This is a genomic window from Agrobacterium tumefaciens, assembly GCF_005221325.1.
Lineage (GTDB): Bacteria > Pseudomonadota > Alphaproteobacteria > Rhizobiales > Rhizobiaceae > Agrobacterium.
Map to the genome: position 1 here is coordinate 2,134,471 of NZ_CP039888.1, position 168,030 is coordinate 2,302,500.

The 168,030-nt window shown below is 59.6% G+C and carries 155 protein-coding genes, 2 tRNA genes, 2 rRNA genes and 1 pseudogene (2 of these 160 cut by a window edge); 67 read left to right on the top strand and 93 right to left on the bottom strand.

The window, feature by feature from the left end; translation table 11 throughout:
- Nucleotides 1-26, top strand: partial view of an efflux RND transporter permease subunit gene (locus tag CFBP5499_RS11090; protein WP_080824460.1) — the 3' portion only. The gene continues 3,295 nt to the left of window position 1, outside the view; only the last 26 of its 3,321 coding nucleotides appear in the window; its start codon lies off the left edge, out of view; it ends in the stop codon at nt 24-26.
- Nucleotides 27-292: 266 nt separating this feature from the next.
- Nucleotides 293-982 (top strand): Crp/Fnr family transcriptional regulator, encoded by a 690-nt coding sequence (locus CFBP5499_RS11095; RefSeq protein ID WP_080824459.1) that lies wholly within the window; start codon nt 293-295, stop codon nt 980-982.
- 72 nt (nt 983-1,054) lie between these two features.
- On the opposite strand, the gene aidB is transcribed toward CFBP5499_RS11095, so the two are convergent.
- The 22 genes from aidB to CFBP5499_RS11205 all read right to left on the bottom strand — a co-directional run bounded on the left by aidB (nt 1,055) and on the right by CFBP5499_RS11205 (nt 19,825).
- A complete protein-coding gene (gene aidB / locus CFBP5499_RS11100) occupies nt 1,055-1,879 on the bottom strand; it encodes an AidB family quorum-quenching N-acyl homoserine lactonase (protein ID WP_080824458.1) in 825 nt (274 codons plus the stop codon).
- A 3-nt stretch (nt 1,880-1,882) separates the two neighbouring features.
- Nucleotides 1,883-2,494 carry an urease accessory protein UreG gene (ureG, locus tag CFBP5499_RS11105; RefSeq protein ID WP_003520595.1) on the bottom strand — a complete coding sequence of 204 codons (612 nt, stop codon included), beginning with the start codon at nt 2,492-2,494 and terminating at the stop codon, nt 1,883-1,885.
- Nucleotides 2,495-2,748: 254 nt separating this feature from the next.
- A complete protein-coding gene (locus CFBP5499_RS11110) occupies nt 2,749-3,420 on the bottom strand; it encodes an urease accessory protein UreF (RefSeq protein WP_175416691.1) in 672 nt (223 codons plus the stop codon).
- A 3-nt stretch (nt 3,421-3,423) separates the two neighbouring features.
- Nucleotides 3,424-3,915 (bottom strand): urease accessory protein UreE, encoded by a 492-nt coding sequence (gene ureE / locus CFBP5499_RS11115; RefSeq protein ID WP_175416692.1) that lies wholly within the window; start codon nt 3,913-3,915, stop codon nt 3,424-3,426.
- A 186-nt stretch (nt 3,916-4,101) separates the two neighbouring features.
- Complete coding sequence (locus CFBP5499_RS11120; RefSeq protein WP_137066283.1) at nt 4,102-5,256, bottom strand: IS4 family transposase; 1,155 nt, start codon at nt 5,254-5,256, stop codon at nt 4,102-4,104.
- A gap of 254 nt (nt 5,257-5,510) precedes the next feature.
- On the bottom strand, nt 5,511-6,047 hold the full coding sequence (locus CFBP5499_RS11125; protein ID WP_080824455.1) for a peroxiredoxin: 537 nt from the start codon (nt 6,045-6,047) through the stop codon (nt 5,511-5,513).
- 153 nt (nt 6,048-6,200) lie between these two features.
- A complete protein-coding gene (locus tag CFBP5499_RS11130; RefSeq protein WP_080824454.1) occupies nt 6,201-6,866 on the bottom strand; it encodes a TIGR02117 family protein in 666 nt (221 codons plus the stop codon).
- A 13-nt stretch (nt 6,867-6,879) separates the two neighbouring features.
- A complete protein-coding gene (ureC, locus tag CFBP5499_RS11135) occupies nt 6,880-8,589 on the bottom strand; it encodes an urease subunit alpha (protein ID WP_080824453.1) in 1,710 nt (569 codons plus the stop codon).
- Between the two features lie 44 nt (nt 8,590-8,633).
- Nucleotides 8,634-9,416, bottom strand: a complete 783-nt coding sequence (locus CFBP5499_RS11140; protein ID WP_080824452.1) for a hypothetical protein — start codon at nt 9,414-9,416, stop codon at nt 8,634-8,636.
- 15 nt (nt 9,417-9,431) lie between these two features.
- Nucleotides 9,432-9,851: a lysozyme inhibitor LprI family protein gene (locus CFBP5499_RS11145; protein ID WP_080824451.1), complete on the bottom strand. Its 420-nt coding sequence runs from the start codon at nt 9,849-9,851 to the stop codon at nt 9,432-9,434.
- 9 nt (nt 9,852-9,860) lie between these two features.
- The gene (locus tag CFBP5499_RS11150) at nt 9,861-10,217 is read right to left on the bottom strand and encodes a GFA family protein (RefSeq protein WP_080824450.1); all 357 of its coding nucleotides are present in this window, start codon (nt 10,215-10,217) and stop codon (nt 9,861-9,863) included.
- Between the two features lies 1 nt (nt 10,218).
- On the bottom strand, nt 10,219-10,524 hold the full coding sequence (locus CFBP5499_RS11155; protein ID WP_080824449.1) for an urease subunit beta: 306 nt from the start codon (nt 10,522-10,524) through the stop codon (nt 10,219-10,221).
- 18 nt (nt 10,525-10,542) lie between these two features.
- Nucleotides 10,543-10,800: a DUF1272 domain-containing protein gene (locus CFBP5499_RS11160; RefSeq protein WP_080824448.1), complete on the bottom strand. Its 258-nt coding sequence runs from the start codon at nt 10,798-10,800 to the stop codon at nt 10,543-10,545.
- 11 nt (nt 10,801-10,811) lie between these two features.
- The gene (locus CFBP5499_RS11165) at nt 10,812-11,114 is read right to left on the bottom strand and encodes an urease subunit gamma (RefSeq protein WP_063948239.1); all 303 of its coding nucleotides are present in this window, start codon (nt 11,112-11,114) and stop codon (nt 10,812-10,814) included.
- A gap of 106 nt (nt 11,115-11,220) precedes the next feature.
- A complete protein-coding gene (locus CFBP5499_RS11170; RefSeq protein WP_175416693.1) occupies nt 11,221-12,072 on the bottom strand; it encodes an urease accessory protein UreD in 852 nt (283 codons plus the stop codon).
- Entirely contained in the window at nt 11,979-13,232 is a 1,254-nt protein-coding gene (locus CFBP5499_RS11175) for an alpha/beta hydrolase family esterase (RefSeq protein ID WP_080824447.1), read from the bottom strand. Before CFBP5499_RS11175 ends, CFBP5499_RS11170 begins: the two co-directional genes overlap by 94 nt.
- A gap of 253 nt (nt 13,233-13,485) precedes the next feature.
- On the bottom strand, nt 13,486-14,181 hold the full coding sequence (urtE, locus tag CFBP5499_RS11180) for an urea ABC transporter ATP-binding subunit UrtE (protein ID WP_080827232.1): 696 nt from the start codon (nt 14,179-14,181) through the stop codon (nt 13,486-13,488).
- Nucleotides 14,182-14,268: 87 nt separating this feature from the next.
- Nucleotides 14,269-15,030 carry an urea ABC transporter ATP-binding protein UrtD gene (gene urtD / locus CFBP5499_RS11185; RefSeq protein WP_080824446.1) on the bottom strand — a complete coding sequence of 254 codons (762 nt, stop codon included), beginning with the start codon at nt 15,028-15,030 and terminating at the stop codon, nt 14,269-14,271.
- A 4-nt stretch (nt 15,031-15,034) separates the two neighbouring features.
- Nucleotides 15,035-16,207: an urea ABC transporter permease subunit UrtC gene (urtC, locus tag CFBP5499_RS11190; RefSeq protein ID WP_080824445.1), complete on the bottom strand. Its 1,173-nt coding sequence runs from the start codon at nt 16,205-16,207 to the stop codon at nt 15,035-15,037.
- Nucleotides 16,204-17,817, bottom strand: coding sequence for an urea ABC transporter permease subunit UrtB (urtB, locus tag CFBP5499_RS11195; protein WP_080824444.1), 1,614 nt, complete (start codon nt 17,815-17,817; stop codon nt 16,204-16,206). The genes urtC and urtB overlap by 4 nt, the downstream gene beginning before the upstream one ends.
- 275 nt (nt 17,818-18,092) lie before the next feature.
- Nucleotides 18,093-19,382: an urea ABC transporter substrate-binding protein gene (urtA, locus tag CFBP5499_RS11200; protein ID WP_080824443.1), complete on the bottom strand. Its 1,290-nt coding sequence runs from the start codon at nt 19,380-19,382 to the stop codon at nt 18,093-18,095.
- A 236-nt stretch (nt 19,383-19,618) separates the two neighbouring features.
- The gene (locus CFBP5499_RS11205; RefSeq protein ID WP_173987533.1) at nt 19,619-19,825 is read right to left on the bottom strand and encodes a DUF2735 domain-containing protein; all 207 of its coding nucleotides are present in this window, start codon (nt 19,823-19,825) and stop codon (nt 19,619-19,621) included.
- 478 nt (nt 19,826-20,303) lie between these two features.
- Here CFBP5499_RS11205 and CFBP5499_RS11210 point away from each other — a divergent pair, with 478 nt between their 5' ends.
- The 5 genes from CFBP5499_RS11210 (at nt 20,304) to CFBP5499_RS11230 (ending at nt 27,394) form a co-directional block, all read left to right on the top strand.
- Nucleotides 20,304-21,338, top strand: coding sequence for a glutamine synthetase beta-grasp domain-containing protein (locus tag CFBP5499_RS11210; RefSeq protein WP_080827230.1), 1,035 nt, complete (start codon nt 20,304-20,306; stop codon nt 21,336-21,338).
- A 161-nt stretch (nt 21,339-21,499) separates the two neighbouring features.
- Entirely contained in the window at nt 21,500-22,270 is a 771-nt protein-coding gene (locus CFBP5499_RS11215; protein ID WP_080824442.1) for an SDR family oxidoreductase, read from the top strand.
- 31 nt (nt 22,271-22,301) lie between these two features.
- Nucleotides 22,302-25,697, top strand: a complete 3,396-nt coding sequence (locus CFBP5499_RS11220; protein WP_080824441.1) for a hybrid sensor histidine kinase/response regulator — start codon at nt 22,302-22,304, stop codon at nt 25,695-25,697.
- On the top strand, nt 25,694-26,623 hold the full coding sequence (locus CFBP5499_RS11225; protein WP_080824440.1) for a response regulator: 930 nt from the start codon (nt 25,694-25,696) through the stop codon (nt 26,621-26,623). Before CFBP5499_RS11220 ends, CFBP5499_RS11225 begins: the two co-directional genes overlap by 4 nt.
- Nucleotides 26,624-26,860: 237 nt before the next feature.
- Complete coding sequence (locus tag CFBP5499_RS11230; protein WP_080824439.1) at nt 26,861-27,394, top strand: AAA family ATPase; 534 nt, start codon at nt 26,861-26,863, stop codon at nt 27,392-27,394.
- A gap of 93 nt (nt 27,395-27,487) precedes the next feature.
- Here the strand turns inward: CFBP5499_RS11230 and CFBP5499_RS11235 are convergent, their stop codons facing one another.
- The 6 genes from CFBP5499_RS11235 to CFBP5499_RS11260 all read right to left on the bottom strand — a co-directional run bounded on the left by CFBP5499_RS11235 (nt 27,488) and on the right by CFBP5499_RS11260 (nt 33,170).
- Nucleotides 27,488-28,606 carry a branched-chain amino acid ABC transporter substrate-binding protein gene (locus CFBP5499_RS11235; protein ID WP_080824438.1) on the bottom strand — a complete coding sequence of 373 codons (1,119 nt, stop codon included), beginning with the start codon at nt 28,604-28,606 and terminating at the stop codon, nt 27,488-27,490.
- 118 nt (nt 28,607-28,724) lie between these two features.
- Nucleotides 28,725-29,078, bottom strand: coding sequence for a DUF6867 family protein (locus CFBP5499_RS11240; protein ID WP_080827229.1), 354 nt, complete (start codon nt 29,076-29,078; stop codon nt 28,725-28,727).
- A gap of 169 nt (nt 29,079-29,247) precedes the next feature.
- The gene (locus CFBP5499_RS11245) at nt 29,248-29,976 is read right to left on the bottom strand and encodes an ABC transporter ATP-binding protein (protein WP_080824437.1); all 729 of its coding nucleotides are present in this window, start codon (nt 29,974-29,976) and stop codon (nt 29,248-29,250) included.
- Complete coding sequence (locus CFBP5499_RS11250; protein ID WP_080824436.1) at nt 29,976-30,866, bottom strand: ABC transporter ATP-binding protein; 891 nt, start codon at nt 30,864-30,866, stop codon at nt 29,976-29,978. The genes CFBP5499_RS11245 and CFBP5499_RS11250 overlap by 1 nt, the downstream gene beginning before the upstream one ends.
- The gene (gene livM, locus CFBP5499_RS11255) at nt 30,866-32,263 is read right to left on the bottom strand and encodes a high-affinity branched-chain amino acid ABC transporter permease LivM (protein ID WP_080824435.1); all 1,398 of its coding nucleotides are present in this window, start codon (nt 32,261-32,263) and stop codon (nt 30,866-30,868) included. Before livM ends, CFBP5499_RS11250 begins: the two co-directional genes overlap by 1 nt.
- A gap of 4 nt (nt 32,264-32,267) precedes the next feature.
- Nucleotides 32,268-33,170, bottom strand: coding sequence for a branched-chain amino acid ABC transporter permease (locus CFBP5499_RS11260; RefSeq protein ID WP_080824434.1), 903 nt, complete (start codon nt 33,168-33,170; stop codon nt 32,268-32,270).
- Between the two features lie 348 nt (nt 33,171-33,518).
- Between CFBP5499_RS11260 and cysQ the strand changes: the two genes are divergently transcribed.
- The 4 genes from cysQ to CFBP5499_RS11280 all read left to right on the top strand — a co-directional run bounded on the left by cysQ (nt 33,519) and on the right by CFBP5499_RS11280 (nt 36,492).
- Complete coding sequence (gene cysQ / locus CFBP5499_RS11265) at nt 33,519-34,307, top strand: 3'(2'),5'-bisphosphate nucleotidase CysQ (protein WP_080827228.1); 789 nt, start codon at nt 33,519-33,521, stop codon at nt 34,305-34,307.
- Nucleotides 34,308-34,485: 178 nt separating this feature from the next.
- Nucleotides 34,486-35,526 (top strand): DUF2793 domain-containing protein, encoded by a 1,041-nt coding sequence (locus CFBP5499_RS11270; protein WP_080824433.1) that lies wholly within the window; start codon nt 34,486-34,488, stop codon nt 35,524-35,526.
- 190 nt (nt 35,527-35,716) lie between these two features.
- Nucleotides 35,717-35,992, top strand: coding sequence for a DUF1153 domain-containing protein (locus tag CFBP5499_RS11275; protein ID WP_004430042.1), 276 nt, complete (start codon nt 35,717-35,719; stop codon nt 35,990-35,992).
- Between the two features lie 218 nt (nt 35,993-36,210).
- Entirely contained in the window at nt 36,211-36,492 is a 282-nt protein-coding gene (locus CFBP5499_RS11280) for a GNAT family N-acetyltransferase (protein ID WP_080824432.1), read from the top strand.
- A 238-nt stretch (nt 36,493-36,730) separates the two neighbouring features.
- Here the strand turns inward: CFBP5499_RS11280 and CFBP5499_RS11285 are convergent, their stop codons facing one another.
- Together CFBP5499_RS11285 and CFBP5499_RS11290 are read right to left on the bottom strand one after the other, a co-directional pair.
- Nucleotides 36,731-36,934 (bottom strand): DUF1059 domain-containing protein, encoded by a 204-nt coding sequence (locus tag CFBP5499_RS11285; protein ID WP_080824431.1) that lies wholly within the window; start codon nt 36,932-36,934, stop codon nt 36,731-36,733.
- 285 nt (nt 36,935-37,219) lie between these two features.
- Nucleotides 37,220-37,570 (bottom strand): flagellar export protein FliJ, encoded by a 351-nt coding sequence (locus CFBP5499_RS11290; protein ID WP_080824430.1) that lies wholly within the window; start codon nt 37,568-37,570, stop codon nt 37,220-37,222.
- 481 nt (nt 37,571-38,051) lie between these two features.
- Here CFBP5499_RS11290 and ctrA point away from each other — a divergent pair, with 481 nt between their 5' ends.
- Together ctrA and CFBP5499_RS11300 are read left to right on the top strand one after the other, a co-directional pair.
- A complete protein-coding gene (gene ctrA, locus CFBP5499_RS11295; RefSeq protein WP_003522926.1) occupies nt 38,052-38,756 on the top strand; it encodes a response regulator transcription factor CtrA in 705 nt (234 codons plus the stop codon).
- A gap of 144 nt (nt 38,757-38,900) precedes the next feature.
- Nucleotides 38,901-39,416, top strand: coding sequence for a GNAT family N-acetyltransferase (locus CFBP5499_RS11300; RefSeq protein ID WP_080824429.1), 516 nt, complete (start codon nt 38,901-38,903; stop codon nt 39,414-39,416).
- Nucleotides 39,417-39,465: 49 nt separating this feature from the next.
- Here CFBP5499_RS11300 and CFBP5499_RS11305 read toward each other — a convergent pair whose 3' ends face one another.
- From CFBP5499_RS11305 to chpT, 3 genes are all read right to left on the bottom strand, one after another.
- Nucleotides 39,466-40,512: an alpha/beta hydrolase family protein gene (locus tag CFBP5499_RS11305; protein WP_175416694.1), complete on the bottom strand. Its 1,047-nt coding sequence runs from the start codon at nt 40,510-40,512 to the stop codon at nt 39,466-39,468.
- 117 nt (nt 40,513-40,629) lie between these two features.
- The gene (locus CFBP5499_RS11310) at nt 40,630-41,157 is read right to left on the bottom strand and encodes a GNAT family N-acetyltransferase (RefSeq protein ID WP_080824428.1); all 528 of its coding nucleotides are present in this window, start codon (nt 41,155-41,157) and stop codon (nt 40,630-40,632) included.
- 86 nt (nt 41,158-41,243) lie between these two features.
- Complete coding sequence (chpT, locus tag CFBP5499_RS11315) at nt 41,244-41,891, bottom strand: histidine phosphotransferase ChpT (protein WP_080824427.1); 648 nt, start codon at nt 41,889-41,891, stop codon at nt 41,244-41,246.
- Between the two features lie 251 nt (nt 41,892-42,142).
- On the opposite strand from chpT, the gene CFBP5499_RS11320 reads away from it, so the two are divergent.
- On the top strand, nt 42,143-42,739 hold the full coding sequence (locus CFBP5499_RS11320) for a DUF1134 domain-containing protein (protein WP_006314968.1): 597 nt from the start codon (nt 42,143-42,145) through the stop codon (nt 42,737-42,739).
- A 142-nt stretch (nt 42,740-42,881) separates the two neighbouring features.
- On the top strand, nt 42,882-44,117 hold the full coding sequence (locus CFBP5499_RS11325) for a hypothetical protein (protein WP_080824426.1): 1,236 nt from the start codon (nt 42,882-42,884) through the stop codon (nt 44,115-44,117).
- Nucleotides 44,118-44,349: 232 nt separating this feature from the next.
- Here the strand turns inward: CFBP5499_RS11325 and CFBP5499_RS11335 are convergent, their stop codons facing one another.
- Both CFBP5499_RS11335 and CFBP5499_RS11340 read right to left on the bottom strand, forming a co-directional pair.
- On the bottom strand, nt 44,350-45,204 hold the full coding sequence (locus CFBP5499_RS11335; RefSeq protein WP_130932419.1) for a TrmH family RNA methyltransferase: 855 nt from the start codon (nt 45,202-45,204) through the stop codon (nt 44,350-44,352).
- A complete protein-coding gene (locus CFBP5499_RS11340; protein ID WP_080824425.1) occupies nt 45,194-45,586 on the bottom strand; it encodes a hypothetical protein in 393 nt (130 codons plus the stop codon). The genes CFBP5499_RS11335 and CFBP5499_RS11340 overlap by 11 nt, the downstream gene beginning before the upstream one ends.
- Before the next feature lie 39 nt (nt 45,587-45,625).
- On the opposite strand from CFBP5499_RS11340, the gene CFBP5499_RS11345 reads away from it, so the two are divergent.
- The 3 genes from CFBP5499_RS11345 to rpoH all read left to right on the top strand — a co-directional run bounded on the left by CFBP5499_RS11345 (nt 45,626) and on the right by rpoH (nt 48,831).
- On the top strand, nt 45,626-46,648 hold the full coding sequence (locus CFBP5499_RS11345) for an RluA family pseudouridine synthase (RefSeq protein WP_080824424.1): 1,023 nt from the start codon (nt 45,626-45,628) through the stop codon (nt 46,646-46,648).
- A gap of 287 nt (nt 46,649-46,935) precedes the next feature.
- Entirely contained in the window at nt 46,936-47,760 is an 825-nt protein-coding gene (locus CFBP5499_RS11350) for a class I SAM-dependent methyltransferase (protein WP_080824423.1), read from the top strand.
- Between the two features lie 168 nt (nt 47,761-47,928).
- Nucleotides 47,929-48,831 carry an RNA polymerase sigma factor RpoH gene (rpoH, locus tag CFBP5499_RS11355; protein ID WP_080824422.1) on the top strand — a complete coding sequence of 301 codons (903 nt, stop codon included), beginning with the start codon at nt 47,929-47,931 and terminating at the stop codon, nt 48,829-48,831.
- Nucleotides 48,832-49,259: 428 nt separating this feature from the next.
- Here the strand turns inward: rpoH and CFBP5499_RS11365 are convergent, their stop codons facing one another.
- Together CFBP5499_RS11365 and CFBP5499_RS11370 are read right to left on the bottom strand one after the other, a co-directional pair.
- Nucleotides 49,260-51,557, bottom strand: a complete 2,298-nt coding sequence (locus CFBP5499_RS11365; protein ID WP_175416695.1) for a hypothetical protein — start codon at nt 51,555-51,557, stop codon at nt 49,260-49,262.
- Nucleotides 51,558-51,627: 70 nt separating this feature from the next.
- Entirely contained in the window at nt 51,628-52,926 is a 1,299-nt protein-coding gene (locus CFBP5499_RS11370; RefSeq protein ID WP_080824419.1) for an adenylosuccinate synthase, read from the bottom strand.
- Between the two features lie 241 nt (nt 52,927-53,167).
- Between CFBP5499_RS11370 and CFBP5499_RS11375 the strand changes: the two genes are divergently transcribed.
- Complete coding sequence (locus CFBP5499_RS11375) at nt 53,168-54,055, top strand: DMT family transporter (protein ID WP_175416781.1); 888 nt, start codon at nt 53,168-53,170, stop codon at nt 54,053-54,055.
- A gap of 93 nt (nt 54,056-54,148) precedes the next feature.
- Here the strand turns inward: CFBP5499_RS11375 and CFBP5499_RS11380 are convergent, their stop codons facing one another.
- The 4 genes from CFBP5499_RS11380 to CFBP5499_RS11395 all read right to left on the bottom strand — a co-directional run bounded on the left by CFBP5499_RS11380 (nt 54,149) and on the right by CFBP5499_RS11395 (nt 58,658).
- The gene (locus CFBP5499_RS11380; RefSeq protein WP_080824417.1) at nt 54,149-54,682 is read right to left on the bottom strand and encodes a transglutaminase-like cysteine peptidase; all 534 of its coding nucleotides are present in this window, start codon (nt 54,680-54,682) and stop codon (nt 54,149-54,151) included.
- Between the two features lie 287 nt (nt 54,683-54,969).
- The gene (locus tag CFBP5499_RS11385; protein ID WP_080824416.1) at nt 54,970-55,992 is read right to left on the bottom strand and encodes a hypothetical protein; all 1,023 of its coding nucleotides are present in this window, start codon (nt 55,990-55,992) and stop codon (nt 54,970-54,972) included.
- 27 nt (nt 55,993-56,019) lie between these two features.
- Nucleotides 56,020-57,792 (bottom strand): hypothetical protein, encoded by a 1,773-nt coding sequence (locus CFBP5499_RS11390; protein WP_080824415.1) that lies wholly within the window; start codon nt 57,790-57,792, stop codon nt 56,020-56,022.
- A 14-nt stretch (nt 57,793-57,806) separates the two neighbouring features.
- On the bottom strand, nt 57,807-58,658 hold the full coding sequence (locus CFBP5499_RS11395; RefSeq protein ID WP_130932418.1) for a hypothetical protein: 852 nt from the start codon (nt 58,656-58,658) through the stop codon (nt 57,807-57,809).
- Nucleotides 58,659-59,275: 617 nt separating this feature from the next.
- Here CFBP5499_RS11395 and CFBP5499_RS11400 point away from each other — a divergent pair.
- Nucleotides 59,276-59,860 (top strand): transglycosylase SLT domain-containing protein, encoded by a 585-nt coding sequence (locus tag CFBP5499_RS11400; protein ID WP_080824413.1) that lies wholly within the window; start codon nt 59,276-59,278, stop codon nt 59,858-59,860.
- Between the two features lie 182 nt (nt 59,861-60,042).
- Here the strand turns inward: CFBP5499_RS11400 and CFBP5499_RS11405 are convergent, their stop codons facing one another.
- From CFBP5499_RS11405 to CFBP5499_RS11425, 5 genes are all read right to left on the bottom strand, one after another.
- A complete protein-coding gene (locus tag CFBP5499_RS11405; RefSeq protein WP_080827225.1) occupies nt 60,043-60,657 on the bottom strand; it encodes an alpha/beta hydrolase in 615 nt (204 codons plus the stop codon).
- A 102-nt stretch (nt 60,658-60,759) separates the two neighbouring features.
- Nucleotides 60,760-61,704: a VOC family protein gene (locus CFBP5499_RS11410; protein ID WP_080824412.1), complete on the bottom strand. Its 945-nt coding sequence runs from the start codon at nt 61,702-61,704 to the stop codon at nt 60,760-60,762.
- A gap of 163 nt (nt 61,705-61,867) precedes the next feature.
- Nucleotides 61,868-62,944 (bottom strand): siderophore-interacting protein, encoded by a 1,077-nt coding sequence (locus CFBP5499_RS11415; protein ID WP_080824411.1) that lies wholly within the window; start codon nt 62,942-62,944, stop codon nt 61,868-61,870.
- 70 nt (nt 62,945-63,014) lie between these two features.
- Nucleotides 63,015-63,728, bottom strand: a complete 714-nt coding sequence (gene ung / locus CFBP5499_RS11420; RefSeq protein ID WP_080827224.1) for a uracil-DNA glycosylase — start codon at nt 63,726-63,728, stop codon at nt 63,015-63,017.
- Between the two features lie 18 nt (nt 63,729-63,746).
- Nucleotides 63,747-64,142, bottom strand: coding sequence for a VOC family protein (locus CFBP5499_RS11425; RefSeq protein ID WP_080824410.1), 396 nt, complete (start codon nt 64,140-64,142; stop codon nt 63,747-63,749).
- Between the two features lie 251 nt (nt 64,143-64,393).
- Here CFBP5499_RS11425 and CFBP5499_RS11430 point away from each other — a divergent pair, with 251 nt between their 5' ends.
- Nucleotides 64,394-64,750, top strand: coding sequence for a YbaN family protein (locus CFBP5499_RS11430; RefSeq protein ID WP_080824409.1), 357 nt, complete (start codon nt 64,394-64,396; stop codon nt 64,748-64,750).
- Between the two features lie 12 nt (nt 64,751-64,762).
- Here CFBP5499_RS11430 and CFBP5499_RS11435 read toward each other — a convergent pair whose 3' ends face one another.
- Genes CFBP5499_RS11435 through CFBP5499_RS11445 form a run of 3 tightly spaced genes read right to left on the bottom strand, consistent with a single transcriptional unit; the run spans nt 64,763 to nt 67,520 of the window.
- On the bottom strand, nt 64,763-65,545 hold the full coding sequence (locus tag CFBP5499_RS11435; protein ID WP_080824408.1) for a heme ABC transporter ATP-binding protein: 783 nt from the start codon (nt 65,543-65,545) through the stop codon (nt 64,763-64,765).
- Complete coding sequence (locus tag CFBP5499_RS11440; RefSeq protein WP_080824407.1) at nt 65,542-66,630, bottom strand: FecCD family ABC transporter permease; 1,089 nt, start codon at nt 66,628-66,630, stop codon at nt 65,542-65,544. The genes CFBP5499_RS11435 and CFBP5499_RS11440 overlap by 4 nt, the downstream gene beginning before the upstream one ends.
- The gene (locus CFBP5499_RS11445; RefSeq protein ID WP_080827223.1) at nt 66,627-67,520 is read right to left on the bottom strand and encodes a heme/hemin ABC transporter substrate-binding protein; all 894 of its coding nucleotides are present in this window, start codon (nt 67,518-67,520) and stop codon (nt 66,627-66,629) included. The genes CFBP5499_RS11440 and CFBP5499_RS11445 overlap by 4 nt, the downstream gene beginning before the upstream one ends.
- Nucleotides 67,521-67,706: 186 nt before the next feature.
- On the opposite strand from CFBP5499_RS11445, the gene CFBP5499_RS11450 reads away from it, so the two are divergent.
- From CFBP5499_RS11450 to CFBP5499_RS11480, 6 genes are all read left to right on the top strand, one after another.
- Nucleotides 67,707-68,054 (top strand): antibiotic biosynthesis monooxygenase family protein, encoded by a 348-nt coding sequence (locus CFBP5499_RS11450; protein WP_006314959.1) that lies wholly within the window; start codon nt 67,707-67,709, stop codon nt 68,052-68,054.
- 10 nt (nt 68,055-68,064) lie between these two features.
- Nucleotides 68,065-68,589 carry a heme utilization cystosolic carrier protein HutX gene (gene hutX, locus CFBP5499_RS11455; RefSeq protein WP_080827222.1) on the top strand — a complete coding sequence of 175 codons (525 nt, stop codon included), beginning with the start codon at nt 68,065-68,067 and terminating at the stop codon, nt 68,587-68,589.
- 288 nt (nt 68,590-68,877) lie between these two features.
- Nucleotides 68,878-69,654 (top strand): YbaY family lipoprotein, encoded by a 777-nt coding sequence (locus CFBP5499_RS11460; protein WP_080824406.1) that lies wholly within the window; start codon nt 68,878-68,880, stop codon nt 69,652-69,654.
- 206 nt (nt 69,655-69,860) lie between these two features.
- On the top strand, nt 69,861-70,745 hold the full coding sequence (purU, locus tag CFBP5499_RS11470; protein ID WP_080824405.1) for a formyltetrahydrofolate deformylase: 885 nt from the start codon (nt 69,861-69,863) through the stop codon (nt 70,743-70,745).
- A 44-nt stretch (nt 70,746-70,789) separates the two neighbouring features.
- Complete coding sequence (locus CFBP5499_RS11475; RefSeq protein WP_080824404.1) at nt 70,790-71,086, top strand: type II toxin-antitoxin system RelE/ParE family toxin; 297 nt, start codon at nt 70,790-70,792, stop codon at nt 71,084-71,086.
- Between the two features lie 7 nt (nt 71,087-71,093).
- Nucleotides 71,094-71,399 (top strand): addiction module antidote protein, encoded by a 306-nt coding sequence (locus CFBP5499_RS11480; protein ID WP_080824403.1) that lies wholly within the window; start codon nt 71,094-71,096, stop codon nt 71,397-71,399.
- Nucleotides 71,400-71,412: 13 nt separating this feature from the next.
- Here the strand turns inward: CFBP5499_RS11480 and CFBP5499_RS11485 are convergent, their stop codons facing one another.
- Nucleotides 71,413-72,807, bottom strand: a complete 1,395-nt coding sequence (locus tag CFBP5499_RS11485) for a sensor histidine kinase (protein WP_080824402.1) — start codon at nt 72,805-72,807, stop codon at nt 71,413-71,415.
- Complete coding sequence (locus CFBP5499_RS11490; RefSeq protein ID WP_010972345.1) at nt 72,804-73,484, bottom strand: response regulator; 681 nt, start codon at nt 73,482-73,484, stop codon at nt 72,804-72,806. The genes CFBP5499_RS11485 and CFBP5499_RS11490 overlap by 4 nt, the downstream gene beginning before the upstream one ends.
- Before the next feature lie 70 nt (nt 73,485-73,554).
- Here CFBP5499_RS11490 and CFBP5499_RS11495 point away from each other — a divergent pair, with 70 nt between their 5' ends.
- From CFBP5499_RS11495 to CFBP5499_RS11550, 12 genes are all read left to right on the top strand, one after another.
- The gene (locus CFBP5499_RS11495) at nt 73,555-74,634 is read left to right on the top strand and encodes an ABC transporter substrate-binding protein (protein WP_080824401.1); all 1,080 of its coding nucleotides are present in this window, start codon (nt 73,555-73,557) and stop codon (nt 74,632-74,634) included.
- Nucleotides 74,635-74,888: 254 nt separating this feature from the next.
- Nucleotides 74,889-75,833, top strand: coding sequence for a Bug family tripartite tricarboxylate transporter substrate binding protein (locus CFBP5499_RS11500; RefSeq protein ID WP_020809150.1), 945 nt, complete (start codon nt 74,889-74,891; stop codon nt 75,831-75,833).
- Complete coding sequence (locus CFBP5499_RS11505; protein WP_080824400.1) at nt 75,830-76,324, top strand: tripartite tricarboxylate transporter TctB family protein; 495 nt, start codon at nt 75,830-75,832, stop codon at nt 76,322-76,324. Before CFBP5499_RS11500 ends, CFBP5499_RS11505 begins: the two co-directional genes overlap by 4 nt.
- A gap of 106 nt (nt 76,325-76,430) precedes the next feature.
- Nucleotides 76,431-77,948, top strand: a complete 1,518-nt coding sequence (locus CFBP5499_RS11510) for a tripartite tricarboxylate transporter permease (protein ID WP_080824399.1) — start codon at nt 76,431-76,433, stop codon at nt 77,946-77,948.
- A 129-nt stretch (nt 77,949-78,077) separates the two neighbouring features.
- Nucleotides 78,078-78,338, top strand: a complete 261-nt coding sequence (locus CFBP5499_RS30025) for a hypothetical protein (protein WP_173987568.1) — start codon at nt 78,078-78,080, stop codon at nt 78,336-78,338.
- Between the two features lie 316 nt (nt 78,339-78,654).
- A complete protein-coding gene (locus CFBP5499_RS11520) occupies nt 78,655-79,593 on the top strand; it encodes a siderophore ABC transporter substrate-binding protein (protein ID WP_080827220.1) in 939 nt (312 codons plus the stop codon).
- A gap of 199 nt (nt 79,594-79,792) precedes the next feature.
- Entirely contained in the window at nt 79,793-80,758 is a 966-nt protein-coding gene (locus CFBP5499_RS11525; protein ID WP_175416696.1) for an ABC transporter permease, read from the top strand.
- On the top strand, nt 80,751-81,719 hold the full coding sequence (locus CFBP5499_RS11530; protein ID WP_080824397.1) for an iron chelate uptake ABC transporter family permease subunit: 969 nt from the start codon (nt 80,751-80,753) through the stop codon (nt 81,717-81,719). The genes CFBP5499_RS11525 and CFBP5499_RS11530 overlap by 8 nt, the downstream gene beginning before the upstream one ends.
- Nucleotides 81,716-82,474, top strand: a complete 759-nt coding sequence (locus CFBP5499_RS11535; RefSeq protein ID WP_080824396.1) for an ABC transporter ATP-binding protein — start codon at nt 81,716-81,718, stop codon at nt 82,472-82,474. The genes CFBP5499_RS11530 and CFBP5499_RS11535 overlap by 4 nt, the downstream gene beginning before the upstream one ends.
- A gap of 122 nt (nt 82,475-82,596) precedes the next feature.
- The gene (gene dps, locus CFBP5499_RS11540) at nt 82,597-83,085 is read left to right on the top strand and encodes a DNA starvation/stationary phase protection protein Dps (RefSeq protein ID WP_080824395.1); all 489 of its coding nucleotides are present in this window, start codon (nt 82,597-82,599) and stop codon (nt 83,083-83,085) included.
- Nucleotides 83,086-83,165: 80 nt separating this feature from the next.
- On the top strand, nt 83,166-83,402 hold the full coding sequence (locus CFBP5499_RS11545; RefSeq protein WP_175416697.1) for a hypothetical protein: 237 nt from the start codon (nt 83,166-83,168) through the stop codon (nt 83,400-83,402).
- Between the two features lie 352 nt (nt 83,403-83,754).
- Nucleotides 83,755-83,829 (top strand) — tRNA-Gly (locus CFBP5499_RS11550).
- 280 nt (nt 83,830-84,109) lie between these two features.
- Here the strand turns inward: CFBP5499_RS11550 and CFBP5499_RS30475 are convergent.
- A complete protein-coding gene (locus tag CFBP5499_RS30475) occupies nt 84,110-90,718 on the bottom strand; it encodes a cadherin domain-containing protein (protein ID WP_137066285.1) in 6,609 nt (2,202 codons plus the stop codon).
- 447 nt (nt 90,719-91,165) lie between these two features.
- Between CFBP5499_RS30475 and CFBP5499_RS11560 the strand changes: the two genes are divergently transcribed.
- Nucleotides 91,166-92,878 carry a type I secretion system permease/ATPase gene (locus tag CFBP5499_RS11560; protein ID WP_233284150.1) on the top strand — a complete coding sequence of 571 codons (1,713 nt, stop codon included), beginning with the start codon at nt 91,166-91,168 and terminating at the stop codon, nt 92,876-92,878.
- Complete coding sequence (locus CFBP5499_RS11565) at nt 92,875-94,185, top strand: HlyD family type I secretion periplasmic adaptor subunit (RefSeq protein WP_175416698.1); 1,311 nt, start codon at nt 92,875-92,877, stop codon at nt 94,183-94,185. Before CFBP5499_RS11560 ends, CFBP5499_RS11565 begins: the two co-directional genes overlap by 4 nt.
- Nucleotides 94,186-94,293: 108 nt before the next feature.
- On the opposite strand, the gene CFBP5499_RS11570 is transcribed toward CFBP5499_RS11565, so the two are convergent.
- Nucleotides 94,294-95,193 (bottom strand): LysR family transcriptional regulator, encoded by a 900-nt coding sequence (locus tag CFBP5499_RS11570; RefSeq protein WP_006312100.1) that lies wholly within the window; start codon nt 95,191-95,193, stop codon nt 94,294-94,296.
- Between the two features lie 134 nt (nt 95,194-95,327).
- On the opposite strand from CFBP5499_RS11570, the gene CFBP5499_RS11575 reads away from it, so the two are divergent.
- From CFBP5499_RS11575 to CFBP5499_RS11590, 4 genes are all read left to right on the top strand, one after another.
- Complete coding sequence (locus CFBP5499_RS11575) at nt 95,328-96,125, top strand: alpha/beta hydrolase fold domain-containing protein (RefSeq protein ID WP_080827217.1); 798 nt, start codon at nt 95,328-95,330, stop codon at nt 96,123-96,125.
- 56 nt (nt 96,126-96,181) lie between these two features.
- Complete coding sequence (locus CFBP5499_RS11580; protein ID WP_080824391.1) at nt 96,182-97,372, top strand: efflux RND transporter periplasmic adaptor subunit; 1,191 nt, start codon at nt 96,182-96,184, stop codon at nt 97,370-97,372.
- A gap of 133 nt (nt 97,373-97,505) precedes the next feature.
- Nucleotides 97,506-100,700: an efflux RND transporter permease subunit gene (locus CFBP5499_RS11585; RefSeq protein ID WP_080824390.1), complete on the top strand. Its 3,195-nt coding sequence runs from the start codon at nt 97,506-97,508 to the stop codon at nt 100,698-100,700.
- A 288-nt stretch (nt 100,701-100,988) separates the two neighbouring features.
- Entirely contained in the window at nt 100,989-101,183 is a 195-nt protein-coding gene (locus tag CFBP5499_RS11590) for a hypothetical protein (protein WP_173987575.1), read from the top strand.
- Between the two features lie 39 nt (nt 101,184-101,222).
- On the opposite strand, the gene CFBP5499_RS11595 is transcribed toward CFBP5499_RS11590, so the two are convergent.
- Nucleotides 101,223-102,068: an endonuclease/exonuclease/phosphatase family protein gene (locus tag CFBP5499_RS11595; RefSeq protein ID WP_080824389.1), complete on the bottom strand. Its 846-nt coding sequence runs from the start codon at nt 102,066-102,068 to the stop codon at nt 101,223-101,225.
- Between the two features lie 49 nt (nt 102,069-102,117).
- Nucleotides 102,118-103,578: a phospholipase D-like domain-containing protein gene (locus CFBP5499_RS11600; RefSeq protein ID WP_080824388.1), complete on the bottom strand. Its 1,461-nt coding sequence runs from the start codon at nt 103,576-103,578 to the stop codon at nt 102,118-102,120.
- Nucleotides 103,579-103,791: 213 nt separating this feature from the next.
- Here CFBP5499_RS11600 and pdxY point away from each other — a divergent pair, with 213 nt between their 5' ends.
- Together pdxY and CFBP5499_RS11610 are read left to right on the top strand one after the other, a co-directional pair.
- Nucleotides 103,792-104,667: a pyridoxal kinase PdxY gene (gene pdxY / locus CFBP5499_RS11605; protein ID WP_080827215.1), complete on the top strand. Its 876-nt coding sequence runs from the start codon at nt 103,792-103,794 to the stop codon at nt 104,665-104,667.
- A gap of 174 nt (nt 104,668-104,841) precedes the next feature.
- Entirely contained in the window at nt 104,842-105,483 is a 642-nt protein-coding gene (locus CFBP5499_RS11610; RefSeq protein ID WP_080824387.1) for a carbonic anhydrase, read from the top strand.
- Nucleotides 105,484-105,660: 177 nt separating this feature from the next.
- On the opposite strand, the gene CFBP5499_RS11615 is transcribed toward CFBP5499_RS11610, so the two are convergent.
- Together CFBP5499_RS11615 and CFBP5499_RS11620 are read right to left on the bottom strand one after the other, a co-directional pair.
- Entirely contained in the window at nt 105,661-106,476 is an 816-nt protein-coding gene (locus tag CFBP5499_RS11615; RefSeq protein ID WP_080824386.1) for a lytic murein transglycosylase, read from the bottom strand.
- A gap of 214 nt (nt 106,477-106,690) precedes the next feature.
- Complete coding sequence (locus CFBP5499_RS11620; RefSeq protein ID WP_080824385.1) at nt 106,691-107,725, bottom strand: aspartate-semialdehyde dehydrogenase; 1,035 nt, start codon at nt 107,723-107,725, stop codon at nt 106,691-106,693.
- A gap of 508 nt (nt 107,726-108,233) precedes the next feature.
- On the opposite strand from CFBP5499_RS11620, the gene CFBP5499_RS11630 reads away from it, so the two are divergent.
- From CFBP5499_RS11630 to CFBP5499_RS11640, 3 genes are all read left to right on the top strand, one after another.
- On the top strand, nt 108,234-110,117 hold the full coding sequence (locus CFBP5499_RS11630) for an MFS transporter (protein WP_173987584.1): 1,884 nt from the start codon (nt 108,234-108,236) through the stop codon (nt 110,115-110,117).
- A 189-nt stretch (nt 110,118-110,306) separates the two neighbouring features.
- On the top strand, nt 110,307-111,881 hold the full coding sequence (locus CFBP5499_RS11635) for a Re/Si-specific NAD(P)(+) transhydrogenase subunit alpha (protein ID WP_080824384.1): 1,575 nt from the start codon (nt 110,307-110,309) through the stop codon (nt 111,879-111,881).
- Nucleotides 111,882-111,901: 20 nt separating this feature from the next.
- Nucleotides 111,902-113,347: an NAD(P)(+) transhydrogenase (Re/Si-specific) subunit beta gene (locus CFBP5499_RS11640; RefSeq protein ID WP_080824383.1), complete on the top strand. Its 1,446-nt coding sequence runs from the start codon at nt 111,902-111,904 to the stop codon at nt 113,345-113,347.
- Nucleotides 113,348-113,521: 174 nt separating this feature from the next.
- On the opposite strand, the gene rutF is transcribed toward CFBP5499_RS11640, so the two are convergent.
- From rutF to CFBP5499_RS11675, 7 genes are all read right to left on the bottom strand, one after another.
- On the bottom strand, nt 113,522-114,046 hold the full coding sequence (gene rutF / locus CFBP5499_RS11645; protein WP_080824382.1) for an NADH-dependent FMN reductase RutF: 525 nt from the start codon (nt 114,044-114,046) through the stop codon (nt 113,522-113,524).
- A gap of 41 nt (nt 114,047-114,087) precedes the next feature.
- Nucleotides 114,088-114,693 (bottom strand): malonic semialdehyde reductase, encoded by a 606-nt coding sequence (locus CFBP5499_RS11650; protein WP_080824381.1) that lies wholly within the window; start codon nt 114,691-114,693, stop codon nt 114,088-114,090.
- Between the two features lie 17 nt (nt 114,694-114,710).
- Nucleotides 114,711-115,502, bottom strand: coding sequence for a pyrimidine utilization protein D (rutD, locus tag CFBP5499_RS11655; RefSeq protein WP_175416699.1), 792 nt, complete (start codon nt 115,500-115,502; stop codon nt 114,711-114,713).
- Between the two features lie 14 nt (nt 115,503-115,516).
- A complete protein-coding gene (rutC, locus tag CFBP5499_RS11660; protein WP_080824380.1) occupies nt 115,517-115,903 on the bottom strand; it encodes a pyrimidine utilization protein C in 387 nt (128 codons plus the stop codon).
- 26 nt (nt 115,904-115,929) lie between these two features.
- Complete coding sequence (gene rutB, locus CFBP5499_RS11665; RefSeq protein WP_080824379.1) at nt 115,930-116,670, bottom strand: pyrimidine utilization protein B; 741 nt, start codon at nt 116,668-116,670, stop codon at nt 115,930-115,932.
- Nucleotides 116,667-117,758, bottom strand: a complete 1,092-nt coding sequence (gene rutA, locus CFBP5499_RS11670) for a pyrimidine utilization protein A (RefSeq protein ID WP_080824378.1) — start codon at nt 117,756-117,758, stop codon at nt 116,667-116,669. The genes rutB and rutA overlap by 4 nt, the downstream gene beginning before the upstream one ends.
- A gap of 463 nt (nt 117,759-118,221) precedes the next feature.
- The gene (locus CFBP5499_RS11675) at nt 118,222-118,833 is read right to left on the bottom strand and encodes a biliverdin-producing heme oxygenase (protein WP_080824377.1); all 612 of its coding nucleotides are present in this window, start codon (nt 118,831-118,833) and stop codon (nt 118,222-118,224) included.
- Nucleotides 118,834-119,106: 273 nt separating this feature from the next.
- On the opposite strand from CFBP5499_RS11675, the gene CFBP5499_RS11680 reads away from it, so the two are divergent.
- From CFBP5499_RS11680 to CFBP5499_RS11720, 9 genes are all read left to right on the top strand, one after another.
- Entirely contained in the window at nt 119,107-119,991 is an 885-nt protein-coding gene (locus CFBP5499_RS11680) for a dihydrodipicolinate synthase family protein (protein WP_080824376.1), read from the top strand.
- Nucleotides 119,992-120,011: 20 nt separating this feature from the next.
- Nucleotides 120,012-120,668: a GntR family transcriptional regulator gene (locus CFBP5499_RS11685; protein ID WP_080824375.1), complete on the top strand. Its 657-nt coding sequence runs from the start codon at nt 120,012-120,014 to the stop codon at nt 120,666-120,668.
- 102 nt (nt 120,669-120,770) lie between these two features.
- Nucleotides 120,771-122,102 (top strand): ABC transporter substrate-binding protein, encoded by a 1,332-nt coding sequence (locus CFBP5499_RS11690; RefSeq protein ID WP_080824374.1) that lies wholly within the window; start codon nt 120,771-120,773, stop codon nt 122,100-122,102.
- The gene (locus CFBP5499_RS11695) at nt 122,102-123,040 is read left to right on the top strand and encodes a carbohydrate ABC transporter permease (protein WP_080824373.1); all 939 of its coding nucleotides are present in this window, start codon (nt 122,102-122,104) and stop codon (nt 123,038-123,040) included. Before CFBP5499_RS11690 ends, CFBP5499_RS11695 begins: the two co-directional genes overlap by 1 nt.
- A gap of 14 nt (nt 123,041-123,054) precedes the next feature.
- A complete protein-coding gene (locus tag CFBP5499_RS11700) occupies nt 123,055-123,876 on the top strand; it encodes a carbohydrate ABC transporter permease (RefSeq protein ID WP_170985890.1) in 822 nt (273 codons plus the stop codon).
- A 29-nt stretch (nt 123,877-123,905) separates the two neighbouring features.
- On the top strand, nt 123,906-124,964 hold the full coding sequence (locus tag CFBP5499_RS11705; RefSeq protein ID WP_080824371.1) for an ABC transporter ATP-binding protein: 1,059 nt from the start codon (nt 123,906-123,908) through the stop codon (nt 124,962-124,964).
- 20 nt (nt 124,965-124,984) lie between these two features.
- A complete protein-coding gene (locus CFBP5499_RS11710) occupies nt 124,985-125,944 on the top strand; it encodes a sugar kinase (RefSeq protein WP_080824370.1) in 960 nt (319 codons plus the stop codon).
- A gap of 143 nt (nt 125,945-126,087) precedes the next feature.
- Nucleotides 126,088-127,146, top strand: coding sequence for a P1 family peptidase (locus tag CFBP5499_RS11715; RefSeq protein ID WP_080824369.1), 1,059 nt, complete (start codon nt 126,088-126,090; stop codon nt 127,144-127,146).
- Between the two features lie 19 nt (nt 127,147-127,165).
- A complete protein-coding gene (locus CFBP5499_RS11720; protein WP_080824368.1) occupies nt 127,166-128,032 on the top strand; it encodes a D-amino-acid transaminase in 867 nt (288 codons plus the stop codon).
- A gap of 64 nt (nt 128,033-128,096) precedes the next feature.
- On the opposite strand, the gene CFBP5499_RS11725 is transcribed toward CFBP5499_RS11720, so the two are convergent.
- From CFBP5499_RS11725 to CFBP5499_RS11755, 7 genes are all read right to left on the bottom strand, one after another.
- Nucleotides 128,097-128,993: a LysR substrate-binding domain-containing protein gene (locus tag CFBP5499_RS11725; protein WP_080824367.1), complete on the bottom strand. Its 897-nt coding sequence runs from the start codon at nt 128,991-128,993 to the stop codon at nt 128,097-128,099.
- An 84-nt stretch (nt 128,994-129,077) separates the two neighbouring features.
- A complete protein-coding gene (locus tag CFBP5499_RS11730) occupies nt 129,078-130,589 on the bottom strand; it encodes a serine hydrolase domain-containing protein (RefSeq protein ID WP_080824366.1) in 1,512 nt (503 codons plus the stop codon).
- A gap of 226 nt (nt 130,590-130,815) precedes the next feature.
- Nucleotides 130,816-131,556, bottom strand: a complete 741-nt coding sequence (locus CFBP5499_RS11735) for an ABC transporter ATP-binding protein (protein WP_080824365.1) — start codon at nt 131,554-131,556, stop codon at nt 130,816-130,818.
- Nucleotides 131,553-132,383, bottom strand: coding sequence for an ABC transporter ATP-binding protein (locus tag CFBP5499_RS11740; RefSeq protein ID WP_080824364.1), 831 nt, complete (start codon nt 132,381-132,383; stop codon nt 131,553-131,555). The genes CFBP5499_RS11735 and CFBP5499_RS11740 overlap by 4 nt, the downstream gene beginning before the upstream one ends.
- A 3-nt stretch (nt 132,384-132,386) precedes the next feature.
- Entirely contained in the window at nt 132,387-133,289 is a 903-nt protein-coding gene (gene nikC, locus CFBP5499_RS11745) for a nickel transporter permease (protein ID WP_080824363.1), read from the bottom strand.
- On the bottom strand, nt 133,286-134,299 hold the full coding sequence (locus CFBP5499_RS11750; protein WP_175416782.1) for an ABC transporter permease: 1,014 nt from the start codon (nt 134,297-134,299) through the stop codon (nt 133,286-133,288). Before CFBP5499_RS11750 ends, nikC begins: the two co-directional genes overlap by 4 nt.
- A gap of 2 nt (nt 134,300-134,301) precedes the next feature.
- Nucleotides 134,302-135,897 carry an ABC transporter substrate-binding protein gene (locus CFBP5499_RS11755; RefSeq protein WP_080824361.1) on the bottom strand — a complete coding sequence of 532 codons (1,596 nt, stop codon included), beginning with the start codon at nt 135,895-135,897 and terminating at the stop codon, nt 134,302-134,304.
- Between the two features lie 237 nt (nt 135,898-136,134).
- Between CFBP5499_RS11755 and CFBP5499_RS11760 the strand changes: the two genes are divergently transcribed.
- The gene (locus CFBP5499_RS11760) at nt 136,135-137,175 is read left to right on the top strand and encodes a dipeptidase (RefSeq protein WP_080824360.1); all 1,041 of its coding nucleotides are present in this window, start codon (nt 136,135-136,137) and stop codon (nt 137,173-137,175) included.
- 59 nt (nt 137,176-137,234) lie between these two features.
- Here CFBP5499_RS11760 and CFBP5499_RS11765 read toward each other — a convergent pair whose 3' ends face one another.
- A complete protein-coding gene (locus CFBP5499_RS11765; RefSeq protein WP_080824359.1) occupies nt 137,235-137,528 on the bottom strand; it encodes a hypothetical protein in 294 nt (97 codons plus the stop codon).
- A 276-nt stretch (nt 137,529-137,804) separates the two neighbouring features.
- Between CFBP5499_RS11765 and mprF the strand changes: the two genes are divergently transcribed.
- From mprF to CFBP5499_RS11780, 3 genes are all read left to right on the top strand, one after another.
- Nucleotides 137,805-140,405, top strand: coding sequence for a bifunctional lysylphosphatidylglycerol flippase/synthetase MprF (gene mprF / locus CFBP5499_RS11770; RefSeq protein ID WP_080824358.1), 2,601 nt, complete (start codon nt 137,805-137,807; stop codon nt 140,403-140,405).
- On the top strand, nt 140,402-141,772 hold the full coding sequence (gene acvB, locus CFBP5499_RS11775) for a lysyl-phosphatidylglycerol hydrolase AcvB (RefSeq protein ID WP_080824357.1): 1,371 nt from the start codon (nt 140,402-140,404) through the stop codon (nt 141,770-141,772). The genes mprF and acvB overlap by 4 nt, the downstream gene beginning before the upstream one ends.
- A 200-nt stretch (nt 141,773-141,972) precedes the next feature.
- Entirely contained in the window at nt 141,973-143,301 is a 1,329-nt protein-coding gene (locus CFBP5499_RS11780) for a telomere resolvase (protein ID WP_080824356.1), read from the top strand.
- Nucleotides 143,302-143,347: 46 nt separating this feature from the next.
- Here the strand turns inward: CFBP5499_RS11780 and CFBP5499_RS11785 are convergent, their stop codons facing one another.
- The 7 genes from CFBP5499_RS11785 to graD form a co-directional block, all read right to left on the bottom strand.
- On the bottom strand, nt 143,348-144,634 hold the full coding sequence (locus CFBP5499_RS11785) for an MFS transporter (protein ID WP_175416700.1): 1,287 nt from the start codon (nt 144,632-144,634) through the stop codon (nt 143,348-143,350).
- 220 nt (nt 144,635-144,854) lie between these two features.
- The gene (locus CFBP5499_RS11790; RefSeq protein WP_080824354.1) at nt 144,855-145,193 is read right to left on the bottom strand and encodes a YciI family protein; all 339 of its coding nucleotides are present in this window, start codon (nt 145,191-145,193) and stop codon (nt 144,855-144,857) included.
- The gene (gene graB, locus CFBP5499_RS11795; protein ID WP_080824353.1) at nt 145,190-146,077 is read right to left on the bottom strand and encodes a hydroxyquinol 1,2-dioxygenase; all 888 of its coding nucleotides are present in this window, start codon (nt 146,075-146,077) and stop codon (nt 145,190-145,192) included. The genes CFBP5499_RS11790 and graB overlap by 4 nt, the downstream gene beginning before the upstream one ends.
- A 12-nt stretch (nt 146,078-146,089) precedes the next feature.
- On the bottom strand, nt 146,090-147,145 hold the full coding sequence (gene graC / locus CFBP5499_RS11800) for a maleylacetate reductase (RefSeq protein WP_080824352.1): 1,056 nt from the start codon (nt 147,143-147,145) through the stop codon (nt 146,090-146,092).
- A 3-nt stretch (nt 147,146-147,148) separates the two neighbouring features.
- Nucleotides 147,149-148,132 carry a gamma-resorcylate decarboxylase gene (gene tsdA, locus CFBP5499_RS11805; protein WP_080824351.1) on the bottom strand — a complete coding sequence of 328 codons (984 nt, stop codon included), beginning with the start codon at nt 148,130-148,132 and terminating at the stop codon, nt 147,149-147,151.
- A 46-nt stretch (nt 148,133-148,178) separates the two neighbouring features.
- Nucleotides 148,179-149,408, bottom strand: a complete 1,230-nt coding sequence (gene graA / locus CFBP5499_RS11810; RefSeq protein WP_080824350.1) for an FADH(2)-dependent resorcinol hydroxylase oxygenase component — start codon at nt 149,406-149,408, stop codon at nt 148,179-148,181.
- A 36-nt stretch (nt 149,409-149,444) separates the two neighbouring features.
- On the bottom strand, nt 149,445-149,984 hold the full coding sequence (gene graD, locus CFBP5499_RS11815) for an FADH(2)-dependent resorcinol hydroxylase reductase component (protein ID WP_080824349.1): 540 nt from the start codon (nt 149,982-149,984) through the stop codon (nt 149,445-149,447).
- A 203-nt stretch (nt 149,985-150,187) separates the two neighbouring features.
- Here graD and CFBP5499_RS11820 point away from each other — a divergent pair, with 203 nt between their 5' ends.
- Entirely contained in the window at nt 150,188-150,619 is a 432-nt protein-coding gene (locus CFBP5499_RS11820) for a MarR family winged helix-turn-helix transcriptional regulator (protein WP_080827212.1), read from the top strand.
- A 51-nt stretch (nt 150,620-150,670) separates the two neighbouring features.
- Here the strand turns inward: CFBP5499_RS11820 and CFBP5499_RS11825 are convergent, their stop codons facing one another.
- The 4 genes and pseudogenes from CFBP5499_RS11825 to irrA form a co-directional block, all read right to left on the bottom strand.
- Entirely contained in the window at nt 150,671-151,078 is a 408-nt protein-coding gene (locus CFBP5499_RS11825; protein WP_080824348.1) for a pyridoxamine 5'-phosphate oxidase family protein, read from the bottom strand.
- A gap of 41 nt (nt 151,079-151,119) precedes the next feature.
- A complete protein-coding gene (locus CFBP5499_RS11830; RefSeq protein WP_080824347.1) occupies nt 151,120-151,692 on the bottom strand; it encodes a hypothetical protein in 573 nt (190 codons plus the stop codon).
- A gap of 13 nt (nt 151,693-151,705) precedes the next feature.
- Nucleotides 151,706-152,245 (bottom strand): peroxiredoxin, encoded by a 540-nt coding sequence (locus tag CFBP5499_RS11835; protein ID WP_080824346.1) that lies wholly within the window; start codon nt 152,243-152,245, stop codon nt 151,706-151,708.
- A gap of 290 nt (nt 152,246-152,535) precedes the next feature.
- Nucleotides 152,536-152,925, bottom strand: a pseudogene (gene irrA / locus CFBP5499_RS11840) (iron response transcriptional regulator IrrA); the annotation flags it as partial.
- Nucleotides 152,926-153,416: 491 nt separating this feature from the next.
- Here irrA and CFBP5499_RS11845 point away from each other — a divergent pair.
- Nucleotides 153,417-153,806: a hypothetical protein gene (locus CFBP5499_RS11845; protein WP_080824345.1), complete on the top strand. Its 390-nt coding sequence runs from the start codon at nt 153,417-153,419 to the stop codon at nt 153,804-153,806.
- Between the two features lie 133 nt (nt 153,807-153,939).
- Here the strand turns inward: CFBP5499_RS11845 and CFBP5499_RS11850 are convergent, their stop codons facing one another.
- The 4 genes from CFBP5499_RS11850 to CFBP5499_RS11865 form a co-directional block, all read right to left on the bottom strand.
- Nucleotides 153,940-154,569: an outer membrane protein gene (locus CFBP5499_RS11850; protein WP_080827210.1), complete on the bottom strand. Its 630-nt coding sequence runs from the start codon at nt 154,567-154,569 to the stop codon at nt 153,940-153,942.
- A 239-nt stretch (nt 154,570-154,808) separates the two neighbouring features.
- Entirely contained in the window at nt 154,809-156,245 is a 1,437-nt protein-coding gene (locus CFBP5499_RS11855; protein WP_080824344.1) for a sensor histidine kinase, read from the bottom strand.
- Nucleotides 156,242-156,916 carry a response regulator transcription factor gene (locus tag CFBP5499_RS11860; RefSeq protein WP_080824343.1) on the bottom strand — a complete coding sequence of 225 codons (675 nt, stop codon included), beginning with the start codon at nt 156,914-156,916 and terminating at the stop codon, nt 156,242-156,244. Before CFBP5499_RS11860 ends, CFBP5499_RS11855 begins: the two co-directional genes overlap by 4 nt.
- Before the next feature lie 110 nt (nt 156,917-157,026).
- A complete protein-coding gene (locus tag CFBP5499_RS11865; RefSeq protein WP_175416701.1) occupies nt 157,027-157,659 on the bottom strand; it encodes a TetR/AcrR family transcriptional regulator in 633 nt (210 codons plus the stop codon).
- 144 nt (nt 157,660-157,803) lie between these two features.
- Here CFBP5499_RS11865 and CFBP5499_RS11870 point away from each other — a divergent pair, with 144 nt between their 5' ends.
- The gene (locus tag CFBP5499_RS11870) at nt 157,804-159,840 is read left to right on the top strand and encodes an NADH:flavin oxidoreductase (RefSeq protein WP_080824342.1); all 2,037 of its coding nucleotides are present in this window, start codon (nt 157,804-157,806) and stop codon (nt 159,838-159,840) included.
- A gap of 254 nt (nt 159,841-160,094) precedes the next feature.
- Here the strand turns inward: CFBP5499_RS11870 and eutH are convergent, their stop codons facing one another.
- From eutH to CFBP5499_RS11890, 3 genes are all read right to left on the bottom strand, one after another.
- Nucleotides 160,095-161,321, bottom strand: a complete 1,227-nt coding sequence (eutH, locus tag CFBP5499_RS11880; RefSeq protein WP_080824341.1) for an ethanolamine utilization protein EutH — start codon at nt 161,319-161,321, stop codon at nt 160,095-160,097.
- 55 nt (nt 161,322-161,376) lie between these two features.
- Entirely contained in the window at nt 161,377-162,627 is a 1,251-nt protein-coding gene (locus CFBP5499_RS11885) for a D-arabinono-1,4-lactone oxidase (RefSeq protein ID WP_080824340.1), read from the bottom strand.
- A gap of 95 nt (nt 162,628-162,722) precedes the next feature.
- Entirely contained in the window at nt 162,723-163,514 is a 792-nt protein-coding gene (locus tag CFBP5499_RS11890; RefSeq protein ID WP_371506439.1) for an SDR family NAD(P)-dependent oxidoreductase, read from the bottom strand.
- Nucleotides 163,515-163,601: 87 nt separating this feature from the next.
- Here CFBP5499_RS11890 and CFBP5499_RS11895 point away from each other — a divergent pair, with 87 nt between their 5' ends.
- Nucleotides 163,602-164,426: a helix-turn-helix transcriptional regulator gene (locus CFBP5499_RS11895; RefSeq protein WP_080824338.1), complete on the top strand. Its 825-nt coding sequence runs from the start codon at nt 163,602-163,604 to the stop codon at nt 164,424-164,426.
- A gap of 105 nt (nt 164,427-164,531) precedes the next feature.
- Here the strand turns inward: CFBP5499_RS11895 and CFBP5499_RS11900 are convergent.
- From CFBP5499_RS11900 to CFBP5499_RS11910, 3 genes are all read right to left on the bottom strand, one after another.
- A tRNA-Met gene (locus tag CFBP5499_RS11900) sits at nt 164,532-164,608 on the bottom strand.
- Between the two features lie 339 nt (nt 164,609-164,947).
- Nucleotides 164,948-165,062, bottom strand: a 5S ribosomal RNA gene (gene rrf / locus CFBP5499_RS11905).
- 268 nt (nt 165,063-165,330) lie between these two features.
- Nucleotides 165,331-168,030, bottom strand: a 23S ribosomal RNA gene (locus tag CFBP5499_RS11910) (it continues 109 nt past the right edge of the window).

Genomic DNA, 168,030 nt, shown 5'->3' on the forward strand with positions numbered 1-168,030 from the left:
GACTGCCGCCGCTCGCTGCGGAGTGAAAGTCCTAGCGCCGGGCCTCGTGCCCGGCATTTTTATTTTGGCGTGCTTGTGGCAGAGCGTCGCCGCTTCCTCAAATGACAACGTCAAATCCCGTTTGATCGAAATCAATTCGCTTTTCAGGTGAACTGCTAGTCTCCTTCGCATCGGGAATTGCCGGTCGAGGAAAAATGCGATGAGTTCTTTGCAGATAGGCGTGAGGGAGAAGGAACTTCCCCGGTTTCGTATCGCTTCGGACAGCCCGGCAAAAGGTTTGAGCGGGAGCCGAATGGACGTGAACAAGACCGTGAAGCTGAGCAACAGGGACAGGAACATTCTGCTGCGCGCACCCTTGATCGGGGTCGCGGATGACGCGGCGGCGCTGAAGCTGATGGAGGCGGCGACCATTGCCAATGTCAATGCCCGCCACGTCCTCTTCAAGGAAGGCGAAGCGGCGCAGCATTTTTATTGCGTGCTGTCGGGTTATATCAGGCTGTACCGGCTGGACCGGCACGGGCGCGAGGCGGATGTGCGTGTCAGCGGCCCCGGCGATACCTTCAACGAATGCCTGATTTTCGGCAGCGATACCTATCGCTACAGCGCGCAGGCGGCGGAAAGCTGCACCGTGGCGCGGTTCGAACTTGCGAGAATCCGCAGTCTGATCGATCAGGAGCCGGCCATCGCCAGGGCCGTCATGCGCTGCCTGTCCAACAGCCTGCTGGCGACCATGGACTGCATCGCCAACGACCGCCTGCAGACAGCGCCGCAGCGCGTTGCCCATTACCTCATCAACCAGGGCCCGCGTGACGCCACATCCTTCTCACTGCGGCTGCCGTTCCAGAAAAGCCTGCTTGCCGGCAAGCTCGGCCTTGCGCCGGAAGCTCTGTCGCGCGCCTTCTCGACACTGAAAAAGTCAGGTGTCACGGTGCGCGGCCGCATCGTGCAGGTCAATGACGTCGCAGCGCTGAAACAGATATGAAGACACCGGGAGAGGACGAAGGGCGGGATGCCAGCTGGCAGCCCGCCCTTCTGCATGTCCGAAGACGGAAAATCAGCCCGGCTGCGGCACGAAGCGGAAGCTATCGCCCCGCCGCTCAATGTGGAAAAACCCACCGAGATGGCCGCCGGACACCAGCCAGCCGTGATCGGTGGCTTCAGCCAGCGCCGCGAGACGCGTCGTATAGGCAAGTTCAGAATCTATATCGTAAACGAAAGCGATTTCAGGATCGTCAGCCTGCAATTCACTCACATGCAGCACATCGCCCCACAATAACAGCCGGTTATCTCCGTTGCCGATGAGATAACCGGTATGTCCCGGCGTATGACCGGGCATGGCGATCGCCTCGATATCCTCGGCAACCCTTCCCATGGCGATCGGCCGCAGCATTGCGCCGCAAATATCGAGCAGCCGCGCTGCAAGATCGAAACCGCCCTGCCGGGCGAGCGGCAATGTCTTTCGCGCCTCCGCGCTGGTGAAGAAGGCTAGATCGACCTCGGGCACCCATATCTCCGCATTGGGAAAATAGGGCCGGTCGCCATCGATGAGACCCAGCGCATGGTCGCCGTGAATATGGGTAAGGATGACACGACTGACATCATCAGGCTGAATGCCGGCGGCGATCATCGCAGCGCGGGAATGGCCATAGGCAGCGCCCCAGGCCGTGCCGCAGCCGGCATCGATCAGCCAAAGGCCATCGGGCCCAGAGAGCGCAAAACAATTGACATCCACATCCACCGTTTCGCCCTCAAGCCCGGCAACAACGACAGCCAGCGCCTCCGCGCCCTGCCGGTGGATAAGATGGCCGATAGGCGCCTTGTAGACACCATCAACGAACCGGGACACGGCATAGGGGCCGAAACGCAGCGGTGCATTCATGGCTCAGAGACCACCCTGCTCTTTCAGGAAACCGACGATACGATCCACGCCATCGCCTCGTTTCATATCGGTGAAGACGAAGGGCATGGCATTGCGCATCCGCGTCGCATCGCTGTCCATCACGGTCAGATCGGCCCCAACGTAAGGGGCGAGATCCTTCTTGTTGATGACCAGCAGGTCCGAGCGGGTGATGCCCGGCCCGCCCTTGCGTGGAATTTCCTCGCCCTGACAGACGGAGATCACATAGATGGTGATATCGGCGAGATCAGGCGAAAAGGTCGCGGCAAGATTGTCGCCGCCGGATTCGATGAAGACCACGTCGAGATCGGGAAACCGCGCATTAAGCCCGGCAATCGCCTGTAGATTGATCGTCGCATCTTCCCGGATGGCGGTATGCGGGCAACCGCCCGTCTCGACACCGACGATGCGCTCTGATGGTAGCGCCTGCATGCGCACCAGCGCCTCGGCATCTTCCTTGGTGTAGATATCATTGGTGACGACGGCGACGGAATAATCGGCGCTCATCGCCTTGCAAAGCTTTTCCGTCAGCGCCGTCTTGCCGGAACCCACCGGCCCGCCAATGCCGACACGCAGCGGACCATTACCCGATTTCATCACTCTGTTCCCTTCACTATGCTTTGGTATTGTCTCACCATATCTCCTCCGCTTTTCGCTTCAAGAGATGCAAGAACCATGCCGCTGGTTTCTTCTCCCCGCCGGGGAGAAGGTGGCCCGAAAGGGTCGGATGAGGGGCAGCGCCAGCGATAGACCGAGAGCTTGCCCCCTCATCCCGCTGCCGCGGACTTCTCCCCGGCAGGGAGAAGAAACAAGGGGCACCCACTCGCCACACCAATTATTGTCAGGCCCCCTCAGGAGCGGAAAAGCCGCGTGCCCTGGGTTTCATGACGCATTGCCGCCGTATCGGCGATAACAGTGGCGCTACCGAGATCGTCGAGCGTGGATAACGCGGCCCGTGCCACCACTTCGGCGATCACCGCCTCGCTTGCGGCCAGAATGGCGACTCCATCCTTTTGCCCCGCGACGCCAAGACGGATGCCGGCCGAAACGATCTGCGAAACGCCGGCATGCAGAAAGGCGGCAAGCGTCTCGCGTAATGGCACTCCATGTCCGGCCGCAATAGCACCTATGGCGACAGGATAGGGAGCCTCCTTCGGCAATAGCTCCAGAACCGCATGCGGCCATGCGCCGGCGGCGGAAACGAAGGCGTCCCCCAGAAGCACGGTCTCGCGATAACGTTCCGCCGAACCGGCCAGCGCGCGGCCCAGATCAGCCGTTTCGCTGAGCGCAACGGCATCCTGCGAGCTTCGCCAGGCATGTGCCAGAAACACCGCATCGTTCCACAGGGTGCCGTGGCGCAGAAGCGTTTCCACCCAGCCATGAAGTGCCGCGGCATCGCGCACGCGCCCGTCCTCCACCGCCTTTTCCAGCCCGCCGGAATAGGAAAAACCGCCGACCGGAAAGGCCGGCGACATCCAGGCCATCAGCCGCAACAGCGCGGCAACGCCGCGATCTTCGCTCATTCCTCAGCCGTGGTCATGATGGTGGTGGCCATGCCCGTGATCATGGCCATGAGAATGGCCGCCATGGGCATGATAGGCGCCGCGTGCCGGCTGGAAAGGTTCTTCCACATCCCGCACGGTGGCGCCGAGGCCCTCCAGCATGGCGCGAATGACGTGGTCGCGCAGGATGAGAATGCGCTCTTCCTCGATCTGCGCCGAAAGATGCCGGTTGCCCAGATGCCAGGCGAGCTCGATCAGGTGAAGCCGATCCTTGGTCTTGATTTCGAACAGCTTTTCATCCGCCGCGCGAACCTCGATCAGATCGCCGTTTTCCACCACCAGCAGATCGCCATGGGCAAAAAGCACGGCTTCCTTCAGGTCCAGCATCACCATTTCATCGTTCTGGAGATGCAGTAGCTTGCGGCGCAGATGCCGCTGGTCATGTGCCAGCGTGACATAACCGGAAGGCTCGTCGCCGGGGGTTCCGGCCGGGTGATAGGAAGTGACGCGCAGCATGGGATGATCCGTTTCAGAAACAGTCTTGGGAGGCTGATTTTTGACGGATAGGCGGAGGGATTTCAAGGCGAATGCGTATTCTCGCTGCATATAAAAATCCGGCAGAGTACCGGAAAGGGTGCGTACTATTAGAGACGCTCCCTCTAATGCGACGTCATCCTCGGGCTTGTCCCACTGCTGTCCGGTTTAAATTTCCATTCCGAGAAGTGTCATCTGTCTTGGATCGGCGGTTTTAGCTGGTGGCGGCCTTGTGAGGCTGTCGGTTCTTCGGCGATGCATAAGATTGGCGCGCACCAGGCGTGCGAATGCCAGTGGGCTTTGGACGAGTTTCTGGTCTGCCTGCGCCATGCGCAACAATAGATAGGCGATGAGCGCCACGGCGATCTGGATGCGCACGGCGTTCTCGCTGTTGCCAAGGAAATGCCGGATCCTCAGCGTCTGCTTGACCCAGCGAAAGAACAGTTCGATCGCCCAGCGCCGTTTGTAGAGATCGGCGATCTCCTGTGCGGGCGCGTCGAGATCGTTGGTCAGCAGTCGCAGCACCTTGCCCGTCTGCGTCCTGACTGTGATCTCCCGCACGGGGTCGCCAAACCGATTGCGGCGGCTTGCCGCCATGCGGGCGGGCAGAAGCCCGATGCGATCGAAGAGGACGATGCCATCGCCGCTGACAGCTTGCTGGCTTGTTACGGTCAGCTTCGTATGGGACTTGAACCGCGTGACGATGCGGCAGCCGGCCTTGTCGAGCGCCGCCCACCAGCCGAAATCATAATAGCCAAGATCGAACACATAGGTCGCACCCGCCGCGATCGGCATGGCCTTGGCGGCTGTGATGTCGTTGACATTGGCGGGCGTGACCGCCGCATAGATCGGTCGCTCGGCATCGGCGTCGTAGACGACATGAACCTTGGCGCCGCAGGCCTGATGGGAAAACCGTGCCCAGTCGCACCCGGCCCCGCTCAGCCGAACGCCGGTCGCGTCGATGAGATAGGTGGCCTCCGACACCGACCGGCGCAACCCGCGGCCCGCGCGGGCGACCATCTCGCGAAACAGACCGGCAAAGACCTCGCTTGAGCGCCGTGCATTGGCATCGCACAGCGTCGAGCGCGACACCGGCCTTCCACCGACGTGATAAAGCCGCGCGGCATGGCTTTCGAGGCCGCCGACGATCTCGCGCAGACTGACGGCTCCGGACAACTGGCCGTAAAGCAGGGCGATGAACTGGCTCTTCGTTGACAGCCGGCGCACATGCTTGTCGGCGCCATGCTCATCCACAAGCCTGTCGAACCTGCTCCAAGCCACCCGCTTCAACAGATCGTGGAATACGCTATTGTAGTGCCGCACGGTGTTTTTCCTGTTCGTGTCCGAGATCGTCGCCAAACGTTCGAATACGAGTAGAATCAACACCGTGCGCCATGTCTACAAATTTAAACCGGACAGCAGTGGGCTTGTCCCGAGGATCCAACCACATATCGTAAAATCAATCCGTTGCAGATGCTCGGGACAGGCCCGAGCATGACGGAGGAGAGGTTTTCGCCCTCAGCGGCCAAGGCGACCCGGCATTGTTGCCGGGCCTTCAGAAAATCAGGAAACCAAAATCAGGCCGCTGCGCGTGCCTTGAGGTTTTCGAGAATGTTCTGCGGCGAAGAGACGCCATAAGGGTCGGATTCGCAATTGTCGGAATAACCCTCTTCCTCGAACCACTGCTCCACCAGTCCGTCATTGATGACGGCGGCATAACGCCAGGAGCGCATGCCGAAACCGAGATTGTCCTTGGCGACCAGCATGCCCATTTTGCGGGTGAACTCACCCGAACCATCGGGGATGACCTTGACGTTTTCCAGGTTCTGACCCTTGGCCCAGGCATTCATCACGAAGGCATCGTTGACCGACAGGCAATAGATCTCGTCGACGCCGAGCGCGCGGAATTCGCCCGCCAGCTTTTCGAAATCGGGAAGCTGGTAGGTCGAGCAGGTGGGCGTGAAAGCGCCGGGCAGTGAAAACAGCACGACCTTTTTGCCCTTGAAATAATCGTCGGAGGTCATGTCCTGCCAACGGAACGGGTTCGGGCCGCCAACGGCCTCGTCACGAACGCGCGTGCGGAAGGTTACGGCGGGCACTTTTTTGCCGAGCATGTCTGTCTCCTGTTCTGGCGTTTTACGCGGATCGCTTGGGATCGCTCCGCGCGGAATTCTTTTGCCGCTTCCATAGCGCAAGATGCATTGCGGTGCAGCATAAAAATCGGATTATCGGCCGTCAAATGCACGAAATGCCGCACCGGTGAGAGATCAATTGTGCAGGTCTACCGACCAGCGCAACAGCGGCGGCAATGGCGTCCACCAGCCGGTGCGAATACCGGCCTCGCGCAACATGGCGGCCGACCAGGTGTTGCAGCCGGCCAGCGCGTTGAACCCGCCATTCGCCTCGAAAAAAGCGTCCGTCAGACCATAAGCGACGCCGGGGACGAGCTGGGCCTTGCCGTCATTTCTGGCAAAACTCGCCCGGATGCCCGCGACAAGGCGCTGATACTCCGCTTCGGAAATACGAAGGCGTTTCACCCCGGCCAGATCGGCGGGAAAATCCCCGGTCACATCCACATGCATGACCGAACGGTCCAGCGTAAACGAGCGCAGCACCGGCATCGGTTTCAGATCGCCCCAGGTGGGCGTCTGAATATAAAACGACCGGCCGCCCCAGCCGAAGACCAGATAGGCCGCAGCCGGATGATTGACCGCAATGCCGCCCTCCTGCAATTCGGCGAACACCCGCCGCAGATCGTCATCAACCGGCAGGGCGATGTCGGTATGGATCGGGTTGGACAAAAGCAGGATTTCGCGATCTTTCGCACCGTTTGCATCATCGGCGAAAAAGGGGCGCGGCACGACGGTGCCGAGCACAAGAAGCGCGATGAGCAGCAGCACAGTGCCGCCGGTCCACCTTATGATGCTTCTCAAGACGGGAACGCCGTCAGAACAGGAAATAACGCTGCGCCATCGGCAGCACGGTGGCCGGTTCGCAGGTCAGAAGCTCGCCATCCGCCCGCACCTCGTAAGTCTCGGGATCGACCTCGATATGCGGGGTGAGTGAATTGTGGATCATCGAGGCCTTGGAAATACCGCCGCGCACATTCTTCACCGGCAGCAACTTCTTGGCAACGCCGAGGCGCTGGGCAAGGCCGGCATCCAGCGACGCCTGCGAAACGAAAGTGACCGAGGAGTTGGTGCGCAGCTTGCCATAGGCCGCAAACATCGGCCGATAATGCATCGGCTGCGGTGTGGGAATGGAGGCATTCGGATCGCCCATCGGGGCGGCCGCAATCGAGCCGCCAAGCAGCACCATTTCAGGCTTCACACCGAAAAAGGCCGGGTTCCACAGCACCAGATCGGCGCGCTTGCCAACTTCAACCGAGCCGATCTCATAGCTGACACCCTGGGCGATGGCGGGGTTGATGGTGTATTTGGCGATGTAACGGCGCACACGGAAATTGTCGTTCTCGCCCGTTTCTTCCTTCAGGCGACCACGCTGGCGTTTCATCTTGTCGGCGGTCTGCCAGGTCCGGATCGCCACTTCGCCGACACGACCCATGGCCTGGCTGTCCGACGAGATGATCGAAAACGCGCCGATATCGTGGAGAATATCTTCTGCCGCGATGGTTTCCTTGCGGATGCGGCTTTCGGCAAAGGCGATATCTTCAGGAATGGACGGCGACAGGTGGTGGCACACCATCAGCATGTCGAGATGTTCGGCCAGCGTATTGACGGTATAGGGCCGCGTCGGGTTGGTGGAAGACGGAATGACGTTGGGGTTGCCGCAGACCTTGATGATGTCAGGCGCGTGCCCGCCGCCTGCACCTTCGGTGTGGAAAGCATGGATGGTGCGGCCCCTGATGGCGGCGACGGTGTCTTCCACGAAGCCGCTTTCGTTCAGCGTATCTGTGTGGATCATCACCTGCACGTCATATTCGTCAGCCACCGTCAGGCAATTGTCGATGGCGGCGGGTGTCGTGCCCCAGTCCTCATGCAGTTTCAGCGACGAAGCGCCGGCAAGGATCATCTCTTCCAGCGGTGCCGGCAGCGAGGCATTGCCCTTGCCGGCCAGCGCCAGGTTCATCGGGAAGGCATCGAAGCTCTCGATCATCCGCTCGATGTGCCACGCGCCGGTGCAGGTGGTGGCGAGCGTGCCATGTGCGGGGCCGGAACCGCCGCCCAGCATGCAGGTCACACCGCTCATCAGCGCTTCCTCGATCTGCTGCGGGCAGATGAAGTGAATATGCGCGTCCATGCCGCCGGCCGTCAGGATCTTGCCTTCACCCGCAATCGCCTCGGTCGAGGGACCGACGATGATCGTGACGCCCGGCTGGGTATCGGGATTGCCGGCCTTGCCGATGGCGTGGATGCGGCCATTCTTCAGGCCCACATCCGCCTTGTAGATGCCTGTGTGGTCGACGATCACGGCATTGGTGATGACGGTATCGACAGCCCCTTCGGCGCGCGTCGCCTGGCTCTGACCCATGCCGTCGCGAATGACCTTGCCGCCGCCGAATTTCACTTCCTCGCCATAGGTCGTGTGGTCCTTCTCGATCTCGATGAAGAGTTCGGTATCGGCCAGTCGCACCTTGTCACCAACGGTCGGACCGAACATACCGGCATAGGCGGCGCGGGAAATCTTGTAGGGCATGGTTCAGGCTCCTTGAAAACACGGCAACGGGCACAGAAACAAAGTCAGGCAACTTCATCCGTTTCAGTGACATCGCTTTTTATCGGTAAATCCACCACGCACCCGGGCAAAGCTCTGATGAGCGCGCGTGTCATGCTGGCAAAGTCGTTGGCGAGAAAAAGACGTTCGCTGGCGTTCACCAGAAAATCGTCAGGAAGAGTCTTAAACAATCGGAGCTGAGCCGAGACGCTTCCATGAGCGGTATCGTGAACGTCTTCATATTTGTAACTATAGCCTGCCGCCTCTGCCGCTGCCACGACGTAATTCAACCTTTGCCGTATATCGGCTTCACCAGCCAGGTCGGCATCCAGAAAATACGATACAACGAAGCGCTTTACATTCACTTGAACATATATTTTCTGCTCCACGCCGTAAGCGAGCACGCGGTACTGACAATAATGATTGCCGTGGTCGTAATTCGCCATTATCCGCGTCTTGGTCACAAGTGGATTCGGCCGATAGGCTCGAGTGAGCTCTGTGAAGAGGCTGTCCTTGTAGTCAACGATGCGCAAGGCATCCGGGATTTCCCGGATAAGAAAATCCTCGGTTCTTTTTTTCAAAAAGGACACGTTTACGTTAAATCGCGTATAAAAAACGATTGCGATAACGCCCAGTCCGGCGGCACAAGTCTGCGCAAGCGTCAACCCAGTGGTAACCACCCCCGCATCGGCTTTTTCATTCAAAAGAACTAAAACGACCGCTATCGAGAGCAGGAAAAAAAATATCGCGAGCGCCGTTATGACGATCTTCGCACGGCGCGGAATATATAAAATATGTTCGTTGGTCATGGGCTCAGGCTGTACTCAAAACTGGTCGGTTAACGCTTTTAGTTCTTCCGCGCGCTTGCTGCTCATATCGGCGAGGCAGGACGCGATCAGCATCGGCTCCATCGAGCCACCACGCGCCTGAAAACCTGATAGCGCGCAATTGGCGTCGCGAAATGCCACCCATGCGCGCTGGGCGGTCACCAGAGCGTCGGTCGCGCCCTTGCTGCTTGCGTCGGCCGTTTTGTCACGGTCGGCAAGCTGCTTGCGAAGCTTCTGATACGCGGCGTTTAAATCCTTGTCGGCCTTTTCATGGTCCTGGCCGGCGCAGATTGTCATATCCGCCTGCGTCTGCGGCGCCTTGCAGTCGGGCGCGTCGTCGGCAAGTGCAGGGCCTGCCGCGCCGCCCGTCAGCAACAGCAATGCTGCGGCTGCGAGGCGGAAATTTTGCGGGTTCATCGCCATCGCTCAGGCCGCCGCGCCGTCGAAAGCCTGCGACGTCAGCGCCCTTGGATCGACGCCGTCGAGACAATTGGCATTGACCGCCACCATCGGCGTACCGTCAGGCCCATCGGCATAGGCAAAGCTTTCAATGCCGCAGGTGGAGCAGAAGAAATGATGGATCTTGTGCCTGTTGAAGAGATATTCGCTCAGCGTGTCCTCGCCGGAAAGCAGGGTGAATTTCTCCCGCGGCGCAAAGGCGAGCGTGGAGCCCAGACGCTTGCAGCGCGAACAATTGCAGATGACGGTATGGTCAAGATCGGCATCGACCTCGAAGCTGACGCTGCCGCACTGGCAGCTTCCATGATAATGCGCCGTCGCCATTTCATAACCTCCCCATGACCTGTTGACGGAAACCATAAACCTCACGCTTGCCGGACAGCGGCACCAGCGTCACTTCCCGCTTCTGGCCGGGCTCGAAACGCACCGCCGTGCCTGCGGGAATATCGAGACGCATGCCGCGCGTCCTGTCGCGGTCGAACAGGAGACCGGCATTAGTCTCGAAGAAGTGATAATGGCTGCCCACCTGCACCGGCCGGTCGCCCGAATTGGCCACTTCGATCGTCACCGTCGGCTGGCCGGCATTAAGTTCGATGGTGCCTTCTGCGGCAATGATTTCGCCTGGCTTCATGAGTGTTTCCCCTTGTTTTCAGGCGGCAGTGGCGGATGCGCAGCCTTCGGCCTTCAGCACTCGCTTCGTTGATGCCGGGTTGTTGACGAGTTTCGCCGCCGTGCGGACGGGCCTGCGCACCAGTTCGCCGCCGCAATTCGGGCAGGCGCCTTTGAGCACGCCGGTCACGCAATCAACGCAGAAAGTGCATTCGAACGAGCAGATCATCGCATCCCTGTTGTCAGGCGCAAGATCGCGGTCGCAACATTCGCAATTGGGCCGAAGCTCCAGCGCCATGTCTAGCCCCCTCAGCGTATCGGTTCGTGAACGGTCACCAGCTTGGTGCCATCAGGGAAGGTCGCTTCCACCTGCACGTCGTGGATCATCTCGGCAATGCCATCCATCACCTGATCACGGGAAATCACATGCGCACCGGCCTCCATCAGATCGGAAACGGCGCGGCCGTCACGGGCCCCCTCGACCACGAAATCGGTAATCAGCGCAATCGCTTCGGGATAGTTCAGCTTCACGCCGCGCTCCAGCCGGCGGCGCGCCACCATGGCGGCCATGGAAATCAAAAGCTTGTCTTTTTCTCTTGGGCTAAGGTTCATCGTCGTCCCGCAGCTTGGCATCTGCCCCGCAAACAGGCTTGCGGGAGATCAGATCCGACATTTGACAGCCCCCGAAGGATGCCTGTCACGAGGCGACCTTGGGGGTTTATAGATTCCAGACTTTCGGCACTGGCGCGCCGTTTCGCAAGAGCGAAATGATCGGAAAAAGCAATTTTCTGAGGGAGAAACCGTCCGCTGCGGAGACGCGCACGACAAGCTTGCCCTGCCATTCGCTGGCGCCGCCGCTTTCCCCGGCAATAGCCCGGATTTTAGGCAGAAGCGCCTCGGCCAGAGGCCCGATATAAAGCAGCGTCGCAAAGGCGACCTGACCGGCCAGAACCGCCGGTTTGGCGGTCAGCTGCGCCACTTCGCCCGCAAGCAGAAGTTCTTCGGCATGTACCAGCTTGCCACCGTGGCGAATACGCCAGCGGTCACGGAAAAGCCCATGCGTCATCGTCTCGCCCATGGCCTGGCGGCCAAGCAGAACGGCTTCGACGGCGATGAATTCAGAGGATTGGTCGAGATCGGCTTCGAGCCTTCGGGTGAGCGATGCCCGGTCGAAGAGGATGGTTTCCTGCGGCAGCCAGTGCAGTTTCGCGCCCGGCCCGGCAGACACGCGGGCCATGACCGTGGCTGTGCCTGATGATGCCTTGTAGACCTTCTCGCAAGCCTGCGTGGTCACGACAAGCGAGGTGCCGGCACCGGCCACTGCCTGCCATTCGATCTCATCTCCGCCGGTCAACCCGCCGGAGGAATTGATGAGGATGGCTTCAGCCTCATTGGAAAAGGTGTCCGGCAGGCGGATTTTGGCACAGCCTTCCTGGAACAGCTCGTCCAGCCGACTGCGCCCTTCGACGGCCTTGGTTACAATGCGTCCTCTGCCACGGGCGCGCTGCTGCCGGACAGGTTGAGCGTCTTCGCGACCGGAAGCGCCGATGGCTTGCTGTTCTGGCTGCACGCGGTCTCCGAAGCGGTTGCGGAAGCGGATACGGCCTTGGCGCCGCAATCCTTCTTGACGACGGCGTCCACCACCAGCTGCCCTTCCGTGTTGCGGAAGAAATCCCACATTCTTTCGGCCGCATCAACCGTGCGCATCACTTCGCCTGTGGGCATCTTGCGCTCCACGGCGGGTTCGGCCTTCGGCGTCTGCTCGCCGCCCGGCTTGCGGGTGACGACGGCGCTCGCGGCCAGCACTTCGGCCTTCATGGTGGCGCGCGGCCAGGCATGGTCCCAGTTCTCGATGACATAGGACTGAATGCGCGCGCCAGCCTTGCAGACGTCATAGGAATTGACGGTAAAGCTCTCACCCGGCCTGGTTTTTGCGCCGCCCTTGCAGCCGTCCATCTCAGCCCAGCGCTTCAGCGCCGTTTCGCCGCTATATTGCCAATAGGACTTGCCGCCGCCCTGATAGGGGTTGGCGGGGTCTTTCAAGCCCGCAAAGGCGATGATCGACATCGGCCGCGCTGGCTGGCAGCTTGCCGCATCGGGGCCCCACTTGCCTTCGGTCTCCAGCGGATAACCGGCGCGGAGCGAAGCGACGAAACCGGCAGCGTTAAAATCCGGGTTGCCGCTGCAGATGAATTGCGACAGCATGCGCCCGCCGCCGGAATAACCGGAACCGTAAAAACGCTCCTCATCCACGCAGAACTTGCCCTTCACCATGGTGATGGCATCGTGAATGAAACCGACCTCATCCAGCCCGCCCGGACGTTTGGTGACACCGGGAACGTTCCAGGCATGGGTGCCGGGCAATTCGCCGCTGAGGCTACCCGCCAGCGCCACGACCACAAGGCCGTCACGCTCGGCCAGCTTGTCCCAGCCGCTGCGGTTCAGCTGGCCATGCGGGTTGCTGTTGGAGCCATGGAAATCGAATACGACCGGCAGCGGCTTTTTTCCATCATAGGCCGAGGGAACAAAATAGACGCCGTCGCGTTTTTCTCCGTTGGAGAGAATGGAAAAATCATGCCTGCCCGGCTCCATGCCAGGTCCGGGAAGCTGACCGCAGGTCGATGCCGACGCTGCGACACCGGTGCTCGCGCACATCGCAAGACCCAGAACCAGGGTGCGGGCGGAGCGAAACAGCCGGGTGGCCCGGCCAAGGGCAAAGTCTGGATGCATTGACACGCCTTTATTGGCACATATCTCCAACGATACGTCGGATGTGCATGGAATGTAAGGGATCAACTGTCGCGGCGTGCGAATAGACTTTTCCTGTGTCTCGCATGCAGCATTTGCGCTGCCAATAGCACAGGCCTTTATTCAATGAAATGCTAAAATTGCGCATGAAAGCCATGCTCAGGTGCATAGGCTTTCAAAATATTAATCGGCCGTTTACACGCCGTGATCGGCGCGGGGCGGTTTTAGTCTCCAATTATACTGTCAGATGACGCCGCGCCTCGGGCGTATCCAGCGTCTCGGCCAGCCCTTCATGTACGATTTCACCGCGATCCATGATGTAGACGTAATCGGCAAGCTCACGGCAGAAATCCAGATATTGCTCAACCAGTAGGATCGCCATGCCGGTGGAATCGCGCAGATATTTGATCGCCCGGCCGATATCCTTGATGATCGACGGCTGGATGCCCTCGGTCGGTTCGTCGAGGACGAGGATTTTCGGCCGCGTCACCAGCGCCCGGCCGATGGCAAGCTGCTGCTGCTGCCCGCCGGAGAGATCGCCGCCGCGCCGCGACAGCATGGTTTGCAGCACGGGAAACAGGCTGAAAATATCATCAGGAATGAACCGCTCCTTGCGCGGCAACGGCGCATAACCGCTCTCCAGATTCTCCTGCACGCTGAGCAGTGGAAAGATTTCCCGCCCCTGCGGCACATAACCGACGCCGCGCTTGGCCCGATGGTAGGGTGCCAGCCCATCGAGCGGAACACCAGCGAAACTGATCGTTCCGGCGCTGATGGCCTGCTGGCCGGTGACGGCGCGTAAGAGCGAGCTTTTGCCGACGCCGTTGCGGCCGAGGACGCAGGTGATCTTGCCCATCTCCGCCGTGAGCGACACGCCGCGGAGCGCTTGGGCCGCACCGTAATGGAGGTTGATGTTTTCGACATTTAGCATGGTGAAGCTCCATTGGCGCATTGGTGGGAGGCGCTACCCCCTCTGCCCGGCAGGGCAGAGGGGGTACGGCAGATGCAAACACCACCATCACCGTCCCAGATAATTCTCGATCACCTTCGGATCGCTCGACACGAAATCAATAGACCCTTCCGCCAGCACCGAACCTTCGGCAAGGCACGTCACCTTCACGCCCAGTTCGCGGATGAAGCCCATATCGTGCTCCACAACCACCACCGAGCGGGTCCTGGCGATTTCCTTCAGCAACACGGCTGTTTCCGCCGTTTCCGCATCCGTCATGCCCGCCACAGGCTCATCCACCAACAGCAGCTTCGGCTCCTGCGCCAGCAGCATGCCGATCTCAAGCCACTGTTTCTGGCCGTGCGAAAGGTTGGCGGCGAGATCGCCGCGGCGGTGGCTAAGGCGTACGGTCACAAGGATTTCCTCAATGCGCGCCTTGTCCTCCTCCGTCAGCCGGTAGAAGAGCGTGGCGAAAACGCCGCGCTTGCGGTTGAGCGCCAGTTCCAGATTGTCCCAGACGGTATGGCTCTCAAACACCGTCGGCTTCTGGAATTTCCGACCGATGCCGAGCTGGGCGATATCCGCCTCGTCCTTTTTGGTGAGGTCGACGCTGTCCTCAAACAGCACCGTGCCCGTATCCGGCCGGGTCTTGCCGGTGATGATATCCATCATCGTCGTCTTGCCGGCGCCATTCGGGCCGATGATGGCACGAAGCTCACCCGGTTCCACCACGAAGGAGAGGGAATTCAGCGCCTTGAAACCATCGAAGGACACCGAGACGCCATCGAGATAAAGCAGGCTTTTCGTTCTGTTTTCGGAAACGGTGTTCATGGCCTCACTCCGCTGCCTGTTGCGCCGATGTCGCGGCACTGTCATTGCCCGGCTGTTGAATGGTCCCTGCCGCGTTACGCTTCTCGCGCCGCCCGGCAAGATAATGCTGCACCGTGCCGACGATGCCCTTCGGGAAGAACAGCGTCACTGCGATGAAGAGGCCACCCAGCGCAAACAGCCAGAATTCGGGAAAAGCCCCGGTGAAATAGCTCTTGCCGCCATTGACCAGAACAGCGCCGATGATCGGCCCGATCAGCGTGCCGCGCCCGCCGACAGCCGTCCACACCACGACTTCGATGGAGTTGGCGGGGGAGAATTCGCCGGGATTGATGATGCCCACCTGCGGCACGAACAACGCCCCCGCAATGCCCGCCATCATGGCCGACACGACGAAGGTAAAGAGCTTGATGTTTTCTACCCGAAAACCGAGGAAACGGACCCGGCTTTCGGCATCGCGCACGCCCACCAGCACCTTGCCGAATTTGGAATTGACGATGCCGGATGCAATCAGCAGCGAGATCGCCAGCATTACCGCCGTCATCGCAAACAGCACGGCACGCGTGCCATCGGCCTGCACGGAATACCCGAGAATATCCTTGAAATCAGTCAGCCCATTATTGCCGCCGAAGCCCATATCGTTGCGGAAGAAGGCGAGCAGCAGGGCATAGGTCATGGCCTGGGTGATGATGGAGAGATAAACGCCGTTGACGCGCGAGCGGAAGGCGAACCAGCCGAACACGAAGGCCAGCAGCCCCGGCACGACAAGCACCATCAGCGCCGCAAACCAGAACATGTCGAAGCCGTGCCAGAACCACGGCAGTTCCTTCCAGTTGAGGAACACCATGAAGTCAGGCAGCACCGGATGGCCATAAACCCCGCGCGTGCCGATCTGCCGCATCAGATACATGCCCATGGCATAACCGCCGAGCGCGAAGAAGGCGGCGTGGCCGAGCGAGAGAATGCCGCAATATCCCCAAACGAGATCAAGCGCCAGCGCAAGAAGCGCATAGGCCAGATATTTGCCGAGCATCGACATGATGTAGGTCGGGATGCGGAAGGCGCTGTCTTCAGGCAACAGCAGGTTGGAGGCGGGCACCAGCACGGCGATGGCCAGGATGATGCCGATGGCGATGGAAATGCGGCGATCGAGCGCGCGCAGGAGGAAGCCGGTAATCATGCTTCGATCGCCCTTCCCTTGAGTGCGAAGAGACCGCGCGGCCGCTTCTGGATGAACAGGATGATGAGGACGAGCACGAGGATCTTGCCGAGCACGGCCCCCACCGTCGGCTCCAGGAACTTGTTGAGCACGCCGAGCGACAGCGCCCCGACCAAAGTTCCCCAGAGATTGCCGACGCCGCCGAACACCACCACCATGAAACTGTCGATGATGTAGCTCTGGCCGAGATTGGGCGAGACATTATCGATCTGCGACAGCGCCACGCCGGCAAGACCGGCGACGCCGGAGCCGAGCGCAAAGGTGAAGGCGTCCACCCAGGGGGTGCGGATACCCATGGAAGACGCCATGCGGCGGTTCTGGGTTACGGCGCGCATCTGCAGGCCGAAAGCGGAGCGCTTTAGGAGAACCAGCAAGGCGAAGAACACCGAGAGCGAAAAGCAGACGATCCAGACCCGGTTCCAGGTGAAATTGAGATAACCGACGCTGAAGGAGCCGGACATCCAGCCGGGACTGCCGACTTCCCGGTTGGTCGGGCCGAAGATGGAACGTACACCCTGCTGCAGGATCAGCGAGATGCCCCAGGTAGCAAGCAATGTCTCAAGCGGCCGTCCATAGAGGTAGCGGATGACGCCGCGTTCCATCACGAGACCCACGAAGGCCGTGACCAGAAAGGCGACGGGCAAGGCGATGGCGAGCGACCAGTCGAACAAACCGGGGAAATGGGTGCGGATCAGCTCCTGCACCATGAAGGTGGAGTAAGCGCCGATCATCACCATCTCGCCATGCGCCATGTTGATGATGCCCATCACGCCGAAGGTAATGGCAAGGCCGATGGCGGCCAGTAGCAGAACCGAGCCGAGCGACAGGCCGTACCAGACATTCTGCGCATAATCCCAAAAGGCCAGTGCGCTCTCGATGCTGGAAATCGCCTCGTCCACATCAGGCTTCAGGCTCGGGTCAACCGATGGCGTCGCCGCCATCAAAATGCTGATCGCATCGCGCCCGCCGAGTTTCTTGATGGTGGCGATCGCTTCTTTCTTCACCTCGAGAGGGCGGTCGGAGGAGAGCAGCGAGACAGCCCGCGCCTCCTCCATCCGGGTCCGCACCTCATTATCGGTTTCCTTTGATATGGCCGTTTCCAGCAATTCGAGATTTTCCGCGCTCGGTGCTTTGAGAACCGCATCGGCAGCAGAAAGCCGCACCGAGCGTTCCGGGCTGAGCAGGGTCAAGCCACCCATCGCGGCGCGAATGACCCGGCGCAGATTGTTGTTGACCCTGATCTTGGTAACAGCCGCCTTTGGCGCTTCGCCGGCGCTTTCGCCGGTCAGCGGATCGATGAGCGTGAAATCGGAACCCGACGGCTTCGTCATGAACACCAGATTGTCGGCCTTGCGCACGTAAAGATCGCCCGATGCGAAAGCCTCGAGCGCCGGTACGACACGCGCATCGCCCGTTGCGGCGATCTGCCCGATCAGAACTTCGGCCCGCTTGAAGTCAGCCGTACCGAGCTGGTCGATCAGCGCCTTTGGATCGCTCTGCGCGACGGCGTAGGCTGCGATCCCCATGGTGAGCCAGAGGAAGATGGCTCCGAGAAAAGATCGGATCGTCATGTCGGGGTCCTTAGGGCGTTTTTACGACGGGGCGTCGGTGCAAGTGGCTTACCCCCCTCTGCCCTGCCGGGCATCTCCCCCATAAGGAGGGAGATCGGCAAGATGCACCGCATCGCTCTATCTCGACCGAAGAGAAATGCGAGGCCTCGCCACGAGTCGATCTCCCACCTGTGGGGGAGATGCCCGGCAGGGCAGAGGGGGGCATGCTTGTTCAGTTTCCAATGAGAGAAACCCAAATAGGTCCGCCCCTCCTGCGAGGGGCGGCGCTAAGCCAATCAGCTACCCTTGCCGCCGCACTTGCCGCTGGCCACATTGAAGTTCCCGCACGACATCGGCTTGCGCCAATCCGAAATCAGATCCTTCGAATCCGGCAGATAATCCGACCACTCATCACCCACCACCTGCGGCGTCTGCTGCACGATTTCGAACTGCCCATCGGCCTGGATTTCGCCGATCAGCACCGGCTTGGTGATGTGGTGGTTGGGCATGACGGTGGAGTAACCGCCCGAAAGGTTCGGCACGGAAACACCGATGATCGAGTCCAGAACCTTGTCCGTATCGGTCGTTCCGGCGGATTCAACGGCCTTCACCCAGGCATTGAAGCCGATATAGGCGGCTTCCATCGGGTCGTTGGTCACGCGCTTGTCGTTTTTCGTAAAGGCATGCCAGGTCTTGATGAACTCGGCATTGACCGGAGCGTCTACGGACTGGAAGTAGTTCCAGGCAGCAAGGTGGCCGACCAGCGGTGCAGTATCGAGACCGGCGAGTTCCTCTTCGCCCACCGAGAAGGCGACGACCGGAATATCCTCGGCCTTGACGCCCTGGTTGGCCAGTTCCTTGTAGAACGGCACGTTGGCGTCACCATTGATCGTGGAAACCACGGCGGTCTTCTTGCCGGCCGAGCCGAATTTCTTGATGTCGGAGACGATCGTCTGCCAGTCGGAATGACCGAACGGCGTGTAGTTGATCATGATGTCCTCTTCCTTGACGCCCTTCGACATCAGGTAGGCCTTCAGGATCTTGTTGGTGGTCTGCGGATAGACATAGTCCGTGCCGGCCAGAACCCAGCGCTCGACGCCTTCGGTATTGGCGAGATAATCGACGGCCGGAATAGCCTGCTGGTTCGGTGCCGCACCCGTGTAGAAGATGTTGCGCGAGGATTCCTCACCCTCGTACTGAACGGGATAGAACAGGATCGAGTTCAGCTCTTCGAAAACAGGCAGAACGGATTTACGCGAGGAGGACGTCCAGCAGCCGAAAACGGCGGCGACCTTGTCCTGCGAAATCAGCTGGCGGGCCTTTTCAGCGAAAAGCGGCCAGTCGGAGGCCGGATCGACGACAACGGCTTCGAGTTTCTTGCCGAGAACGCCGCCCTTCTTGTTCTGCTCGTCGATGAGCATCAGCATGGCGTCCTTCAGCGTCGTTTCTGAAATCGCCATGGTGCCGGAAAGCGAATGCAGCACGCCAACCTTGATGGTGTCGTCTGCGGCAAAAGCGCCATGGAAGGCGGTGGTGGACAGGATCGCGCCAAGCAGCGCGGCACTAAGCGTCTTGCGGAACATCATCGGAAGAACCCCTCTCCTTGTTGGCCTCTCGTGGAGGCTCAGCGGCATCTGCGGCCGCTGCTGGGAGGGACTATCGATCTCGCGGAGGCGAAACCGTATACGTCAATTGACGTAGGCGGGGTGGCGAAAGCTGCATTGGGGGGTGTGGGGGATACGCGAGGGCAAAGGTGGAGCGGAACGTCCCCACTTGTTTCTCCTCCCCCGCAGGGAGAAGAAACCTACGGCACCGGCTCAGATCAGGAATGCGGCTTGCCGTCCCGCTCTTCGTCGCGGATCGCGTCATCATGATACCAGGAGCCGAAATCCACATGCGGCTCCCGTGCCTCACGCTCAAGCTCGCTTAGCCCGCCGTTGCGGAACTTGGAAACGCCCGCCCGCCCGCCAACCGGGAATTGGTAGATCGTTGCCGTCTCGCGATGAAAGCCAGTTGCCATGTCGACCATCTCACTTTGTTTGCATCGAAACATTAGATCTGGAGCAAACCCGCAAAGACCGGATTCGCTCCGTTTGATTAAAAAAAAATCACGTTGCGAAAAATATAGGCACTAATCGGTCAATCAGCAAGGAAAACCATTCCGAAAGCGCCGGTTTTTGGGGCAAATGCCAATCCGTCGCGCGCAATCGAAATCATTGCACCGCAACAGGGCGTTTTCCAGGAGCATGCCGGCTATCTATCAGGATTCAATGATGAAACATGAGGGGTGAATTTGTCTGTTGCAGTGCAGCAGAGGTAAGCTCCCGCGATATTGCAGCCCCTGCGCGCCAAGGCTTCTGAAAGATTTTTCGAAAAAATCGCCTGATATCGCCAATCTGGCACGCGGCATGCATCTAAGGGGTCAGCCCTTGAACGCGAATGCGCTTCCGGCGGCGAAAGCCACGGAAGCCTCAAGGCTTCGCATTTTTACCTATGAGAGGTTCGTAATGACTAAGTTCAAACTCGAGTACATCTGGCTGGACGGATACAAGCCGGTCGCAAACCTGCGCGGCAAGACGCAGATCAAGGAATTCGACGAATTCCCGACACTCGAGCAGCTGCCGCTTTGGGGTTTTGACGGCTCTTCCACCCAGCAGGCCGAAGGCCACTCGTCGGATTGCGTGCTGAAGCCCGTTGCCATCTACCCGGATCCGGCCCGCACCAACGGCGCGCTTGTCATGTGCGAAGTCATGATGCCCGATGGCGTCACCCCGCACGCTTCGAACAGCCGCGCCACCATCCTCGAAGACGAAGATGCATGGTTCGGTTTCGAACAGGAATATTTCTTCTACCAGGACGGCCGCCCGCTCGGCTTCCCGGAACAAGGTTACCCGGCTCCGCAGGGTCCTTATTACACCGGCGTCGGTTACAAGAACGTCGGTTCGGTTGCCCGCGAAATCGTTGAAGAGCATCTCGACCTCTGCCTCGAAGCCGGCATCAACCATGAAGGCATCAACGCCGAAGTGGCCAAGGGCCAGTGGGAATTCCAGATTTTCGGCAAGGGCTCCAAGCGCGCCGCCGACCAGATCTGGATTGCCCGCTACCTGCTGCTGCGCCTTTGCGAACAGTACGGCATCGACGTCGAGTTCCATTGCAAGCCGCTCGGCGATACCGACTGGAACGGTTCGGGCATGCACTGCAACTTCTCCACCAAGTTCATGCGCGAAGTTGGCGGCAAGGACTATTTCGAAGCCCTCATGGCCGCTTTTGCCAAGAACTGGCAGGAACATATCGACGTTTACGGCCCGGACAACCACCTGCGCCTGACTGGTAAGCACGAAACCGCTCCGTGGAACAAGTTCTCCTACGGCGTGGCAGACCGTGGCGCCTCGATCCGCGTTCCGCATTCCTTCGTCAACAACGGTTACAAGGGCTACCTCGAAGACCGTCGTCCGAATTCGCAGGGCTGCCCCTACCAGATCGCTTCGGTCGTTCTGAAGACGATCGCAGAAGTGCCGCTCGCAAAGTCGGCCGCTGCCTGATTATTGAAGACATGGCGTCGCCCCAACCGGGCGACGCCATTTTTGTGTCCACCGAACGGCTGGGCCGGACAGGCGACCTTTCGCTATCCGCCGCACCGCGTATTCTTCCTTATGCGCACATTCAAAAAGATGCTGCGCCACATAGAGAAAGAAGGTGAGCGATGGGCATTCTCAAAAAATTCTCTCTCGAAAATCGCACCGCCATCATTACCGGCAGCGGTCGCGGTCTCGGCTTCGAAATCGCCAAAGCCTTTGCCGAAGCGGACGCCCATGTCTGGCTGACCGGCCGCAATGCCGAGACGCTGGAAGAGGCGGTCAGCATTCTTCGCAAAGCCGGCGGAAAAGCCGATTACGCTGCCTTCGACATTGCCGATACGGCCACCGGGAGCGCGCTTGTTCGCCGCATCATGGACGAATTCGGCCATCTCGATATCCTCGTCAACAATGTCGGCGCACGTGACCGCCGCCCGCTTGCCGAGTTCAGCGACGAGGACGTGCTGGAGCTGATCCGCACCGACCTCACCTCCTCCATATCGCTGTCGCGTGATGCCGCAGAGGCCATGAATACCAATGGTTACGGCCGTATCATCACCATCACCTCCATTCTCGGCCATATCGTCCGGCCGGGCGATGCGATCTATCCCGTCGCCAAACAGGGGCTGACCGGGCTGATGCGGGCGATTGCCGTGGAATATGGCGCACGCGGCATCACCAGCAATGCGATTGCGCCGGGCATGTTCGCGACGGAAACCAATGCCGCGCTTTCCGAAAACCCTGAGATGGTGGCCTTTGCCAAACTGCGCGTGCCGCTGGAGCGCTGGGGCAGGCCGGATGAAATCGCCGGGGCCGCCCTGTTTCTGGCCAGCGACGCGGCCTCCTTCGTCAACGGCCATGTGCTGACGGTGGATGGCGGCATGTCGGTGCGGCTATGAGAGGCCCGTTGCGGAAAGGCGCTCGATAGCCATGGCCGCACGGCAACGCATCATCCCCGTCAGGCGCGAATATAACCGCTGGGTCGCCAACCAGACGCTGGAAGATTATGCGCTGCGCTTCACCGCCAAAAGCGCCCGGCAATTTTCCTCCAACCGCATTTCCCACACCGCCATCGGCGCAATTTCCTTTCTGGCGCTGGAAGCCATCGGCGGCGCGATCACGCTCTCCTACGGCACCACCAATGCCTTTTACGCCATCCTCGTCGCCGCCATCGCCATGCTCGCCGTCGGCCTGCCGATCAGCCGCTACGCCATCCGCCACGGCGTCGATATCGATCTCCTGACCCGCGGCGCGAGCTTCGGTTATATCGGCTCCACCATCACCTCACTGATCTATGCCGCTTTCACCTTCATGCTCTTCGCCATCGAGGCGTCGATCATGTCCGGCGCGCTGGAACTGGCGCTCGGCATTCCCTTGTGGATCGGCTACATCATCTCCGCCGTCATGGTCATTCCGCTCGTCACCCATGGCGTGCGCCTCATCAGCCGCTTCCAGATCGTCACCCAGCCCTTCTGGATCGTGCTGAACATTTTGCCCTTCATCTTCATCGCGCTGATGGACTGGGAAAAATACGACCTCTGGCGCGCCTTTGCGGGTATTCACCATGCCTCCGGCCCGCCCGGAACGGTTGCCGATTTCAATCTGGTGGAATTCGGCGCGGCCTCGGCCGTCATTCTGGCGCTGATGTCGCAGATCGGCGAACAGGTGGATTTCCTGCGCTTCCTGCCGGCCGAGGGTCAGAGCCGGCTGCGCCACCGCATCGCCGTCTTTCTCGCCGGCGCAGGCTGGGTGGTCGTCGGCGTGCCGAAGCTGCTCGCCGGTTCCTTCCTCGTGGTGCTCACCTTCAGCTCCGGTGTCTCGGTGGACCGCGCCGCCGACCCGGCGCAGATGTACCTCACCGCCTTTGGCTACATGATCCCCAACGGCACGGCGGCGATGCTGTTGATGGTCGCTTTCGTGGTCGTCTCGCAGCTGAAGATCAACGTCATGAACGCCTATGCGGGCTCGCTGGCGTGGTCAAATTTCTTCTCCCGCCTCACCCATAGCCATCCGGGCCGCGTCGTCTGGCTGGTCTTCAACGTCGCGATCGCGCTGCTTCTGATGGAACTCGGCATTTACCGGCTGCTGGAAGAAACGCTCGGCATCTTCTCCATCATCGCCATGGCGTGGCTCTGCACCATCTCGGCTGATCTTTTCATCAACAAACCGCTCGGCCTTGCTCCGCCGGGCATCGAGTTCAAGCGCGCCCATCTCTACGATATCAATCCGGTCGGCGTCGGTTCCATGGCGCTTTCCGCCACCATTGCGCTGATGGCGCATTTCGGCACCTTCGGTCCGCTCGCCGCCTCGCTTGCACCCTATCTGACGCTCATCGTCGCCTTCATCGCCTCGCCCGCCATCGCCTGGGGCACGAAGGGAAAATTCTATCTGGCCCGCAAGCCGCGCCAGAAATGGCGCGAACTGAGCGCCATCACCTGCTCGATCTGCGAACACCCGTTCGAGCCGGAAGACATGGCGTGGTGTCCCGCCTATGCCGCGCCGATCTGTTCGCTCTGTTGCTCGCTGGACAGCCGCTGCCACGACATGTGCAAGCCCAAGGCGAAACTGAACTATCAGGTCGCCACCGTCGCAAAAACCTTCCTGCCGAGGCAACTGGTGGCCAAACTCGCCACCCGGCTGGGGCGTTATGGCATGGCGGCGGCCATCGCCGTCACCGCCATCGGCGGCATTCTCGCCTTGATTGCCCATCAGGTCGGCACCGCCTCGCCGGCAACGGCCGACGTGGTCAACCGCACCATCCTCATCGTGTTTTTCGTCTTCGCGGTCATTGCCGGCATCGTGTGCTGGTTCCTCGTGCTTGCCCATGACAGCCGTGTGGTGGCGGAAGAGGAATCCTCACGCCAGAACACGCTGCTCCTGAAAGAAATCGCCGCCCACAAGAAGACCGACGCCGCCCTTCAGGACGCCAAGGAAACGGCTGAGGCCGCCAACCGCGCCAAGAGCCGCTATGTGGTCGGCCTTAGCCATGAACTCCGCACGCCGCTCAATGCCGTCTTGGGTTATGCTCAAATCCTCGAACGCGACGAGACCATTCCCCCTCCCCGGCAATCGGCCATCAAGGTCATCCGCCGCTCGGCCGACCACCTGTCGGGGCTGATCGACGGACTTCTCGATATTTCCAAAATCGAGGCCGGCCGGCTGCAGGTCTATTCCAACGAAATCAACATCCAGGATTTCCTCGACCAGATCGTCGATATGTTCCGCCCGCAGGCGCAGGCCAAGGGGCTGGAATTCCGCCATGATCGGTCGCGGGCCCTGCCACAATATGTCCGCACCGATGAAAAGCGGCTGCGCCAGATCCTCGTCAATCTGCTCTCCAACGCCATCAAGTTCACCGACGAAGGCGCCGTCACCTTCGATGTCGGTTATCGCAGCCAGGTGGCGAGCTTCACCGTGTCCGATACCGGCCGCGGCATCGCACAAAAGGACCTCGCCCGCATCTACGAACCCTTCCAGCGCGGCGAAGCCGAAAGCGTACGCCCGATGCCGGGTCTCGGCCTTGGCCTCACCATCACGAGGCTCCTGACCAACACACTCGGCGGCGAAATTTCCGTCTCCAGCGAAAAGGATGAGGGCTCCACCTTCCGCGTTCGCCTGATGCTGTCTGCCGTCCACCGGCCAAGCACCGCGCCTGCGCCGGAAAAGACCATCCGCTCCTATTCCGGCCCGCGCCGCACCATCGTCGTGGTTGACGACAATGAGGATCATCGTGAGCTGATGCGGCAGGTGCTCTCGCCGCTCGACTTCGTGGTGCTGACCGCGCAAAGCGGGCCGGAATGCCTGACCCTGATCGAAGGCGTGAAGCCCGATCTCTTTCTCATCGATATTTCCATGCCTGGCATGACCGGCTGGCAGCTTGTGACGAAACTGCGCGAGGCCGGCCAGACCGCCCCGCTCATCATGCTCTCAGCCAATATCGGCGACGGCACCGTTGCGGGCGCAGGCGAGGATAATCACAATGACGCCATCGCCAAGCCGGTCGATATCCGCCACCTCTGCGACAGGCTCGCCGTGCATCTCGGCCTCAAATGGATTTACGATACGGACCTGCCGCCGCCACCCTCACCGCAGCCGCCGGCGCAGATCGTCCATCCGGGCGCAATCCATATCCAGGATTTGCAGCGGCTCGGCGAAATAGGCTACATACGCGGCATTGAGGCGAAACTTGCCGATCTTGCCCGTAACACGGATAACCTGCCCTTCACGCAGGAGCTCGGCACCTATGTGCAGGCCTTCGATCTGGCCGGTTACGCGCATTTTCTCAAGCGGTTCGAAAACGGTGACAGGGGAGGCGGCAAGGCATGAGCGGTCAGGCAACAGCGGCTCCGAGAGACATCGTCCTGCTGGTGGATGACAGCCCGGAAGCGCTCGGTTTCCTCACCGATGCGCTGGAACAATCAGGCTTTTCCGCGCTGATCGCCACCTCCGGTCAGGCTGCCCTCAACATTGCCGAACGCATCACGCCCGATATCATCCTGCTCGATGCCGTCATGCCTGTTATGGACGGTTTCGAAACCTGCCGACGCCTGAAGGCCAATGCGGCGGTGGCGCAGGTGCCGGTCATCTTCATGACCGGGCTGACGGAGACCGAACATGTGGTGCGGGCGCTCGAATCCGGCGGTGTCGATTATCTCACCAAGCCGATCAATATCGATGAGTTGCGTGCCCGCATCCGCGTGCACCTCTCCAATGCCCGCTCGGCCCAGAGCGCCCGCGTGGCGCTGGACGCCGCCGGTCGCCACTTGCTGGCGGTGCGCGCCAATGGCGCCATCCACTGGTCAACCCCGCAGGCGACCCGGCTGGTCAACGCCGCGACCGGCCGCGATGACGGGCTGGAGATTGTCGTTGCCCATATTTCCGGCTGGCTTTCGGACCGGGCGACGGTGGATGCCGCCCGCGACACGCCGCTGACGATCACCGAGGCCGGGCGGCCCGCTTTGCAGCTCTCCTTCCTCGGTGCGATGGGACCGGACGAATATCTCTTCCGCCTGACCGCCGCCAACGAGAAATCGGACGACCATCTGCTCAAAAGCCATTTCGCCCTGACGACGCGGGAATCCGAAGTGCTGCTGTGGATCGCCAAGGGTAAATCCAACCGCGATATCGGCGATATTCTCGGCCTTTCCGCCAGAACCGTGAACAAACATCTGGAACAGATCTATGTGAAGCTCGGCGTCGAAAACCGTGCCTCCGCTGCAGTCAAGGCAGCGCATGTCCTGCATCAGGGGTGACGACCACAGTTGATGTGGTAGAGTCCGAGCGAGTGCTGCATATTCTTCTCCCCACCGGTAAGAAGGTGGCCCGAAGGGCCGGATGAGGGGCAAGCTCTCCGAATATCTCCACCGTAGCCCCATCCCGCTGCCGCGACCCTCTCCCCCTCGGGTAGAAGAAACAAGCGGCAACGCCACAGCCCAACCCCCCTAAAAACCTTCAATCTACCTGATGCCCCAACACAGGAACAAACACCCATGGACCGTTTCATCATCCTTTCCGGCTGCTCCGGCGGCGGCAAATCCACCCTGCTTGCCGAACTCACCCGGCGCGGTTTCGCCACCGTCGAGGAACCGGGCGGCCGTATCGTCATCGAGGAAACCCGCAATGGCGGCACCGCCCTGCCCTGGATCGACATGCAAGCCTTCGCCCGCCGGGCCATCGCCATGGCGCTCGAAGACCGGCGAATGGCCCCACAGGAAGGCCTTGTCTTCTTCGACCGCGGCCTGATCGACGCCGCCTCCGCGCTTCATCATATAAGCGGCGATGGCTTCATCGATACGCTGCGACATACACACCGCTATAATCCTGTGGTCTTCCTCACCCCGCCCTGGCCGGAAATCTACCGCGGCGATGACGAACGCAAACACGGTTTCGATGCGGCAGTTGAGGAGTATGAGCGCCTGCTCGTGGACTATGCGCGGCTGGGTTATGCGACGGTGATATTGCCGAAAGAACCAGTTTCTGAGCGGGCCGCCATGGTGCTGGAGCGCTTGGCCAAAGTTGTCTGAAGAGATGGTCGGCATGACAATGGTCAGGAAGCTTAACCCGGACAAAAAAAGCCCGGCATCGCTGCCGGGCCTCGATAATGCATCGCGGAAAGGCTAGCTGCCCTGCTGGATGTAGGTGAACTTGCCGTCCGGACCCTTCTTCCATTCGTACATGACGTAACCGGGAAGCTTCGGGTCGCCCTTCTCGTCGAAGGAAATTTCGCCGAGCGCGGTCGGGAAACTGCCTTTTTTCAGGGCTTCGGCAACCTTTTCCGGCTCCACGGACCCGGCGGCCTTTGCAGCGCCTGCAATCGCCTGCATCGCGGCATAGGAGTAGAGCGTGTAGGCTTCCGGGTTGAAGCCGGCGGCCTTGAACTTTTCTACCAGTTCCTTGTTTTCCGGGCGCAGTGTCGGATCGGGGCCGAAGGTGTTGAGCGTACCCTCGACGGCATCGCCGGCGATGGAGGCAAGTTCGTTGGAGACGATGCCGTCACCCGAGATGAGCTTGGCCTTCAGACCCTGGTCAGCCGCCTGGCGGATGATCAGGCCCGCTTCGGTGTGCAGGCCACCCCAGTAGATGATGGAAACGCCGGCTTCCTTCATCTTCGAGATCAGCGCCGAGAAGTCCTTGTCGCCGACATTGACGCCTTCATACATGGCTTCAGTGACGCCAGCCGCATTGGCTGCCTTCTTGGTTTCATCGGCAAGACCCTGACCATAAGGTGTCTTGTCGTGAATGATGGCGATCTTGGCATCCTTGAAGTGGTCGGCCAGATACTTGCCGGCAATGCCACCCTGCTGGTCGTCACGGCCGCAGGTACGGAAGGTGTTCCACAGGCCACGCTCGGTAAAGACCGGGTTGGTCGCAGCGGGCGTGATTTCAAGAATGCCGTTTTCGGCGTAAACTTCAGACGCCGGAATGGAAACGCCCGAGTTGAAGTGGCCGACAACGAATTTCACGCCGTCAGCAACGAATTTGTTGGCAACCGAAATACCCTGCTTGGGGTCGGATACGTCGTCGCCCAGCACGATCTTGATCTGCTCGCCATTGATGCCGCCGGCGGCATTGATGTCTTTCGCAGCCTGTTCGGCACCCTTCTGAAGCTGAGCGCCAAAAGCAGCGTTCGGCCCAGTCAGCGGGCCGCCGACAGCGATCACGACATCGGCGAAGGCCGAACCGCTGAACGCGACCATGGCGGTCAGCGCAACAGCGGAAAGAAGAGACTTCTTCATTACTTTACTCCCAGTTCCTTGGATGGGTTGATTGCCAGGACCTGTTCAGTACCCACCTTAACCGAACAGGAAATGTTCCACTCTGCCGAGTATTAGTGACCCCGAAAAAATCCGGCTGTCAATTTTTCTTTTTATAGGAAAATGCCGACGTCTTGTCGTAGAGCCAATAGTAGTTATTGACCATCTGGTTCGTCCGGCGCATGCGGAAACCGATGCTGGAAAAGACCAGAAGAAGAACAACGTCAAACACGTAGTAGAAGCCGTTGATGAACGGCCCATTGAACAGGGCGAAATGCAGGAAACGCATTACCAACCCCAAAGCCAGCGTGTAGATCACCACACGCGGATATTCGCCCCAGCCATCGGCCACGGATTTGCCCGTGCGCCAAGCCGTCCAGAAACCCAAGAGAACAACCAGTGCGCGCAAAACATAGCGCACGCCGTTATCCGTTTCGAAAAATAGGCCCTGCATTTCTTTCCCCATCAGGCCGGGCTCAAACACCCTGACCCTGCCTTGTTTATCGTCCCGCCGTTTCCCGGCGGGCATTTTATTGTTTGCTTCCCGCCGCTTGGCACCAAGGCAGTGGCGGGTCGCCATTTGTAATCTTGCGCCGCAAAACGTCCAGCGCAAGTAAAATCTTTTAGTGCCGTCCGCCTTCCAGATAGGCGGCACGAACCTGCGGATCGGCAAGCAGTTCCCGGCCTGAACCGCTCATCGTCACCTTGCCATTGACCATCACATAAGCGCGGTCGGAAAGCTTGAGCGCCGCAAAGGCGTTCTGCTCCACCAGGAAGACGGTGAGCCCCTCTTCCTTGTTCAGCTTCTTGATCGCCTCGAAGATGCCCTTGACGATCAGCGGCGCAAGACCGAGCGACGGCTCGTCGAGCAGCAGGAGCTTCGGCCGTGACATCAGCGCGCGGCCGATGGAAAGCATCTGCTGTTCGCCGCCGGAAAGCGTTCCGCCGCGCTGGCCCTGACGCTCTTTCAGGCGCGGAAACATTTCGAAGATCTTCTCTACGTCTTCCTTGAAATATTTCAGGTTGTCGAGATTGGCGCCCATCTGCAGGTTTTCCAGTACCGTCATGCGCGGGAAAATCCGGCGGCCTTCTGGCGACTGGGCGATGCGCTTGCGGGCAATGAGATGCGTCGGCAGCTGGGTAATGTCCTCGCCGTCGAAGATCACCTGACCGGTGCGGGCCTGCGGGCTGCCGCAGATGGTCATCATCAGCGTCGACTTGCCGGCGCCGTTGGCGCCGATCAGGCTGACGATTTCACCCTTGTTGACCTCGACATCGACACCGGCAAGCGCCCGGATGTTACCGTAATAGGTTTCGACACCCTGTACTTTGAGAAGCGTTTCACCGGACATCAGACCGCTCCTCCGTCGAGTTCTTCCGCAATCACGTCTTCCACTTCATCATCCTCGACACCCAGATAGGCGGCGATGACCTTCGGGTCGTTCTTCACATGGTCCGGCGAACCGTCGGAAATTTTCTGGCCATATTCCAGAACCACGACGTGGTCTGAAATCTGCATCACCACGGACATGTCATGCTCGATCAGGAGCAGCGACGTGCCTTCGTCGCGGATACCACGCAGCAGCGTGTTGAGCGCCAGCGATTCCTTCGGGTTGAGACCGGCCGCCGGTTCATCGAGGCACAGAAGCTCCGGCCCCGTGCACATGGCGCGGGCGATTTCCAGACGGCGCTGCGCGCCATAGGGCAGATCGCCGGCCGGGTCGTCGGCGCGGTCGGTCAGATCGGCCTTGTCCAGCCAGTATTTGGCTTTCTCGATCGAGCTCGCGACCGCTCTTTTGTAGGCGGGCAGGCCGAGAAGACCGAGAATGGTGTAACCCGAGGCCTTCATCAGCGCATTGTGCTGCGCCACCAGCAGGTTTTCCAGAACAGTCAGGCCCGAAAACAGGCGGATGTTCTGGAAGGTGCGTGCCACCTTCGCCTTCTTGGTGATCTCGAAATCCGGCAGGCGCTCGAGAAGATGCGCCTCGCCGTTTTGCTGACGCATGGTAATCATACCCATCGTCGGCTTGTAGAAGCCGGTGATGCAGTTGAAAACCGTGGTCTTTCCAGCGCCGTTGGGGCCAATCAGCGCGGTGATCTCACCGCGCTTCGCCTCGAAGGAGAAGTCGTTGATGGCCATCAGGCCACCGAACTTCATCGAAAGATGTTCGACCTTGAGGATCGTGTCGCCAGTCATATTACCAGTCGTATTGGATGTCATGTTCATCGTTCCGGAAGCCATCAACCGTGACCTTCCTTGGTAAAGCTGCCGGACACGGCCCTGCGTTCTTTAAGGAAGGCCGTGGGTTCACGCGAGCCGACGAAGCCGCGCGGCTTGAACAGCATGACGATGACCATGGCGAGGCCGAACAGCAGCATGCGGTAGAGTTCCGGCGTGAAATCAGGCCCGAAGACATGCTTCAGGAATTCCATTTCACGTAGCAACTCGGTGCCGCCGACCATGACGAGCGCCGCAATGGCGATGCCGGTGAGCGAACCCATGCCGCCCAGAACGACGATGGCGAGAATGACGGCCGATTCCAGGAAGACGAAGCTTTCCGGCGACACGAAGCCCTGACGCGCGGCGAAGAACGAACCGGCAAAACCGCCGAACATCGCGCCAGTCGCAAAAGCGGTGAGCTTGGTGATGACGGTATCGATGCCGAGCGAGCGGCAGGCTATCTCGTCCTCACGCAGCGCTTCCCAGGCACGGCCGATCGGCATGCGGCGCAGCTTGATGGTGACGTAAGCCGTCAGCATGCAAAGCAGCAGGATCACATAGAACAGGAAGATCTTGTAATAGGCCGACGACATCGTCAGGCCGAAGGCCTTGGCGAAGTTGTTGGATACGCCGACATCGAAGGACCAGATGCCGAAGACGGATGCCTTGGCGATGCCGGAAATGCCGAAGGTGCCCTTGGTCACATCCGTCCAGTTCAACAGCACAAGGCGGATGATTTCACCGAAGGCGAGCGTGACGATGGCCAGATAGTCACCGCGCAGCCTGAGCACCGGGAAACCGAGAATGATACCCCAGAAGCCCGCGAGAATACCGGCAACCGGCAGCAGCACCCAGAAGGACAGGCCGAAATGGCTTGACAGCAGCGCATAGGAATAGGCGCCGACCGCATAAAAGGCCACGTAACCGAGATCGAGCAGACCGGCGAGGCCAACGACGATATTCAGGCCCCAGGCCAGCATCACATAGATCAGGATCTGGATACCGAAATTGTCGACGAATTTCAGCGAACCCTGAAAACCGAATAATTGCACCGCAATAACGGGATAGAGCAGCAGCAGAACCAGGGCGAACTTCAGGAAGTGCTTGTGGAAAAAGCCTTTTTCCTCGGAGATTTCCAGAACGCCGCTTTTCGCCTTTGCAAGCTTGCGCCGATCCAGCGACGGCCGGATGAAGCCGACCATCAGGAAACGGCCGATGGCGGCGACGCCGACGAAGATCGACAGAAGCCCCCAGCGGGTGCCCCAGATAAGCTGGTTGTTGATATCCTGATAGGTGACGATGCCGACGTAAAGAATAAACATGCCAAGCGAGACGATGCCCGCAAAGATGCCTTCCTTCACCGCCGTTGCCATCAGGCTCGGGCCGGAGGAGGTGTTTTCGGAAGCGATATTGGTCATTGGATCACACCTTCTCGACTTCCGGACGGCCGAGAATACCGGTCGGCTTGAAGATCAGCACGAAAGCCAGGATGCCGAATGCCGCGACGTCCTTGTAGGCAATGGAGAAATAGGCGGACCAGAGGGATTCGATGAGGCCGATCAGCAGACCGCCGAGAACGGCGCCCGGAAGCGAACCGATGCCGCCGAGAACCGCTGCGGTAAACGCCTTGACGCCCGGAATGAAGCCATCGTTGAACGATGCCACGCCGTAATACATCAGATACATGGTACCGGCGACGGCCGCCAGTGCGGCACCCATGATGAAGGTGATCGAAATCGTCTTGTCGACATCCACACCCAGAAGGGCTGCCATCTTGCGGTCCTGTTCGGTGGCGCGCTGCGCGCGGCCGAGCGGGGTCTTGTTGACGATATACCAGAAGGCAAAGAGCAGCACGGAGGTGACGACCATGATGATCAGCTGCTTCAGCGAGACGGTGATGGAGCCGAAATGGTAGCTATCCGTTACCATGGACGGGATCGGCTTGTTGCGCGGACCCTGTGTCACCTGGATGAAGTTGGACAGCGCGATCGACATGCCGATGGCGGTGATCAGCGGCGCGAGACGGAACGACCCTCTAAGCGGGCGGTAGGCGACGCGCTCGATCACCCAGTTCCACAGGCCGGTCATCAGCATGGCGACGACCATCATCAAAAGCAGAAGAAGCGCCACCGGAATACCGGCGAAAAACGATGTTGTGATCAGAAAAACGATCAGCGCGGCAAAGCCGCCAAGCATGAAAATATCGCCATGGGCGAAGTTGATCATGCCGATGATGCCATAAACCATCGTATAGCCGATAGCGATGAGGCCGTAGATCGATCCAAGAGTCAGCCCGTTGATGAGCTGCTGGATAAAATACTCCATGTCTTTCCCCTGGGCATGACCTCAAATGGGCCACGCCTCGTTATGTTAATTATAGGGAGGCCTTAATAAGCCGACCCCACTACCAAAATGCATATCGTGTTCGCTAAAAATGTGAAGTCAAAAACGGGCGATCCTGCACAAAATTTGGAATTTCCACATGGACTGCCGCTTTCCCGGTCAAAAGAGCCATGATTTTGGCAGGAAGTGCTAAAAAAATGACGGCCGGATGCTTATTTTAGCATTGTCCGATGCCAATATTTGACGGGCAGCGGGCAAAGGAGTAGCGAAGATCGAAATGGCAAAACCCGTTACGGGATGGCCCCGTCGCCGGATGGCTGTGGCAAAGAGATGATCGACATATTGACGAAAGCGGCGCTGGAGGCCGGGCAGGCGATCATGGCGGTTCACCGCGCCGGTCCGCATGTGTCCTACAAGGATGACTGCTCGCCGGTGACCGAAGCCGATCAGCGCGCCGAGACGATCATTCTTGCGGCGCTGGCCGCGCATTTCCCCGATATCCCCGTGGTTGCCGAAGAAGCCGTGTCGAATGGCATCCTGCCGGAAACCGGTGCGGAGTTCTTTCTGGTCGATCCGCTTGATGGAACCAAGGAATTCATTTCCGGCAAGGACGATTTCACCGTCAATATCGCGCTCATCCGCAAGGGCGTGCCGGTGGCCGGCGTGGTCTACGCCCCCTGTCGCGGCCAGGCATGGACGGGCAAGGACAACGCCGCCGAAAAGCTCGCAATCTCAGGCGACGGCGCAATCCTGTCGCGTCACCCCATCCGGGCCCGCCGGCGCGGCGCTTCGCCGGTAGCATTGATCAGCCGTTCGCATTGCACCGCCAAAACGGAAGCCTTCGTGGCCGAACACGGTCTGAAGGACTGTATCTCCGTCGGTTCCTCGCTGAAATTCTGCATGCTGGCGGAAGGCGCCGCCGACATCTACCCCCGCTTCAGCCGTACCATGATGTGGGACACCGCCGCCGGCGACGCCGTGCTGCGTGCCGCAGGCGGCCGGACGCTCGATTGCGAGGGGCAGCTCCTTGCCTATGCGGTGAGGGGTGAGGGCGAAGATGCGCTGGCCAATCCGGATTTTATTGCCGAAGGGGCGATGGCGGTGGAACAGGCCGGGTAAGACTTGCTTGCTGTCTGCTGCGGTTCTTTGCGGCGCGTGGCATTTGGTGAGCTTCTGCGTATGTGGCTTCACCCCCCTCATCCCACCGCCACAAAATATTTCCATCCCCCTCATCCCCACCCCCTGCCACCGCATCACAATGCCCCGCGAACGAACACAACCGCGCGGAAGGCACATCATGACGGAACAGACGGCAAGACTTCGGCTTCCCTACATCCTGCCCTCACAGGTCCAGAAACACGTCACCCATAATGAGGCCCTGCAGAGGCTCGACGCCATCGTGCAGCTCGTGATCAGGGCCACCGTCGCCGCACCGCCCGAAAATGCAGCGGAAGGCGATTGCTTCCTCCTCTCCGCCGATGCCACGGGCGACTGGGCCGGCAAGGGCGGCAAGCTTGCCTTCCGGCAGGATGGCGCATGGCTTTCGATCACGCCGCAGCCCGGCTGGGCGGCATGGTTTGCGGCCGAAAGCAGATACCGGGTGCTGCAGGACGGGAACTGGCGCGACATGCCGCTGCCGGTGAGCGGCCGGCTGGAACGGCTGGGCATCGGCACGGAGGCCGATGCGCGCAACGGCATGGCGCTTGCCTCCCCCGCCAGCCTCTTCACCCATACGCAGGACGATGGCAGCCACCGCCTGACGGTCAACAAGGCGGGCAAAGCCGACACCGCCTCGCTGCTGTTCCAGTCCGGCTGGAGCGGCCGGGCGGAAATGGGGCTGGCCGGCAGCGACGGCTTTTCGATCAAGACCAGCCGGGACGGCACATCATGGCAGACGGCGCTGTTGTGCAGCGGCGATGGCCGGGTCTCCATGCCGAACCGCCCGCTTGCCGTCGCCGGCCTGCCGGCGGGCACTACAAAACCCGCCAATGGCTCTGCCGCAGGTTTTTCCGTGCTGTCCACCGCCGAGGGCGGCTTTACGCTCGGGGACGCGGTAAGCGGCGGCGGGCGGGAACTCATCATTCCCGCCAAGGGTCATTATCTCGCCATGCTGGCGCTCGTCGTGGTCGCCTCCTCCGGCCACCGGGTGACGCTCGGCGTCAACGGCGCGGCGGCGAATTTCAGCATCGCCGGCAACGCCTCGAGCGCCGGCACCACGCAGTCGGCAACCGCGCTCCTTCTCCTCGATGCCGGCGACCGCCTGCGGCTGCACCATGAGGGAACGGTGGAATTGACCCAGGGCAGCGGAAAAACGTGCCTTTCGCTTGCGGCGCTCTGATCCAGGCAACCGATAAGCGAGAAAAATTGCGATTTTTGGAAAAATTTTTCCCGGCAAAATAAGGCGACTCGAACAAATCAGGCGAAACCGTTCAAATTCTTAATAAATTGTCACGACCTGCTTAGGCAATTTTTAAAGGTACGGGGCTAAAGTTCCCGTCATATGGTCTTGAGTTTGTATAGAGTGTCCAATGACCGAAATGATACGCCCACGAGTTAAATATGTCATCGGCCCCGATGGCAGCCCTCTGACGATTGCGGATCTTCCGCCTGCCAATACCCGACGCTGGGTCATTCGCAGAAAGGCGGAGGTGGTTGCAGCGGTACGTGGAGGACTGTTGAGCCTCGAGGAAGCCTGCGAGCGTTATACGCTTACCGTCGAAGAATTCCTGTCCTGGCAGTCCTCGATCTCCGATCATGGCCTTGCCGGCCTGCGCACCACGCGCATCCAGCAATATCGCCACTAAACCAGTGCGCCGGCGCGGCACGCGCCCAAACCGAACTTCCAAAACGCCCCGTCATATCGACGGGGTTTTCGGTTTGATTTCGGATTTCCCCTGAAAATTGCCCGACACAGCCGGTGACTGTCACTGGTTTGTGTCCACTGCGTTCGCTATCCCGCTGTTTCAATCCAGGCGCAAGCCGTTACAGTGGAAAAACGAACAGCAATGGGAAGGCAGAGATCATGGATATTAAGACAACCGAAACCGGATCGCGCGGCGAATATTCGGCAACTATCGACGGCCACAAGGCCGAGATGACCTATTCGCGCACCTCCCCTTCCCTCATCATCATCGACCATACCGGCGTGCCCGATGCTCTTCGCGGCAAGGGTGTCGGCCAGGCGCTCGCCGCCCATGCGATCGATGAGGCCCGCAAGGGCGGCTGGAAGATCATTCCGCTCTGCCCCTTCTTCAAGGCCCAGACGCTGCGCCATAAAGAATGGGCGGATGTTATCCAGGGGTAGGAATGCTTTACCTTCTGTCTGAGGGCAGAATAATCACAAGCGTCGCTGCCTATTTCTTCTCCCCGCCGGGGAGAAGGTGGCCCGAAGGGTCGGATGAGGGGGCAACGTTACCGTATATCTCTACCCTCGCCCCCTCATCCCGCTGCCGCGGACTTCTCCCCGGCGGGGAGAAGAAACAAGCGGTTCGCGCCTGATCCCTCAACAACCGTTCAAATATCGCGTTATTCATAAAAGGACGTCACGCCACCTTCAGCGGCGGTGTTCCCGCATGCATGCTGTGACGGACTTCCTCGCGAAATTCAGGCGTATCCTTGGCCCCATGTACAGCCACGGCATGGTGCACCGCTGCCTCCATAAGCTCCTCCTGAGAATCAGCGGAGATGGCGATCGTGCATCTGCTGTCACTGGGGAATTCACGGCAATCGATATATTGGCGGGCCATTTTTTCCTCCCTGCATTGCCGCCCGCACCCGCACGGGGCGCGTACGTAGAAGCCTCCGGCTCATGGTCGGAACCTCTCAAATTACGCCTTTCCCCACCCCCGGACAATCGAAATCCGGGGTCGCCGTCTGGATGGAAACACCAGCGATGCGGCAAAGCAAAAAAAGCCGCCCTTGCGGGGGCGGCCTTTTAAAAAAATGCATGGGCATCCTGTCATTGAAAGACGCCTCCTGATCCACCGGCAGCCGTCAATGAGGACGATCATTCGTCTGGTTTGCACCTGATGTCAGGCGCGGGCGCGGATCGCTCCGTCGCGGTTTTCGAGGGCCGCGGCCTTTTCATATTCGGCCTGCACCTCTTCCAGCGAAGCTTCCGCCGCTTCCTGCTGGGCCTTCAGTTCCCGAATGGAGACCTGAAGATTATCCGCCCGCTGGCGCGCGGCCTTGGCGAAGGTCGGATAGGCGAAATGCGTCGGATCGGTAATGCCCGACTTGCTTTCCTCCAGCGAGATCTGATGCACCAGTTCCTTTGCCATCCGCTCGAATTCGGACATCATCTGCTGCAGCTGACTAAGCTGCCGGCGTTTTTCGTTGACCTGAAATTCCTTCAGGCGAACCAGGCTGTCACGCGACTTCATACGCAATACTCCATGGATAGCGAGACCCGGATCAAAAAGGCACTATGCCCCCCTGATCGGCCCGTTTAACCCGCCCGTTCAACCGGCCGGGTTAACCCGTTGTGCCGGAATGATTCCTAAAAGTTACCCGACGTTAATAAAAAACCGCCGTCGTTAACCTTTCGTTTACGGGCATCGTTAATGATAAACACGATCATTTAAGGGTCGGTAAATGCCAGGTCCAAAAAAACGGGCCAGACGATGTAAGAGTCGATTGAATCACTTAGCGGGAAATCCTCACGTTAAGCTTCAATTTTGGCGATGGTGGATTCACGTGCAAAAACAGCGAAATGCCTACATTGCTTAATAAATTCGATACACCTTGCCAAAGGCAATTAGAATTTGTTAACCATTTGGTGGCAGCCTGCAAATCAGGCAACGTCTGGATCCGCATCGCGCGAGGCAATGATTTACCGGTTCGCGGGCGGCAAAGGGGATAATTATGCGGGTTCTACTTATTGAAGACGACAGCGCGACAGCGCAGAGCATTGAACTGATGCTCAAGTCGGAGAGCTTTAACGTCTACACGACCGACCTCGGTGAGGAAGGCGTGGACCTTGGCAAGCTCTACGACTACGACATTATTCTTCTCGACCTCAACCTGCCCGACATGTCGGGTTACGAGGTGCTGAGAACGCTTCGCCTCTCCAAGGTCAAGACGCCGATCCTCATCCTGTCCGGCATGGCCGGCATCGAGGACAAGGTGCGCGGCCTCGGCTTCGGCGCCGACGATTACATGACGAAGCCGTTCCACAAGGATGAGCTTGTTGCCCGCATTCACGCCATCGTCCGCCGTTCCAAGGGCCATGCGCAATCGGTCATCGCCACCGGCGAGCTGATCGTCAATCTCGATGCCAAGACGGTTGAAGTGGGCGGTCAGCGCGTTCACCTGACCGGCAAGGAATATCAGATGCTCGAGCTGCTTTCGCTGCGCAAGGGCACGACGCTGACCAAGGAAATGTTCCTGAACCACCTTTATGGCGGCATGGACGAGCCGGAACTGAAGATCATCGACGTCTTCATCTGCAAGCTGCGCAAGAAGCTCGCAAATGCCGCCGGCGGCGCAAACTACATCGAAACCGTCTGGGGCCGCGGCTATGTTCTGCGCGAGCCTGACGGCGCCACCGAATTCCTCGAAACCGCCTGATCCGATCAGGAACAGGACAGTTTTTAAAAGACCCGCTGGAAACGGCGGGTTTTTTGTTGCGATTTTCTCTTCCTTATTCCTATGCCTGTCACGGGAAAGAGGGAGAGAAAGACCTGGAAACGCATCGCCAAAGGACGCGGGGCCATGAACCACCCGATCCCATCCCTCCGGACCGAACGCCTGACATTGCGCCCGCTCGCCATGGCGGACTTCCCCGCCTATCGGGATTTCATGGCGTCACCGCGCTCCATCGGCGTCGGCGGCCCCTATGATCTGCCGTCGACATGGGGTGTATTTTGCCACGATCTGGCCAACTGGCACTTCTTCGGCCATGGCGCATTGATGATAGACCTTGGCGAGACGGGTGAATGTATCGGCCAGATCGGCATCAATCACGGCCCGCTCTTTCCCGAAAAGGAACTGGGCTGGCTGCTTTATGACGGCCATGAAGGTCGCGGTTATGCCGCGGAAGCGGCCACGGCAATGCGTGACTGGGCTTTCGAAACCCTGAACCTGCCGACACTGGTGAGCTACGTCTCGCCGCAGAACCGAAAATCCGCGGCCGTCGCCGAGCGAATCGGCGGAACTCTCGATCCCTCGGCACCGCGCTCCGACCCCGAGGACCTCGTTTATCGTTATCATCAGGTCAAGAGGTCTTGAAAATCGGAGAGCTTCGGGGCCGTCACGGTCCCGAAGCGCTTCAAAAGCTCTAACGCAGTTCCACTTTCAGGAAGCCGAGGATTGCCTCAGCGATCTGCGCATGGAGGGCCGCGCGGTCCCTGCCGCCGCCGTCGCGGCAGACGAATCCCTCGCCCGGAGAAAGCTCTTCCACGATTTTTTCGCCGTTCGGCTTGCATATCTGCATGAAGCTGAAATGGCTGGCATCCGGTATTTCCCGGTAGATACGTGTCGCCTTGGGCAGATAATCGGCAATATATCCGGAATCGGCCTTGATGGCGGCGATCTCCGGGGTCTCCACACCAGCGGCCAGAACCAGAACCGGCACCTTCACTTGCTGCAGCGTCTCCGGCAGAAAACCGGCCGCCGGCCCGAGATCGAGTGCAATCACGGCGCGGATGCGAGCATCGCGCCAATCCATCGAAAGACGCGGATCGGCCTTGCCGTTCCCGACAATGCCAACCTTGCCCAGCAGCCGCGGCGCCTTGCATTGCGGCGGCAGCTTCTCCATGTTGCAATCCTTCAGGGCAAGATCGGCGCTATAACGGGCGCCTGCCAGCTCCATTGCGGTCCAGCCGCCGAGAGAATGACCGATCACGGCGATGCGCGTCCTATCGATCCTGCCCGCAAGATCGTCATGATCGAGCAGCGCCGTCAGCGTTCGGCTGATGTCGCGCGGCCGCTCCCATAACGGAACAATCTCGGTCGCATTCGCCTCGGTAAATGTTTCTCCATTGTGGTCAGGTGCGGCCACCACATAGCCCTGCTGCACAAGCTCGCCGGCAATCCAGTTGAGATTACGCCAGCTTCCGCCAAAACCGTGCGATATCAGGACAACGGGTCGGGATCCCGTGAGGAATGGCGCACCGGGCTGCACGTCAAGGCCATAAAACGCCGCGTTTTCTCCCACGGTCTCGGTTTTGCCCGAGGGCGCGGCCGGATACCACAGGGATATGGTGAGCGCATGCCCGTCGGCATTAGCAGGCAATTCCGTCTGTTTGAAACCGATGGCGCTGTCAGCCATCGCGGCGCGAAGGGTGGAGAGGACGACGATTGCCGTCAGAAGAAAAAGACGCATGAGGGGCTCCAGAGTTGATATGGCCAACCCTTGCCTCAAACCGCCATTTGCCGAGACCTTAAACAGGTTTCAGCACGTTCTGAAACCTGTTTAAGGTCTCCTGGGCCGCACCTCGCCCTATTTCCGGCTCACCCGCTCGAAAAGCCGGACAGGATTGTTGCGGAACATCATCTCGCGAAACGGACGAAAGCCGAATCGGGCCGCTATCGCCAGCGACGGCGTGTTCAGTGCGTCGATCATGCAGACGCTCCGCTGCGAAATCCCGCTCTCATCGAACCATTCCGTTGCAGCAGCCACCGCTTCGGTTGCGACACCTTTGCCCGTCAATTGCCCGTCGATTTTCCACATCGCCTCGGGCACGCCATCGAAATCGGCGCCGTTGCCGCGGCGCATATGGGCAAAGCCCACCTCGCCGACGATGCGCCCGGTGGCAAGCTCTTCCACCACAAAGGGGCCGAAACCGAAGACGGACCAATGGCCGATGAAACGCAACAGGCGCGCGAAGGCAAGTTCCGGGTCCAGTGGGGCAATCGACGTAACCCCCTCAATCGGCCGGACGGCCGCCCCCCAGAAGGCGCAATAAAGCGCTTCATCCGAAAGGGCATGCGGCCGCAGGACAAGGCGGGCGGTTGCCAGACGCGTCATGAACGTGCTCCCCAAAAATAAAAAAGGCCGGCCACGTCGGTTGACGCGATCCGGCCTCTCACAAATTCACATCGGCAACTGCACCGTCACTCGGCAACCGTCTTCGCGGTAAAGACGATACGGTCTTCATGCACCTTGTATTCTACGGCCATATTGGCCTCTTCAGCCAAAAGCAGCGTGTAATAGGGCTGCACGGAATGGGCGTCGACCGCCTCTTCCAGCCGGCCTTCGTAAATTTCCGCGAACTTGGCCGGAACGCGCATCATCCGGCCCTTGACGGTGATTTCGAACCTGGCGTCGCCGTCGGGATTTTCCAGGAGCACATCCACATTGCCGCCGCGCGGGATGGCGCCGTAAGCGACGAGAAACAGGTTGAGCAGAAGTTTGACACGATTTTTCGGCACGATGGCGCGCGGGCCGTTCCAGCTGACTTCGGCCTTCTTTTCGGCGGCGGCGAAATCCTGGGCGGCCTTTTCAGCCTCACCGGTGTCGATCGATGCACCGGCCGAGCCGGAAGCGCCGAAGGCAAGGCGGGCGAACTTAAGCCTCACGGATGCGTTAAGCGCTGACGTGCGGATGAGATCGAGCGCATCGTCATCCGTGCCGCCCTCGTCCAGAAGTTCGAGGCCGTTATTGATGGCGCCGACAGGAGAAATCACGTCATGGCACACACGGCTGCACAGAAGAGCCGCCAGATCGGGACCGGACAGCGTGATATTGAGTTTGCTCGTCATAAAATTCTCTCCTGCGCAAGGGAGGCGCGGACGGTGTGGAAATTGTTAAGCCATAATGACACCATATTTGGTAAACCGATTGTTAATAGGATGGTTTCAAAATGCCAAATGCCTTAACAGGCCACACTGGAGCCCCGTGTATCTGTCAGGATGCACGAAACATGCTGTAGAACTTTGACTCTACGCATCTGCCCTCGCGAAAATCGATTCGGTTTTTCGGGCTGATGCGTTAACGAAACAGACGGACGGACATGACGATGCGCCTTACGAAAACCCGCACCATTGCACGCCTCGGACTGGGAAAGATTGTCGCGCTCCTTGCGAGCCTCTTGATGTGGGTCACACCGGCCTTTGCCCAGACCAGCGATCAATATTCTATCCAGGAAGTCGTGGATGCAGGCCACGGATTCTTCGGTGAAACCACCGGCGGCCTTGCCAAGGTGGTGGAGCGCGCCTTCCAGCAATACGGTCTTCCGAACGGTTACATTCTCGGCCAGGAAGGCTCCGGCGCCTTCGTTGCCGGCCTCACCTATGGTGAAGGTACGCTTTACACCAAGAATGCCGGCCAGCACCCGGTCTTCTGGCAGGGCCCCTCGCTCGGGCTGGACTATGGCGGCCAGGGCACCCGCGCCATGATGCTGGTCTATAATCTTCCCTCCGTCGATGCACTTTACCGCCGTTATGGCGGCGTCAGCGGTTCCGCCTTCATCGTCGCCGGCGTCGGCATGACCTATCTGAAGAGTAGCGATGTGACGCTCGCCCCCATCCGCACCGGCATCGGCGCACGCCTCGGCATCAATGTCGGTTACCTGAAGCTCACCCAGCAGCCGACCTGGAACCCCTTCTGATTCGCTAAGGCCGAGCGGGAGGAAATAACGGGCCGGTTTTGACGGTGCGACACCCCTCCCCACGGTTGCAATAATAGCGTAACGTGCTTTCGCGCCCCTCTTTCCGAATGCGCGCGTATCTGAGTTTCGGAGACTGTCCCGCGTGATCGAATATGCCATTCTCTTCGGATTGGGTTTTCTCACCGCAACCCTGCTGGCCCTGTTGATCGCACCCGCGATCCACCGCCGCATCGTCGCCTATACGGAAAACCGCCTGCGCGCGACGATGCCCATCAGCCCGCAGGAGGTGCGCGCCCAGAAGGACATGGCGCGTGCGCTTTACGCCGCCGAAAATGCCAAGGTCCGCCAGGAGTTGGATACCGAACGGGAAAAGAATACCTCGCTGCGCCTCGCCAACGAGGCCGCCTCCAGCGACGCCTACCGGCTCGGCGAGCAGAACCGCAGTTTTTCCCTGAAGATCGAGGAGCTGACGCTGGAGATCGGCGAATTGCGCGCCGCCCTCGATACCAGCGAAGAGCGCGCCGGCACGATTGCGGCCAATCTCCTGCAGCAGGAACAGGCCGCCAACGAGCGCGCCAGCCAGATGTCCGATCTCACCGCCCGCCTGACAAATCTGACGCGCGAGCTGGATGATTCGAAAATCACCGCCGCCACCCGCGATCTGGAGGCCGAGCAGGCGAAACAGAGCGCCACACGTTTCCGCAAGGAAGGCGAGACAGCGACCCGCGAATTGCAGGACGTCGCCGCCCGCAACAAGGAAGCGATGACAGCGGTTGCGCGCGAAAGCCGCAAGGTCACCCGGCTGGAGGAACAGCTCGCCACGCTGATGGCGAAAAATGCCGATCTCGACACGATGCTGACCCTGCGCAACCAGGACGTCGCCCGCCTGAAGGAGCAGCTGGCCGCAACGGGCGGCCGCAGCAACGATATGATCATTCGCCTGCCGAACCCCGCCGTGCCGGTGGAAAAAGCAGCTAACCTGCCGCAACCCGCGGCCCCCGCCCCGGCCGCCCCGCTCGAAACCGCGCCCGTCGTCGCTGAGGACATGGCACAGACGGCGGCCGCAGAGGAAGCAGCCGCCTCCCCGGTGGTTGAGCCAACGGCACCGGCGCCGGAACGGCTGGAACAGGAAATCGAGGATATCCGCAATCAGGGCACGGCGCTCACCGAACGCCTGCTGAATGTGCGCGGCACCGGCAATGACGAACCGATCCGCCGCGAAATCGCGAGGATCGCCGCCGAGATGATTGCGCTGACGGCAGCACGGGAGGGTGAGAATTCGCCTATTCCGGGGTTGCTGGCCAAGGCGTCGGGTTCATCCGGGCGGGAGAGCCTTGCGACGCGGGCGAAGGTGGTGATGGAGAAGCGGAAACGCTAATTCGGCGGGTGTGGGATAGTCCGCCTCAGTGGGTGCGGCTTACCCCCCTCTGCCCTGCCGGGCATCTCCCCCTCAAGGGGGGAGATCGACAAGCGGATAAGTCTCGCCCATCTCGACATTTGCGAATGAAGTGGTGGTAGCGCCTCCTGCCGATCTCCCCCCTTGAGGGGGAGATGCCCGGCAGGGCAGAGGGGGGTGAAGCGGCATACGCAAAGGCCGCGGTAAGCGCTCCCTAAACCCGCCCCATCGCCCCCGCCATCTGATAAAGCGCCAGCCCCGAAGCCGTCCCCGCATTCAGACTGTCCAGCTGCGGCGACTGCGCAATTCGCGCCGTCTGAAACCGAGACAGCACCGATTGCGGCAGTCCCTCGCCTTCCGTGCCGATCACCAGCGCCATTCGCTCGGAGCGGGGAATGTCGCGAATTTCCGTCTTGCCGTCAGGCGAAAGACCCCAGATCGCAAATCCGGCCCCAGAGAGCCGCTCCAGCATCTCCACCGCCCCGCCACCGCGATGGTAGGGAACCGACAGCACCGAGCCCACGGAAACCCTGAGCGCCTTGCGATAGAGCGGATCGCAGCACGTCTCGTCCAGCAGCACCGCATCGGCATAAAACGCCGCCCCGTTGCGGAACATCGCGCCGAGATTATCGTGGTTGGAAATGCCGCAGCCCACCAGCACCAGCGAAGACGCGGGAAGCGCCGCCGTCATCTCCACGAGCCCGCAATCCTGAACCCGTCGCCCGAGCGCCAGAATGCCGCGATGCAGGTGGAAACCGACGATACCATCCAGCACCGGCGCTTCAGCCACATAAACGGGAACATCATCGGGGAAATCGGCGAGAATATCCGCAACCCCGGAAAGCCGGTTGCGCAGGATCAGGATGCTTTCCGCCGCAAAGGCCCCGCCCACTTTATGGGCGGCGGCCAGCATGCGCAGCACCACCGTGCCTTCCGCAATGAAGCGGCCCTGCCGGCCGGTGAGATCGCGCTCGCGAATATCGCGAAAGGCGGCGATGCGCGGATCGGCCGGGTCGTCGATCGGGATCAGCGCCCGCCCGTCCAGAAGAGGATTGACCTCACTGGCCATCAACAGTCACATCGGCAAGGAACCGGCCTGCCGCGACGTTGAAGACCAGCGCCTTGCGGGTGCCGTTGGCAAGCCGGCCGTAAAACAGCATGTCGCCGCCGGAATAGCTGACATTGTCGATCACAAAGCCCTGCGGCAGGCTGGCGGTGACCGCAACCGGTCCGTTGCCGGTGGGAACCGCAAGGTTCGGCGCTTCGCTTTGCGTCTGAACCGTTTTCGACGGCCCCATCGCCTTGTAGACAACCGCACCGAAGACGGCCATAAGGCTGATAAACATCACGGAGCCCGACACGATCTGCAAACGGATCATCTTGCGGCGAACTTTTTCCATGGCCGGATCAAGCGGCTTGTCTTCCTGTTCGTCTGGCTCGATCTGCGTCATCGGGTTCCCTGAAATGCTGATGGATCGGAAAAAATAAGAATGAACGACCCCTTTAAACAAGGCGGAGACGCAAGGAAAGTCCTGATTGCCGGGGAAGACGCCGAAGGCCGCCTCGATGTGTGGCTGGTGGGCGAAGTCGGCAGCGATCTGTCGCGCAGCCGCCTGAAGGCGCTGATCGAGCAGGGCGCGGTTCTCCTCAACGGCAAACCCGTGACCGAACCGAAAAAGAAGGTGCATCCGGGCGATCGCATCGAGATCGTCATGCCGGAGCCGGAAGACCCCGTGCCGCAGGGCGAGGATATTCCGCTCGACGTGGAATATGAGGATGAGGACCTGATCGTGCTCGTCAAGCCCGCCGGTCTCGTCGTGCATCCGGGCGCCGGCAACTGGACGGGAACGCTGGTCAACGCCCTCATCCACCATTGCGGCGACAGCCTGTCCGGCATTGGCGGCGTCAAGCGGCCGGGCATCGTGCACCGGCTGGACAAGGAAACGTCTGGTGTCATGGTCGTGGCGAAGAACGACAATGCCCACCGCCATCTCGCCGCGCAATTTGCTGATCATGGCCGCACCGGCCCGCTGGAACGCGCCTATAAGGCCGTTGTCTGGGGCCGCCCGCGTACCCTGCGCGGCACCATCGATGCCGCCCTCGGGCGCGGCGCCGACCGCACCAAGCGCGCCGTCAAGAATGAGGATTCGTTCGATGCTCGCGAGGCGATCACCCATTACGAGGTGATGGAACGCTTCCAGGAAAAGCCTGACGCCTCCTGCCTCGCCTCCATGGTGGAGTGCCGTCTGGAAACGGGCCGCACGCATCAGATTCGCGTGCACATGGCCCATATCGGTCATCCGCTGATCGGCGATCCCGAATATGGCGCTGCCTTCCGCACCAAGGCGAACCTGCTGGAAGAACCGGCCAGAAGCACCGTCAGCCGCTTTCCGCGCCAGGCGCTGCACGCCTATCTTCTGGCCTTCGAACATCCGCGCACCGGCGAGGTGATGGAGTTCGAAACCGACATGCCTGAAGACATGGAAGAGTTGCTGACGGCCCTGCGCAGCTGAAAACCTGCACGGCGCAGCCAAAAAACTGCGCCCTGCATTTCGCCGGAAGCCCCGGATAATAAAAAAAGATTAGCAGATAGCGATATTCCGCAGTCGGTCCTTTTTATAGACCGCCCCAATTTCGCTTCAATCGTCGCACCTCCTCGGCCCCGCGCAAAGCTTGAAATCGCCGCTGTGAAAACCGTGGCCGCACAAGAGCTTGGCCGGAAAAGACGCCGCAGGAAACGCCATTCGTTCAAGTCGCATCCCCCCGAACGGAACCGGCATGATGACGGGATTTATCGCATATGAATATCGAAGACCGCCGGTTTATATTCCAGGATCTGCGCAGCGTCGAAGGCTATATCGACCCGCCCGATGCGCTTGTCTTCAAGGCCTTGCTGCAGGCGCAGACCAAAGGCGGCCTCGGCGGCGGCATGGCGGAAATCGGCGTTTATTATGGCCGCTCCTATTTCCTGTTGCGGAAATTCGCGCAGAGCCAAGAAAAGGTGCTGGGCGTCGATCTTTTCGATCTTGATCCGCCCGAAGACGGCAGCCTCGACCAATATGAGCGCCTGATGGAAAACGGCCGGCGGCTGGGGTTTCCGATGGATGAGGACCTCATCATCAAAGGCGACAGCACGCGGCTCGCGCCTGCCGAGATCACCTCGCGCATTGGCCCGGCGCGTTTCTTCAGCATCGATGGCGGCCACCATCTGCATCATATACTGGCCGATGCGAAGCTGGCGATGGAGGTGATCGCGCCGCACGGCGTTATCGTGTTCGACGATACCTTCAATCCCGCCTGGCCGGAGGTGACCGTCGGCGTCGCCGATTTCCTGCGCACGCATGGCCACAGCCTCGTCTGTTTCGGCATGACGAAATACAAGACCTATGTCTGCCGCCGGGAATTTTATGCCACCTATGCAGCCGCGATCGCCGCCGATCCCGATCTACAGGCACTCGGCCATGTCGAGACGCAGTTCCTCGGCTCGAAGGTGGTGCGTCTGCACAATCCCATGCGCCGGCGGGTGATGTATGAGCTTATGGTGCGCTCCGGTCTTGGCGGTTTTTCGGAACGAATCTATCGTTCGAAAGTTAAACAGGTCAAGGAAGGTGTCACCGGAACATAACGCATGTGTGAACGCAGCGTTCGCTTGAAACGCGGCGCGCGCGTACATATCTGTCACATGGGTTCGTGCGGGGTCGGTAACGACCCGCAGCTTACGGTGTGCCTCGGGCGGGTGATTTTACCACGCCGAAGAGGGTGCCGTTCCAGACCATAGATAAGGGGGTGCTTTATGGCCCGCAATAGTTTGCCTACGATTACGGCTGGTGAAGCCGGTCTCAATAGATATCTCGACGACATCCGTAAATTTCCGATGCTGGAGCCGCAGGAAGAGTATATGCTTGGCAAGCGTTATGCCGAGCATGGCGACCGCGACGCCGCGCACAAGCTCGTCACCAGCCATCTGCGTCTCGTCGCCAAGATCGCCATGGGTTACCGCGGTTACGGCCTGCCGATCGGCGAAGTCGTCTCCGAAGGCAATGTCGGCCTGATGCAGGCGGTGAAGAAGTTCGATCCGGAACGCGGTTTCCGTCTGGCCACCTATGCCATGTGGTGGATCAAGGCCTCGATCCAGGAATATATCCTGCGTTCGTGGTCACTGGTGAAGATGGGTACGACGGCCAACCAGAAACGCCTGTTCTTTAACCTGCGCCGGCTGAAAGGCCGCATCCAGGCGATCGATGACGGCGATCTGAAGCCGGAACACGTCAAGGAAATCGCTACCAAGCTGCAGGTGTCGGAAGAAGAAGTCATCTCGATGAACCGCCGCCTGCATGGCGACGCATCGCTGAATGCGCCGATCAAGGCGTCCGAAGGCGAGTCCGGCCAATGGCAGGACTGGCTGGTGGATGACCATGAGAGCCAGGAAGCCGTGCTGATCGAACAGGACGAGCTGGAAACGCGTCGCCGCATGCTGGCCAAGGCCATGGGCGTGCTGAACGAGCGCGAACGCCGCATCTTCGAGGCCCGCCGCCTCGCCGAAGATCCGGTGACGCTGGAAGAACTCTCCTCCGAGTTCGACATCAGCCGCGAACGCGTGCGCCAGATCGAGGTTCGCGCCTTCGAGAAGGTTCAGGAAGCGGTGCAGAAGGAAGCGCTGGAAGCTGCGCGCGCATTGCGCGTGGTGGATGCGTAAGGCAGCGCTCTTGACGCTGATGTGCTGACCATGAATCATCCTCGGCCTTCGGCCGGGGATTTTTTGTTTGTAAAAGGCGGGCGATGGGAAATGGTCTGCCTCTGAGACCCGCGATTGTGTTGGAGGAAAAGCGGTAGGGAAAATATCCGCGCTTCGGAGTATGCCGCTTCCCCCCCTCTGCCCTGCCGGGCATCTCCCCACAAGGAGGGAGATTGGCAAGACGCGCCCGCGTTTCGCTATCTCGACTGTCAAGAAAGGCGAAACCTTGCCGCGAGTCGATCTCCCCACCTGTGGGGGAGATGCCCGGCAGGGCAGAGGGGGGTGAGCCACACCCACCAGCACCAACTAACCCACCCATCACCCGACAAACGCAAAGACACCGCCGTAGCCATATAACAAAAAGGGCGGCCTGAGCCGCCCTTAAATCATCACTGCCCGGTCGCCGGAGCCGATGCCGCCCATTCGCCGAGCGCCTTGTCGAAGGCGGCGATGCCGTCATTGCCCTTTTGCAGGGTCAGAAGCGCACGTCGGCCGTTGCGATAGGAAACCGGAATGTCGATCCAGTTGCGGCTCTTCAGAAGCTCCAGATTGGTCTTCATCGCATCCGGGAAGTCGTTGAGCGCGATCATGTGGAAATCGTCGGTGATCTTGGCGGGAACCGCGATCAGCGCGTTGCCGCGATCCTGCTCGGTGCTCTTCATCGCGATGCGCTGGACGCTGTCGATCGCACCGCCTTCGAAGCCTGGCGAAACCGAGAAGACGATCTCGATCAGATGGCTCGCCGGCAGCGACGGATCGGTGTTGCGCTTGAAGGTGATGAGCGCGCTGAGACCACGGCCGGGAACGGTGATCTGGCCCTGCACGGTGGGCGAGGGCTTGCCTTCCGCGTCATTTTCCTGCTGCAGCGACCAGGACACGCTGCCCTGAATGGCCGTTGGCACCGTCTGGCCCAGCACTTCCTCGTAAAGGAACATGCGGTCGCCGGTGGCGGCAGCGGCAGGCTGCTGTCCCGCCGGCGTGCCGGCCGGCGTTCCCGCAGGTGCACCCGCAGCATTATTGGCGGGAGCCTCGCCCGCAGGCGGCGGCGCGACGTTCTGCTCATAGACAGACTGGCCTTCGGCCGTAACGGGCTGGCCGTTCGATCCGGTTGCCGGTCCTTCGTCCCGTTCGGTGCCATCGGCCATAAGCCGCTGGGTAAATTTGGTGCCGGTGACGGAACCGTCATCACCATGCGGCTGGGTCTGGTGATTGTTGGGCGTGGTCGGCTGCTGCTGGCCGTTAGTGGCCGGCGGTTGCTGGGTGGCCGGTGGCGTCGAAGGCTGCGTCTGCGCCGTCTCTGTGGGCGGCGTCTGGCCATTGCCGCCATTCTGCGCGGAACTGACCAGCCCGCCGACCATATCGTTCAGCGCATCGCGGTTCGTCCACACGGCATAACCACCGCCGGCCAGCAGCGCCACGCCGACAAGGGCGAGCACGACCGAGGCATAGTTACGGCGCGGCTTTTTCTTGACCATATAGGCGGGCGTCGCCGCAGCAGCACCAACGCCCGGCGCTTCATCCGAAGTCTGCCGGTTGGACGCGGAAGCGCCATCATAACCGATCAGCTCGTCCAGATCGTCCCAGGGTGTGCGTTCCTTATTGTCCTTGGCACCCGCCGCCTGCTCGCCGAAGAGATCATTATCCGCACGCGGCAGCGCCGGCGCGTCCTTGGCGGGAATGGCAATATCCGCATCCTGGAAATAGGACGAGAAATCCTCGACCACGGCTGCCTTTTTCGGAGCCTGCTCTTCCACCTGGTGGTGTTCGTCAAAATCATGACGGCCGCCAAAGGCCGGCGCATGCTCCACCGCGGCAGGGCCGAAACGGTTATCCGCCTCGCGACGCTCATCCTCTTCGTAAGGGGCCGGCTCGAAACTTACGCCCGGTTCCTGGTAGTGCTGAGCGGAATAACCGGCAACGAGCGGACGTTCGCCGCTCTCATCGCCAATATCCCCATAGGCTTCGCCGGCCGGGCGCGCATCGTCGTTCTGCGCTTCCTCGAGCTTGCGCCAGTCGTCCTCATCCACCGGCTGCGCCCAATGGGAAGGAACGGAATCATCGGCAGGGGCGAACGCCGTTTCAGGCTCCGCATGGTCGTCCTGCGGCTGGTGAGCCGGCTCTTCTTCCGTGCGGGTGAAATAGGTGCCGACCTCTTCGGTGGAGGCGGTCACCGGGGCCGGTGCGGCATGCACGGGTTCCGGCGCATCATAAAGCTCTTCCGGCTCGTGTTCCCCATGATGCCGCTCTTCTTCGGAAGCGTGGGCATCGTGGCGGGGTTCGTCGTGATGGGCAGGCTCTTCATAAACCGGTTCGTGCTGCACCTCTTCACGATGAACAGGCTCTTCCGGTTCGTCTTCGTGCTCGGCTTCGGCAGGATGGGCCGCCGCTTCATCGACGGCCTCCTGATGCTCATGGGATGCCGCCGTTTCTTCTGCCACCGGGGAGACAGCGTCATCCTCCGTCAGCGCCGGAAGCGCCTCGGCATATTCGCTATCCACCTCGGCAATGGCGGCGTCCAGCTTGGCGATCTGCCGGCGCAACAATTCTTCCGGCGGACGTGGCTTCATATTCTCGAGTTGGCGCACAACCGCACTGCGCGCCTTGTCGTAAACCTTCGCCCGGTTTTCGGGAGTATTGTTCGCCAAGCCATCCACGGCCTTGCGAATGACTGCTACAAAATCCGCCATAAGCACTTTCTCGTCGTGACCGGCGACGTACCGGCCCGATATGGTTTATGAATCTAGATCGCCGAGGACATTAGTCCTCAAACGGATCAGTCACAAGTATGGTGTCGTCACGCTCCGGACTTGTCGACAGAAGCGCGACAGGCGCCCCGATCAATTCCTCGACCTGACGGACATATTTGATTGCCTGAGCAGGCAAATCCGCCCATTTTCGGGCACCGACTGTCGATTCTTTCCAGCCTTCCAACGTGACGTAGATCGGCTCGACCCGCGCCTGCGCACCCTGGCTTGCCGGAAGATGGTCGATTTCCTGACCGTCGAGCTTGTAGCCGACGCAGATTTTCAGCTCGTCGAGGCCGTCAAGCACGTCAAGCTTGGTCAGCGCAATGCCTGTAATACCATTGGTGGCGACCGACTGGCGCACCAGCGCGGCATCGAACCAGCCGCAACGGCGCTTGCGGCCGGTGACGGTGCCGAATTCATGACCTTTTTCGCCCAGGAACTGGCCGATCTCGTCATGCAACTCGGTCGGGAACGGACCTTCACCCACGCGGGTGGTGTAAGCCTTGGTGATGCCGAGAATATAACCGAGCGATCCCGGACCCATGCCCGAACCGGCAGCGGCCTGGCCGGCAACCGTGTTGGATGAGGTCACGTAGGGATAGGTGCCGTGGTCGATATCGAGCAGTGAGCCCTGAGCGCCCTCAAACAGGATGCGCGCACCGGCGCGGCGCTTCTTGTCGAGCAGCAGCCAGACGGTTTCGCTGAACGGCAGGATGCGCTCGGCAATCGAGCCCAGCTCTTCCATGATGGTTTCATGCGAGACTTCGGTCGCGCCGAAACCGCGACGAAGCGCATTGTGATGGGTAAGGATGCGATCGACCTTGGCGGAAAGCGCCTCCATGTCGGCAAGATCCATAACGCGGATGGCGCGGCGGCCGACCTTGTCTTCATAGGCCGGGCCGATGCCGCGGCGGGTGGTGCCGATCTTGGTGCCGCTGTTGGAGGCGGCGTCTTCGCGCATGCCGTCCAGTTCACGGTGCAGCGAAAGAATGAGTGTGGCATTGTCGGCGATGCGCAGGTTTTCCGGCGTGACCTTGACGCCCTGCGCTTCCAGACGGCCGATTTCAGCAATCAGCGCATGCGGATCGACCACGACGCCATTGCCGATGACAGCGAGCTTGCCGGGACGCACGACGCCGGACGGCAGAAGCGAAAGCTTGTAGCTGACGCCATCGATGACAAGTGTGTGGCCGGCATTATGGCCGCCCTGATACCGCACGACGACATCTGCCCGCTCGGACAGCCAGTCGACAATCTTGCCTTTGCCCTCATCGCCCCATTGCGAGCCGACCACCACAACATTCGTCATTTCTTGCTTTCCTGCTCATGGCGCCTGCGCGCCCGATAACCCGATGGGAAACCCAAACCCGCGAATGTATACTGTGTTGTTTTACGGAAAGCGACCCTGTTTCTTATGGTGAATTTTGCTTTTTCCGTGACAAGGCGCGGATTTCCCGCATTATCTCGCCCCGTGGGGACAGGCGCGGACGCAAGGTCGCGGTTTACCCCCTGCCGTTTTTCCCGCCCCCATGAAAAAGCGAAACATCAGCGTGCCCTCGAAAGCCTATATCGCCCTCATCATCGCCACGCTCTGCTGGGGTGGCAACACCGTTGCCGGCAAGCTGGCCGTCGGCCACATCAGCCCCATGGCCTTCACCTTCCTGCGCTGGGTCCTCGCCGTCGCCATCATCTTCGCCATTTCCGTGCCGCAACTGATCAAGGATTGGCCAGTGGTGAAACAGCGCCTGCCCTATTTCTTCGTGCTCGGCAGTGTCGGTTACACCGCCTTCAACGTGTTTCTCTACACGGCGCTGCAGCACACCTCGGCCATCAATGCCGCCGTCATCCAGGCCGGCATTCCCATGGTCATCTTCGTCCTGAACTTCATCCTGTTCCGCACCCGAGTGCTGTTCGGCCAGATCGCCGGCTTCTGCCTCACCATATCAGGCGTGGCGCTGCTCGCCTCGCATGGCGATCCGGTCTCGCTGCTGCAACTGGAAATGAATGCGGGCGACGCCATCATGCTGCTCGCCGTTTTGGTCTATGCCGTCTACACCGTCATCCTGCGTTGGAAACCCGCGGTCGACTGGCGCACGCTGATGGCGATCCCCGCCTTTTTCGCCCTCCTCACCTCGGTGCCGCTGGTCTTCTTTGAAATGTCGCGCGAAAGCCTGATCTGGCCGGATCAGAAAGGCTGGGTGCTGGTGGTCTATGCCGGTATTTTTGCTTCGCTCATCGCGCAGATTCTCTACATCAAGGGTGTGGAGCAGATCGGCGCCAACCGCGCCGGCCTCTTCATCAACCTCGTGCCGGTCTTCGGCACGCTGCTTTCGGTCCTCGTGCTCAGCGAAACCCTGCACACCTATCAGATCGCGGCGCTCTTCATGGCGCTTGCAGGCATTGCCGTGGCCGAACGAAAAAAATCGCCGGCTTCCTGAACCAATGAGGATCAGAAAAACCGGCGCAGTCTGGCAGGCATGAACGAGTGGAGCATCGGATCGAAAATCCTGTCCGATGCCCGAGGGGAAAGGTCAGAGCGCGGTTTCGCGGCTGGCCGGAGAGACGTGGGCGTTGCCAAGGACGATATCGCCCTTGTCGGTGGTAACAACAAGCACCTTTTCGAGCGATCCGTCATCCTGAAGTGTGAAAGCAAGCCGCAATGCGTTGGAAGACCAGCCGGCGCCGGCAAGGGCCGTGCGCTTGATCGCAGCGCAGTCACCGCAATCCCCGAGGCTTGCGGATGGCGTTGCCGGAAGATCAGTTGCAAAGCCGGAGACATAATCATCGAGCGCGCCCATGGTGGCGTTCACATCGCGGTTGACGCGCAGCAGTTCCTCACGGCGCTCGACCGTCAGCGGCGCGGCGATGGTGGACACACACTGGCCGGCGGCAAGAACGCAGCCATCAAAACCGCCGGGTGCCGAAATGCCGATTGCGGTCACGGCGGACTTCTCGACGGCGGCAAATCCACGGGCAAAACCGGCAGCACCCGCCGCATCGGCATGGGTGGACATGGAAGCAATGGCAATTCCGCAGATGGCGGCAGCAATAATCTTCTTCAGCATTTCATACCCCGTTTGCGATCCGCCGGCTTGTGCCGGTCTCGATTTCGTTTCCGGAGCGCCTCTTTCAAAGGCCGCTCCCTGTCTGTGATCCCACAATGGCACAGCACTGTTTTCAGCCGCTTTAAGCCGATTGCTACAATTTTATCGGTTTTCATTTTTGAACAGCGGCGGCGGCTTTCCGTCCATTACCCATGTGCAAACGGAGAAACCGGCGGAGCAGGAACTCCGCCGTCAGCAAGGCATCTGCCTGAGAAATACGCACGGCAAGAGCGCGCCATGCCGGCGGTTCAGGTCTCCTTGGCCTTCTGCGGCGGCGTTCCGGCACCGCGAATATTCATGACCTTGTTCAACATATCGAACCAGAAGGGAGCCCCGAGCGACAGGGCAAGCGCCGTTATCAACCATCCCACGAGCTTCACGGCCATGTCTAAAACCGAGCAGCCACGCACTTCGATCTTGCCGGCCGCACCGGATGGAGGAGAAGCCACAGTCTCCTGCCCCCAACCGATAGGCAATGGCCGCAAATTATCCAGCTGATCAGCCAGTCGGCGCAACCGGCAGTCCATCTCGGCTCCCGCATCGGCTTCGTTCGCCGAACCGGGGGGCGAAGCGCACGCAGCCGCGTTGACCTGCGAGATTTCGGGAAGCATCTCGCCCACCTGCCGCACGATCTCGCGATCACCATCGTTCCAGATCGCTTTTCCGACGGCGATGCTGTCCGCATTCAATCCGACGGCGACGGCAAGACCGGCACCCAAGGAAATCAAGCGCAGCTGACGTTTATATTCACCGGCCAGCCTGTCCATGGCCGTATCAAACCATAAGGCGATATGATCTCGAAGCTTGGCGATATCCGTCTCACCCATCGCGAGCGCCGCCGCCAGCACATCCTTCACCCCAGCGGGAATGGCGGCTGCGCCATCGATCTTCTCGACCATCGCTTTCAGATCGGTAATAGCAGGCATGGGTGTTTTCGGATCGAGGCTTGTGAGCAAAGCCATCGCGAAATTGCGGCTGTCGAGATAGGAGGAATGTTTGCCGGGCGCTGGTACACCCGACGGCTCAGGGAGATTGGCATGGGACGAAGCAAGCGTGCCCCGGATCAGGCCGTTTTGATAAAAGCGTTGCAGCAGTTCCCCACCCGCCGGCTCATCGAGCAGTTTCTTTACCGCCGCGCTCAGCAACTTCGCCCGCAGCTTCAAACCGGTCGCAACGATCTCGTTGAGCGTCGTGCAAATCAGGCTGAGCGAGAGGTACAGGAATGCGAGGCCGATCGAGACATCCACGATGCCGCCGAAATATATGCCCATGATTGAAACCTTAAAAAATACGGCAACTTATATAAGTTTTATGAAATCGCGGGACAGATAACGCCTGTTGTTCTGCCGGGCTTCAATGCCCTCCACTCCGCCTTTCCGATTGGTGTTGCCCTCAATGGTATCGAAGGTCTCGGCGCCCATGGACAGGACAAATCCCACATGGCTCCAGTCGCTCGCATCTTGGCGGATGACGAAAAGATAACCCGGCCGCAGCCTGGAGGAACGAAGCAGCGGGGTGGCAACCTCATTTTCCGCAATGAAACGGCCGCTGGCCTTGGCGTCTGCAACCAGCGCATCGACGCCAACCTGCCGCTTCAATGGCGGCTTGATACCCATGTCCCGCGCCGCCTGCTCGATGATGAGCGACACGAAACCGGCGCACCATGGCTGGTCCTTCCCCTCCGCCCCGCGCATATAGGCGCGCACCCAGGGACCGCAATTATCGTCCCCGACCTCCCTTGGCCACTCCGCGACGTGCTGCCGCGCCACCTTCAATACGGTTTCCTCGAAGGACGCGCCCGGCACGACCTTTGCCGTCGCCCGGCGGAGCGGCGCGGTGAGGATCGCCCACAATTCCTCATTCAGCACCGTTGCGCCGCTGCGCCCTTGCGCCTGGGCGAAGCGATTGAGCACCGTTTCGGTGGATGCACCGAAATCGGCGTCAATGCCGGTATGATAGCCGTTCAGGTTGAGCCATTCCTGCAGGCGCTTGACACCTTTTCCGGAAGATCCGTCCTTCAATGCGTCGGGAAAGTCGAGTTCCTGCTCGATCGATTTGAAAGCGGTTGCGGAAAGATCCGGAGACAGCAGCGCAAGATTGCCCGTCGCCGCCAGAGGATTGGCCTTCAGCGCGTTGGAAACGTCGAACGACACCGCTCCCATCTCGATCAGCGTTTTCAGGATGATCGCCGCGCCGACCTGCTGCGAAGGGACTCCGGGATCGAAATAGCGATCGCGAGTATATTTGCCTTTTTCGTAGTGGTAGCAACCACTCCATAAATAGGGCGTGGGCATTTTCCGACGCTTATATTCGTTGTTGATACCGTTGTATTTGTGCCATCGATGCAGCGTGTTGGTTAAAGACCAGTACGTGATCTTATCCAACCCCTCATATGTCACGGCATAACGTGCGGCCGTCTCCCAGTCATAGGGCGGAGAGCCGAAAGGCGGCTGGTTTGGAGGTTCCCTGACCGTGCGTCCGCTCAAGGGATCGCCATTCAGCAAATGGCCTTTGAAATCGAAGCTGCATTCCATGCCATGGACGACCGCCACGAACCACCAGGGCACCATGGTTCCGGACACCACAGCGGCATAACGCTTCTGGTTTTCAACCACCTTACGCGCCGCGAACTCCGCCTGGGAGCGCCATTCCGGACGAATCTCCATCGTGTCCCACAGGGTCTGGTAATCTTCCGACCAGCCCGCCGGCTTGCCGGTCGAGACACTTGCAGGGGCGGCAGGCGGCTGTTTCGTCGCCGCATCCAGCTCGGTATCGGAAAATTCAGCCTTTTCCGGCGGCTCAAAGGGGTCCGCTGCGGAGGAGGGAAAAGGTGAAGCCCGGACAGCTTTCGCAGCGCTATCGAAAGCCAAGCCATAGGCTGCAAGCATTTTTATCGCGGTTTCATATTGACCAAGGGCCAAGAGATCGAGCGCGGGAATCAAAACCCTTTCACGGGCATCGGCCGCATCCATTCCCGCCTTGTCATTTTTTGCTTTCGCAGCTTGATAATCATCGCGGGCGACGCGAAGCAGAGATTCCAGGCGTATTTCCAGTTCGTCGCTTGGTGACATGTGATTTGTCCTCGCTATCGCGCGCGCTCAAGTCTGATTCTCTCAGCGAGAATTCTGAGTTCTATCGCCGCGCCGTTGAGATTGCTGATGCTGATAGTGTTGGGGGTTTCCGCAGCTTGAGCAGCACGCGCAAGTGCAACGCTCGACTGATCAATCAAGAGCACCCAACCGGCGAGAAGGCGCCGATTTTTCTTCTGCAACTCATCGTCTTCTTGATTGCCGCCACCGTCTCTGGAATATCGTCTCTGCCCGGCCGCCAGCAATTTGTACATAGCCGGCGTTGCAGACCGAAGGGCGGATAAAAATTCCTGCATTTTCTTGTTGTTTGTGCTGAGCCGAACTCGAAATTCTTCTCTTCCAGCGGCCGCCAGCAATGAGTTTCCAACAGCCTCAGCCGCACGAACTCCCGGCCAAATCTTATCTGCGACGGCAAGAACCTCTTCAGGAGCAGATCGCTTTTTTATAGCTGTGATACTTTCGTAGGCGCTGTCCACATTCGCCGCAAACCCGGTAAAACGCGTTACCAGCGTCTCTGCATTTTCGCCCGTCGCCAAAGCGACAAGAGCGGCATTATAATCTTTGAGAGCAATAAGCGAACGACGCAACGACGCCGTCAGAGGCGGTTCTGCACCTTCGATATAATAGGCTGCGTGGTCAGGATTGAAATCACGGTCGGCGGCATGACTCCTCTGCCACGAATTCCGTTCCGCTTTGGCCAGATCCGCCAATAGCAGATCGGCCTCGACATACTGCGCCTCATAGGCTTGCCGGTAGAGCTCGAACTCACGCAGGCCGGCGGCCGTACAACCCGGCAGAAATAGCAATATAATTATAAAATTTCGCAATAAAATACTTGAATGCCGCACTACAGCCCCCGCCAGCGACGTATAAATATTAAAACGGAGAGTACTATTTCAAATTCAATTGTAAAGAGAAAAAATGGCGTCCAACATCTTTATGTTGAATTTGGCTACGATTTTTTAACCATATCCGATCGCCGCCGCTTCGAAGTCCGAAGCAGCGCCATAAAACGATAAAAGGGGCCGCATCGCTGCGGGGGTATCAAATGGTATTGCAGGGTTTTGCAGACGATGCGGCCCCGGCTCCGACATTTCAGCCTGTGACGCGCCCACCAAACCGGTTCCTGTTTGAGGGGTGGACACATACCGGCCGCCTCAACCGTGACATTGGGAAATTCCCCGATCTCGGCCGCCTGCCCCGCCCACCTTGCGCCGCGCGCACGCTTGATGATCGGGATGGGGAGGAGTCTACCGCACCCGGCAGCAGCGGGGATGCGCGGGGATCAACAAATTCCAAAAAAGGCGAGAAAGAGATGCGCGGTGCGGGGTCTCGCCCCATCCCGGACACAGGAATTTTCATGGTGTTAACGGCCGCCCGATGTCAGGCATTTGAATTAACCTTGTCTTAAAACCCGACGTTAATGGTTAGCAATTTAAGAATAGCGGAACGAAAGGGTTCCGTTATGCGTGGCGTATCTGCCGTTGTTTTCCTGATGCTCGTCCTGGCAGGCTGCGCCACCGCACCGTCACAGGTCACCAATGCCTGTGCGATCTTCGAGCAGCGGAACGGCATCTTCAACAACTGGCGGCGCGATGCAAAAGCCGCCGAGCGCGAATTCGGCGTGCCCGTGCCCGTCATGATGGCGACGATCTATACCGAATCCGCCTTTCGCCCCTATGCCCGGCCGCCGCGCACCAAGCTTCTCGGCTTCATTCCCTGGACACGCCAGTCGACCGCTTATGGTTATGCGCAGGCGCTTGACGGCACATGGAGTGTTTACCAGCGTGAAACCGGCCGCTGGTCGGCAAGCCGCACCGATTTCACCGATGCGATCCATTTCGTCGGCTGGTACCACGCCAAGAGCCGGCGCGAAAACGGCATTGCGCTGAACGACCCCTACAATCTCTACCTCGCTTATTATTCCGGCCATGCCGGCTATGCGAAAGGCAGCTGGCGCAACAATGCCGCAGTCCAAAAGGCCGCCCGCCGTTCCGCCAACATGGCGATGCGTTACGAGGCACAGTTGCAGCAATGCGGATATCGCTGAGGCGGGGGTCCAGGACCATTTTCGCCTGTAACGCGGAATAGTGGATCACCTACCTTTCCGTCACCCCGGACCTGGTCCGGGGTCCAGCGCGATCAAGTCCTTGATCGCGAAAGACCCCTTTCACGGCGCAGACGCGCCGTGGCTGGATGCCGGATCAGGTCCGGCATGACGGGGGTAGTCACCTACTCCACATAGCCCGCCAGAAAACCCCTGACCGCATCGATCTCGCCGGAACGGATTTCATGCCCGCCCGGGTGCCACATGGTTTCCACCGTGCCGCCCTGAGATTTCAGGCTCTCTTCCAGCGCCTTCGTCAACGGCACGGGGCAGATCGGATCGCGCTCGCCGGCCGTGATGAGCACCCGGCGCGTGGGTTTTGCCGGGGAAATCTTCGGCTCGAATGGGATGAGCGGATGCATCAGCACCGCCGCATCAAAAAGCTCCGGCTGTTCGATCAGCACATTGGCGAGTATATTCGCGCCGTTGGAAAAACCGAGGCCGATGGCCGGCCCGGCCTGATAATGTTCCCGGTTCGCCTTGACGAAATCCGCCATCTTGCCGGTTGCCCGCTGAAGATCAGCCATGTCGTAAACGCCCTCGCCCGTGCGCCGGAAGAAACGCGCCGCACCATGTTCGGAGACATCGCCGACCGGCGAGATGATGGTGGCCTGCGGCAGCAGACGCGCGCCGAAATCGAAGAACTGGTCCTCATCGCCGCCGGTGCCGTGCAGCAGAACGAAAAGCGGTGCGCCCGCCGCGCCGGCGCGGGATTTGTGGAAATAGCTGTCTTTGGTCATGGGAAAATCCTTTCTGGAAGGAAGAAGGTTCAGTGGCATCCGCACGGCTTTTCAGCCGAGCGGAGCAATCTCATCTGGAACGAGCGGCCAAGTCCCTGACAATTAAACCGTCTTCTCGTCCCCAAGCGGTTCCAGCTGCTTTTCCAGCACGGCGCGCAGATGCGCGTGTTGGGTGGGCAGTTTCAGCGCCTCGCCGAGATGGGCGGTGTCCTCGTCGCGGTCAAAACCGGGCTCGTTGGTGGCCACCTCGAACAGCACGCCGCCGGGCGTGCGGAAATAGATTGCCCAGAAATAATCGCGGTCGATGACCGGCGTCACCTGGTAACCCGTATCCATCAGGGCCTTGCGCACTTCCAGCTGCTTTTCACGGTTTTCGACCGCAAAAGCGATGTGATGCACGGAACCGGCACCCAGCTTCGCACCTGATATATTCGGCATGGTCTCGATATCGATGACATCGGCACCGTTACCGCCGGGCATACCGAGACGCAGCACGCCGTCCTGACGGTCCACTTCCTCGTAACCCATGAATTTCAAGAGTTCGGCGGTCGCGCCTTCATCCCGAAGCCGCAGCGAAGCGCCTTGAAAACCACGGATCGCCTGATCCTCGCCGACGCCATTGCCGGTCCATTGCGCGCGACTGTCATCCCTGACCTCGACCAGCGCAAAACCGTCGCCGTCAGGGCCGGCGAAATGCAGGCGCTTGTTGCCGAAAGCGTCGTCCGATTTCAGGCCGTCGACTCCGGCCTTGGAAAGACGATCCTGCCAGTAGCCAAGCGATCCTTCCGGAACGGAAAACAGCGTCGTACCCACCTCACCCGTGCCGGGACGGCCGCGGGCAATATGCGGGAACGGGAAATAGGTCATCACGGAGCCGGGCGTGCCGACCTCATCGCCATAATAGAGATGATAGACGTCAGGCGCGTCGAAATTGACCGTCTTCTTTACCCGGCGCAGGCCGAGTGTGTCAGTGAAAAAGCCGTTGTTCTGGCGCGCACTCGCCGCCATCGACGTGACGTGGTGCAGACCCTTTATCTGGTTGAGCATGATTAAACCCCTTTTCGCCGGCGGGCCTCACATTGGGGCCTGCCCTGTTCATGGCGTTAAGATGGGGTAAGAGCCGCCTCAGGCATAGAGTGGACGACAGGAACGGATTGTTCCCGATCAGTGAACAATAAAATCGACTGTTCAACCACTCGCGCAGGCCATCTCAATGGTCGTCGGCAACGCCCATGGTCCAGTAACCCACGGCACGCAGGGACGCCTTCGGGAAACCGATTTCGTCGGTCAGGAAGGATTTTACCGCTCTCGCCTCAGATTTTTCGCAGGCGGCAAAGACATGCAGGCCCTCATGATCCGCGCTCCAGGCGTGATCGCGCAGCGCCTTTTCAATGAGGCCGGAAGTGCCGGCTGGCTTGCCGCGTCGATAGAGCCACGTCCATTCGACATCGGCTGCGCAGACTACCTCCTGCCGCTCGGCCTCGTCGTCAATTTCGGCATAGACGCTGAGTGTCTTGCCGGCAGGCATTTCGGCTGCCATACGCAGCATCACCGGCAGCGCGGTCTCGTCCCCGGCAAAGACATAACGGTCGGCTTCCGGGCAGACACCGCTCGGGCCGACGATGCCGAGAACATCGCCCGGCTTGGCCGTCGCGCCGAAGGTGGCACCCGGCATATGGTTACCCTCATGCATGACGAAATCGATATTGACTTCGCCGCGGGCGATATCGCCGGAACGGATGGTATAGACACGCCGCGTCAGGAGATCGTCGCCCGCCGGCCATATGATCGCGCCGGTGGGTGCGAGATAGGGCCAGACCGGCGCGCGGGCCTGATCCGGCACCAGCAGCAGGCGCACATGCATTCCACCTGTCATCAGCCTGTCGATGCCGCTTTCGACTGACACGACCAGCCGGCGCATATGCGGCGTGAGATTATAGGCACGCGCGACCTTGCCGCGGAAAAGATTGGGCAGCTCACGCTGTTCCGCGCCATGGCCGCTCCAGCGGAAATCCAGCCCCGCCTCGCCGGAAAACTCGGCAATATGCTCGGCCACCATGGCCTTGACCGACGTCAATATATGTTCGGAAACGCAGTTCACCCGCGCGGCGAAACGGCCGCCCTCGGCGCTGAAGCTGCCATGGCCATATTCCGTCTTGAACCGTACCGTCGACCCGTCGCGCTCCATCTCCATATGCTCGGAGAAATGATCCTCGAAAGCATTGACGATCGACAGCGGGTCGGGCAGCGAAACGGAGGTTTCTGCAGACAGAAGAGACACGGGCATAATCCTTCACTTTGTAGTCCGGTTATCTTTAACCCCGGGACTGGCAAAGCGCAAAGGTATTTATGAGTATTTAAAGAAGGTTTTTGTCGCTTTCTACCACGTCAGGCAATTGCCAGTCGATCGGATCACGGCCATGCGAAACGAGGAAAGCGTTGGCCTTGGAAAAATGGCCGTTGCCGAAAAAGCCGTTATGGGCCGAAAGCGGCGAAGGGTGCGGCGAGCGCAGCACGAGGTGCTTGCGCTGGTCCACGAAGGCCGCCTTCTTCTGGGCATAGGAGCCCCAGAGCAGGAAGACGACATGGTCACATTCATCATTCACGGCGCGGATGACCGCGTCGGTGAATTTTTCCCAGCCCTGCCCCTGATGTGAGGCAGCGCGGGCCTCTTCCACCGTCAGCACGCTGTTGAGCAGCAGCACGCCCTGTTTCGCCCAGCTTTCCAGAAAACCGTGCTTGACCGGGCGAATTCCGAGATCGCTCTGTAATTCCTTGTAGATATTGACGAGCGAGGGCGGAATGCGCACGCCGGGCTGCACGGAAAAGCACAGCCCATGCGCCTGGCCAAGCCCGTGATAGGGATCCTGTCCCAGAATGACGACCTTGACCTCATCGAGAGGTGTCAGATCGAGAGCGCGGAAATATTCCGCGCCCTTCGGAAAGATGCGCTTGCCGGCAGTCTTTTCGGCAAGCAGGAACTCTTTCAGCTTCTGCATATAAGGGCTGGCGAATTCGCCTGAGAGAACGTGCTTCCAGCTGTCTTCGAGTTTGACGCCTGCCTCTGCCATGCCCGCCTCCATCAGAGCTTATTTGAACCGGTTGCCGCGCTGCAGCACTTCGATCTTGTAACCATCCGGATCGCAGATGAAAAAGTATTTTGCGAAAGGCTGGCCCTTATAATCGGCTTCGATGATCTTGCCGGGGGTAAGTCCGATCTCGATGAAACGCTGATGTTCGGCGTCCACGTCGGCTACGCTAACGGCGAGATGACCATAACCGTCGCCCAGCGCATAGGGCACTTCGCGACCCCGGTTGACGGTCAGTTCCAGCTCGAAATCGCCCTCGGCATTGCTGAGATAGATCAGCGTGAAATTCTCGAACTCGGCGCGTTCCGCAACCTCAAGCCCGAAAGCCTGTTTGTAAAATTCCACCGAACGCTTTTCGTCCAGCACCCGGACCATCGAGTGGATCAGCTTGGCCATGGTGTTTCCTTCTTCTTCCTGTTGACGGCCCGGTTATGCTCCGGGCATCGCGGCCCAAGGGAATAAGGATTGAGCGCCGCGCTTTCAACCCTAAAGGCACCTGGCGGCAAAGCGTAACGGCCCGATCACGGCAAATGTGATGGCGAAAACCTCCGATTTTTCCGGTGCGGCCGGACCTGCGGCAACGGGACCACATCGATTTGGCGCCGCCGCTCTATCCTGAGTACTGAACTCATGATACCGGCTTAGGCATGCGCCTTTTATACCTCTGTCTTGGCTGGCTGATGGTCGCGACCGGCATTGTCGGCGCGTTTCTTCCCGTTTTGCCCACCACGCCCTTTCTGCTTCTGGCGCTCTGGTGTTTTTCCCGCTCCTCGCCGAAACTCGAGGCATGGCTTCTCGCCCATCCGAGGTTCGGTCCCTCGCTTCGCCGCTGGCGCGAGCGCGGCGCAATCGCCCGCAAGGCCAAGATCGCGGCACTTTCCGCCATGACGGTGAGTTATGCCGCCTTCTGGTTTCTGAGCGAGCCGCCGCCGCTGCGGGCGACAATCGTCGCCGCGGTCATGCTCGGCTCTGCGCTCTTCATCGCCACACGGCCGGAAAGCTGAAGACAGGCTCTGCTAGCGATGCCGCGATTGCGGCAGCACATAGGGGATATGCCGCGCCGGCAGCCGGCCGACGACGCCGCCAATGCCATAAACCCGGGCGATCGTCTCGTCGCTGATCGTTTCCAGCGAAGGCCCGCTCGCCGTCACCCGGCCGCCATGCATGACGATAAGTTGATCGGCAAATTCCGCCGCCAGATTGAGATCGTGCAGAATGGCGAGCACGAGACCGCCGCCGCTTGCAAAATCGCGCGCCGTTTCCAGCACGGAAATCTGGTGGCCGATATCGAGGCTGGCCGTCGGCTCATCGAGGAACAGCGCCCGTGCCTCGCCATTTTCCACCGGGTTGGGCACCTGCGCCAGCGCCCGGGCAAACTGCACCCGCTGCTGCTCGCCGCCGGACAGCATGTTGTAGGACCGCTGCTCGAAACCCCGCAGCCCGGCCCGGGCAAGCGCCCGGCGGGCCTGTTCTTCCGGTGCGCGCGAGCCCTGCGCCACAGCCCCCATGCGCACGATCTCCAGCGCGGTGAAGGGAAAGGCAAGCTGGGTATTCTGCGGCAGCACGGCGCGCATACGGGCAAGTTGGACCGGCGTGAATTGCGGCAGGGCGACATTATTATAGGTCACCGAACCGGTTTCAGTGCGCATCTCGCCCGAAAGAACCTTCATCAATGTGGATTTGCCGGCACCGTTCGGGCCGATGATGACATTGACCTTTCCCGGTTTCAGGTCGATGCCGACGGCATCGAGCAGGCGACGGCCGGAGCGGATGAGAGTAATGTTTTCGGCCCGGATCATGGCGCATTCCGCATGGAAAACCCGCCGCGGCCAAGCAGCAGGAAGAGGAAGACCGGCGCGCCGATGAGCGCCGTGACAACGCCGATCGGCAGTTCTGCCGGCGAGGCCACCGTGCGGGCAAAACTGTCGGCCAGAAGCAGAAGTGCCGCGCCGCCCAGCGCCGAGGCCGGCAGCAGGAAACGATGCGACGGGCCAATGGCGAGGCGCAAAAGATGCGGCACGACGATGCCGACGAAACCGATGGAACCGGCCGCCGCCACGCTCGCCCCGCAGGCGGCGGCAACGGCCAGAATGACGACCCGCTTCAGCCGCTGCACCGGAATGCCCATGTGGAAGGCGGCAGCATCGCCGAGGATCAGCGCATCCAGCCCGCGTGCGACGAAGGGAATGATGGCAAGCACGATGATGATGAATGGCAGGGTGGCCAGCACCTTGGCGGGCGTCGCCCCGCCCAGCGAACCGAGCGACCAGAAGGTGATGTCGCGCAACGCCCGGTCATCGGCCATGAAGATCATCAGCCCGGTTAGCGCGCCACTGATGGCCGCAACCGCAATGCCCGCCAGAATGAGCGTGGTGGTGGAAGTCGCGCCGTCCTTGGTGGCGATCACATAAAGGATCCAGGTGTTCAGCAGCCCGCCGAAAAACGCCATCAGCGGCAGGAAATGCGGGCCGAAAAACACGGCCACCGTGGCAAGCGCGCCTTCGCTCAGCGAAATGGCCGCAACAGCAAACAGCGCGGCGCCCGAGGTGACGCCGACAATGCCCGGATCGGCCAGCGGATTGCGGAAGAGGCCCTGCATCATCGCGCCCGAGACACCAAGCCCCGCGCCGATCAACATGCCGAGCGCCGTGCGCGGCAAACGCACGGCTTCGAGAATGACCCTGTCGCGGGTATCGAGCTGATCCCCACCACCGGTGAGATAGGCAAAGAGTTCGGAGATGCCGACGCCGGTGGGACCGCTGACAAGCGATACGCCACAGGCAAACAGCAGGATGCCGACGAGTACGGCAAGGGTGACGACCCCTTGGCGGGATCTGTCGCCCGCAACCCCACCCTCGGTGGAACTCAAGACGGCAAGGCTCACGGCTTCACCACGTCAGGGTAAAGCTTGTGCGCCAGCTCCCGGCCGGCGGCCGGCGTGCGTGGGCCGAAACCGATGAGATAAAGCCCATCCATGCTGATGAGGGCCTTGCTGGCAGCGGCCGGCGTGGACTGGAAGGCCGGCAGCGCGAAAATTTCGGCCGCCTTGGCGGTATGGTCACCGCGCGCCATGGTCAGCACCACGTCGGGTGCTGCGGCAATGACTGCCTCATCCGTCAGCGGCTTGTAACCGTTGATCTCCTCGGCCGCATTGATGCCGCCGGCCATTTCGATGATCGCCGCCGCTTCGGTATCCTTGCCCGCCGCCATGATGCGGCCACCGGCGGTGGAGAGCACGAAGAGCACCCGCTTTTTGCCCTTTTCCGGCACCGCGGCAACATCCTTGGCGAGAGTATCGAGCCCGGCTTTGGTCTCCGCAGCCAGCGCCTTGGCCTTGTCGGAAAGACCCACGGCCGCACCGACATCCTCGATCTTCCTGGGGATGGCATCGCCGCTCGGCGGCGTATCGACGGTGACGAAAGGCACCGCACTTGCCTTGAGAATGGAGACGACATCCGCCGGGCCGGAACCGTCTTCGGAGAGAATGAGATCCGGCTTCTGCGACAGGATGCCCTCCGAAGAGAGCGCCCGCATGTAACCGATATCAGGCTTGGCGAGCGCGTCAGCCGGGTAGCTGCTGGTACTGTCACGCGCCACGATGCGGTCCTGCGCACCCAGCGCATAAAGGATTTCCGTCACCGTTCCGCCCACCGCAACGATGCGTTTCGCCTCCGGATTACCCTTGTCCGATGCCATGGCAGCCGGCGCGGCAAAGGCGATTGCGGCGGGCACGAGGGCGGCGAAAAAGAGGGGACGAAGGCGGGAATTCAACATGGCGCTATCCTGAAACACGACCCGGCGCAGGTTCGCCCGCGCCACTAATCTTGAGTTATTTACACATGTTTATAAACCGCGCAATCGATAAGTAGAGTATTTTTGTTCGCTTTATCGTGAACCCCTTTCCAACCCCGTTCGGGCTAGATATCCTGACTGAAACTGGAAACTTAAAGGGAGACTTTCATGTTTATCGCAATGAACCGCTTTCGCGTCGTGCCGGGTTATGAAGAAACCTTCGAATCCATCTGGCGCGAGCGCAAATCGCACCTGAGCGAATTGCCGGGCTACATCGAATTCCACATGCTGAAGGGCCCGAAGGCGGACGATCATACGCTTTATGCCTCGCACACCGTCTGGGCCACCAAGGACGATTTCCTTGCCTGGACGAAATCCGAACAGTTCCGCGCCGCCCATGCCAAGGCCGGCGAGAACCGTGGCAAGGTGGAATATCTCTCCGGCCCGCATTTCGAAGGTTTCGATGTCATCATCCATGAAGACAAGAATGGCGAGCGCCATTCGATTGCTGCCTGAGGCCCGGCTGATGAGCATTGCAGCGCAGAAGACCGACGACGACAGGCAGGCCCGCGCCGCCGCAGCCCTTGCCGAAAAACCCGACGGTATCGTGGAGGCCATCGCCGCCAGGGCCGAGGTGACGCCGGCCGAAATTCTGGCGATCCTGCCCGAAGGTGCCGCCGTTTCTGCGCCGGCGGACCGGTTCGACGCGATCTGGAACGAGATGCGCGGCTGGGGCGAAGTCCTGATGATCGTGCAGACCGGCGATATCGTGCTGGAAGTGCCGGGCCACCTGCCGGAAGGCAGTGAAAGCCACGGCTGGTTCAACATCCACGGCGATAGCCCCATTGGCGGTCACATCAAAAAGGACAATTGCGCTGCGATTACCTTCGTCGACCGCGGCTTCCACGGCCGCCGCTCCTGCTCCGTCTGGTTCATGAACGCCGCCGGCGGCGCCATGTTCAAGATTTTCGTTCGCCGCGACGAGAACAAGGAACTGCTGGCCGGGCAGCTGGCGAAGTTCGAAACGCTGCGGGACGGTTTCCGCGGCTGAACCAGCGAGAATGAAAAACCACCGCCCCTGGCGGTGGTCCAGCTTGATAGAAAACCTGTCCTCCGTCATCCTCGGCCCTGTGCCGAGGATCTGATCACGTTGAATAAAATCAATCGGTTGCAGATCCTCGGGACAGGCCCGAGGATGACGTCGAGTGTGTAGAAGGCTCTGTCATCAACGAAGCCAACTATCTGGTATCCATCCCTACGCCGCCGGTTCATCGCCCGTTCAGTGCCGTTTTCTATCATCCGTTCAAATTCGAACGGACCCAGCACGGAGCAAAGCATCATGACCGACCACCAGCCTCTTCTTTCGCGCCGCAGTTTCGCCGGTCTCCTCGCGCTTGCCCCGCTTTTTGCGGCAGGCGGCGCGGCGGCCGCGCCGGCGAGCCTGCGTGGCAGCGTCTCCTATCGCGAACGCATTGCGCTACCGCCGGGTGCAACCGTGACGGTGCGGCTGATCGATGTCTCGCTGGCGGATGCGCCATCACAGACGATCGCCGAAACCACCATCCGCCCGCGCGGGCAGGTGCCGGTGCCCTTCGTGCTGCGTTATGACGACCGCGACATCAGGGGCCGCCGCTCCTATGCGCTGAGCGCGGAAATCCGCGACCGCGACAGGCTGCTCTTTACCACCACGCAGCGTTACTCCGTCCTGACCGGCGGCCGCGACGATACCGACCTCGTGCTGGAGCGCGTCGGCGCTGGTCCCGGCAGACCCGAGCCGGAAGCGGGTATCGACGGGCACTGGCTGGTGCAGGACATCCGCGGCGAGCGGGTTCGCGGCCGCCGCGAGGCGACGCTCGAAATTTCCCGCGAAGGCCGCGTTTCCGGCAATGTTGGCTGCAACGGCATCGGCGGCGAGGTAAAGATCAGCCGCAACCGTGTCGATTTCGGCCGCATGATTTCCACCCAGATGGCCTGCGCCCCGGATATCATGCGTCAGGAACGGCAGTTCATCGAGGCGCTGGAAGGCGCGCGTTCCTTCCGGCTGGAGCCGCGTCGCGGTACGCTGGAACTCATCGACGGTCGCGGCCGCCCGGCCATGCGCCTGCGCCGCGCCTGACCGCGAGCGCTCTGCCGGCAATTTACAGGCGCCGCCGTGCTGGCCATGGAACATTCCATGTCGCTTCCGGCACGGCGCGCGGCCCTTTCCCGCCCTAAGACTTTGGCTATGTCGCCTTGGCACTTTGCTCCGTTACCAAGCTGCGCTATGCAACACGCCGAACTGCGCCGTCTTGATACCGGCGCGACGTCTTTGAGGGAAAACGAATGACATCCTATGTTCTGACCGTAGCCTGCAAATCGACCCGCGGCATCGTCGCCGCGATTTCCGGTTATCTGGCGGAAAAAGGCTGCAACATCGTCGACAGTTCGCAGTTCGACGACCTCGAGACCGGCAAATTCTTCATGCGCGTCTCCTTCATTTCGGAAGAAGGCGCATCCCTTCAGGCCATCACCGAAGGCTTTCAGCCGGTGGCGGAAAAATTCGGCATGGCATCGGATATCTACCCCGATGGCCAGCGCATGAAGACGATGCTGATGGTGTCGCGTTTCGGCCATTGCCTCAACGACCTGCTCTACCGCTGGAAGATCGGCGCGCTGCCGATCGATATCGTCGGCGTTGTCTCCAACCATTTCGATTATCAGAAAGTGGTGGTCAATCACGACATTCCCTTCCACCACATCAAGGTGACGAAGGAGAACAAGCCGAAGGCCGAAGCCCAGCTGATGGACCTGATCGAGACCAGCGGCACGGAGTTGGTGGTGCTGGCCCGCTACATGCAGGTGCTTTCCGACGAGATGTGCCGCAAGATGTCTGGCAAGATCATCAATATCCACCACTCCTTCCTGCCGAGCTTCAAGGGCGCAAACCCCTACAAGCAGGCCTATGAGCGCGGCGTGAAGCTGATCGGCGCAACGGCGCATTACGTCACCGGCGATCTCGACGAAGGCCCGATCATCGAGCAGGACACCGTGCGCGTCACGCATGCGCAATCGGCCGAAGACTATGTCTCGCTCGGCCGCGATGTAGAAAGCCAGGTGCTGGCCCGCGCCATCCACGCCCATATCCACCACCGCACCTTCATCAACGGCAACCGCACCGTGGTCTTCCCGCCAAGCCCCGGCAGCTATGCGTCCGAGCGGATGGGGTGAAACGCCCGTCATTGACGGTATGACAACCATGGTTTACATTTGCCATGTTCACGATCCGGGAAACAAATGAGTTTGCCGATTGGCTTGCCGGCCTGCGCGACGTACAGGCGCGCGCCCGTATTGCACGGCGTATTTACCGGCTGGCAGATGGCAATCCCGGAGACGTGAAACCGGTTGGCGAAGGCGTCAGCGAACTCAGGATCGATCTTGGCCCCGGATATAGGGTCTATTTCGTCCGGCAAGGTGATGTCGTCATCATATTGCTCTGTGGCGGCGACAAGTCGTCCCAGTCCCGCGACATCGCCAAAGCCAGGAGAATGGCGAGAGCGCTCAAGGAGTAGTGAGACCATGCCACTTGCAACACGCGATTACGATGCTGCCCGCTACCTGGATAGTGACGAAGCGCTTGCGGCTTATATCGCGGATGCCACCGAGAGCGGCGACGCGCAGGAGCTTGCCCATGCTCTTGGCGTCGTGGCGCGAGCGAAGGGCATGACCGATCTTTCAAGACAAACCGGCCTTCCCCGCCAGACTTTGTACAAGGCACTGAGTGGAGAGGGAAATCCTGAATTGGCCACCATTGCCAAGGTGGCCGATGCGCTGGGCTACAAGCTCTCACTGGTGGCGAAATCGGCCGCGGAGACGGCTGCCTGACCAGCCGGCCCTGCTATACCGCTCTTTCCGGCCCTGAGAACACCACCCGCGCCTTCAACCCGCGCCCGCCCAGGCTATCTTCCAGCGTCAGCCGCCCGCCGAACAGACCGGCGATCTCCTCGATAATGGCAAGGCCGAGGCCGGCGCCGGGGGCGGCATTGGCTTCGCCGCGGGCGAAACGCTGACGCACCATGGCGCGTTTTTCCGGAGGAATGCCGGGGCCGTTATCCTCCACTTCCAGCCACACTGCACCCGCTGGCCCGCCGACGCGCACGGTGACTTCCGCCCCGCGTCCGGCATAATTGATGGCATTGGAAACGAGGTTGCCGATCAGCTCGCCGATCAAAAGCGGCTCGGCGAGGATAGTCGCCTCGCCCTCGCCCTCGAAACCGAGATCGATGCCGGCCTCTGCCGCGCGCGGCACGAAATCGGCCGTCACGTTCTGCGCAACGGCCACAAGATCGATCGCGGAAAAATCGTGTTTTTCGCTGGAGCCGGCGGCATCGATATTCGCCATGCGCAGCAGCTGGGCGAGTATGTGTTCGGCATGCGCCACCGAAGCACCACCCTTAAACGCCGCCGCCTGCGCCTCTTCAAGACTTGCGGCGCGGGCGGAAAGCGCAAGCTGGGTGCTGATGATGGCAAGCGGCGTGCGCAGCTGGTGGCTGGCATTGCCGGTGAAATGCCGGAGCGCATCGAGCGCCGATTGCAGCCGCACCATGAAGGAATTGACGGTCTCCACCAGATTTTCCACCTCCACCGGCACGGATTGACGGATGGGGTGCAGGTCGTTCGGGCTGCGCTCGGCGATCGCTTCGCTCAGCCGGTAAAGCGGCCTGAGCGAAATCGTCACCGCGATCCAGACGATGATCGCCGCCCCCACGATCATTAAAAGCAGGCGCAGCGCGGAGCGCAGGATGATGGCCTGCGCCAGCTGGCTGCGGGCAATCGTGGTTTCGGCGACTGTCACGGAAAAGGGCACGGAATTGATACCGGTGGAGGCAAACCGACGGATGGCGGCAATGCGGATCGGCTCGTCGCGGAACACCGCATCACGATAGGCGGGCGTATCGCCGGCCGTGTTTTCCACCGTCGGCAGGTTCTGGTAACCGGTAAGGAATTGCCCGTTCGGCCCATCGACCCGGTAAAACACCCGGTCTTGGGCGGCCGATGTCAGCATTTCCAGCGCGACATAGGGAATGTCGACCTCCAGCGAGCCGTCTTCGGCCACCACCACCCGCTCGGCAATGGCGAGCGCGGAACCGGAGAGTACCCGGTCGGAAACCACATTGGCGGTGTTGACCGCCTCGCGCCAGGTATCGGTCAGCGCAACGCAGCCGATGATGGCGGTGGAGATGAGAAGCCAGCCTAACAGACGCCGCCTGAGCGAATAGGCGGCCTGTCTCATTCCGCCATCTCCGGCAGCTTTTCGAGATAATAACCGATGCCGCGCGCGGTCTTCACCGTCAGCCCGTGGGGTGCAAGCCGCTTGCGCAGGCGGCTGACATATTGCTCGATGGCATTGGCGGAAATATCGTCGTCGAAGCCGGTCAGCGACTGCACGATCGCTTCCTTGGCGACCACCTTGCCCGCCCGCATGAACAGCACTTCAAGCAACGCCACCTCGCGTGCCGGAATATCGAGCGGACGCCCATCGGCCGAAAAGGTGCGCGATGTCAGATCGAACAGCACCTTGCCGAAACTGAGTGCCGAGGAGCGCAGGCCGGCATTGCGGCGCAAAAGCACCCGCACTCTTGCCTCGAATTCGGTGATGTCGAAGGGCTTGATCATGTAGTCGTCGGCACCGAGATCGAGCCCCTTGACCTTTTCTTCCGGCGTACCGCGCGCCGTCAGGATCAGCACCGCCGCCTTGTCCTGGCGCGAACGCATGGAACGCAGCACCTCGATACCGTCCATTTCCGGCAGGTTGAGATCGAGGATGACGAGGTCAAAGCTTTCAGCTGCAATCGCCGCATCGGCGGAAGCGCCGTCCGACACCACATCCACCGCATAACCGCTGCCACGCAGAAGGGCTGAAAGCCCTTCCGACAGCACCTGATTGTCCTCGACCAGCAAAATACGCAAAACTTTCCTCCCGCAGCATTGCCGAGCTTATCCAAGCCCTTGGCGCTTGTGAATGGCAAGCGCGTGCGGCATGATCTTTTCCATGCGTATCGCCGTTTTTCTCTGTCTCTGTCTTTGCATGGCCTCACCGGCGCTTGCACAAGTCGCCGTTTTCCCTGCCCCATCAGGCAAGGCGGATGCGGAAACGCTGGTGGTTTATTCCTCGCTGGACGAACCGCTGGCCACGCCGATGATCGAGGGTTTCCAGAAGGCCAATCCCGATATTGCCGTCCATTATGAGGATATGCTGACGGGCGAAATCTACGACCGGATCGTCAAGGAAACCGATGCGGGCAAAAAGACCGCCGATTTTGCCTTCTCATCCGCCATGGACCTGCAGGTGAAGCTCAGCAATGACGGTTATGCCCAGCGCTCAGACCTTGCCATGAGCGCCCGCTGGCCCGCCTGGGCAAACTGGCGCAACACGGCTTACGCGCTCACCTTCGAGCCAGCGGTCTTCGTTTATCACAAGCCGAGCTTCACCACCGAAAAACCACCCGCCACCCGCGCCGAATTTGTCGATTATCTTGAACGGCACGCGAAAGAGGTGCATGGCCGCATCGCCACCTATGATATCGAGCGCTCGGGCGTCGGTTTCCTGTTCATGTCGCGCGATCAGGAGCAGTTCGGCGATATATGGAGCGTCATCAAGGCCATGGGGGCGGCCGGCGTGAAGGTCTATTCCACCTCCTCGGCCATTCTGGAGCGCGTATCCGACGGCCGTTTCGTGCTGGGTTACAATATTCTCGGCTCCTATGCCGCAGACTGGGCCTCGCGCCACCCGGATGTCGGCATCGTGCTGCCGAAGGATTATACCGTGGTCATGTCGCGCATCGGATTGGTGCCGGAAGCCGCTGCCAATCCCGAACTTGGGCGCCGTTACCTCGAATTCTTCATGTCCAAGGAAGGCCAGACGATCATGGCCCGGCAGTTGCAGATCCCCGCTGTCAGCCCGGAAGTGGCGGGGGAAAACACCGCCAACACAATGCAGGCCATCCACGGCGCGCAATTGCGCCCAGTGCCCGTCAGCCCCGGCCTGATGGTCTATCTGGATCAGGTCAAGCGCAGCCGCCTGATCGAGCGGTGGAACGAGGCGTTGCGCTCGCAATAGTAGACGTTCGGCAGAAATTAATAGAGAGTAAATGAGCAAGGACTTGCATAGCGTCAGTTAGATGACAGCTTTTTGTGATGCTCTGTAATCCTTCTTCATTCCGTGGAGGCGGAAGAAGATGCGGGAGGAAATCTAGGACGATTGCCAGAGCCCCACGCTGAAACTTCAGCGCTGGCACGGCTGCGTCCTGAAATCCCCTTCCGCATAAACGAAAAACGACGCCCAAAAAGGGCATCCTGAGGAGGGTTTTCCAAGTGAAGCATTTTCTTATCGGCACATTTCTGGCAGGTGTGATCGCTCTTCCGGCGGTTGCGGCGGATTACACCATCATTGCCCCGGCCAATCCCGGCGGCGGCTGGGACCAGACCGCGCGCTCGCTGCAGACCGTGCTGCAGGAAGAAGGCATTTCCAAGAGCGTTCAGGTGCAGAACGTACCGGGCGCCGGCGGCACCATCGGTCTTGCGCAGTTCGCCAGCCAGCAGAAGGGCAACCCGAACGCCCTCATCGTCGGCGGCTACGTGATGGTCGGCGCGATCCTCACCAACAATGCGCCCGTGACGCTGAAGGAAGTGACGCCGATTGCCCGCCTGACCGGCGAATATGAAGCTATCGTCGTTCCGGCATCCTCGCCGCTGAAGACCATCGGCGATCTCGTTGACCAGCTGAAGAAGGACCCGGGCAGCGTTTCCTGGGGCGGCGGCTCTGCCGGCGGCACCGACCATATCGCCGTTGGCCTCATTGCCAAGGCGGCCGGCGTCGATCCGACCAAGATCAACTACATCGCCTATTCCGGCGGCGGCGAAGCCCTTGCCTCGATCCTCGGTTCGCAGGTTACGGCCGGCATTTCGAGCTACGGCGAATTCGAAAGCCAGGTCAAGGCCGGCACGCTGCGCCTGCTCGCCGTTTCCAGCGAAGAGAAGCTGGAAGGCGTCGATGCACCGACGCTGAAGGAAAGCGGCCTTGATGTCGTCGTCCAGAACTGGCGCATGGTCGCCGCTCCTCCCGGCCTGACGCCGGAACAGGAAAAGGCCGTCAATGCCGACATCGAGAAGCTGGTGAAATCCGCCAAGTGGCAGGAAACCCTGAAGACCAAGAGCTGGATGGACACCTATCTCGCCGGTGACGAATTCAAGGCGCAGCTCGCCAAGGACACCGACGCCACCGCCGCCATTCTCAAAGACATCGGACTGGTAAAATGAGCCAGGGTTCCAACCCTCTAGAGCATCAAAAGCGCCGCCCTGACTGGGCGGCGCTGGCGATCGCCGTCTTCCTCGTCCTCATTGCCAGCGTAATCTTCTGGGACAGCGCCCGTCTCGCCAGCGTCACCGGTTATTCGCCTGTTGGCCCGGCAACGGTGCCTTACGCCATTGGCTTCTGTCTTGTCGGCCTGGCGCTGTGGACAGCCGTCGAGGCCTGGCGCGGTGATTTTCCCGAACGCGACAGACAGGAAATCGCCCCCGTCATCTGGGTCGTCGCCGGCCTTGCCGCGCAGATGCTGCTGCTCAAGGTCGCCGGTTTCTCCATCGCCACCGGTCTCCTGTTCGCGTTTACGGCGCGCGCCTTCGGCAAACGCAAGCTCTGGTTCTCCATACCTGTTGGCATCGTGCTGAGTTTTGCCATCTGGGTCGTTTTCGCGCAGCTGCTGCAACTTTCGCTGCCCGCAGGACCTCTGGAACGGCTGTTTTTCTAACAGCCATTCCAGCCACTATTCGAGATCACAGGAACCGCCGGCGCGCGATGACGCATACGCCAGCCGTTCCGCCCGCCCTTCTGCTCGACTTGGGGGACATCTGCCCATGAGTACCTTTGAATTCCTGCTGCACGGTCTTGAGGTTGCCGCCCAACCCATGAACCTGCTTTATGCGCTGATCGGCGTGACGCTCGGCACCGCCGTCGGCGTTCTGCCCGGCATCGGCCCCGCCTTGACAGTCGCGCTGCTCCTGCCCGTCACCTACCGGCTCGACGCTGCCGGTTCACTCATCATGTTCGCCGGCATTTATTATGGCGGCATGTATGGCGGCTCAACCACCTCGATCCTGCTCAACACGCCGGGCGAAAGCGCCTCGATCGTGACGGCACTCGAAGGCAACAAGATGGCCCGCAAGGGCAGAGGCGGCCCGGCCCTTGCCACCGCCGCCATCGGCTCCTTCGTCGCCGGCCTCATCGCCACTATCGCGCTTGCCTTCGTCGCCCCCTACATCGTCAAGCTGGCGCTGGTGTTCGGCCCGCGCGAATATTTCGCGCTGATGGTGCTCGCCTTCGTCACCGTTTCCTCCGCCTTCGGGGATTCGGCGCTACGCGGCCTCACCTCGCTGTTCATCGGCTTTGCGCTTGCCATCGTCGGCATCGATCAGCTGACCGGCCAGACGCGCATGAGCTTCGGCATTCCCGACCTGCTCGACGGCGTGGAAGTGACGACGCTTGCGGTGGCCATGTTCGCCATCGGCGAAACGCTGTTCATCGTAGCACAGGGCAATAGTGGCGACGAAAAGGTGGAGGCCGTCAAAGGCTCGGTCTGGATGAGCGCGCAGGACTGGGCGCGTTCGTGGAAGCCCTGGCTGCGCGGCACCTTGATCGGCTTCCCCATCGGCGCCATGCCGGCGGGCGGCGCTGAAATCGGCACCTTCCTCTCCTATGCCACCGAAAAGAAGCTGACCAAATATCCGGAAGAATTCGGCCACGGCGCCATCGAAGGCGTCGCCGGCCCCGAAGCCGCCAACAATGCGTCCGCCGCCGGTACACTGGTGCCGCTCCTGACGCTCGGCCTGCCGACGACAGCGACCGCCGCCATCATGCTCGCCGGTTTCCAGCAGTTTGGGCTTCAGCCCGGCCCGTTGCTGTTCGCCACCAATCCGCAGCTCGTCTGGGGCCTGATCGCCAGCCTGTTCATCGCCAACCTGATGCTCCTGGTGCTCAACCTGCCACTCGTCGGCCTGTGGGTGAAGCTGCTGACCATTCCCAAGCCCTGGCTTTATGCCGGCATCCTGCTGTTTGCCACGCTCGGCACCATCGGCGCCAACCCGTCGGTGTTCGAACTCGGCATGCTGCTCGCCTTCGGTATCCTCGGCTACGTCATGCGCATCTTCGGTTATCCGATCGCGCCTGCGGTCGTCGGCCTCATCCTCGGCCCGCTTGCCGAACAGCAGCTGCGCCGCGCCCTTGCCATCGGCCAGGGCGACCCGACCGTGCTGCTCACCTCGCCGATTGCCGTTGGCCTCTTCATCGTGGCGGCCGCCGCCTTCATCGTCCCGCTGATCATGCGTATCCGCGGCCGCGGTGAAGTGCTGTCGCAGCTTGCCGCCAACGAGGACTGAGAAACCGGAAACCTCCCAAGGCAACTGGCCCCGTATCTCCGGATGCGGGGCTCTTTTTATTCACGCCAACGGGATGTGTGGGGCGGGCACGGCCATGATATGATTCCGCCCCAAACGCAGGAGAAAAACATGCGCACAATCGCGATCATGATGGTTCTGGCGCTCGCCGGCTGCACCACCGCCGCACCCGATGTGGAGCCCATCCCCGGCAGCATCACCTATGGCGGACAACCGCGAACCAAACTGACCAAGTCCCCCGTCGGCAGCACGCTCAGCAACGAATTCGTGATGGGTGACGGACGGTTGGCGATCGAGACTTACCGGGTGCAGCCAGACCGGTCGCTGAAGCTCGAGAGACGGGAAATCGTCGGCGACTGGCCGCAGGATTGAACGCCGTAGTCGCGTTGGTGTTTCCCAGCCGGTCGCGAAGGACGCACATCCTCTCGACGTCATCCTCGGCCCTGTGCCGAGGATCTAATCACGTCAACAAAATCAATCGGTTGCAGATCCTCGGGTCAAGCCCGAGGATGACGTCGGAGAAGGAGGTGAACTCATCACCCCTTTCCCGCTCACGGCAATTCAGAACCATTCTAAAACATATTTTTGATTTCCGCGAACCTTGCCAATAAAGCTGACAGCTAACATCAAGTTAACTTTGCGGGAAACGCTTCCGCCGGCTCAGAACCATATTGCAAGGGACATATCCGTGGCCATCAACTTCACCTTCCCCGTTCGGCTGCTGGCGGCAGCGGCCTTCAGCCTTGGCGCGATGACGGCGAGTGCCGAAGACATGACGATCAGGCACTCTCAGGGCGAAACGGTGCTGAAAGCGGCGCCGAAGAAGGTTCTGGTGCTGGATATTCCCTCGCTCGACAATCTCGATGCGCTGGGCGTCGAGCCCGCCGGTGTCGTCGGCTCCAACCTGCCGACCTATCTGCAGAAATACGCCGATGGCAAATATCTGAAGGTCGGCACGCTGTTTGAGCCCGATTACGAAGCGATCAATGCGGCTGAAGCCGATCTCATCATCGTCGGCGGCCGTTCGCGGGCGAAATATCCCGATGTCGCCAAGATCACGCCCGCCATCGACATGTCGATCGATTCCAAGGAGTTCATCAACAGCGTCAAAGGGAATATCACCAAGCTGGGCGATATCTTCGGCAAGCAGGAAGAGGCAAAGAAGCTCGACGCCTCGATCGATGAAAAAGTCGCCAGGTTGAAAGAGATCGCCCCGAATTCCGGCACGGCGATGATCCTCGTCACCAATGCCGGCAAGGTCGGTGTTTACGGCCCAAGTTCGCGCACCGGCTGGCTGCACACCGAGATCGGCTTCAAGCCGGTTGCCGAAGACATCGACGACCGTTTCGACCGAGGCGACGTCGTGTCCTTCGAATATCTGGCCGAGGTCAATCCCGAATGGCTGTTCGTGATCGACCGCGACGCCGGCATCGGCCGCGCGACGGACCCGGGCAAGGCGGCCGCGCAGGTGCTGGACAATGAACTGGTTCACCAGACCAATGCCTGGAAGAAAAAGCAGATCGTCTATCTCGATCCGCAGGCGGCCTATATCGTCAGCAGCGGTTACACGGCGCTCACCACCCTGCTCGATCAGGTCTATAACGGGGTTTCGGAGGAGAAGTCGTAGAAGGCATAGACCATCTTCTCCAAGGCTGCTCCATACGCGACGTCATCCTTGGGCTTGCCCAAGGATCTAAACACGCCAATCAAATCAGAACGTTGCAGATCCTCGGGACAGGCCCGAGGATGACGAGAGGAGGCCTTCGTCTCTTTCGGCAGCGTGACGGGCGGCCCGAAGCGCCAGCATTTTTTGAAACATCGCCAACGTGAAATCCCTACCCCTCATATCAGCCCTCCTTCTGGCTCTCGCGCTCGCCATCACCAGCCTGTTCGTGGGTGTGAGCAACGTTTCGCTCGCCACGCTCCTTGCGCCGAACACAAGCGCGGATGCGCTACGCGTTCTGCTCGTCAGCCGCATTCCGCGCACGCTGGCGCTGATCCTCGCCGGAAGCTCGATGGCGATTGCCGGTCTCATCATGCAGATGCTGGTGCGCAACCGCTTCGTGGAGCCTTCGACGGCGGGCACCACCGAATCCGCCGGCCTCGGCCTCCTCACCGTCACCCTGCTTGCGCCGGACACGCCGATCTTCGGCAAGATGCTGGTAGCCGCCGCCTTCGCGCTGGCAGGCACCGCGCTGTTCCTGCGTATCCTGCGAGAGGTGCCGCTGCGCGATGTACTGCTGGTGCCGCTGATCGGCATCATGCTCGGCGGCGTCATTGCCGCCGTCACCACCTTCTTCGCCTATCGTTTCGATCTGTTGCAATCGCTTGGCGCCTGGATGACGGGAGATTTTTCCGGGGTGCTGCGCGGCCGCTATGAATTGCTGTGGGTCGGTTTCCTCTTCGCCATCGCCGCCTATCTCGCCGCCGATCGTTTCACCGTGGCCGGCATGGGCCGTGATTTCACCACCAATCTCGGTCTGAACTATCGCCGGGTCATGGCGCTCGGCCTCACCATCGTTTCGCTGGTCAGCGCCGTCGTGGTGGTCACGGTCGGCATGATCCCCTTTCTCGGGCTGATCGTGCCAAACGTCGTCAGCCTGATGATCGGCGATAATATGCGCCGCTCCGTGCCCTGGGTGGCGACGCTTGGCGCCATCTTCGTCCTCTCCTGCGACATCATCGGCAGAACGGTGCGCGCACCCTACGAAATACCGATCGGAACCGTAGTCGGCGTCATCGGCAGCGCACTTTTCCTCTATCTCCTGCTGCGGAAACGCCACCATGCGTGAGAAACATCCCGAAAGGCGCGCAAAAACCGTTCTCCTCGTGCTTGCAGCATTCGCGCTCATCTCCATGGTCGCCTTCATGACGCTCGGCGCGAAGGGAAGCTGGAGCTTCGTGCTGCCCTTTCGCGGCATCAAGCTTCTGTCGCTCCTTCTGGTGGCCTATGCCATCGCCGTCTCCACCGTGCTGTTCCAGACGGTCACCAACAACCGCATCCTCACCCCTTCGGTGATGGGCTTCGATTCACTCTACGTGCTGATGCAGACCGGGCTGGTCTTCGTCTTCGGCTCCGCAACCGTTGTCATGATCGATCCACAGCTGAAGTTTCTCACCGAGACCGCCCTGCTCGTCGCTTTCTCGGCCCTGCTCTATCGCTGGCTTTTCGTCGGCGCGGAACGCAGCCTGCATCTTCTGGTGCTGGTCGGCATCGTCTTCGGCGTCTTTTTCCGCAGCCTGTCAGGCTTCATGCAGCGCGTGCTCGATCCGAACGAATATACGGTGCTGCAGGATGTGCTCTTCGCCAGCTTCAATTCCATCGATCCGACGCTTTTGACCATTTCCGCCATCATCATCGGCGTGGTGACCGTCATCGGGCTCAGGTTGCTGCATACGCTCGATGTTCTCTCGCTCGGCCGCGCCACGGCCATCAGCCTCGGCGTCGAATACAAGCGCACGGTCACCATCATCCTTGTGCTGGTCTCCGTGCTCGTCGCCGTCTCAACCGCGCTCGTCGGCCCGGTGATGTTCTTCGGCCTGCTGGTCGCCGCCCTTGCACATTATCTCACCGGCAACGGCAAACATGCCTATGTGCTGCCGGCGGCGATCCTCATCGCCATCATCTGCCTCGTCGGTGGCCAGGTGGTGCTGGAGCGCATCTTCGCCTTCGATACGGCACTTTCCATCATCATCGAATTTCTGGGCGGCATCGTCTTTATCGGTCTTATCTTGAAGCGGGGTGCGCGATGATCATCGCCAGTCAGATCAGCAAATCCTATGGCGATACCCTCGTCGTCGACGGCGTCTCCGTTTCCATTCCGGCAGGCGGCGTCACCTCCATCATCGGGCCAAACGGGGCGGGAAAATCGACGTTGCTCTCCATCGTCGCGCGGTTGATGTCCATGGACGCCGGAGCCGTGACGGTGGACGGGCTGGATGTCACGAAAACCCCTTCCGACACGCTGGCGAAGCGGCTTTCGATCCTAAGGCAGGACAACCACATTTCGTCGCGGTTGACAGTGCGCGATCTCGTCGGTTTCGGCCGTTACCCCTATTCGAAGGGCCGCCCCGCCATTGAGGACAAGGTCCATATCGACCGGGCGCTGGAATATCTGCATCTCGAAGCCCTCGCCGGCCGCTTTCTCGACGAGCTTTCCGGCGGCCAGCGCCAGCGCGCCTTCGTGGCCATGGTTCTGTGCCAGGATACGGATTACGTGCTGCTTGACGAGCCGCTCAACAATCTCGACATGAAACACGCTTCCGGCATGATGAAGATCATGCGCCGCGCCGCCGACGAGCTGAAGAAAACAGTGGTTCTGGTGCTGCACGACATCAACTTCGCCTCCTGGTATTCCGACACCATCATCGCCATGCGCGAAGGCCGCATCTGCCATCAGGGGCCGGCGGAGGGGATCATCCGCCCGGATATCCTTGAGGATATCTACGACATGCCGATCCGCGTCGAGGACATAGACGGCCGGCGCATCTGCCTGTTTTACGAATGACATGATGATTGCGCAGGATTTTTCTCACCGCTTTGCTTAGCATGGAACGGGGCCACAGGCCCGGACGTTAAACGACGGACTTTTCCAAAGCGGCATTCCGTCCGCAACTTCAGGAGACATCGATGAAGACGCACAAGACGAAGAACGACCTGCCTTCCAACGCCAAGTCGACCGTGATCGGCATTCTGAACGAATCCCTTGCCTCGGTGATCGATCTCGCGCTCATCACCAAGCAGGCGCACTGGAACCTGAAAGGTCCGCAATTCATCGCCGTCCACGAACTTCTCGACACCTTCCGCACCCAGCTCGACAATCACGGCGACACGATTGCCGAGCGTGTCGTGCAGCTTGGCGGCACGGCGCTCGGCAGCCTGCAGGCCGTTTCCTCGACGACGAAGCTCAAGGCCTATCCGACCGATATCTTCAAAATCCACGACCATCTCGATGCATTGATCGAGCGGTATGGCGACGTCGCGAACATGATCCGCAAAGCGATCGACGATTCCGACGAGGCAGGCGACCCGACAACGGCGGACATCTTCACCGCTGCCTCGCGCGATCTCGACAAGTCGTTGTGGTTCCTCGAAGCCCATGTACAGGAAAAGAGCTGAGCCGAAAGCATTCCAGCAGGCTCATCACAGCAAAGCGCCCGAGAGATTCGGGCGCTTTTTTAGTAAAGATGATGTCATCAATGGCGGCGCAGAACCGCAAGCCCTATGTCGCGCAACATCTCATGATCCAGAATGCCGCGCTGGGCGCTACGGATCAAAATTGCTGCACACTCATTGGCAACATGGCTGCTGCGATCCTGAAAGCACTCGAAACAAACACCATCGAAAATATTCTGCAGATCGGTGATTTGTTCTGGCGACAATTGCGCGCCGACTCTTTCAAAAGCTGCGTACGACAAGGCTCATCCTCCCGATGATGATATGCCAAGTATCGTTTCTTTTTTCGTGGGCATCAATTTTGTACACCCGAACGAATCACTTGTCGAATCAGATTTTAACCAAATGTAAACAGGTTATTTCCTGCACTATCGGCCGTCCGCGCGCCCTGTGCCTCGGGAATAAAGAACAGCCGAAACAACGCTTTCGCCCGCCCCTGCCTCCGTCTGGAACCGCATAGGGTACGCGTTTTCGAATAAACACGCGGCCGGGAGGATTTCCACCGAAACCGCAAAAGAACTGTTGCATTCCAAAAACGATTGAGCGATATAGCACCCGTCGCCGCTTCGGCGGCCCACGGTTCAGCGAACTACCCCGGACCGGTGGATTTGAGCGGGTGTAGCTCAGGGGTAGAGCACAACCTTGCCAAGGTTGGGGTCGAGGGTTCAAATCCCTTCGCCCGCTCCAGTTTCTTGTTGACACTGATTTTTTAACGCGCGCCGATTATTACCGCATAATTTTCATATATGAGCGATGAATCGCCCCTCTGGTTATACTGTATGCCAGCGAAGCCGCAAATCTGGATACGGCTGATGGTCTTGGCGACCTTGAATGAGTGGGCTTCACAAAATCAGCTGCGATGGAAAGAAAAATCAAACAGTAGAACGCTTGCCTAGACACCGCGTGGTTTAAGTGAGCGATACGAGCACAAAAAAGCCGGGCGGAAAACCGCCCGGCTTTGGGTCTGTCAGGCGAAAATAAAATTGTCAGTGGTGAGTTGCCACTTGCTTACCCCATCGAGCGACACTCCGTTGCTATCACCAAAATTGATCGTAATCTGGTTATCGGCCTCGGAGATATTGGCCATGATCTGCTCAAACGACGTTGCCAGCGGGATGCCTTGAATCTCGATAATATCCTCGGCGACATTGAAGTCGTAAATGACATCATTGCCTTCATTCGCGCTGAACACAAAAGCGTCCCTGCCCTCAAGGCCTGAGAGCATATCGTCCCCCTGCCCGCCGATGATGCGATCATCGGCACAATTGCCAGAAACTATGTCATCGCCGTTGCCGCCCGAAAGCGTGGTGCCATTGACCCCGGCGACAAGGACATCGTTGCCGGCATAGCCATATATAACGCCATCCCCGGCTTTGCCGTAGATGACGTCTTTTTTGGCTGTCCCCTCACGAACACCCTCATTCGCCACATCACTTACCGCGATAGTGATATTCTTGGTGAAAGTCGCGCCACCCGCATCCGTGACCATAATACCGAGTTCGTGCTCACTTTGAGTCTCATAATCCAGCATCGAACTTGTCTTCACCCGGATCGTATTACCGACCAGTTCGAACCGATCTGTCGCTCCCGCGACGAGCGAAAAGCTCATCGTATCATCCATGTCCGGGTCGATGCCCGCGAGCGTCGCAACGACAGTGCCGGCGCGGCTATTCTCGGCAATGGTCCCGCCCTTCACTAGGATATCGGTCGGCGGAGTATTCTGCGAACCCAGCAATGCTTCAAGAGTAAGGGTCCGGTCGGCGAACTGGAACAATTCGACTCCACTGACCTTGTCGTTACCATCCGGAGACCCCGACCGCCGATCACTCAGCATATAAGTCTGCGTGACGCCATCGAAAGTGAGGGAATAGTCACTTCTCTTGCCGCGGAACACCACAGTGTCGGTGCCAGCACCGCCGTGGAAGACGTTGGCATCGGCATCGCCGATGAAAAAGTCATTCGCGCTCGACCCTCGGATCACCTCGACGCTTCTGAACACATCACCTTCAGCGCCGCCGGCATGCACACCCGTCGTCAGGTTGACCATTATACCGATATGGCTCTCGGCATAACTGACGGTATCGACGCCGGCGCCGCCGATAAAGGTGTTCGCCCCGGCATCGCCGATAAACGTATCGTCATGCTCCGAACCAACGATCGCCTCGATGCTCTCGAAACTATCGCCTGCAGCATCGCCCGTGTGAGCACCCGTCGCGAGGTTGATGTTCACGCCTGTGGAAGAGCTGGCATAGCTGACAGCGTCGATACCGTCACCGCCGATCAGACGATCCGCCCCGCCACCGCCGATCAGCATGTCATTGCCCCTGCCGCCGATCAGGACGTTGTCGAGATTATTACCGGCGCCGATGAAGGCGCCGCTGCCGGTATAGGTGAGGTTCTCCAAGCCCGCGGACAGCGCATATATGTCGAGAGCAGTCTCCACCCTGTCGATCCCCGCACCGCTAACCTCGATGACCCGCACAGCTGAACGCTCAACAATGTAGACGTCGTCGCCGAGGCCGCCTTCGAGAAGGTGCCCCTCGGTCGCGGAAGACAGCCGGTCGTCAAAGTCCGAACCGATCACATGCTCAATTGCGATCAGCAGATCTTTCTCTGCGCCGCCGCAATTGATGCCAGACGTCAGGTCTATGCTTACAGCTGCGGACGCACCCGCATAGCTGACGGTGTCGATGCCATCGCCACCGTGAAAAATATTCGCCCCGGCATCGCCGATAAATGTATCGTCATGCGCCGAACCAACGATCACCTCGATGCTCTCGAAACTATCGTCTACAGCTTCGCCGGTGTGAACGCCCGTCGCAAGGTTGATGGTCACCGCTGTCGAGGCGCTGGCATAGCTGACGATGTCGATACCGTCACCGCCGATAAAGCGATCCGCCCCAGCACCTCCAACGAAGTAGTCCGCCCCGCCTAGGCCGATAAGCGTATCATTGCCCGCGCCGCCGATCAGGACGTTGTCCAGATCATTGCCAGTGCCAATAAAGGCATCTCTGCCGGTATAGGTCAGCCGTTCCAGACGCGCGCCCAGCGTCACGCCGGAGAGCGCCGTCTCCACCAGATCGATCCCTTCGTCCTCTCCTTCGATGATCTGAACATTGATATCGCCCAGGACATAGATGTCGTTGCCGCGCCCACCGGCCAACACATGGCCAGCCGTTGCGGAAGACAGCCGGTCGTCAAAGTCCGAGCCGGTCACATGCTCGATTGCGATCAGCAGGTCGTTCTCTGCGCCACCGCCATTGACGCCAGACGTCAGGTCGATGCTCACGGCTGCGGACGCACCCGCATAGCTGACGGTATCGATGCCATCGCCGCCGTGAAAGATGTTCGCCCCGGCATCGCCGATAAATGTATCGTCGTGCGACGAACCAACGATCACCTCGATGCTCTCGAAAATATCGCCTGTAGCATCGCCGGTGTGAACGCCCGTCGCGAGGTTGATATTCACCGCTGTCGAGGCACTGGCATAGCTAACGGTATCGACGCCATAGCCACCGATGAAAGTATTCGCACCGCTATTGCCGATGAAGGCGTCGCCAAAGCGCGTGCCTTCGATCACCTCGATGCTTTTGAAGATGTCGCCCGCCGCATCACCCGTGTGGATATTGGTGGTGAGGTTGATCGTGATTGCACTGTCGCTATCCCTATAGCTAACGACATCGATGCCATCGCCGCCATAGTAGATGTTAGCCTCCGCCCTGCCAAGGAACGTGTCGCTCCCAGCAGTACCAGCAATGCCACCATCCGCCTCATCACTGACCATGATGGTGATCGTCTTGATCAGGGTCGCACCAGCGGCATCCGTGACCGCCACGACAAGTTCATGCGAACGCGCAACCTCGTAATCGATATCCGCAGCCGCCTTCACCCTGATCTCTTTTCCGACCAGTTCGAAGCTGCCGGTCTCTCCGGAGACGAGGGCGAAGGTTGCCGTATCGCCGGGATCTGCATCGATGCTCACAAGCGTCGCGACGACCGTGCCTGCGGGACTGTTCTCGGCAACGGTGCCGCCCGTCACCAGAATATCCGTTGGTGCCCGGTTCTCTTCTCTCGGCTTCAGTGCCTCGCGGGAAAGAACATCATCTGCAAATTGGAACCGCTCGACCTCCATAATCCGGTCGCTGCCCTCCGGAGATCTGGAACGGAGATCTTTCACCGTATAGGCCTGTGTCAGAGAATTATAGCTAATGTCGTAATCGCCGCGCTTTCCCGTAAATACCGCCGTATCCGTGCCGTCGCCACCGATCAGCCGGTCATCTCCGGCACCGCCGTAAAGCGTGTCGGCGCCTACCCCGCCGGTGATGACGTTGTTCCCGGAATTCCCCACGAGAGAAGCGTCGCCACTGCCCGTGAATGTCAGACGCTCAACATTGGCAATACGCTCCATGCTATAATTGCGGAGTGTCGTTCTGATCTCGTCGTCACCGCCATTGGCGGACTCCATAACCGTGATGCCATTATTGCCAACGACATAGACATCGTCGCCAGTACCACCTTCCAGGACATGCAGATACGTCGAGGACGACAGCGTATCGGCAAAGTCAGAACCAACCACCCGCTCGAAACCAGTCAGCCGATCGCCCTCCGCATCGCCACCCGAAACGATCTGCGTCGTCAGATCGACACTCACCGCCGAAGACGACGTCGAATAATCGATTATATCGATATATTCCGAATTGTTATATTTACCCGTACCCGCATTGAAGGTATCAGCCCCCGCCGTGCCCGCGAAGGTATCGGCATATTGCGACCCCTGGATCACCTCAATGCTCTCGAACGTATCACCGGCGGCCTCGCCCTTGTGAACCCCCGTCTTCAGATTGATCGTCACCGCATACGAATAGGCCGCCGTATCCGTACCCTCGCCACCGATCAGCCGGTCATCTCCGGCACCGCCGTAAAGCGTGTCGGCGCCTACCCCGCCGGTGATGACGTTGTTCCCGGAATTCCCCACGAGAGAAGCGTCGCCACTGCCCGTGAATGTCAGGCGTTCGACATTGACAAAATAGTCCATGCTATAATTGTTGAGCGTCGTCCTGATCTCGTCGTCACCGCCATTGGCGGACTCCATAACCGTGATGCCATTATTGCCAACGACATAGACATCGTCGCCAGCACCACCTTCCAGGACGTGCAGATACGTCGACGACGACAGCGTGTCGGCAAAGTCGGAGCCCACCACCCGCTCGAAGCCGGTCAGCCGATCGCCCTCCGCATCGCCGCCGGAAACGATCTGCGTCGTCAGATCGACACTCACCGCCGAAGACGACGTCGAATAATCGATTATATCGATATATTCCGAATTGTTATATTTACCCGTACCCGCATTGAAGGTATCAGCCCCCGCCGTGCCTGCGAAGGTATCGGCATATTGCGACCCCTGGATAACCTCAATGCTCTCGAACGTATCGCCAGCAGCCCCACCCTTGTGAACCCCCGTCTTCAGATTGATCGTCACCGCATACGAATAGGCCGCCGTATCCGTACCCTCGCCACCGATCAGATGGTCGGCCCCTGCACCCCCGTAAAGCGTGTCGTTGCCTGCCCCGCCGGTGATGATGTTGCTCCGGGAATTCCCCACGAGAGAAGCGTCGCTACTGCCCGTGAACGTCAGGCGTTCGACATTGACAAGATAGTCCATACTATAATTGTTGAGCGTCGTCCTGATCTCGTCGTCACCGCCATTGGCGTACTCGATAACCGTGATGCCATTATTGCCAACGACATAGACATCGTCGCCAGCACCACCTTCCAGGACATGCAGATACGTCGACGACGACAGCGTGTCGGCAAAGTCGGAGCCCACCACCCGCTCGAAGCCGGTCAGCCGATCGCCCTCCGCATCGCCACCCCCGGAAACGGCCTGCGTCGTCAGATCGACACTCACCGCCGAAGACGACGTCGAATAATCGATTATATCGATATATTCCGAATTGTTATATTTACCCGTACCCGCATTGAAGGTATCGGCCCCCGCCGTGCCCACGAAGGTATCGGCATATTGCGAACCCTGGATAACCTCGATGCTTTCGAACGTATCGCCGGCAGCCTCACCCTTGTGAACCCCCGTCTTCAGATTGATCGTCACCGCAGTCGAATGGGTCGCCGTATCTATGCCCTCGCCGCCGATCAGCCGGTCGGCCCCGGCACCCCCGTAAAGCGTGTCGTTGCCTGCCCCGCCGGTGATGATGTTATTCCCGGAGTTCCCCACGAGAGAAGCGTCGCTACTGCCCGTGAACGTCAGGCGTTCGACATTGACAAGATAGTCCATACTATAATTGTTGAGCGTCGTCCTGATCTCGTCGTCACCGCCATTGGCGTACTCGATAACCGTGATGCCATTATTGCCAACGACATAGACATCGTCGCCCCCACCGCCTTCCAGGACATGCAGATACGTCGAGGACGACAGCGTATCGGCAAAGTCGGAACCCACCACCCGCTCGAAGCCGGTCAGCCGGTCTCCTTCCGCATCGCCGCCGGAAAAGACCTGTTTCGTGAGGTCGACCTTCACCGCCGAAGACGACGTCGAATAATCGATCGTGTCGATAGAACTGCCCGTACCCCCACTGAAGGTATCGGCACCCGTCGTCCCCACGAAGGTATCGGCATATTGCGAACCCTGGATCACCTCGATGCTCTCGAACGTATCGCCGTCAGCCTCGCCCGTGTGAACGCCCGTCTTCAGATTGACCGTCACCGCGGACGAATAGACCGCCGTATCCGTACCCTCGCCGCCGATCAGCCGGTCAGCCCCGGCCCCGCCGTAGAGCGTGTCGTCGCCGGCCGCGCCCTGGAGGACGTCATTTCCTGCAGCGCCACGAAGCATATCGTTGCCTGCTCCGCCGGTGATGGTGTTATTCCCGGAGTTCCCCACAAGACGAGCGTCGCCACTGCCCGTGAATGTCAGGCGTTCGATATTGACAAGATACTCCAAGCTATAGTTGTTGAGTGTCGTCCTGATTTCGTCCTCGCCGTCATAGGCAAGCTCGGTGACCGTAATATTATTGTCGCCCACGATATAGACATCATCACCCGCGCCGCCTATCAGAACATGCCGCTGCGTCGACGACGACAGCGTGTCGGCAAAGTCAGAACCCACCACCCGCTCGAAGCCGGTCAGCCGATCGCCTTCCGCATCGCCACCCGAAACGGCCTGCGTCGTCAGATCGACACGCACCGCCGAAGACGACGTCGAATAATCGATAGTGTCGATATAACTGTCTGTACCCGCGTTGAAGGTGTCGGCCCCCGCCGTCCCCACGAAGGTATCGGCATATTGCGAACCCTGGATAACCTCGATGCTTTCGAAGGTATCGCCGTCAGCCTCACCCTTGTGGACGCCCGTCTTCAGATTGACCGTCACCGCAGTCGTATAGGCTGCCGTATCGGTGCCTTCACCACCGATCAGATGGTCGGCTCCCACCCCGCCGTAAAGCGTGTCGTTGCCGGCCCCGCCATCAAGCGTATCGTTGCCGCCCAACCCATAAATCTCATCGTTATTCACCGTACCGACTAGAGTATCATCCGTTGATTTTCCGGTAATTATCGCCACATTAACATCCTCTAATTGAGATTTTAATAAAATTTTTGGATAAAAATAATATAAAATTTCATTTCAAGCGAAATACGATTATATTATTCTCCTATTAAATCAATTAATTCATGGTTTATACTAATAATTTTTATTAAATTTTTGAAAAAATATCATATTTTAATGAAGAGCAAAGAATTAATTTATTATAGATTTTATTTTTAAGTTCGCGGTCTCAGTTGTGGTGAAAGGAAATAAAGACGCCTACCGGACGTTGGAAGGCGAGATCGTTTTCACGTCCGTTAAGTGCGGGATGTATAATAATTCCGCTGCAAACCGCATCACGGCGGCAGTCAATTTAGAAAACAATTGTTTTAATCAATACGTTGGAATGGATTCGCACCTATTGGAAAACCCACAACCTTCTACCGAACAAAAATCCAGACGCCCTCATCCAGGAAGCGCACCTTGACAATTTCCAACCTTGACGTGACTCGACCCCGTGTCGCCGCTGCCTTGGGCGCGACCCGAGGTGCTTTTCTCTCCGTTGCTTTGCTCAGCGCTTTTACCAATTTACTGATGCTGACCGGCCCGCTGTATATGATGCAGATCTACGACCGCGTTCTTGCCAGCCGCAGCGTGCCGACGCTCGTCGCCCTGTCGGTACTTGCCGTCGCTCTTTATGTATTCCTCGGTATTCTCGAATTGATCCGGGCGAGGATCCTGTCGCGTATCGGTGAACGGATCGAAGAGCAGCTTGGCGGACCGACTTTCGATGCGGTGCTCGCGCTACCACTCAAAATGTCGAAGAAGGAGGTGGCCGCACAGCCGGTGCGGGACCTCGAGCAGATGCGGCAATTTATGAGCGGTCCGGGTCCGGTTGCCATTTGCGACATGCCCTGGCTGCCGCTTTATATCGGCATCCTGTTTTTGTTCCACGCCTATCTTGGCTGGCTGGCGATCGCCGGGGCTGCGGTCCTGGTCGTTATGACACTCTGCAGCGAAGCGGTGTTGCGTGACCCGGCCCGAAGAGTCTCGATGCTGTCATCGGCACGCGCCGAATTCGTCGAAGCCGGACGGCGCAATGCGGAGGCATTGCACGCCATGGGCATGAAGAGCGCCTATGCGCAAAAATGGTCACAAACCAATGCCGCCTATATTCACGAGCAGCGGCGCGCGAGCGATGCCACCGGCAGCTTCTCGACCTTTTCGAAAATATTCCGGCTGGCGCTGCAATCCGCGGTACTGGCGTTGGGCGCATGGCTTGCCATCCAGCAGCTGGCATCCCCCGGTGCGATGATCGCCGCCTCCATTCTCACCTCGCGGGCGCTTGCACCCATCGAGCAGGCGATAGGCCAATGGCGCGGCTTTGTTAATTTCCGGCAGGCCAAAGGTCGTCTCAGCCAGCTTCTGGACAAGATCGGTGCGGACAGGGAGAAAATGCCCCTGCCCACGCCTTCGAAATCAATTGCCGTCTTGGGTGTGTCGATTGCCGCTCCGGGTTCTCAAGCGCCGTCAGTTCGCGACGTAAACTTTTCGCTCGCGGCCGGACAGGGTCTTGGCATCATCGGTCCAAGCGGTTCTGGTAAATCAACACTTGTGCGCGCGCTTGTCGGCATCTGGCCACCTGCTCGTGGAAACGTGCGGTTGGACGGAGCCGAACTAGATCAATGGCATCCGGAAGCGCTTGGCCCTTCAATTGGCTATCTGCCGCAGGGCGTCGAGCTGTTCGACGGCACAATCGCTGATAACATCAGCCGGTTTTCCAACTCGGCTCAACCATCGGACATTATCGAGGCGGCGAAACTGGCGGATGTGCATAACTTCATCCTGTCGATGTCGGAGGGATATGACACAAGGATCGGCAATAGCGGCGCGGCGCTGTCGGCCGGGCAACGCCAGCGGATCGGCCTTGCCAGGGCACTGTTTGGAAAACCGTTCCTGATCGTTCTTGATGAGCCGAATGCCAGCCTCGATGCGGAAGGCGAACTGGCGCTGACGAATGCGATCACTATCGCGCGGCAAGGCGGCGCCATCGTGGTGATTGTCGCACATCGGCCGAATGCGCTTTCGGCGGTGGATAACGTTCTTGTCCTTGCCCAAGGCGCGATGGTCGCCTTTGGGCCACGCGACGAGGTGCTCCGCAAGACGACAATACGTGCTGTATCGGAAAAAGCATGAACACGACAAAACCAAGTCCGGCCAGCCGTTCCATTCGGCTTTATACGATCACAGGTGGGTGCACTCTTGCTCTCATGGTTTTTGGCGTTGGGGGCTGGGCTGCGACAGCCAATCTTTCGGGCGCGGTGATCGGCACTGGCACTGTCGTCGTCGATGGAAACGTCAAGCGTATCCAGCACCGGGAAGGCGGCATTGTCGGGGAAATCCGCGTGCCAAACGGTGCAGTCGTCAAGGCAGGTGACCTGCTCATTCGGCTTGACGCCACAGTGACGCGGGCCAATCTTGCCATCGTTGCAAAACAGATGGCTCAACTGGGTGCCAGAAGAATGCGGCTTGTGGCGGAGCGGGACGACGCCGGCAGGCTTGCGGTTCCGGCGCGTCTATCTAATGAAACAGATGAAGGGGACATTGCAGAGTATATCCCAGCGGAAACTTCGCTTTTCGCTGCCAGGAAACGCACCCTTGATGGCCAGAAAGCCCAGCTTGCACAGCGCATCGACCAGATACGACAGGAAAACGAAGGCTTGGTCGTTCGCAAGCGTGCCAAAGAGGAGGAACTGTCGTGGATCGGACAGGAACTCGTTCGCGTCAGAAGCCTCAATGAACAGCAACTGATCCAGTTCAACCGGTTGGCAGAATTGGAGCGGCTGCGGGCTCAACTCGATGGCGAGCGCGGCCAGCTGATCGCCGAGATCGCCAGAGCGGCAACACGCGTCACTGAAACCGAACTGCAAATCCTTCAGCTCGATCAGGACCGATTGGCGGAGGTTCTGACGGAATTTCGTGATGTCGACAACAAGCTTGCAGAGCTGTCGGAACAGAAGGTCACGGCGGAAGACCAGTTGAAACGTATCGATATCCGCTCGCCGCAGGATGGGATCGTACACGAACTTGCCGTCCACACCATTGGCGGCGTCATCACCGCCGGTGAAACCATGATGCAGATTGTGCCCACCAATGACCGGCTGGTGGCGGAAACAAAAATCCAGCCGGCCGATATCGATCAGATGCATGTCGGCCAACAGGCCACCCTGCGTTTTTCCGCTTTCAACCAGCGCACGACGCCAGAGGTCGCTGGGTACGTGAAGACGGTTGCCGCCGATCTCGTCAGCAATCCGCAAACGGGTGAAAGCTGGTACACAGCGCGCATTGAAATCAAGCCGGATGAACTGGCGAAACTCGGCAATCTCAGCCTGCTCGCCGGCATGCCGGTCGAAGCATACATCAAGACAAGCGAAAGAACGGCGCTATCCTATCTCGTCAAGCCGCTCGCGGACCAGGTAGAAAAGGCGATGCGAGAGGAGTGAAGGGATTGAGGCGACCCATGCGGTTTCTGCCGGCCACGAACATTCCGTCGCCCGCGTGCGCCTTCATCGTTTTCGTCGCCGAACGGGGCCGGCGGATGATCGCCTGCCTCACACCAGCCCGTGAACCAGCTTTGCCAGCCAGTCGACAAAAACGCGCACCTTGTTGGTCACATGCCGGGTCTGCGGATAGACCACATAGATCGGCATGGCTTCGCGCCGCCATTCCGAAAGCACCGGCACCAGTTCACCGCGCGAGAGCGCATCCCTCACCATGAAGACGGGAAGCTGCACGATGCCCATGCCGGCCAGCGCCGCATTGAGATAGGTGCGGCTGTCATTGACCGAGACGACGTAATTCGGGGTCAGTTCGACGCTGCGCACGCCATTGTCGAAGGAGGCCGGCATGATCTGGCCGGTGGTGGCATTGAGGTAGCCCACCGAATAGTGCTCCTTCTCCAGATCCTCCGGCTCGCGCGGCATGCCGAAATTTTCGATGTAGGATGGCGAGGCGAATGTCTCGAACCGGAGTTCGCCGACTTTACGGGCAATCAGCGACTGATCGCGCAGCACGCCCACGCGCAGCGCACAGTCGACATTCTCCGCGATATAGTCGACCAGACGGTCGCCAACGCCGAGATCGAGACGGATTTGCGGATAACGCTGGTAAAATTCGCAAAGATGTGGGATAACCACCAGGTCCGCGAAGACACCGGCCATTTCCACCCGCAACCGGCCGGATGGTTGCACCTGTGCGCTGGACATACTGCCATCCAACTCTTCGATTTCCGATAAAATCTGTGATGCCCGCTCATAATAGAGAGCGCCGTCCGTCGTCAGCATCACCCGCCGCGTGGTGCGGTTGAGAAGCGTGGTCTGCAAATGCGCCTCGAGCGCCTGCACCATGTTGGTGACAGTGGTTTTGGGCATGTTCAGCGCGGTGGCGGCGCGGCTGAAATTGCCTGTCTCGACGACGCGCGTAAAGACCCGCATGGCGGAAAGCTGATCCATATAGCTATTATCCGTTTTTTTGGAATAGTGTTTTCATTTTGACGTACTTGATCGTTTTCTCCCGAACAATAATATGAATTTCAGATTTTGCAAATATGGTGCGCTGCCAATGGCGGTGCATGGGACCGGATCAGATGAACGCGCACTGGGAAAACATCGAACGCTGTGGAGGCTCCGCATCTGAGCTTTCGGTGCGCCGATATGAAGGTGCCGGCCAGTGCAGCCACCCACCCGTGATCCTTTATCTGCGCGGCGGTTCGTTTCTGGATAAGGGCGGCAATTGCCCGGAACTTCCCGTGGCCCGCGCTTTGGCGGAAAGCGGCGCGATCGTTGTCGAGGCTGACTATAGCAAGCCGTCCGGCAACGAGTTTCCGATGGTGATCGATTGCGCTTTCGAAGCGCTCGACCATCTGAGCAGGGACCGCAAACATTATGGCGGCGCGAAATCGCTGTTGTTCGTGGCCGGCGAAGAGGCTGGCGGTAATGTGGCGGCGGGTCTTGCGCTGAAAGCCCGTGACCGCATGCCGGGCAAACTCGCAGGCCAGATTCTTCTGTCGCCCATGATCGATCCGATGATGACGACGGAATCCTTCCGCAATGCGGACAGGATCGGCATGCGCCAGCGTTGGGCCGATGGCTGGAGCCATTACCTTGCCAAGGCGTGCGGGTTTTTCCACCCCTATGCCGCGCCCTGCCAGTGCACGCGGCTGAACCGGGTGGCGCCGGCGCTGATCTTTACCGCCGAGGATGATCCTCTGCGCGACGAAACGGTCAATTATGGAGACCGCCTCATCGCCTCGGGTGTCAGCGTCCGGAGCCATGTTTTCCCCGCCGGCGTTGGCTGGACGGGGCTTTATCAAGGAGAGGGCGGCGGATGGGTCTCATCCGTCTGTTCGGAGTTCAAGACCTTCGTTGACCAGTTAAACCACTGAATACCGCATTTATTACAGAACTGACCTGCTCCTGATCAGGAGCGAAGGAGAAACCCATGACGCTGAACACAAAGCGCCGGGCCCTGACGGGTGCCGGTATCGGGCTTGCCATGTCCGTTGCAGCCGCTGCACTGTTTTTCGACCTCCCCACCAGCCGCAATGCCACGGCCGCTTCCACGCCTGCCGAAACGCCGGCGATCCCGGTCACCGTCGCCAAGGTGGAAAGCCGTGACGTGATGCGCTGGGAAGAATTTTCCGGCCGTCTCGAAGCTGTCGACCGGGTGCAGATCCGCTCCCGCGTCGCCGGCCAGATCAAGGCCGTGCATTTCCGTGAAGGCGCGCTGGTGAAGGAAGGCGACGCCCTCTTCACCATCGACCCTGCCCCCTATCAGGCCGCCGTTGCCGGCGCTGAGGGCCAGGTCGCTTCCGCTGAAGCCAAGGTCAGCCTTGCGAAAACGGAACTCGACCGTGGCCGCAGGCTTTCCGACAACCGTACCATCTCCCAGAGTGATCTCGACCAGCGTCAAAGCTCGTTTGCGGATGCCGAAGCCCAGCTTCGCGCCGCCCGCGCAGCATTGACCACCGCCCAGCTTGATCTCGGCTACACCGAAATCATCGCACCGGTTTCCGGCAGGGTCGGCAGGATCGAAATCACCGCCGGCAACCTCGTCGCCGCCGGCTCCACCTCGCCGGCACTGACGACGCTCGTCTCGGTCAACCCGATCTATGCGAGCTTCAATGCCAGCGAAGGTACGGTGGCGAAGGCTCTTGCAGAGCTGCCGAAGACCGACGGCGCCCTGCCCGCTCTGGAGCAGATCCCCGTGGAAATCGGCACGCTTTCGGATGAAGGCACGCCGATCAAGGGCACGCTGCACCTGATCGACAACCAGGTGGATTCGGCAAGCGGCACCATTGGCGTCCGTGCCATCTTCGACAACCCGAATGGCAGGCTGATCCCCGGCCAGTTCGTGCGGGTACGCATGGGCGAACCGAAGCCGGAAAACCGCATCGTCATCAGCGATCGCGCCATCGGCACGGATCAGGACAAGCGCTTCGTCTTCGTGGTCGATGCCGAAAACAAGGTGAGCTACCGCCAGATCAAGCCCGGCGCTCCGGCTGATGGCCAGCGCATCATCGACAGCGGCCTTGCCGCGGGTGATACGATCGTCGTCAACGGCCTGCAGCGCATCCGTCCCGGTGCGACCATCGCACCGCAGGCGGAAGACAAGGTTGCTGCCTCACAGTAAACCGCCTTTTTTTGATCAGTAAGCGTCCCGCCCTTCCGCGAGGCGCCCCTTCACACAGAACCGGCCTTCACCGGCGGCAGGATTGCCGCCGGAACGGCCTTCGCATTCCCAAAGACCCGGAGAGGGACTGGATATGAATATTTCCAGATTTTTTGTCGACAGGCCGGTATTCGCCGGCGTGTTGTCGATCCTTATCGTGGTGGCAGGCCTTCTCGGCATGCGCGCCCTGCCGATTTCCGAATATCCGGAAGTCGTTCCGCCATCCGTCGTTGTGCGCGCCACCTATCCCGGCGCGAACCCGACCGTTATCGCCGAAACCGTTGCGACACCGCTGGAAGAACAGATTAACGGCGTCGAGGACATGCTCTATATGGGCAGCCAGGCAACGTCTGACGGCGTGCTGACGCTGACCGTCACCTTCAAGCTCGGCACGGACCCGGACAAGGCGCAGCAGCTCGTACAGAACCGTGTCTCGCAGGCGGAACCCCGCCTGCCCGCGGAAGTCCGCGCGCTCGGCATCACGACAGTCAAAAGCTCGCCCGACTTCATCATGGTCGTCAATCTGGTCTCCAAGACCGACGCTTATGACATCACCTATCTGCGCAACTATGCGACGTTGAACGTCAAGGATCGGCTGGCCCGCATCGAAGGTGTCGGCCAGGTTCAGGTCTTCGGCGCGGGTGACTATTCCATGCGTGTCTGGCTCGACCCGCAGAAGGTGGCCGAGCATGATCTGGCTGCCAGCGACGTCTCCGACGCTATCCGCCAGCAGAACGTGCAGGCCGCGGCCGGCGTCATCGGCGCTTCACCAAGCCCTAATGGTGTCGATCTGCAGCTCAACGTCAATGCTCAGGGCCGTCTGACGACGCCGGAAGAATTCGGCAACATCATCGTCAAGAGCGGCGCAAACGGTGAAATCACCCGCCTGCGCGATGTCGCCCGCATCGAACTGGGTGCTGCCGATTACACGCTGCGTTCGCTGCTGGACGGCGAACCCGCCGTGGCTGTCGCCGTGCTTCAGGCTCCGGGCTCCAACGCCATCGAAATCGCCGACAATGTCCGCGCCACGATGGACAATCTGCAGCTGGCGATGCCTGACGGTGTGAAATACGAGATCGTCTACGATACGACGAAATTCGTGCGCTCCTCCATCGAGAAGGTCGTTGATACACTCCTCGAGGCCGTTGGCCTCGTGGTGCTTGTCGTCATCCTCTTCCTCCAGACCTGGCGCGCCTCGATCATTCCGCTGATCGCCGTTCCCGTCTCGATCATCGGCACCTTCGCCGTCATGTACGCCTTCGGCTTCTCCATCAATGCGTTGACTTTGTTCGGGCTCGTGCTCGCCATCGGCATCGTGGTGGATGACGCCATCGTGGTCGTCGAAAACGTCGAGCGAAACATCGAAAACGGGCTCTCGCCGCGTGACGCCACCTATAAGGCGATGCGGGAAGTCTCCGGACCGATCATCGCGATTGCGCTGGTTCTGGTCGCCGTCTTCGTGCCGCTTGCCTTTATCTCCGGCCTGTCCGGCCAGTTCTACCGGCAGTTCGCGCTGACCATCGCCATCTCCACCGTCATTTCGGCCATCAACTCGCTGACGCTGTCGCCCGCTCTTGCGGCCCTGCTGCTGAAGGAACACGGTGCGCCGAAAGACTGGCTCACGCGCTTCATGGACCGGATTTTCGGCTGGTTCTTCCGCGGCTTCAACCGTGCCTTTGGCGCGGCCTCGAACGGCTACGGCAAGACCGTGGGCGGGCTGGTGACGCGCAAGAGCCTTGTCATGATCGTCTATATGGCTCTGGTGGCCGCCACCTACGGCATGTTCACGACAGTGCCGAGCGGCTTCGTGCCGGCGCAGGACAAGCAGTACCTGATCGGTTTCGCCCAGCTTCCTGATGGAGCAACGCTCGACCGCACCGAAAGCGTCATCAAGCGGATGAGCACGATCGCCATGGAAACGCCCGGCGTCAGCCACGCCATCGCCTTCCCCGGCCTGTCGATCAATGGTTTCACCATCGGCTCCAATTCCGGCATCGTCTTTGCGGTTCTCGATGATTTCGAAAAGCGCAAGACACCGGAACTGTCCGGCGGCGCCATCGCCATGCAGCTGAACCAGAAATTTGCCGGCATTCAGGATGCCTTCATCGCCATGTTCCCGCCGCCGCCGGTCAACGGTCTCGGCCAGACGGGCGGTTTCAAACTGCAGATCGAGGACCGCGCCGGTTACGGTTACCAGACGCTCGACGAAGCGGCAAAAGCCGTGATCGCCAAGGCCTATCAGACGCCGGAACTGGCGGGCATCTTCTCCAGTTTCCAGATCAACGTGCCGCAGCTTTTCGCCGATCTCGACCGCGCCAAGGCCGAACAGCTGGGCGTATCGGTCAGCGACGTCTTCCAGACACTGCAGATCTATCTGGGTTCGCTTTATGTCAACGACTTCAATGCCTTCGGGCGGACATACAGCGTGCGTGTGCAGGCGGATTCGCAGTTCCGCGCCCATGCGGAAGATATCGGTCGCCTGAAGGTTCGCTCCGCAACGGGTCAGATGATCCCGCTGTCCACCCTGCTGAAGGTGGATGCGACGACAGGACCGGAGCGTACCAACCGTTATAACGGCTTCCTCGCGGCCGATATCAATGGCGGTCCGGCACCGGGCTTCTCCTCGGGACAGGCACAGGCGGCTATGGAGAAAATCCTTGCCGAAAACCTCCCCGCCGGTATCGATTACGAGTGGACCGACCTGACCTATCAGCAAATCCTGGCAGGCAACTCCAGCATCGTGGTCTTCCCCTTGGCGCTGCTGCTCGTCTATCTCGTGCTGGCTGCGCAATATGAAAGCCTCACCCTGCCGATTGCGATCATCCTGATCGTGCCCCTCGGCGTGCTCGCGGCTCTCACAGGCGTCTGGCTGACAGGAGGGGACAACAACATCTTTACGCAGATCGGCCTTGTCGTCCTTGTCGGTCTCTCGGCGAAGAACGCGATCCTGATCGTGGAATTCGCCCGGGAGCTGGAATTCGAGGGACGAACGCCACTTCAGGCGGCCATCGAGGCAAGCCGGCTTCGCCTGCGCCCGATCCTGATGACCTCGCTCGCCTTCATCATGGGCGTGGTGCCGCTGGTCGTCTCGACAGGTGCAGGTGCGGAAATGCGCGCCGCCATGGGTGTCGCGGTGTTCTCCGGCATGATCGGCGTGACGTTCTTCGGCATCTTCATGACACCGGTCTTTTACGTGCTGGTGCGCAAGCTGGCTGGCAACCGGCCGCTCATCCAGCACAAGCAGGAAGAACCGGCCAATTCGGACTACAAGCTCGAAAAAGCCGGCTGACCGATACTCCCATCCACCGCCACCTTCGACGCAAGCCCGCCGCGCATCATCAGATGCGCGGCGTTTTCGTGACACAAAACGTTCATGCAGACTTTCTGAAATAGAATCAGTTTCAAATACTTAAGTGGAAACAACGCGGATATAGAACCGCGTTAAACTCAGCGAAAAAGAAATATATCCGGACGCTCAATGGAGCATCAAAAGAAACATCTCTATTATATTCTTCATAATTTGTGGTAATTTAGAGAACAGGGTGATTCGGACTAAATGATTTAGTTCAGGGGCTGCATGATGGAGCAGGATTACGAAATCTGGGCAACGACCGTTGCCTATTCGATCGTGATGCATGAAGGTCTGGATCTGGCGCTCTCCGCGCAAAATCTCGACAGGGGCAAGACCAGGAACAACCGCGAGCGGCTGATGGAAGCCATTCGTGCATCATTGCTGGAGGCGCGCTCGCGCAGCCATTTGACGGCAGCGTAGCGGCTTTGAACCCTGCTTGCTACGCCTGCCGCAGGAAGATCAAGCCGGAAGCAGGTCTGTCCGGATCGCGGCTTTCAACGGCAGATGGTCCGAGGCGATGCGCGCCAGCGCGCTGTCATGCGCCTCCACCTGCTCGATCAGTCCCTCGCGATTGGCGATGATCCGGTCGAGCGCCAGCACCGGCAGGTTGGACGGAAAACTCGGCACCGCCGGCGGCAGGGTGCCGAAAGCATCCCGGAACGTATTGAGCGACGACCCATTGCCGAGACGCCATTCATTCAGGTCCCCCATGAGGATGGTCGCGCATTCGTTGCGCGCCTCCAGAAGACCGATAAGCGCCTTGGCCTGCTGGGCGCGGGAATGTCTGAGAAGGCCGAAATGGGCGGCGATGACCCTGAGCGTGCCGCCGCTTTTCAGGTCCAGCTCCACGACAAGCGCGCCGCGCGGCTCCAACCCCGGCAATTTCAGCGTATGCACGTCCCTGACGGCCCCTTCCCTGAACAGCACGACATTGCCATGCCAGCCATGCGCCTTCACGCCTGCCTGTACCGGTACGGGAATGAGGCCGCTTTCCCGCTCCAGCCGGGCAAGATCAAGTAGGCCCGTGCGCTCGCCGAAACGGCTGTCCGCCTCCTGAAGGGCAATGATGTCGGCGCCGATTTCCTGAATGACGCGGCTGGTACGATCAGGGTCGAACCTGCGGTCGCGACCGACGCATTTATGCACATTGTAGGAAGCTATGACCGGAAAGGAATGATCTTTGGCCGCCTGAACCGCCTTCTGCCGCTGACGATGGTCGCGCAACGACTGCATGACGAAGGCCGACAGGCTGGTGTTTTTCGTCAAAGCCGTTTTTTCATCATCCAGCAAACCGTTCTTTTTCACGCGTTTATGCCTCCGGTCTCGCGTGGCGTCCTGTCGGGCGCACCGCACTCTAAAGATAGGGTGAAGCGAGCCACAGGACACGCTCCACAAAACGGACAACGAATGGCCGCGCATTCAGTTCGCTAAGCCGGACGGGCAAAGCGGTTGCACGCGCATCCCGGATGCGATCCCCGATCGCCCCGGCGAATTCTTCGTCCATGACTTCGAGATCGATCTCGAAGTTCAACCGCAACGACCGCGGATCGAGATTGGAGGAGCCGATATAGCTCCAGCGCCCGTCGATCACCAGAAGCTTGGAATGATTGAAAGCCCCGGTCGCCCGCCAGATGCGGCAATAATTCTTCAGCATCTGGTCGAATTGCGCCGTCATCGCCCTGTCGACAAGCACAAGATTGTTGCTTTTCGGCACGATGATATCCACGACGCACCCCCGCCTTGCTGCGGTAATGAGCGCCGAAATAAGCTCCCGATCGGGGAGAAAATAGGGCGACATGATGAGAATGGAGGAGCGCGCCACCGAAAAGGCCCCCATCAGCATCTTGTGACTGGTCTCGATGCTTTTGTCCGGCCCCGAAGAACAGACGCGGGCAACGATCTGCGACCCCGGCACGCCATCGGGAATGGCGATATCCCAGACCGGCGCGTCCAGAACCTCCCCCGTCGTGAAGCGCCAGTCTTCCGCGGCAATGGAGAAAAAATCGGAGACCACCGGCCCGGTAATCTTGAAATGCGTGTCGTGCGACTGGCTTTCGCCACCGAATTCCAGGGTAAAACCCTCGCGGATATTCATGCCGCCGCTGAAGGCAATACGTCCGTCCACCACGAGTATCTTGCGGTGGGTGCGCAGATTGGCATAGGGCAGCCGCAACCCCATGATGACATTGCCGTTGAAGACATCGGCAACGATGTCCTTGTCCCTCAGTGTCGGCAGGATGCTCGGCACCGAATAACGCGCGCCCACGGCATCGATAAGCACCCTCACCTCCACGCCACGCAGCTTCGCCCTTTCGAGCGCCGTGACGAAACGGGCGCCGATCCGGTCATTATCGAAAATATATGTTTCGAGAATGATCGACCGCTTTGCTTCCCCGATCGCCTCCAGCATGGCGGCATAGGCGACATCCCCCGTCACCAGCGGCTCGATGCCGTTGCCGGTCGTCAGCGCATGGCGGGTCACCCGATCGCCAAGCGTCTTCATCGCTTCGAAACGGCGGCCGAAACGCGTCGCGATCATATCGTTGCTGGCATCGAGGCGCGCCACGCGATCCATGATCTCGTCCAGCATGAAGGACCGCTGCTGGGTGATGTTCGACCGGCGAATGCGGTTGATGCCGGCAATGGCGTAGATGACCGCGCCGACGATCGGCGACAGCACGATGACGCCCACCCAGCCCAGCGCGGAGCGCACCTCCTCCTTCGTCATCGTGGCATGCACGGCCGCCACGGTTCCCATCAAAATCGAGAGAACGGCAAGTATATGGGGCCAATAGGCGATGACGAGGTCAAGCATGATGGGACTATAGAGTACTCAGCCAATCCCGCAATGACAGGCGGCGACCCGGCAGCGGAAGAATGCCAGATCCGGGCCATGCTTTTGCGGGACAGACCCTTGCGGGATTAACGGTGGAAACCGGCCTTGCGATATGTCATGAGAGCGCATCTTGATCTTTAGGCAGGGGTTCCTTGCGGGCTTTCTGCGATGTTTGAAAGCAAGAAGGCCGTGATGCAGGAAAATACACAGGGCGCCGTCATCGTCATTTCCAGCCACGTCATGCGTGGCTCTGTCGGCAACCGCGCTGCCGTTTTCGCGCTGGAGACGCTGGGTTATCCGGTCTGGGCGGTGCCGACCATCGTCATGCCCTGGCATCCCGGCCACGGCCCATCCACCCGCATGCGCTTTCAGGACGAAGACTTCGACAAGGCCATGACCGACCTCGAAAACGCCCAATGGATTGGCGAGGTCAAGGCTGTCCTGACCGGTTATTTCGGCAGCGCAGCACAGGTCCGCTCCGTCGCAAGGCTGATCCGCAATCTGAAGGAAAAGAACCCGGCGCTGATTTACGCCTGCGACCCTGTCATGGGCGATCTGGGCGGACTTTACATTCCGCTTGAGACCGCCGAGGCCATCCGCGATCACCTCATCCCGCTAGCCACCGTCGCCACGCCAAACCGTTACGAACTGGCCTGGATGAGCGGCGCGGAACTTGAGACCAACAATGCCATCATGGATGCGGCATTGTCCCTCGGCCCGCCGAAAATGCTGGTCACCTCGGCCGTGCCGATGATGACGGGCGGCACCGGCAATCTCTACCTCAGCGGCCGCCATGCCCTGCTTGCCGAACACCGCGCCATAGAGAATGCGCCGAACGGCCTCGGCGACCTGATGTCGGCGCTGTTCCTCGCCCGCCTGCTGGAGGGCGTGGATGATGAAAAGGCGCTGCAGCTGGCAACGGCCAGCGTCTTCGAAATCCTGGCCCGAACCAAAAAACGCGGGATGAACGAACTGACGCTGGAGACCGATTCGTCAAGTCTCTCCACACCCATGGCCATGGTGCAGATGCGTCATCTCTTGCATCCTTCACGCAGCAAGCGCAAATAGCGGCTAGAGCATTTCCAGGAAAAGTGGCCCACGGTTTTCCGCCCGGAAATGCGGCAACAGGAAGTTGGAGCGGTTTCGCGGTTCGAAGAAAAGCGAAAATGCTCTAAAGGATTGGTCTTCAACGCGCCAGGCTCGCCCCGTGATCTTGGTCCAAGCATAACGGTACTGCGATAGATGAAAGATTTTCCGGAAACCCTTCTCAACGGCTACAAGAATTTCATGAGCGGGCGCTATATCGATGAGCGCGAAAGATACCGCGTTCTCGCCGATACCGGACAGAAACCGCAGACCCTGTTCATTGCCTGTTGTGACTCCCGTTCAGCGCCGGAAACCATTTTCGATTGCGGACCGGGAGAGCTTTTCGTCATGCGAAATGTCGCCAACATGGTGCCGCCTTTCGAGCCGGACGGACAATATCACGCCACCTCCGCCGCCATCGAATATGCCGTGCAGGTTCTGAAGGTGAAGGATATCGTGGTCATGGGCCACGGCCGCTGCGGCGGCATTCAGGCGGCACTCGACCCCAATCTCGAGCCGCTTTCGCCAGGCGACTTCATCGGCAAATGGATGAACATGGTCAAGTCGGCGGCCGAGCAGATCCAGAGCAACGACATCATGACCGCGTCTGAGCGCCAGACGGCACTGGAGCGCGTTTCCATCCGCAATTCCATCGCCAATCTGCGCGGTTTCCCCTTCGTCAAGGCGCAGGAAACCGCCGGCAAGGTGAAGCTGCACGGCGCATGGTTCGATATCTCGACCGGCGAATTGTGGGTGATGGACAGCAAAACGGGCGACTTCCGCCGCCCGGACCTGTGATTGAGACGCGTAGTCCCGCCAATAACATTCAACTTTGTCACCCGGACTTGATCCGGGGTCCAGTGCGATCAAGTCTTTGATCGCGTAAGACTCTTTCACGGCGCAGACGCGCCGTGGCTGGATGCCGGATCCAGTCCGGCATGACGAAAGTGGGCCTTTAGTCCTTGGAAAGCGACCTTATTGGCCGTCGATCGCCTTGCCGATGAAGGCGATGGCCTGCTGGTAGACGCTTGCGGCGTTCCAGCCCTGGATCGCGGCATAATTCGCCTGTCCCTGCTGATAACCCGCACCGCGCTGCCAGCCGTGGCCGACGAGGAAATTGGCGGTAGAGGCCAAAGCATCGGCGCGCGAGCCGACGAGATCAATGCGGCCATCGCGGTCGAAATCCACGCCGTAGCGCACGACGTTCAACGGCAGGAACTGCGTCTGGCCGATTTCACCATGGGCAGCACCCTTGGCGTTGACGTTGAGCGAACCGCTACCGACAAGCTTCAGCGCTGCGTAAAGCTGTTCAGTGAAATAATCAGAACGGCGGCAGTCGAAGGAAAGCGTCGCCACGGCGGAAAGCGTGTGCTGTTTGCCCATGAAGCCGCCAAAACCGGTTTCCATGCCCCAGATGGCGAGAAGCGGACCGGCCGGAACGCCGTAAGCTCTTTCGATCGAGGCGAAGAGAGAGGCGTTGTTGTTCTTCATGGTCTTGCCGCGCGAAATGATCGTCTGACCGCCGCGCTTCTGCATGAATTGCTCAAAGGACAGCTTGAAGCTGTGCTGGCCGCGATCGGCGCTGATGGTGGCGCGGTTGTAGGAGACGCCGGAGAAGGCGCGATCGAGCACCGAAGCGCTGACGCCGCGGCCTGCCGCTTCCTGCTTGAAGGCGCTGACCCAGGCATCGAAGCCCGCCGAAGTGTTGCCGCATTGCGCCGCCATAACCGGCGTTGCTGCCAGAACCGAGACCATGGCCACACCAGCCAGAATTGCCTTCATTGCCCGCATCAAAATCTGCCTTTGATATATTTTGGGGAAGTTTTCCCGAGAACCAAACCATCAATACTGTATGATTCAGGTGCCAAACTAGCTTTTGGCGGCCTAAATTGCCTTCCGGCAGCAAGGCCTGCAAATAAACTGGCCGTGATCGTAGCCAATTGAAAAACCCGCCTGCCCCACACAGAACAGACGGGTTATACTTAACGAACCTTAAAAAATCGTATCAGGCAGCCGCCTTGCGGGGCTTGATGAGACCACGATTGACCAGCAGTTCGGCGATCTGGATGGCGTTGAGGGCAGCACCCTTGCGCAGATTGTCCGAAACAACCCAGATGTTAAGGCCGTTTTCGACCGTCGCATCCTCGCGGATACGCGAAATATAGGTCGCATCTTCACCGGCGGATTCGACCGGGGTGATGTAGCCGCCATTTTCGTGCTTGTCGATGACGAGGCAGCCCGGCGCTTCGCGCAGGATGTCACGCGCCTGGTCGGCGGTGATCTCGTTTTCGAACTCGATGTTGACCGATTCCGAATGGCCAATGAAAACAGGAACGCGCACGGCCGTGCAGGTTACCTTGATCTTCGGATCGAGCATCTTCTTGGTTTCGGCCAGAACCTTCCACTCTTCCTTGGTATATCCATCTTCCATGAAGACATCGATATGCGGAATAACGTTAAAGGCGATGCGCTTGGTGAACTTCTTGGTTTCAACCGGATCGGCCACGAAAACGGCGCGGGTCTGCTGGAACAGCTCGTCCATGCCTTCCTTGCCGGCGCCGGAAACCGACTGGTAGGTGGAGACGACGACGCGCTTGATCTTGGCGAAGTCATGCAGCGGCTTCAGCGCGACGACGAGCTGTGCCGTGGAGCAATTGGGGTTGGCGATGATGTTCTTCTTGGTGAAGCCCGCAACCGCATCGGCATTGACTTCCGGAACGATCAGCGGAACGTCCTGATCGTAGCGCCATGCGGACGAGTTATCGATGACGACGCAGCCCTGCTGGCCGATCTTCGGCGACCACTTCTTCGACACATCGCCGCCGGCCGACATCAGGCAGATATCGGTGTCGGAAAAGTCGTAATTTTCAAGGTTCGAGACCTTCAGCGTGCGATCGCCGTAAGAGACTTCCGTGCCCTGGGAGCGAGCGGAAGCGAGCGGCACGATCTCATCGGCAGGAAAACCGCGTTCGGCCAGGATATTGAGCATTTCGCGACCGACGTTGCCGGTGGCGCCTGCAATTGCAACTTTGAAACCCATGATCAAGCTCTCTTTCTGTCTCTCCTCTTTTTGGTGAGGTGGGAACCCGCATTAGATCGCGGCTTCCTCGATCCCCAGCCAAACCGGGGAGAGAGCGGTGGCCAGAGACGTCAGACGGTTTTAATCGTCGTTTTGGCCGTAATTCGGATAGAATAAGAAAGGCGCGGATCATCGCCGGCGGATTGTGCCGGTCCTTCCATGACGAACATGTCTGCAACATGCATGCGCAAGGTGATGCTCCTTCTTCGCGAGAAGCTATTAGAAGGTTTCTCAGTTGTGTCAAGAAAAAAGGCGCTTGAAAAGGCCAGTTGAGCGAAGGCCAAAATCAGACGCGCGACATTTTCGGGACGCCTCACATTAGACTAAAGTCATAATCCGAAAGCATCGCTCTTATTGGGGTTAATTTTCTGTCACTCTGACGTCACGCGCATTGCAGCCGCAAGGTGAGTCCGGAGGAGAGAGATGGGCTCCGCAATGCGCCGATTGGGACATCTGTGGAGGACAGACAATGGCAAATGTTGCAGCCGTGAGCGGCGCAGCCCGTCCGATGACGGGTGAAGAGAAGAAGGTGATTTTCGCCTCTTCTCTCGGAACAGTCTTCGAATGGTACGATTTTTATCTCTACGGCTCGCTTGCGATCTATATCGGCGCGAACTTCTTCAGCCAATATCCGGAAACGACGCGTAACATCTTCGCGCTTCTGGCCTTTGCCGCCGGCTTCCTCGTGCGCCCCTTCGGTGCGCTGGTGTTTGGCCGCCTCGGCGACATCGTCGGCCGCAAATACACCTTCCTCATCACCATTATCATCATGGGTATTTCCACCTTCCTCGTCGGTGTCCTACCCAGTGCATCGCAGATCGGCATCGCCGCTCCGATCATCCTGATCGTCCTGCGCATGCTGCAGGGCTTGGCGCTCGGCGGTGAATATGGCGGTGCCGCCACTTATGTGGCCGAACATGCACCGAACGGTCGCAGAGGTTATTACACCTCGTGGATCCAGACGACGGCAACGCTTGGCCTGTTCCTGTCGCTGGTGGTCATTCTCGGCGTGCAGTTCGCACTCGGCAAGGAAGCTTTCGCCGCCTGGGGCTGGCGCATTCCCTTCCTCGTTTCCGTTCTGCTGCTCGGCGTATCGGTCTGGATTCGTCTGAAAATGAACGAATCCCCCGCCTTCAAGAAGATGAAGGAAGAGGGCAAGACCTCGAAGGCCCCGCTCAGCGAAGCCTTCGGCCAATGGAAAAACGCCAAGATCGCCCTGCTCGCCCTCGTCGGCGCCGTCATCGGCCAGGCCGTCGTCTGGTACACCGGCCAGTTCTACGCGCTGTTCTTCCTGCAGAGCATCCTGAAGGTTGACGGACAATCCGCCAACATCATGGTGGCGGCAGCACTCATCCTAGGCACCAGCTTCTTCGTGATCTTCGGCTGGCTTTCCGACAAGATCGGCCGCAAGCCGATCATCATGGCCGGTCTCGTTCTTGCGATGCTGACCTACTTCCCGCTGTTCAAGGCACTGACATGGGCAGGCAACCCGGCACTCGCCGAAGCCCAGTCCACGGTCCGCGCCACCGTGACCGCGGCCCCCGGCGACTGCAAATTCCAGTTCAACCCGACGGGAACTGCGAAATTCACCACATCCTGCGATATCGCCACCTCGTTCCTGACCCGCAACTCCGTCCCCTATGACGTGGTTGCCGGGGCAGCCGGCCAGCCGGCCAGCGTGAAAATCGGCGACGCCACCATCGCCAGCTACGACGCCATCGCGGCCGGCGCAGATGCGTCCGCGAAGGACAAGGCCTTCCAGAAACAGATCAACATTGCCCTGCATGACAGCGGTTACCCGCTGGTACGCGGTGCAGCGCAGGTGCCGGACGCGAAACTGGACGCCTTCATTGCCGCAAACCCGGAACTCAACCTCAATGCCGATGCCGTTCGCGCCACCGACAAGAAGATGGTTGCGACCGACAAGCTGGTGGCCGACAAGCTGTTGACGCCTGCCGAAACGGCCGGTGCGGCGGAAATGGCCGTCTACAGCATTGCTGGTGGTGGTGCATTCTCCATGGTGGCCGATCCGGCCGCCGTGAACTGGGTGGTCATCATCGCGGTTCTGACCGTCCTCGTGATCTATGTCACGATGGTCTATGGCCCGATCGCGGCGCTGCTGGTCGAACTGTTCCCGACCCGCATCCGCTATTCCGGCATGTCGCTGCCCTACCACATCGGCAACGGCTGGTTCGGCGGCCTCCTGCCCGCCACCGCCTTCGCGATGAGTGCGGCGAAGGGCGATATCTATTACGGCCTCTGGTATCCGATCGTTTTTGCAGGCATCACGCTGGTCATCGGCATGCTGTTCCTGCCGGAAACCAAAGATCGCGACATCCACACCATGGAGTGAGCGAAAAGCACCCGAAACAACCACCCGGCGCCATGGCGCCGGGTTTTTTATTGCCGCCGTACCGCCACCGCCCGAAATGGCCTTTTCCCTGATGTCAATCCGCCGCAGGTAGAAAAACAGCAATAACAAGACAAAAACGCCCCGAATGGGCTATGACGGCTTATCAGGACGGGAAATGGGAGAGCAGTTTTGAGAATCGGTACGCCTAAGGAATTATATGAGGGCGAAGCGCGCGTCGGCATGACGCCCGACAGCGCCCAAGCACTGCAGAAACTCGGATATGATTGCGTGATCGAGGCCGGCGCCGGCAAGGCGGCGGGTTTTTCCGACGACGCCTATCGCAAGGCCGGCGTTACCGTGGTCGATGGCGCGGACGCGCTTTACACCGGTTCCGACATCATCGCCAAGGTTCGCCCGCCGGAAACATCGGAAATTGATCGCCTGTCTTCGAACAAAACGCTGATCTCGTTCTTCTATCCCGCCCAGAACAAGGACCTTCTGGAACAGGCGAAGGAAAAGGGCGCCAATGTCATCGCCATGGACATGGTGCCGCGCATTTCCCGCGCCCAGAAGATGGATGCGCTGTCCTCCATGGCCAACATCGCCGGTTATCGCGCCGTGATCGAGGCCGGCAATAATTTCGGGCGCTTCTTCACCGGTCAGGTCACCGCCGCCGGCAAGGTGCCGCCCGCCAAGGTTCTGGTGATAGGTGCCGGCGTTGCCGGTCTTGCCGCCATCGGCACGGCGACCTCGCTCGGCGCCATCACCTATGCCTTCGACGTACGCCCTGAGGTGGCCGAACAGATCGAAAGCATGGGCGCTGAATTCGTCTATCTCGATTTCGCCGATCAACAGCAGGATGGTGCCGCGACCGGCGGTTATGCCGCCCCCTCCTCGCCGGAATTCCGCGAGAAGCAGCTTGAGAAGTTCCGCGAACTCGCACCGCAGATCGATATCGTCATCACCACGGCGCTTATTCCGGGCCGTGACGCCCCGAAACTGTGGCTCGCCGACATGGTGGCCGCAATGAAGCCGGGTTCCGTTATCATCGACCTCGCCGCCGAGCGCGGCGGCAATTGCGATCTTACGGTGCCCGACCAGCGCGTCGTTTCCGACAACGGCGTCATCGTCATCGGCTACACGGATTTCCCGAGCCGCATGGCGGCACAGGCCTCGACGCTCTATTCCACAAACATCCGTCACATGATGACCGATCTGACGCCCGCCAAGGACGGCAAGCCGGTTCACAACATGGAAGACGACGTCATCCGCGGCGCAACCGTCACCTATCAGGGCGAGATAACCTTCCCGCCGCCGCCGCCGAAAATCCAGGCCATTGCCGCGCAGAAGCCGAAGGAACGGGTCAAAGAGCTGACGCCTGAGGAAAAACACGCGAAAGAACGGGCCGAGTTCAAGGCGCAGACCAAAAGCCAGGTCGGGCTGCTGGTCATCGGCACCCTGGCCCTGCTTCTCGTCGGTCTTTCTGCACCGGCAAGCTTCATGAGCCACTTCATCGTCTTCGTGCTCGCCTGCTTCATCGGTTTCCAGGTTATCTGGAATGTCAGCCACTCGCTGCATACCCCGCTGATGGCAGTGACGAATGCCATTTCCGGCATCGTCATCATCGGCGCGCTGCTGCAGATCGGTTCCGGCAACTGGCTGGTGGTGATCCTTGCCTCGCTTTCCGTCCTGATCGCGACGATCAACATCGTTGGCGGTTTCCTCGTGACACGGCGCATGCTCGCCATGTTCCAGAAGTCCTGAGCGTGCGGGGATTTAAATAAATGACCATTGGTATCGTTTCCGCGGCCTATGTTGCCGCAGCCGTTCTCTTCATCCTCTCGCTCGGCGGTCTTTCCGGACAGGAAAGCGCCAAGCGCGCCGTCTGGTACGGCATAACAGGCATGGGCCTCGCCATTGTCGCGACCGTTTTCGGCCCTGAAATCAGCAAGGGCGTCGGGCAGTGGCTGGTCGTGCTGCTGATGCTCGCCGGCGGCTCCGTCCTCGGCTACTTCGTCGCAAGCCGCGTGCAGATGACCGAAATGCCGCAGCTTGTGGCAGCCCTTCACTCCTTCGTCGGCCTTGCCGCTGTCTTCATCGGCTTCAACGCCCATATCGAGGAAGCACATGTCGCCTCGCTCGATGAGACCGCGCGGTCGTTGCTGACAGGCTTTTCCGCCATCCTCGCCCACAAGACGCCGGTGGAACTGGCGATCATGAAGGTCGAAGTCTTCCTCGGCGTCTTCATCGGCGCGGTCACCTTCACCGGCTCCGTCGTTGCCTTCGGCAAGCTTGCCGGCAAGGTTGACGGCAAGGCGAAGAAGCTGCCGGGCGGACATCTGCTGAACGCGGGTGCTGCGATCCTGTCGCTCGTGCTGCTCATCATGTATTGCAACGGCGCTGGCGCATGGACCCTCGTCCTGATGACGCTCGCCGCCTTCTTCATCGGCTACCACCTGATCATGGGCATCGGCGGCGCCGATATGCCTGTCGTCGTCTCGATGCTGAACAGCTATTCCGGCTGGGCGGCCGCCGCCATCGGCTTCACGCTCGGCAACGATCTGTTGATCGTGACAGGCGCGCTGGTCGGCTCCTCGGGTGCGATCCTGTCCTACATCATGTGCAAGGCGATGAACCGCTCCTTCGTCTCGGTCATCCTCGGCGGCTTCGGCGGCACGACGGGCCCGGCGATGGAAATCGAAGGCGAGCAGGTGGCGATCGACGCCGAGGGCGTGGCCGCAGCACTGAACGACGCCGACAGCGTCATCATCGTGCCCGGTTACGGCATGGCGGTGGCACAGGCCCAGAGCGCGGTGTCCGAACTGACCCGCAAGCTGCGCGCCGATGGCAAGACCGTGCGCTTCGCCATCCATCCGGTAGCAGGCCGTCTTCCCGGCCACATGAACGTGCTGCTCGCCGAAGCCAAGGTGCCTTACGACATCGTGCTGGAAATGGACGAAATCAACGACGATTTCCCGAGTACCGACGTCGTCATCGTCATCGGCTCCAACGACATCGTCAACCCCGCTGCCCAGGACGACCCGAACTCACCGATTGCCGGCATGCCGGTTCTGGAAGTGTGGAAGTCGAAGCTCGTCATCGTCTCCAAGCGCGGCCAGGGCACGGGCTATTCCGGCATCGAGAACCCGCTGTTCTACAAGGACAATACCCGTATGTTCTACGGGGATGCGAAGAAGTCGATCAACGATCTTCTGCCGCTGATCAAGTAAATGAAAAAGGGCGTTTCCGGCCGACCGGGAACGCCCTTTCTACTGACGTGAAAATAAACCTCCACCGTCATCCTCGGGCTTGTCCCGAGGATCTGTCCACGTCGAACAAAATCAATCGGTTGCAGATCCTCGGGACGTGAGTTAAGCGGTATCATCCGGCCGCAGAGACTGCCCTCAAAGCACCCGGTAACGCCGGTTGAAATACATTAGTGCTTCTTCGCCCGCATTGATCTTCATATCGACGACATCGCAGATCAGAATATCATGCGTGCCGCCGTCATGGGCCTCGCGGATACGGCAATCGAAAGAGACGAGTGCATCTTCCAGAACCGGTGCGCCGGTTTCAAGCACGCCCCAGTTGCCGGCAGCGAAACGTTCTTCCGCCGGCGTCTTGCCGCCGAAAAGCGTGCTCAGCACCTCGTGATGGGCGGCGAGCGTGTTAATGCAGATAACACCGTTTGCTTTCACCACCTTGTAGGCTGAGGCATTTCGGTTGAGGCAGACGAGAAGCGTGGGCGGATTGTCGGAAACGCTGCAAACGGCCGTCGCTGCAAAGCCCGCCCTGCCTGCTGCACCGTTGGTCGTGACGATGTTGACCGCCGCACCGAGCCGCGCCATGGCGTTTCTATAATCGAGGCTGCGTTGCTCAGCAGTCTTCGTCTCCATTTCCGCTTCCTTTTCGAGAGACATCATCTGCATCTAACTCATCCTTCCTTAACAGGCCATCAAGCCAGCACACATCAAGCCAGCACACAGGCGTCTTCAAAGCCAAGGCGCGGCAGGCGGCCGAAGAGCTTCGACGGATCGCCATGACCGAGATTGATCAGGAAATTGGATTTCCACGTCGTGCCGGCAAAAAACGCTGCATCTACCTTGCCCTTGTCGAAACCGGACATGGCGCCGGTATCCAGCCCCAAAGAGCGGGCGGCGAGGATCAGATACCCGGCCTGAAGCGTGGCGTTACGAAAGGCCGTTTCTTCGGCCACAGCAGGGCTGGAGGTGAACCATGAACGCGCATCGGCGTGGGGAAACAGTTCCGGCAGTTTCTCATAAAATTCACTGTCAATGGCGGCGATGACAGTCACCGGTGCGGCCATGGTCTTTTCGAGATTGCCGGAAGACAGCGCGGGCTTCAGCTTCTCCTTGCCTTCCGGGCTGCGCACGAAGACGAAACGCGCGGGCGAGCAATTGGCCGACGTCGGCCCCATCTTCGTCAGGTCGTAAAGCGCCTTCAGCGTCTCGTCACTGACCGGCTTGTCCGTCCAGCCATTATGGGTGCGCGCTTCGGTGAAAAGCGTTGCCAGTGCCCCGTTGTCCAGTGCATTGTCATCAAGTGCTTTCGTCATCTTGCTCAAAAATCCTGTCAGAATGTTCGGGTGGCCGGCAGCAGGAACTGCAGAAGCCTTGTGTTGAAAAATTCGGCTTCGGTGATGTTCACCGCATGCGCACCGAAATCGAGAAGGCAAAGTTCGCTTTTCGGCAAACCGTCCGCCAAACGCAGAGAGCGGGTAAAGGGCACCAGAAGATCGTCCTTCGTCGCCACCACCAGCACCGGATTGTCGATCTCGCTTAGACGGCTATCGACATCAAATGCCCGAAGCGCTGCAATGCGCCGAAGCACATTTGCCTTGCCCTGAAAATGCGCGACGCCATGGGCGTCGTCACGCGCCAGTCGCTCCTGATGGTCCGACATCCAGGCGGCCGGATAAAGAAACAGCGGCTGGGCTTTGACGAATGCCTCGATACCGGATTTCTCCAGAAGCTCGATCCGCACATCGAAGCAGCGCCCGGAATGCGGATCGGCCTTGCTCCAGGCATTGATGAGTACAAGCCGGTCGATGAGGCCGGGCTGGCGCAGCGCGATATCGAGGCCAATCAGACCGCCGAGCGCATGGCCCATGAAGTGGAATTTTTCGAGGTTCAGCGCCGAGACGATCTCCAGCACATCATCCGCCATCGCCGATATGCCGCCCTCCTCCGGCGCCTCGCCGCCGGTCCTGCCGGTTCCGCGATGGTCATAGGTGACCACACGGAAATGATCGGAGAGGACCTCGATCTGCGGTGTCCAATAGGCACCAGAACCACCCAATCCCGATGACAACAGAATGGTGGGCGCCTCAGGGTCGGCTCGGCCATGAACCTCGAAATGCATCATCTTGCCGTCCGCTCCTATTTGCCGATATGGGCGACGGTGGCGATCTCCACCAATGCATCAGGCTTCACGAGACCGCACTGGATGCAATAACGCGCCGGCTTGTCGCCGGGGAAATATTCGGCGTAGACCGTGTTGACGGCCTGGTAATTCGACCAGTCGGTGATGAAAATATGGTTCATCGTCACATCCTCCATCGTTCCGCCGGCGGTTTCGATGACCGACTTGATGGTCTCAAGAACATGGCGGGTCTGGGCGCTCGCATCGCCCACATGCACGACATTATTGTCCTTGTCGAAGGGCAGCGTGCCGGACACGTAAACCACGCCATCGGCAAGGGTTCCCGGCGAAAAGGGAGCAATGGGCTTGCTGGTTCCGGCAGGCACGACGATCTTTTTCGGCATTTCGTTCTCCTCTTTGTGGTTGGATATCAAGCGCTGACGGGTGCGGCCTGCGAGATGACGCCGCAGAAATCATTGACGGTGGCGACCCAGCCGAAGAATTTCTCGACATTGTAGACCGTCGCCTGCTGGATATAGTCTGGCCCCAGATGATGCGTGGCATCCTCCAGCATCACCCCGAAATATTCGAGATGGAAAGCGTCGCGTAGCGAGCTTTCGACGCAGACATTGGTGGCGATGCCGACGAAGACCAGATTGCGGATGCCACGGGCGCGCAGGACGCTATCCATATTGGTGTTGAAGAACCCGCTGTAACGCGTTTTCGGCACCAGAATATCGCCGGGCTGCGGTTGCAGATCATCAACGATGGCGTAGTCCCACGTCCCCTTGGCCAGAAGCTGACCCTGCAGCTCCGGCCTTTTGCGCATCGTTTTCAGCGCGTTGGACTTGTGCCAGTTGGGCGAACCCGGCCCGCCCGCCTCGACATAATCCTTGTCCCAGCCATTCTGGAAATAAATGACCTGAACACCCGCCGCCCGCGCCGCATCCAGCGTCTTCTTGATATTGGCGATGGTGCCCTTGGCCCCGGAAATGTCGAAACCGGCAAGGTCGACGTAACCGCCTTCGGTGGAATAGGCGTTCTGCATGTCGACCACGACAACGGCAGTCTCGCTGGGTTTCAGGGTGATCGGCTCCGGCCTTGCGGGAAGCGTGACACTTTCCGACCGGCTTTCCGGCCCCTTGTAACCCGCCACGACGGTTTCACTCATTCCGCAGCCTCCAGTCCGGCCTGAACATGCGCCCGGCTCTTCATCAGCGGCTGCACATATTTGCCGAATTTTTCGACGCCCTCAAGGAAATCGTCGAAGGTCAGCATCACGCCGCCCGTTCCCGGCACTTCGCTCATTTCGTCGAGCATGGCCGCCACTTCCTCGTAGGAGCCGATCAGCGTTCCCATGTTGATGTTGACCGCCGAGACGGGATTGGACATGTGCCGGACGTTGGTGTCGGAGCCGGACTTGGTGTCGACAGCGCTTTGCAGGCCGAGCCACTTAATCGCGTCTTCATCCGCGCCCGCCTTGTAGTACTCCCACTTCGCCCAAGCATCCTCGGATTTTTCTTCCGCGAGGATCATGGTCAGAACCACGGATTTAACCTCGCGACCGGACTTTTCCGTTGCAGCCAGAAGTCGCTCATTGGTGGGCGCAAAGGCCTTCGGTGTATTGACGCCAACACCGAAGCAAAAGCTGTAATCGGCAAACTTGGCCGAAAACGCCATGCCGGAATTGGAGGAACCGGCGCAGATGAGCTTCACGTCGCCCTGCGGCACCGGCTTCATGCGGCAATCGTCCATCTGGAAGAACTTGCCCTTGAAGTCCGACTGGCCGTCCGTCAGCAGTTCTTTCAGAACAGTCGTATATTCACCGAGATATTCGTAACGGTCGCCGAAATAATCGTCTCCCGGCCAAAGTCCCATCTGGCTATATTCCGGACGCTGCCAGCCGGTAATCAGGTTGATGCCGAAACGCCCGCCGGAAATGGAATCGATCGTCGTCGCCATGCGGGCAACGATAGCCGGCGGCATGACCAAAGTGGCCGCGGTGCCGAACAGCTTGATCTTGGAAGTGACGGCGGCGAGGCCCGCCATCAGGGTGAAGGATTCCAGATTATAGTCCCAGAACTCGGTCTTCCCGCCAAAGCCGCGCAGCTTGATCATCGACAGCGCAAAGTCGAAACCATATTGCTCCGCCTTCAGCGTGATCGCCTTGTTCAGGTCGAAGCTCGGCTTATATTGCGGCGCATTCTCGGAGATGAGCCAGCCATTGTTCCCGATCGGTATAAATACACCAACTTCCATTTTGCTGTTCCCTTTTTGGCATCAGGTGTCTCCTGATTTGAAGAAAGAGTAGCAGGTTCCGTGCCAAACCAAATAAAATAAATTTATCAATTGGATAATTTTTTAGAGCTGTATTTCTTTTTACCAAAAGATAAAAATTTTATCATTCGGTAAATAAATTTGCCTGTTTATTTGGCAGAAATGAAGATCGACAAATGGGAAATGGGAGGCTGTCGCAACAGCCCCAGAACGTTGCAGGGTATCCCAAAAAGCTCTTTCCGTCATGCCGGACTTGATCCGGCATCCAGCCACGCCGCGTCTGCGCCGTGAAGAGAGTCTCACGCGATCAAGGACTTGATCGCACTAGGCCCCGGATCGGGTCCGGGGTGAAGGCGTAAGGATGCTGCGCCTCAGTCAAACACGCACGCGCAACGAGGTATTTCACGCGCTATGACAACAACCATTGCTGAGCTATGCCAAAACCTCAGACGAGGCGCTGCTGCGCATAGGCATGCACGGCCCGGAAAGCAGCCTCGGCGCCAGCGACAACCCGTTCTTCCTCTTCGACCGTGAGCGCGATTTCATCGAGCGCGGCGGTGAAGGTGCGCCAGTGCAGGCCGCGTCCTTCCGGAGCGCCGGCCAGATGGCGTGCGCCGAATTCTTCGGTGAGGCCGAGTTTCGCCGCATCTTTCAGCAGGAAAGCGGCACCGAGATTCGAGCCTTCGACCACGTAAAGCCAGCCCATGGCCTCAGGCAGATCGAACGGCGTTTCGCTGGTGAAGCGCGGTGCCTGGGTTTCGGGAATTGCGTGACCGAGATCGGCAAGGTCCTGCTCGATCATCGCCAGGCGGCGGCGGCCCTTGAGGTCGGGCAAGAGGCCATCAAGCGTTGCATTGGAGAAAAAGGCATCGAGATCGCGATGGAAAAGATATTGCGTTTCGACGAATTTGCCAAAGTTTTCCCGGCTTTCGAATGGCTTCGATGCCATGATGAAACTATCGAGATCGCCATGCGCGCCACGCGTCGCTGCCTTCAGGCGCTTGACGCGGCTCTGCTCGATCTCTGCTACAGGCGCTGCCGGCTCCGCAATAGTCATGATAATGGTCCCTTGTCCCTATATTCAGAGTGCCTGATAAAAATCTTTACTCCAACAGTCAAATTTTATTTTCGCATTTTTCCGTCTCCCTGCCGATGAGGCTTGCGCGTCTCGCACCGCGATAAACCCGTGCCCCTCCGGACCGGCCCCGAACTCATCTCCGAAGCAAATTCCTCCACCCTCACACTCTGAACAATCATATTGCAATTACCTCTTTACAACTAACATGTCAGTATGCCATCAATCCGCTGCCACCTTGGAGGAGCATCTTAATTGACCCAGAAATTCGGCCTTTCGGCAGCCCTGACGACACCGTTCAAGACGGACGGATCGGTTGATATCGACGCCATGATCGCCCATGCCCGCCGCTGCCTTACAAATGGCTGCGACAGCGTGACACTCTTCGGCACGACAGGTGAAGGCTGCTCCGTCGGCAGCCGCGAACGGCAAACCATCCTCTCCCGCTTCATCGAGGCCGGCGTTGCGCCGTCGCGCATCGTCACCGGCGTTCTGGTGGATTCCATCGAGGATGCGGCAGATCAATCGGCGGAAGCCCTGAAAACCGGCGCTCGCAATATTCTGCTCGCCCCGCCCTCCTATTTCAAGAATGTCAGCGATGATGGCCTGTTTGCCTGGTTCTCGGCAGTCTTTTCGAAGATCGGCAAGGATGCGCGCGACATTCTCGTCTACAACATCCCCTCCGTGACCATGGTAACGCTCTCCGTCGAGCTGGTGGGACGGCTTAAGGCCACGTTTCCGGGCATCGTCACCGGCGTCAAGGATTCCTCCGGCAATTGGAGCCATACCGAGCGCCTGCTAAAAGAGCATGGCGATCTCGCCATCCTGATCGGTGATGAGCGTGATCTTGCCAGGGGTGTTCGCCTCGGCGGTCAGGGCGCCATCTCCGGCGTCGCCAATTTCCTGACGCAGGAAGTGCGCGCCATGGCCGTAGACGGTAAGGACGACCCACGCATCGTCGATCTTGTTGTGGAACTTCTGAAATTCCCGGTTACGCCCGCCGTCAAGGTGCTGGTATCACACACGACAGGGGAAAATATCTGGTCGGATGTGCGCGCGCCGCTCGTCGCCATTTCACCGGAAGACCGGCGGCAGATCGAAGGCGCTTTCGATGCGCTGTTTCGGAAACAGGCCGCCTGAACAAAGCTGAAAGGTTGAGCATGGACGATACCGGCGAACAGACATTGCGGGAACGGGCGTATGAAAGCTTTACGCATCACCTTCTCTCGCGTGACGTTCGTCCGGGGCAATTCATCTCGCAACGCCGCCTCGTGGAATTGACGGGTCTGCCGCTGGGCGCAATCCGGGAAGCAATTCCGAGGCTGGAAGCGGAAGGTCTGATCAAGACCGTGCCGCAGCGGGGATTGCAGGTCGCCCATATTGACATCAACCTCATCCGCGAGGCGTTCCAGTTCCGCATCTTTCTCGAAAAGGAGGCCGTGGCGAACTTTACCCGTACGGCCTCGGACGAGGCTATCGCGAAGCTCCTGAAACAGCATCGCGATATTGCCGAAGCGGCTGAAAAAGGCGGGGAATCGCCGGAGTTGGACCAGCACGCCCAGCAGGTGGACTGGGGCATGCACGACGCCTTTATCGACTCGCTCGGCAATTCGATCATCTCGAATGCCTACCGCGTCAATTCCATTAAGATGCGCCTCATCAATCAGGAGCGCTTTCGCATCGCCGGCCATGTGAAGTCGGTGATGAAGGAACATCTCGTCATTCTCGAAGCCATCGAGAGGCGATCCGTCGAAGACGCCGTGGAGCGACTGACCGCCCATATCCGTAACGCGAGGGACAGGGCGCTGGCGGTATAAGACAGTTCCGGCAGGGACTAGAGAAGGTCTGCGCTGGAATTGCATGAAAATAAGCAACAAGCCGGGGTGAGGAGATTTCCGGCTAACTGGAGGAGAACTGATATGAAGCATTCATTGCTCAACCCCACGCGTCGCGCCTTTCTGGCAGGCACGGCCGCGATTGGCGGCAGCGCGGTGCTCGGCATTCGCCCGGCATCGGCGGCGGTGAACTGGAAGAAACACGCCGGCACCACCCTTGAAGTCAATCTTGTCAAAAGCCCGCGCAGCGAAACGCTGATCAAATATCTCGGCGAATTCGAAGAGCTGACCGGCATCAAGGTCAATGCCGAAGCGACGCCGGAACAACAGCAGCGCCAGAAGGTGGTGATCGAGCTTTCCTCCGGCAAGCCGAGCTTCGATGTGGTGCATTTGAGCTACCACGTTCAGAAACGGCAATTTGAAAAGGGCAAGTGGCTGGCCGATATCAGCGGCTTCCTGAAAGACCCGTCGCTGACCGATCCTTCGCTGGTCGAAAAGGATTTCGCCGAAGCCGGCATGTTGTTCGCCAAGGATAGCGACGGCGTGCTGCGCTCGCTGCCCTTCTCGGTGGACTACTGGATCGTCTACTGGAACAAGGAACTCTTCGAAGCAAAGGGCCTGAAATACCCTGAGACCTTCGAGGAACTGGTGACGGCGGCGGAAAAGATCACCGATCCCGCAACCAACACCTATGGTTTCGTGGCACGAGGCCTGAAAAACGCCAACACCCCGGTCTGGACTTCTCTGATGCTGGGTTACGGCGCCAAGCCGATCAGCGCGGACGGGAAAATCGACACCGAATCCAAGGAAGCGGTGGAAGCCGCCAAGCTCTATCAGCGCCTGATGACCAAAGCCGCCCCTCCCGGCGTTTCCGGCTTCAACTGGGCGGAAGCACAGTCGGCCTTCCTGCAGGGCAAGATCGGCATGTGGTTCGATGGCGTCGGTTTTGCGCCGCCGATCGAGAACCCGGAAAAATCCCGCGTCGTCGGCAAGGTCGGTTACGGCGTCATGCCGAAAGGCCCGGCAGTTCAGGCCGCCGGCACGTTTGGTGATGGCCTCGGCGTCGTTGAAGCCAGCAGCAAGAAGGAAGCCGCTTACCTCTTCTGCCAATGGGCGATCTCGCACGACATGGGTGCGCGTCTGTTGCAGGCGGGTGCCGGCGTTCCATTCCGCCAGTCCATCCTCGAAGACCAGAAGGTGCGCGAAGGCGTAAAGATGCCGGCCGCCTGGCTGGATGCTGTCGTCGGCTCCGGCAAGGTCTCGCAGCTTGCCCTGCCGGTCATCATTCCGGTGACGGAGTTCCGCGACATCTACGGCGTCGGCCTCACCAACATGATCGGCGGTGCTGATCCGACAGCCGAACTTAAAAAGGCAACGGAACAGTTCGCCCCCGTTCTGGCGCGTAGCGAGGGATAATGGCCTCCTTGAGCATCGAAAACACCAAGACAGGCGCGAGCCGCAGAGAAGGGAGCAAGCCGGCAAGGCTTGCTCCCAATTACTGGCCCTTCGTCATACCGGCCCTCGTCGTCATTTCGGCTGTCATCGTTTTTCCATGGGTCTTCACCCTCTGGATGAGCGCGCATCGCTGGACGCTCGGACAGGAGCAGAGCTTTATCGGTCTTGATAACTATATCAGGCTCGCCAGCGATTTAAGGTTCTGGGAATCGCTGTGGCACACGCTCATCTATACCGTACTGTCGGTCGTCGCTCCGCTGTTTCTCGGAACATTGGCAGCGCTGGTTTTCGATGCGCAGTTTCCGCTGCGCGGTTTTCTGCGCGGCGTCTTCGTGATGCCGATGATGGCGACCCCGGTCGCCATCGCGCTCGTCTGGACCATGATGTTCCACCCGCAGCTCGGCGTTCTGAACTATCTTCTGTCCCTCATCGGCATCGGGCCGCTGGAGTGGATTTATAACCAGTCGACAGTCATCCCCTCGCTGGTACTGGTGGAAACCTGGCAATGGACGCCGCTCGTCATGCTGATCGTGCTCGGCGGTCTCGCCGCAGTACCCCGCGAACCCTATGAAAGCGCCGAAATCGACGGCGCCAACGCCTGGCAGAAGTTCCGCTACCTGACCATGCCGATGATTGCGCCGTTTCTGATGATCGCCGTCATCATCCGCTCCATCGATGCCGTTAAAAGCTTCGACATCATCTATGCGATGACTCAAGGGGGGCCCGGCACGGCATCTGAAACCATCAACATCTATCTCTATAATACGGCATTTTCCTATTACGACATCGGTTACGGCTCAGCCATGGCCGTCGTCTTCTTCATCATCATCGTGGCGCTCTCCTTCGTGCTTCTGATGGTGCGCCAGCGCGCGCAATGGAACGAGATGGAGGATCGCTGATGTCCGCTAAAATCCTGAAACGCAAAAACCTCGACCGCATCGGCCTGTTCTTCGTGGCGCTGGTGATGATCTCGCCGGTCATCCTGTTCTTCATCTGGATGATCTCACTGTCGCTGAAATACGAAATCGATAACGGCGCCTATCCGCCTATCCTGATCCCGGAACGGTTTGCCTGGTCGAATTATGTGAAGGTGTTCGAGGAGAATAACTTCTTCCTGTATTTCTGGAACTCGGTCCTCGTCACCGGTGCCGCGACCATTCTGGCGCTCGTCATCGGCGTACCCGCCGGCTACGGCATCGCAAGGCTGAAGGCGGAAAAATCGGCCGTCGTCATCATGATCGCCCGCATGACGCCCGGCCTCTCCTTCCTCATCCCGCTGTTCCTGCTGTTTCAATGGCTGAACCTGCTCGGCACGCTCTGGCCGCAGATCATCATCCATCTTGTGGTCACGGTGCCAATCGTCGTCTGGATCATGATCGGTTATTTCGAAACCACGCCGAAGGAACTGGAAGAAGCGGCAAGCATCGATGGCGCATCCTCCTGGCAGGTGTTCCGGCTGGTGGCGCTGCCGATTGCCAAGCCCGGCATCGTCGTCTCCTTCATCCTCGCGGTCATCTTCTCGTGGAACAACTTCGTCTTCGGCATCGTGCTGGCCAGCCGTGAAACGCGCACCCTGCCGGTGGCGGTCTACAACATGCTGTCCTTCGAACAGGTGAGCTGGGGGCCGCTTGCCGCAGCCGCGTTGATCGTGACGCTGCCGGTGCTGCTGCTCACCATGTTCGCACAGAAACAGATCGTGGCGGGACTGACCGCCGGCGCCGTCAAAGGCGGCTGAACCAACAAATCATAACGGGAACCTCCACAATGGCACCGGTCAATATTCAGAACGTCCAGAAGCGCTTCGGCTCCGTCAACGTCATTCATGGCATCGACATCGACATCAAGGATGGCGAATTCGTCGTGCTGGTCGGTCCTTCGGGCTGCGGCAAATCCACCCTGCTGCGGATGATCGCCGGGCTGGAGGAACTGAGCGACGGCGAAATCCATATCGGTGCGCGGGAGGTGAGCCACCTGCCCGCCCGCGACCGCGATATCGCCATGGTCTTCCAGAACTACGCGCTTTATCCGCATATGACTGTCAAGGACAATATGGGCTTCGCGCTGAAGCTGAAGAAGGTCAGTGCCGAAGAAACCAGGGCCAAGGTCGACAGGGCCGCCGCTATTCTGGGGCTGGACAAGCTGCTGGACCGCTATCCGCGCCAGCTTTCCGGCGGCCAGCGCCAGCGTGTCGCCATGGGCCGCGCGCTGGTGCGCGATCCGCAGGTCTTCCTGTTCGATGAGCCGCTTTCCAACCTCGATGCCAAGCTGCGCGTACAGATGCGCGGCGAGATCAAGGCCATGCACCAGCGCATCGGCACCACCACCATTTACGTTACCCATGATCAGGTGGAGGCCATGACCATGGCCGACAAGATCGTGGTCCTGCATGACGGCGTGATCGAACAGATCGGCGCGCCGCTCGAGCTTTACGACCATCCCGCCAACCTCTTCGTTGCCGGCTTCATCGGTTCGCCCGCCATGAATTTCATTCGTGGCCGTCTCGAGGAAGGCGTGTTCCGCACCGCAAAGGGCCTCAGCCTGCCGCTACCCACCAATGCCGATATCGGCAAGCTCGGCGGTCGCGATCTCGTCTACGGCGTGCGCCCGGAACACATCCGTGCCGCCGAAACCGGCATCGAAGGCCGGGTCGAACTGGTCGAAGGCACCGGCTCGGAAATCTACGCCAAGCTCAATTGCAAGGGCGACGAGATCGCCTGCCTGTTCCGCGAGCGGCTCAACGTGCGCTTCGGCGATACGATCCACATTGCCATCGATCCGGCAACGGTGCATCTGTTCGACAAGGACAGTGGCAAGCGCATCTGAACAGGGCAGGAGCGAAGAGAATGGTAAAGGAAGCGGGCGGCAAGCATGTGCTCTGCGTGGGTGCCGCCGTGCTGGACACCCTTTTCCGTGTGCATGACATGCCGAAGGGCGAAGGCAAGGTCCTGCCCTATGAGATGCTGCAGATTGCCGAAGGCATGGCCTCCAGCGCCGCCTATGCCGCCCATCGCATGGGGGGTCGCGCTAGCCTCTGGGGCGCGGTGGGCGACGACGAAACCGGCACCCGCATCCTGCGCGATCTCGCCGAAAGCGGCATCGATGTTGCCGGCATGACCATCGCCGCCGGCGCGCGCTCGGCCCTGTCGACGATCATCATCGATGACCGGGGAGAACGGCTGATCGTGCCTTTTTACGATCATCGCCTGCATGAGAAAAAACGCTCCTGTACGCCGGCAGATATTGCCCCGTTCGATGCCGTTCTGGTGGATGTGCGCTGGCCGGAGCTGGCGCTCGATGTGCTGACTGTGGCGCGCGCGCTTGGCAAACCCGCCATTCTGGATGGCGATGTGGCGCCGGTGGAAACACTGGAGAAGCTTGCCCCTGCCGCGACCCATATCGTCTTTTCCGAACCCGCCGCCGCCCGGCTGACCGGGCTTGAAACGGTGAAGGACATGCTGCCGGTGCTGCATTCCCGCTACCCGCAGACCTTCATCGCCGTCACCGCCGGACCGGCGGGCTGCTGGTGGACGGAAGCGGGCGATCCCACGGTGCATTTCCAGACGACCATGCAGGTTAAGGCAGTGGATACGCTGGCAGCGGGCGATATCTTCCACGGCACCTTTGCGCTGGCGATGGCTGAAGGCATGCAAAGCCGCGCCGCCATCCGCCTCTCCTCCGTTGCCGCCGCGCTGAAATGCACGGTCTTCGGCGGTCGCATCGGCGCACCGACGCGCGAGGAGACGGAAGACGCGATGCGGCAATGGATGGAGCGTGAAGGCGAAGCCGCGCTGCGCGCCTCCTGAACGCATCCATTGCCCGCATAAAACTATTCCATTTTTGCGATGCCGTTTCCCGGCGAAGTAGTCTAACGTCAAGTCAGAGCAAAGCTTTTCGCAAGCCGCGCCTGTTCCACCTTGAGCCCGCATTCCGCAAAAGTGATCGCCCGATGCATCAGACGACCCGCCCGAGACTGCGCGATATCGGTTTCCGGCCCGGCCATTTCGAAACCGGCCCGCTCAACGCCATCACCGATGTCGAAGGCGTGACTGTTGGCCATTCGACCGTGATCGAGGGCGAGACGATCCGCACCGGCGCAACCGCGATCCTGCCGCATGGGGGCAATCTGTTTCAGGACAAGGTGCCCGCAGCCTTTGCCGTCTATAACGGCTTCGGCAAATTCGCCGGCTCTACCCAGATCGAGGAACTGGGCGAACTCGAGACACCTGTTATTCTCACCAACACGCTGGCGACCGGGCGGGCCATCGAGGCGATCAACCGCCATACGCTGTCACAGCCGGGCAATGAGAAGGTCGTTTCGATCAACGCCGTCGTCGGCGAAACCAACGATTCCCGCCTGAACGACATTCGCGCAGGCCGCCCGACGGTCGATGAGATCTCAGCCGCGCTGCGAAACGCTGCCACAGGCCCGGTGGTCGAGGGCGGCATTGGTGCCGGAACCGGCACCGTGGCCTTCGGCATGAAAGGCGGCATCGGTACCGCATCCCGCATCGTCGCCATCGCCGGAACGACCTATACGCTCGGCGTTCTCGTGCAGTCCAATTACGGCGGCCACCTGCTGGTCTGCGGCAAGCCCTATGTCAGCCCGGACCATCAGGACAAGGACGGCTCCATCGTCATCATTGTCGCCACCGATGCGCCGCTCTACTCCCGCAATCTGAAGCGTCTGGCGGCCAGAAGCTTCGGCGGGCTGGCGCGCACGGGTGCAGCACTCAGCAATGGCTCCGGCGATTACGCTCTGGCCTTTTCCACCGAAGAGCGTCTTCGCCGCACGCCCGCGCGCCGCAAGGCGCTGGCGGAATATCCTGAGCTTTCCAACGACGCGATCTCGCCGCTCTTTGAAGCCGCGATAGAGGCAACCGAGGAGGCGATCCTTAACTCGCTCTGCGCGGCCACGACGACATCAGGCTTTAATGCCGGCACCGGCAAGGCCTGCATGGTTGAGGCCATTTCCATCGACACGCTTAAAACCCTTCTTTCAGCCTGACCTTCCAGACGGAGTTTTCATGACCAGCCCATCCGGCCGCATCGTTTACGTCAACGGCGAATTCCTGCCCGAAGCGGACGCCCGCCTTTCCATCTTCGATCGCGGTTTCCTGTTCGGCGACGGCATTTATGAAGTCACGTCCGTTCTGGAAGGCAAGCTGATCGACAGCGACCTGCATATGGCCCGGCTGGAGCGCAGCGCCCGTGAGATCGATGTGGCGCTTCCTGTCACAACGAAAGAGATTGTCGAGGCCGAACGCCGTTTGATCGCCGACAACAATCTCGTCGAAGGCATGATCTACCTGCAGCTGACGCGTGGCGCCGAAGACCGCAACTTCCTGTTCTCCGCCGACCTGAAGCCGACGCTCGTCATGTTCACGCAGGCCAAGAAGCTGATCGGCACGCCGGTCGAAGAGGTTGGCATCGCCGTCAAATCCGTTCCCGATCAGCGCTGGGAACGCCGCGATATCAAGACCGTCTGCCTGCTCCCACAGGTCATGGCAAAACGCATCGCCAAGGCCGAAGGCTGCGACGAGGCCTGGATGATCGAGGATGGTTTCGTCACCGAAGGCGCGTCCTCGACCGCTTATATCGTCACCGCGGACAAAAAGATCATCACCCGCGGCAGCAGCAACAAGACCCTGCCCGGCTGCACCCGTCTCGCCGCCCTGCAACTGGCCAAGGAAGCCGGCTTCACGCTGGAAGAACGCCCTTTCGCGCTGGAAGAGGCCCTGAATGCGGACGAAGCCTGCCTCACCAGCGCCTCCAACTTCGTGGTTTCGGTCACGAAGATCGACGGCAAGCCGGTGGGTAACGGCAAGCCCGGCCCGATGGTGAGCCGCCTGCGCGCGCTCTACCTCGAAAACGCCCGCCGCACCGCCATCTGATCGAAAGCGTTTTGTTTGTCGCATTTCCGGATGGAAAACCGGGGCCACTTTTCCCGGAAATGCTCTAACTTTCGAGAACCGCCCAGATGCGCTCAACCACGGGCCGGCGGTTCTCCTTGGAACGATAAAGCCTGATATCGACGGCAATATCGAAACTTGAATCAGCGGCACGCACCAGAGCGCCGCTATCCAGCTCGTGCCGCATCAGGCTTTCCGGCACCCAGGCGACACCCCAACCGGCCATCGCCATGGCTTTCAGCCCCACCGACATGCTGCCCTCATGCACCCGCTCGAATTGCGGTAACCGCGCGCTCAGGAGATCGCGCAGCAGCGGCCCGAAGAACGAAGCCTTTTCATAATCCAGATAGGCAAAGGGTTTTTTCGCGTTTTCGACCAGCGCATGCAACGGTGCGCCATCCTGTGTTGGCGCTGAAACTGGAATGATGTTTTCAGCGCCGAGCACGCGGAATTCGAACAGCTGCGCATCGAGCAGCATCGGCACTTCGTGATGGGCATAGGTCAGAAGAAAATCGCTTTGCCCATCCACCAGCGAGTTGAGATTTTCTTCCATGCTGCCGGAATCGGGTCTCAACACTGAAAACAGCGGCCCGGCCGTCTCATTCACCCGTTTCAGCCAGTCGGGAAAGAAGGTGAAGGACAGGGTATGCAGCGCCGTCAGCCGAACTGTTCTGGCATCAGCCCCCTCCTCCTGCAGCAGCGTGCGCCGCGCATGGTAAAGCTGCTTCAGCGTCTCCTGCGCCACCGGCACGAACTTGACCCCCGCCTCGGTCAGCCGCGACGGATAGGAGGCACGGTCGACCAGCGTCGCGCCCACCCAGGCTTCCAGCTGCTTGATGCGCCGGCTGAAGGCGGATTGCGTCACATGCCGCTCATCCGCCGCCTTCGAAAAATTGAGCGTTCCGGCCAGCGCCAGGAAATCCTCGAGCCATTTGACTTCCAAGGCTCACACTCCCAACAAAAACATCTGTTCCGTCCACGCGGAAAGCGTCTTTATTAGGATCAACCCGAGGCGAATGAAACCCTTTTAAAGACTCCTCGAATATTCGATCATCCGCGCCCGGCTGGACACCAGCTCGATCCTGTTTTCACCCAGCCGGTTGAGGCAGACACGCTTCGTCCAGGGCCCGTCAATCAACGTGAAGATGAAGCGGCCGTTGCCGAGCGCCTTCAAAGGCATGCTGCGGCGTGTCGGGCCGATGCCCATCGTCAGCGACGAACCGCTGATCGAAAACTCAGCGCCCTCATCCGAACGCCATGATCCCGACAGATCATCCGGCACGGCATGCTCACCGACCGGCAGGAAGCGCCGGGCGGCATGGCCAGCCTCGCCAATGATCGCTTCGCCATCGAACCTCAGCCGCATGGGCGAGGAAGCGGAACGCGACGAGACCCAATCATCGGCATCCTCATGAAGCGTGTCGTCGCCATCGATGAAGGTAGATGTGCTGCCCTTGATCTCCAGCCACCACGGTCCGCTTTCGGTGACGTAAAGCCCGTCGGGCAGGCTGGCCGCGGGTTTCGGCAGCGGCAAACCAGTCAAGGCCGCCATGCTTTCCAGCGCGATCTTGAAACCGTTGGTATCCTCGCGGTTCGAGACCACCACGAAACCCGTACCGTTTTCAGGATCGAGCAGGAAATAGGTCTTGTAGCCCGGATGCGAACCGCCATGGCCAACGAAACGCCTGTCGCCGAGATGCGACCAGCGGAGGCCGAGCCCATATTCGCTCATCCGACCGTTGGCCAGTGGCCGCTCGGCGGAAAGCCTGTCGAGAACACCCGCAAAGCTGCCCTCACCCCGCATCAGTCCCTGCAGCCAGCGGGTCAGCGCCTCGGCACCGCCGGCAAGGCTGCCGGAGGCGGAAATATGCAGTCCGGCAGCCGAAAGCTGCCAGCTCTCTTCGGACTTCCAGTAACCCGGCACGAGACCGTCAACCGGATCGTTCCAGACGTCAGGCGCCTTCAGGAAAACCCCGAACCGACCGGCAATCTGCGCCTGCACGAAGTCATCGAAACGGAGCCCATGGCGCTCCAGCGCCGCCTCCACCAGACGGTAGCCCGTATTGGAATAGGAAACCTCGCTGCCGGCTGCGAAATTCAGTCGGGTCAAGCGCGTGAGATAATCGAGAAGCGGGCCGGCCTTCGTTTCGGTGTAAACCGAAAGACCAAGCAGCGACAGGCATTCGCGCGTATCCGGCAGCCCGCCGCTCATATCCAGCGCCTGCCCGACGGTGACATCGCGGAGCGGCGCCTGCAGCTCCGGCAGATGCTTGCCGAGCGGATCGTCCAGCCCGATCAGATCGGAATGGGCAAGCACCATGGCGCAAAAGGCGTGTTTGGTGACGGAGGCATAACGGACTACGCTTTGCGGCGTGAAAGGTGAGAAGGTCGAAAGGCTTTCGACACCACCGGCATGGGCGAAACGGATGCCATTAAGATCAAAACCGATGACGGCCCCGCCCGGCTCATTGCCCGCCCATTGCGAGACGAAGCTTTCGGAGAGGGTTGAAGCGGCGTTCCAGTCGAATTGCTGTGACATTGCTCGGTCTCGTGTTTTTGTGGTCTTTGCAGAAAGCCTCGACATCGCGGCTCGTTTCTTCTCCCCGCCGGGGAAAAGGTGGCCCGAAGGGGCGGATGAGGGGGCGACGCTAGCGATATGCGGAGAGCTTACCCCCTCAGCCCGCTGCCGCGGACTTCTCCCCGGCGGGGAGAAGAAACAAGCGGCATTCGCTCGATTTATCGGCACGTCGGTTAGCGGCCAGCCTTCAGGCCGGCTCTTCCAGCCGGATGCTCAGGCTGCGCAGCTCCTCCGTATGCGGATGTTTCGTGCGGCCTTCGCGCAGATCACCCGCACTCAGCTGCTCCACCATTTCCCCGTTCAGCATCACACCCACCTGCGGGCAGAGATGCGCGATGACAGCCAGATTGTGACTGACGAGAATATAGGTGAGGTTGCGCGCCGCGCGCAGGTCCTGCAACAGGTTCAGGATTTCCGCCTGCACCGAAACATCGAGCGCCGAAGTCGGCTCATCGAGCAGCAGCACCTGCGGGTCAGCAATCAGCGCACGCGCAATCGCCACACGCTGACGCTGGCCGCCGGAAAGCTGGTGCGGGAACCGGAAACGCACCCCCTGCGGCAGCGCCACATCCGAGAGCGCCTGCTGGATGCGCTTTTCGATATTGTCCATGCCGTGCACCAGCGGCAATTCACTGAGAATGCGGTCGATGGTCTGGCGCGGATGCAGCGAACCATAGGGGTCCTGAAACACCATCTGCACCTGCCGGAAGAATTCCGGCGTGCGCTTCAGCGGTGCATCCTTGCCGGCAAAGGCTATGCGGCCTTCCCAGCTTTCGTTGAGGCCCGCCATGGCGCGCAGGATGGTGGACTTGCCCGAGCCGCTTTCGCCGACGATGCCGAAGCTGCCGCCCTTTTCCACCGAAAAGGACACGCCTTTCACCACTTCCCGGTCGCCGAACTTGATACGGAGATTATCGACGTCGATCATTGGCTGGACCACGCTGCATCACGGTTGAGAACGGGAAGACGCTCGCGCGGATGCGTCAGCGAGGGAATGCAGTTCAAAAGTCCCTGCGTGTAAGGATGCTGGGCTTTCAGGAGTTCGGAAGCCTTCAGCTCCTCCATGACCCGGCCGGAATACATCACGGCGACACGGTCGCAGAAATGCGAAACGAGCGGCAGGTCGTGGCTGATGAGGATGAGGCCCATGCCGCGCTCCGACACCAGCTCCTCGATCAGCCGCAGGATTTCCGACTGCACCGTGGCGTCGAGTGCACTTGTCGGTTCGTCGGCGATCAAAAGTTCCGGATCGGGCGCTAGCATCATGGCAATCATGACACGCTGGCCCATGCCGCCGGAAACCTCATGCGCATAGGACGAAGCGACCTGACGCGGATTGCGGATCTTCACCTGATCGAGCAGGCCGATTGCCGCTTCCATGGCGGCCCGCTTGCCGCCACCCTTGTGGGCGCGCCAGGCTTCCGCGATCTGCGCACCCATGGTCTTCACCGGGTTCAGCGAATATTTCGGATCCTGAAGGATGAAACCCGCCCGTTTTCCCCGGATCTGGCGCATCTGCTTTTCACTGGCGGAGAGCACGTCGATACCGTCGAAAGCGAGCTTGTCGGCCCGGATATCGGCATTGGAGGGCAGAAGCTTCATCAGCGCCCGCGCCGTGAGGCTTTTTCCGGAACCGGATTCGCCGACAATACCGAGCTTTTCGGTGCCGAGCTTCATCGACACACCACGCACCGCCTCGAAACGGCTGGTGCGGGTCTGGAATGCAATCTTCAAATTTTCGATTTCGACCAGCATGGCTCAATGTCCCTTCGGGTCGAGAACGTCGCGCAGGCCATCGCCAAGGAAGTTGAAGGCGAGCGAAACGAGGAAGATGGCGATGCCGGGAATGGTGGCGACCCACCATTGTTCGAAGATGAAGCGCTTGGCCGTCGCAATCATCGCACCCCATTCCGGCGAAGGCGGCTGCGCACCCATGCCGAGGAAGCCGAGGCTGGCGGCGGTGATGATGATCGAGCTCATGTCGAGCGTGATGCGCACGATAAGGCTCGGCACGCAGAGCGGCGCAATGTGACGCGCAATGATGCGCCAGGCGGAAGCGCCGGTCAGCCTATAAGCCGCGACGAAGTCGCTGCCGCGCACCGTCATGGTCTCGGCGCGGGCCAGACGCGCATAGGGCGGCCATGCGGTGAGCGCAATGGCGAGAATGGCGCTTTCGACGCCCGGCTTCAGCGCCGCGACGAAGGCGAGTGCCAGAATGAGGCGCGGGAAGGCGAGAAACACATCCGTCACCCGCATCAGCACCGTATCGACGATACCGCCAAAATAACCGGCGATACAGCCGATGGCGAGGCCGATGGGTGCCACGAGAACGACGACGGCAATGACCATGCCGAGCGTGACGCGGCCACCATAGAGAATACGCGAGAGAATATCGCGGCCCAGCTCATCCGTGCCGAACCAGTGTTCGGCATTTGGAAACGCTAAGCGATTGCCGAGATTCTGCATTGCCGGATCATAGGGCGCGAGCAGCGGCGCCAGAAGCGACAGAGCAATGAAGAGGACGATGATGATGAGGCCGATCACCGCCAGCGGATTGGACTTGAGATTGAGCCAGATGCGATACCGGTTGCCCCAGGCAGCCTGTGTTCGCGAATGCGGCGTTTCATCCAGCGCCCAGTTTCTGAAATTAGCTAACATCATCGAACGCGAGGATCCATAACTCTGTAAAGCACGTCTGCGAGCAGGTTGAGGGCGACATAGATGAAGCCGATCAACAGGGTTGCTCCGACGACGGGGTTCATGTCCGCGTTCATCAGCGAGACGGTGAGGTATTGGCCGAGGCCCGGCCAGCTGAAGACGGTTTCCGTCACCACGGCGCCTTCGAGAAGGCCGGCATAGGTGAGCGCCAGAACCGTGACGAGCTGCACGGCGACCGTCGGGAAGGCGTGTCCCCAGATCACGGTCATGGCAGAAAGCCCCTTGGCGCGGGCGGTAATGACATATTCACCCTTCAGCGCGTCGATCATGAAGGCGCGCGTCATGCGGGTGATATAGGCCATGCTGAAATAGGCGAGGATGCAGACGGGCTGCACCATATGGGCGATGGCGTCGTAAAAGGCGCCCCAGTCGCCGGCAAGCAGCGTGTCGACCGTCATCAGGCCGGTGACCTGCGTGATCATGCCGTCATAGATAATGTCCTGACGGCCCGGTCCGGGTGCGACGCCAAGCGTGGCGTAAAAGACGAGCAGCGAAATCAGCGCCAGCATGAAAACAGGCACGGAGTGACCGGCAAGGCAGACGACGCGGATCACCTGATCCGTCAGCTTGCCCTGCTTGACGGCGGCCCAGACGCCGAGCGGAATGCCGATCAGGGCAGCGAGAATAAGCGCAGCCGTGGCAAGTTCGAACGTGGCGGGGAAAACGCGCTTGATATCGATCCAGACCGGATTGCGGGTCAGGATCGAATTGCCAAAATCGCCATGCAGGACCTGCGTGACATAATGGAAGAACTGCACGACCAGCGGCTGGTCGAGGCCCATTTCCGCCCGCACCCGCACGATGACATCTTCGGGCGCATTGTCGCCGACCGCCGCGATGACGGGATCGACGGGCATGACGCGCCCGATCATGAAGGTGATGATCATCAAACCGAACAGCGTCAGAATGACGCTGCCCAGTATCGACGATATGCTTTTAACGCGCTTGTTCAATGTCACGCTTTCTTCGCATCGTGGTAGGAATTGCCCTCGGAGAGAACGCCGAGTTCAAAGCCGGAAACGCCCTTGCGGAAGGCAGCCGTCTTCGTCGTCTGGAACATGAACACGAACGGGCTGTTTTCCATGTGCTCGCGCTGCAGGGCTTCATAAAGCTCGATGCGCTTTGCCGGATCACGCTCATCGCGAGCGGCTTCCGCCTTGGCGGCGAAGTCGTCGTTCTTGAAACGCGAACGCCATAGGAAGGGCTTCGACTTCACGTCGTCGCCATTGTCCTTGTTGATGTTGAAGACATCGGCATTGGAATGCGGATCGAAATAATCCGTGCCCCATGCGGAAAGCGCCATCTGATGCTCGCGGGCGCGCATCTTGGTCAGAACCTGGCGGTTTTCAGCCGATTGCAGACGCACCTTGATACCGATATCGGCAAGGTTTGCCTGGATGGCCTGCGCCAAATCCGGATAAGGCTGGGCGGAATAGTGGTCCATGCTGATTTCGAAACCGTCGGCGAGACCGGCTTCCACCATCAGCGCCTTGGCCTTCTCGACATCGCGCTGATACGGGATGTCGTTGACGGCGCCCGGGAAACCGTCCGGCTCGAAGCTCTGGTGCACTTCATGGGTCAGCGGCACGATGTTTTCCTGCATGCCCTTGTAGTCCAGCGCCCACTTGATGGCCTGCCAGACCTGCGGCCTGGCAAGGTTCTCATTGCCCTGATTGAGCGAGATCAGCACCAGCGAGGCGATGGACTTGCGCTCCAGCTCGATATTGGCATCGTCCTTGACGGTGCGCAGCTGCTCCGAGGTCAGGTCGCGGGCAATGTCGATATCGCCCTTCTGCAGCATCAGAAGCTGGGAAGACGGATCGGTGACGTGGCGCAGCACGATACGCTTGATATTGCCCTTGTAAGGACCGTTCGGGTTGACGGTGAGTGCTACGCTTTCGCTCGGCTTCCAGGCCTGCAGCATGAAATCGCCGGAACCGGCGCTGTTCTTCTGCAGCCAGCCATTGCCGAGGTCTTCGCCCGACGCATTGGCAAGAACCGCCTTCTTTTCGACGATCGCACCGATATTGGCGGAGAGGCAATAAAGCAGGAAGGAGATGGCGGTCGGCTTTGCCGTCGTCAGCTTCACGGTCTTGTCGTCGGCGGCAACGATGGTTGTCTCGGCATTCTCAGGCGTGAAGCCGAACTGGCTGATGATGAAGGCCGGGCTCTTGTTCATCTTGATGGCGCGCTGCAACGAGAAGGCAACGTCTTCCGCCGTGACTTTCGCGCCGCTCGAGAAGGTCGCTTCGTCACCGATCACGAAGGTGAAGACCTTGCTGTCCGCATCGGCTTCCCAGGATTTCGCGATAACCGGATCAACCTTGGTGGAGTCCTCGCGGTTGGCGCGCACCAGCTTCTGATACATGTTCGAGATGATTTCACCGCCCACGGCCTCGAAACCTTCATGCGGGTCAAGGCTCGTCATATTGTCCAGCTGCTGGGCAACGACCAGAATGTCCTTGGGTGTCGCGGCAAAGGCCGGAATGCGCGCATAGGACAGGAACGGAACGGCAGCGCCGGCAATCAACAGGTTGCGTCTTGAAATCATCGAAAATCCCCTTTCGGACCTTATTTTTCGGAAAATGGTATGGGTCTGCCCCAATCCAGTCATTTTTTTTATGTTTTCCCGCGATTACCACGAGCAAACGAGGCCCGACCAATTCCAAATTTGGCAGAGCCTATGCACGGATTGCATTTGCTCCCGCCTTGACCTTTCCTCTACCAATTCCCAAAAGTCTGAATAGGCGCGCATCCGCGCCCTCCCCCTATCCGAAGGTGAACGACTATGACCGATGAAAAAACCGTACCCGTCTTCGACGGCCACAACGATGTGCTTCTGCGGTTATGGCGGTCGGGCAATGCCTCTCCCGAAACCCTGCTCATCGAGGGTGACACGGTTGGCCACATCGACCTGCCACGCGCCAGGAAGGGTGGGCTGGCCGGCGGCCTCTGCGCCATCTACGTGCCGTCGCCAAGCATGGAGAAGGATACCAACGGCGATTTTTCGACACCGGCAGAAGCCGACGCGCTGAAGGCCACGCTCGCCATGGCCGGCCTGCTGTTCCGCGCCGAGAAACAATCCGCCGGCGCACTGAAGGTTTGCCGCACCGCCGCCGATATCCGCAGCGCCATGGCAGAGGGCGCTTTTGCCTCCGTCTTCCATATCGAGGGCGCGGAAGCGATCGGCGCCGATCTGGATGCGCTGCATGTGCTCCACGAGGCGGGCCTTCGCACGCTCGGACCAGTCTGGAGCCGCCCGAACATCTTCGCTTACGGCGTTCCCTTCCGTTTCCCCTCGACACCGGATATCGGCCCGGGCCTGACGGATGCCGGCAAAAGGCTGGTAAAAACCTGCAACGAGCTGAAGATCATGGTCGATCTCTCGCACATGAACGAACAGGGCTTCTGGGATATCGCCAAGATATCAGACGCGCCGCTGGTGGCATCGCACTCCAACGCTTACGCGCTGTGCAATCACAGCCGCAACCTCACGGACCGCCAGCTGGACGCCATCCGTGATACGGGCGGCCTTGCCGGCATCAACTTCGGCGTGCTGTTCCTGCGTCAGGACGGCGTGAAGAACCCGGATACCGATCTTGGCGAACTCGTCCGCCATGTGGATTACATCGTCAACCGCATCGGCATCGATCATGTCGCGCTCGGTTCGGATTTCGACGGCACCACCATTCCCGCCGCCATGAAGGATGCGGGCGATCTGCAATTGCTGGTCGAAGCCCTGCGCAAGGGCGGTTATGACGATGAGGCGTTCAACAAGATCTGCCACGGCAACTGGATCCGTGTGCTGGAAAAAACCTGGGGCGCGTAAGGCAAAAGGTAAGTTTCATCTCCGGCGCCCGGCGCCGGAGACATGAAAGCGGCGGGCCCTTAAGGCTTTGCCGCTTTTTTCTTGCCGGTCGCCCGAAAGGCGAGAAGCCCGGCGACAAGGCTGACCATCGCCCATTTCATCGGCAACAGATCCGCCGTCTCGCTGCGGATCGGCAGCACGGTCACGGTGCCGGGACGGGATTCATAACCCATCTGCCCTTTCGCCTTTGCCTCGGCGATCTGTTGCGGAGAAACCACCCATTCGGCACCGCGCGTCTTATCCACCGTCATGTACCCGCCACCAGCAACAAGGGCGAGTGCGAGCGAAACAACTATTCTTGTGGGCATGTTCATTGGCATCTCCTTCAATCGAAAGGAGCGTGTAGTTGCATCAAATGACACCACCAGGCAACCGATACGATCAATTTTCTCGTCTTTTTACCAGCCTCGGAAATCTCACATTTCCTAGTTGCATTTTCGCCGTTACACTTGGCAAACTCATCGAGGCTGGAGGCAAACTTCACATCGACACGTCACGCATTTCTGCTAAGCAAATTTCCTCAACCGAAACGAATTAGCGACACAATCCTGTGGTTCGCCAACCAACGGGACCGGCGCTGGAAAAAGTAAATGGCAGACAAGAGCGAAGTTATAGAGACGGATATTATCGACTCCCCGGTTGAAAGCTTTTTTGCCAGAAACCGGCCCTATCTGACGGCCATTGCGATAACGCTCATCTTCGTGATGATGACGTTCGCGATTTACCGTCTCACGTCGGAAGTACGATATGACGATGTGATCGCGGCTCTTCTTGGCACGTCGTTTTCAGCTGTTCTGCTCGCCATCGTCTTTACGGCACTGAGCTTCCTGTCGCTGATTTTCTACGATGCGAATGCCATCGAATATGTCGGCAAAAAAGTCCGTTTTCCGTCGATGGCGGCCACGGCCTTTGCGGCCTATGCCATCGGCAATACGGCCGGCTTCGGTCCGCTGAGCGGCGGCGCCATCCGCTTCCGCGCCTATTCCCGGCTCGGCCTCTCGCCGGGGGATATCGCCCGCGTCATCGCCTTCGTCACCCTGTCGTTCGGCCTCGGGCTTCTCTCCGTCAGCGCGCTTTCAACCTTCATCGTCGCGCCGCGCATCGCCGCGATCATCGGTTTCGATCCGCTGGTACTGAGAGGCGGAGCACTTGCCGTCATCGCCATCCTTGTGATCACCGCCTATATCGGCCGCAACGGCAAGGCGATCCGGCTCGGCAAATGGCAGCTGCGCCTTCCCGACAGCCGCACATCGTCACGCCAGTTCCTGGTGTCCGCCTTCGATATCGCTGCATCCGCCTCCGTTCTCTATGTGCTCCTGCCGGAAACCCATCTCGGCTGGCCGACCTTCTTCGCGATCTATGCCACGGCCGTCGGCCTCGGCGTGCTCAGCCATGTCCCCGCAGGCCTCGGTGTCTTCGAAACCGTCATGGTCGCGGGTCTCGGCAATGCCATCAGCGTCGATCAGCTGCTCGGAAGCCTCGTTCTTTATCGCGTCATCTACCACGTCCTGCCGCTGGTGGTTGCCATTCTGGTCATGATCGTTTCCGAAACGAAGCAGTTCGCGGCCAAGCCGGTGGTCTCTGATATCAGCCAGCTTGCGGTCAGGCTCGCACCGCCGCTGCTCTCCACCTTCGCGATCATTCTCGGCACCATGCTGATTTTTTCGAGCGTGACGCCGACGCCGGACAGCAACCTCGATTTCCTCTCGAATTTCGTGCCGTTGCCGATCATCGAAGCCGCCCATTTTCTGACCAGCATTCTCGGCCTCGGCCTCGTCGTCGCCTCCCGCGGCCTCGGGCAAAGACTTGATGGAGCCTGGTGGATCGCCCTCATTGCGGCCTCTCTTGCCCTCATCCTCTCCATCCTTAAGGCCATCGCGGTCTTCGAGGCGGTATTCCTCGGCATCTTCATCGCCGCACTCGCCCTCAATGTGCGCAGCTTCAACCGGCACGCCTCACTGGTCAAACAGGCGCTGGGACCAAGCTGGCTCGCGGCAATGGCCGTCATCATCGCTGGCGCGGCTACCATCCTCCTGTTCGTCTATCGTGATACCGATTACAGTCACGCATTGTGGTGGGAATTTGAGTTCTCCGAAGAAGCCCCCCGCGGGCTGCGCGCCCTGCTTGGTCTGGTGCTCGCTTCCTCGACCGTCGCAATTTTCAGCCTGATGCGGCCGGTCACCTTCAAGCCGGATTCCATCCAGCCGGAGGACGTGGAACGCGCCACCGACATCGTCATGCGACAGGATTCGGCCGACGCCAATCTGGTGCGCATGGGCGACAAGCATGTGATGTTTTCCGAAAGCGGCAATGCCTTCATCATGTACGGCATCCAGGGCCGCTCGTGGATCGCCTTTGCCGACCCCGTCGGCGACGAGGAGGATTTTCCTGACCTCGTCTGGCAATTCGTGGAAGCCGCCCGCGGAGCCGGCGCCCGCGCCGCCTTCTACCAAATTTCGCCCTTCCTTCTCTCCCATTGCGCCGATGCAGGCTTGCGCGCCTTCAAGCTCGGCGAGCTGGCGCTGGTTGATCTCACCGCCTTCGAACTGAAAGGCGGCAAGCTTGCCACCCTTCGCCAGTCGCTGAGCCGCGGCGCGCGCGACGGCCTCACTTTCGAGGTTATCGAGCGATCGCAGGTGCCCGATATCATGGATGAGTTGCAGCAGGTCTCCGACGGCTGGCTTGCGCACCACAATACGCGGGAAAAGCGCTTCTCGCTCGGCGCTTTCGAGCCTGATTACATTCTGTCGCAACCCGTCGCCGTGCTGCGCAAGGACGGGAAAATCACCGCCTTCGCCAATCTGATGGTGACGGAGACAAAAAAGGAAGCGACCATCGATCTCATGCGTTTTTCGGCGGATGCGCCGCGCGGCTCGATGGATTTCCTCTTCGTCAGCATCATGCAGCATCTGCGCGAGGCGGGATATGAAAGCTTCAATCTCGGCATGGCGCCCATGTCCGGCATGTCGAAGCGCGATGCCGCACCCGTCTGGGACCGTATCGGCAGCACGCTCTTCGAGCATGGCGAACGTTTCTACAACTTCAAGGGACTTCGCGCCTTCAAGGCAAAGTTCCACCCGAAATGGGAACCGCGTTACCTTGCCGTGCAGAACGGCGCAGACGCCGCTTTGGCGCTGATGGATGCAACGGTTCTGATCAGCGGCGGCGTTAGAGGAGTGATCGGAAAATGATGAAACGCAATCTGATAGGGGCATTCATTGCCGCTTCGACGCTACTCTCCTCATCTGTCGCCTTTTCTCAGGATAAGCCGGCTTATGAAACCGGCATGATCCCCGCCGACCACATCATGGTGCCTGATGGAGATATCCAGGCCAGCATTTTCCTCATCTCCGATGCCAATGGCTGGACGGATGCCGATGAGACCCTCGCCAAGGCGCTTGTCGAAAAAGGCGCCGCCGTCGTCGGCATCGACTTCAAGGAATATCTGAAGGCGCTCGAAGCCGATGACGACGAGTGCATCTACATGATCTCGGACATCGAGTCGCTGTCGCAGCAGATCCAGCGCACCGCCGGCACCGGCAGCTACCGCCAGCCGATCCTGACCGGCATCGGCAAGGGCGGCACGCTTGCGCTCGCCATGATCGCGCAGAGCCCGGTTTCCACCGTGCGGGAAGCGGTGGCGGTGGACCCGAAGGCGGGCCTGCCGCTGGAAAAGATTCTCTGCACCCCCGCAACCAAGGACAAGGTGGATGGTGAAACCGTCTACGGCCTCACCGATGGCCCCCTGCCGGCACCGGTCAGCGTCATCTTCACCCCTGACGCCGACCAGAAGGGCCGCGACCACGTCAACGCGCTCGTAAAACTGCATTCCGACATCGAGGTGACCGACGTTACCGACAAGGCGGACGAGGTGCTGACGCAGACGCTGTCCGACAAGGTCGATGCGGCCGGAGACAGCGACAACCCGCTCGGGCTCCCGATCACGGTTCTGGAAGCCAAACCTGTCATGGACACAATGGCGGTGATCTATTCCGGTGACGGCGGCTGGCGCGATCTGGACGAAGAAGTCGGCAGCGCCCTTCAGAAGCAGGGTGTGCCGGTCATCGGCGTCGATGCCCTGCGATATTTCTGGAAAGAGAAGGAACCGAAGGAAGTGGCGAGCGACCTCGCCCGCATCATCGACACCTATCGCAAGGAATGGAAAGTCCGCAATGTGGTGCTGATCGGTTATTCCTTCGGCGCCGATATCATTCCCGCCACCTACAATCTCCTGCCCGACCGGGTGAAATCATCCGTTGCGCAGCTTTCGCTGCTCGGCCTTTCCAACGAAGTGGATTTCGAAATCTCCGTTCAGGGATGGCTAGGCGTGGCCGGTGAAGGCAAGGGCGGCAAGACCGTCGATGACATCGCCAAGATCGACCCCAAGCTGGTGCAATGCGTTTATGGCACCGAGGAGGAAGATGAGGACCCCTGCCCCGGCCTCAAGGCCAAGGGTGTCGAAACCGTCGGCATCGAAGGCGGACACCATTTCGACGAGGATTACGAGGCGCTCGCCAAACGCATCGTCGCGTCGCTGAAAACCAGACTGGCGAAATAACCCGCCACAACCGGCGCACAGGCAGCATATTAGAGGCTGTACCCGTAGTTCCCGCTGGCAGTGAAGCTTGCGGAATCGATCAAACTATTATTCAAAAGAAACCGGCCTGCGGCGAATGTTCATCCCATTCCCGCAACCGTTCTGTCGTTGATCGCCAACCATGGATTTTATATTTCCGGACCGGTTCAGGGAGCCGCCGCATGCTCGCCGCAAAACGAAAAACAAAAACACCGGTCCTCGTGGAACGCATCGATCAATTCGTCAGCCAAGTCAAAGCGGCGATGAAAGGTGACGACGCTTCGCGAAACAGGAAAATCCGCGATCTGTGGGATGCCGAGGTCCGCTACCATTTCGATAATGGCCGCACGGAAAAGACGCTCGAACTTTACATCATGAAATATCGCAATGCGCTGAAGGCCGAATTCGGCCCAAAGAGCACCCCGCTTGCCATCTGCAACATGAAGAAGCTGCGCGAGCGGCTGAACACCTATATTGCCCGGGGAGATTATCAGAAGACAGGCGTGGCGACATCGATTGTCGAAAAAATCGAACGGGCGGAATTCAACACCGCCGGCCGCAAGCCCACGGTTCTTCTTCGCATTGCCGATTTTATTGCCACGATGAACGGCATGGGCGCAAAGGAGGACATGCAGTCCTTGTGGGACGCCGAAATCGCCATCATGAAGGGCCGGGCCCAGACGACGATCATTTCCTACATCACCAAATATCGAAACGCCATCCGCGAGGCCTTCGGTGACGACCATCCGATGCTGAAGATCGCCACCGGCGATGCCGCGATGTATGACCAGGCACGCCGGGTGAAGATGGAGAAGATCGCCAACAAGCACGGCGCGCTCATTACATTTGAAAACTACCGGCAGGTTCTGAAGATCTGCGAGGATTGCCTCAAGTCCAGCGATCCCCTGATGATCGGCATCGGCCTCATCGGCATGACGGGACGCCGCCCCTATGAAGTCTTCACCCAGGCGGAGTTTACACCTGCCCCCTATGGCAAGGGCATCTCCAAATGGAGCATCCTGTTCAACGGCCAAGCCAAGACGAAACAGGGTGAGGGCACGAAATTCGGGATCACCTATGAAATTCCGGTCCTGACGCGCTCCGAAACCGTACTGGCTGCCTATAAGCGCCTGCGCGAAAGCGGACAGGGAAAGTTATGGCATGGCATGTCGATCGACGATTTTTCCTCGGAAACCCGCCTGCTGTTGCGCGACACGGTTTTTAACCTGTTCGAGGATTTCTGGCCGAAGGAAGAACTTCCCAAGCCCTATGGCCTCAGACACCTCTATGCCGAAGTTGCCTATCACAATTTCGCGCCGCCCCATGTGACCAAGAACAGCTATTTCGCCGCCATTCTCGGTCACAATAATAACGACCTCGAAACGTCGCTGTCCTATATGACCTACACGCTGCCGGAAGACCGCGACAATGCGCTAGCGCGCTTGAAGCGGACCAATGAGCGGACATTGCAGCAAATGGCGACAATCGCGCCGGTGTCCCGCAAGGGATGATGCGCCAGCCGCGGATTTTCAGTCGCACGGCCAGCGCTTTTGTTCGTCAAACCCGCGCGTCGCCCGATGTGCGGTAAAGCAGGGTCAATATCGTGAGCATCAGCCCAACGAGCGCGACCGAGCCGAAAATGTAGAAATTCCACTCCGGCGCCAGGCCCCGTTGCAGCACCAGTCCGCCGATCATCGGACCGGCAATGCCGCCCAGCCGCCCGACCGCCAGCGAAAAACCGAGACCCGTGCCGCGAATATGGACGGGATAAAGCCGCCCGACCAGAACATTGGCGAGAATCTGGGTTCCGATGGTGCCGGCACCCGCAAGGGCCACGAAAGCATAAAGAAGCGGACCCTTGTTGACAGTGAGGGCGAAGATCGATGCAGCACCGACGGCAAAGAGGACTGCCACCACCACCTTGACGTTGCCCTTGTCCGCAAAGCGTCCGCCGATAAGGATACCAATCGCGGCGCCGACATTCAGCATGACGGAGAAGCTGAGCGCCGAGCTGATGTCATAGCCCATCTTGTTCATGATGGTGGGCAGCCAGTTGACCATGCCGAAGGTGAGCAGCAGCGAGCAGAAGTGAATGCCCCAGGCATTCAGCGTCGAAACCAGCCGGCCTTCAGAAAACAGCGCGCCGACGCCGCCCTTCTGGATCTTTGCATGGGGCACGATGCGTTGCAGGCCATAAGTGTCGCAAATGCCGTCAGCCTCCGCCTGCCGACCCTTGCTCGCCAGCCACTCCGGCGATTCCGGCAGGAACCGCATGAAGATTGGCAGCAGGATGAGCGGCAAGCCGCCGATCAGCATCAATGGCCGCCAGCCATAGGTCTCCAGAAGCAATATGCCCATGAGGCCGGAAATGATGCCGCCGATGAGGTAACCGAGGAAGGACAGGGAATTGGCCTGCGCCCTGCGCTGCGGCGGCGAAAACTCCAACACCAGTGCGGTAACCGTCGGCAACAATGCGCCCAGTCCGAGGCCGGCGAAAAAGCGGGTGATTTCGAAGGCAAGAAAATTCGGCGTCATGGCCGAGGCGATCATCATCGCCGAAAATCCGGCGAGGCTTAAGAGAACCACCTTCCGGCGGCCGATACGGTCGGCCATGGTGCCGGCAAACAGTGCGCCGAGCAGCATGCCCACCAGCGTCAGCGCCGCGGCACGCCCGACCATAGCCGGGTTTAAGGCCCAGGCGCTTTCTTTCAGAAGCGCCGGTGCAACCGCGCCATAAACGACCAGATCGTAACCGTCGAACATGATCATCAGGCCGCATGTCGCGATGACGCCGGCCGGGTTCTTCGTCCGCACGGAAGCGGCGCTCAGATAATTCGTGGACATATTCCTCCCTTTCACGCATGAACGCGCCATCCGGAATGGATCAGCGTCTCCCCGTCCCTGCATTATCCTCCGTGAGTGCCCGGCTTGCTCCACCCTGATATGTGCCTTGCTTCTGTCAAGCCACATGTTGCCGATATCACTCGTCGTTAATTAAATGTTGCATTTGCAAAAATTGCAAATGAAATATTGATAAATGCCAATCGCCGAACGATGGCTGAAATCAGCGGGGTTCCAGTCCGGAAATCATCGACAGCGTCGGCGTCCAGTTCAAAATACGAATGCGACTATAGACCCCGTGGACAACGAAGGGATCGGCGTCGCTGAAGGCGATGACATCATCAAGAGAACGCGCCTCGGCGATGATGAGTGCTGCGGTTGGACCGCCGTCACCCGCGCTCATCGGGCCGGACACAAGGATACGAAACCCTTCGGCCATCACATTGCCGTTGCGTAAATGAGCCTTGTGCGCCTCCAACTGCGCCACCCGCTGCTGCGTGGCATCGGGATCGCTTTCGGCAAACCGCACAAAAAGCCGGGATTGGTTGCCGTCCCCGTTCATCGAGCGAGTACGAAATCGTGGTTCACGGACCAGAACCAGTCGCCAACGAAACCCAATTCCTGCGCCTTCTGCTGATCCTCCACCCGCTCAAAATTCGCCAGCAGGCTTTCCTTCACGCCGAAGACGGCGTCCGAACGGATATAGGGATCGCCGGGATCGAAGATATGGGTCACGAGCGTGGTGAAGCTCTCGGCCGAAACGATATAGTGCAGATGCGCGGGCCGGTAAGGATGCCGCCCCATTGCCCGCAACAGCCGCCCCACCGGGCCGTCATCCGGTATGGGGTAATATTTGGGTTTCGCCGCCCGGAACCAGTATCGCCCATCCTCCCCGGTGACGAAGACGCCGCGCAGGTTGAAATCGGGCTGGATGCCCTTCTGCTGCACGTCATAAAAGCCTTCATCATTGGCCTGCCAGACATCGATGCGCGCACCGGCGACTGGCACCCCTTCGGTATCGAGAATGCGGCCGGTGACGACCATATCCTCTCCCTTGCCATCGAGACAGATATTGGCGCCCATCGGCATTTCCGGCGCATCGGCCACATGGAAAGGGCCGAGAACGGTGGATTCCGACGCGCCGCTGGGCTTGCGGTGGTTTATGGCGTCGACCAGCATGGAGGCACCGAGAATATCGGAAAACAGGATCCACTCCTGCCGCCACTCGTTGCATATCTGGCCAACCTCGGTGAGGAAGTGGATGGCCTTCATCCATTCCTCCTCGGTCGGCTCGATTTCCTTCACCGCCTCGTGCAGCTTGCGGGTCACGACCGCCATGATCTCCTTCAGGCGCGGATCGTCACAATCGCGCATGCGGGCAATCACGGTTTCGGCCGAGCGTTCCTCGACGAAATAGCCGTCGTCAACAGTCATCTTCATATCCATAGGCTCCTCCCATCAGTCCGGCCGTGCGCCCTCGAAGGCGCGCTGCAGCAGGCAGCGGATCGCGGTTTTTTCAATCGGTCGCGGGCACCAGTAAGGATTGGACGTCGCAAGCTCGGCCATGGGGTCGAGATCGTCAGCGCCGACGCCAAGGGCAGCCAGGCTTGAAGGCGCACCGAGCCGCGCTGCAACATCGAAAAGCCCCGCCCCCGCACGACCTCCAACCAGCACAGCCAATGGCGCGAGCAAATCCGGCGCGGCCTCTTCCACATAAGCGATGGTGTGCGGCAGAAGCACCGCATGGGTTTCAGCGTGCGGCAGATCGAGACTGCCACCCAGCGTGTGACAAAGCTTGTGATGTAGCGACATGCCGACCGCACCCAGCACCGTGCCGCAAAGCCACGCGCCATAAAGTGCCGTCTCACGCGCGCCAATATCCTGCGGCGCAACCCGCACGGCCGGAAGCGCCTCGATCATCGCCCGCAGCCCTTCCACCGCCATCAGGCTGGTAATCGGGTTACGATCCCGCGCATAAAGCGCCTCCGCCGCATGCGCCATGGCGTTGAGGCCACTCGTCATGCTGATCGAGACGGGCAATCCAAGTGTCAGTTCAGCATCATAGATCACCACTTCCGGCAGGATTTCCGGCCCGCGCATGGTGGTCTTCACGCCATTTTCCGTCTGGCCGAGAATGGGTGTGACTTCCGAGCCGGCGTAGGTGGTTGGAATGACGATCTGCGCCGCACCGGTGCGCAGAGCGATAGCCTTGCCAAGGCCGGTGGTCGAGCCGCCGCCGAGCGCCACGACGCAATCCGCACCGGCAGCGCGATAGGCTTCCACCGCGTTTTTCGTCACCTCGACCGGCGTATGCATGGCCGCATCGGAGAAGACACCGGCGGCAAGCCGGCCGAGCCGGGCGGCAAGCGCCTCTGCGTCACCCTTTTGCTGCGGGGTGGACAGCACCAGCGCCCGCGAGAGGCCGAGGCGGCGGATTTCCTCCGCCACATCTGCCGAGCTGCCCGTGCCGAACACGATGCGGGCCGGGGCCGCCATATAGACGAAAGGCTGCATGGTTCAGCGCCCGTCGAGCTTGAACAGGCGGCGCGCATTGGTGCGGCCGATCTTCACCCGGTCAGCCTCGGCGATGCTCGTCGCATGGAACCAGTCGGAGGCATGGTCGATATTCTCGAAGGGCCAGTCGGTGGAGAACAGGATGCGATCCGCACCGATTTCGAGAATGGCATCGATCAGCGTCTGGGTGCGGAAATTGCCCGAGGTGGTGATGTGGAAGTTTTCGTTGAAATAATCCACAAAACGGCGCTTGGCCGGATAACGCGGCGGCAGCTTCACCCAGGCGTTACGGTGGTCGATACGCCACATCATGTAGGGCAGGCCCTCGCCCATATGGCCGAGAATGATGTTGAGGCGCGGGTGTTCATCGAACAGGCCCGACGCCATGAGGCGCAGCGCATGTACGGCCGTTTCCTGCGCAAAGGCCCAGGTGGGGCCGAGCAGCCATGGATGGCCGTCATAGATGCGGGAATCCTGCGGCAGCGGGTTGCGCGGATGCAGGTAAAACGGCACGTCGAGTTTTTCCACCTCACCCCAGAAGGGGCGATATTGCGGCAGGTCGTAATAAAGCGGCGTCTGGCCGTCACCCTCCTGACTGAAACCGTTGACGAGCGCACCGACGAAACCGAGATCGTTGACGCAGCGCTGCAATTCCTCCGTCGCCGCATCCGGGTCCTGCAAAGGCAGCGCGGCAAAGGCGAGGAAACGATCCGGCCGCTTGGCGCATTCTTCGGCCAGCGCATCATTAGCACGCCGCGCGATCTCGATTGCCTTGGTCTTGTCGGGAATGGCCTGCACCGCCGGGGCATTCAGCGACAGGATCATGGTTTCGATGCCATGCGCATCCATCAGCTTCAGGCGCGTATCCTGAATGTCGAGCAGGCGGTGCTGCAATTCCGTCCAGTAATCGCCGGGCACGAAACCGGCCGAATCCTGAAGTGTTTCCGGGATTGCGAAATGCTCCTCGAGAGCGACCTTGCCTTGCATGTAGTTTCCTCCGAAATTCGCTGTTGGTTTGCCGCCTGAGTGGCGATCAATATTGGCCCTTGGGTTCGAGGCCGAGCATGCTCTGGCCGATCATCGTGCCCACGGCATCCCAGTTCATGCTGATGTGACGGCCGACCGCATTGGCATCCCGCCAGGCGCGCTGCACCGGGTTCGCCAGATCGAGCCCGACGCCGCCGGTGGAATCGTTCAGCGCCTGCACCGCACGCAACGAGAGCGACACGGCAAAGGACTGGCCGCGACGGCTCGAAAGGCGGTCATCCACCGTAAATTCCGCCCGGCCTTCGATCCGGGCCTGCGCCAGCGCCTGAGCGCGCGAGACGTCGCGCAGCAAGATTTCGCAGGCGGCATCAACACTCGCCGCCGCTTCCGCGACGCGCAGCTGGATGGTCGGAAATTCCGCCATGCGGTTGTTACCACCCGCCACCGCGCCGCGTGTGACCCGGCCGCCGACATGATCGACATAGGCGGCAAGCGCGCCCTTGGCCGCGCCGACGCCGGCCGCCGCGAGACAGGAGGGGATGCCGGTCAGAAGCGGCATGTTGAACAGACCCTCTTCCGCATAATATCGTCCGCCGGGCGTGTGGCCGCTGGTGGCGTCTGGAAAGGTCAGGACCCGGTGCCCAGGCACAAAGACGTCATCGAGAACCAGCGTCTTCGACCCCGTGCCGGCCAGCCCCACGACATGCCAGGTGTCTTCGATGACATATTCGCTGGAAGGAACGAGCAGAAAGGCGGGAACCGGTTTTCCTTCACCCGTTGGCGGCAGAATGGCGGCGCAGAGAGACCATTGCGCGTTCTCGCAGCCGGAGGCGAAGGCCCATTTGCCGCTGAGGCGATAACCGCCATCGGCAGCCTCCGCCATCTTCACCGGCGCATAGGAACCACACAGCAGCGCGTCGGGATTTTCACCCCAGACATCGGCCTGCGCCTCTTCGGGAAACATGGCCAGCAGCCACTGATGGGCAGACAGCAGGCCGGCGACCCAGCCCGTCGACGCACAGGCCGCCGAAAGCTCGATATTGGCTTCCACCAGCTCGGCGAAATCGCCACCCTTGCCGTCGAAGGCACGGGGCTTAACGATATCGAAATAACCGATGTCCCGCAGCGCCTCGATATGGCTGGCGGGCACGCGCCGCGCCTCCTCCGTCTGTCTGGCGCTTGAGCGGAAAAGATCGGCTATGCCGGCAACGCGGCTGGCAAGGCAGGCATGCGGGTTCGTTTGCGCCGGCTGCGGCGCATGGCTCATGTCGTTCATGATTGTCTCCTTGCGGGAATGATCTACCGCTGAAATTCAGACGGGTTCGTGCGCGGGGCTTGCGGCGCAATATTGAGCGTTCTCGTAAAGCAGCGGCCGTGTCGTCTCGCTGACATCGGCCGACACTACCTGTCCGATGAAGACGGTATGGGTTCCATAGGGCATGGCCGCAACCCGGCGGCAGGCGATGGCGGCATGAGCCGTGGGCAGGTAAAGAACGCCATTATCGTGGCGCTGCCAGCTGCCGTCGCGGAAACGCTCCTCCGGCGGCACCTTGCCGCTGAAGCCATCCGAAAGCGCGATCTGGTCCTGCGTCAGCACGTTGACGATGAAATCGGGCCGGCACAGCAGCAATTCATGCAGCAGAGTCCGATTATTCAGGCAAACCAGCAGAGAAGGCGGCTCCATCGAGACCGAGGTGACGGCCGTCACCGTCATGCCATGGTCGCGCTGATCACCGGCGGCGCAGGCGGTGATGACCGTCACGGTTGCCGGAAAACGGCGCATCGTCGAACGGAAATTCTGACCGACGCCTTCAGGCGCAAGGCCGCTCAGGCCAAACAATGCTGATGTCATGAGATCCTCCCAAATCCTGAAATCTTTTTATTTTCATTTGCAATATTTGTCAATGCAAATGTTTTTCGTCATTTTATGTGGCCGGGGACCCTGCCATTCCCCGGCGTTGTGGAGCGAAGCTATTGAAACGGATGGATTGTGCCGGTACAGCCATAGGCACACATCGGCATCTGTGCAGATGGTTCTCAAACGGGGATTTGCTCGTGTCTTATCACTTCACCGACTCAGTACCTTACCTACTCAACTGGGTGGGCGTTCGGCTGGGCGAGCGTTTTTCCGTGAGGCTGACGTCCTATGACATCACGCTGCCCATGTACCGCGTGCTGGCGACGCTGCGGCAACAGGAAAGCAAGACGCTGACCGAGCTTTCAGACATGGTGTCGGTAGAAATTTCCACGCTCTCGCGGCTGGTGGGACTGATGGTGCGGCGCAATCTCGTCAGCCGCGAGCGGCCGGCCGACAACGCCCGCATCGTGCGCATCACCCTGACGGCAAAGGGCGAGGAACTTGCCGACGAGCTCATGCCCATCGCGGCCATGTTCGAAAAAACCGCGATCGAAGGCCTGGACCCGGCCGAGGTGAAGCTTTTCAAGAGCATCCTGCGCCATATCGGCCTCAATATCGCCGGTCTCTAAACGGCCCACATTCGGAAAATGCGGGCCGCCATGATCGGCAGAGATTTCGGCCTATTCGGGATTTGAGAGTTTCTTGCCCGCATCAGGACCGGACCGCAGCGTATAAATCGCCTCCAGATGGATGAGTACGGCGCATTTGGGTTGTTTCATTCCCGTCTTGCCAGCGAAACCCAGGGCATTCTGAAACGGAGCCCCTTCGGTGAAAATCTCCGGTCGGCCAACGAAGCGATATCCGTCGAGCGCTTCCCGGTCTATGACCGCGACCGCGATCTTCGAGCCGTCACGGATGTTCTGCAGCGTTTGACCGCCGGTATTCTCATTGTAGATCAGCGTCCTGTCGTCATAGACCCTGAGCGAGCGCTTCGGCCCGATATCCGGCAAACCGTCCTTGCTGACCGTCGACTGGATTGGCAGCTGTTTGGCGAGAAAAGATTTCATCGTATCGTCCAGCGTATTCACGTTGCATTATCCTGATGTGTTTGAGAATGAGGTTTTCATCGTCATGACGGAATGATCGGGCAATGCAGGCAATCGTCGCCCGCCTGCTCCGCATGGCGGGACGCACGGAAGACCGCAAAGGCAGTGCCATATGCCTCCTGAATCACGCGGTCGATCACCCCGTCGTCACATCCCCGGGACCGGAGATGATGTGCAAGGGCTGCGAGAGCCTGTTTGAGATGCTGAACGCAGGCGACCCGCATCGCTATCGGCGAGGAGGATGACCGGGCGGCCTCAAGAAGCCGCTCGTAAGCTCTCCGGTAAAGCCTCTCCGCCTCCAGGTAATTGCCTTCACCATTCTCAAGTTCCGCAAGATTATGGCACGAGACGTTGTAGATGACCGGTGCTGGGTAACGGCTGGGCTTTTCGAGGGCAGCGGTAAACAGCCGGTCCCCTTCCGCCAGAGCATCGCCATAGATGCCGCGCGCAAGCGAAATTTCCCCTTGTGAATAGGCCATATTGGCCCGTTCGGTCAGCTTCTTCCAATATCGATCACCGCCGTCGATGACGACAAAATCTCGCGAACGCGATGCGGCAAAGGCTTGCGTGCCGCCCGGGGTTGAAACCTGTTTCATGCTCGACCCTCGCCTATGCGGCCTTCAGGACGTCGTCGCCCTTCTGCCAGTTGCATGGGCACAATTGATCGGTCTGAAGCGCATCGAGCACCCTCAGCACTTCCTGCGGATTGCGCCCGACGCCGAGATCGTTGACCGTGACGAAGCGAATGATGCCTTCAGGATCGATGATGAAGGTGGCGCGCAGCGCAACGCCTTCCACGGGATGCAGCACGCCGAAAGCTGCACTCAACTCGCGCTTGATGTCCGATAGCATGGGGATTGGCAATTCTTTGAGATCCGCGTGGTTCTGCCGCCAGGCGAGGTGGACAAATTCACTGTCGGTCGAGACACCGTAGACGACAGCGTCGCGATCTGCGAATTCCGGGTTGAGCTTGCCGAAAGCCGCGATTTCGGTTGGGCAGACGAATGTGAAATCCTTTGGCCAGAAGAAGATGACCTTCCACTTGCCGGCGCTGCTCGTTTCACTGATGCGTGTAAAAGCATTGGCCGGATCAGTGGAGACAATCGCCTGGAGGTCGAATGCGGGCAGTCTTGCACCAATGGTAAGCATTTGGATTTCCTTTCATTGCCGTTTGCCGGACGAGACAAGGCGGCTCATTCCGCCTCCATCCGGAAAGGCGGGCCGCAATTTCCAAAATCTTTGACGGCTTTCACAAAGCGGACGCCGACTGCGCCCGGGCTATGAGACGATGAACAGGTTTGAACGCACGCTCTGCGCACGGGTGGGGGCGGCTCTCCAGGAGGTCGTCATTTCAGGTCTCTATCCATCAATCCCCGGCGTTCCGGCGCACCGCGACATACGGCACCGCACCCTCGAGGAGCCTGTTTCTCCGGCTCCAGACGCACAAGACGAAGAAGAATATCCACCTTGTCGATGACATATCCTTCCGGCGGTTCGGGCAGCATTCCCAGGCTGATCCGGCCGGCAGGAATATCGATGATCCGATCCTCGGCCTCGACATAGAAATGCTGATGATTGGCGGTATCGGTGTCGAAATAGGTTCGGCCGCCCTCAATGCATACCCTGCGGACGAAACCCGCCTCGGCAAACTGGTTGAGCGTATTATAGACCGTCGCCAGCGACAGCCGCGTTCCTGCCGCGGTGGTCTCACGATGCAGATCGTCGGCCGTGAAATGCCTGTGCTCTCCCCGGAAAAGAAGCCCGCCAAGCACGATCCGCTGACGGGTTGGACGCAGGCCAACGCGTTTCAGCGCCGCCCGCGTTCGCATCATAGCTTCCTCGGTGCGGAAGCGTTTGCGGGTTTCATCAGGGACAAAAAGCATCTGGACATCCGATCGAAAGGGATAAATTGCGAGAAGAAACTGCGATCCCGGCCGGATCATCCGTCTCCGCCGTCCAGATGAACCCATTCGCAACGACACCTTCGACATCGATCATCTGAACCCGCCCGGAAACCGAAATTGCAACTCATTCGCAACAGCAGAATATGGGAAATAAAACCAGCGTCAATCCTTATTGCAAATGATTCTTAACTGCAAAAGATGGAGCATGGCTTTCTGAACGACGAAACCTCCGCTGTCCCAGGATATCGAAATGGCCTGTCGACGAATATCAGCCGCAACATCGCCGGCCTCCGATACCGGCATTCGGGCATCGCCGCTTTCAGCGGATGCCACCCACCTCGCCCCGCTTTTCCCGTGCAATGTACTTGCAATAACCGCCTCCTATCCCTGCGAACGTCACCGCAGAAAGGAACTCCATGTCCAACAGATCGTCCCTTGCCGTCCCGGCGGCAATCCTCCTCGTCGCCTGTGCATCGCTGCTGCTTACGGCCTGCGCATCTACCGTCATGAAAAGCTATATCGGCGCGCCCATCACCAGCGTGATGCTGGATTACGGCCCGCCGGATAATATTTACAGCCTCGGCCCCGGCCAGCAGGCCTATCAATGGCGCAAGAACAAGACGCAGGCCGTCGCCGGCTCATCGAGTGGTGAAGTGCGGACGACACGGCGTGGCGAGCGTTACGAAGTGTCCGAAACGCCTGGCTATATCGAACGCATCGATTGTTATTATACCTTCTACACCCGCAATTCCGGCAGCGAATGGTACGTGACGAGCTTCCGGCAGCCTTCGCTCGAATGCGAGTGATCCTTTCCCGATCTCGGATTTCGGCCCGCCACCACCCGCCTGTTTTGCGCTCCGCGCCGTTCCACCGCCGCTTCCACACTGAAAGCGGCGGTATTTTTTGCATTCTCCCTGGAAGCCTTCATGGACGGGTCGATCAGAAGCGATAGTTCAGACCGGCCTTGATGACATGATCGCTGACATCGGTCTTCGACCTGCCGCTTGATGTCGTCGTGGCCACATTTCCCGTGCTTACATAATTATATTCAAACTTTGCCGACAGGCCGCCGCCAAAGCTCTGCTCGACGCCGGCACCAACCAGATAACCCTGTTTCCAGCCGTCGGGACCCGTTACGCCATTGCCATCCTTAAACTTCGTCGTGGTCAGGCCGGCAGTGCCGTAAAGAAGCGTGTGATCGAGCGCCACACCGGCCTTTAACTTGGCCGCACCCCGGAAACGCTCCCGCAACCGGCCATTCGGCACACGCGCATCGTTTCCGAGATAGGAACCTTCCACTTCCGCACCGACGACGCCGGAGCCGAACTGGTAGTTATACCCCGCCTGAACGCCACCCGTCAGGCCACGGCCGCTGGCCAGTGGACTGAATTTCGGAGAGGCGACACCACCATGGGCACCGACATAGGCTCCGCCCCACGAAAAAGCCGGCTGACTGCCGTAGTCGAAGGATTGTTGCGTATTGTAGTTGGTGAGATCGGCGGAATAGGCATTGCCCGCAACCGCAACGGCGATAGTCACGGCGGCAAGCGATTTCTTGATGATCGACATGAATGACTCCAGACGAAACCGCTGCGCCAAGGCCTGGCGCCCGCAAGGTTTCAGTTCGCGTTGAAGAACCGGAAGCCGGTTCCCGTTCGTCTCCTGCGCCCAATCGGCATGACATGCCGATGAGCTCAGCAGATACGGGCATTTTCCCCGCGAGAATTACGCCTGCATTGCACGCGACCCGTTTTATTAGGAATAATTGATTTATTTAATATAGTTATAAGAGTTTCTTTAACCATATTTTAAGGATTGCCGGCCTCAGCACCTTTCGAGACAACGGAACGGATTTCCAGCCGCACGCAGAAGCCGGGATTGAGATCAAGGAACAGAACACGGCCACGATGAAGCTCGGCGGCCTTCTGGACCAGATTTAACCCAAGGCCTGCGCCCGGCGAATTCGTGTTGATGCGGTGAAACGGCTCGAATACCTGCCCGCGCTCCGCAACGGGTATACCCGGCCCTTCGTCACAGACCTCGATGGCGCCCGTCGCGTCGATCCGGATCGTGATTGCGCCCCTGCCGCCGGCATGATCGATCGCATTGCGAACGAGGTTGACGACCGCCATCTCGATGATCGACGCCTGCACGGTAAAGATGGCGGCGCTTGCACTTGGCTCGAAATCGAACTCGTAACCGGCATCCATCGCAATCGGGGCGAGGTCGGTCGCGATGCGCTCGACAAGTTGATTGAGATCGCACGGCTCCGCCGGCAGTTCCACCGCGCCCACCGCCTGCATTTCCAGCAGCTGATGCGCAACGCGGGTGAGACGATCGATATCCGCCCGAATCTGGCGGCTCAGCGCGTCATCGGGCAAAAGATCGGCTCTGGTCCGCACGATTGCGATCGGCGTCCTCAACTCATGCGCCGCATCGGCGAGAAAGCGGTTGCGGCGATTATAGCCGTCATCGAGCCTCGAAAGCGCGACGTTGAAGGCATCCACCAGCGGGATGATTTCAAGCGGGACTTTCGAACGGTCGATGCGGGCGAAGCGGTTGTCGAAATCGATGGACTGGGCCTGCTTCACGGTCTCCATCAGTCCGCTCAGGGATCGCCCGACCGCCCGTGGGGTCACGAGCAGTGTCGCGATACCCGTCAGGATCAGCATCGGCACGACGGCGATAAGAATGATGAAACCCAGCGCCGGCAGCACGGTCAGCCAGCGAATGGCGCCTTCGGCATCCTTTTCCAGATCAAGCTGCACATTGATCCAGATGCTCAGCCCATCATTGGGGATTCCCTCTTCTGTTCCGGCAATGAACTGAAGCCGCCCCGCGGATGTATCGCGGTTTTCCACGGTGGCGCGCACTGTACCGGCCGCCTCCAGGCGCGCGCGCTCAAAACTCCAGGGAAAGGCCGCCGAGAGGACGGGCGCCGGGACAACGCCATATTGCAAGACGATGTCCTTGGTGTCCCGCACCACAAACCACAGATTCGGATAGCGCCGTTTCAGCTCCGCCAGTTCCGGCGTCGCCGATAGTTGCGGCCTGCCCTGTCCATCCTTTGTCACGCTCTCCGCGACGATGCGGGCAGACTCTTCATTCGCACCTTCGAGCCGCGGATCAATGATCCATATCCAGCCGATGAGAAGGATGACGAAAAGCACGAGCAGGAAGGCCTGCAATGCGAAAAGACGCTTCATCAGCCCCCATCGCAGGGATCGATCATGTGTCTTCTTCATGTCTTCAACCGGACGAGGTAACCGATATTGCGCACGGCTCTTATCTCCACCGTCGCTTCCGCCTGCGCCAGCTTCTTGCGGATGCGGGAAATATGGGCATCGAGAGCATTGGACTCGATCTCGTCATCAAGCGTATAGACAGCCTCAATCAGGTTCGACCGCGTGACGATGCGGTTCGGACGCCGCATCAGGGCCTCAAGCACCAGATATTCCCGCCGCCGCAATTCGATGCTGGAACCGGCAACGCTGACTTCATTGCTGCGCGGATCGATACCCAGATTTCCGAACCGCGTATATTTGTCGGAAAGCGACGGGCCACGCCTGTGGAGAGCCCTGAGGCGGGCGAGCAGTTCCTCGATCGCAAAAGGCTTGGCAAGATAGTCATCCGCCCCGGCATCAAGCCCGTCGACACGGTGATCGACACTTCCAAGCGCCGTCAGAACAAGGATAGGCACGGTGTGTTTGCTGCGGCGAAGCGAAGCCACAAGGTTCAGCCCCTCACCATCGGGAAGACGGCGATCCAGAACCAGAACATCGTAAGAGCCGTCACGCGCAAGAGCATCGGCATCGCTGATGGTGCTCACATGATCGGCAAGCACATCCCGCCGGCGCAAGGCCTCGAGAAGCGCGCGGGCCATTTCGGGTTCATCCTCAAGAAGCAAGATTCGCAATGACGTTCCCCAAGATGAGCCCTTGCCTTCCCCACCACTGGTCGGTGAATGTTGCAGCTACATTGCAGGAAGCCACCGCAACAGACGTTTGCAGCAACCAGGCCGAGGGACTACGAACCCGGCCTGTACCCATGTCTCGCATAAAACCGGTCAAGCTCGCGCTGCTGCGCCACCTCGCCCGTATAGATGGCAATATAGTCAGGAATCCTCTGCATCCGCACCGCCACACCTTCGTCTGACTGCATGGAAATATAGCCGATCTGCACGAGATAGGTGGTGCGGGCACGCACATCCGCCATGTTTGCTCCATGGCCGAAACGCATGAACATGCGTGAAAGTGCGGCCATCCTCATCTCGTCGGCCTTGCCAACCTCCGCAAGAATCTCGCTCGACTGGAGGGCCCAGCTTCGAACCGCAAATTCGAACCGGCTGTCGAAAAGCGAGGAATCCAGCCAGCAATCGAAAATATTCAGCATGGCTTCGGCAAGAGTTTCGGCATAGGCCTCTGATTGCCGGACGATGCTTCCGGTATTCTTCTCACGCCAGCGTGAGACCAGCGCGGCCAGCAACTCCTCCCTGTCCTTGAAGAACCAGTAGAAGCTCGTGCGCGACAGGTTGAGCTTTTTCGCCAAGGGCAGGATCTTGACGGAATCCACACCCGATTCCAGCAGGGCCTGATAAGCGGCCTCGAGCCACCCCTCATATGATCCGCGCCAGCCTGTCTCGTTCAATGTCGCTTCCATGATGATTTCCTATCAAATCGGCCTAGGCGCGACAAGGCGAATGTCCAGCTGTGTCGAAGCGACAAACACATGTGTTTTCTTAATTGACACATATGTACATTCCCGCTTAGCCTCCTCCCATGAAACATCTGTGGAGCATGGCGCATGTCGAATGATCCCCTTCTTCAACCCTACCAGCTGAAACACCTCACCCTGCGAAACCGCATCATCGTCACCTCGCATGAGCCCGCCTATCCCGAGGATGGCATGCCGAAGGGGCGTTACCGTGCCTATACGGTGGAGCGGGCAAAAGGCGGTGTCGCCTTGACGATGACGGCGGGCTCCGCCGCCGTCTCCCGAGACAGCCCGCCCGTCTTCAATAATCTGCTCGCCTACAAGGATGAAATCGTTCCCTGGATCAGGGAAATGACCGACGCCGTGCATGAACAGGGTGCGGCGATCATGATCCAGCTGACTCATCTCGGCCGCCGCACCCGCTGGGACAAGGGCGACTGGTTGCCGGTGCTCGCCCCTTCGCACCAGCGGGAAGCGGCGCATCGCGCCTTTCCGAAGAAGATCGAGGATTGGGATATCGAACGCGTCGTCAAGGACTTCGCCGACGCTGCGGAACGCATGAAGGCCGGCGGCATGGATGGGGTGGAATTGGAGGCCTATGGCCATCTCATCGATCAGTTTATTTCCCCGCTGACCAACGAGCTTGATGGACCCTATGGCGGTTCGCTGGAAAACCGCATGCGTTTCTGTCTCGACGTCTTCAAGGCGATACGAAAACGCGTGGGTGACGATTTCATCCTTGGGGTCCGTTATACCGCCGACGAATGTCTCGAGGGCGGCACGGGCAAGGCAGAGGGCCTCGAAATATCCAGGCGACTGAAGGACAGCGGCCTGATTGACTATCTCAACGTCATCAGGGGCCATATCGACACCGATCCCGGCCTGACCGACGTCATTCCCATTCAGGGCATGGCAAATGCGCCGCATCTCGATTTCGCCGGTGAAATCCGTGCCGCGACCAATTTCCCGACCTTCCATGCCGCGAAAATCCAGGATGTCGCAACCGCCCGTCATGCGATCGCCGCCGGCAAGGTCGACATGGTCGGCATGACGCGGGCGCACATGACGGACCCGCATATTGTGCGCAAGATCATGGAAAAGCGGGAGGAGGATATTCGCCCCTGTGTGGGCGCCAATTATTGTCTCGACCGCATCTACCAGGGCGGCCTCGCCTTCTGCATCCACAATGCGGCCACCGGCCGCGAAGAAACCATGCCGCACGACATCACCAAGGCGGTGCAGCGCCGCAAGGTGGTCATCGTCGGCGCCGGTCCGGCCGGGCTTGAGGCGGCGCGTGTCTGCGCCGAACGCGGCCATGAGGTTGTCGTCTTCGAGGCTGCGAACGATGCCGGCGGCCAGATACGCCTGACCGCGCAAAGCGAGCGTCGCCGCGAAATGAAAGGCATTATCGACTGGCGCATGAGCCAGTGCGAAAGGCTCGGCGTCACCTTCCATTTCAACAGTTGGGCGGAAGCCGACACGGTTCTTTCGGAAAACCCCGACGTGGTCATCATCGCCACCGGCGGAGTGCCGCATACCGACGTGCTTTCAAAGGGCAATGATCTCGTCGTTTCCGCCTGGGACATCATCTCCGGAGACGTTAAACCGGGCACGAATGTGCTGGTCTTCGACGATGCCGGCGATCACGCCGGCCTGCAGGCCGCCGAATGTCTGGCAAAGGCGGGCGCGAAGGTCGAGATCATGACGCCCGACCGCGCCTTTGCCCCGGAGGTCATGGCCATGAACCTCGTTCCCTACATGCGCGCGCTGCAGAAACTCGACGTCACCTTCACCGTCACCTACCGGCTGGAAGCGGCGGAAAGAAACGGTAACCAGCTCATCGCCCATGTCGGCAGCGATTATGGCGGCGTGGCCAAATCAAGGACCGTGGATCAGATCGTCATCAATCACGGCACGGTGCCGCTGGACGAGCTCTATTTCGAGCTGAAACCCGGCTCGAAAAACCTCGGCGAAATCTCCTACGACGCCCTGCTTGCGGGAGTGAACCAGACGGTGGAGCGCAACCCGGCCGGCACGTACCAGCTCTTCCGGATCGGCGATGCCGTGGCCGCGCGCAACACCCATGCGGCGATCTACGATGCATTGCGTCTTGCAAAGGACATCTGATGTGGGTGTCCCGGATCAGGGGATATGAGGCGTGGGGCTGTTCGGAAGCTCCCGCAACGAGTGGCCCCTGACTGACGCACACCGACGGGAGCAGCACCTAGTGCCAGAAGCCCAACGCCAATCCCGGCTTCGACGGCGGCTCCTGCGCCGTCGCCCCAGTCCCGACGAACACTTCGCGCCAAGCTATATTCGCGCTCTCCAATGTCCTAAGCGCCATGGCGCGCAAATTGCAGGGGCCGCACCAACGTTGGCACTTAGGTTGTAGCAGGTAGAAGGCCACTCGCCGGCTCTTGCTGGTGCTCCAGTTTGAGCGCGCTTGGAACAGAAAGCCAGTATGCCAAGCCAAACCCGGCAAGCCCACCTCCGAACTTGCCGATCAACAGCGGCAAGATAAGCGAGGGCTGAAAATTTGCCGAAAACGCCAGATGATCGCCGAAGGAGAAGGCCGCACAAACGCTGAAAGCGATCACCAGAACCTTGCCCTTAGGCGGCATATCGCCGATCAATCTGAACATAGCCAGGATGTTTGCCGACGCAGCCAGAAGCCCAGTCGCGCCGCTCTTCGATAGCCCGACTTTCGAGCCGATGACCTCCATCGGGCCGGCAAGATATTTGGATATCAAATAAACCATCGGAAACGCGCCACTGAGCATGATGCCAATGTAGCCCGCTATTTCAAGAGCGCGAAATTGATCGTCGGCGTCCGCGATAATGGGTGCGAAACCCCACCCGCCAAGAATATAGGTGAAGAAAGACGTGAAATACTCGACGATCGATGCAACGAGGACAAGCGTAATGGCGATATGCATAAACCTGCCGAAAAGGAGGAAGAGCGAGATCATACGCTCCGGAAAAAACCGCAAGCCCACCGCCAGAACACCACAGAAGGCCGCCAAAGGCAAAACGTTGCGAACGATTGTCGCCATTGACAGCGACAGGAACTCGGTAGCCGCTCCCGTGGCAGCAACATCCGGCCGTATAGGAACGGCGAAGACTACAAGCATCAAGGACGAAAGGATGACGCCAATCGGTATGCTGAGGACACCGGCCATAACGCCAAGGGCCATGTATTTATGATCGGCCTTCTTCAGCATTGTAAGACCAACCGGTATCGAGAAAATGATGGTGGCCCCAGCCATAAATCCAACGATCGTTGCCATGACCCAGCCGTCGGGCGAACTGGCAAGCGCTTTCGCCAGCTGATACCCTCCCATGTCGGTCGCGATGATCGTCGTCGCCGCGATGGCAGGATCTACACCCAACGCCGCATGCATTGGCCCGACAGTCGAACTGATAAACTTGGACAAATAAGGGATCGAAGCCATGATTCCTGCAACGGGGACGAAAATCGGCCCGATACTGTGCAGCCCGCTTATAAACTCCTTGCCAAGCCCGCTCTCGCTGTCGATCAACGAAGCGATAGCGCCAGCCACAGCACAGACCATTATGAAATAGATAACGTATGTTCCGATGTTCTCCATGCCGACCTCCATAGCGATCAAGGGCTGCCGCCACAGGGACGGCAGCGCGACAATATCAACCTAGCAGTTGCGCCAGATGCTCATTGAGGAAGAAACCTTGGGGATCGAGCCGATTTCGCAGGGCCCGAAACTCATTGGCTTTTGGATAGAGGTCGTTGACATCCTGACGCGACAGGAAATGCAACTTTCCCCAATGAGGTCGTGATCTAAATCCGCGAAGGATGTTGTCGACATCACGCAGATAAGGCCAATAGTCGGTTCCAGGCTCGCCTGAAACGGAAAGTGTGATGCTGTCCTGCTCGTGGAAAGGACTCATCCACGCCTTGTCGCCCGCGGTGAACCGGTATTCGATCGGATAAATACATTCAGGATATTTATCCAGCATCAGGGCACGAACAGCCTTGATGGCTTCCTTTCCGTGAGCGACGGGAACCGCATATTCCAGTTCATGAAAGTTCGGGACGTATTCGATCGGATAAATTTCAGAGCTGTATGCAACCGTCTCAAACCCGGCCGACATCGGAGGTTCTTCGGTGATATCCATCACCTTCATCTCACAGACGTCGGTCGTCTTTCCCGACTTCGAAGTGGCAGCCGTATCTGGCAAACAATAGCAGTGGCGGCTTTTTTCAGTCGGGCACCAGAAGAAGCCGAAATGGCGGTGCTTGGCGGCCAGTTCGTCATGCATCTCCATGCACGCGTCGAAGTCCTCGTGCCAGAGCCGCTCCTTCAGATTGTAGGAATCCATGAGCTGGAGAGTGATTTCGGAGATTACGCCCATCGTTCCGACCGCCACCCGTGACGCGAGGAGATTATCTGGCGTGGATTCGTCGACTTCCAGAATTTCGCCGTTCGGCTGGACGATCTTCATCCCAACGATTGCACTCGCCAGATTGCCGAGTTTGGCCCCGGTTCCGTGAGTTCCAGTGCACAACGCGCCAGCAAGCGCCTGGCTGTCGATATCGCCTTGGTTGATCATGGAAAGACCGGCGCCCTTCAGATACTTGCCAAGCTCGTTGATCGTCGTTCCCGCGGAGGCGGTTACGCGCTTGAGATCATGGTCGACACTCTTAACCCCCTTCATCCCGGAGAGGGTGAGCATGAGGCCGTTGGTGGCGGCCACGGGAGTGAAGGAGTGGCCAGAGCCCGCGCACCGAACCCTCATGTTCTGCGATGTCGCGGTCGCGACCATCTCGCAGAGTTCCTGCTCACTTCGCGGAGCGCCGCGCGCGGTGGTGACGCAGGATTGATTACCAACCCAGTTTCGCCAATGTCCCCCGGCTTCAAGTTCCCGATTTTTAAGCATTCCAGTGTTCTCCCAGATTATCTGACCAGGGGGCGGACACAGCTCCGCCGCCCGGACAAAGCGGCTTCTCAATGAACAATCAAAATTTCAGGTGCCTATATGGCAGTGTATGCATTGTCAGCGAACAGATGCGCTCCATTCACGAAGCTGGAGTCGTCGCTCGCAAGAAACAGCGCAGCTTTGGCAACCTCGGCAGGCAGGCACAAACGGCCCTGCGCCGACTTGATTGCTTCTTCCGAAACATCGACACCGAAGCTGCGAAGCAGCTGGATTTCGCGTAGACCGTGGTCCGTCGCGATGAACCCGGGGCATATCGCGTTGCTTCGGATATTGCGGTCGCGAAACTCAACGGCCAATGCGCGCGCGAACATATGGCAGGCACCTTTAGTGGTGCAGTAAAGCACCTCCATGGGCGTACCGACCACTGCGGAAATCGACGACGTCGAGATAATGCTGCCTCCGCCGGCCTCTATCATCCCCGGCAGGACGGCGCGGGTTACGAGGAACATGCTTTTGACGTTGATCGCCATCAGACGATCCCAGTCCTCCTCAGAGGTCTCAAGAAACGGACCAGCGGTCAAAGTTCCTGCGTGGTTCATCAATACGGTGATGTTACCAAATCTGTCCATGATGGCATCGACCGCAGCCTGAACCTGGGCAGCGTCGGAAACATCCGCCTCCGCGAAGAAGACGTCTAGCCCTTCGGAAACCAGTCTGGACGCAACCTCCGCACCCATGCTACGCGGCAAATCGATGATTCCGACTTTCGCACCTTCAGCTGCAAAAATCTCTGTTGCCGCAAGGCCGCAGCCTCCAGCACCGCCGGAAATGAGAGCGGTCTTGCCCGTTAAACGTCCCAATTTTTTCCTCCTACGAGCGCGCTCCAACGCTCTGTGACAGTTCCCTTGTTGTTGATACGGTTAACCCGTGTTCTTATTTCACGAAGGTAGGAAGAGCTGGGCTGCGACGTCGATATGGTGAAAGTTATATGCTGCGACCGGACTAACGACGCGGAGCTCGTCGGACGTCTTATTTCCGTGATCGGAACGGAAAAATTTGGTACGACCCTGGACGACTACATCCGATGCATCGTCGATTTCGATATGAGTTGCATACTAGCCTTTTCTTTGGGGCGGCATGCCAAGCTCATTCACAATGGCTACGATAAGTCTGTACCACGCAAGGTGATAAACGCGTATCTGCAAGGCGGATTCCTGCTGGACCCGTTTTACGTCGCTGCCTGCAACAATCATCCCTCGGGCTTGTGGCGAATGCAGGATCTCGCACCCGACAGCTTCCACACGTCCGGTTTCCTTATTTCGCAAGACGTTCACCCCTGCGTCTCATCCGAAGCGGGCTCCCTCGTCGAAGAGATCGGATACATCGTGCCGCTTCAGGGGCGCGATGCCATCGTATTCTCCCTCATGCGCAGCCAGGGTCGCGCTGCATTCAGCGAAACGGAGATGCAAACTCTTGGGGGACAAAAGCCAATCATACAAGCAGCACTGCAGACGCATTGGAGCCAGCTGCATCTGCCGCAGTTGAGTCACCATGAAAAAGAAAATGAGAGTGACGACGCCGATTTCGCGAGGATTTTCGAAGGTCGCCTAACCGCGACGCAGCTCGCAGTGGCCAAGCTCATACTTCGCGGGCATAGCAGCCTTTCGATTGCCCAGCATCTGAAAATATCGGAAGGCACTGCAAAGCTTCATCGACACAATATTTATAAGCGACTGGCGATAACAAGTCAGGGCGAGCTGTTTCGAATATTCATCGGGCACCTGCAAAAGGGCGAGTGACCGTCGGCCGATGAGCCTGTTGCGACTAGAGCAGTTACCGTTCCCACAGGCACGCAAACCGTGCAGGGAGTTTCCTCGGATCTCTTAGGTGTTTCGTGGAATTTTTGGTTGCGGGGGCAGGATTTGAACCTGCGGCCTTCAGGTTATGAGCCTGACGAGCTACCGGGCTGCTCCACCCCGCGTTACCAGCGCAAGTTCGAAGAACTTGTCGCGACAGAGCAAACTCGAAGAGTTTGCGTGTTTACCAGGTTTTTGCGTTAGCAAAATACCGACTGCGTTTTTGCGTTAGCAAAAATGTCATTACCAGCGTAAATCCCTATGGGATTTATCGCGACTGCATCACAGGGAAGCTGTGATGCATATTGCCGGAGTAAATTGCGGAGCAATTTATCTCCTGTAAGGGACGCGCTGTGCGTTTGCCTTGTTTTATGCCGTAGAACGACGAAAGGCCGCTTGTAGCGGCCCTTTGTATCGGCTGGGCCGAAGAGAGTGATGAGAAGATTGATTGTTGCGTTTTGCAGACCTGGCAGCGACCTACTCTCCCGCGTCTTGAGACGAAGTACCATTGGCGCTGGGGCGTTTCACGGCCGTGTTCGGAAAGGGAACGGGTGCAGCCGCCCCGCGATAACCACCAGGTCGGCAAAACGCAACAACATAAGTTGTTTTCGAGAAGCTGGGTGGCATTACCACTTTTTGTCTTAATTACACGTCTTGTCTGACCGATCCGTATTCTACCTTTGCTCGAGATCGAGCTTGGAGCCATACAGACCAGAGGTCTGTCGCGCCTTCCGGTTTTTGCTGTCAAGCAAAATACCTTATGGCGCGGCCCGTCCGGAGCGCTTTCAGCGCGTCAGGACAGAAGACGATGTCATCAAGCTTTGCTTGATGAACATAATCAATGGGAACGAAGAAGTCGATCGAGCTATTAGTAACGGTAAGCTTCACACATTGCTGTGCTTCCACACCCGTCCTATCAACGTGGTCGTCTTCCACGGCTCTGATAGGGAACACTCGTTTTCAGGTTGGTTTCCCGCTTAGATGCCTTCAGCGGTTATCCATTCCGTATATAGCTACTCTGCTATGCCCTTGGCAGGACAACAGATCCACCAGAGATACGTCCATCCCGGTCCTCTCGTACTAGGGACAGATCCTGTCAATATTCCTACACCCACGGCAGATAGGGACCGAACTGTCTCACGACGTTCTGAACCCAACTCACGTACCGCTTTAAATGGCGAACAGCCATACCCTTGGGACCTGCTCCAGCCCCAGGATGCGATGAGTCGACATCGAGGTGCCAAACAACCCCGTCGATATGGACTCTTGGGGGTCATCAGCCTGTTATCCCCGGCGTACCTTTTATCCGTTGAGCGATGGCCCTTCCACACGGGACCACCGGATCACTATGACCGACTTTCGTCTCTGCTCGACTTGTCAGTCTCGCAGTCAGGCGGGCTTATGCCATTGCACTCGACGACCGATTTCCGACCGGTCTGAGCCCACCATCGCGCGCCTCCGTTACTCTTTCGGAGGCGACCGCCCCAGTCAAACTACCCACCATACACTGTCCCGGATCCGGATAACGGACCGCGGTTAGACATCCACGAAGATAAGGGTGGTATTTCAAGGATGGCTCCACAAGAACTGGCGTCCCTGCTTCAAAGCCTACCACCTATCCTACACATGCCTTGGCGAATGCCAGTGTAAAGCTATAGTAAAGGTGCACGGGGTCTTTCCGTCTGACCGCAGGAACCCCGCATCTTCACGGGGAATTCAATTTCACTGAGTCTATGTTGGAGACAGCGGGGAAGTCGTTACGCCATTCGTGCAGGTCGGAACTTACCCGACAAGGAATTTCGCTACCTTAGGACCGTTATAGTTACGGCCGCCGTTTACTGGGGCTTCAGTTCAGAGCTTGCACCCCTCCCTTTAACCTTCCAGCACCGGGCAGGCGTCAGACCCTATACGTCGTATTGCTACTTCGCAGAGCCCTGTGTTTTTGATAAACAGTCGCTACCCCCTGGTCTGTGCCACCCCATCATACTTGCGTACAAAAGGGTCACGCTTCTTCCGAAGTTACGCGTGCAATTTGCCGAGTTCCTTCAACATAGTTCTCTCAAGCGCCTTGGTATACTCTACCTGACCACCTGTGTCGGTTTCGGGTACGGTCTATACGGTGGAGCTATTTCCTGGAACCTCTTCGCCGCACATTCAATCCAATAAGAATGTACAACACACGAGATCCGTCACTACCACCAGGCCCACGAATATTAACGTGGTTCCCATCGACTACGCGTGTCCGCCTCGTCTTAGGGGCCGGCTAACCCTGCTCAGATTAACTTTAAGCAGGAACCCTTGGTCTTTCGGCGAGGGAGTCTCTCACTCCCTTTATCGTTACTCATGTCAACATTCGCACTTCCGATATCTCCAGCAGCCCTCACGGGTCCGCCTTCACAGACTTACGGAACGCTCCGCTACCACTGAAGCAACCCGAAGGTTGCCACAATCCTCAGCTTCGGTGCATGGCTTTAGCCCCGTTACATTTTCGGCGCAAAGACCCTTATTTAGACCAGTGAGCTGTTACGCTTTCTTTAAATGATGGCTGCTTCTAAGCCAACATCCTGGTTGTTTTGGGATCCTCACATCCTTTCCCACTTAGCCATGACTTGGGGACCTTAGCTGGAGGTCAGGGTTGTTGCCCTCTTCACGACGGACGTTAGCACCCGCCGTGTGTCTGCCGACTAGTACTCCTCGGTATTCGGAGTTTGGTTAGGATCAGTAAGACGGTGAGTCCCCATAGCCCATCCAGTGCTCTACCCCCGAGGGTATTCGGTCGACGCTCTACCTAAATAGATTTCGCGGAGAACCAGCTATTTCCGAGTTTGATTGGCCTTTCACCCCTAGCCACAAGTCATCCCAATCTATTGCAACAGATACGGGTTCGGCCCTCCAGTTGGTGTTACCCAACCTTCAGCCTGCTCATGGCTAGATCACTCGGTTTCGGGTCTAATGCAACTAACTCAATCGCCCTGTTCAGACTCGCTTTCGCTGCGCCTACACCTACCGGCTTAAGCTTGCTAGTTACACTAAGTCGTTGACCCATTATACAAAAGGTACGCCGTCACCCTTGCGGGCTCCGACTGTTTGTAGGCATCCGGTTTCAGGTTCTATTTCACTCCCCTCGTCGGGGTGCTTTTCACCTTTCCCTCACGGTACTTGTTCGCTATCGGTCATGCACGAGTACTTAGGCTTGGAGAGTGGTCTCCCCATGTTCAGACAGGATTTCACGTGTCCCGCCCTACTCAAGGACAATGACTGTTCTACGCGTAAGGGGCTATCACCCTCTATGGCCGACCTTTCCAGATCGTTCCGCTTTATTCATCATTGCCACTGGCCTGGTCCGCGTTCGCTCGCCACTACTTGCGGAGTCTCGGTTGATGTCCTTTCCTGCAGGTACTTAGATGTTTCAGTTCCCTGCGTTCGCTTCTTACACCCTATGTATTCAGGTGCAGATACCTTATCACAATGCTTGGAAACCCAGGCCGTTCGTTAAAACAGACTGGATTTTCCAAGCATTTAAGGTGGGTTGCCCCATTCGGAGATC

Bases quoted from the DNA above. Each gene is read 5' to 3' on its own strand.
- CFBP5499_RS11095 (WP_080824459.1), top strand. From the start codon at position 293: ATGGACGTGAACAAGACCGTGAAGCTGAGCAACAGGGACAGGAACATT.
- aidB (WP_080824458.1), bottom strand. From the start codon at position 1,879: ATGAATGCACCGCTGCGTTTCGGCCCCTATGCCGTGTCCCGGTTCGTT.
- ureG (WP_003520595.1), bottom strand. From the start codon at position 2,494: ATGAAATCGGGTAATGGTCCGCTGCGTGTCGGCATTGGCGGGCCGGTG.
- CFBP5499_RS11110 (WP_175416691.1), bottom strand. From the start codon at position 3,420: ATGAGCGAAGATCGCGGCGTTGCCGCGCTGTTGCGGCTGATGGCCTGG.
- ureE (WP_175416692.1), bottom strand. From the start codon at position 3,915: ATGCTGCGCGTCACTTCCTATCACCCGGCCGGAACCCCCGGCGACGAG.
- CFBP5499_RS11125 (WP_080824455.1), bottom strand. From the start codon at position 6,047: ATGCTCGGCAAAAAAGTGCCCGCCGTAACCTTCCGCACGCGCGTTCGT.
- ureC (WP_080824453.1), bottom strand. From the start codon at position 8,589: ATGCCCTACAAGATTTCCCGCGCCGCCTATGCCGGTATGTTCGGTCCG.
- CFBP5499_RS11140 (WP_080824452.1), bottom strand. From the start codon at position 9,416: ATGACCAACGAACATATTTTATATATTCCGCGCCGTGCGAAGATCGTC.
- CFBP5499_RS11145 (WP_080824451.1), bottom strand. From the start codon at position 9,851: ATGAACCCGCAAAATTTCCGCCTCGCAGCCGCAGCATTGCTGTTGCTG.
- CFBP5499_RS11150 (WP_080824450.1), bottom strand. From the start codon at position 10,217: ATGGCGACGGCGCATTATCATGGAAGCTGCCAGTGCGGCAGCGTCAGC.
- CFBP5499_RS11155 (WP_080824449.1), bottom strand. From the start codon at position 10,524: ATGAAGCCAGGCGAAATCATTGCCGCAGAAGGCACCATCGAACTTAAT.
- CFBP5499_RS11160 (WP_080824448.1), bottom strand. From the start codon at position 10,800: ATGGCGCTGGAGCTTCGGCCCAATTGCGAATGTTGCGACCGCGATCTT.
- CFBP5499_RS11165 (WP_063948239.1), bottom strand. From the start codon at position 11,114: ATGAACCTTAGCCCAAGAGAAAAAGACAAGCTTTTGATTTCCATGGCC.
- CFBP5499_RS11175 (WP_080824447.1), bottom strand. From the start codon at position 13,232: ATGCATCCAGACTTTGCCCTTGGCCGGGCCACCCGGCTGTTTCGCTCC.
- urtE (WP_080827232.1), bottom strand. From the start codon at position 14,181: ATGCTAAATGTCGAAAACATCAACCTCCATTACGGTGCGGCCCAAGCG.
- urtD (WP_080824446.1), bottom strand. From the start codon at position 15,030: ATGAACACCGTTTCCGAAAACAGAACGAAAAGCCTGCTTTATCTCGAT.
- urtC (WP_080824445.1), bottom strand. From the start codon at position 16,207: ATGATTACCGGCTTCCTCCTGCGCGCGCTCGATCGCCGCATTTCCATC.
- urtB (WP_080824444.1), bottom strand. From the start codon at position 17,817: ATGACGATCCGATCTTTTCTCGGAGCCATCTTCCTCTGGCTCACCATG.
- urtA (WP_080824443.1), bottom strand. From the start codon at position 19,382: ATGATGTTCCGCAAGACGCTTAGTGCCGCGCTGCTTGGCGCGATCCTG.
- CFBP5499_RS11205 (WP_173987533.1), bottom strand. From the start codon at position 19,825: ATGGTCGACATGGCAACTGGCTTTCATCGCGAGACGGCAACGATCTAC.
- CFBP5499_RS11210 (WP_080827230.1), top strand. From the start codon at position 20,304: ATGACTAAGTTCAAACTCGAGTACATCTGGCTGGACGGATACAAGCCG.
- CFBP5499_RS11215 (WP_080824442.1), top strand. From the start codon at position 21,500: ATGGGCATTCTCAAAAAATTCTCTCTCGAAAATCGCACCGCCATCATT.
- CFBP5499_RS11220 (WP_080824441.1), top strand. From the start codon at position 22,302: ATGGCCGCACGGCAACGCATCATCCCCGTCAGGCGCGAATATAACCGC.
- CFBP5499_RS11225 (WP_080824440.1), top strand. From the start codon at position 25,694: ATGAGCGGTCAGGCAACAGCGGCTCCGAGAGACATCGTCCTGCTGGTG.
- CFBP5499_RS11230 (WP_080824439.1), top strand. From the start codon at position 26,861: ATGGACCGTTTCATCATCCTTTCCGGCTGCTCCGGCGGCGGCAAATCC.
- CFBP5499_RS11235 (WP_080824438.1), bottom strand. From the start codon at position 28,606: ATGAAGAAGTCTCTTCTTTCCGCTGTTGCGCTGACCGCCATGGTCGCG.
- CFBP5499_RS11240 (WP_080827229.1), bottom strand. From the start codon at position 29,078: ATGCAGGGCCTATTTTTCGAAACGGATAACGGCGTGCGCTATGTTTTG.
- CFBP5499_RS11245 (WP_080824437.1), bottom strand. From the start codon at position 29,976: ATGTCCGGTGAAACGCTTCTCAAAGTACAGGGTGTCGAAACCTATTAC.
- CFBP5499_RS11250 (WP_080824436.1), bottom strand. From the start codon at position 30,866: ATGGCTTCCGGAACGATGAACATGACATCCAATACGACTGGTAATATG.
- livM (WP_080824435.1), bottom strand. From the start codon at position 32,263: ATGACCAATATCGCTTCCGAAAACACCTCCTCCGGCCCGAGCCTGATG.
- CFBP5499_RS11260 (WP_080824434.1), bottom strand. From the start codon at position 33,170: ATGGAGTATTTTATCCAGCAGCTCATCAACGGGCTGACTCTTGGATCG.
- cysQ (WP_080827228.1), top strand. From the start codon at position 33,519: ATGATCGACATATTGACGAAAGCGGCGCTGGAGGCCGGGCAGGCGATC.
- CFBP5499_RS11270 (WP_080824433.1), top strand. From the start codon at position 34,486: ATGACGGAACAGACGGCAAGACTTCGGCTTCCCTACATCCTGCCCTCA.
- CFBP5499_RS11275 (WP_004430042.1), top strand. From the start codon at position 35,717: ATGACCGAAATGATACGCCCACGAGTTAAATATGTCATCGGCCCCGAT.
- CFBP5499_RS11280 (WP_080824432.1), top strand. From the start codon at position 36,211: ATGGATATTAAGACAACCGAAACCGGATCGCGCGGCGAATATTCGGCA.
- CFBP5499_RS11285 (WP_080824431.1), bottom strand. From the start codon at position 36,934: ATGGCCCGCCAATATATCGATTGCCGTGAATTCCCCAGTGACAGCAGA.
- CFBP5499_RS11290 (WP_080824430.1), bottom strand. From the start codon at position 37,570: ATGAAGTCGCGTGACAGCCTGGTTCGCCTGAAGGAATTTCAGGTCAAC.
- ctrA (WP_003522926.1), top strand. From the start codon at position 38,052: ATGCGGGTTCTACTTATTGAAGACGACAGCGCGACAGCGCAGAGCATT.
- CFBP5499_RS11300 (WP_080824429.1), top strand. From the start codon at position 38,901: ATGAACCACCCGATCCCATCCCTCCGGACCGAACGCCTGACATTGCGC.
- CFBP5499_RS11305 (WP_175416694.1), bottom strand. From the start codon at position 40,512: ATGCGTCTTTTTCTTCTGACGGCAATCGTCGTCCTCTCCACCCTTCGC.
- CFBP5499_RS11310 (WP_080824428.1), bottom strand. From the start codon at position 41,157: ATGACGCGTCTGGCAACCGCCCGCCTTGTCCTGCGGCCGCATGCCCTT.
- chpT (WP_080824427.1), bottom strand. From the start codon at position 41,891: ATGACGAGCAAACTCAATATCACGCTGTCCGGTCCCGATCTGGCGGCT.
- CFBP5499_RS11320 (WP_006314968.1), top strand. From the start codon at position 42,143: ATGACGATGCGCCTTACGAAAACCCGCACCATTGCACGCCTCGGACTG.
- CFBP5499_RS11335 (WP_130932419.1), bottom strand. From the start codon at position 45,204: ATGGCCAGTGAGGTCAATCCTCTTCTGGACGGGCGGGCGCTGATCCCG.
- CFBP5499_RS11340 (WP_080824425.1), bottom strand. From the start codon at position 45,586: ATGACGCAGATCGAGCCAGACGAACAGGAAGACAAGCCGCTTGATCCG.
- CFBP5499_RS11345 (WP_080824424.1), top strand. From the start codon at position 45,626: ATGAACGACCCCTTTAAACAAGGCGGAGACGCAAGGAAAGTCCTGATT.
- CFBP5499_RS11350 (WP_080824423.1), top strand. From the start codon at position 46,936: ATGAATATCGAAGACCGCCGGTTTATATTCCAGGATCTGCGCAGCGTC.
- rpoH (WP_080824422.1), top strand. From the start codon at position 47,929: ATGGCCCGCAATAGTTTGCCTACGATTACGGCTGGTGAAGCCGGTCTC.
- CFBP5499_RS11365 (WP_175416695.1), bottom strand. From the start codon at position 51,557: ATGGCGGATTTTGTAGCAGTCATTCGCAAGGCCGTGGATGGCTTGGCG.
- CFBP5499_RS11370 (WP_080824419.1), bottom strand. From the start codon at position 52,926: ATGACGAATGTTGTGGTGGTCGGCTCGCAATGGGGCGATGAGGGCAAA.
- CFBP5499_RS11380 (WP_080824417.1), bottom strand. From the start codon at position 54,682: ATGCTGAAGAAGATTATTGCTGCCGCCATCTGCGGAATTGCCATTGCT.
- CFBP5499_RS11385 (WP_080824416.1), bottom strand. From the start codon at position 55,992: ATGGGCATATATTTCGGCGGCATCGTGGATGTCTCGATCGGCCTCGCA.
- CFBP5499_RS11390 (WP_080824415.1), bottom strand. From the start codon at position 57,792: ATGTCACCAAGCGACGAACTGGAAATACGCCTGGAATCTCTGCTTCGC.
- CFBP5499_RS11400 (WP_080824413.1), top strand. From the start codon at position 59,276: ATGCGTGGCGTATCTGCCGTTGTTTTCCTGATGCTCGTCCTGGCAGGC.
- CFBP5499_RS11405 (WP_080827225.1), bottom strand. From the start codon at position 60,657: ATGACCAAAGACAGCTATTTCCACAAATCCCGCGCCGGCGCGGCGGGC.
- CFBP5499_RS11410 (WP_080824412.1), bottom strand. From the start codon at position 61,704: ATGCTCAACCAGATAAAGGGTCTGCACCACGTCACGTCGATGGCGGCG.
- CFBP5499_RS11415 (WP_080824411.1), bottom strand. From the start codon at position 62,944: ATGCCCGTGTCTCTTCTGTCTGCAGAAACCTCCGTTTCGCTGCCCGAC.
- ung (WP_080827224.1), bottom strand. From the start codon at position 63,728: ATGGCAGAGGCAGGCGTCAAACTCGAAGACAGCTGGAAGCACGTTCTC.
- CFBP5499_RS11425 (WP_080824410.1), bottom strand. From the start codon at position 64,142: ATGGCCAAGCTGATCCACTCGATGGTCCGGGTGCTGGACGAAAAGCGT.
- CFBP5499_RS11430 (WP_080824409.1), top strand. From the start codon at position 64,394: ATGCGCCTTTTATACCTCTGTCTTGGCTGGCTGATGGTCGCGACCGGC.
- CFBP5499_RS11435 (WP_080824408.1), bottom strand. From the start codon at position 65,545: ATGATCCGGGCCGAAAACATTACTCTCATCCGCTCCGGCCGTCGCCTG.
- CFBP5499_RS11445 (WP_080827223.1), bottom strand. From the start codon at position 67,520: ATGTTGAATTCCCGCCTTCGTCCCCTCTTTTTCGCCGCCCTCGTGCCC.
- CFBP5499_RS11450 (WP_006314959.1), top strand. From the start codon at position 67,707: ATGTTTATCGCAATGAACCGCTTTCGCGTCGTGCCGGGTTATGAAGAA.
- hutX (WP_080827222.1), top strand. From the start codon at position 68,065: ATGAGCATTGCAGCGCAGAAGACCGACGACGACAGGCAGGCCCGCGCC.
- CFBP5499_RS11460 (WP_080824406.1), top strand. From the start codon at position 68,878: ATGACCGACCACCAGCCTCTTCTTTCGCGCCGCAGTTTCGCCGGTCTC.
- purU (WP_080824405.1), top strand. From the start codon at position 69,861: ATGACATCCTATGTTCTGACCGTAGCCTGCAAATCGACCCGCGGCATC.
- CFBP5499_RS11475 (WP_080824404.1), top strand. From the start codon at position 70,790: ATGTTCACGATCCGGGAAACAAATGAGTTTGCCGATTGGCTTGCCGGC.
- CFBP5499_RS11480 (WP_080824403.1), top strand. From the start codon at position 71,094: ATGCCACTTGCAACACGCGATTACGATGCTGCCCGCTACCTGGATAGT.
- CFBP5499_RS11485 (WP_080824402.1), bottom strand. From the start codon at position 72,807: ATGAGACAGGCCGCCTATTCGCTCAGGCGGCGTCTGTTAGGCTGGCTT.
- CFBP5499_RS11495 (WP_080824401.1), top strand. From the start codon at position 73,555: ATGATCTTTTCCATGCGTATCGCCGTTTTTCTCTGTCTCTGTCTTTGC.
- CFBP5499_RS11505 (WP_080824400.1), top strand. From the start codon at position 75,830: ATGAGCCAGGGTTCCAACCCTCTAGAGCATCAAAAGCGCCGCCCTGAC.
- CFBP5499_RS11510 (WP_080824399.1), top strand. From the start codon at position 76,431: ATGAGTACCTTTGAATTCCTGCTGCACGGTCTTGAGGTTGCCGCCCAA.
- CFBP5499_RS30025 (WP_173987568.1), top strand. From the start codon at position 78,078: ATGCGCACAATCGCGATCATGATGGTTCTGGCGCTCGCCGGCTGCACC.
- CFBP5499_RS11530 (WP_080824397.1), top strand. From the start codon at position 80,751: ATGCGTGAGAAACATCCCGAAAGGCGCGCAAAAACCGTTCTCCTCGTG.
- CFBP5499_RS11535 (WP_080824396.1), top strand. From the start codon at position 81,716: ATGATCATCGCCAGTCAGATCAGCAAATCCTATGGCGATACCCTCGTC.
- dps (WP_080824395.1), top strand. From the start codon at position 82,597: ATGAAGACGCACAAGACGAAGAACGACCTGCCTTCCAACGCCAAGTCG.
- CFBP5499_RS11545 (WP_175416697.1), top strand. From the start codon at position 83,166: ATGGCGGCGCAGAACCGCAAGCCCTATGTCGCGCAACATCTCATGATC.
- CFBP5499_RS11565 (WP_175416698.1), top strand. From the start codon at position 92,875: ATGAACACGACAAAACCAAGTCCGGCCAGCCGTTCCATTCGGCTTTAT.
- CFBP5499_RS11570 (WP_006312100.1), bottom strand. From the start codon at position 95,193: ATGGATCAGCTTTCCGCCATGCGGGTCTTTACGCGCGTCGTCGAGACA.
- CFBP5499_RS11575 (WP_080827217.1), top strand. From the start codon at position 95,328: ATGAACGCGCACTGGGAAAACATCGAACGCTGTGGAGGCTCCGCATCT.
- CFBP5499_RS11580 (WP_080824391.1), top strand. From the start codon at position 96,182: ATGACGCTGAACACAAAGCGCCGGGCCCTGACGGGTGCCGGTATCGGG.
- CFBP5499_RS11585 (WP_080824390.1), top strand. From the start codon at position 97,506: ATGAATATTTCCAGATTTTTTGTCGACAGGCCGGTATTCGCCGGCGTG.
- CFBP5499_RS11590 (WP_173987575.1), top strand. From the start codon at position 100,989: ATGATGGAGCAGGATTACGAAATCTGGGCAACGACCGTTGCCTATTCG.
- CFBP5499_RS11600 (WP_080824388.1), bottom strand. From the start codon at position 103,578: ATGCTTGACCTCGTCATCGCCTATTGGCCCCATATACTTGCCGTTCTC.
- pdxY (WP_080827215.1), top strand. From the start codon at position 103,792: ATGCAGGAAAATACACAGGGCGCCGTCATCGTCATTTCCAGCCACGTC.
- CFBP5499_RS11610 (WP_080824387.1), top strand. From the start codon at position 104,842: ATGAAAGATTTTCCGGAAACCCTTCTCAACGGCTACAAGAATTTCATG.
- CFBP5499_RS11615 (WP_080824386.1), bottom strand. From the start codon at position 106,476: ATGCGGGCAATGAAGGCAATTCTGGCTGGTGTGGCCATGGTCTCGGTT.
- CFBP5499_RS11620 (WP_080824385.1), bottom strand. From the start codon at position 107,725: ATGGGTTTCAAAGTTGCAATTGCAGGCGCCACCGGCAACGTCGGTCGC.
- CFBP5499_RS11630 (WP_173987584.1), top strand. From the start codon at position 108,234: ATGGCAAATGTTGCAGCCGTGAGCGGCGCAGCCCGTCCGATGACGGGT.
- CFBP5499_RS11640 (WP_080824383.1), top strand. From the start codon at position 111,902: ATGACCATTGGTATCGTTTCCGCGGCCTATGTTGCCGCAGCCGTTCTC.
- rutF (WP_080824382.1), bottom strand. From the start codon at position 114,046: ATGCAGATGATGTCTCTCGAAAAGGAAGCGGAAATGGAGACGAAGACT.
- CFBP5499_RS11650 (WP_080824381.1), bottom strand. From the start codon at position 114,693: ATGACGAAAGCACTTGATGACAATGCACTGGACAACGGGGCACTGGCA.
- rutD (WP_175416699.1), bottom strand. From the start codon at position 115,502: ATGATGCATTTCGAGGTTCATGGCCGAGCCGACCCTGAGGCGCCCACC.
- rutC (WP_080824380.1), bottom strand. From the start codon at position 115,903: ATGCCGAAAAAGATCGTCGTGCCTGCCGGAACCAGCAAGCCCATTGCT.
- rutB (WP_080824379.1), bottom strand. From the start codon at position 116,670: ATGAGTGAAACCGTCGTGGCGGGTTACAAGGGGCCGGAAAGCCGGTCG.
- rutA (WP_080824378.1), bottom strand. From the start codon at position 117,758: ATGGAAGTTGGTGTATTTATACCGATCGGGAACAATGGCTGGCTCATC.
- CFBP5499_RS11675 (WP_080824377.1), bottom strand. From the start codon at position 118,833: ATGACTATTGCGGAGCCGGCAGCGCCTGTAGCAGAGATCGAGCAGAGC.
- CFBP5499_RS11685 (WP_080824375.1), top strand. From the start codon at position 120,012: ATGGACGATACCGGCGAACAGACATTGCGGGAACGGGCGTATGAAAGC.
- CFBP5499_RS11690 (WP_080824374.1), top strand. From the start codon at position 120,771: ATGAAGCATTCATTGCTCAACCCCACGCGTCGCGCCTTTCTGGCAGGC.
- CFBP5499_RS11695 (WP_080824373.1), top strand. From the start codon at position 122,102: ATGGCCTCCTTGAGCATCGAAAACACCAAGACAGGCGCGAGCCGCAGA.
- CFBP5499_RS11705 (WP_080824371.1), top strand. From the start codon at position 123,906: ATGGCACCGGTCAATATTCAGAACGTCCAGAAGCGCTTCGGCTCCGTC.
- CFBP5499_RS11710 (WP_080824370.1), top strand. From the start codon at position 124,985: ATGGTAAAGGAAGCGGGCGGCAAGCATGTGCTCTGCGTGGGTGCCGCC.
- CFBP5499_RS11715 (WP_080824369.1), top strand. From the start codon at position 126,088: ATGCATCAGACGACCCGCCCGAGACTGCGCGATATCGGTTTCCGGCCC.
- CFBP5499_RS11720 (WP_080824368.1), top strand. From the start codon at position 127,166: ATGACCAGCCCATCCGGCCGCATCGTTTACGTCAACGGCGAATTCCTG.
- CFBP5499_RS11730 (WP_080824366.1), bottom strand. From the start codon at position 130,589: ATGTCACAGCAATTCGACTGGAACGCCGCTTCAACCCTCTCCGAAAGC.
- CFBP5499_RS11735 (WP_080824365.1), bottom strand. From the start codon at position 131,556: ATGATCGACGTCGATAATCTCCGTATCAAGTTCGGCGACCGGGAAGTG.
- CFBP5499_RS11740 (WP_080824364.1), bottom strand. From the start codon at position 132,383: ATGCTGGTCGAAATCGAAAATTTGAAGATTGCATTCCAGACCCGCACC.
- nikC (WP_080824363.1), bottom strand. From the start codon at position 133,289: ATGATGTTAGCTAATTTCAGAAACTGGGCGCTGGATGAAACGCCGCAT.
- CFBP5499_RS11755 (WP_080824361.1), bottom strand. From the start codon at position 135,897: ATGATTTCAAGACGCAACCTGTTGATTGCCGGCGCTGCCGTTCCGTTC.
- CFBP5499_RS11760 (WP_080824360.1), top strand. From the start codon at position 136,135: ATGACCGATGAAAAAACCGTACCCGTCTTCGACGGCCACAACGATGTG.
- CFBP5499_RS11765 (WP_080824359.1), bottom strand. From the start codon at position 137,528: ATGAACATGCCCACAAGAATAGTTGTTTCGCTCGCACTCGCCCTTGTT.
- mprF (WP_080824358.1), top strand. From the start codon at position 137,805: ATGGCAGACAAGAGCGAAGTTATAGAGACGGATATTATCGACTCCCCG.
- acvB (WP_080824357.1), top strand. From the start codon at position 140,402: ATGATGAAACGCAATCTGATAGGGGCATTCATTGCCGCTTCGACGCTA.
- CFBP5499_RS11780 (WP_080824356.1), top strand. From the start codon at position 141,973: ATGCTCGCCGCAAAACGAAAAACAAAAACACCGGTCCTCGTGGAACGC.
- CFBP5499_RS11785 (WP_175416700.1), bottom strand. From the start codon at position 144,634: ATGTCCACGAATTATCTGAGCGCCGCTTCCGTGCGGACGAAGAACCCG.
- CFBP5499_RS11790 (WP_080824354.1), bottom strand. From the start codon at position 145,193: ATGAACGGGGACGGCAACCAATCCCGGCTTTTTGTGCGGTTTGCCGAA.
- graB (WP_080824353.1), bottom strand. From the start codon at position 146,077: ATGGATATGAAGATGACTGTTGACGACGGCTATTTCGTCGAGGAACGC.
- graC (WP_080824352.1), bottom strand. From the start codon at position 147,145: ATGCAGCCTTTCGTCTATATGGCGGCCCCGGCCCGCATCGTGTTCGGC.
- tsdA (WP_080824351.1), bottom strand. From the start codon at position 148,132: ATGCAAGGCAAGGTCGCTCTCGAGGAGCATTTCGCAATCCCGGAAACA.
- graA (WP_080824350.1), bottom strand. From the start codon at position 149,408: ATGAACGACATGAGCCATGCGCCGCAGCCGGCGCAAACGAACCCGCAT.
- graD (WP_080824349.1), bottom strand. From the start codon at position 149,984: ATGACATCAGCATTGTTTGGCCTGAGCGGCCTTGCGCCTGAAGGCGTC.
- CFBP5499_RS11830 (WP_080824347.1), bottom strand. From the start codon at position 151,692: ATGAAACAGGTTTCAACCCCGGGCGGCACGCAAGCCTTTGCCGCATCG.
- CFBP5499_RS11835 (WP_080824346.1), bottom strand. From the start codon at position 152,245: ATGCTTACCATTGGTGCAAGACTGCCCGCATTCGACCTCCAGGCGATT.
- CFBP5499_RS11845 (WP_080824345.1), top strand. From the start codon at position 153,417: ATGTCCAACAGATCGTCCCTTGCCGTCCCGGCGGCAATCCTCCTCGTC.
- CFBP5499_RS11850 (WP_080827210.1), bottom strand. From the start codon at position 154,569: ATGTCGATCATCAAGAAATCGCTTGCCGCCGTGACTATCGCCGTTGCG.
- CFBP5499_RS11855 (WP_080824344.1), bottom strand. From the start codon at position 156,245: ATGAAGAAGACACATGATCGATCCCTGCGATGGGGGCTGATGAAGCGT.
- CFBP5499_RS11865 (WP_175416701.1), bottom strand. From the start codon at position 157,659: ATGGAAGCGACATTGAACGAGACAGGCTGGCGCGGATCATATGAGGGG.
- CFBP5499_RS11870 (WP_080824342.1), top strand. From the start codon at position 157,804: ATGTCGAATGATCCCCTTCTTCAACCCTACCAGCTGAAACACCTCACC.
- eutH (WP_080824341.1), bottom strand. From the start codon at position 161,321: ATGGAGAACATCGGAACATACGTTATCTATTTCATAATGGTCTGTGCT.
- CFBP5499_RS11885 (WP_080824340.1), bottom strand. From the start codon at position 162,627: ATGCTTAAAAATCGGGAACTTGAAGCCGGGGGACATTGGCGAAACTGG.
- CFBP5499_RS11895 (WP_080824338.1), top strand. From the start codon at position 163,602: ATGGTGAAAGTTATATGCTGCGACCGGACTAACGACGCGGAGCTCGTC.